Origin of the sequence: Microbacterium sp. GCM10027623, assembly GCF_042666935.1 — a bacterium.
Taxonomy (GTDB): domain Bacteria; phylum Actinomycetota; class Actinomycetes; order Actinomycetales; family Microbacteriaceae; genus Microbacterium.
This window is the reverse complement of record NZ_JBHTHE010000001.1, coordinates 1,360,897-1,579,747: the sequence shown is the minus strand read 5'-3', so window position 1 is coordinate 1,579,747 and position 218,851 is coordinate 1,360,897. Positions and strand designations below refer to the sequence as shown.

At 68.4% G+C, this 218,851-nt stretch carries 197 protein-coding genes and 2 tRNA genes (1 of these 199 cut by a window edge); 89 read left to right on the top strand and 110 right to left on the bottom strand.

The genetic code is table 11. The features are described 5' to 3' along the window. Window positions 1–86: 86 nt before the first annotated feature. Window positions 87–2,306, bottom strand: coding sequence for an NADP-dependent isocitrate dehydrogenase (locus ACFQY2_RS07180; protein ID WP_378744989.1), 2,220 nt, complete (start codon window positions 2,304–2,306; stop codon window positions 87–89). Between the two features lie 134 nt (window positions 2,307–2,440). On the opposite strand from ACFQY2_RS07180, the gene ACFQY2_RS07175 reads away from it, so the two are divergent. The 8 genes from ACFQY2_RS07175 (at window position 2,441) to ACFQY2_RS07140 (ending at window position 12,310) form a co-directional block, all read left to right on the top strand. Continuing rightward, window positions 2,441–2,899, top strand: coding sequence for a GNAT family N-acetyltransferase (locus ACFQY2_RS07175; protein ID WP_378744988.1), 459 nt, complete (start codon window positions 2,441–2,443; stop codon window positions 2,897–2,899). Between the two features lie 291 nt (window positions 2,900–3,190). After that, window positions 3,191–4,042 (top strand): endonuclease domain-containing protein, encoded by an 852-nt coding sequence (locus tag ACFQY2_RS07170; protein WP_378744987.1) that lies wholly within the window; start codon window positions 3,191–3,193, stop codon window positions 4,040–4,042. Between the two features lie 155 nt (window positions 4,043–4,197). Continuing rightward, window positions 4,198–5,268, top strand: a complete 1,071-nt coding sequence (locus ACFQY2_RS07165) for a LacI family DNA-binding transcriptional regulator (protein WP_378744986.1) — start codon at window positions 4,198–4,200, stop codon at window positions 5,266–5,268. A gap of 127 nt (window positions 5,269–5,395) precedes the next feature. Next, window positions 5,396–6,709, top strand: coding sequence for an ABC transporter substrate-binding protein (locus tag ACFQY2_RS07160; protein ID WP_378744984.1), 1,314 nt, complete (start codon window positions 5,396–5,398; stop codon window positions 6,707–6,709). A 57-nt stretch (window positions 6,710–6,766) separates the two neighbouring features. Next, window positions 6,767–7,741 (top strand): carbohydrate ABC transporter permease, encoded by a 975-nt coding sequence (locus tag ACFQY2_RS07155; RefSeq protein WP_378744983.1) that lies wholly within the window; start codon window positions 6,767–6,769, stop codon window positions 7,739–7,741. Then, on the top strand, window positions 7,738–8,625 hold the full coding sequence (locus ACFQY2_RS07150; protein ID WP_378744982.1) for a carbohydrate ABC transporter permease: 888 nt from the start codon (window positions 7,738–7,740) through the stop codon (window positions 8,623–8,625). Before ACFQY2_RS07155 ends, ACFQY2_RS07150 begins: the two co-directional genes overlap by 4 nt. After that, complete coding sequence (gene yicI / locus ACFQY2_RS07145; RefSeq protein WP_378744981.1) at window positions 8,625–10,859, top strand: alpha-xylosidase; 2,235 nt, start codon at window positions 8,625–8,627, stop codon at window positions 10,857–10,859. Before ACFQY2_RS07150 ends, yicI begins: the two co-directional genes overlap by 1 nt. Next, complete coding sequence (locus ACFQY2_RS07140) at window positions 10,856–12,310, top strand: GH1 family beta-glucosidase (RefSeq protein WP_378744980.1); 1,455 nt, start codon at window positions 10,856–10,858, stop codon at window positions 12,308–12,310. The genes yicI and ACFQY2_RS07140 overlap by 4 nt, the downstream gene beginning before the upstream one ends. 136 nt (window positions 12,311–12,446) lie before the next feature. Here the strand turns inward: ACFQY2_RS07140 and ACFQY2_RS07135 are convergent, their stop codons facing one another. The 7 genes from ACFQY2_RS07135 to ACFQY2_RS07105 all read right to left on the bottom strand — a co-directional run bounded on the left by ACFQY2_RS07135 (window position 12,447) and on the right by ACFQY2_RS07105 (window position 21,319). Further along, window positions 12,447–13,238: a hypothetical protein gene (locus ACFQY2_RS07135; RefSeq protein WP_378744979.1), complete on the bottom strand. Its 792-nt coding sequence runs from the start codon at window positions 13,236–13,238 to the stop codon at window positions 12,447–12,449. 22 nt (window positions 13,239–13,260) lie between these two features. Beyond that, a complete protein-coding gene (locus ACFQY2_RS07130) occupies window positions 13,261–15,069 on the bottom strand; it encodes an ABC transporter ATP-binding protein (RefSeq protein WP_378744977.1) in 1,809 nt (602 codons plus the stop codon). Next, window positions 15,066–16,955 carry an ABC transporter ATP-binding protein gene (locus ACFQY2_RS07125; RefSeq protein ID WP_378744976.1) on the bottom strand — a complete coding sequence of 630 codons (1,890 nt, stop codon included), beginning with the start codon at window positions 16,953–16,955 and terminating at the stop codon, window positions 15,066–15,068. The genes ACFQY2_RS07130 and ACFQY2_RS07125 overlap by 4 nt, the downstream gene beginning before the upstream one ends. A gap of 293 nt (window positions 16,956–17,248) precedes the next feature. After that, window positions 17,249–17,755 carry a methylated-DNA--[protein]-cysteine S-methyltransferase gene (locus ACFQY2_RS07120; RefSeq protein ID WP_378744975.1) on the bottom strand — a complete coding sequence of 169 codons (507 nt, stop codon included), beginning with the start codon at window positions 17,753–17,755 and terminating at the stop codon, window positions 17,249–17,251. Beyond that, window positions 17,752–19,287 carry an Ada metal-binding domain-containing protein gene (locus ACFQY2_RS07115; RefSeq protein ID WP_378744974.1) on the bottom strand — a complete coding sequence of 512 codons (1,536 nt, stop codon included), beginning with the start codon at window positions 19,285–19,287 and terminating at the stop codon, window positions 17,752–17,754. Before ACFQY2_RS07115 ends, ACFQY2_RS07120 begins: the two co-directional genes overlap by 4 nt. 80 nt (window positions 19,288–19,367) lie before the next feature. Then, window positions 19,368–20,285: a citrulline utilization hydrolase CtlX gene (ctlX, locus tag ACFQY2_RS07110; protein WP_378744973.1), complete on the bottom strand. Its 918-nt coding sequence runs from the start codon at window positions 20,283–20,285 to the stop codon at window positions 19,368–19,370. Then, the gene (locus ACFQY2_RS07105; protein WP_378744972.1) at window positions 20,282–21,319 is read right to left on the bottom strand and encodes an ornithine cyclodeaminase; all 1,038 of its coding nucleotides are present in this window, start codon (window positions 21,317–21,319) and stop codon (window positions 20,282–20,284) included. The genes ctlX and ACFQY2_RS07105 overlap by 4 nt, the downstream gene beginning before the upstream one ends. A 122-nt stretch (window positions 21,320–21,441) precedes the next feature. Here ACFQY2_RS07105 and ACFQY2_RS07100 point away from each other — a divergent pair, with 122 nt between their 5' ends. Beyond that, window positions 21,442–21,873 (top strand): Lrp/AsnC family transcriptional regulator, encoded by a 432-nt coding sequence (locus ACFQY2_RS07100; RefSeq protein WP_378744971.1) that lies wholly within the window; start codon window positions 21,442–21,444, stop codon window positions 21,871–21,873. 90 nt (window positions 21,874–21,963) lie between these two features. Here ACFQY2_RS07100 and purH read toward each other — a convergent pair whose 3' ends face one another. Genes purH through ACFQY2_RS07085 form a run of 3 tightly spaced genes read right to left on the bottom strand, consistent with a single transcriptional unit; the run spans window position 21,964 to window position 25,464 of the window. After that, window positions 21,964–23,571, bottom strand: a complete 1,608-nt coding sequence (gene purH / locus ACFQY2_RS07095; protein WP_378744970.1) for a bifunctional phosphoribosylaminoimidazolecarboxamide formyltransferase/IMP cyclohydrolase — start codon at window positions 23,569–23,571, stop codon at window positions 21,964–21,966. Window positions 23,572–23,615: 44 nt separating this feature from the next. Next, a complete protein-coding gene (gene purN, locus ACFQY2_RS07090) occupies window positions 23,616–24,191 on the bottom strand; it encodes a phosphoribosylglycinamide formyltransferase (protein ID WP_378744969.1) in 576 nt (191 codons plus the stop codon). Between the two features lie 4 nt (window positions 24,192–24,195). Next, window positions 24,196–25,464, bottom strand: a complete 1,269-nt coding sequence (locus tag ACFQY2_RS07085; RefSeq protein WP_378744967.1) for a DUF6350 family protein — start codon at window positions 25,462–25,464, stop codon at window positions 24,196–24,198. Window positions 25,465–25,556: 92 nt separating this feature from the next. Between ACFQY2_RS07085 and ACFQY2_RS07080 the strand changes: the two genes are divergently transcribed. Next, window positions 25,557–27,008 (top strand): NCS2 family permease, encoded by a 1,452-nt coding sequence (locus ACFQY2_RS07080; RefSeq protein WP_378744966.1) that lies wholly within the window; start codon window positions 25,557–25,559, stop codon window positions 27,006–27,008. 285 nt (window positions 27,009–27,293) lie between these two features. Here the strand turns inward: ACFQY2_RS07080 and sucD are convergent, their stop codons facing one another. Together sucD and sucC are read right to left on the bottom strand one after the other, a co-directional pair. Continuing rightward, a complete protein-coding gene (sucD, locus tag ACFQY2_RS07075; protein ID WP_378744965.1) occupies window positions 27,294–28,196 on the bottom strand; it encodes a succinate--CoA ligase subunit alpha in 903 nt (300 codons plus the stop codon). 19 nt (window positions 28,197–28,215) lie between these two features. Next, a complete protein-coding gene (gene sucC, locus ACFQY2_RS07070) occupies window positions 28,216–29,382 on the bottom strand; it encodes an ADP-forming succinate--CoA ligase subunit beta (protein WP_378744964.1) in 1,167 nt (388 codons plus the stop codon). 132 nt (window positions 29,383–29,514) lie between these two features. Between sucC and ACFQY2_RS07065 the strand changes: the two genes are divergently transcribed. Further along, on the top strand, window positions 29,515–30,177 hold the full coding sequence (locus tag ACFQY2_RS07065) for a TetR family transcriptional regulator (protein WP_378744963.1): 663 nt from the start codon (window positions 29,515–29,517) through the stop codon (window positions 30,175–30,177). Window positions 30,178–30,225: 48 nt separating this feature from the next. Here ACFQY2_RS07065 and ACFQY2_RS07060 read toward each other — a convergent pair whose 3' ends face one another. Then, on the bottom strand, window positions 30,226–30,717 hold the full coding sequence (locus tag ACFQY2_RS07060; RefSeq protein WP_378744962.1) for a hypothetical protein: 492 nt from the start codon (window positions 30,715–30,717) through the stop codon (window positions 30,226–30,228). Between the two features lie 66 nt (window positions 30,718–30,783). Between ACFQY2_RS07060 and ACFQY2_RS07055 the strand changes: the two genes are divergently transcribed. Beyond that, on the top strand, window positions 30,784–32,238 hold the full coding sequence (locus ACFQY2_RS07055; RefSeq protein ID WP_378744961.1) for a phytoene desaturase family protein: 1,455 nt from the start codon (window positions 30,784–30,786) through the stop codon (window positions 32,236–32,238). 105 nt (window positions 32,239–32,343) lie between these two features. Beyond that, on the top strand, window positions 32,344–33,378 hold the full coding sequence (locus tag ACFQY2_RS07050; protein ID WP_378744960.1) for an ATP-dependent DNA ligase: 1,035 nt from the start codon (window positions 32,344–32,346) through the stop codon (window positions 33,376–33,378). A gap of 20 nt (window positions 33,379–33,398) precedes the next feature. Here ACFQY2_RS07050 and ligD read toward each other — a convergent pair whose 3' ends face one another. From ligD to ACFQY2_RS07035, 3 genes are read right to left on the bottom strand one after another with little or no spacing between them, the layout of a single operon-like run. Then, on the bottom strand, window positions 33,399–34,460 hold the full coding sequence (gene ligD, locus ACFQY2_RS07045; RefSeq protein ID WP_378744959.1) for a non-homologous end-joining DNA ligase: 1,062 nt from the start codon (window positions 34,458–34,460) through the stop codon (window positions 33,399–33,401). A 53-nt stretch (window positions 34,461–34,513) separates the two neighbouring features. Beyond that, window positions 34,514–35,644, bottom strand: coding sequence for an SseB family protein (locus ACFQY2_RS07040; RefSeq protein WP_378744958.1), 1,131 nt, complete (start codon window positions 35,642–35,644; stop codon window positions 34,514–34,516). Between the two features lie 40 nt (window positions 35,645–35,684). Further along, window positions 35,685–38,159, bottom strand: coding sequence for an ATP-dependent helicase (locus ACFQY2_RS07035; protein ID WP_378744957.1), 2,475 nt, complete (start codon window positions 38,157–38,159; stop codon window positions 35,685–35,687). A gap of 126 nt (window positions 38,160–38,285) precedes the next feature. Here ACFQY2_RS07035 and ACFQY2_RS07030 point away from each other — a divergent pair, with 126 nt between their 5' ends. Next, window positions 38,286–38,684 carry a pyridoxamine 5'-phosphate oxidase family protein gene (locus ACFQY2_RS07030; protein WP_378744955.1) on the top strand — a complete coding sequence of 133 codons (399 nt, stop codon included), beginning with the start codon at window positions 38,286–38,288 and terminating at the stop codon, window positions 38,682–38,684. Window positions 38,685–38,737: 53 nt separating this feature from the next. After that, a complete protein-coding gene (locus ACFQY2_RS07025) occupies window positions 38,738–39,130 on the top strand; it encodes a YccF domain-containing protein (RefSeq protein ID WP_378744954.1) in 393 nt (130 codons plus the stop codon). 6 nt (window positions 39,131–39,136) lie between these two features. Here ACFQY2_RS07025 and ACFQY2_RS07020 read toward each other — a convergent pair whose 3' ends face one another. After that, window positions 39,137–40,120, bottom strand: coding sequence for a glycerophosphodiester phosphodiesterase family protein (locus ACFQY2_RS07020; protein ID WP_378744953.1), 984 nt, complete (start codon window positions 40,118–40,120; stop codon window positions 39,137–39,139). 88 nt (window positions 40,121–40,208) lie between these two features. Here ACFQY2_RS07020 and ACFQY2_RS07015 point away from each other — a divergent pair, with 88 nt between their 5' ends. The 3 genes from ACFQY2_RS07015 (at window position 40,209) to ACFQY2_RS07005 (ending at window position 43,689) form a co-directional block, all read left to right on the top strand. Further along, on the top strand, window positions 40,209–41,135 hold the full coding sequence (locus ACFQY2_RS07015) for a Bax inhibitor-1/YccA family protein (RefSeq protein WP_378744952.1): 927 nt from the start codon (window positions 40,209–40,211) through the stop codon (window positions 41,133–41,135). Window positions 41,136–41,315: 180 nt separating this feature from the next. Further along, entirely contained in the window at window positions 41,316–41,588 is a 273-nt protein-coding gene (locus ACFQY2_RS07010) for a GlsB/YeaQ/YmgE family stress response membrane protein (protein ID WP_378744951.1), read from the top strand. 136 nt (window positions 41,589–41,724) lie between these two features. Beyond that, window positions 41,725–43,689, top strand: a complete 1,965-nt coding sequence (locus tag ACFQY2_RS07005; protein ID WP_378744950.1) for a TPM domain-containing protein — start codon at window positions 41,725–41,727, stop codon at window positions 43,687–43,689. 152 nt (window positions 43,690–43,841) lie between these two features. Here ACFQY2_RS07005 and guaA read toward each other — a convergent pair whose 3' ends face one another. Both guaA and ACFQY2_RS06995 read right to left on the bottom strand, forming a co-directional pair. Further along, on the bottom strand, window positions 43,842–45,428 hold the full coding sequence (gene guaA, locus ACFQY2_RS07000; protein WP_378744949.1) for a glutamine-hydrolyzing GMP synthase: 1,587 nt from the start codon (window positions 45,426–45,428) through the stop codon (window positions 43,842–43,844). Then, window positions 45,425–45,937 carry a DUF3817 domain-containing protein gene (locus ACFQY2_RS06995; RefSeq protein WP_378744948.1) on the bottom strand — a complete coding sequence of 171 codons (513 nt, stop codon included), beginning with the start codon at window positions 45,935–45,937 and terminating at the stop codon, window positions 45,425–45,427. Before ACFQY2_RS06995 ends, guaA begins: the two co-directional genes overlap by 4 nt. Window positions 45,938–46,084: 147 nt before the next feature. Here ACFQY2_RS06995 and ACFQY2_RS06990 point away from each other — a divergent pair, with 147 nt between their 5' ends. Further along, the gene (locus ACFQY2_RS06990; RefSeq protein WP_378744947.1) at window positions 46,085–46,714 is read left to right on the top strand and encodes a glyoxalase; all 630 of its coding nucleotides are present in this window, start codon (window positions 46,085–46,087) and stop codon (window positions 46,712–46,714) included. Between the two features lie 69 nt (window positions 46,715–46,783). Here ACFQY2_RS06990 and ACFQY2_RS06985 read toward each other — a convergent pair whose 3' ends face one another. From ACFQY2_RS06985 to ACFQY2_RS06975, 3 genes are all read right to left on the bottom strand, one after another. Beyond that, window positions 46,784–51,382 (bottom strand): ExeM/NucH family extracellular endonuclease, encoded by a 4,599-nt coding sequence (locus tag ACFQY2_RS06985; protein WP_378744945.1) that lies wholly within the window; start codon window positions 51,380–51,382, stop codon window positions 46,784–46,786. 256 nt (window positions 51,383–51,638) lie between these two features. Then, complete coding sequence (locus tag ACFQY2_RS06980; RefSeq protein ID WP_378744944.1) at window positions 51,639–52,499, bottom strand: SURF1 family cytochrome oxidase biogenesis protein; 861 nt, start codon at window positions 52,497–52,499, stop codon at window positions 51,639–51,641. Then, entirely contained in the window at window positions 52,496–53,614 is a 1,119-nt protein-coding gene (locus ACFQY2_RS06975) for a GuaB3 family IMP dehydrogenase-related protein (RefSeq protein ID WP_378745048.1), read from the bottom strand. The genes ACFQY2_RS06980 and ACFQY2_RS06975 overlap by 4 nt, the downstream gene beginning before the upstream one ends. Before the next feature lie 259 nt (window positions 53,615–53,873). Between ACFQY2_RS06975 and ACFQY2_RS06970 the strand changes: the two genes are divergently transcribed. Next, window positions 53,874–54,719, top strand: a complete 846-nt coding sequence (locus tag ACFQY2_RS06970) for a DUF559 domain-containing protein (RefSeq protein ID WP_378744943.1) — start codon at window positions 53,874–53,876, stop codon at window positions 54,717–54,719. 143 nt (window positions 54,720–54,862) lie between these two features. Here the strand turns inward: ACFQY2_RS06970 and ACFQY2_RS06965 are convergent, their stop codons facing one another. The 5 genes from ACFQY2_RS06965 to guaB form a co-directional block, all read right to left on the bottom strand. Next, the gene (locus ACFQY2_RS06965) at window positions 54,863–56,332 is read right to left on the bottom strand and encodes a pyridoxal phosphate-dependent decarboxylase family protein (protein ID WP_378744942.1); all 1,470 of its coding nucleotides are present in this window, start codon (window positions 56,330–56,332) and stop codon (window positions 54,863–54,865) included. Continuing rightward, window positions 56,329–57,684 (bottom strand): MFS transporter, encoded by a 1,356-nt coding sequence (locus ACFQY2_RS06960; protein WP_378744941.1) that lies wholly within the window; start codon window positions 57,682–57,684, stop codon window positions 56,329–56,331. The genes ACFQY2_RS06965 and ACFQY2_RS06960 overlap by 4 nt, the downstream gene beginning before the upstream one ends. Window positions 57,685–57,812: 128 nt before the next feature. Then, window positions 57,813–58,364 carry an OsmC family protein gene (locus ACFQY2_RS06955; RefSeq protein ID WP_378744940.1) on the bottom strand — a complete coding sequence of 184 codons (552 nt, stop codon included), beginning with the start codon at window positions 58,362–58,364 and terminating at the stop codon, window positions 57,813–57,815. Window positions 58,365–58,445: 81 nt separating this feature from the next. After that, the gene (locus ACFQY2_RS06950) at window positions 58,446–58,721 is read right to left on the bottom strand and encodes a DUF2277 domain-containing protein (RefSeq protein ID WP_378744939.1); all 276 of its coding nucleotides are present in this window, start codon (window positions 58,719–58,721) and stop codon (window positions 58,446–58,448) included. A 51-nt stretch (window positions 58,722–58,772) separates the two neighbouring features. Beyond that, the gene (gene guaB / locus ACFQY2_RS06945; RefSeq protein ID WP_378744938.1) at window positions 58,773–60,275 is read right to left on the bottom strand and encodes an IMP dehydrogenase; all 1,503 of its coding nucleotides are present in this window, start codon (window positions 60,273–60,275) and stop codon (window positions 58,773–58,775) included. A 285-nt stretch (window positions 60,276–60,560) separates the two neighbouring features. Between guaB and ACFQY2_RS06940 the strand changes: the two genes are divergently transcribed. The 4 genes from ACFQY2_RS06940 to ACFQY2_RS06925 are packed head-to-tail and all read left to right on the top strand — an operon-like array spanning window position 60,561 to window position 64,661. Further along, the gene (locus ACFQY2_RS06940; protein WP_378745047.1) at window positions 60,561–61,898 is read left to right on the top strand and encodes a branched-chain amino acid ABC transporter permease; all 1,338 of its coding nucleotides are present in this window, start codon (window positions 60,561–60,563) and stop codon (window positions 61,896–61,898) included. Between the two features lie 3 nt (window positions 61,899–61,901). Next, on the top strand, window positions 61,902–62,879 hold the full coding sequence (locus ACFQY2_RS06935; protein ID WP_378744937.1) for a branched-chain amino acid ABC transporter permease: 978 nt from the start codon (window positions 61,902–61,904) through the stop codon (window positions 62,877–62,879). A 55-nt stretch (window positions 62,880–62,934) separates the two neighbouring features. After that, window positions 62,935–63,876 carry an ABC transporter ATP-binding protein gene (locus ACFQY2_RS06930; protein WP_378745046.1) on the top strand — a complete coding sequence of 314 codons (942 nt, stop codon included), beginning with the start codon at window positions 62,935–62,937 and terminating at the stop codon, window positions 63,874–63,876. After that, window positions 63,873–64,661 carry an ABC transporter ATP-binding protein gene (locus tag ACFQY2_RS06925; protein WP_378744936.1) on the top strand — a complete coding sequence of 263 codons (789 nt, stop codon included), beginning with the start codon at window positions 63,873–63,875 and terminating at the stop codon, window positions 64,659–64,661. The genes ACFQY2_RS06930 and ACFQY2_RS06925 overlap by 4 nt, the downstream gene beginning before the upstream one ends. A 95-nt stretch (window positions 64,662–64,756) precedes the next feature. Here ACFQY2_RS06925 and ACFQY2_RS06920 read toward each other — a convergent pair whose 3' ends face one another. Next, window positions 64,757–66,019, bottom strand: coding sequence for an ABC transporter substrate-binding protein (locus ACFQY2_RS06920; protein WP_378744935.1), 1,263 nt, complete (start codon window positions 66,017–66,019; stop codon window positions 64,757–64,759). A 138-nt stretch (window positions 66,020–66,157) separates the two neighbouring features. Beyond that, the gene (gene rarD / locus ACFQY2_RS06915; protein ID WP_378744934.1) at window positions 66,158–67,069 is read right to left on the bottom strand and encodes an EamA family transporter RarD; all 912 of its coding nucleotides are present in this window, start codon (window positions 67,067–67,069) and stop codon (window positions 66,158–66,160) included. 129 nt (window positions 67,070–67,198) lie between these two features. Here rarD and ACFQY2_RS06910 point away from each other — a divergent pair, with 129 nt between their 5' ends. The 3 genes from ACFQY2_RS06910 (at window position 67,199) to ACFQY2_RS06900 (ending at window position 72,672) form a co-directional block, all read left to right on the top strand. Then, window positions 67,199–69,151, top strand: a complete 1,953-nt coding sequence (locus tag ACFQY2_RS06910) for an Hsp70 family protein (protein ID WP_378744933.1) — start codon at window positions 67,199–67,201, stop codon at window positions 69,149–69,151. Between the two features lie 106 nt (window positions 69,152–69,257). Continuing rightward, the gene (locus ACFQY2_RS06905; protein ID WP_378744932.1) at window positions 69,258–71,717 is read left to right on the top strand and encodes a LuxR C-terminal-related transcriptional regulator; all 2,460 of its coding nucleotides are present in this window, start codon (window positions 69,258–69,260) and stop codon (window positions 71,715–71,717) included. Window positions 71,718–71,847: 130 nt separating this feature from the next. Further along, window positions 71,848–72,672, top strand: a complete 825-nt coding sequence (locus ACFQY2_RS06900) for an IniB N-terminal domain-containing protein (protein WP_378744931.1) — start codon at window positions 71,848–71,850, stop codon at window positions 72,670–72,672. Between the two features lie 463 nt (window positions 72,673–73,135). Here the strand turns inward: ACFQY2_RS06900 and ACFQY2_RS06895 are convergent, their stop codons facing one another. The 5 genes from ACFQY2_RS06895 to groES form a co-directional block, all read right to left on the bottom strand. Further along, entirely contained in the window at window positions 73,136–74,767 is a 1,632-nt protein-coding gene (locus ACFQY2_RS06895; protein WP_378744930.1) for a dynamin family protein, read from the bottom strand. Continuing rightward, window positions 74,767–76,752, bottom strand: a complete 1,986-nt coding sequence (locus ACFQY2_RS06890; RefSeq protein ID WP_378744929.1) for a dynamin family protein — start codon at window positions 76,750–76,752, stop codon at window positions 74,767–74,769. The genes ACFQY2_RS06895 and ACFQY2_RS06890 overlap by 1 nt, the downstream gene beginning before the upstream one ends. Then, the gene (locus ACFQY2_RS06885) at window positions 76,712–76,936 is read right to left on the bottom strand and encodes a hypothetical protein (protein ID WP_378744928.1); all 225 of its coding nucleotides are present in this window, start codon (window positions 76,934–76,936) and stop codon (window positions 76,712–76,714) included. Before ACFQY2_RS06885 ends, ACFQY2_RS06890 begins: the two co-directional genes overlap by 41 nt. A 94-nt stretch (window positions 76,937–77,030) precedes the next feature. Then, window positions 77,031–78,161 carry a hypothetical protein gene (locus tag ACFQY2_RS06880; protein WP_378744927.1) on the bottom strand — a complete coding sequence of 377 codons (1,131 nt, stop codon included), beginning with the start codon at window positions 78,159–78,161 and terminating at the stop codon, window positions 77,031–77,033. Window positions 78,162–78,360: 199 nt separating this feature from the next. Further along, window positions 78,361–78,657 (bottom strand): co-chaperone GroES, encoded by a 297-nt coding sequence (gene groES, locus ACFQY2_RS06875; RefSeq protein WP_067242196.1) that lies wholly within the window; start codon window positions 78,655–78,657, stop codon window positions 78,361–78,363. Between the two features lie 152 nt (window positions 78,658–78,809). Between groES and ACFQY2_RS06870 the strand changes: the two genes are divergently transcribed. Continuing rightward, window positions 78,810–80,012 carry an SAM-dependent methyltransferase gene (locus ACFQY2_RS06870; RefSeq protein WP_378744926.1) on the top strand — a complete coding sequence of 401 codons (1,203 nt, stop codon included), beginning with the start codon at window positions 78,810–78,812 and terminating at the stop codon, window positions 80,010–80,012. A 34-nt stretch (window positions 80,013–80,046) separates the two neighbouring features. On the opposite strand, the gene ACFQY2_RS06865 is transcribed toward ACFQY2_RS06870, so the two are convergent. Genes ACFQY2_RS06865 through flgN form a run of 9 tightly spaced genes read right to left on the bottom strand, consistent with a single transcriptional unit; the run spans window position 80,047 to window position 87,096 of the window. Next, the gene (locus ACFQY2_RS06865) at window positions 80,047–81,150 is read right to left on the bottom strand and encodes a hypothetical protein (RefSeq protein WP_378744925.1); all 1,104 of its coding nucleotides are present in this window, start codon (window positions 81,148–81,150) and stop codon (window positions 80,047–80,049) included. Between the two features lie 3 nt (window positions 81,151–81,153). Next, on the bottom strand, window positions 81,154–81,618 hold the full coding sequence (locus tag ACFQY2_RS06860; RefSeq protein ID WP_378744923.1) for a hypothetical protein: 465 nt from the start codon (window positions 81,616–81,618) through the stop codon (window positions 81,154–81,156). After that, window positions 81,615–82,700 carry a tRNA (adenosine(37)-N6)-threonylcarbamoyltransferase complex transferase subunit TsaD gene (gene tsaD / locus ACFQY2_RS06855; protein WP_378744922.1) on the bottom strand — a complete coding sequence of 362 codons (1,086 nt, stop codon included), beginning with the start codon at window positions 82,698–82,700 and terminating at the stop codon, window positions 81,615–81,617. Before tsaD ends, ACFQY2_RS06860 begins: the two co-directional genes overlap by 4 nt. After that, complete coding sequence (rimI, locus tag ACFQY2_RS06850; protein WP_378744921.1) at window positions 82,697–83,308, bottom strand: ribosomal protein S18-alanine N-acetyltransferase; 612 nt, start codon at window positions 83,306–83,308, stop codon at window positions 82,697–82,699. Before rimI ends, tsaD begins: the two co-directional genes overlap by 4 nt. Window positions 83,309–83,316: 8 nt before the next feature. Continuing rightward, entirely contained in the window at window positions 83,317–83,889 is a 573-nt protein-coding gene (gene tsaB, locus ACFQY2_RS06845; RefSeq protein ID WP_378744920.1) for a tRNA (adenosine(37)-N6)-threonylcarbamoyltransferase complex dimerization subunit type 1 TsaB, read from the bottom strand. 46 nt (window positions 83,890–83,935) lie between these two features. Continuing rightward, window positions 83,936–84,310 (bottom strand): flagellar assembly protein FliW, encoded by a 375-nt coding sequence (gene fliW / locus ACFQY2_RS06840; protein WP_378744919.1) that lies wholly within the window; start codon window positions 84,308–84,310, stop codon window positions 83,936–83,938. Then, window positions 84,307–85,188 (bottom strand): flagellar hook-associated protein FlgL, encoded by an 882-nt coding sequence (flgL, locus tag ACFQY2_RS06835; RefSeq protein ID WP_378744918.1) that lies wholly within the window; start codon window positions 85,186–85,188, stop codon window positions 84,307–84,309. Before flgL ends, fliW begins: the two co-directional genes overlap by 4 nt. 10 nt (window positions 85,189–85,198) lie before the next feature. Further along, window positions 85,199–86,608, bottom strand: coding sequence for a flagellar hook-associated protein FlgK (gene flgK, locus ACFQY2_RS06830; RefSeq protein WP_378744917.1), 1,410 nt, complete (start codon window positions 86,606–86,608; stop codon window positions 85,199–85,201). 5 nt (window positions 86,609–86,613) lie between these two features. After that, the gene (gene flgN, locus ACFQY2_RS06825) at window positions 86,614–87,096 is read right to left on the bottom strand and encodes a flagellar export chaperone FlgN (protein WP_378744915.1); all 483 of its coding nucleotides are present in this window, start codon (window positions 87,094–87,096) and stop codon (window positions 86,614–86,616) included. A 182-nt stretch (window positions 87,097–87,278) separates the two neighbouring features. Between flgN and ACFQY2_RS06820 the strand changes: the two genes are divergently transcribed. The 28 genes from ACFQY2_RS06820 (at window position 87,279) to csrA (ending at window position 109,887) form a co-directional block, all read left to right on the top strand. Then, the gene (locus ACFQY2_RS06820) at window positions 87,279–88,082 is read left to right on the top strand and encodes a sigma-70 family RNA polymerase sigma factor (RefSeq protein WP_378744914.1); all 804 of its coding nucleotides are present in this window, start codon (window positions 87,279–87,281) and stop codon (window positions 88,080–88,082) included. 88 nt (window positions 88,083–88,170) lie between these two features. Continuing rightward, window positions 88,171–89,304, top strand: coding sequence for a flagellin (locus ACFQY2_RS06815; protein ID WP_378744913.1), 1,134 nt, complete (start codon window positions 88,171–88,173; stop codon window positions 89,302–89,304). A 72-nt stretch (window positions 89,305–89,376) separates the two neighbouring features. Then, window positions 89,377–90,765, top strand: coding sequence for a flagellar filament capping protein FliD (gene fliD, locus ACFQY2_RS06810; RefSeq protein ID WP_378744912.1), 1,389 nt, complete (start codon window positions 89,377–89,379; stop codon window positions 90,763–90,765). Beyond that, window positions 90,762–91,163, top strand: coding sequence for a flagellar export chaperone FliS (gene fliS, locus ACFQY2_RS06805; protein WP_378744910.1), 402 nt, complete (start codon window positions 90,762–90,764; stop codon window positions 91,161–91,163). The genes fliD and fliS overlap by 4 nt, the downstream gene beginning before the upstream one ends. A 2-nt stretch (window positions 91,164–91,165) precedes the next feature. After that, complete coding sequence (locus tag ACFQY2_RS06800) at window positions 91,166–91,423, top strand: hypothetical protein (RefSeq protein ID WP_378744909.1); 258 nt, start codon at window positions 91,166–91,168, stop codon at window positions 91,421–91,423. Between the two features lie 116 nt (window positions 91,424–91,539). After that, window positions 91,540–91,884 (top strand): flagellar basal body rod protein FlgB, encoded by a 345-nt coding sequence (locus tag ACFQY2_RS06795; RefSeq protein ID WP_378744908.1) that lies wholly within the window; start codon window positions 91,540–91,542, stop codon window positions 91,882–91,884. Further along, the gene (locus tag ACFQY2_RS06790) at window positions 91,881–92,273 is read left to right on the top strand and encodes a flagellar basal body rod C-terminal domain-containing protein (RefSeq protein WP_311254657.1); all 393 of its coding nucleotides are present in this window, start codon (window positions 91,881–91,883) and stop codon (window positions 92,271–92,273) included. The genes ACFQY2_RS06795 and ACFQY2_RS06790 overlap by 4 nt, the downstream gene beginning before the upstream one ends. Further along, the gene (fliE, locus tag ACFQY2_RS06785) at window positions 92,273–92,590 is read left to right on the top strand and encodes a flagellar hook-basal body complex protein FliE (protein ID WP_378744907.1); all 318 of its coding nucleotides are present in this window, start codon (window positions 92,273–92,275) and stop codon (window positions 92,588–92,590) included. The genes ACFQY2_RS06790 and fliE overlap by 1 nt, the downstream gene beginning before the upstream one ends. Then, window positions 92,590–94,209: a flagellar basal-body MS-ring/collar protein FliF gene (gene fliF / locus ACFQY2_RS06780; protein WP_378744905.1), complete on the top strand. Its 1,620-nt coding sequence runs from the start codon at window positions 92,590–92,592 to the stop codon at window positions 94,207–94,209. Before fliE ends, fliF begins: the two co-directional genes overlap by 1 nt. Continuing rightward, window positions 94,206–95,204 (top strand): flagellar motor switch protein FliG, encoded by a 999-nt coding sequence (gene fliG, locus ACFQY2_RS06775; RefSeq protein WP_378744904.1) that lies wholly within the window; start codon window positions 94,206–94,208, stop codon window positions 95,202–95,204. Before fliF ends, fliG begins: the two co-directional genes overlap by 4 nt. Beyond that, window positions 95,194–95,799, top strand: a complete 606-nt coding sequence (locus ACFQY2_RS06770) for a FliH/SctL family protein (RefSeq protein WP_378744903.1) — start codon at window positions 95,194–95,196, stop codon at window positions 95,797–95,799. The genes fliG and ACFQY2_RS06770 overlap by 11 nt, the downstream gene beginning before the upstream one ends. Beyond that, complete coding sequence (locus ACFQY2_RS06765; RefSeq protein WP_378744902.1) at window positions 95,796–97,091, top strand: FliI/YscN family ATPase; 1,296 nt, start codon at window positions 95,796–95,798, stop codon at window positions 97,089–97,091. The genes ACFQY2_RS06770 and ACFQY2_RS06765 overlap by 4 nt, the downstream gene beginning before the upstream one ends. Next, the gene (locus ACFQY2_RS06760) at window positions 97,088–97,507 is read left to right on the top strand and encodes a hypothetical protein (protein WP_378744900.1); all 420 of its coding nucleotides are present in this window, start codon (window positions 97,088–97,090) and stop codon (window positions 97,505–97,507) included. The genes ACFQY2_RS06765 and ACFQY2_RS06760 overlap by 4 nt, the downstream gene beginning before the upstream one ends. Before the next feature lie 671 nt (window positions 97,508–98,178). After that, the gene (locus ACFQY2_RS06755; RefSeq protein ID WP_378744899.1) at window positions 98,179–98,814 is read left to right on the top strand and encodes a flagellar hook-length control protein FliK; all 636 of its coding nucleotides are present in this window, start codon (window positions 98,179–98,181) and stop codon (window positions 98,812–98,814) included. Between the two features lie 14 nt (window positions 98,815–98,828). Further along, on the top strand, window positions 98,829–99,248 hold the full coding sequence (locus ACFQY2_RS06750; RefSeq protein WP_378744898.1) for a flagellar hook capping FlgD N-terminal domain-containing protein: 420 nt from the start codon (window positions 98,829–98,831) through the stop codon (window positions 99,246–99,248). 24 nt (window positions 99,249–99,272) lie between these two features. Continuing rightward, the gene (locus ACFQY2_RS06745) at window positions 99,273–100,433 is read left to right on the top strand and encodes a flagellar hook protein FlgE (RefSeq protein ID WP_378744897.1); all 1,161 of its coding nucleotides are present in this window, start codon (window positions 99,273–99,275) and stop codon (window positions 100,431–100,433) included. A 109-nt stretch (window positions 100,434–100,542) separates the two neighbouring features. Then, window positions 100,543–100,767: a flagellar FlbD family protein gene (locus tag ACFQY2_RS06740; RefSeq protein WP_378744896.1), complete on the top strand. Its 225-nt coding sequence runs from the start codon at window positions 100,543–100,545 to the stop codon at window positions 100,765–100,767. Next, the gene (locus tag ACFQY2_RS06735; protein WP_378744894.1) at window positions 100,767–101,597 is read left to right on the top strand and encodes a motility protein A; all 831 of its coding nucleotides are present in this window, start codon (window positions 100,767–100,769) and stop codon (window positions 101,595–101,597) included. Before ACFQY2_RS06740 ends, ACFQY2_RS06735 begins: the two co-directional genes overlap by 1 nt. Beyond that, window positions 101,594–102,403 (top strand): flagellar motor protein MotB, encoded by an 810-nt coding sequence (locus tag ACFQY2_RS06730; RefSeq protein ID WP_378744893.1) that lies wholly within the window; start codon window positions 101,594–101,596, stop codon window positions 102,401–102,403. Before ACFQY2_RS06735 ends, ACFQY2_RS06730 begins: the two co-directional genes overlap by 4 nt. Window positions 102,404–102,457: 54 nt before the next feature. Beyond that, complete coding sequence (locus ACFQY2_RS06725) at window positions 102,458–103,366, top strand: flagellar motor switch protein FliM (RefSeq protein ID WP_378745045.1); 909 nt, start codon at window positions 102,458–102,460, stop codon at window positions 103,364–103,366. Further along, entirely contained in the window at window positions 103,363–104,022 is a 660-nt protein-coding gene (gene fliN, locus ACFQY2_RS06720; protein WP_378744892.1) for a flagellar motor switch protein FliN, read from the top strand. Before ACFQY2_RS06725 ends, fliN begins: the two co-directional genes overlap by 4 nt. A 49-nt stretch (window positions 104,023–104,071) precedes the next feature. Then, window positions 104,072–104,503 (top strand): FliO/MopB family protein, encoded by a 432-nt coding sequence (locus tag ACFQY2_RS06715; RefSeq protein WP_378744891.1) that lies wholly within the window; start codon window positions 104,072–104,074, stop codon window positions 104,501–104,503. 107 nt (window positions 104,504–104,610) lie between these two features. Next, a complete protein-coding gene (gene fliP, locus ACFQY2_RS06710; RefSeq protein ID WP_378745044.1) occupies window positions 104,611–105,423 on the top strand; it encodes a flagellar type III secretion system pore protein FliP in 813 nt (270 codons plus the stop codon). Further along, window positions 105,420–105,695: a flagellar biosynthesis protein FliQ gene (fliQ, locus tag ACFQY2_RS06705; RefSeq protein WP_311254643.1), complete on the top strand. Its 276-nt coding sequence runs from the start codon at window positions 105,420–105,422 to the stop codon at window positions 105,693–105,695. The genes fliP and fliQ overlap by 4 nt, the downstream gene beginning before the upstream one ends. Before the next feature lies 1 nt (window position 105,696). After that, window positions 105,697–106,458: a flagellar biosynthetic protein FliR gene (locus ACFQY2_RS06700; RefSeq protein ID WP_378744890.1), complete on the top strand. Its 762-nt coding sequence runs from the start codon at window positions 105,697–105,699 to the stop codon at window positions 106,456–106,458. Beyond that, window positions 106,455–107,537 carry a flagellar biosynthesis protein FlhB gene (locus tag ACFQY2_RS06695; protein ID WP_378744889.1) on the top strand — a complete coding sequence of 361 codons (1,083 nt, stop codon included), beginning with the start codon at window positions 106,455–106,457 and terminating at the stop codon, window positions 107,535–107,537. Before ACFQY2_RS06700 ends, ACFQY2_RS06695 begins: the two co-directional genes overlap by 4 nt. Window positions 107,538–107,565: 28 nt before the next feature. After that, window positions 107,566–109,635 (top strand): flagellar biosynthesis protein FlhA, encoded by a 2,070-nt coding sequence (locus ACFQY2_RS06690; RefSeq protein ID WP_378744887.1) that lies wholly within the window; start codon window positions 107,566–107,568, stop codon window positions 109,633–109,635. A 9-nt stretch (window positions 109,636–109,644) separates the two neighbouring features. Further along, a complete protein-coding gene (gene csrA / locus ACFQY2_RS06685) occupies window positions 109,645–109,887 on the top strand; it encodes a carbon storage regulator CsrA (RefSeq protein WP_378744886.1) in 243 nt (80 codons plus the stop codon). 16 nt (window positions 109,888–109,903) lie between these two features. On the opposite strand, the gene tsaE is transcribed toward csrA, so the two are convergent. Genes tsaE through ACFQY2_RS06670 form a run of 3 tightly spaced genes read right to left on the bottom strand, consistent with a single transcriptional unit; the run spans window position 109,904 to window position 111,848 of the window. Continuing rightward, window positions 109,904–110,386 (bottom strand): tRNA (adenosine(37)-N6)-threonylcarbamoyltransferase complex ATPase subunit type 1 TsaE, encoded by a 483-nt coding sequence (tsaE, locus tag ACFQY2_RS06680; RefSeq protein ID WP_378744885.1) that lies wholly within the window; start codon window positions 110,384–110,386, stop codon window positions 109,904–109,906. Continuing rightward, the gene (alr, locus tag ACFQY2_RS06675) at window positions 110,383–111,486 is read right to left on the bottom strand and encodes an alanine racemase (RefSeq protein ID WP_378744883.1); all 1,104 of its coding nucleotides are present in this window, start codon (window positions 111,484–111,486) and stop codon (window positions 110,383–110,385) included. The genes tsaE and alr overlap by 4 nt, the downstream gene beginning before the upstream one ends. Continuing rightward, complete coding sequence (locus ACFQY2_RS06670) at window positions 111,483–111,848, bottom strand: holo-ACP synthase (protein WP_378744882.1); 366 nt, start codon at window positions 111,846–111,848, stop codon at window positions 111,483–111,485. The genes alr and ACFQY2_RS06670 overlap by 4 nt, the downstream gene beginning before the upstream one ends. An 81-nt stretch (window positions 111,849–111,929) precedes the next feature. Between ACFQY2_RS06670 and ACFQY2_RS06665 the strand changes: the two genes are divergently transcribed. The 3 genes from ACFQY2_RS06665 (at window position 111,930) to ACFQY2_RS06655 (ending at window position 115,607) form a co-directional block, all read left to right on the top strand. Then, window positions 111,930–113,588: a sensor histidine kinase gene (locus ACFQY2_RS06665; RefSeq protein WP_378744881.1), complete on the top strand. Its 1,659-nt coding sequence runs from the start codon at window positions 111,930–111,932 to the stop codon at window positions 113,586–113,588. After that, complete coding sequence (locus tag ACFQY2_RS06660; protein ID WP_378744880.1) at window positions 113,585–114,751, top strand: hypothetical protein; 1,167 nt, start codon at window positions 113,585–113,587, stop codon at window positions 114,749–114,751. Before ACFQY2_RS06665 ends, ACFQY2_RS06660 begins: the two co-directional genes overlap by 4 nt. A 61-nt stretch (window positions 114,752–114,812) precedes the next feature. Beyond that, window positions 114,813–115,607 carry a response regulator transcription factor gene (locus tag ACFQY2_RS06655; protein ID WP_378744879.1) on the top strand — a complete coding sequence of 265 codons (795 nt, stop codon included), beginning with the start codon at window positions 114,813–114,815 and terminating at the stop codon, window positions 115,605–115,607. A gap of 269 nt (window positions 115,608–115,876) precedes the next feature. Here ACFQY2_RS06655 and glmS read toward each other — a convergent pair whose 3' ends face one another. Both glmS and coaA read right to left on the bottom strand, forming a co-directional pair. Continuing rightward, complete coding sequence (glmS, locus tag ACFQY2_RS06650) at window positions 115,877–117,724, bottom strand: glutamine--fructose-6-phosphate transaminase (isomerizing) (protein ID WP_378744878.1); 1,848 nt, start codon at window positions 117,722–117,724, stop codon at window positions 115,877–115,879. Window positions 117,725–117,793: 69 nt separating this feature from the next. After that, complete coding sequence (gene coaA / locus ACFQY2_RS06645; RefSeq protein ID WP_378744876.1) at window positions 117,794–118,747, bottom strand: type I pantothenate kinase; 954 nt, start codon at window positions 118,745–118,747, stop codon at window positions 117,794–117,796. Window positions 118,748–118,790: 43 nt separating this feature from the next. On the opposite strand from coaA, the gene ACFQY2_RS06640 reads away from it, so the two are divergent. Next, the gene (locus ACFQY2_RS06640; protein WP_378744875.1) at window positions 118,791–119,456 is read left to right on the top strand and encodes a low molecular weight phosphatase family protein; all 666 of its coding nucleotides are present in this window, start codon (window positions 118,791–118,793) and stop codon (window positions 119,454–119,456) included. Window positions 119,457–119,468: 12 nt separating this feature from the next. Here the strand turns inward: ACFQY2_RS06640 and ACFQY2_RS06635 are convergent, their stop codons facing one another. Then, window positions 119,469–120,377 (bottom strand): hypothetical protein, encoded by a 909-nt coding sequence (locus ACFQY2_RS06635; RefSeq protein WP_378744874.1) that lies wholly within the window; start codon window positions 120,375–120,377, stop codon window positions 119,469–119,471. Between the two features lie 52 nt (window positions 120,378–120,429). Continuing rightward, entirely contained in the window at window positions 120,430–120,693 is a 264-nt protein-coding gene (locus ACFQY2_RS06630; protein ID WP_378744873.1) for a PqqD family protein, read from the bottom strand. Window positions 120,694–120,793: 100 nt separating this feature from the next. Between ACFQY2_RS06630 and ACFQY2_RS06625 the strand changes: the two genes are divergently transcribed. Continuing rightward, window positions 120,794–121,684, top strand: a complete 891-nt coding sequence (locus ACFQY2_RS06625) for a helix-turn-helix domain-containing protein (protein ID WP_378744872.1) — start codon at window positions 120,794–120,796, stop codon at window positions 121,682–121,684. An 18-nt stretch (window positions 121,685–121,702) separates the two neighbouring features. On the opposite strand, the gene ACFQY2_RS06620 is transcribed toward ACFQY2_RS06625, so the two are convergent. Together ACFQY2_RS06620 and ACFQY2_RS06615 are read right to left on the bottom strand one after the other, a co-directional pair. Further along, the gene (locus ACFQY2_RS06620) at window positions 121,703–122,746 is read right to left on the bottom strand and encodes a hypothetical protein (RefSeq protein ID WP_378744871.1); all 1,044 of its coding nucleotides are present in this window, start codon (window positions 122,744–122,746) and stop codon (window positions 121,703–121,705) included. Next, window positions 122,743–124,254, bottom strand: coding sequence for a polysaccharide biosynthesis tyrosine autokinase (locus ACFQY2_RS06615; RefSeq protein WP_378744870.1), 1,512 nt, complete (start codon window positions 124,252–124,254; stop codon window positions 122,743–122,745). Before ACFQY2_RS06615 ends, ACFQY2_RS06620 begins: the two co-directional genes overlap by 4 nt. Window positions 124,255–124,352: 98 nt before the next feature. Between ACFQY2_RS06615 and lepB the strand changes: the two genes are divergently transcribed. From lepB to ACFQY2_RS06585, 6 genes are all read left to right on the top strand, one after another. After that, window positions 124,353–125,060, top strand: a complete 708-nt coding sequence (gene lepB, locus ACFQY2_RS06610) for a signal peptidase I (RefSeq protein ID WP_378744869.1) — start codon at window positions 124,353–124,355, stop codon at window positions 125,058–125,060. 183 nt (window positions 125,061–125,243) lie between these two features. Then, window positions 125,244–125,897, top strand: coding sequence for a hypothetical protein (locus tag ACFQY2_RS06605; protein ID WP_378744868.1), 654 nt, complete (start codon window positions 125,244–125,246; stop codon window positions 125,895–125,897). A 115-nt stretch (window positions 125,898–126,012) separates the two neighbouring features. After that, on the top strand, window positions 126,013–127,323 hold the full coding sequence (locus tag ACFQY2_RS06600) for a UDP-glucose dehydrogenase family protein (protein ID WP_378744867.1): 1,311 nt from the start codon (window positions 126,013–126,015) through the stop codon (window positions 127,321–127,323). A gap of 4 nt (window positions 127,324–127,327) precedes the next feature. Next, the gene (locus tag ACFQY2_RS06595; protein ID WP_378744866.1) at window positions 127,328–128,407 is read left to right on the top strand and encodes a hypothetical protein; all 1,080 of its coding nucleotides are present in this window, start codon (window positions 127,328–127,330) and stop codon (window positions 128,405–128,407) included. Beyond that, on the top strand, window positions 128,407–129,480 hold the full coding sequence (locus ACFQY2_RS06590; protein ID WP_378744865.1) for a glycosyltransferase family 4 protein: 1,074 nt from the start codon (window positions 128,407–128,409) through the stop codon (window positions 129,478–129,480). Before ACFQY2_RS06595 ends, ACFQY2_RS06590 begins: the two co-directional genes overlap by 1 nt. Then, entirely contained in the window at window positions 129,477–130,712 is a 1,236-nt protein-coding gene (locus tag ACFQY2_RS06585; protein ID WP_378744864.1) for an EpsG family protein, read from the top strand. Before ACFQY2_RS06590 ends, ACFQY2_RS06585 begins: the two co-directional genes overlap by 4 nt. On the opposite strand, the gene ACFQY2_RS06580 is transcribed toward ACFQY2_RS06585, so the two are convergent. After that, complete coding sequence (locus ACFQY2_RS06580; RefSeq protein WP_378744862.1) at window positions 130,634–131,761, bottom strand: glycosyltransferase; 1,128 nt, start codon at window positions 131,759–131,761, stop codon at window positions 130,634–130,636. The genes ACFQY2_RS06585 and ACFQY2_RS06580 overlap by 79 nt on opposite strands. Beyond that, the gene (locus ACFQY2_RS06575; protein WP_378744861.1) at window positions 131,758–132,519 is read right to left on the bottom strand and encodes a glycosyltransferase; all 762 of its coding nucleotides are present in this window, start codon (window positions 132,517–132,519) and stop codon (window positions 131,758–131,760) included. The genes ACFQY2_RS06580 and ACFQY2_RS06575 overlap by 4 nt, the downstream gene beginning before the upstream one ends. A 206-nt stretch (window positions 132,520–132,725) precedes the next feature. Here ACFQY2_RS06575 and ACFQY2_RS06570 point away from each other — a divergent pair, with 206 nt between their 5' ends. Beyond that, on the top strand, window positions 132,726–133,523 hold the full coding sequence (locus ACFQY2_RS06570; RefSeq protein WP_378744860.1) for a glycosyltransferase: 798 nt from the start codon (window positions 132,726–132,728) through the stop codon (window positions 133,521–133,523). A gap of 7 nt (window positions 133,524–133,530) precedes the next feature. Here the strand turns inward: ACFQY2_RS06570 and ACFQY2_RS06565 are convergent, their stop codons facing one another. Continuing rightward, window positions 133,531–134,775: an oligosaccharide flippase family protein gene (locus ACFQY2_RS06565; protein ID WP_378744859.1), complete on the bottom strand. Its 1,245-nt coding sequence runs from the start codon at window positions 134,773–134,775 to the stop codon at window positions 133,531–133,533. A 420-nt stretch (window positions 134,776–135,195) separates the two neighbouring features. Here ACFQY2_RS06565 and ACFQY2_RS06560 point away from each other — a divergent pair, with 420 nt between their 5' ends. The 7 genes from ACFQY2_RS06560 (at window position 135,196) to ACFQY2_RS06530 (ending at window position 144,163) form a co-directional block, all read left to right on the top strand. Then, window positions 135,196–136,566 (top strand): sugar transferase, encoded by a 1,371-nt coding sequence (locus ACFQY2_RS06560; protein WP_378744858.1) that lies wholly within the window; start codon window positions 135,196–135,198, stop codon window positions 136,564–136,566. A 52-nt stretch (window positions 136,567–136,618) separates the two neighbouring features. Further along, window positions 136,619–137,869, top strand: coding sequence for a heparan-alpha-glucosaminide N-acetyltransferase domain-containing protein (locus ACFQY2_RS06555; RefSeq protein ID WP_378744857.1), 1,251 nt, complete (start codon window positions 136,619–136,621; stop codon window positions 137,867–137,869). 723 nt (window positions 137,870–138,592) lie between these two features. Beyond that, complete coding sequence (locus ACFQY2_RS06550) at window positions 138,593–140,125, top strand: sugar transferase (protein WP_378744856.1); 1,533 nt, start codon at window positions 138,593–138,595, stop codon at window positions 140,123–140,125. Window positions 140,126–140,346: 221 nt separating this feature from the next. Next, entirely contained in the window at window positions 140,347–140,931 is a 585-nt protein-coding gene (locus ACFQY2_RS06545) for a hypothetical protein (protein ID WP_378744855.1), read from the top strand. Window positions 140,932–140,938: 7 nt separating this feature from the next. Continuing rightward, window positions 140,939–142,285, top strand: coding sequence for an MFS transporter (locus ACFQY2_RS06540; RefSeq protein ID WP_378744854.1), 1,347 nt, complete (start codon window positions 140,939–140,941; stop codon window positions 142,283–142,285). Further along, on the top strand, window positions 142,282–143,307 hold the full coding sequence (locus tag ACFQY2_RS06535) for a hypothetical protein (RefSeq protein ID WP_378744853.1): 1,026 nt from the start codon (window positions 142,282–142,284) through the stop codon (window positions 143,305–143,307). Before ACFQY2_RS06540 ends, ACFQY2_RS06535 begins: the two co-directional genes overlap by 4 nt. 13 nt (window positions 143,308–143,320) lie before the next feature. Then, window positions 143,321–144,163: a glycosyltransferase gene (locus ACFQY2_RS06530; protein WP_378744852.1), complete on the top strand. Its 843-nt coding sequence runs from the start codon at window positions 143,321–143,323 to the stop codon at window positions 144,161–144,163. Here ACFQY2_RS06530 and ACFQY2_RS06525 read toward each other — a convergent pair. Continuing rightward, window positions 144,044–144,538, bottom strand: a complete 495-nt coding sequence (locus ACFQY2_RS06525; RefSeq protein ID WP_378744851.1) for a VanZ family protein — start codon at window positions 144,536–144,538, stop codon at window positions 144,044–144,046. The genes ACFQY2_RS06530 and ACFQY2_RS06525 overlap by 120 nt on opposite strands. Window positions 144,539–144,701: 163 nt before the next feature. On the opposite strand from ACFQY2_RS06525, the gene ACFQY2_RS06520 reads away from it, so the two are divergent. Both ACFQY2_RS06520 and ACFQY2_RS06515 read left to right on the top strand, forming a co-directional pair. Further along, window positions 144,702–146,237, top strand: a complete 1,536-nt coding sequence (locus ACFQY2_RS06520; RefSeq protein WP_378744849.1) for a DUF4082 domain-containing protein — start codon at window positions 144,702–144,704, stop codon at window positions 146,235–146,237. A 193-nt stretch (window positions 146,238–146,430) separates the two neighbouring features. Beyond that, window positions 146,431–147,366: a glycosyltransferase family 2 protein gene (locus ACFQY2_RS06515; protein ID WP_378744848.1), complete on the top strand. Its 936-nt coding sequence runs from the start codon at window positions 146,431–146,433 to the stop codon at window positions 147,364–147,366. Here the strand turns inward: ACFQY2_RS06515 and ACFQY2_RS06510 are convergent, their stop codons facing one another. Both ACFQY2_RS06510 and ACFQY2_RS06505 read right to left on the bottom strand, forming a co-directional pair. Continuing rightward, window positions 147,367–148,701 carry an O-antigen ligase family protein gene (locus ACFQY2_RS06510; protein ID WP_378744847.1) on the bottom strand — a complete coding sequence of 445 codons (1,335 nt, stop codon included), beginning with the start codon at window positions 148,699–148,701 and terminating at the stop codon, window positions 147,367–147,369. It abuts the gene before it with no gap. Next, window positions 148,698–149,498 carry a hypothetical protein gene (locus ACFQY2_RS06505; protein WP_378744846.1) on the bottom strand — a complete coding sequence of 267 codons (801 nt, stop codon included), beginning with the start codon at window positions 149,496–149,498 and terminating at the stop codon, window positions 148,698–148,700. The genes ACFQY2_RS06510 and ACFQY2_RS06505 overlap by 4 nt, the downstream gene beginning before the upstream one ends. A 132-nt stretch (window positions 149,499–149,630) precedes the next feature. Between ACFQY2_RS06505 and ACFQY2_RS06500 the strand changes: the two genes are divergently transcribed. Beyond that, on the top strand, window positions 149,631–150,299 hold the full coding sequence (locus tag ACFQY2_RS06500) for a hypothetical protein (protein ID WP_378744845.1): 669 nt from the start codon (window positions 149,631–149,633) through the stop codon (window positions 150,297–150,299). Between the two features lie 49 nt (window positions 150,300–150,348). After that, window positions 150,349–150,924, top strand: a complete 576-nt coding sequence (locus ACFQY2_RS06495) for an acyltransferase (RefSeq protein ID WP_378744844.1) — start codon at window positions 150,349–150,351, stop codon at window positions 150,922–150,924. Between the two features lie 10 nt (window positions 150,925–150,934). On the opposite strand, the gene ACFQY2_RS06490 is transcribed toward ACFQY2_RS06495, so the two are convergent. The 13 genes from ACFQY2_RS06490 to ACFQY2_RS06430 form a co-directional block, all read right to left on the bottom strand. After that, on the bottom strand, window positions 150,935–151,189 hold the full coding sequence (locus ACFQY2_RS06490) for an acyl carrier protein (RefSeq protein ID WP_378744843.1): 255 nt from the start codon (window positions 151,187–151,189) through the stop codon (window positions 150,935–150,937). A 23-nt stretch (window positions 151,190–151,212) separates the two neighbouring features. Then, the gene (locus ACFQY2_RS06485; RefSeq protein WP_378744841.1) at window positions 151,213–152,439 is read right to left on the bottom strand and encodes a pyridoxal-dependent decarboxylase, exosortase A system-associated; all 1,227 of its coding nucleotides are present in this window, start codon (window positions 152,437–152,439) and stop codon (window positions 151,213–151,215) included. Continuing rightward, a complete protein-coding gene (locus ACFQY2_RS06480; RefSeq protein WP_378744840.1) occupies window positions 152,436–154,001 on the bottom strand; it encodes an acyl-CoA ligase (AMP-forming), exosortase A system-associated in 1,566 nt (521 codons plus the stop codon). Before ACFQY2_RS06480 ends, ACFQY2_RS06485 begins: the two co-directional genes overlap by 4 nt. Continuing rightward, entirely contained in the window at window positions 153,998–155,293 is a 1,296-nt protein-coding gene (locus ACFQY2_RS06475) for a glycosyltransferase family 4 protein (RefSeq protein WP_378744839.1), read from the bottom strand. The genes ACFQY2_RS06480 and ACFQY2_RS06475 overlap by 4 nt, the downstream gene beginning before the upstream one ends. 47 nt (window positions 155,294–155,340) lie before the next feature. Next, entirely contained in the window at window positions 155,341–156,567 is a 1,227-nt protein-coding gene (locus ACFQY2_RS06470) for a glycosyltransferase family 1 protein (protein WP_378744838.1), read from the bottom strand. Then, window positions 156,564–158,048, bottom strand: coding sequence for a lipopolysaccharide biosynthesis protein (locus ACFQY2_RS06465; protein WP_378744837.1), 1,485 nt, complete (start codon window positions 158,046–158,048; stop codon window positions 156,564–156,566). The genes ACFQY2_RS06470 and ACFQY2_RS06465 overlap by 4 nt, the downstream gene beginning before the upstream one ends. Window positions 158,049–158,063: 15 nt before the next feature. Beyond that, entirely contained in the window at window positions 158,064–159,191 is a 1,128-nt protein-coding gene (locus ACFQY2_RS06460; protein ID WP_378744836.1) for a DegT/DnrJ/EryC1/StrS family aminotransferase, read from the bottom strand. Further along, window positions 159,188–160,162 (bottom strand): glycosyltransferase family 2 protein, encoded by a 975-nt coding sequence (locus ACFQY2_RS06455; RefSeq protein WP_378744835.1) that lies wholly within the window; start codon window positions 160,160–160,162, stop codon window positions 159,188–159,190. The genes ACFQY2_RS06460 and ACFQY2_RS06455 overlap by 4 nt, the downstream gene beginning before the upstream one ends. Then, window positions 160,159–160,785: a NeuD/PglB/VioB family sugar acetyltransferase gene (locus ACFQY2_RS06450; RefSeq protein WP_378744834.1), complete on the bottom strand. Its 627-nt coding sequence runs from the start codon at window positions 160,783–160,785 to the stop codon at window positions 160,159–160,161. Before ACFQY2_RS06450 ends, ACFQY2_RS06455 begins: the two co-directional genes overlap by 4 nt. Window positions 160,786–160,787: 2 nt before the next feature. Then, window positions 160,788–161,903, bottom strand: coding sequence for a DegT/DnrJ/EryC1/StrS family aminotransferase (locus tag ACFQY2_RS06445; RefSeq protein ID WP_378745043.1), 1,116 nt, complete (start codon window positions 161,901–161,903; stop codon window positions 160,788–160,790). A 17-nt stretch (window positions 161,904–161,920) separates the two neighbouring features. Continuing rightward, complete coding sequence (locus ACFQY2_RS06440; RefSeq protein ID WP_378744833.1) at window positions 161,921–162,916, bottom strand: NAD-dependent epimerase/dehydratase family protein; 996 nt, start codon at window positions 162,914–162,916, stop codon at window positions 161,921–161,923. Then, window positions 162,913–163,962: a Gfo/Idh/MocA family protein gene (locus ACFQY2_RS06435; protein ID WP_378745042.1), complete on the bottom strand. Its 1,050-nt coding sequence runs from the start codon at window positions 163,960–163,962 to the stop codon at window positions 162,913–162,915. The genes ACFQY2_RS06440 and ACFQY2_RS06435 overlap by 4 nt, the downstream gene beginning before the upstream one ends. Window positions 163,963–164,055: 93 nt before the next feature. Continuing rightward, window positions 164,056–169,686, bottom strand: coding sequence for a DUF4082 domain-containing protein (locus ACFQY2_RS06430; RefSeq protein ID WP_378744831.1), 5,631 nt, complete (start codon window positions 169,684–169,686; stop codon window positions 164,056–164,058). Between the two features lie 293 nt (window positions 169,687–169,979). On the opposite strand from ACFQY2_RS06430, the gene ACFQY2_RS06425 reads away from it, so the two are divergent. After that, window positions 169,980–171,290 carry a UDP-glucose dehydrogenase family protein gene (locus ACFQY2_RS06425; RefSeq protein WP_378744830.1) on the top strand — a complete coding sequence of 437 codons (1,311 nt, stop codon included), beginning with the start codon at window positions 169,980–169,982 and terminating at the stop codon, window positions 171,288–171,290. Window positions 171,291–171,307: 17 nt separating this feature from the next. Here ACFQY2_RS06425 and lhgO read toward each other — a convergent pair whose 3' ends face one another. The 5 genes from lhgO to ACFQY2_RS06400 are packed head-to-tail and all read right to left on the bottom strand — an operon-like array spanning window position 171,308 to window position 176,554. Then, complete coding sequence (gene lhgO / locus ACFQY2_RS06420) at window positions 171,308–172,510, bottom strand: L-2-hydroxyglutarate oxidase (protein WP_378744829.1); 1,203 nt, start codon at window positions 172,508–172,510, stop codon at window positions 171,308–171,310. Window positions 172,511–172,527: 17 nt separating this feature from the next. Then, window positions 172,528–173,922, bottom strand: a complete 1,395-nt coding sequence (locus tag ACFQY2_RS06415) for a sugar nucleotide-binding protein (protein WP_378744828.1) — start codon at window positions 173,920–173,922, stop codon at window positions 172,528–172,530. Beyond that, complete coding sequence (gene rfbB / locus ACFQY2_RS06410; protein WP_378744826.1) at window positions 173,919–174,914, bottom strand: dTDP-glucose 4,6-dehydratase; 996 nt, start codon at window positions 174,912–174,914, stop codon at window positions 173,919–173,921. The genes ACFQY2_RS06415 and rfbB overlap by 4 nt, the downstream gene beginning before the upstream one ends. After that, window positions 174,911–175,783: a glucose-1-phosphate thymidylyltransferase RfbA gene (gene rfbA / locus ACFQY2_RS06405; protein ID WP_378745041.1), complete on the bottom strand. Its 873-nt coding sequence runs from the start codon at window positions 175,781–175,783 to the stop codon at window positions 174,911–174,913. The genes rfbB and rfbA overlap by 4 nt, the downstream gene beginning before the upstream one ends. A gap of 60 nt (window positions 175,784–175,843) precedes the next feature. Beyond that, window positions 175,844–176,554, bottom strand: a complete 711-nt coding sequence (locus tag ACFQY2_RS06400) for a 4'-phosphopantetheinyl transferase family protein (RefSeq protein ID WP_378744825.1) — start codon at window positions 176,552–176,554, stop codon at window positions 175,844–175,846. Between the two features lie 165 nt (window positions 176,555–176,719). Between ACFQY2_RS06400 and ACFQY2_RS06395 the strand changes: the two genes are divergently transcribed. Further along, complete coding sequence (locus tag ACFQY2_RS06395; RefSeq protein WP_378744824.1) at window positions 176,720–181,003, top strand: amino acid adenylation domain-containing protein; 4,284 nt, start codon at window positions 176,720–176,722, stop codon at window positions 181,001–181,003. Between the two features lie 57 nt (window positions 181,004–181,060). Here ACFQY2_RS06395 and ACFQY2_RS06390 read toward each other — a convergent pair whose 3' ends face one another. From ACFQY2_RS06390 to ACFQY2_RS06380, 3 genes are all read right to left on the bottom strand, one after another. Beyond that, window positions 181,061–181,660, bottom strand: a complete 600-nt coding sequence (locus tag ACFQY2_RS06390) for an acyltransferase (RefSeq protein WP_378744823.1) — start codon at window positions 181,658–181,660, stop codon at window positions 181,061–181,063. 247 nt (window positions 181,661–181,907) lie between these two features. Beyond that, on the bottom strand, window positions 181,908–183,359 hold the full coding sequence (locus tag ACFQY2_RS06385; RefSeq protein WP_378744822.1) for a hypothetical protein: 1,452 nt from the start codon (window positions 183,357–183,359) through the stop codon (window positions 181,908–181,910). After that, window positions 183,356–184,138 (bottom strand): glycosyltransferase family 2 protein, encoded by a 783-nt coding sequence (locus tag ACFQY2_RS06380; protein WP_378744821.1) that lies wholly within the window; start codon window positions 184,136–184,138, stop codon window positions 183,356–183,358. The genes ACFQY2_RS06385 and ACFQY2_RS06380 overlap by 4 nt, the downstream gene beginning before the upstream one ends. Window positions 184,139–184,199: 61 nt before the next feature. On the opposite strand from ACFQY2_RS06380, the gene ACFQY2_RS06375 reads away from it, so the two are divergent. After that, a complete protein-coding gene (locus ACFQY2_RS06375) occupies window positions 184,200–184,646 on the top strand; it encodes a GtrA family protein (protein WP_378744820.1) in 447 nt (148 codons plus the stop codon). Between the two features lie 41 nt (window positions 184,647–184,687). Here ACFQY2_RS06375 and ACFQY2_RS06370 read toward each other — a convergent pair whose 3' ends face one another. The 7 genes from ACFQY2_RS06370 to truA form a co-directional block, all read right to left on the bottom strand. Then, complete coding sequence (locus ACFQY2_RS06370; protein ID WP_378744819.1) at window positions 184,688–186,628, bottom strand: DUF4012 domain-containing protein; 1,941 nt, start codon at window positions 186,626–186,628, stop codon at window positions 184,688–184,690. Next, window positions 186,625–187,050, bottom strand: a complete 426-nt coding sequence (locus ACFQY2_RS06365) for a VanZ family protein (protein ID WP_378744818.1) — start codon at window positions 187,048–187,050, stop codon at window positions 186,625–186,627. The genes ACFQY2_RS06370 and ACFQY2_RS06365 overlap by 4 nt, the downstream gene beginning before the upstream one ends. 47 nt (window positions 187,051–187,097) lie before the next feature. Next, the gene (gene glmM, locus ACFQY2_RS06360) at window positions 187,098–188,459 is read right to left on the bottom strand and encodes a phosphoglucosamine mutase (protein WP_378744817.1); all 1,362 of its coding nucleotides are present in this window, start codon (window positions 188,457–188,459) and stop codon (window positions 187,098–187,100) included. Between the two features lie 14 nt (window positions 188,460–188,473). Next, the gene (rpsI, locus tag ACFQY2_RS06355; RefSeq protein WP_378744816.1) at window positions 188,474–188,959 is read right to left on the bottom strand and encodes a 30S ribosomal protein S9; all 486 of its coding nucleotides are present in this window, start codon (window positions 188,957–188,959) and stop codon (window positions 188,474–188,476) included. Window positions 188,960–188,985: 26 nt separating this feature from the next. Continuing rightward, on the bottom strand, window positions 188,986–189,432 hold the full coding sequence (rplM, locus tag ACFQY2_RS06350; protein ID WP_378744815.1) for a 50S ribosomal protein L13: 447 nt from the start codon (window positions 189,430–189,432) through the stop codon (window positions 188,986–188,988). A gap of 206 nt (window positions 189,433–189,638) precedes the next feature. Continuing rightward, window positions 189,639–190,307, bottom strand: a complete 669-nt coding sequence (locus ACFQY2_RS06345) for an endonuclease/exonuclease/phosphatase family protein (RefSeq protein ID WP_378744814.1) — start codon at window positions 190,305–190,307, stop codon at window positions 189,639–189,641. 64 nt (window positions 190,308–190,371) lie between these two features. After that, window positions 190,372–191,217, bottom strand: a complete 846-nt coding sequence (gene truA, locus ACFQY2_RS06340) for a tRNA pseudouridine(38-40) synthase TruA (RefSeq protein ID WP_378744812.1) — start codon at window positions 191,215–191,217, stop codon at window positions 190,372–190,374. Between the two features lie 57 nt (window positions 191,218–191,274). On the opposite strand from truA, the gene ACFQY2_RS06335 reads away from it, so the two are divergent. After that, complete coding sequence (locus ACFQY2_RS06335; RefSeq protein ID WP_378744811.1) at window positions 191,275–193,122, top strand: acyltransferase family protein; 1,848 nt, start codon at window positions 191,275–191,277, stop codon at window positions 193,120–193,122. 153 nt (window positions 193,123–193,275) lie between these two features. On the opposite strand, the gene ACFQY2_RS06330 is transcribed toward ACFQY2_RS06335, so the two are convergent. Next, window positions 193,276–194,112 carry a fumarylacetoacetate hydrolase family protein gene (locus ACFQY2_RS06330; RefSeq protein ID WP_378744810.1) on the bottom strand — a complete coding sequence of 279 codons (837 nt, stop codon included), beginning with the start codon at window positions 194,110–194,112 and terminating at the stop codon, window positions 193,276–193,278. Window positions 194,113–194,135: 23 nt separating this feature from the next. Beyond that, window positions 194,136–195,026: a VOC family protein gene (locus tag ACFQY2_RS06325; protein ID WP_378744809.1), complete on the bottom strand. Its 891-nt coding sequence runs from the start codon at window positions 195,024–195,026 to the stop codon at window positions 194,136–194,138. A gap of 95 nt (window positions 195,027–195,121) precedes the next feature. Here ACFQY2_RS06325 and ACFQY2_RS06320 point away from each other — a divergent pair, with 95 nt between their 5' ends. After that, a complete protein-coding gene (locus ACFQY2_RS06320; protein ID WP_286299279.1) occupies window positions 195,122–195,829 on the top strand; it encodes a GntR family transcriptional regulator in 708 nt (235 codons plus the stop codon). On the opposite strand, the gene ACFQY2_RS06315 is transcribed toward ACFQY2_RS06320, so the two are convergent. From ACFQY2_RS06315 to ACFQY2_RS06260, 12 genes are all read right to left on the bottom strand, one after another. Further along, window positions 195,814–197,808 carry a flavin-containing monooxygenase gene (locus tag ACFQY2_RS06315; protein ID WP_378744807.1) on the bottom strand — a complete coding sequence of 665 codons (1,995 nt, stop codon included), beginning with the start codon at window positions 197,806–197,808 and terminating at the stop codon, window positions 195,814–195,816. The two genes, ACFQY2_RS06320 and ACFQY2_RS06315, sit on opposite strands and share 16 nt — an antisense overlap. Continuing rightward, window positions 197,805–199,466 (bottom strand): FAD-dependent monooxygenase, encoded by a 1,662-nt coding sequence (locus ACFQY2_RS06310; RefSeq protein ID WP_378744806.1) that lies wholly within the window; start codon window positions 199,464–199,466, stop codon window positions 197,805–197,807. Before ACFQY2_RS06310 ends, ACFQY2_RS06315 begins: the two co-directional genes overlap by 4 nt. Then, on the bottom strand, window positions 199,463–200,305 hold the full coding sequence (locus ACFQY2_RS06305) for an ABC transporter ATP-binding protein (RefSeq protein WP_378744805.1): 843 nt from the start codon (window positions 200,303–200,305) through the stop codon (window positions 199,463–199,465). The genes ACFQY2_RS06310 and ACFQY2_RS06305 overlap by 4 nt, the downstream gene beginning before the upstream one ends. Further along, complete coding sequence (locus ACFQY2_RS06300; protein WP_378744804.1) at window positions 200,295–201,068, bottom strand: ABC transporter permease; 774 nt, start codon at window positions 201,066–201,068, stop codon at window positions 200,295–200,297. The genes ACFQY2_RS06305 and ACFQY2_RS06300 overlap by 11 nt, the downstream gene beginning before the upstream one ends. After that, on the bottom strand, window positions 201,065–201,910 hold the full coding sequence (locus ACFQY2_RS06295; protein WP_286299291.1) for an ABC transporter permease: 846 nt from the start codon (window positions 201,908–201,910) through the stop codon (window positions 201,065–201,067). The genes ACFQY2_RS06300 and ACFQY2_RS06295 overlap by 4 nt, the downstream gene beginning before the upstream one ends. Before the next feature lie 74 nt (window positions 201,911–201,984). Beyond that, on the bottom strand, window positions 201,985–202,971 hold the full coding sequence (locus ACFQY2_RS06290) for an ABC transporter substrate-binding protein (RefSeq protein WP_378744802.1): 987 nt from the start codon (window positions 202,969–202,971) through the stop codon (window positions 201,985–201,987). 117 nt (window positions 202,972–203,088) lie between these two features. Next, the gene (locus ACFQY2_RS06285) at window positions 203,089–204,735 is read right to left on the bottom strand and encodes a bifunctional 3-(3-hydroxy-phenyl)propionate/3-hydroxycinnamic acid hydroxylase (RefSeq protein ID WP_378744801.1); all 1,647 of its coding nucleotides are present in this window, start codon (window positions 204,733–204,735) and stop codon (window positions 203,089–203,091) included. Continuing rightward, window positions 204,726–205,502: an HpcH/HpaI aldolase/citrate lyase family protein gene (locus ACFQY2_RS06280; protein WP_378744800.1), complete on the bottom strand. Its 777-nt coding sequence runs from the start codon at window positions 205,500–205,502 to the stop codon at window positions 204,726–204,728. Before ACFQY2_RS06280 ends, ACFQY2_RS06285 begins: the two co-directional genes overlap by 10 nt. Then, on the bottom strand, window positions 205,499–205,969 hold the full coding sequence (locus ACFQY2_RS06275) for a nuclear transport factor 2 family protein (protein ID WP_378744799.1): 471 nt from the start codon (window positions 205,967–205,969) through the stop codon (window positions 205,499–205,501). Before ACFQY2_RS06275 ends, ACFQY2_RS06280 begins: the two co-directional genes overlap by 4 nt. 13 nt (window positions 205,970–205,982) lie before the next feature. Beyond that, the gene (locus ACFQY2_RS06270) at window positions 205,983–206,777 is read right to left on the bottom strand and encodes a 2-keto-4-pentenoate hydratase (protein WP_378744798.1); all 795 of its coding nucleotides are present in this window, start codon (window positions 206,775–206,777) and stop codon (window positions 205,983–205,985) included. After that, the gene (locus ACFQY2_RS06265; protein ID WP_378744796.1) at window positions 206,774–207,670 is read right to left on the bottom strand and encodes an alpha/beta fold hydrolase; all 897 of its coding nucleotides are present in this window, start codon (window positions 207,668–207,670) and stop codon (window positions 206,774–206,776) included. Before ACFQY2_RS06265 ends, ACFQY2_RS06270 begins: the two co-directional genes overlap by 4 nt. Further along, window positions 207,667–208,602 (bottom strand): 3-carboxyethylcatechol 2,3-dioxygenase, encoded by a 936-nt coding sequence (locus tag ACFQY2_RS06260; RefSeq protein ID WP_378744795.1) that lies wholly within the window; start codon window positions 208,600–208,602, stop codon window positions 207,667–207,669. The genes ACFQY2_RS06265 and ACFQY2_RS06260 overlap by 4 nt, the downstream gene beginning before the upstream one ends. Before the next feature lie 153 nt (window positions 208,603–208,755). Here ACFQY2_RS06260 and ACFQY2_RS06255 point away from each other — a divergent pair, with 153 nt between their 5' ends. Together ACFQY2_RS06255 and ACFQY2_RS06250 are read left to right on the top strand one after the other, a co-directional pair. Then, window positions 208,756–209,388, top strand: a complete 633-nt coding sequence (locus ACFQY2_RS06255; RefSeq protein WP_378744794.1) for a TetR/AcrR family transcriptional regulator — start codon at window positions 208,756–208,758, stop codon at window positions 209,386–209,388. Continuing rightward, window positions 209,381–210,100 (top strand): SDR family oxidoreductase, encoded by a 720-nt coding sequence (locus ACFQY2_RS06250; protein ID WP_378744793.1) that lies wholly within the window; start codon window positions 209,381–209,383, stop codon window positions 210,098–210,100. The genes ACFQY2_RS06255 and ACFQY2_RS06250 overlap by 8 nt, the downstream gene beginning before the upstream one ends. Before the next feature lie 33 nt (window positions 210,101–210,133). Here ACFQY2_RS06250 and ACFQY2_RS06245 read toward each other — a convergent pair whose 3' ends face one another. From ACFQY2_RS06245 to ACFQY2_RS06220, 6 genes are all read right to left on the bottom strand, one after another. Further along, window positions 210,134–210,931, bottom strand: coding sequence for an IclR family transcriptional regulator C-terminal domain-containing protein (locus ACFQY2_RS06245; RefSeq protein ID WP_378744791.1), 798 nt, complete (start codon window positions 210,929–210,931; stop codon window positions 210,134–210,136). A gap of 9 nt (window positions 210,932–210,940) precedes the next feature. Next, window positions 210,941–212,110 carry a thiolase family protein gene (locus ACFQY2_RS06240; RefSeq protein WP_378744790.1) on the bottom strand — a complete coding sequence of 390 codons (1,170 nt, stop codon included), beginning with the start codon at window positions 212,108–212,110 and terminating at the stop codon, window positions 210,941–210,943. Then, window positions 212,107–212,742, bottom strand: a complete 636-nt coding sequence (locus tag ACFQY2_RS06235) for a 3-oxoacid CoA-transferase subunit B (protein WP_378744789.1) — start codon at window positions 212,740–212,742, stop codon at window positions 212,107–212,109. Before ACFQY2_RS06235 ends, ACFQY2_RS06240 begins: the two co-directional genes overlap by 4 nt. Next, complete coding sequence (locus tag ACFQY2_RS06230) at window positions 212,739–213,491, bottom strand: 3-oxoacid CoA-transferase subunit A (protein WP_378745040.1); 753 nt, start codon at window positions 213,489–213,491, stop codon at window positions 212,739–212,741. The genes ACFQY2_RS06235 and ACFQY2_RS06230 overlap by 4 nt, the downstream gene beginning before the upstream one ends. A 178-nt stretch (window positions 213,492–213,669) precedes the next feature. Then, entirely contained in the window at window positions 213,670–214,035 is a 366-nt protein-coding gene (locus tag ACFQY2_RS06225; protein ID WP_378744788.1) for a hypothetical protein, read from the bottom strand. Between the two features lie 18 nt (window positions 214,036–214,053). Then, entirely contained in the window at window positions 214,054–214,620 is a 567-nt protein-coding gene (locus ACFQY2_RS06220) for a TetR/AcrR family transcriptional regulator (RefSeq protein WP_378744786.1), read from the bottom strand. Window positions 214,621–214,738: 118 nt separating this feature from the next. Between ACFQY2_RS06220 and ACFQY2_RS06215 the strand changes: the two genes are divergently transcribed. The 3 genes from ACFQY2_RS06215 to ACFQY2_RS06205 all read left to right on the top strand — a co-directional run bounded on the left by ACFQY2_RS06215 (window position 214,739) and on the right by ACFQY2_RS06205 (window position 217,856). Beyond that, window positions 214,739–215,581, top strand: coding sequence for an alpha/beta fold hydrolase (locus ACFQY2_RS06215; protein WP_378744785.1), 843 nt, complete (start codon window positions 214,739–214,741; stop codon window positions 215,579–215,581). A 551-nt stretch (window positions 215,582–216,132) separates the two neighbouring features. Next, window positions 216,133–217,281, top strand: coding sequence for a zinc-dependent alcohol dehydrogenase (locus ACFQY2_RS06210; protein WP_378744784.1), 1,149 nt, complete (start codon window positions 216,133–216,135; stop codon window positions 217,279–217,281). A gap of 2 nt (window positions 217,282–217,283) precedes the next feature. Continuing rightward, window positions 217,284–217,856 (top strand): hypothetical protein, encoded by a 573-nt coding sequence (locus tag ACFQY2_RS06205; RefSeq protein ID WP_378744783.1) that lies wholly within the window; start codon window positions 217,284–217,286, stop codon window positions 217,854–217,856. Between the two features lie 79 nt (window positions 217,857–217,935). On the opposite strand, the gene ACFQY2_RS06200 is transcribed toward ACFQY2_RS06205, so the two are convergent. The 3 genes from ACFQY2_RS06200 to ACFQY2_RS06190 form a co-directional block, all read right to left on the bottom strand. Then, window positions 217,936–218,009: transfer RNA gene (locus ACFQY2_RS06200), tRNA-Met, on the bottom strand. A gap of 32 nt (window positions 218,010–218,041) precedes the next feature. Beyond that, window positions 218,042–218,113: transfer RNA gene (locus ACFQY2_RS06195), tRNA-Thr, on the bottom strand. A 67-nt stretch (window positions 218,114–218,180) separates the two neighbouring features. Beyond that, window positions 218,181–218,851 carry the 3' portion of a M23 family metallopeptidase gene (locus tag ACFQY2_RS06190; protein WP_378744782.1) on the bottom strand. Its footprint extends 577 nt past the window's final position, so only the last 671 of its 1,248 coding nucleotides appear in the window; its start codon lies off the right edge, out of view — the gene reads right to left on this strand; it ends in the stop codon at window positions 218,181–218,183.

The window sequence follows — 218,851 nt, the reverse complement described above, 5'->3', positions numbered from 1 at the left end:
AAACTGCTCCCTGGATGTCGGAACTGAATTCATCAGTCCAACTTCCAGGGAGCAGTTCACAGCATCCGCCCCCTTCTGCGTCTGACTCAGGCCAGCGCGTCGATGACGCCGTTCAGCGTCGCGGAGGGGCGCATCGCCTCGGCGACCTTCTCGGCATCCGGACGGTAGTAGCCTCCGATGTCGACCGGATGCCCCTGCACGGCGTTGAGCTCCGCCACGATCTTGGACTCGTTCTCCGCGAGCGCGGCGGCGATCGGGGCGAAGGATGCCGCCAGATCGGTGTCCTTCGTCTGCTTCGCCAGCTCCTGCGCCCAGTACAGACCCAGGTAGAAGTGGCTGCCGCGGTTGTCGATCGTGCCCAGCGCGCGCCCCGGTGAGCGATCGTCCTCGAGGAAGGTTCCGGTGGCGGCGTCCAGCGTCTCGGCGAGCACGCGAGCCTTCTCGTTGCCGGTGCGGTCGGCGAAGTGCTCGAGCGAGGCGGCCAGAGCGAAGAACTCGCCCAGCGAGTCCCAGCGCAGGTAGTTCTCGGACACCAGCTGCTGCACGTGCTTGGGCGCAGAACCACCGGCACCGGTCTCGAACAATCCGCCCCCGGCCAGCAGCGGCACGATCGAGAGCATCTTCGCCGACGTGCCGACCTCGAGGATCGGGAACAGGTCGGTGAGGTAGTCGCGCAGCACGTTGCCGGTCACCGAGATGGTGTCCTCACCCTTGCGCAGCCGCGCAAGCGTGTAGCGCGTGGCATCCTCGGGCGCCAGGATCATGATCTCCAGCCCGCGGGTGTCGAGCGTGGCGAGGCCCTGGTGCACCTTCGCGATGATCTGCGCGTCGTGCGAGCGGTTCGCGTCCAGCCAGAACACGGCCGGGACACCGGTCGCGCGCGCCCGGGTCACGGCGAGCTTGACCCAGTCCATCACGGGGATGTGCTTGGTCTGCGTCGCACGCCAGATGTCGCCCGCCCCGACCTCGTGCGAGATCAGCACAGAGCCATCGCTGTCGAGGATCTGGACGACCCCCGCCGAGGCGATCTCGAAGGTCTTGTCGTGGCTGCCGTACTCCTCGGCTGCCTGCGCCATCAGGCCGACGTTCGGAACGGTGCCGATGGTGGCGGGGTCCAGCGGACCGTTCGCGATGACGTCGTCGATCACGGCCTGATAGACGCCGGCGTACGACGAGTCCGGGATGACCGCGATGGTGTCGGCCTCTCCCCCGTCGGCACCCCACAGCTTGCCGCCGTTGCGGACGAGCGCCGGCATGGAGGCATCGACGATCACGTCACTGGGCACGTGAAGGTTCGTGATTCCCTTGTCGGAGTTCACGTACGACAGGCGCGGGCCCTGGTCCATGGCCTTCTGGAACGCCGCGGAGATCTCCTCGCCGCCGGCGACGTCCTTCAGACCGGAGAGGATCGATCCGAGACCGTCGTTGGCACTGAGACCCGCGGCGGCGAGCTGCTCGCCGTACTGGGCGAACACATCCTCGAAGAAGACCCTGACCACGTGCCCGAAGATGATCGGGTCGCTAACCTTCATCATCGTCGCCTTGAGGTGCACCGAGTAGAGCACGTCGTCGGCCTGAGCCGCCTTCAGCGTCTCCGCGAGGAAGGCATCGAGGTCAACGGCCGAGAGGAAGGTCGCGTCGACGATCTCGCGCGGCAGCACCTTCAGGCCCTCCTTGAGCACGGTGATGGTCCCGTCGGCGGCGATGTGACGGAAGCTCAGCACCTCGTCGTGGGCGGCGACCCAGGAGCGCTCGTTGTGCTTGAAGTCGTCGTGGCCCATGGTGGCCACACGGGTCTTGGAGCCCTCGGCGAAGGGCTTGTTGCGGTGCGGGTGCTTCTTGGCGTAGTTCTTCACCGCGAGCGGCGCGCGGCGGTCACTGTTGCCCTCGCGCAGCACCGGGTTGACGGCTGATCCCTTGATCTTGTCGTAGCGCGCGCGCACGTCCTTGTCCTCGAGGGACTGAGGGTCGTCCGGATAGTCGGGGACATCGTAGCCCTTGTCCTGAAGCTCGGCGATGGCCGCCTTGAGCTGCGGGATGGATGCCGAGATGTTCGGCAGCTTGATGATGTTGGCCTCGGGCAGCGTCGCGAGACCTCCGAGCTCGGCGAGCGCGTCGCCGACCTGCTGCTCGGGGGTCAGCCGCTGCGGGAAGGCGGCGAGGATTCGCCCCGCCAGCGAGATGTCGCGCGTCTCCACCTCGATGCCCGCCTGGCCGGTGTAGGCCTTGATGATGGGCAGGAAGGAGGCGGTGGCCAGAGCCGGCGCCTCGTCCGTGTAGGTGTAGATGATGGCGTCGTCGGTCACCGGATCTCCGTTCGCGAGGGCAGATTTTATCTCGATACCAAGATACCTGAGTCTGCTTCGCGTTATCGGGGGCCCCGCGGACGCCGATGACGGTTTCCGACACGGATGCGCGTGGAGGGGCTAGCCTGGGGTTCATGTCGGAACTGCGCATGGTCGAACTCTCCGCGGCGACGATCGTCGCCGTCAACAATCTGTCGCTCAAGCCCGGGCAGGAGCAGTTCCTTGCCCCTGTGTCCTACGGGATCGCCGCGACCGTGGTGAATCCGAAGACCTCTTGGCAGCGCGTGGTGCTCGACGGCGACCAGGTCGTCGGGTTCGTCAGCGCGAGCTTCGACGCCGACACTCCCGAAGAGCACTTCCGCAGCGTGCTGTGGCGGATCAACGTCGACGCCGACGATCAGGGTCGCGGTGTCGGGCGCTTCGCCGTCAAAGAGCTGATCGCCGAGGCCCGCCGCCGGGGCGTCGATCACGTCAACGTGATCTACGAGGCCGGCGAAGGCGGTCCGGAGGCGTTCTTCCGCCGAGTGGGCTTCGAACCCGTCGGGGAGACGGAATACTCCGAGGTCATCGCGCAGATCCGCGTCACGGATTGAGCCGGCGGCGGGGCCTCGGATCCCCTCCCCCACCGAGACCCCGTCGTCGCCCGCCCTGAGCGCCGTCTTCCGCCGCGCGCCGTCGAGCCGCCTTGTCACTCACACCGCCTGCGGAACACAGGATGTTCACGCCTGTAAAGGATGCGCGGCGTGCCAGCATCCTTCAGAAGCGCGAAGGTCCTTCAGACCTGTGCGGCGCAATCGTCCTGCACAGTTCGCCTCCGAGTCGACTTGTGCACATCTCCCGGGATCCGGCGTCGGTGTCCACGAGGACTGAGCGAGCGTGGGGACATGGACCTCCTCTCCTGGCTGTCGGATCGGAACGGCATCGGCCATCGGGACGACGCCTCGGATGCCGGCTTCACCGTCTCGCGCGTGCGTACCGCCATCCGTTCCGGAGCGGTGCGGCGAATCCGCTCCAAGTGGATCGCCCTGACATCCGCATCCACGGATCTGGTCACTGCGGCCATCTCCGGAGGCACTGTCACCTGCGTCTCGCTGGGGCGACGACGCGGGTGGTGGGTGCCACCGGATGCGGATGCCAGAGTGCATCTGCATCTGCGGCGGAACGGAAGCGCACGCACCGAGGACGTGCACGGACACTGGGCGATCACCCTGGCCCCGCTGCGCCCGCGGGTGCTGGAGGCGTCGGTCGAGGATGCGCTCGCGGATGCTGCGGGATGCTTTCCCTTGGATCAGGCGGTCGCGATCTGGGAGTCGGCGGTGCGCAAGGAGGCGATCTCGCTGGAGTCGCTGCGGTCGGTGCAGTGGCGGAGCTCCGCGGCACGGCGGTGCCTCGCTCAGATGCGGGCCGGCACGGATTCGTCCCTGGAGACCGTCTTCCACGTGCGTCTGAGTTCCTGGGGAGTGCCGCTGCGGTTGCAGGTGCAGCTGGCAGGGCATCCGGTCGATTTCCTCATCGGCACGCACCTGGTGGTGCAGATCGACGGATGGTCGTTCCACTCGTCGTCGGCCGACCGCACTCGCGACCTGGCGCATGACGCCGAACTGCGCATGCGCGGATACACGGTGCTGAGGTTCTCGTACGCGCAGGTGATCTACGACTGGCAGCGCGTCGAGCACACGCTCGCGGAGGCGGTGAGTCGCGGCCTGCACCGAGGCCCTCAGCGGCAGCAGGCGTGAGAGCGTCGCCGACTGAAGGACATCTTCACATCTGAAGGATGTTCGCCCCGTCTCCATCCTTCAGAACGGCGAACGTCCTTCAGAGACGACCCGGGAACTTTGCTGAAATGTGCCACAAACCCTTGCGGACGGGGAAGAAGTGTGCCAGTCTCACCGTGAAGCAATCGAAGCGCTTCGACAACAACTCCTCTCCCGTACGCGATGGGGCACTGATGACGACGATCCACGACGTGGCCGTGGCCGCCGGCGTGTCCATCAGCACCGTCTCGTACGCCCTGAGCGGGAAGCGCCCGGTCTCCGAGAAGACCAGGCGACGCATCGAGGATGCCGCCGCCGCGCTCGGTTACACGCCCGACGCAGGCGCACGGATGCTCGCAGGACGCCGCACGCACATCTTCGCCCTGACCGAGCCGCTGCGGGCCGACACCCACGCGCCGACCCACATGGCATTCGTGCTCGCGACCGCGATCGCGGCGCGCAAGCACGGGTACGACATCCTGCTGCTGACCGACGAGCAGGCCTCCGAAGGCATGAGCCGTGTCACGTCGAGCCGTCTCGTCGATGCCACCCTGGTCCTCGATGTCGCTCCGGATGATGCGCGTGCCGACATCGCGCGCTCCATCAGCACCCCGACGGTCTTCATCGGCATCCCCGACGACCCCACCGGCCTCACCTGCGTGGACCTCGACTTCGAGGCCGCCGGTCGGCTGGCCGTCGATCACCTGGTGGACGCGGGTCACGACGCGATCACCCTTCTCGGTCAGCCCGCGGTCGCCTACCACACGTCGAACTTCGCTCGCCGCCTGCGCCGGGGCGTCGTCGACGCCGCGAACGAGCGCGGCGTGCAGCTCGAGACGGTACCGTCGGGCGAAGTCGCGACGGATGCCGGCACCGTGCGCACGCGTGTAGAGGCGGCGCTCGAGCGCGGAGACCGCGCGTTCATCGTGCACGCCGTCGCCGACGCGCACGAGGCGCTGCTGTCGGTCCTGGCGGAACGCGGGCTGCGCCTGGGAATCGACGTCTCCGTGATCTCCGCCGCCACGACATTCGACACCTCCGCACTCTCCACCCCGCTGGACACGATCCCCCTCGTGCCCGCACAATCGTGCGACCTCGCCGTCGAGATCGCACTGCGTCACCTCGAGAAGAAGAGCACCGCGCCCGAGGTGCACCTCATCACACCCGAATACCGGTCCGCCGGATCGGTCCACACCCGTTCGGACTGACCCGACACGCAGCGTCGCGGCTCAGTTCTGCCCATTGTCGAAGCGCTTCGACAGCAAGTCCCACAACTGAAGATTCCCGATGAAGTTCCCGGCCCGAACGGGCCCCGAGATAGAAGGAGTGCCGACGATGGCACGCACGAACAGCAGAACCAGAACACTGGCGGCACTCGCCGCCCTGACCGCGGCAGGCATCGCGCTTGCCGGCTGCTCCCCCTCCGGGTCGGGCGGGGACGGCGACGGTGACGGACAGTCGCTCAAGCTCTGGCACTACGAAGGCGCCGACAGTGCGATGGGCAAGGCCTGGGACCAGGCCATCAAGACCTTCGAGAAGGAAACCGGCGCCACGGTCGAGTTCGAGGAGAAGTCCTTCGAGCAGATCCAGAAGACCGCGAGCCAGGTGCTGGACACCGATGCTGCTCCCGACCTGATGGAGTTCAACAAGGGCAATGCCACGGCCGGCTTCCTCGCCTCCACCGGACTGATCACCGACATCTCGGATGCCGTGGAGAAGTACGGCTGGGACGAGAAGCTCGCCCCGTCGCTGCAGACCACCGCCAAGTACACCGAGGACGGCGTCATGGGCGGCGACGCCTGGTACGGCGTACCGAACTACGGCGAGTTCGTGGGCGTCTACTACAACCAGGACGCCTTCGCCGAGGCCGGTCTCGAGATCCCCACCACCTACGACGAGTTCGTCGACGTGCTCGACGCGTTCGTCGCGCGCGGTGTCACTCCGCTCGCGGAGGCCGGGGCGGAGTACCCGCTCGGCCAGCTCTGGTACCAGCTCGCGCTGATGAAGGGCGACCGCGGCTTCGTGGACGACTATCAGCTCTACAAGCACCCCGTCGACTGGCAGGGCCCCGAGGTCACCTCGGCGAGCGAGACCCTCCGGGAGTACGTGGACAAGGGCTACATCGCGAAGGACGTCTCCTCCGTCAAGGCCGAGGACGCCGGCGTCTCGTTCATCAACGGCACGTCGCCGATCTTCGTCTCGGGCTCGTGGTGGTTCGGCCGTTTCGCCGCCGAGGCGACCGGCTTCGACTGGACGATGACGGCGTTCCCGGGCGCGGATCTGTCACTGGGCTCCTCCGGCAACCTCTGGGTCGTCCCCGAGAACGCCGCGAACAAGGAACTGGCCTACGAGTTCATCGACATCACGATGCGCCCGGAGATTCAGGCGATCATCGGCAACAACGGAGGCCTGCCGGTGGCTGCGGATGAGGCCGACATCACCGATGAGAAGAGCGCCGAGCTCATCTCGACCTTCAACGGCATCCTCGAGAAGGACGGGCTGTCGTTCTACCCGGACTGGCCCGCACCCGGGTTCTACGACGTGATCGTCCAGCAGCTGCAGGGTCTGATCACGGGCGTGTCCGACGCGAAGGACACGAACGCCGGCCTCGGCGACGCCTACGACGAGGGAACAGCGGACTTCCGCTGACCGACCGAGCCGGGGCGGCATCCGATGCCGCCCCGGCCTGTCCGAGGAGCACTGGACATGACTCTCACCACCCATGACAGACGGCGCGGCATCCGGGCGGCGCTGCCACCCGAACAGCCCGCCATCCCCCAGGGCAGAGGCGGCACCGGCGCCTACTGGCTCTATCTGCTGCCCGGCTTCGCGCTGCTGGTGGTCATCGTTCTGATCCCTCTCGGGTGGAACGTGTACCTGACCTTCCAGAAGTGGCGGGGCGTGCGCGCCCCCGAATTCATCGGTCTCGAGAACTGGCAGAAGCTGTTCACGGACGCGGACTTCTGGACATCGTTCACGAACTCGGTGTGGATGATCCTCGCCATGGTCGTGGTCCCGACGATCGTCGGCCTGCTGGTCGCGGCCCTGCTGTTCGACGTCGTGGGGCGAAAGTTCGGCGGGAAGGTCGCCAGCTTCCTGCGCGCGACCTACTACCTGCCGCAGATCCTTCCCGTCGTGGTCGCCGGCATCGTGATCGGATGGATCGTGCGGCCCGACGCCGACGGCGCCCTCAACCAGATGCTGGCATGGGTGGGCATCCCGGCCGTCGACTGGCTCGGGCAGATGCCGTCGGCGCTGATCGTGCTCATGGTCGTGATGGTCTGGGTACAGCTGGGCTATCCGGTCGTCATCTTCATGGCCGCACTGCAGCGCGTCGACCCCGCCCTGTACGAGGCGGCGGAGCTGGACGGCGCCAACTGGATCCAGCGGTTCAGGGCCATCACGGTCAGCATCATCCGGCCCGAGATCTTCGTGGTCACCCTGACGTGCACCATCGCCGCCCTGAAGGTGTTCGGTCCTGTCTACGTCATCACACGCGGCGGGCCCGCGGGCGCGACTCTCGTGCCGGCGTACTACGCCTACCAGGAGTTCTTCACCAAGCGGAACATCGGCTACGGCGCGACCATCGCGACCGTGCTGACCATCGTCGTGGTGATCGTGTCGATCGTGTTCATCCGCGTGCAGAACTCGCTGGAGCAGAAGGAGAGGGCAGGGCTGTGAGCGCAACCACCGCGATCGTCACCGGCAAGCCGGTCCGCAGACGCACTCGCAGCGGCATGACCCGAAAGCGCCCCGTCGACTGGCTGCTGCTGTCGCTGGTCGTCGTCGGAGGCATCCTCGTGCTGGTGCCGTTCTACCTGGTGCTGGTCAACTCGTTCAAGTCGCCGGTCGACTACGCGACCTCCGGCCCGCTGGCGCTGCCGCACGATCTCGACTTCACCGGCATCGCGAAGTTCTGGGAGCGCGTGAACTTCCCCGAGAAGGTGTGGAACTCCATCCTCATCTCGGGGGTGGTCTCCGTGCTGGCGGTGCTCATCTCCGTGCTGAACGCCTTCGCGATCGGCATCGGCCGCGTGCGCGGGCGCAGCTGGATCGTGCTGCTGTTCCTGCTGGCCAACCTGCTGCCGCAGGAGGCGCTGCTGTACCCGCTGTACTACATGTTCAAGAGCGTAGGGCTGTACGACAGCGTCTGGTCGGTGATCATCGTGTTCACGGTCATCCAGGCCGCCTTCGGCACGTATCTGCTCTCCTCCGTGTACGGCACCTTCCCCAAGGAGGTGCTCGAAGCGGCATCCATCGACGGGGCGACGCGGTGGCAGATCCTCTGGCGGGTCGTCTTCCCGATCAGCCGACCGACCCTGTCGGTGCTGCTCATCTTCTTCTTCATCTGGACGTGGAACGAATTCCTCATCCCCCTGACGTTCCTCGCGTCCAACGCCAACCAGACCGTACCCGTCGCGATCAGCGTCCTGCAGGGCGACCGGCTCATGGACGTCACGACCACGAGCGCGTCGGCGCTGCTCGGCATCATCCCGACGCTCATCTTCTTCCTCATCTTCCAGCGCACCCTCACCCGCGGCATCACGGCAGGAGCAGTCAAGTAATGAAGTTCACCGATGGTTTCTGGCAGCTCCGACCCGGAGTCGCCACGCTGTACGCCCAGGAGGCGTACGACATCGACCGCACCGACGACACCCCGGACGGACCGGGGATCGTGATCACCGCACCCACCGCGGTGATCACCAAGCGCGGCGACGTGCTCAACCGCCCCGTGCTCACGACCACGCTGTCCTCCCCTGCCGAGGGCGTCATCCGTGTGCGCATAGCCCACCACACCGGTGGGAGGTGGCACGGCGGGTTCGATCTTCCCGGCGCGGCCGGGGGCGCGGCATCCGTCTCGGTGGACGCCACCGGCGCAACCCTGGATGCCGGCGCCCTGGTCGCCCGAATCGCCCCCGGAGCGCCCTGGGACCTGTCCTTCGAGAGCGACGGCCGCCGGCTCACCGGCAGCGGACACAAGGCGCAGGGGTGGGTGCGCCTCGATCCCGATGCCCAGGTGGACACCGGCATCGTCGGCAACGCCCGCCAGGGCACCGCCGCACCGCACAGCTCGACCTACATGCACGAGCAGCTCGACCTGGGCGTCGGCGAGCTCATCTACGGCCTCGGTGAGCGCTTCGGCCCGCTGGTGAAGAACGGCCAGTCCGTGGAGATCTGGAACGCCGACGGCGGAACCTCGAGTGAGCAGGCGTACAAGAGCATCCCCTTCCATCTCTCCAACCGCGGCTACGGCGTGCTTGTGAACGACCCGGGACATGTGTCCTATGAGATCGGCTCGGAGGCCGTGGAGCGCGTGCAGTTCTCCGTCTCGGGCGAGGTGCTGGAGTACTTCGTCATCGCCGGCCCCACTCCGAAGGAGGTGCTCGGCAGGTACACCGCCCTCACGGGGCGTCCACCCGTCGTGCCGGCGTGGTCGTACGGGCTGTGGCTGTCGACCAGCTTCACCACCGACTACGACGAGCAGACGGTGAACTCGTTCATCGACGAGATGGCAGCCCGGGAGCTTCCGGTGTCGGTGTTCCACTTCGACTGCTTCTGGATGCGCGAGTTCAACTGGTGCGACTTCGAGTGGGATCCGCGCGTCTTCCCCGACCCGGACGGCATGCTCGCCCGGCTGCACGAGCGGGATCTGCGGGTGTCGGTGTGGATCAACCCCTACATCGGGCAGCGCTCGCCGTTGTTCCGTGAGGCGGCCGACCGCGGATTCCTCGTCACCCGGGCCGACGGGTCGGTGTGGCAATGGGATCTGTGGCAGGCGGGCATGGGCCTGGTCGATTTCACGAATCCGGATGCCACGGCCTGGTTCCAATCGCACCTGCGCCGCCTGATCGACCAGGGCGTCGACTGCTTCAAGACCGACTTCGGCGAGCGCATCCCGACGGACGTCGTCTGGGCGGACGGCTCGGACCCTGAGCGGATGCACAACCTGTACACCCAGCTGTACAACCGCGCCGTGCATGACGTGCTCGTGCAGGCCCGAGGCGAGGGCGAGGCGGTGCTGTTCGCCCGATCGGCGACGGCCGGCGGACAGAGCATGCCGGTGCACTGGGGCGGCGATTCGACCTCGACATACGCCTCGATGGCCGAGACGCTGCGCGGCGGCCTGTCGCTGGCGATGAGCGGCTTCGCGTTCTGGAGCCACGACATCGGCGGCTTCGAGGGGACCCCGGATGCCGGAGTGTTCAAGCGCTGGACGGCGTTCGGTCTGCTCGGCTCGCACTCGCGGTTCCACGGGTCGAGCTCGTATCGGGTGCCGTGGGCGTTCGACGAGGAGGCCGTCGCCGTCACGCGTCGTTTCACGCAGTTGAAGATGCGATTGATGCCGTACCTGCACCAGCACGGTCTGGACGCCACCCGCACGGGCGTGCCGCTGATGCGGCCGATGGCGCTGGAGTTCCCCGACGATCCGGCGTCCGGGCACCTCGACCGCCAGTACATGCTGGGCTCGGATCTGCTCGTCGCCCCGGTGTTCAGCCCGGATGGCACGGTGGAGTTCTACCTGCCCGCCGGGGAGTGGACCTCCCTGCTGACCGGCGAGACGGTCAGGGGCGGCACCTGGCGTCGCGAGACGCACGGGTTCGACTCCCTGCCCCTGTACGTGCGCCCGGGCGCGGCGCTGCCGTGGGGATCCCGCCACGACCGCCCGGACTACGACTACCACGACGGTCTGCGGCTGCGGGTCTTCCCCGGAGGCTCCGGCACGACATCCGTCACCGTCACCGCACCCGACGGCACTGCGCGTGACTACGTCGTGAACCTCGAGGAGACGACCGAGTGATCATCCGACCGGACGACTATCGCGGCTCGGGGCTGGTGTTCCCGGAGGGCTTCACCTTCGGGTCCGCCACCGCCGCCTATCAGGTGGAGGGTGGGGCCGCTGAAGGCGGACGCACGCTCTCCATCTGGGACACGTTCAGTCACACGCCGGGACGGGTGTGGAACGGCGACACCGGCGACGTGGCCTGCGACCACTACCATCGCGTGGAGCAGGACCTCGATCTGATGGCCGAGCTCGGGCTGCAGGCATACCGGTTCTCGATCGCCTGGCCGCGCATCGTCCCCACGGCGACCGGTGCCGTGAACCAGGAGGGCGTCGACTTCTACTCACGATTGATCGACGGGCTGCTCGCTCGCGGCATCCGCCCGGTCGCGACCCTGTACCACTGGGACCTTCCCCAGTACCTGGAGGATGCCGGCGGCTGGACGAGCCGCGCCACCGTAGACGCGTTCGCGGAATACGCGGGCGTCGTCGGCGCCGCGCTCGGCGACCGCGTGGACACCTGGACCACGCTCAACGAGCCGTGGTGCTCGGCGTATCTGGGCTACGGTCAGGGCGGACACGCACCGGGGCGGCGCGAACCGGCATCCGCCCTGGCCGCCGTGCATCATCTGAACCTGGCGCACGGGCGCGCCGTACAGGCGCTGCGCGCGACGTCCACCGGCGACCCGGACTACTCCGTCACGCTCAACTTCCACGTGCTGCGCGGGCAGGGCGACGGCGCCGACGAGGCGAAGCGCCGCATCGACGCGCTGGCGAACCGGGCGTTCACCGGGCCGATGCTGCGCGGCGCCTACCCGGCCGACCTGCTCGAGGACACCGCGCAGGTCACCGACTGGAGCTTCGTGCAGGACGGCGATCTCGCCACGATCCACCAGCCGATCGACGTGCTGGGCGTGAACTACTACTCGACGACGACCGTGCGGATGTGGGACGGGGTCTCTCCCCAGCAGCAGAACGACGGCCACAAGGGCGCCGCGGGTGGCACCGCCTGGCCGGGCAGCGATCAGGTCGTCGAGTTCGTCGAACAGCCCGGGCCGCACACGTCGATGGGGTGGAACATCGCGCCCGAAGGCCTCGAAGAGCTGCTCGTGTCGCTGGCCGAGCAGTTCCCGGGCCAGCCACTGATGGTCACCGAGAACGGCGCCGCGTTCGAGGACGAGGTGGCCGCCGACGGCTCGGTGCCGGACCCCGAGCGCCAGGACTACCTGCGTCGGCACTTCACCGCCGCGCACCGGGCGATGCAGCGCGGAGTCGACCTGCGCGGCTACTTCGTGTGGTCGCTGCTGGACAACTTCGAATGGGGCTACGGGTACGCCAAGCGCTTCGGCATCGTCCGCGTCGACTTCGACACGCTCGAGCGCACGGTGAAGGACTCCGGTCGCTGGTATCAGGATCTCATCCGCACGCGGACCATCGAGGCTCAGCGGGCGTCGGCGCGCCGGATCTAGGACGATCGCGGGTCTGAAGGATGCTCGACTGACGAGCATCCTTCAGACCGTGCAACGTCCTTCAGATGCGAGGCGCGTCGCGCCGACCCGCACTCACCGACCGGCGCCTCAGCACCCGGCACCCGATGCCGGGCGCTCAGTGCTCCCGTCGGCGCCGGGAGTTCCAGGCCTGGAACAGCTCCGCTGTGCGGTTGACGGCGTCGGTGGACTTCTCCATGACCGTGCGCGCCACGTCCCACAGCGCGTCCGGCAGCTGCTCGGGCTGCACGTTCTCACCGCGTGCTGCCCGCTCCGCGGTGTCGAAGCTGCGCTCGAGATCGTCGACCGCGCGGCGATAGGCGTCGAAGTCGGCCGCCGTGACGCGCACGCCCTCGCTCGGCGGACGCCGATCACGCGCCCGTTCGACCGCCGCGAGGAACACGGCGGTGTGCGGCGCGCGCCCGTCGCTCATGGCCGGGAACGCGATCGCCTTCGCCGGGTCGGTCTCGTACTGCATCCAACGCCCCAGCACGGCGTCGTGTCGTGCGCGCAGCCGGTCCAGCGGAAGGACGGTCGCAGACCCCAGGGCGCTGCGCTCGGCGGCGACGCGTGCGCGGCCGGCCTTGACCCGTGCCGTGGCCGCCTTCGAGGCGAGCTGAGCATCCCGGAGGGCACGACGAGCGGATGCCACGGCAGCGGCATCCGTCCTCGATGCAGCGCGGTCGGCGGCGGCCCTGGCCGCGTCCGCGCGCGCCACGCGTACGGCATCCGCTGCGATCCTGGCGTCCGTCTGCGCCTGACGCAGCTCGAGTCGTGCCGCGTCGTAGCCCAGACGCTTGCCGTTCATCATGCTGCGCCTCCGTCCCGCGAAGAGTCCTGCGGCTCCACCACCGACGACGACAGGCGCGATCCACCACAGCTCGACCGCCGTCGCCCAGATCGGATCCACTCGCTCAGCCTACCTCCGGGGATCAGACCAGCGTCTGCTGCCAGGCGGCGTGCAGCTGGGCGAACTTCCCGGTGCCGTTGATGAGCGCCTCGGGGGTGTCGTCCTCGATGATCCGGCCGTGCTCCATGACGAGCACCCGGTCGGCGATCGCCACCGTCGACAGACGGTGCGCGATGATGATCGCCGTGCGGTCGGCCAGCAGCGTCTGCAGGGCGTCCTGGATGAGGCGCTCCGAGGGGATGTCCAGCGAGGCGGTCGCCTCGTCGAGGATCAGCACCGCGGGGTCGGCGAGGAACGCTCGCGCGAACGAGATCAGCTGCCGCTGTCCCGCCGACACCCGGCCGCCGCGCTTGTTGACGTCGGTGTCGTAGCCGTCCGGCAGGGTGGAGATGAACTCGTCGGCACCGACCGCGCGCGCCGCCGCACGGATCTCGTCGAGCGTCGCCTCGGGTCGGCCGAGCGCGATGTTGTCCGCGACGGTTCCGCTGAACAGATACGCCTCCTGCGTGACCATCACGATCGCGCGGCGCAGGTCCTTGGGATGCAGCATCCGCAGGTCGACCCCGTCGAGGGTGACCGCCCCTCGTGTCGGGTCGTAGAAGCGGGACACCAGCTTGGCGAGCGTCGACTTGCCGGCACCGGTCGTGCCGACCAGCGCGATGGTCTGCCCGGCAGGGATGTCGAGCGTGAAGTTCGGCAGGATGGTCGTCTCGCCGTTGTAGCCGAAGGTGACCTCGTCGAAGCGGATCGCACCGCGCGACTGCCACAGGTCGACGGGTCGGTCGGGGTCCGGGACGGTGGGCACCTCGTCCAGCACGCCCGACACCTTCTCCAGCGCCGCCGTGGCGGACTGGTACGAGTTCAGGAACATCGCGATCTCCTGCATGGGGGCGAAGAAGTTGCGTACGTACAGCACCGTCGCCAGCAGCACGCCGACGCCGAGAGCGCCGTCCGCGACCCGGATGCCTCCCCACAGCACCACGCCCGCGAGGGTGAGCGCAGCGACCGACATCAGTCCCGGCTCGAAGGTGCCGAACAGCACCATCGATCGACGGTTGATGTCGCGGTAGTCGCCGGCGACCTTGCGGAAGGAGGTGTCGTTGCGCGGCTCCTTGCGGAACGACTTCACCGCCCGGATGCCGGTCATCGTCTCGACGAACTGCACGATCACCTTCGCGCTGATCACCCGGGACTCGCGGTACACGAGCTGCGACCGCTTGTAGAACCATCGCATCAGGAGCAGCAGCGGCACGCCGGCCACCAGCAGGATGATGCCCGCCTGCCAGTCGGCGATCACCAGCGCGATGAAGGTGAACAGGCCGAACAGCACCCCGGAGACGAGGTTGTTCAGCCCGCCGTCGAGCAGCTCGCGGATCGAGTCGAGGTCGCTGGTCTGCCGCGAGATGATCCGCCCCGAGGTGTAGGACTCGTGGAACTCCAGGCTGAGGCGCTGGGTGTGCAGGAAGATCCGCTTGCGCAGGTCCAGCAGCACGGCCTGGGTGATGCGCGCCGCGAGCACGACGTAGAGGCCGATCAGCGCCGAGCCGACGATGCCGGCCAGCAGGTAGACCGCGGTGACCATGACCGCGGGCATCCAGTTCGCGGTCTGCAGCAGCTGGGGCAGAGCGTCATCGAGCGCGATGCCGATGATGATCGGGCCCGCGACCTGGAGCGCGGTCGAGACCACGAGCACGAGCGCGGCGATCACGATGCGCAGGCGCAGCGGATGGATCAGCGAGCCGAGCAGGCGCAGCGAGCGGTGCCGGATGGCACGGCTCTCCTCCTTGGTGTAGTTCGAGCGGTCCTCGTCCTGGGTTCCGGTGATGGTCACGCCTGCACCTCCTCTTCGGTGGCCGATGCTTCGCTCCGGGCCGCCTCGTCCATCGCCTCGGTGATGATCGGGATCGCACCCGTGCGCGCGGCCTCCTCGGCCTCGAGGCTGGAGATCACGTGCCGGTAGTGCGCGCTGGTGCGCAGCAGCTCGGAGTGGGTGCCGACCGCCGTGATGCGGCCCTTCTGCAGCAGCGCCACACGGTCCGCGAGCGCGACGGTCGACGGACGGTGCGCGACGATCAGCGCGGTGGTCTCCGCGAGCACGTGACGCAGCGCCTCCTCGACGAGCGCCTCAGTGTCGACGTCCAGCGCCGACAGCGGGTCGTCGAGCACGAGCACCTGAGGGGCCGCCGCGACGGCGCGGGCGAGAGCGAGACGCTGCCGCTGGCCGCCGGAGAGGCTGAGCCCCTCTTCGCCGATGATCGTCTCCACTCCCTCCGGCAGCGACTCGACGAAGCCGGCCTGGGCGACGTCGAGGGCTTCACGCAGCACGCGATCGCCCTCGTCGCTGTGGATGTCGAGGTCGGCGCGGCCGAGCAGCACGTTCTCGCGCACGGATGCCGAGAACAGGGTCGCGTCCTCGAAGGCCATCGCGATGTGGCGGCGCAGCTCGCTGAGCTCCAGATCGCGGATGTCCACGCCGTCGAGCGTGACGCGCCCGCCCGTGACGTCGTAGAGGCGGGCGGGGAGCGTGGTGAGGGTGGTCTTCCCGGAGCCGGTCAGCCCCACCAGCGCCATGGTCTCCCCCGGTCTCAGCACGAGGTCGATGCCGTCCAGCAGGTCGCGCTCGTGCGCGCCGGCGTCCTGGTAGCGGAAGCGAGCTCCCTCGAAGGCGAGCTCACCCCGCGGCTCGGGGATGCGCACCGGGTTCTCCGGGTCGGTGATCGAGTTGGTCTCCTGGTAGATGTCGAACACGCGATCCGTCGCCGTGCGGGCGTCGAGCATGAACGAGAACAGGAAGCCGATGGACTCGATCGGCCAGCGCAGCACGGTGGCCATGGCGAAGAACGCGAACAGCTGCGATACCTCGATCTCACCGGTCGAGATCAGCCAGATGCCCGTGATCAGGCTCAGTCCGAACGCGATCTGCGGCATCAGGTCCAACCAGAACCAGATCTGCCCGACGGCGCGGGCCTTGCTGAGCTCGGTCTCGCGCAGCGTCTCGGCCTGCCTGCTGAAACGTGTGAGGGCATGCTTGCCCCGGCCGAAGGCCTTCAGCACGCGGATGCCGTGCACGCTCTCCTCGACGCTGGTGGCCAGGTCGCCCGCCTGGTCCTGGCTGCGGCGAGCCAGGGTGCCGTACCGCTTCTCGAAGAGATAGCCCGAGATCCACAGCGGGATGCCACTGAGGATGAAGATCGTGCCCAGCAGCCAGTGCCAGCGGAACAGCAGCACGGCGCCGATCACGATGGTGAGGATGTTCACCACCAGCAGGATCAGACCGAAAGCGATCCACCGGCGGATGAGGCCGATGTCCTGCATCATGCGGCTGAGCAGCTGACCCGACTGCCAGCGGTCGTGGAAGGCGACCGGCAGATTCTGCAGGCGCGAGTAGAGCTCGGAGCGCATCTGGAACTCGACCTCTGTCGCGGGCGTCAGCACGAACCAGCGGCGCAGCCACACCATGGCCGCCTCGCCCAGTGCGAGCGCGAGCACGCCGAACGCACCGGCGAAGACGAATCCGAGCGAGCCGGTGCTCGCTTCGAGGTCGAAGTTCTTCACGATCTGCTCGAGCACGATGGGGATCATCAGCGCGATCACGGCCGCGGCGAGCGCGCTCAGTGCACCGCCGACGAGACGACCGAAGATCGGACGGACGAAGGGCTTGAGTCGCCACAGGGCGGCGAAGGTGGAGAGGGACGACGAGGAGGAGGTGACAGACATGGCTCTCAGTTGCGTAGCGATCGGTGACGAAGACGGGGCGGATGCACGGCATCCGAAAACGGTGGTGGCAGGGCGGCGCGTGCGCCGCCCGCGATCAGCTGCGCAGGCGGGGTGCGCGCGAACCGAGGGCGACGAACGTCGTGACAGTCATCGTGGCCATGGTGTCCTCCTCAGGCTCGGCGTCATCGGCCGGTCGGCTCGACAGCCTTCGAGCCTATTCCTGTGAGCCCGCCGAATGCAAGAGGGAATCCCCTTTCCCGGGCTCGCCGAAGCGTCGGCCTCCCGAGCGCCGCTCAGTGCACGAGTGCGGCCGTCGCCTCCCGGTCGAGCAGGCTGCGCTTGACGTCCAGGCCCCAGGCGAACCCGCCGAGCGACCCATCGGAGCGCAGTACACGATGGCACGGGACGAACAGCGCCGGGGCGTTGCGGGCGCAGATGGAGGCCGCGACGCGGACCGCCCGTGGATTGCCCAGCTCCATGGCGAATTCGCTGTAGCTGAGCGGATGCCCGGGCTCGATTCGGCGCAGCGCCTCCCATCCGGCACGCTGCAGGCCGGTGCCGTGCTGTCGCACGGCGACGGCGTCGATCGCGGTGAGGTCGCCAGCATAGTAGGCAAGGGCCGCGTCTGCGGCATCCGTGGCGCCCTCGACGATCTCGTCGGGTCGCAGCGACGCATGCACGCGCGCGATGACGGCGGCGTGGTCGTCGCTCCACCCCGACGCCAGGACCCGCTGCTCGGCGTCGGCGAGGATCGTCAGCGCACCGTCGGAGGTCTCGACGGTCTGGATGAAAGCGGTCATGAGTTCTCCTCGGCAGTGGTCGTGGGGCGCGGTGCGCGCCGGATCCTGGGTGGACGGACGGGCGCGGCACGCCAGAGGTGGGCGGTCAGGTAGCTGCGCCAGGGCACGAGGCGCTCGGCCCAGGCGCTGAGGGCGCGCGGGTCGCCGGGCAGACCGGAGGCTGCGGCACCGGCGCGCATCGCGACATCGCCCGGCAGCAGGACGTCCGGATCGCCGAGTACCCGCATCCGCACGTAATCGGCGGTCCACGGCCCGATACCCGGCATGGCCAGCAGGCGCGCGCGCTGCTCCGCCGCGTCGTCGCCGACGGTCAGTTCCAGGGAGCCGTCGGCGAGTGCGGCGGCGGCGCCGGTGAGGGCGCGGATGCGGGCCGCAGGTCCGCGCAGCACCTCGGCGCCGCGCTCGGCGATGGCCGCCATGCTCGGGAACAGCAGGGCGCCCTCCGCGGTGCGCTCCCCCAGCTGCTCGGTCAGGGTCGAGAGCGCCGTCCTCGCGGCGACGACCGTGATCTGCTGGCCGACCATCGCACGGATGAGCATCTCGTGTGGGTCGGCGGCGCCGGGAACGCGGATGCCGGGCAGCGCCGTGACCAGCGGTGCGATCTCCGGATGGGCGGAGAGCGCCGCGTCGATCCCGGTCGGATCGGCGTCGAGGTCGAAGAGACGCCGCGCGGTCGCCACGAGCGGGGCGAGGTCGCCGAGCCGTGTCACGCGGGCACGCAGACGCAGCCGCTCGTCGGCGTCCAGCCGGATCTCGAAGTGGGCGGGACCACCTGGCATGCGCAGGTGCCTGGCGAACGACGTCGCGGTCGACGATTCCATGCCCGGCAGCGCGCGCGCCGCCATCCAGGCGAACACGCCCGTCGCGTCGAGGGGCGCGCGGTGCGGCAGCACCAGGTCGATCACGCCCTGCACCTCGGCATCCGCGCCTCCGCTGTCCCGGGTCCCCGAGCCCGTCGAAGGGCGGCGCGTCGCGCGCAACTGTCCCGGCGTCATCTCGAACACCTCGCGGATCGTGTCGTTGCACTGACGGATGCTGGCGAAGCCGGCCGAGAACGCCACGTCGGAGATGGGCATGTCGGTGCCCACCAGCAGCATCCGCGCGGTGTGGGCGCGATGCGCACGCGCGAGAGCCAGCGGCCCCGCGCCGAGCTCCGAGGTCAGGAGCCGCGTGAGGTGCCGCGACGAGTAGCCGAGCCGGCGCGCCAGCCCCGCCACGCCCTCCTGTTCGACGACGCCCGCCGCGATCAGACGCATGGCGCGCGCGGCGGCGTCCCCTCGGAGATTCCATGCCGGTGAGCCGGGTGTCGCCTCGGGCAGGCAGCGCTTGCACGCGCGGTATCCCGCCTCGTGCGCGGCGGCGCTGGTCGGGTAGAAGCTGACGTTCGCGCTCTTGGGGGTGCGGGCAGGGCAGCTCGGGCGGCAGTAGATGCCGGTCGAGCGCACAGCCGTGACGAACTGTCCGTCGAAGCGGGTGTCGCGCGCGCTGATGGCGCGGTACCGCTCGTCGAAGGTCATCGTCGGGGAGGTCATGCCTCCACTCTGTCACGATCTGGAGGTGGCGACTGGCGGAAATCGGACATGGCTGTGCGGAGGTGTCCGTGAGTGCGATCTCACCGAGGATCCAGATGGATCCCGGCGATCATGCAGCGCACCGACCCGCCCGCCAGTTCGATGGGAGCGACATCCAGCGGGATGATCCGGCAGGACGCGGAGAGGATGCTCAGCTGCTCCTCCGTGAGGCTGCGATGACCGGTCTCGGAGATCACCAGCAGGCGCTCCCCTCCCTCGCCGCGCAGCTCCATGGCGTTGCCCGCGAAGGCGGCGACCTGCGCCGCCGTCAACGGAATCAGGATGCGACCGGTCTCGCGGATGCGCCGCGCGACCTCGGACCGTCTCGCGTCGCCCACGATGGCATCCAGGCCGATCATCGCGATGTCGGTGCCGATGCACATCATCACGTTGGTGTGATAGATCGGCACGCCGTCCGGATCGACGGCGTCGAAGACGACGGGCTCGTATCCGAACACGGTGCAGAAGCGTTCGACGAGCACAGGATCGCACCGCTTCGACCGCACCGCGTACGCGATGCGCGCCACGTGGTCCAGCACCATGGCGCCCGTCCCCTCGAGGAACAGGTCGTCCGGCTCCAGCCCGGAGTAGTCGATAACCTCCTGCACGCGGTATTCGGTCTTCAGCATCTCGATCACGTCAGCCCGCCGCTCGCCGCGGCGGTTGGCGGCGTACATCGGATACACCGCGACGCGTCCTCCGGCGTGCGTGGAGAACCAGTTGTTGGGGAACACGCTGTCGGGATGCGCGGCGGACTCGTCCTCGAACAGGTGCACCCGCACGCCCGCCTCGCGGAGACGATCGGCGACCCGGGTGCAGACCTCGTACGCCTCGCGGGACACATCGTGGTCGGCGGCGCTCTGGAACGTGTTGTCGGCCGCGGTCTGCGGGTTGGGACGGAAGTGGTGCGGCCTGATCAGCACGACGGCGCCCGGCGCCTGTGCCGATGCCGCCCTCACGCCAGGCTCGGCGCGGCGGCGCCTGCCGCCACCAGTGCGAACAGGTTCTTCGGATCGTCCGGCTCGGCGATGATGTCGACCTCGGTGAAGTAGTCCGTGCCGTCGATCGCCGCATCGAGGTAGCGCAGCGCCGAGAAGTCCTCGACAGCGAAGCCGACCGAATCGAAGATGGTGATCTGGTCGTCGGAGGTGCGCCCGGCGGCCTCGCCGCGCACGACCCGCCACAGCTCGGTGACCGGATACTCGGCATCCAGCTGCTGGATCTCCCCTTCAATGCGAGTCTGCGGCGGATACTCCACGAAGATGTCCCCGCGGCGCAGGATGCGCTCGTCCAGCTCCGTCTTGCCCGGGCAGTCGCCGCCGATCGCATTGACGTGCACGCCCGGGCCGACCATGTCGTCGGTGAGCACGGTCGCGTTCGTCTTATCGGCGGTGCATGTGGTGATGATCTGCGCGCCGGCGACAGCCTCGGCTGCACTGCCGGCGCGCACGATGTCGAACCCGAGGGGGCGCATATTTGCCTCGAACACGTCGAGCGCAGCGGGGTCCGTGTCCCAGATGCGCAGGCGGTCGATGCCCAGCAGCGCGCGGAATCCGAGCGCCTGGAACTCGGCCTGGCTGCCCGTGCCGATCATGGCCATCGTCGTGGCGCCGGCGGGGGCCAGCATCCGGGCGACCATGGCAGAGGTGGCGGCGGTGCGCAGCGCCGTGAGAAGAGTCATCTCGGTCCAGAGCGTCGGATACCCGCTGTCGACGTCGGCGAGCACACCGAAGGCGGTGACGGTCTGCAGTCCGCGGGACGGGTTGCTGGGGTGGCCGTTGACGTACTTGAATCCGTACTGGCGGCCGTCACTGGCCGGCATGAGTTCGATCACGCCGATGGCCGAGTGGCTGGCGACGCGCGCGGTCTTGTCGAAGTCCTGCCAGCGCGTGAAGTCCTCGACCAGGGCATCCGCGATCCCCGAGATCGCACGCTCGATGCCCGCATCGATCAGCCAGCGGCGCATGCTCGGAACATCGACAAAACGGACCATCGCCCATCCCTTCCTCAGATGCTTCCAGGCTAGGAGCGGGCCACTGCCACTTTCAATCAGCAACATGGATCATTTCATCCATCCGCTGGATGTTCTGCTCAATAAACCACTACATTCTGATCATGAGCATTCTTGACGACCTCGATCGACGGCTGCTGTCGCTGCTGCGGGCCAACAGCCGCGAGTCCGTCGTGAACCTCGCGCGACGCCTCGGTGTCACCCGGGCGACGGTCGACAGTCGGCTCAAGCGGCTCATCGACAGCGGCGTGATCGTCGGCTTCTCCGTCCGCGTGCGGGACCCTGCGGCGGCCTCCGTCGTGCGCGCCATCATGCTGATCGGGGTGGAGGGTCGCAACACCCGTGAGGTGATCCGCAGCCTCCGCGGCGTTCCGCAGATCGCCGCGCTGCACACCACGAACGGTCGCTGGGACCTCGTGGCCGAGGTCAGCTGCGACAGCCTGACGTCCTTCGACGAGACGCTCGCCACAATTCGCGGCATCGACGGCATCCGCGACAGCGAGACCAGCATCCTGCTCAGTTCCGCGACGGTGTAGCCGGCAGGTGAAGGCCGGGGACCCTCTCCCGCGGAGCGGCGCCACGCGGCGCTCCGGCAGCGCCGAGCGGCGCCACGCGGCGCCACGCGGTCAGTGGAAGAAGTGGCGCTCGCCCGTGAAGAACATCGTCACGCCGGCCTTGCGGGCGGCATCCACCACCTCGTCGTCGCGCACCGACCCGCCGGGCTGGACGATCGCCGTGACACCGGCGTCCAGCAGAACCTGAGGACCGTCCGCGAAGGGGAAGAACGCGTCGGACGCCGCCACAGCACCGGCTGCGCGGTCGCCCGCGCGCTCCACCGCCAGTCGGCACGAGTCGACGCGGTTGACCTGACCCATGCCGACGCCGACCGTGGCGTTGCCCTTGGCGAGCACGATCGCGTTGGACTTGACGGCGCGGCACGCCTTCCACGCGAAGATGAGGTTCTCCATCTCGGCGTCGTCGGGACGTTCGCCCGAGACGAGCTCCCAGTCCTTCGCCACCGACACGATGTCGTCCGGGAACCTGTCGGCGTCCTGCAGCAGCAGACCGCCCGAGACCAGGCGCACGTCCATGCGCTCCTGCTGCCAGTCCTCCGGCAGCTTCAGCAGGCGCAGGTTCTTCTTGGCCTTGAAGACTTCGAGCGCGGCGGGCTCGAAGTCGGGCGCCACGATCACCTCGGTGAAGATGTCCTTGAGGTTGTCCGCCATCTTGAGTGTGACCGTGCCGTTCGCCGCGATGACGCCGCCGTAGGCGGACACCGGGTCGCACTCGTGCGCGCGCAGGTGGGCGCTGGCGATCGGGTCGAGGGCGTTCGGTGCCGTGGTGGCGATGCCGCACGGATTCGCGTGCTTGATGATCGCGACCGCGGGAAGGATCATGTCGTAGGCGGCGCGCAGCGCGGCGTCGGCATCGACATAGTTGTTGTACGACATCTCCTTCCCCTGGAGCTGCGTGGCCTGGGCGATGCCGTGACCGCCGGCGCGCGTGTAGATCGCGGCGCGCTGGTGGGAGTTCTCGCCGTAGCGCAGCGTCGCGAGGCGCTCGGCCTTGATGGTGAGATGGGCGGGAAGGTCGACGCCGTCACTGAGGGTGCCCTCCGAGAACCACTGGGCCACCGCGGTGTCATAGGTCGCGGTGTGCGAGAACGCGCGGGCGGCCAGCTCGCGGCGCTGCACGAGATCCGTGCCGCCCGCGGCGACGGCCTCGATGATCGCGGGATACGACTCGGGAGAGACGACCGTCGCGACGTTGGCGAAGTTCTTCGCCGCCGCGCGCACCATGGCGGGCCCGCCGATGTCGATCTGCTCGACGATGGCATCCGGCTCCGCCCCGGATGCGACGGTCTCCACGAACGGGTACAGGTTGACGACGACCAGCTCGAAGGGCTGGATGTCCAGATCGGCGAGCTGGCGCTCGTGATCGTCCAGGCGCAGATCGGCGAGCAGCCCGCCGTGGATCTTCGGGTGCAGGGTCTTCACTCGGCCGTCGAGCATCTCGGCGACCCCGGTGACGCTGGCGACATCGGTCACCTCGTGGCCCGCGTCGCGGATGGTCTGCGCGGTCGACCCCGTCGACACCATCTCGACCCCGGCTGCGGAGAGCGCCTCCGCAAGCTCGAGGAGACCGGACTTGTCGCTCACCGACACGAGCGCGCGCCGGATCGGCACCAGGTCGCGGTGACGGTACAGCGAGGGATCGAGGCGAGGGCCGGCCATGATGATGCTCCTTCGTTCGTGCGTTCTGTGCGGGTCGGGAAAGGTCAGAGGGTGAGCTCGCCGGTGGCGACGCGGCGGACCACGTCGATCATCAGCCGCCGCTCGACGGGCTTGATGCGCTCGTGCAGGGTCGCTTCCGTGTCTCCCGGCAGCACCGGGACGCGCTCCTGCGCGACGATCGGTCCGCTGTCGACGCCGTCGTCGACCACGATGACGCTGGCGCCCGTGCTCTCGACGCCGGCGGCCAGGGCGTCGCGCACGCCGTGCGCGCCGGGGAACTCGGGCAGGTAGGCGGGGTGCGTGTTGATGATCCGCGGCGCATAGCGCGCGACCACGGCGGCGGGCAGCAGCCGCATCAGGCCGCTGAGCACGATCAGGTCGGGCTTCCATGCATCCAGCTGCTCGACGAGCTCCTCGCCCCAGGCCTCCCGGCTCGGGAACGACGAGTACGCCACGGTGAAGGTGGGAACGCCGAACTCCTCGGCGTGCGCGAGCCCGTCCGCGTCCCGATCGGCGCCCACAGCGATGACTCGTGCGGGGAAATCGGGGTGGCTGGCGGCTTCGAGCAGTGCTCGAAGATTCGAGCCGGCACCTGAGATGAGAACCGCGACCGTCAGCACCCGGTCAGTCTACCGGCGTCGAGAGTGCTGCCATCTCCTCGTGCCAGCGGTCGGTGCGCTCCTCCGCCAGCTCGTCGTGATGGCGCGGTGCGAGCATGAGGATGCCGCAGCCGATCAGCACTTCCAGGCCGACCGCGAACGCGAACCAGCCCGCCGACGGGCCGGTGTCCGCCAGCCGGCCCGGACCGATGGACCCGGATGCGAGCACGGCTGCCAGCGCCGCCGCACCGGCCGAGACGGCGGCGATCCCGCCCGTGATCGCCGCGCGGGGCCCGAACCCCGCGCCGGTGCGCTCCCACACCAGTCGCGACCGGATCATCCAGCCCGCCAGGGCGCCGCAGGCGATGGGCACCAGCACGGCCACCAGCATCCAGATCGAGGAGTTCTCGGGAACCAGTCCCAGCACCGGGATGCCGGGGACGACCCCCAGTTCGGTGCCTGCCGGCGACACCGAGGTTCCGGTGCCGAGCGCGAACCCGGGCCCCGCCAGCCAACTCGCCGACCAGACCAGAAGCGTGGGCAGGTAGACCAGGTGGGCGAGCGTCAGCATCCCTGCGCCCAGCACGTCGACGCGAGCCGCCTCGAACAGCGCGATTACCTCTCCCCCGCGCACGAGCGTGGTGACGGCCACGCCCAGAGCGGCGGCGCCGGTGAGGGCGACGACCACGACTGTCGCACCGCGCAGGGATTCGGCGGGCACGGGCGCCCAGTCGCCCCATCCGTCGACGACGTCGTGCAGCCGGTCGATGACGCCGCCGTCCCCGTCGGACCACGCGTACCGGACCGCACCGATCAGCAGACCGGCGAGATACACGGACGCGGGGATCACGATGGCCGGCCACTGCGGGGCTCTCAGCACCCCGGAGTGCGCGGTGAGGCCGACCGCCGCGGCGATCAGCGCGAACGCGACCGCCCCGGAGACCACGCCCGTGACCCAGGCGCCGGCGATCGCGGCCCGTCGTCCGGAACGCGCGGCGAAGATCAGCGTGAACAGCAGGAAGGCCAGCGGAGGGACAGAGACGGCGAAAGCGGCGGCCTCCTTCGGGATGGCCAGACTCGCGAGCACGGCGTCCGGCAGCACCACCTCGAGCGGCACTCCGTGACCGAACTGCCACAGCGTGCCGCTGACGGGCCAGAGCGCGCCCCAATCGGCACTCACCCCGAAGGCGAGAACCCACAGCAGGGTGAACGGCGCGAGCACGGCCGCCAGCCCCACGGCGGCCGCGATGACGGCGTCCAGTGCGGCGAGGAGCACGACGGTGACACGTTGCATGACGACTCGAGCCTACGATGCGCGCCCGACACCGCCCTGCGGGGCACGCGAGGGTGTCCGGACACGATAGATTCTCCTGCGGAGGTCTCCCGATGACAACAGCCCCTGCGCACCCCGACACCGAGCCGCGCGATCAGCCGCGCAACGCGCTCGACCGCTACTTCGAGATCACGAAGCGGGGTTCGAGCTTCGGCGCCGAGATCCGCGGAGGACTCGTCACGTTCGTGACGATGGCCTACATCGTGATCCTGAACCCGATCATCCTGTCCAGCAGCACCGACATCGCCGGCACCACGCTGGACTTCCTGCAGCTCAGTGCCGTCACCGGCCTGACCGCCGCGGTCATGACGATCCTGTTCGGCCTCATCGCCCGTCTGCCGTTCGGGTTCGCTGCCGGACTCGGCATCAACGCCTTCCTCGCCTTCTCGGTGGTCGGCGAGGTCACCTGGCCCGAGGCGATGGGGCTGGTGGTCATCAACGGCCTCATCATCGTGCTGCTCAGCGCCACGGGCCTGCGCCGCATGATCTTCGACGCGGTTCCCATGCAGCTGAAGATCGCGATCACGGTCGGCATCGGGCTCTTCATCGCGTTCATCGGCTTCGTGAACGCCGGCTTCGTGACCGCCAGCGCCTCGCCGCCCGTGTCGCTCGGCATCGGCGGCTCGGTCAGCACCGTGCCGACGCTGCTCTTCGTGTTCACTCTGCTGCTGACCGGCGTGCTGGTGGCGCGCAAGGTCAAGGGCGGCATCCTCATCGGCCTCGTCTCCGGGACGGTCGTCGCGGTGATCACCGAGGCGATCTGGCACGTCGGCGCCAAGGGCGACGACAACCCGGGCGGCTGGGGTCTGACGATCCCCGCGCTGCCCGAACAGCTCGTCAGCCTTCCCGACCTGTCGCTGATCGGCCAGGTCGACCTGTTCGGCGCGTTCGGCCGCATCGGCGCACTGGCCGCGCTGATGCTGGTCTTCACGCTCGTCTTCACGAACTTCTTCGATGCCATGGGCACCATGACGGGCCTGGCGAAGGAGGCCGACCTGGCCGACGAGAAGGGCAACTTCCCGCGCCTGAAGTCGGCACTGATCGTCGAGGGTGTCGGCGCCGTCGTCGGAGGCGCGACGTCCGCGTCGTCCAACACCGTGTTCATCGAGTCGGGCTCGGGCATCGGTGAAGGCGCGCGGACGGGCTTCGCGAACGTCGTCACCGGTGTGGTGTTCCTCATCGCGATGTTCTTCACGCCGCTGGTGTCGATCGTCCCGACCGAGGTCGCCGCCGCAGCGCTGGTCATCGTCGGTGCGCTGATGATGAGTCAGATCCGCTTCATCGATCTGACGGACTTCTCGGCGCTCTTCGGGGTGTTCCTCACGGTCGCGGTCATGCCGATGACCTACTCGATCGCCAACGGCATCGGCGCCGGCTTCATCGGCTGGGTCGTCGCGCGGGCGTGCTCGGGCAAGGCTCGCGAGATCAGCCCTCTGCTGTGGGTCGTGACAGCCGGGTTCGTGATCTTCTTCGCCCGCGGTCCGATCGAGGCGCTGTTCGGCTGATCGCGTCGCGTCGAGAGGGGTCGGATGCTGGCATCCGGCCCCTCTCTGCGTCTCGACGCGGGCGTCCGGCCACATCCCCGCCACCCCCGTCGCCCCGTCGCCCCGTCCCTTCTGAAGGACGTTCGCGCTGGTGAAGGACGATGCGGCGGGCAGCATCCTTCAGACCCGCGGATGTCCTTCGGACGCGCCGGTGATCGGCAGAGCGGATGCCGCAGACGCGGCGTCAGGACATGACGAAGGCCCCGGGGTGGAGCCCGGGGCCTTCGTCATGCAGTCTAGCTCAGATCAGAGCGCCTCGACGATCGCGCGCATCAGGTCGGCCGTCTCGGACGGCGTCTTGCCGACCTTGACGCCGGCGGCCTCGAGGGCCTCCTTCTTGGCCTGTGCGGTGCCCGCGGAGCCCGAGACGATGGCGCCGGCGTGGCCCATGGTCTTGCCCTCGGGAGCAGTGAAGCCGGCCACGTAGCCGACGACCGGCTTGGTGACGTTGGCCTTGATGTAGTCGGCCGCGCGCTCCTCGGCGTCGCCGCCGATCTCGCCGATCATGACGATGGCCTTGGTCTCGGGGTCGGCCTCGAACGCGGCGAGCGCGTCGATGTGCGTGGTTCCGATGACCGGGTCGCCGCCGATGCCGATGGCGGTGGAGAAGCCCAGATCGCGCAGTTCGTACATCATCTGGTAGGTCAGGGTGCCCGACTTCGAGACGAGTCCGATCGGTCCCTTGCCGGTGATGTTGGCCGGGGTGATGCCGACCAGCGCCTCGCCGGGGGTGATGATGCCGGGGCAGTTCGGCCCGATGATGCGGGTCTTGTTGCCCTTGCTGGTCGCGTACGCCCACGCCTCGGCCGCATCGCCGACGGGCACGCCTTCGGTGATCACGACGAGCAGCGGGATCTCGGCGTCGATGGCCTCGATCATCGCGTCCTTGGTGAAGGCGCCGGGAACGAACGCGATCGACACGTCGGCGCCGGTCTTCTCCATCGCCTCGGCGACGGACCCGAAGACGGGAAGCTCGACCTCGCCCTCGTGCGGCTTCTCGTGCGTGACCGTGGTGCCGGCCTTGCGGGCGTTCACGCCGCCGACGATGTTCGTGCCCGCCTTCAGCATCAGAGCGGTGTGCTTGGTGCCCTCGCCGCCGGTGATGCCCTGGACGATGACCTTGGAGTCCTTGTTGAGGTAGATCGACATTTATCTGATTCCTTCAGTCTCAGGCGTTGGCCAGCTGGGCGGCCTTGTCGGCGCCCTCGTCCATGGTGGCTGCCAGCGTGACGAGCGGGTGGTCGGCGGCGGCGAGGATGGCGCGGCCCTCCTCGACCTGGTTGCCGTCGAGACGCACGACGAGCGGCTTGGTTGCCGCGTCGCCCAGGATCTCGAGGGCCTTGACGATGCCGTCCGCGACGGCCACGCAGGAGGTGATGCCGCCGAAGACGTTGACGAACACGCTCTTGACCTGCTGGTCGCCGAGGATGACGTCGAGTCCGGCCGCCATGACCTGGGCGTTCGCACCGCCCCCGATGTCGAGGAAGTTCGCCGGCTTGACGCCGCCGTGCTTCTCACCGGCGTACGCGACGACGTCGAGGGTCGACATCACCAGGCCGGCACCGTTTCCGATGACACCGACCTGTCCGTCGAGCTTCACGTAGTTCAGGCCGGACTCCTTCGCCTTGGCCTCCAGCGGGTCCTCGGCGCCCTTGTCGGCGAGAGCCTCGTGGCCGGGGTGGCGGATCTCGGAGGCGTTGTCGTCGAGCGTGACCTTGCCGTCGAGCGCGATGACGTCACCCTCTTCGGTGAGCACCAGCGGGTTGACCTCGACGAGCGTGGCGTCCTCGCCCTTGTAGACCTCGAAGAGCTTGACGAAGACATCGGCGACCTTCTCGACGAGCTCCTCGCGGAAGTTCGCGGCCCGGGCGATCTCGACGGCCTTGGCCTTGTCGATGCCGGTCAGCGGGTTCACCTCGACACGGGCGAGGGCCTCGGGCTTCTCGACGGCGAGCTGCTCGATCTCCATGCCGCCCTCGACGCTGCACAGCGACAGGTAGGAGCGGTTCGCGCGGTCCAGGAGCACCGAGAAGTAGAACTCCTCGGCGATGCGTGCGCCCGCGGCGACCATGACGCGCTTGACGACGTGACCCTTGATGTCCAGACCCAGGATCGCCTGGGCCGCCTCGTACGCCTCGTCGGGGGTCTTGGCGACCTTCACGCCACCGGCCTTGCCGCGGCCACCGGTCTTGACCTGAGCCTTCACGACGACGATGCCGCCGATCTTCTCAGCAGCTGCCTTCACCTCCTCGGGGGTGTCGGCGACGATGCCGGCGAGAACCGGCACTCCGTAGGATTCGAAAAGGTCTCGTGCCTGGTACTCGTAGAGATCCACGTGCAGTCCTTCGCTGGTTGCGGCGGGTGGGACGCGACAGAATTTGTCGGGTTGTCGAAGTTGCTTCGACCCGAGCACCAAGCGTACTACCGCTGACGACACGACCCGAACGGCCGGGGATAGGCTTCCCCTATGCACCAGACACCGCCGCCGCGCACCGGCGTCGTCGCGGCCGCGCTCGAGCTGTTCGCCGCGCAGGGATTCGACGCGACCTCGGTCGAGCAGATCGCCAAGGCCGCGGGCGTCTCGCGCTCCACCTTCTTCCGGCAGTTCGGCGGCAAGGAGGATGTCGTCTTCACCGACCATGAGGTGATGCTCGACGAGCTGCGCGCATTCCTGGACGAGCCGCACGCGGATCCGTGGTTGGCGGTCTGCGAGGCATCGGAGCTGGTCTTCGGTCATTTCGCCCGCGACCCGGAGCTGGCTCGGCGCCGTTACGAGATCGTGCGCGAGGTCCCCGAGCTGCGCGACCGCGAGATCGTGACCGTGTTCCGGTACGAGCGCCTGTTCGATGAATACCTGCGGCAGTCGCTGCCCGGCATCGACCCGATCGACGCCGTCGGGTTCTCGGCACTCGTCACGGCGGTGCACAATCACGTGCTGCGGCAGCTACTGCGCGGGAACGACGTGCCGGTCACGACGCTGCGCGCCGCCATGCAGGATGTGCTGCGTCGCTACGGCGTCCACCCGGACGGGTCCGACGCCGCCCCCGACGACATCGTGGTCGCGGTCTTCCCGCGGTCGATGCCGGTCGCCGAGATCTCCCGGCGCGTGCAGGCAGAGCTGTCGGAATGACCCGGCCGCGTCTGACCGCGCGAGCGGATCAGACGGCGGCCGGAGAGGTCATTCGTCGCAGCCGCACTTCCCGGAGGCGTTGCGCACCATGAAGCACACGTCGCACACGCCGTAGTCGCGTTCCTCCTTCGGGGTCGCCTTCGGCGTGCGCGTCGCGGCTGCGGTCCTGGCGCCCCGCGACCCGGTGGCGCGCCGGGACGCCGTCGCACTGGTCGGCAGTGTGCTCGGGTGGTTCACGTAGAAGTAGGGAGCGCGTCCTTCGCTGGCCAGCAGCGGGAGGGCCCGCCCGGCGATGAGGACCTGCTCGTCCTCCGTGAAGCCGTTCGTGTAGGTGCGTCCGATGTGCAGCGCGGCTCCTTCGGGGCGCAGGGCCTCGATGTAGCGACCGCGGTCGATGAAGCTCGTGACGCCGACGGCATCCGAGATGGCGCCGATGAACTCGTGGTTCTCGACAGGGATCCGGTGCGCACGCAGCGCCTCGGCGAGGGATCGGTAGGGGCGGGAGGTTCCAGTGGGGGTCGGCCCCTGTGGTTCGTTCATCTCCTCGATTCTCTCACCTGCGCGATCGTCGCCGTCACCGATCCGCATTCGTGGAACACTGGGAGCATGGCTCGCGCGACGGTGATCGGCAGTGGCCCGAACGGGCTCGTGGCCGCGGTCGCCCTGGCGCGCGCCGGGTACGCGGTCGAGGTGCTCGAGGCCGCCGGGTCCGTCGGCGGCGGTGTGCGGACCGCTCCCGGTCCTCTGCCGGGATTCGTCTCCGACATCTGCTCGGCCGTGCATCCGTCGGTGCGGACCTCGCCGTTCTTCCGGGCGTTCGGCATCGACGAGCGCATCGAGTGGATCACGCCGGAGATCTCCTACGCCCACCCTCTGGACGGCGGTCGAGCGGCGATCGCCTGGCGCGACATCGATCGGACCGCGGATGCTCTGGGCGCGGACGCCCGCGCTTGGTACGCCCTGGTGCGGCCGCTGACGCGGCATCTCGAAGGCGTGGTGGATTTCACCGGCCACGCGCTGCTGCGCATCCCGGACGAACCGCTCACGGCGCTGCGCTACGGCATCCGGATGCTGGAGCAGGGCACGCCGTTCGCCAGGGCGACGCTGCGCACCGAGGCCGGTGCCGCGCTGGTCGCCGGAGTCGTCGCGCACGCCAACGCCCCGATGCCGTCCCTCAGCGGCGCGGCCGCCGGTCTGCTGCTCGCCGCACACGGCCACGCCCCCACCGGCTGGTCGTACCCGAGGGGCGGCGCGCAGCGCATCGCCGACGCCCTGGCATCCGACCTCGAGGCGCACGGCGGCGTCATCCGCATCGGTGAGCACGTGCGCGACCTCGGCACGCTCGACTGGGGCGACCCGCGCCGCGGGGATCTGCTGGTCATGGACACCTCGCCCCGTCTCGCGCTCACCCACCCCGACGTCCCGTCCGGCTATGCGAAGGCGTTGGGCGCGTACCGTTACGGCGCCGGCGCCGCCAAGGTCGACTTCGCTCTCGACGGCCCCATCCCCTGGGCGAACCCCGATGTCGCGCGGTCTCCGACCGTGCACATCGGCGGCACGCGCGACGAGATCTGGGCCAGCGAGAACGCGGTGACGCGCGGAACCGTCAGTGACCGTCCCTACGTGCTCGCCGTGCAGCCGTCCGTGCTCGACCCGTCGCGGGCGCCTGCGGGCAAGGGGGTGCTGTGGTCGTACATCCACGTACCGGCCGGATCGGATCTGGATGCCACCGAGCTGATCACCCGCCAGGTGGAGCGCTTCGCCCCGGGTTTCCGCGAGCGGGTGCTGGCCAGCCGTGCCGTGCCGGCGTCGGCGCGCGAGATGCTGAATCCGGCGGAGATCGGCGGCGATGTCTTCGGCGGGGCGTTCACGATGCTGCAAGCCGTGCGCCGGCCCGTCATCTCGCCGACGCCCTGGCGCACCCCGATGCAGGGCGTCTACCTGGCCTCCGCCTCCACGCCCCCCGGCCCCGGGGTGTCGGGCACCCCCGGCTGGCTCGCCGCCCGCACGGCGCTGCGCGACGCGCGCCTCCCCCACGAGCTGACCGACCTCTTCCCCTGACCCTGGCGGCCCCCGCATTCCGCGCTCCGTCGACAGCATCACATCTCGCCGAGGGTCGACGGGTGGGGGGTCGACGGGTGGAGGGGTCGCGGACACAATGGGAGCATGTACGAGATCCCCGCGCCGATGCTCGCGAAGGCGGCGGCATCCATACCCGATCCGACGAAGAAGCCGATGCTGTACGAGCCCAAGTGGGATGGGTTCCGCGGCCTGATCGCCTGGGACGGCGAGACGCTGGAGATCGGGTCGCGCGGCGCGAAGCCGCTGACTCGGTACTTCCCCGAGCTCGTTGAGCAGCTGCCCGCGCTTCTTCCGGGGCCGTGTCTGCTGGACGGCGAGATCGTCGTGGCGACGGGCCCTGCCGGGGCGCAGCGCCTGGACTGGGAGGCGCTCAGTCAGCGGATCCACCCGGCGGCGTCGCGAGTGGCCAGGCTCGCCGCCGAGACGCCGGCGATGTTCATCGCCTTCGACCTGCTGGCTGACGGCGACGAGGATCTGCAGCAGCATCCGTTCCGCGACCGTCGGGCACGACTGGAGCGGATGCTGGCGGGCGCCGGCGCTCCGCTGCACCTGACGCGCACGACCGAGGACCCCGACCTCGCCCGCCGCTGGCTGGCGGACTTCGAGGGGGCCGGGCTCGACGGCGTGGTCGCCAAACCGCTGGAGGACCCGTACGCGCCCGGCAAGCGCGCACTGACCAAGATCAAGCATGCGCGCACCGCGGATGTCGTGGCACTGGGCTACCGGGTGCACAAGAGCGGATCGGGCGTCGGCTCGCTGCTGGTCGGACTGCATGACGACGAGGGCGTGCTGCGGCAGGTGGGCGGCGTCGCCGCCTGGACGGATGCCATGCGTGCTCGACTCGTGGAGGAGCTGGAGCCACTGGTGGAGCGCGATGCCGCGGGCGAGCCGGTCAGCGGGGAGACGGAGCGATCGAGGTTCTCCGGCGCGAAGGACATGACCTATGTGCGTCTGCGCCCCGAACGCGTGCTGGAGGTGCGCTACGACCAGCTGGAGGGCGCGCGGTTCCGGCACACAGTGCAGTTCGAGCGCTGGCGTCCGGATCGTGACGCGTCATCGTGCACCTACCGTCAGCTCGACACCGTGGCCGGCTACGACCTGGCGGACGTGCTGGACTGACCTGTCGGCGCCGGGCCCGATCAGTTCTTCACCGGGTTGCCGTCCTCGTCCCAGTTCTCGGCGACGCGCTTGCTGGGCTGAACGCGCGGCGGCTCGCCGGGCATCTTCGGGAACTCCGGCGGGAAGGGCAGCTCGCCCAGCCCGTTCTCGACATCACGCTCCCACCACTGCAGCAGCGTGTCGATGCGGCCGGGCGAGTCCTGCATCCGCGCCCACGGGTCGCCGACGTCGGCCAGCCGATCCGGCACCGTCCGGACGGTGAACCTGCGGGGGTCGACGTCGTCGACCTCGTCCCAGTGCAGCGGGGTCGACACCGGTGCGTTCGGCTTCGCCCGCGGGCTGTACGCACCGGCGATGGTGCGGTCGCGGTTCGCCTGATTGAAATCGACGAAGATGCGCTGGCCGCGCTCCTCCTTCCACCAACTGGTGGTGACCTGCTCGGGCATGCGACGCTCCAGCTCCCGGCCGGCGGCGATCACGGCGTGCCGCACCGTGAGGAACTCCCACTCCGGCACGATCGGGCAGAAGACGTGCAGGCCGCGGTTGCCGCTGGTCTTGATGAATGCTTCCAGCCCCGCCTCGTCCAGCACCCTGCGCAGTTCGTGGGCGGCCGGGATCGCTTCGGCGATGCCCGTTCCCTCCTGCGGGTCCAGGTCGATGCGCAGCTCCACCGGGTTGTCGGTGTCGACGGCGAGGGACGCCCAGGGGTGGAACACGACCGTGTTCATCTGCACCGCCCAGACGATGGCGCTCGTCCTGTTGAGCACGAGCTGCGGGTGGCGGCGTCCGCTGTTGTACGTGCACATCACGGCGTCCACGAAGTCGGGCGTGCCCTTGGGCGGATTCTTCGAGAAGAACTGCTCGCCCGTGATGCCGTCACGGAACCGCTCCAGTGACACCGGGCGATGGCCGTTGGCGGAGAGGAACGCCTCGGACACCTGCTGCGCGTACTCGGCGTACTCCGCCTTGGTGATGCCGTCCCCGTCGTCGACCGGCCAGATCACCTTGTTCGGGCTGGAGAGGGAGATCTCCCGTTCTCCGTCCGCGTCTGCCACGGTCACCGTCACACGCTGAGATGCCATGTCCCGACCTTAGGGGGTGGGAGCCGTCGACGACAGGGGCTTGCGCCCGGAGCTCAGTCCTCGCCGACGTCCACAGCGAGCACGAGGAGCGCGCTCAGGTCGTCCCGCTCGATCGCGATCGACGGTCCGGCGATGTCGACGAGGATGCCGGCGATCTCCGTGTGATCGCTGAGCACCGTCGCGAGCTGCCCGGGCTCGAACGGCATCGGCTTGTCGTTGCGCCCGAGCGCGACCACCTCGAGAGGGTGCGAGAAGATCTGCAGGAACCGTCGACCGTCGGCGGTGTGCGCCTCGGCGATGCCCACCGGCTGCCCGTTCGTGCCGTCGTTGATGGCCACGTAGCTGCGCACCCTCGCGAGCGCCTCGGCCACCCGCACGGGCGTCTGGTCATCGCGGGGGCCGGCGAGGATCGTCTTGACCGCCATCTCCGGGTCGCCCTGCTCGAGGGCCTTCTGCAGCAGCTCGGTCGGGAAGACCACTCGGTGCGGTGCGGAGGAGTTGTCGATGATGATGCCGGTGAACCCACCAGCGATGACCTGCTGGTACACCGAGGTGGTGGGCTGCGCGATGGCGGAGGTGGACGCGGCATCCTCCTCGCCCTGCACGGACGCCTGCAACGCGGCGCCCGAGCTGTAGGCGAGCATGAACGACCGGTCGCCGTCGCGGATCACGCCGACGGAGAGCGGCTTGCCCTGGGCCATCTGCTCGCGGGCGTCGCCGGCGACGCGCAGGTACAGGTGGCCCTGCAGCGACTGGCGCATGACCCCGATCAGCTTGTCGTTGCCCGCGCCCTCCTCGAGTTCCGCGAGCGACACGCGCAGCAGCACGTTGTCGACCAGGCCTTCGACGGTGTGGGTCTGCTCCGGCGGCATCGCCGGAGCCAGCGGCAGGCGGGGGGCGCCGCCCTGGTCGCTGGGTACCTGCGGACCCGAAACGGCGTTCGGTCGCTCCACGGGCGGGGCGGCCTGCTCGGCGTCTTCGTCGGTCAGTGCGACCTCGGGTCCTGCGTCCGCGCCGACACCCCGGAACGCCTGCACGGAGATGGCCACCTCGGGAACGCTCTCACTCGGCCGGGCTTCTTCGGCCGCTTCGTCGGGGAGCTCCTCCACAGCGTCCGCCTGCCTCGGTGCCTGCGGCTCGGGGTCAGCGGGGTCGGTCTTCTTACGGCGGGAGAACAAGGCCATATCACTCAGCCTAACCCGGGGCGTCGGAGTGCCCGCCGGATCAGAGCTTCTGGATCGGCGCGATCTTGATCAGCAGTTTCTTCTGTCCTGCCGTGTCGAAGCGCACGTGCGCGATGCGCTTGGCTCCTTCACCCGTGACGGCCTCCACGCGGCCCTCCCCGAAATCGTCGTGGCGGATGCGGTCGCCCGCGGCCAGCTCGAGATCGCCGTTGTCGCGGACCTTGCCGGTGACCTTGTTGGCGAAGCGGTCCATGGCGGTGGACAGCGGCTTGAGCGTGTCGCGCGGCGGGAGGGCCTTGACGCCGAAGCGGTCTCCGGCCCCGGAGCCCCCGTAGCCCGATCCTCCCGAGCGTCGTGCGTTCAGGGCCCGGGACTGCGTGCCACCGCGCGAATTCACGTCGCCGGGTGACTGGCGCCAGTCGATCAGCTCGCCCGGGATCTCCTGCAGGAAGCGGCTCGGCATCGCGACGGTGACCTCGCCGAACTGCGCGCGGGTCATCGCCAGCGACAGGTGCAGGCGCTTGCGCGCCCGGGTGATGCCGACGTAGAACAGCCGGCGCTCCTCCTGCGGGCCTCCCGGCTCCCCCGCCGAGATGCGGTGCGGGATGAGGTCCTCCTCGACTCCGGTGACGAACACCGCGTCGTATTCCAGGCCCTTGGCGGTGTGCATCGTCATCAGTGAGACGACGCCGGACTCGTCGTCCAGGTCGTCGGCATCCGAGACCAGCGCCACCTCCGTGAGGAAGTCGACGATCGTGCCGTCGGGGTTGTTGCGGGCGAAGTCGCGGGTCACGGCGACGAACTCGTCGAGGTTCTCGAGGCGCGCCTCGTCCTGGGGGTCGCGGCTGGCGCGCAGCGATTCGAAATAGCCGCTCTTGTTCAGCAGCACGGTCACGGCCTCCGCGACCGCCGTCGCCGGCGGCACCTCGCCCGATGCCGGCTGCACGATGGCCGATGCTTCGTCCAGCACCGCGTCGAGCTGGGCGATGGCGGCCTGGATCTTCGGACCGACGCCGAGCTGGCCGGGGTGGCGCAGCGCATCGCGGAAGCTGAGGTTCTCCCGGTCGGCGAACAGGGCGATCGATGCGGCGGTGACGTCGCCGATGCCGCGTCGCGGACGGTTCAGGATGCGGCGCACGGCCATGTCGTCGGCCGGGTTGGCGACCGCGACGAGGTAGGCGAGGGCGTCCTTGATCTCGGCGCGCTCGTAGAACTTCGTGCCGCCCATGATCTTGTACGGCACCGCCGAGCGGATGAAGATCTCCTCCAGCGCTCGGGACTGCGAGTTGGTGCGGTAGAACACCGCCATCTCCGAGTACGGGTAGCCGGCGCGCCGCAGCCGCTCGACCTCGTCGGCGACGAACTGCGCCTCGTCGTGCTGCGAGTAGCCCGTGAAGCCGATGATCTTGTCGCCGGCTCCCTTGTCGCTCCAGAGGTTCTTGGCCTTGCGGTCGAAGTTGTTGCCGATGACCGCGTTCGCCGCCGAGAGGATGTTCTGGGTTGACCGGTAGTTCTGCTCGAGCAGCACCACCTTCGCGCCGGGGAAGTCTCGTTCGAACTCGGTGATGTTGCGGATGTCGGCCCCGCGGAACGCGTAGATCGACTGATCCGAGTCGCCGACCACGGTCAGCGAGGCGCCGGACGTGTCCGCCTCCTGGGTCGTCGAGCCTGTCGAAGCGTCCGGTTCGAAGATCATCATGCCGTTGGAGGCATACGGTTCGGGAGCCTCGCTTTCGATGGGCCGGGTCAGCTCGTGGATGAGGGCGTACTGGGCGTGGTTGGTGTCCTGGTACTCGTCGACCAGGATGTGTCGGAATCGCCGCCGGTAGGTGTTGGCCACCTTCGGGAACGCCCGGAACAGGAACACCGTCTGCGCGATCAGGTCATCGAAGTCGAAGGCGTTCGCCCGCTGCAGCGCGCGCTGGTAATCCGTGAACACCTCCACGAACTTCCGCTCCGCCGGATCGGACATGTTGGCCTGGCGCGCATGACCCTCGGCGTCCAGCAGCTCGTTCTTCAGCTTCGAGATGCGCGACTGCACGGCACCGGGCGTGAGCCCGTACGAGTCGGCCTCGTGCTCCTTGACGAGACGCTTGATCAGCGCCCTCGAATCACCCGAGTCGTAGATGGTGAAGGATTTCGTGAACCCGAACTGCTCGGCCTCTCGGCGCAGAATCCGCACGCAGGCCGAGTGGAAGGTCGAGATCCACATGCCGCGCGCGACATCGCCGACCAGACCTGCGACGCGTTCGCGCATCTCCCCCGCGGCCTTGTTGGTGAACGTGATCGCGAGGATCTGGCTCGGCCAGGCCTCGCGCTGACGCAGCAGCAGCGCGATGCGCCGTGTGAGCACGCTGGTCTTCCCCGACCCGGCGCCCGCGACGATCAGCAGCGCGCTGCCTCGATAGGTGACGGCGGCGAGCTGCTGCGGGTTGAGGCCGTCCAACAGCTCGTCCGGTCCGCCGGAGGGGCGCGGGCTGGAGGTCTCGGGCACGATGAGTGGGGCGTCGGTCATGGCAGTTCGAGTCTAGGCGCGACCTCCGACGCCGGACCGCCGTCCGGACCGGCCGCTGCGGCAGGCGAGGCACCGAGGTACCATCGGGGCACGACGGTGCTCTCGGCCGTCGAGGAGGCGAGTGCCATGATCGCGGTCATCGACGAGGACGAGTGCTTCGGGCTGCTCACGTCGACGACGGTCGGGCGGATCGGTTTCGTGCACGACGGGCGGGTCGAGATCATCCCGGTGAACTACCGGGTCGACGGCAGCGACGTCCTCATCCGCACTCGTGAGGGCGGCTTCCTCGCCGGGCTCGTCGACCAGCCGAATGCCGCCTTCGAGGTCGATCATCACGACGACCTCGGCGGCACCGCGTGGAGCGTGCTGCTGAGCGGCCACGTGGAGCAGATGACGGCGGAACAGGCGGATGCGGTTCCCGCCACTCGACGGCATGTCGTCTGGGCAGGCGACGAGCGCTCGATGTGGCTGCGCTTCGTCACCGACCGCGTCTCCGGCAGGCGCGTGCGCCGCCCGCACGGTTGAGCGGGCCGACGCCGCACCGGGCAGCGCCGATGCCCGCATGCGACAATCGGCGCATGCGCACGATCCTCAACATCATCTGGGTCATCCTCGCCGGGTTCTGGCTGTGGCTCGGTTACCTCTTCGCCGGCATCCTGCTCTGCATCCCGATCGTCACGATCCCCTGGGCGATCGCCTCGTTCCGCATCGCCCGGTACTCGCTGTGGCCCTTCGGACGTGAGGTCGTGGACAAGCCCACCTCCGGTCTGGGTTCGCTGCTCGGCAACGTCGTCTGGGTGATCCTGGCCGGCTGGTGGCTGGCCATCGGCCACATCGTCTCCGGCATCGCGCTGTGCCTCACGATCATCGGCATCCCGCTGGGGATCGCCGACTTCAAGCTCGTATCCGTCTCTCTGATGCCGCTCGGCAAGGAGATCGTCCCGACGCGTCGTGGCGCTTTCGCCCGCTGACGCGGATCAGCGGAAGAAGGCCGTACCCAGGTCGGGGTGATCGACGAAGACCCCGTCCACGCCGCTGTCGGCGATCACGCGCCACTCCGCCTCGTAGTCGCCGTAGGCGGCCTTGCCGCCGGACGCTCGGAACGGCGCCGACAGGAACGCGTTCTCCGGGCGGCACGTCCAGGTGAACACCGTGAGTCCGCGGGCATGCGCATCCGCGACGATGGTGCTGCCGGGATGCAGCAGCATCCGCTTGTTCACACTGACACCGTCCACCCGGCCGCGCAGCCCGTCCAGCCCGTCCGGCGTCACGACCGACGCGTAATCGGGCGCGGCGGCGCCCCGGGCAGAGACGAGGTCGAACGGCTTGCCGCTCGCCTCGATGAGATAGACGAAGGAGGCCGCGATGCCGCGCTCGCGCAGCTGTGCGAGCACCGTCGACTCGAACGCCTCGATGATCAGGGGCAACTCACCGTGCGCCCAGCCACCGGCTCGCAGATCACGGACGATCAGCGGCACCAGATCCAGCCCGATCGACGAGAAGTAGGTGGCGTGCTTGATCTCGAGGACGACTCCGATCTCGCGCCCGTGCTCGAGAGACGCCTCGCGCACCATCCGGAGCAGATCGACCAGCGTGAGGATGGGCTGCGCGCCGTCGAAACTCGCGCTCGCGACCCGGAGCTTCGGCAGTCGCTCGCGCGTGCGCAGCGTCGCCAGCTCATCCCAGGTGAAGTCCTCGGTGAACCAGCCCGTGAGCGTCTGCCCGTCGATCCTCTTCGTCGTGCGACGGTCGGCGAACTCGGGATGCAGGGCCACGTCGGTCGTCCCGGAGATCTCGTTCTCGTGCCGGATGACCAGCACCCCGTCCCTGGTCGCGACGACGTCGGGCTCGACCGCGTCCACCCCCATGGCGAACGCCATCTCATAGGAGGAACGGCTGTGCTCGGGACGGTATCCGGGAGCGCCGCGGTGCCCGATCACGAGCGGAGAAATCCTGGGCACGCTCTCAGCGTAAAGCACCTCCGTCACAGCTCGAGCGGGTATCTTTGAGGAAAGAGTTGACCGATCCCTCGGGAGCAGAGGCCACACCATGAGCAACTTCGCATTCAACAACCCGGCGTTCCAGAAGCAGGACCCGCGCAAGGCCGCCACCTATCCGGGCGGCGCGCAGGCCACTCAGTACGCCCCGCCGCCGGCACCGACCGCGCAGAACGCCGCAGTGGATGCCGCCGCCAACGCCCGGTTCGAGGGCATGTACGCCGCTCCGTCCGCGGGTGCGATCGAGACCGACCGGATGACGGTCGAGGACACGATCTGGAAGACCGTCTCGCTCTTCGCGGTGCTGCTCGTCACCGCTGTCGTGGGATGGGTGTGGACCGCGTCGACCGTCGCGATCGAGCCGACCACCGGGCGACTGACCGCAGACCTGACGCCGTGGATCGTCGGCGCGCTCGGCGGCTTCGTGATGGCGATGGTCGTCATCTTCACGTCGCGCAAGAAGGTCCGCCCCGCGCTGGTGTTCGCCTATGCGGCCTTCGAGGGTCTCTTCATCGGTGGGATCTCGGCCTACTTCGAGACCATCTGGCCCGGCATCGTCATGCAGGCCACGCTCGCGACGGTCGCGGTCGTCGGTGTGACGCTCGCGCTCTTCGCCAGCGGCAAGGTGCGCGCGTCGGCGAAGATGACCAAGGTGTTCATGATCGCCATGATCGGCTACCTGGTGTTCTCACTGCTCAACGTCGTCCTGATGTGGACCAACGTCCTGCCCGGCGAACTGATGTTCGGCATGCGCAGCGCCACCATCGCCGGCGTTCCGATCGGCCTGATCCTCGGCGTGCTGGTCGTCTTCATGGCGGCGTACTCCCTGGTGATGGACTTCGACCAGATCCAGCAGGGCGTCCGCAACGGCGCCCCGCGCAAGTTCGGCTGGATCGGCGGCTTCGGCATCATGGTCACCGTCGTCTGGCTCTATGTCGAGATCCTGCGCATGATCGCGATCCTCCGCGGCAACAACTGACGCCCCGCTCGCACGGAAGGCCGCCCTCCCCGGAGGGCGGCCTTCTCGCGTCCGCCCCGATGCGCGGCCTATAGCCCATTACGGGGCGCGCCCACAAGGGGTGAACGCGGACACACGGAATCGGGCATTCTTGTGGGCATACGGCAACCCGCCGTGTGCAGACAATGAATGGAGACTCTCATGGGCTTCCTCGGATTCCTTCTTCTCGGTCTCATCGCCGGTGCGATCGCAAAGCTGATCCTGCCCGGCAAGCAGGGTGGCGGCTGGATCGTCACGCTTCTGCTCGGCATCGTCGGCGCCCTGTTGGGCGGCTGGATCGGTGGCATGATCTTCGGCCGGGGGCTCGAGGAGTTCTTCGACCTCGGCACCTGGCTGCTGGCCATCGGTGGATCCATCATCGTTCTCCTGATCTACGGCCTCATCGTGGGTCGAGGAGATCGCAGCAGGGCCTGATACGCGCCCTCCCCCTCGAAGGCAGGTCCCCGGCGCGGGGCCTGCCTTCTCCCTGTGTCCTGACATGATGGGCAACGACGATCCGGCGGAACCGTCGGGCGACCGAGGGAAGGCAGCCATGCGGGGGAACCGAACGATGCGCGCGAGGACTCTCGGCGTGATCGCACTGGCGGGCGTGATCGCCCTGTCTACGGGCGGGACGGCGACAGCCGACACGCCTTCGGCGCTGGAACCCGGCTTCGTGACCGATCGCTCCGGGGTGCTCTCCGCCCAGGAGGAGAGCCGACTCGAGCAGCGACTGAGCGAACTCGCCGCCTCGGAGGGCGTGCCGGAGCTGTACGTCGTTCTCGTCCCGGACTTCGAGGATCCCGCCAACGCACTCGCCTGGGCCGACCAGACGGCCCTGCGCAGCAATCTGGCCCCGGACCAGTACCTTCTCGCGATCGCCACCGAGGGACGCACCCTCGCCATCTCGGCCGAGTACGGCGGCGACGGGGAAGCTGCAGGCCCCTTGTCGGAATCCCGCGTGCTCGAGATCGAGGAGCGTCTCGGCGGACGGTATCTGAGTGAAGCCGACTGGGCCGGCGGAGTCGAATACGTCGCCGAGGAGTTCTCGCAGGTTCCGTGGCCGTGGTGGGCCTGGGTGCTGGGACTCGCCGGTCTCGCCGTGCTCGTGTTCCTCATCACCCGGCTCGTTCTCTTCCTGCGGCAGCGCTCGGCGCTCGCTGCCGAACGCCGGACCCTGGACGGGCAGAAGAAGCAGGCCGCGAGGCAGCTGGTCCGCACCGACGAGGCCGTGCGCACCAGCGAGCAGGAACTCGGCTTCGTCACGGCCGAGTTCGGTGAGGAGACGACCGCCGAGTTCTCGGCGGTGCTCGAGGACTGCCGGTTGAAGCTGCAGCAGGGCTTCGGATTGCTGGAGAAGCTGGAGGATGCCGTCGAGGACACCCCTGACGACACCCGATCGTGGACCAAGGAGATCCTCCGGATCTGCAGGGATGTCGATCGTGCTCTCGAAGAGCGCACGGGGAAACTCGCGTCGCTGCGCGCCCTGGTGGAGAACTCGGCGAAGACCCTCGATCGATTGCGGACCGCCCGCGCAGAGGCGGCGAGAGCGCGGACGGATGCCGAGGCCCGGCTCGCGACTCTCTCAGCCGCGTTCCCCCCCGCGGATCTGATCAGTGTGGCCGAGAATCCCCGTCAGATCGGTGAGCGCCTGCGCGATGCCGATCGTGAGCTCGCCGCGCTGGAGGCGGCCATCCGGGCGCGCAGACCGCGAGCGATCTCCGATTCCGTGCATGAGATCGAGCGACTGCTCACCGAGGCGGGTGCCTTGAGGGACGCCGTCAGCGCCTATGCGGAGGTCCTCGCGGGACGCTCCCCGGCATCCGTCGGAGAGGACGGGACGTCGCCGACGTTGCAGCAGGCCGCCGCGGCCGTCCGCGCGGCCGAAGCACTGGTCCGTGCGCGAGTCGGCGGCACGAGTGCCGACACCCTGGGTCGGCTGTATCTGGCGCAGCGTCGTCTTGCCGAGGCGCGGTCGACCACGGATCCGAGCGAGCGGCAGCGTCTCGCGCTGGCGGCGCTCGACGCAGCGCAGCAGGTGCACACCGTGTCGAACCCGCCGGTCGGGGCGGCCGTGGGCGGCCGCATGTCGTCGTCCGGATCTCGGTTCGCCGTCTCCCAGCGGGCCGCAGACGACGGCCCGATCATGTTCGACCCTCCATCCGCAGCCTCCTCGCGCGTCCCTGCGAAGCGGGCCCCCGTTGACGAGGGCCCGTCCACGGGAGGAAAGGCACTGTGGGGCGCGTTCAGCGGCGCGCTCATGGGTCTGGTCGGCGGCAGCAGCGCCGCCGACGGCAATGCCGGCATGGTCGTCGTGTTCATCATCGTCGGCGCAGTGCTCGGCGCCGTGTTCGGCGGCTTCTCCCACGGCGGCAGCGGCGGCTCGTCCTCCGGCTGGGGCGGTTCGTCGCGCTCGTCGTACCGGGGCGGCTCGTCACGGTCGTCCTTCCGGAGCTCGTCGCGCTCGTCCCGCTCGAGCAGCCGCTCCTCCGGCGGCAGCCGCTCCTCCGGCCGGTCCGGCGGACGCCGCTTCTAGCGCTCCACCCGCCAGCCGTCACCCGACCGGCCCCGCGAGAATTCGGTTGCCGCGTGAGAATGCTGCTGCAGCGCGCATTCTCACGCGGCTAGGCAATTCCGGCGTGCGGCGTGCCGCATGGGGGATGCGGCGAGGCGGCGGTCAGGCCGCCGTCACTCCCACTCGATGGTCGCCGGCGGCTTGGATGTGACGTCGAGCACGACCCGGTTGACCTCGCGGACCTCGTTCGTGATGCGGTTGGAGATCTTCGACAGCACATCGTAGGGCAGACGGGTCCAGTCGGCGGTCATGGCGTCCTCGCTGGAGACCGGACGCAGCACGATGGGGTGGCCGTAGGTGCGTCCGTCGCCCTGGACGCCCACCGAGCGCACATCGGCGAGCAGCACGACCGGGCACTGCCAGATCGTCTGGTCCAGCCCCGCTTTGGTGAGCTCTTCGCGGGCGATGGCATCCGCCTCCCGCAGGATCTCCAGACGCTCCCGCGTCACCTCGCCGATGATGCGGATGCCGAGCCCCGGTCCGGGGAACGGCTGACGCCCGACGATCGCCTCGGGGATGCCCAGTTCGCGGCCGATCGCGCGGACCTCGTCCTTGAACAGCGCCCGCAGCGGCTCGACCAGTTCGAAGTCGAGGTCCTCGGGAAGGCCGCCGACGTTGTGGTGCGACTTGATGTTGGCGGTGCCCGCTCCCCCGCCGGACTCGACGACGTCCGGGTAGAGAGTTCCCTGCACGAGGAACTTGACCGGTGCGCCGCCGGTGGCCTTGGCCTCTTCGACCAGATCGAGCTGCACCTGCTCGAACGCGCGGATGAACTCGCGTCCGATGATCTTGCGCTTCGTCTCGGGATCGGTGACCCCGGCGAGATGGCCGAGGAAGGTGTCGACGGCGTCGACCGTTATCAGGCGCACACCGGTGGATTCGACGTAGTCTTTCTCGACCTGTTCGCGCTCGCCCTTGCGGAGCAGTCCGTGATCGACGAAGACCGCGGTGAGCTGGTCACCGATGGCTTTGTGCACGAGGGCGGTGGAGACGGCGGAGTCCACGCCGCCCGACAGCGCCGAGATGACCCGGGCGTCGCCGACCTGCTCACGGATGCGCTCCACCTGCTCCGCGATCACATTGTCGCTGTTCCAGTCGGCGGGCAGCCCGGCTCCCTTGTGCAGGAAGTTCTCCAGGACCTCCTGGCCGTGGTCGGAATGCTTGACCTCGGGGTGCCATTGCACGCCGTACAGTTTGCGCTCCTCGTTCGCGAAGGCCGCCACCTGGGTGGCGTCCGTGGTGGCGAGCACCTCGAAGCCCTCCGGTGCGCGGGAGACCTGGTCGCCATGACTCATCCACACGTTCTGCTCGGCGGGCTGACCGCCCAGCAGGGTGCTGTCGCCCGCGGGGATGTGCGCATCGGTGGCGCCGTACTCGCGCAGGCCGGTGTTGGCGACCTCGCCGCCCAGGGTCTGCGCCATGTACTGGAAGCCGTAGCAGATGCCCAGCGTGGGCACGCCGAGGTCGAACACGGCCGGATCGAGTTTCGGCGCACCCTCCTCGTAGACCGAGGACGGCCCTCCGGAGAGGATCAGGGCGACCGGGTTCTTCGCCGCGATCTCCTCCGCGGTCGCGGTGTGCGGCACGATCTCGCTGTAGACACCGGCCTCGCGCACGCGGCGGGCGATCAGCTGCGCGTACTGCGCGCCGAAGTCGACGACGAGCGCAGGGCGCTGCTGGGTCTCGGTCTGCTCGGTCAACGGGAACCTTCCGGGGTGGTGGCTGACGTACGGGTGGCGGAGTCCGCCGCAGGTGATGCGCCGGTCGCGGTGCGCGCCGTCTCGCGCTGGGCGAGATAGGACTTCACATCGCGGGCGACCCGGGTCTCCATGAAGAACGACAGCAGCGGGACGACGCCGCCGAGCGCGAGAAGGATGAAGCGCGGGAACCTCCAGCGCATCAGACTCCACATGCGGAAGCAGGCGAACAGGTAGACGACGTAGAACCAGCCGTGCACGATGAGGATGCCGAGCGAGAGGTTCACGCCGTCACCCGTGGACTGCAGTCCCTCCGGTCCTTCGACGACGTCCGCGAACCACAGGAACCCGCCGGACCCGCCCAGGAACAGTTCGAGTCGGATGGGGGTGTACTTCAGCACCATCTCGGTCACGAGCAGCAGCAGCATGACGCCGGTGATGATCGAGGCGATCTGATAGAACTTCAGCGCACCCCGGATCGCGGGGAAGCTCGCGACTTTCGGTTCGGCCATGGATACCAGTCTAGTCGGCGCGGTCGGGCCCCTTCCCCACGGCGGCCTCGCGGAACGGCGGTCGTCCGAGGGGCTGCTGGCGGTGCCCGGCGGGATCGGTCAGGAATCGAGAAGCACCCCCCGGCTGGCCTCCGTAGCGTCGTTGCCATGAACCACATCATCGACACTGTCACCCTCCATGTCTCCGACGTCGTGTCTGCGCAGGCGTTCTACGATCGCGCCTTCGACCTCGGGGAACGGCTGCGTCTCCGGCGCGCGGATGCCGAGACGAGCGGCTTCCGCGGATACACGTTGTCACTCGTCGCGGCGCAGCCGGCGAACGTGCACGCGCTGACAGACGCGGCGGTCACCGCCGGAGCCACCGTGATCAAGCCGGTGACGAAGTCCCTCTGGGGCGTCGGCGGGACGGTCCGGGCGCCGGACGGTGCGATCTGGAAGATCGCCACGTCGACCAAGAAGGACACCGGCCCTGCCGCCGCCTCGTTCGACGAGATCGTGCTTCTGCTCGGAGCCGCCGACGTCGCCGCATCGAAAGCCTTCTACACCGGCCACGGGGTTCCCGTCTCGAAGAGCTTCGGTCGCAGCTACGTGCAGTTCGACACCGGATCTGGACCCATCGGACTGGGGCTCTACAGACACGCGTCTCTCGCGAAGGACGCGGGCGTATCGGCATCGGGATCCGGATCGCACCTGCTGACCATCAGCGGCACTCTCGGCACAGTGGTGGATCCGGACGGATTCGCCTGGGCTCCGTCTTCGGTCTCCGCACAGGCCTGAGTCACGCCTCTGGACGTGGCGGGGCCGCCGGGATCACACCCGGCGGCCCCGGCCGCTGTCGTCAGAGGATCAGAACCATCGCCCGATCAGACCGATGATCCAGTCGACGAGGTCCTCGATCAGTCCGGCGATACCGCCCTTGCGGTTGACGTGGACGGTGGCCGTCGCCGCATCGCCGTCCGCCTGAGCGACCGACAGAGTGTACTTGCCGGGCTGCGTGGCCTTGGGCACCGTCACCGTCGTCGTGAACGACCCGTCGTCGCCGACGAGCACGGTCCCGAGCTCGAGCGGCGCGCCCTTCTTCGGCTGCAACTCGACGGTCACGGTCTCACCGGGCTGGTATCCCTCTCCCCTGATCGTGAGTGCCTTGCCCGCTGCCACCTTCGACGAGTCCAGTTCGATGGTCCCCGCGAAGTCGCCCGGCTGCTGGTCGTCACCGGCGATGGTGAACGGCACCTGCGCTGTCGTCCCGGTTCCGGCGACCGAGACGGTGAGCCTCTGCTCGCCGGTCACGCCCTCGGGAACCGTGAACGTCAGGCTCGCGCGTCCGGCCTCGTCGGTCGTGTCGACGACCGCGGGGTCCACCGCGCCCGATGCCAGCGTCGTGCCGCCCAGCGAGAGCGTCACCTCGCCCGGTGCGGTCTCACCGGCGCTGAACGCCAACGAGGACAGATCGACGGTGACCTGATCGCCGGCGCTGTAGCCGTCGGCATCAGCGGGGCTGAGCACCACGCCGACCGCGCGCTGCGCGAGGTCGGGGGTCGCGGTGCCGTTGGCCGTGAACCAGTCGACCATGGACTGCAGGTCCACCTTTCCGGTGTCCTTCTTGTCGGTGCCGTCGGCGAAGGTGAAGAAGTTGTCTCCGCCGGCGGCGAGGAACGAGTTCGCCGCGACCAGGTAGGACTGCTCCGGGTCGATGGCGACCCCGTCCAGCGTCATGGACGTGATGCGCTCTCCCTGCGCGGCGGTCGGGTCGTAGGTGTACACCAGGCCCTTCGAGACGCCGAGCTTGAGGAACGGACGCGAGGCATCGGCCGGCTGCCACTGCTCCTCGAGGACGCCCTTCAGCTGTGCTCCCGTGAGGTTCAACGTGACCAGGGTGTTGGCGAACGGCTGAACCGTCGCCGCCTCGCGGTAGGTCACGTTGCCGTCGGGATCGCCCTCGCCGCCTGCGGCGTACGACAGGTTGGCGCGGAGGCCGCCCGGGTTCATCAGTGCGATCTCCGCGCCGGTGGACCACTGCTGCACATCGGCGACGAAGTTGCCGATGGTGGACTCGCCACCGCGGTTCTCGGTCGTACCGTCGCTCTGACGGGCCCGGTTGAAGTCCGCCGTGATGTCGCCCACCTTGACGGCGCCGAGCACATCGGCGCTCTTCTTGGCGTCGTCGACGATCGACTGCACCTCGGGCACGGCCGGGTAGTTGGGCACCCAGAACTTCTTGCCGTCCGCACCGGTCTCCTCGTGGGCGAGGGGCTTGATCTCGTTGCTGATCGAGATCAGGTCCTTCGTCTGCGGATCGACCTGCAGGTTCATCACGCCCATGTTCTCGCCGTACTGTCCCGCCGAGACGACCGGGCGGCCGTCGATGACGTGGTTGTACGCGAGGTGGGTGTGGGCCGAGACGATCGCATCGACATCGCCGTCCACGCCGTACACGATCTCGCCCAGCGGGGAGTCGGGCGTGATGCTGTCGACGGTGACGGTCGTCGCGCCCTCGTGCACGAGCAGGATGACCACGTCGGCTTCACCATTGGACGCATCGCCGTCGCGCAGGTCGTCGGCCACGGCGTTCACCGAGTCGACGATGCTGCGCACCTCGAGGCCCTTGATGCCGTCGGGCGAGACCAGACTGCCCAGGTCCTCGGTGACCGCTCCGACGAATCCGACGCGCACGCCGTCGACCTCCTTTACCCAGGCCGGCGCGAGTGCGGGCTCGCCCGTCTCGGTGAGGAAGACATTCGAGGAGATGTACTCCCAGTCCGCGCGGTCCTGCACGCGATCGCGCAGATCGGCCCACCCCTTGTCGAACTCGTGGTTGCCCGCGGCGCTCACATCGAGTCCGGCGGCGTTGAGGGCATCGATGGTGGGGTTGTCGTCGTTGATGAACGAGGTGAACGTCGACGCGCCGATCAGGTCGCCGGCTGCGGCGAAGATCGTGTTCGGGTTCGCGTCGCGCACCGACTGCACGGCGCCGGCGAGCACGGCGGCACCGGCTGCGGCGCCGTCCGCCTCGATGCGACCGTGGAAGTCGTTGATCGTGGCGATGTCGATGCTGACCGGCGGCGCGGTGGCCGAGACCCCGACGACGATCGGGTCGTGGTCGCTGGAGCGGAACGGGGTGCCGGACTCGGTGGCGCCGAACGCGTAACCACGGTCGCTCCACTCGGGCGAGTTGATCGTCCACACGCCGGCGCCGGTGACCGATGCCGCCAAGGAGGGCGACGCGATCACGTGGTCCAGCGAGCCGAGCTCGCCGTCGAACGTGTACGTGTACTGCCCCTTCGCCCGGGACGGGACCGTGTCGAGCCAGCCCTGCGAGGTGAACACGTCGATCGGGTCCTCGTGCCCGTACGCGTTGAAGTCGCCGATCAGCAGCATGTCCTCACTGCCGCTCTCGGCCTTCAGCTCTTCGGTGAAGGCCAGCAGCGACTGCGCCTGCTTCACGCGGTCGGCGTTGAAGAAGCCCTGACCGTCGGCGGGTTCGGTGCCCGAACCGGACTTGGACTTGAAGTGGTTGGCGACGACGGTCACGGTGCGGCCGTCGATGTCGAACACCTGGGCGATCGGCTCCCGGGCGTTGCCCCAGACGCTCTCATCGGTGATGGTCGCGCTGTCGCCCTTCGGCGTCACCGCCGCCTTCTTGTAGATGATCGCGCTGGTGATGAAGTCGGTGGTGGCCGCGTCGTTCAGCGCGGCAGGCGTCGGGACGAACGCCCAGACGTCGGATCCGGCTGCGGCGTTGAGTCCGTCGACGAGGTCGGCGAGCGCGGTGTCGACGGGATCGCCGAGCTTGATCGAGTTCTCGATCTCCATCAGCGAGACGATCTCGGCGCCCGTGCCGTTGATCGCCGCGACGATCTTCGACTTCTGGATCGCGAACTGCGCGGCATCCTTCGCGCCGCGCGCGTCGGGGTTGTCCGAGCTCAGCGTCGTGAAGTAGTTGTACACGTTGAACGACGCGATCTGCACGTCGCCGCCGACCGAGGGGACCTCCGGTCGCGGGTTGTTCGTCGTGAACGAGACCTTGCGCTCGTCCGGTGAGGTGCTGTCGAGGGGGGTCACCGGCTGCAGGCGCCAGTCGTCGAAGCCGTACTGCAGCACGAAGCTCTGGTCGCCGAAGTCGACGGCGTCGCCGTTGCGGACGACCTCGTCTTTGGTGAAGTATGGCTGATCCCCGGTGTGGCCGGCCTTGCCGATCTGGGCGTTGTAGCCGTCGTCGAGAAGGATCCGGTCGGCACGGTTGGCAGCGGCGATGGCATCCGCCTCTGCGCCCGGCCGCTTCAGTTCGGTGCTCTTCACGTTCAGCTCGTCGGGGTTGAGCCAGAGCGTCCCGAAGTTGTACAGCTGGTGGCTGGAGGCCACGAGGTAGTCACCGGTGGGCGCGACGAGCATGTTCTCGTACTGCTCGCGGTCGGCGCCGACGACGCTGGTCGGAAGTGGGGTGGGGGCCGGGGCGCCCACGCCGGCGGTCACCACGGCCACGTCGGATGCGGAGCCGGGGGTGATCTGCGTCTGCCCGAAGTACTCGCCCACCGCGCCGTTGACGGAGACCAGGTCGCCGATGCTGCCGGGGACGGTCTTGCCGTTCAGGAACACGAAGATGCCGTCGGAGGCTCCCGGCGTGGCGTCGTCAGCGCCGCCGGATCCCGCCGTCTGGATGACGATGCCGTCGTAGCCGCCGATGCGGTAGTCGGCGGTGATGACGCCCTCGACCGTGACGGTCTGGCCGACCATGGGCGAGGCGCCTCCGGTGCCCTGCACCTCGGCGATCGAGGCCTTGGTCCCCGGCTGCGGATCCGTGCCGGGGTCGGTGCCCGGGTCTGTCGCCTCGGTCTCGCCCTTCGAGTTGGTCGGGGTGATGGATGCCGAGAGGGTGAAGTCCGCGCTGTTGACATCGGTGTCCCCGCCGCCGGTGCGGTTCAGCGACTTGACGTCGGTGTTGCCGGACGGCGCGGTCGCGGCGGACCCTTCGAAGGTGTTGGAGGTGCCGTAGCCGAGCACGTCGACGATGCCGGTGGTACCGGCGGTGTCGCCGACGGGGATCGCCGTGCCGGTCTTCACCAGCGCGATCGTGCCCGAGGATCCGGAGAAGTTCAGACTGCCGGACATGGCGTCCGCGGTGGGGAGCGCGGCGCCCGCCGGCGTGGTGCCGTTCTGCCCGCCCTGCACGAGGAAGTATCCGCCCGCCGGGATCGAGCCGGTCAGCGCGATGGTGCCCGACGCCCCGCCGGTCCCGGTCGCCGAGCGGTACTGCAGCGACGTCCCGTCCAGCGAGACGGCGGCATCGGTCGGGTTGTGCAGTTCGACGAACTTGTTCGTGAACGCGGCACCGGCGCTGCCACCGGACAGGTAGGCCTCGTTGATGACGATTCCGGTGCCGTCCACGCTCGCCGATGCGGGCGCCGCGACGAGCGAGCCGAACCCGAGTGCGAACACGGACGTCATGGCGAGAGCGCAGACGCGCCCCCGACCTCTGGGATGGTCTGCGACGGAAGTGTTCTGGTTCTCGTCGCCGGGGGCGGACATCTTCACTGCTGTCTCCTCGGGTCATGCGAGGACGGATCTCGTGAACCCGTCCGGGGACATGCGCGCATCGCACATGGGTTGACGATAAGACCGCCCTCCGACGTCGGCAAGGGCATTCACCGAGCATTGACCGGATGTCCACCCGGACGTTCCCAACGTCCATCCGGACGTTGGACTATCGGTCAGTCTCGTCGTCCGGAGATGCCGCGGCCGTGGCATCCGCGGGTTCCGGGTCGTCGCGCGCGGCGTCGTCGAACTCCTCGACCTCCCGCTCCCAGGCGTCCTTACCGAGGCGATACCAGAGGTAGAAGGAGAAGCCGGCGAAGACGGCCCACTCCGCCGCGTAGAAGATGTTCAGCCAGTTGATCGGTGAGGACTCGCGAGGCGCCGGCGAACTGATGTCCACGAGGCCGGCCGGCGCGGTGACGGATGCCAGGTACGGACGGTACACGTCGAGCTGATCGATGTCGTGCCAGCGGCTCAGCAGTGCTGCGGGCGACATCCGCTCCAGCTCCCACGGATCCGCTCCGGACGGCACCACCGCGCCCTCGTCGTCGATGATCCGACCGGTGATGTCCGCCTCCGCGGCACCTGCGGCATCGAGCGCCGCGATGGCGGCATCCGCCTGCTCGCGCGTCGACGCCCAGCCCAGCGCCACCGCGATCGAGGTGCGCTCGGCGATGCGGAGCTGTCCTGTCACCCAGTAGCCCTCGTCGCCGTCGTTGGAGCGCTGCGAGACGACGATGAAGTCGCCCGGCACCCAGGTGCCCCGCGTGCGCACCCGCTGTCCGCCGAGGGATTCGTCGAGATACTGTCCCGGCTCGATCACGTCGGCGAGCGGGCGCACCTTCTCGGTCATCCCGGGCGGCGGCGGATCGGTGTCGATCGCACTCGCCAGCTGCCACTGGCCGAGCCACGCGAACACGCCTGCCACGACCAGGCAGAGGGCGAGGACGCCGATCCATCGCCTGCGCAGCATGACCTCGCGCAGGGTCGGCGGGAACTCCTGCGCTGCGAGCGGCTCGCTGCGCGTCATCCCAGCTCGTAGGGCGCGAGTACGACCTCGACCCGCTGGAACTCCTTGAGGTCGGAGTAGCCGGTGGTGGCCATCGACTTGCGCAGCGCGCCGATGAGGTTCGCCGTGCCGTCCGCCACCGGCGCGGGCCCGTACAGGATCTCCTCGAGGTTCGCGACGCCCTGCACGGCGACGCGACGTCCGCGCGGCAGCTGCAGGTGGTGCGCCTCGGCGCCCCAGTGGAAGCCCTGACCGGGGGCGTCCGTCGCTCTGGCCAGCGCGACGCCGAGCATCACGGCATCCGCTCCCATGGCAAGCGCCTTGACCATGTCGCCGGAGGTGCCCACGCCGCCGTCGGCGATGACGTGCACATAGCGTCCGCCGGACTCGTCGAGGTAGTCGCGGCGCGCGGCGGCGACATCGGAGACGGCCGTGGCCATCGGCGCGTGGATGCCGAGGGTGGCGCGGGTCGTGGAGGCCGCTCCCCCGCCGAAACCGACCAGCACGCCCGCCGCGCCCGTGCGCATGAGGTGCAGTGCGGCGGTGTACGTAGAGGCGCCTCCGACGATGACGGGCACGTCGAGGTCGTAGATGAACTTCTTCAGGTTGAGGGGCTCGGCGACGCTGGAGACGTGCTCGGCCGAGACGGTCGTGCCGCGGATGACGAACAGGTCGACTCCGGCCTCGACGACGGTCTCGTACAGCTCCTGTGTCCGCTGCGGCGTGAGCGAGCCGGCGACGGTCACCCCCGCCTCGCGGATCTCGGCGAGGCGCTGCTTGATGAGGTCGGGACGGATCGGCTCGGCATACAGCTGCTGCATGCGGGCAGTCGCGCGATCCGCAGGCAGCGCGGCGATCTCGTCGAGCAGCGGCTGCGGGTCCTCGTACCGGGTCCACAGCCCTTCGAGGTCGAGCACGCCGAGCCCGCCGAGCTGACCGAGCATGATCGCCGTCTGCGGGCTGACGACGGAATCCATCGGCGCGCCGAGGACCGGGATGTCGAACGAATAGGCGTCGATCGACCAGGCCGTGGACACGTCCTCGGGATTGCGAGTTCGCCGCGATGGGACCACCGCGATGTCGTCGAACGTGTACGCGCGACGCGCGCGCTTGCCTCGGCCGATCTCGATGTCCATGCTCACCCGTCCAGCCTACCCGTCGCCGTCGCGGTCGCTAGGCGCGCGCCCGCGCACGGGCCGCGCTGCACCCCGCACCTCCCGGAGACAGGAGATCCGCCCAACGCAGGACGGTTCCGCCGAGATCGTCCTGTCCTCGCCGATTCTCCGGCACCGCCGAATGCCAATCCCCCTGCACATCCCTGCGGAGCGTCGAGTTGCCCACAGACGGTGGAAGACCGGACTCCGCGCGGACCGCGGCAGCAGCATCCTGGAACGCATGCGACCTCCTCTGATGACGTGGATGCACGAGCACGGCGGCATCGCGCACAGCCGTGACCTGCGCGCGGCGGGCTACTCGCCGCACCTGATCCGGCGGGCGGTGGACGCCGGCCTGCTCGAGCGGGTACGACGCTCCTGGCTGCTGACGCCGCAGTGCACTTCAGATCGACGGGCCGCTGCCGAGGTCAGCGGTCGGGTGACCTGTGTCACAGCCGCGATGCGCCTGCGCCTGTGGACCGAGGATGTCGGCAGCATCCATCTGTCCGTCCCTCCCACCGCATCGAGAGTCGCCGGCCCCGGCCGCAAATTGCACTGGGGAACCGGTCCGTTGCCCGTCGGACGGTTCGCGGTCGACGAGCCGGTGCTGAACGTGCTCTTCCAAGTGGCGAGGTGCCTCGAGCCGACGGATGCCGTGACCATCTGGGAGAACGCATTGCGCAAGGACCTCGTGACGCTCCCCCAGCTACGGCGCACCGAATGGCGCAGCACAACTGTGACCGGCATCTTGGAGCGCGTCGCCGTGCAGTCGGACTCCATACTGGAGACGCGCTTCCTGGCGATTATGCGCAGTTGCGGTGTGGCGGTGCGTCAGCAGGTGCTGATCGACAGCCATCCGGTCGATGCGCTGATCGGCGAGCGCCTGGTCGTGCAGGTGGACGGCTTCGAGTTCCACAGTGTCCCGAAGGCTCGTCGCAAGGATCTGCGCCAGGACGCCCGGCTGACCCTCCTGGGGTACACGGTGCTGCGCTTCGACTACCAACAGGTCACGTTCGACCAGGAGTACGTACGGGAGACCATTCTCAATGCCATCGCGCAGGGGCTGCACCTGGCGAGGCGTCGATGATCCCGCACCGTCGCACCGGTTAGCGTGCACCGCGGACAGGACAATCGGTGAGAACAGGACGGTCCTCACGAGAACGTCCGGTATCCGCCGAATCTCCTGCGCTGGGTGACACCGCTCACAGGAGGAGGCTCTGATCGGGCGCGTCAGCGCGGGTCGGACATCCGAGCCAGCAGCTCGGTCAGCAGCGCCTCGGCGACCGGATGCGGCAGTCGTTCGATCAGCGCCATCAGCCGTGCCATCGGCTGCTGCGCCGACACCTTCCCGGCGCCGGCCAGGCGCAGCAGTCGCCACGCGGCCGTCGGCCCGGGCACTCGTCCGTTCTCGCCGTACCCCAGCGCACGCATGCCGGCCAGCAGCATCCGCGCGTCCGCCTGCGGCTCGCCGCGCACCGAATCGGCTGCCGAGCGCAATGCGTCGGTGAACTCTGCGACGCCGTGCTCGAGCACCGGGGTGAGCGTGAGATGGGCGCTGTGCGGGATCCGCACGCCGTCGCTCTGCGTGAGACCGGGCTGATGCTGGATCCTCCAGCCGTGCGCCATCAGGGCATCGGCGAGCCGGTGCGGGTCGACCTGCTCGCTCGGCGCGACTGCGGTGTCCGCGACGAGGGCGATCGCCGGCCCCACGGGGTCGCCCATCACGGCGAGACCGGTGATGCCGTCCACGGCCGTCCGCACGGCGACGGCCACGCGCCGGATCGAGGCGGCGAGCTCGGCGTAGCCCCGCTCGCCCAGGTGCTGGGTGATGGCCCACGCGGCGGCCGGCGGTGATGCGGATCGAGAGCCCAGCAGGGTCGGGTTGACGACGGGATAGCCGGCCCACCGCGAGGTGGCGAAGAACTGCGCGCGCTGCCGGCGGCGGGCGTGCGGACCGCCGTGCAGCAGCACCGACACGCCCTTGGGCGCATAGCCGAACTTGTGCAGGTCCGCCGAGATGCTGGTCACCCCGTGCACCCGGAAGTCCCACGCCGGCAGTCCCGGCCACCACGGCAGAACGAAGCCGCCGAAGCAGGAGTCGACGTGGCACGGGATCCCTCGGGCTGCGGCCGCCGCGGCGACGTCGGCGATCGGATCGAGGAGCCCACTGGGATACGCGGGTGCCGACACGACGACCAGCGCGACGTCGTCGCCCATCCGTGCGACGAGGTCTTCGGCCCGCAGTGAGCCGTCCGCACGGCAGGGCACGGCGTCCCAGTCGAGGTCGAACAGCTGCGCGGCCTTCTGGAACGCGGCGTGCACGCTCGTGGCCGTGAGCAGGCGAGGCCGCCCGCCCTCCGGGTGCGCCTGACGCCACAGGTCCCGTGCGGTCTTCACGGCGAGCAGGCAGCTCTCGGTGCCTCCGCTGGTGACCGACCCCACCACCGAACGGCCTCCGTGCAGCATCCGTCGGGTGAATCCGATCAGGTCGCGCTCCATCGCCGCGATCGACGGGAACACGGTCGGGTCCAGTCCGTTCAGCGGTCGCGCGAGGCGCGCGGCCGCGTCGGCGAGCTCGTCGATCTCTCCGAGCCCGGAGTCGTACACGTACGACAGCACCCGTCCGCCGTGCGTCGGCGCGTCGCCTGCGCGCAGCGCCCGCAGGCGATCGAGGATCTCGTTCGTGCCGGCGCGTGTCATGCCGATGTGCCCACGATGTCGCGTTCGCGCAGACGATAGCGGGCGAGAGTGATCATGCTCAGCATCATCAGCGCCGCGGGCAGGATGCTGAACGCCACCGCGATGCCGGAGACCGCGGATGCCGGTTGCACGACCTCCACGCCGACGGTCGTCTCCAGGTAGCCGGTCACGGCCAGCACGATCGCGAGGACCGTGCCGCCGAGTGCCATTCCGGTCGTCTCCCCGGCCGTCCACACGCCGCCGAAGATCCCCGAGCGGTTCTGCCCGGCGGCGGCCGAGCGGTCGTAGGCGATCACGTCGGGCAGCATGGCCATCGGCAGGGTCTGCATACCGGCATACGCGGCGCCGGCCAGCGCCACCGGGGCGACGATCCACCAGCCCGGCAGCCACACCATCAGCGAGAGCACGAGCGTCGCCAGCAGGAAGACGGCACTCGCCAGGCGGAAGGCGCGCTCCTTGCCGATCCGATCGGCGACGAGCTTCCACACCGGGGCCATCAGCACCGCCGGCGCGATGAGCGCGACGAACAGCTGAGTGACGGCGGTCTCGTCGTCCAGCACCCAGCGGGCGACGTACTGCGCGGCAGCCAGCATCATGCCCGTCGCCAGTCCCTGCAGCACGAAGGTGCCGAGCAGGGCGCGGAACGGCTGGCTCTCGCGCAGCACGGTGACGCCGTCACGGTAGTGCTCACCGATGGTGGCCACCGGGCGCACGGGCAGCAGCGGACGGGTCTGCGCCACGGATGACGAGAGCAGCATCGCGACGCCGAGGACGACCGCCGCGACGACGGCCATCACCAGGTAGCCGAGCAGCTGATCGTCGGGGAACAACGCGCGCAGTTCGGGGCCGCCGGCGCCGAAGAGCAGAATGGCGATGGTCAGCACGACAACGCGCCAGCTGAGCAGGCGGGTGCGCTCGCGGTAATCGTCGGTGAGCTCGGCGGGCAGCGCGATGTAGGGCACCTGGAACAGGCTGAAGCAGGTCGCCGCGGCCATGAACGCGACCAGCACCCACAGCGCTGCCGGCAGCGGATCGAATCCGGACGGCACGGCGAAGGTCAGCACGAACGCGATCGGAAGTCCGATGGCGCCCAGACGCATCAGTCCGCGCCGGGTGCCGGAATGCGCCAAGGCACGATCGCTGATCCCGCCGATGACGGGGTCGATCAGCACGTCCCAGACCTTCGCGGCCGTCACGATCGCTCCGGCGGCGAGCGCGGTGACGCCGAGCGAGTCGGTGAGGTAGTAGACGAGGACGAGCCCCGGCAGCGTGGCGAAACCCCCCGTGCCGAGCGAGCCGATCGCATACCGGGAGATCTGCCCGCGCGTCAGTGAATTCGACCCTGAAGCCATGCCGCTCACTCTAGCGGTGGGCGGCCGCCCGGATCGGCAGCCGCCACGCCCGTGCGCGGGAGCACGTCACCGCGTCACCGGCGCCGACCGCGCGAGTCGCGCCCGACCAGCCCCGGCAGCGGATGTCGTCAGGCGAGCGCGCCCGTGACCGGGACGGTGTTCGCGAACAGGTCGAGCACGGGGCAGTGCTCCTCGACGACGGCGCGCAGCTTCTCGTACTCCTCAGCGCTGTCCGGTCCGGTGATGTCCACCTTCACCCGCACGTCCTGGAATCCGGCGCGACCGGACTCGTCGATGCCGAAGAGCTTGCGCACGTCCAGGTCGCCCTCGGCGCTCACCTCGATCTCGTCGATCGTCAGACCCAGAGCCTGCGCGTACAGGCGGAAGACGACCACCTGACAGGAGATCAGCGCACCGAGCGCGTACTCGACGGGGCTCGCCGCCGCGTCGTCGCCCGCGAGGGCCGCCGGCTCGTCGACGAGGAAGGTGTGCTTGCCGGCACGGATCTCCGTGCCGACCGAGCCGACTCCACGCCCGGTCACGCGGTAGGTGAGCTGCGCATTGGTCGCGTCGCGTGCGATGCGCTCGCTCCACACCGAGCCCGCGTCGGCGAGGCGCTGCGCGCGCTCGTCTGCGGTGACGGGAGCGAGGGCGATGGTCTGATCGTCGAGAAGAGTCATGCGGCGACGGTAACCGGGCGAGCGCCGGCCTCGCATCCCGCGTGGTCATGCACCGCAACACCCCGTCACGGAGCGAAACAGTCAGGCCGCGTACCGGCCGGATGCCACCGCGCGGGCGCGCCCCTTGGCCGCTTCCTCCTCACGGTTCTTCGGCGGACGCACCGTCACCAGATCGTCGAGCAGATGCTGCGTGGCATGTGCGATCTCGGCGACGGCCCCGTCGAAGACCTCCTGGTTGGCTTTCGACGGCCTGGTGGTCCCGGCGATCTTGCGCACGTACTGCAGCGCCGCCGCGTTCACCTCGTCGGTGGTCGCCGCCGGCTCGAAGTTATGCAGAGTGTGGATGCTTCGGCACATGCCAGCACAGTACGCCGGCCATGGGACGCGCGGAAGACCCGGGGGGCCGACTCACTTCTTGTAGTTGGGCGCCTCGACGACGATCTGCACGTCGTGCGGGTGCGACTCCTTCAGCCCGGCGGAGGTGATGCGCACGAACCTGCCGCGCGACTTGAGCTCGTCGATGGTGCGCGCGCCGACGTAGAACATCGACTGACGCAGCCCACCGACCAGCTGGTAGGCGACCGCCGACACCGGGCCGCGGTACGGGACCTGGCCCTCGATGCCCTCGGGAATCAGCTTGTCGTCGCTGGGCACGTCCGCCTGGAAGTAGCGGTCCTTCGAGTAGGAGGTCTGCTTGCCGCGGGTCTGCATCGCGCCCAGGGATCCCATACCGCGGTACAGCTTGAACTGCTTGCCCGACTGGAAGACGATCTCACCCGGCGACTCGTCGGTCCCGGCCAGCAGGGAGCCGAGCATGACCGCATCCGCTCCCGCCACCAGTGCCTTGGCGATGTCGCCCGAGTACTGCAGTCCACCGTCGGCGATCACCGGGATGCCGGCAGGAGCCGCGGCCAACGAGGCCTCGTACACCGCGGTCACCTGAGGCACGCCGACCCCGGCCACGATGCGCGTGGTGCAGATCGACCCGGGGCCGACGCCGACCTTGACGGCGTCCACGCCGGCATCCACCAGCGCCTGCGCACCCTCCCGGGTGGCCACATTGCCCCCGATGATGTCGATGTTCTCGAAGCTGGGGTCGGCCTTGAGCCGCTTGACGAGGTCGATCACGCCCTGGGACTGCCCGTTGGCGGTGTCGACGACGAGCACGTCCACCCCCGCGTCGCGCAGCGCCTCGGCGCGCTCCCAGGCGTCGCCGAAGAAGCCGATCGCCGCGCCCACGCGCAGCCGCCCCTGGTCGTCCTTGGTGGCGAGGGGATACTTCTCGCTCTTGTCGAAGTCCTTGATGGTGATGAGGCCGGCGAGCTTGCCGTCGTCGTCGATCAGCGGGAGCTTCTCCACGCGGTGCTTCGCGAACAGGGCGATGACCTCTCCGGCCGCCACGCCCACCTTCGCCGTGACGAGGTTCTCGCTGGTCATCACGTCCTTCACCAGCGTGGTCTGACGCTCGAAGCCCGAGACGAAGCGCATGTCGCGGTTGGTGATGATGCCCACCAGACGTCCGTCGCCGTCGACGACGGGCAGCCCGGAGATGCGGTAGCGGGCGCACAGGTTGTCGACCTCTTCGACGGTGGCGTCGGCGGTGGTGGTGATCGGGTCGGTGATCATGCCCGACTCGCTGCGCTTGACGCGGTCCACATCGGCGGCCTGGTCCGCGATGGAGAGGTTGCGATGCAGGATGCCGATGCCGCCCTCGCGGGCCATGGCGATCGCCATGCGCGCCTCGGTGACGGTGTCCATGGCGCTGGAGAGCAGCGGGGTCGCGACCGAGATGCGGCGGGTGATCCGCGAGGAGGTGTCCGCATCGCTGGGGATGACGTCCGTATGGCCCGGCAGCAGCAGCACGTCATCGTAGGTGAGTCCGACGAAACCGAAGGGGTCGTGCTGCGACATGAAACTTGCTCCTCTGCGCCGGGGCGCGATCGAGTGACGAGATGCGCGTGGACGACTGCAGCCGGGACGGGAGCGGCGTCCTCCGTATACCGATTCTAAGCGCGGCGCGCCTGCGGGTATTCCGTGAGTGACGGATGCGAGCACGCCGGTCACGTCGCGATCCGGACACGGTTGATGCGAACCGGGCCGTCGACGGGATACGCTCAGTGCGACGTCCATGACCGAACGGCGACCCGAAGTCCGTTCGAGGGCACTCGATGTGGAGGATGCGTGGGACTCAGAACGATGACGCTTCGGCGCCCCAAAAACGGGCTGATCGCGTTGCTGGCGGCGCTTTTGGCTGCGTTCCTGGTGCTCGGCATACCCGCCGGCGCAGCACAGGCCGATACCACCGATGACGGCCAGGAGATCACCCCGTTCTACTTCGCAGGGAACATCACCTTCGAGGGGACGCCGATCGATGGCGTCACCGTCTCCGTCGATGGTCATGGCTTCGACGCGAAGACGGAGACGGATGCCGACGGCAAGTGGCGCCTCTACGTTCCGGAGAAGGAGAAGTACACCCTCGCCATCGACGAGGACACCCTCCCGGACGGCGTCATCGTGGACGCGACCAAGCTCCCGGAGGGCGTGGAGGCCGTCGACGGCACCAGCGGCTCCTTCGAGGCCGAGTTCGGCCTGACCGGCACGAAGATCATCAACCTGTTCCTCGGGCAGGGCGAGCGGATCACGGTGTCGTTCGCCGACCAGCTCATCTCCAGCACGGTGGGCGGGATCAACTTCGGCCTCCTCCTGGGCCTGGCCGCGATGGGCGCGGCGCTGATCTACGGCACGACGCGGCTGTCCAACTTCGCGCACGGCGAGATGGTCACCTGGGGCGGTGTCGTCGTCGTGCTGTTCACCTCGTTCTGGCAGCTTCCGCTGTGGGCGGGTCTGATCGCCGCGATCATCGGCGGCGGCGTGCTCGGGTGGGCGATGGATGCCGGCCTCTGGCGGCCGCTGCGCCACCGGGGTCTCGGCATCGTGCAGCTGCTGATCGTCAGCATCGGCCTCTCTCTGGCCCTGCGGTACGTGCTGCAGTACATGATCGCCGGCGACACGCACCAGCTTCCGGGTGCGAGCCCGGCACCCATGCACTTCGGCCCGATCACCCTGTCGTACATCGATCTGATCGGCATGGCCATCAGCCTCGTCGCGATCCTCGGGATGGCCTACTTCCTCACCCGCACGCGCATCGGCAAGGCGACCCGCGCGATCTCGGACAACCCGCAGCTCGCGGCCGCGTCCGGCATCGACGTCGACCGGGTCGTGCGCATCGTGTGGATCCTCTCCGGGGCGCTCGCCTCGCTCTCCGGCATCCTCTGGGCCTACTTCCGCCCGGGCGTCAAGTGGGACATGGGCATGCAGATGCTGCTGCTGATCTTCTGCGCGATCACGCTCGGCGGCCTCGGCTCCGCGATAGGAGCCCTGATCGGCTCGATCATCGTCGGCATCGCCGTGGAGGTCTCGACCCTGCTGGGCGTGCCCTCCGATCTCAAGTACGCGACGGCGCTGGTCGCACTGATCGTCATCCTGCTGGTCAGGCCGCAAGGCCTGCTCGGTCGCAGGGAAAGGCTGGGCTGACGCATGGACTTCGGATCGATCTTCGGCAACACCGCCGCCTACTTCCTCAGCCCCGTCACCATCGCGTATGCGCTGGCGGCGACGGGCTTGGCCGTGCACTTCGGGTACGCCGGTCTGCTCAACTTCGGCATGGCGGCCTTCATGGCCGTCGGTGCCTACGGCTATGCGATCCCGGTGCTCGTCTTCGGCGCCCCCTGGTGGCTGGCGATGCTCATCGGCCTGGGCAGCGGCGCGGTGCTCGCCCTGCTGCTCGGCATCCCCACCCTGCGCCTGCGTGCCGATTACCTCGCCATCGCGACCATCGCGGTGGCCGAGGTGGTGCGCCTGCTGTTCCTCACGCGGCTGTTCGAGGACGTCACGGGTGCCGCCGGCGGACGCACCGGGTACCACGGCAGCTTCCGTTCGGCCAACCCGTTCCCCGAGGGCTCCTACGGCTTCGGGCCCTGGACGTTCAGCGCGACCGAGCTGTGGAACCTCGTGTTCGGCCTCATCCTGCTCGCCGCGTCGATCCTGCTCGTGTGGGCGCTCATGCGCAGCCCGTGGGGGCGCGTGCTCAAGGGCATCCGCGAGGACGAGGATGCCGTGCGCTCACTCGGCAAGAACGTGTTCGCCTACAAGATGCAGGCGCTCGTGATCGGCGGCGTGATGGGAGCCGCCGGCGGCATCGTGTTCGTGCTGCCCTCTGCCGTGGTGCCCGGCAGCTATTCCACGTCGTTGACGTTCTTCCTGTGGACCGTGCTGCTGCTCGGCGGCGCAGCCACCGTGTTCGGTCCGACGCTCGGCGCGGTGCTGTTCTGGGTGCTGTTCGCCTTCCTCGGCAACCTGCTCCCCCAGATGGCCGGCGCAGGCTACCTGCCCATGACGGCCTCCCAGGCTGAGATCGTCCGGTGGATCCTCGCCGGCGTGGTGCTCATGCTGATCGTGATCTACCGCCCGCAGGGCATCCTCGGAGACAAGAGGGAGATGACCTTTGTCAAGTGAGAACCAGTCGGCCCCTGAGCCTGTCGAAGGGCCGACGACAACCCAGACGGGCAGCATCCGCCGTCAGAAGACGACCGGGCTCGCCAAGGGCCCGGGAGCCCCCGGTGTCGCCAAGGTCGACCCGATCCTCGTCGTGGACGGGGTGGAGCGTCACTTCGGCGGACTGGCCGCGGTCAACGTCGAGCACCTCGAGATCCCTCGCGGCGCGATCACCGCGCTGATCGGGCCGAACGGCGCGGGCAAGACCACCCTGTTCAACCTGCTGTGCGGCTTCGACAAGCCCAACAGCGGCACCTGGGTGTACGACGGCAAGAACCTCGCCGGCATCCCGGCGTTCAAGGTCGCCAGGATGGGCCAGGTGCGCACCTTCCAGCTGACCAAGGCGCTGTCTCTGCTGACGGTTCTCGAGAACATGAAGCTCGGCTCCCCCGATCAGCCCGGCGAGAGGTTCTGGGCCAGCCTGATCCCCGCGCTGTGGCGCAGGCAGGAGGCGGAGATCGAGAAGAAGGCGCGCGAGCTGCTGAAGCTGTTCAAACTCGACGCCAAGGAGAAGGACTTCGCGGCCGCGCTCTCCGGCGGGCAGCGCAAGCTCCTCGAGATGGCGCGCGCGCTGATGAGCGATCCGAATCTGGTCATGCTCGACGAGCCGATGGCCGGCGTCAATCCTGCTCTCACGCAGTCGCTGCTGGATCACATCCTCGGCCTGAAGGATCGCGGCATGACCGTGCTGTTCGTCGAGCACGACATGCACATGGTGCGTCACATCGCCGACTGGGTGGTCGTCATGGCGGAGGGCCGGGTGGTCGCCGAAGGCCCGCCCGACACCGTCATGGAGGATCAGGCGGTCGTCGACGCGTACCTCGGCGCACACCAGGACGTGGACCTCGGGGAGGTCACCGGCCGCATCGGCGTCGTGTCTCAGACCGAGGCCATCCGGGTGCGCGAGAAGATCGAGTCGGCCGCCGAGGCCGAGCTCGAGGAGGAGGAGAAGTCATGACCGACGCCCCGACCGGCCCCGAGCACGTCGGCGAGACCGCCGTCGCGGACGACCGCGACGTCGTCGTCCAGCTCACGAACGTCCACGCCGGCTACTTGCCCGGAGTGAACATCCTCAACGGCGCCAACCTGATCGCGCGCAAGGGCGAACTCGTCGGCATCATCGGCCCGAATGGCGCCGGCAAGTCGACCCTGCTCAAGGCGATCTTCGGTATGGTGCAGGTCCGCGACGGCGACATCACCGTCGACGGCTCGAGCATCGTCGGCCTCAAGGCCGACAAGCTGGTCGCCAAGGGGGTCGGGTTCGTGCCGCAGACGAACAACGTCTTCCCGTCGCTGACGATCGCCGAGAACCTGCAGATGGGCCTGTACCAGAACCCGAAGATCTACAACGAACGGCTGGAGTTCGTCACCGGCATCTTCGCCGAGCTCGGCACGCGGCTCAAGCAGCGCGCCGGCTCGCTGTCCGGCGGCGAGCGCCAGATGGTGGCGATGTCGCGGGCGCTGATGATGGATCCCTCGGTGCTTCTGCTCGACGAGCCGTCCGCGGGGCTGTCGCCGGTGCGTCAGGATGACGCGTTCATCCGCGTCTCCGACATCAACAAGGCCGGCGTCACGACCATCATGGTCGAGCAGAACGCCCGCCGCTGCCTGCAGATCTGCGACCGCGGCTACGTGCTCGACCAGGGCAGGGACGCTTACGAGGGCACCGGTCGCGCGCTGCTGGAGGACCCGAAGGTGATCGGCCTGTACCTCGGCACGCTCGGCCAGGAGGACGCCGCCTGACCGCATCCGTCCCCGACCGCCGTTGAGGCGGCGCGCAGGACGCAGAAGAAGGGCTCCGGATGCCGAGGCATCCGGAGCCCTTCTTCTTCCGCGGCTTACTTGATGCGGGTGTTGTTGTTGTCTGCGCCGTACTCGTAGACGCCGATGGCGGCGCCCTTGGGGTCGTTGTTCTCGTCGAACGTGATCTCGCCGGACAGACCGTCGTAGTCGGCGGTGCCGCCGTCGTTGATGATCTTGGCGCACTCGGCGAACGTGGTGCACTTGGTGCCGTCACCGTCGCCGCCGGAGATCTCGCGCATCGCGCCGGCGATGTCCTTGCCCTCGACGGACTGGGCCTTGAGCGCGGACAGGGCGATCAGCATCACGGCGTCGTAGGCCTCGGCCGAGTAGGTGACGTCGTTGATCTTGTCGTTGCCGGCCTTCGTCCAGACCTCGTTCAGCTGGTCCAGGAAGTCGGTCGGGAGCTCGGCACCGGCTCGGGTGCCCTTCGAGCCCTCGAGCTTGATCGGCAGGTTGTCCTTCTCGTAGTTGGACAGGTTGCCGTCGACCATGTACAGCTTGCCCGTGTCGACTCCGGCGTTGCCGAGCAGGGGTGCGATCGTCTTGAACTGCTCGTACGAGACGATGGCGACGGCGTCGGGCTTCGCGGCGGCGACGGCCTGCACCTGGGCGTTGAACTGACCGTCGCCCTGGTTGTAGGACTGCTCGGCGACGACCTTGCCGCCGGCGCCTTCGAACGTGTTCTTGATGGCCTCGGCCAGACCGGTGCCGTACGGGTCGTTCTGGTAGATGATGCCGAGAGTCGTGTTGCCGTCCTCCGCGATCTGGTTGCCGAGCACCTCGCCCTGGAGGTTGTCGCTCGGCGCGGTGCGGAAGTACATCGGGTCGATGCCGGTGAAGTCGGCCGACGTGTTCGAGGGCGAGACGGTCACGATGCCCGCGCCGACGTTGCCGTCGAGGATGAGCTTCGAGACGCTGGAGGACGCGGCGCCCACCATGGCGGTGATGCCCGAGCTCTGCAGCTTGGCGACCGAGGTCTCATAGGCCTTGTTGTCGAGGTCGCCCTCGTCGGCCTGGCTCAGGTCGACCGTGACGCCGGCATCGGCCTCGTTGATCTGCGAGACGGCGAGCTGCACGCCGGCTTCCATCGGCGCCCCGAGGAACGCCAGCTGACCGGTGACCGGAAGCAGCGATCCCAGCTTCAGCGTCAGGTCGACTGCGGCCGGCTTGTCGCCGCCCGTGGTCGGCTCCTCGGCGGCCGGTGTTCCGGCACAGCCGGCGATGACCAGTGCGGTCGCGCTGACCAGCGCGATCCCTGCGAAGATTCTCGCGGGTCGCGAGCCCTTCATAGCGTCCATGTTGCTCCCTTGCGTAACTGAACGTGGATTCCCACCTTCGGGTGTCTCTTACCCTATTGGCTCGGATGCGCGCCCGGATGCCGCGCGGGTATCGGTCCCTTAACGATCCGATCGCGGCGCTCCCCCGTGCTCGGCCGCTCAGACCAGCGGTGGCGGCGCGTCGCGGCGCGCGCGGCCCTTGTGCAGCAGGATGTCACCGAGGAAGACCCCGATCGCGACCCACACGAGGATGAAGCCGATCCAGCGCTCCGTCGGCATCGGCTCGCCGAGCACCGCCCAGCCGAGCAGGAACTGCATGATCGGCGTGATGAACTGGATCATCCCGACCAGGCTCAGATCCACCCTGCGCGTACCGGCGGCGAAGAGCAGCAACGGCACGGCGGTCGCGATGCCCGCGCAGCAGAGCAGCACCGTGTGCACCGGGCTGACGGTTCCCATCGTGATACCCCCGTTCGCGGCCACGACGATGAGGATCACCACCCCGACGGGGATCATCCAGAACGATTCGAGCGTGAGCCCGCTGACGGCATCCACCGCCGGGCCGATCTTCTTCTTCACCAGCCCGTACAACCCGAACGAGGCTGTCAGCGACAGGGCGATCCAGGGGAAGGAGCCGTAGGCGACGATGATCACGCCCACCGCGACGGCGGCGATGCCGATCGCCACCCACTGAGCGGTGCGGATGCGCTCGTGCAGCACCAGCACGCCCAGGAGCACCGTGAAGATCGGATTGATGAAGTAGCCCAGGCTCGTCTCGACGACCTGCTCGTTCATCGTCGCGAACACGAACACCTGCCAGTTCGCGTAGATCAGGATGCCGGCGAGCGCGGTCAGCGCGAGGAGCCTGGGTCGGCGCCAGATCTCGGTCACCCTCTGCCAGCCCCGGGTGGCGACCAGCAGCAGCAGGCAGAAGACCAGGGTCAGCAGCAGACGCCAGGCGACGACCTCGAACGCGCCCGTCGGCGCCAGCAGGATGAAGTACAGTGGGAAGACGCCCCACAGCAGATACGCGGCGATCGTGTACAGGGTGCCGGCGGACTTCGTGCTCACCGAGCAAGCCTAGTGGCGCAGGTCTCGGAGGGATGCGACTACGCGGGTAGAAGCCTCTTCCCTCACGGCTGCGGAGCGCCTATAGTGGGCGCATCCGAATCTGGATACTGGGGAAATCGGCGGGAATCGATGAGCGAGTTCGTACTCGCGCTCGACGCAGGTATGACCGGTGTGACGACGGTCATCATCCGCGCTGCTGCGCATGAGGAATCGCAGGACGCTCCGTCCGCGGCGGGACGCGAACGGGCCGACATCCCCGCGCTCGCGTTCATCACCGATGACGGTGACGCCGTCTTCGGCACGGAGGCGGCTGAGCGCGGTCGAGACCGTCCCGAGCGCGTCGTCCGCCAGTTCACCCGCAGCATCGGCGCCCCGGTGCCCTTCGTCGTCGGCGGGTTCGCGGTGAGCGCGGACGAGCTGTTCGCCCGTCTGGTGGCCTGGATCCTCGAGACGGTGTCGGCCGAGCACGGCGCCCGACCGGCTGCGGTCGCCATCGCGCATCCGAGCTCGTGGTGCGGGCATCGCGCCACTCTCGTGCGCGAACGACTGCGCGAGTTCGGTGTCGACGACGTGACGATGATGCCCTCGGCCGTCGTCGTGGCGCAGCAGCTGGCGTCGTCGTCGTCGCGCGGTCACACGGTCGGGGTGTACGACCTGGGCGGCGGCTCGGTCGAGGCGACGCTGCTGCGCGGTGGACGCGTGCTGGGTGAACCGCAGACGATGGACGTCGGCGGCGAGGACGTCGACGCGGCGCTGCTCGATCATGTCCTCTCCCTGCTCGGACGAGATACCGGAGAGCGCCCGGACCGTGCGGAGCTGCTGGCGGCGCGCGCAGCGGTCGTGAGAGCGAAGGAAGGACTGTCGTTCAGCGCCGACGTCTCGGTGCCGATCGCGGTCGGCGGGCGCACCTCGACCGTGCGGGTGACCCGCTCGGAACTGGACGCGATGGCATCGGCGCCGATCGCCCGGACCCTCGGCGCGCTGGAGCAGGCCATGGAGAGCACCGGGATCGACGTCGCAGACGTCGACGAGATCGTCCTCGTCGGCGGCTCCGCCCGCATCCCCCTCGTCGCACAGATCCTCTCCGCGCGGTTCGACCGGCCGCTGACCGTTCCCGCCGATCCGCAGTTCGCCGTCGCGGAGTCGATCGCACGCATCGCGTCGGTTCGTCTGCAGCGGCGATCGGCGGCACTCGAACTCTCCGCCCGGCAGGAGGCGCCCCAGTCCGCCGCCGTGCGCCGAGATGGTCCGGCGGCGACGCGGTCGTCGACCGGACGACCCCGGCAGTCGTCACACGGCGCGGTGACCGCTGTGCGGTCGGCGCCCTTCCGGATTCCGTACGGGGCGGCAGCTGCCATGGTCGCGGCGGGGGTGATCATCGCGACCGGGATGGTCTTCGCCGCGACGACCCCGCTCGGCGGCGGTTCGGATGCGGCCAACGGGTCCTCTCCGGAGGAACCGCGTCGCGGTGAACCACGGTCACTGGTGCGCACGGTCTCCGATTACTCAGCGGACGGGGTGACGCGCGGCGACGACGCGCCACCCGCCGACCCTGACACGGGCGAGACAAACCGCTCCGATGCTGTGGACCTCGAGGACGCACCGGTGGATCGCGCGGAACCGCGTCGTGGAGGACCATCGATCGATGCGCCAGGGCCCGAACCCGCCGAGAGTTCGCCCCCGCGCTCCGCCCCCGCGGCCGATCCCACGCCGACGGGCGGCACCACGCCGCCCACGTCGACACCGATCGTCCCGGCGACGCCGGTCCCCTCACCACCTGCGACGCAGGACCCGCCCACCGAGGCCGGCCCCGAGCCGGAATCCACATCCGATCCGGTCGCCGACCCCGACCCGACGCCGGTATCGGACCCGACCCCGGCGGCCGACCCGACGCCGACATCCGATCCCGCAGACGACTCCGCACCGGCATCGGACCCGGCACCGGCATCCGATCCCGTGCCCGCGTCGGACCCCGTGCCGACATCCGCCTCCGACCCGTCGGTCACATCGGCGGAACCGGCACCGGCGACCACGGAGCCGTCGTCGCCGACCGACCTGCCCCGCGAGGCCACGGCGGCCTGAACTGCACCACCCCGATGCCATGCCACGCACCTCCCCCGCCTCCCCCGAGCGGACTGCACCTGGGCATCGCCCTGCGGCCGGGTCTCCGCTGAGCTGGGAGCGCCGGATGCGGCCTGCGATCGACGCGATCAGCCGCCGCACCGCCCGAGGGGCGCTGATCGGAACGGCCGGTTCCGGCAAGTCCAGCGGCCTGCAGCACCTGTACGAGCTCTTCGCCGAGCAGGCGCGCGAGGTGCAGCTGCTGCACGACATCACCGTCGACATCCCCGGCATCCCCCTGGAGCGCGTGCTGCTGGTCGATGACCTCCACCTGCTCTCGGAGCAGCGTCTGCAGCAGCTCGGCGAACGCGCCGAGGACCCTGCGGCGTCGCTGATCATCGCTCGGCGTCCGTGGCCCACGCGACCCGCCCTGCGCGCCATCACGCAGCGGCTCGAGCAGCACGCCCCCGCGATCGTGCTCGGCCACGTCACGCGGGCCGACCTCCTCGACCGCCTCGAATCCCTGGATCTCCGCCTTCCGGAAGCCTGCATCGAGCACATCCTCGAAGCGACCCGTGGCATCGCCTGGCTCGTGGCAGCCGCCGTGCAGTACCACGACCCGCGTGAATGCGCCCACGATGGCGCCCACACAGCCTTGGATCGCGCCCTGGCCCAGCACATCCTCCACAGACTCGACACCATCGACGACCGGTTGCGACGCACCATCGAGGAGGTGTGCGTCGCGGCACCGGGTGAGGCCCTCACCGACGCCGACGCCGGATCCGACTGGGCACTGCAGGGATACGCCCAAGGGCTGCTGCTGCGAAACGGCGAAGCCGCGCCCGTCGTGCGCCTCGCCGTGCGCGAGGCACTGCCGGCTCATCGGCTGATCGACCTGTGCACGCGTTTCCCCGGGTCGCTGCGCGATCCTGAGGGTCTGCGACCCCTGCGCGACGAACGCGTCGCGGACGCGCTCATCTCCTCAGCGGATCGGATCCTGCCGGATCAGCCGCATCTGGCCGGCGAGCTGTACACGGCCGCAGTGCAGTGCGGCGCGCAGGAGCAGGCGCTCGCACCCCGGCGTGCGAGTGCGGCATGGTCGGCGGGCGCCCTCGATGAGGCCACGACTCTCGCCGAGAACGCTCTCGCTTCGGGACCCGGCCGAGCGCAGTCGTCGCTGATCGCCGTGGCCGCAGCAGCCTGGTCGGCCCGCGCCCTGATGTCTCAGGCGCATCGGGTGAGTCAGGCGGTACCTCCGTCGGATGCCGTGACCGGCGCGAACGCGACCATCGCGGCCCTCGGTGTGGGCGCCGAGGATCCCGGTGACCCGCCGCGGGAGTCCGGTGCGCTGCCCTCCGCACTGAGCGTGTCGACCGACCTGCTGCGCGGCGCGCTGCGGTCGACCCTGGGGCCACGGGCGACGGAGTCGCCGCTGACCGATCTGGTCCGCTCCGCGGAGATCTACACCACGTCGCGGCGCAGCGACCCGCTGTGCGAGCTCCCCGCCGTCGTCGCCGCCGTCGTGGCTCTGAACCTGGGCCGCCTGGCGACCGCGCAGACCGTGCTGGACGACGCGATCGCACGCGATCACGGCGGCCCGTGGGGCCGCACGCGTTTGCTGCTGTGGCGCGCCTGGGTGGCCGCCCACCGCGCGCATCCCGCCGAGGCGAGAAGCAGCCTGCAGAGCGCTCTGGCGGGCGGGCGGGAGCGGCTGTGCACGCGGGATGCGCTGCTTCTGCAGGCCGTGCGCGTGGCGATAGCGCGCCGCTACGAGGACGCGGCGGGGCTGGAGGCGGCGTGGCAGGACGCGCGGCCGACTCTGCTGCGCGCCGACGTCGACCTGTTCCTGCTGCATCCGCTCGGCGAACTGGCCAGCGCCGCGGCACGGGCAGGCGATGCCGCACGCGTCGAGCCGCATCTGCAGCGCGCTCAGCAGATCGTCGAGAGCCTGGGCAGTCCCCCTCTCTGGGCGTCGCACGTGCACTGGGCCGGCATCCAGCAGGGCATACTGCTCAGTCGTCCCGACCGGCTCGCCCCGCATGCGAGAGCACTGGTCAACGCCGCGGCGCACAGCCGGGTGGCGGCCGGCATGGCGAAGGCGGGTCGCGTGTGGACGGACGTCCTGGCCGGATCCGTCGACGTGGACGCCGTCGTCTCCGCTGCCGAAGGCCTCGCCGCCGCCGGCCTGATCTGGGATGCCGCACGGCTGGCGGGTCACGGTGCTGCACGCAGCACCGACCGCAAGGTCGCCGCGCAGCTGCTCGCCTGCGCACGGGAGCTGCATCCGAACGACGGCCCTCGCCGTCCCGTGCCGACTGCGGACGACGACGCGCCGGCGCAGACCAAGGCCGCCCCGGCGGATGTCCTCAGCGATCGGGAGATCGAGGTCGCCCGCCTCGTGCTGCAGGGGAAGACGTACGCGGAGATCGGCGAGGCCATCTTCATCTCCCCCCGCACGGCGGAGCATCACATCGCGCACATCAGGCATCGTCTGGGGGCGGCCTCGCGCTCGGAACTCCTCGCGCGGCTGCGGCTTCTGCTCGGCGAGGGCACTCCGGACTCGGCCCCTCAGGACGAAACCCCATGACCCCCCATGCACGGCATCGGGCAAACCCCCGATGCCGTCGGCGACCGTCGACAATACGATCTGATCAGGTTCGGACAGTGCTGGCGCAACCCGCCCAGCCCTCCCGAGCCGGAGGGGAAGGGGGCCGCAGATGACTTCACCAGTCGAGACCATCGCTGACGCGCTCATCGCATTCATCATGAGCCTTCTGAGGGATCCCGAGGCCGCCAACGGATTCGCGGGATCACCGCACGCCGCGCTCGCAGCGCGAGGACTGTCCGACGTGTGCATGGCCGATGTCGCGGCAGTGCGACCGGTGATCGTCGACCATCCCTCGGTGGTGCACCACAGCAGCCCGCCGCCTCCGCCGCCGACGGATCCGGGTGGCGACGGCGCCGTGCGGGAGATCGTCAGGATGATCCAGCAGTACACGATCGACGCACAGCAGTACACGACGGTCGACGCGCGCTCGACCATTCTGGATCAGTCCGTGAACCAGAACATCTGGACGGAGGGCGGCGACGTCACGCAGGTCTTCGATCAGGACGCCGTGGTCGCTTCCGGCGACAGCGCGATCGCCGCCGGAGACGACGTGTCGGTGAGCGACTCGGACACGGACGTCTCGCTGGGCGACGTGACGATCGGCAATCGGACCGACGACGACAGTTTCAACCAGACCGGCACGGACCCCGACTCGGATGCGCCCGCCGCGGACGACCCCCCGGTGGACACCGACGCCGACGTCCTGCAGTCCTCCGACCCCGGTTCCGTGGCGGCCGCGGCGCCCGCCGACCAGGCGGCCGACGCGGCAGCGGCCCCCGCGTCCGAACCGGTGGCCCCGCCCGCGGACGTGCCGGAGCCGGCCGATCTGCTCGAAGGGGACATGACCTCCGACAGCACCGACGCGTATGACGCCGATGCGACCGGCGCCGCGCTGGACGACCTGCCCATCGACGGTCCGGTCGAGGATGACTGACACCACCGGAAGGGCCGACCCGGCATCCTCCCCCGAATCTCCGGGTGGGGGTGCCGGGTCCGTCGCGCCGTACGCGTCTCGGGAGCTGCCGGCCCGCCCGCCGCTCAGCAATCCGAACGCCGCACCCGTGCTGGTCAAGGCCACGCCGCCGTTCTCGATCCGCCTGACGCAGCTCCTGTGGATCCTCAGCTTCGGCGTGGGCGCCTTCAACGTCGTCTACCTCTTCGTGATCCGCCAAGAACTCCTTCCGCTCATCGCCGACCGGGCGGAGACCGTCACCGCGGGGCGCAGTCAGCAGGCCTACGAGTCGGCCGCCGACATCGTCTTCTGGGTCGTCTTCGGAATGCTGGTCGCCGTGGTGCTCGCCCAGATCACCCTGCTGGTGTCGTTCATGAGCCGACGACCGCAGGTGCGCTGGTGGCAGCTGCTCACGCTGGCGCTGCTGTCACTCGTCGTCGTGCTGTCACCGGGATGGGTGGCGCAGGGCCCGCAGGGCGCGCCGTTGCAGCCCCTTCTTGCCGCTCAGGCCGCGCTGGTGCTCCTCGCGCTGCTGATCAGCATCCTGCCCCCGGCCCTCGGCTGGTCCGCCCGCCGCTTCGACGTGCGCCGGGGACCGCAGGGCCCTGCCCGCGCCGACCTCTGAGGCGACGCCGTCGAGGCTGCGCAGCACAGCGCGATGAACGCGCAGCGCTGCGGGCGCCGCGGTCGGCCATGCGCTCAGCACCCGCCAGCGGTCGATCTCGGCGAGGACACGCTCGGCGATCACCTCCCGGGGCGCGTCAGCCGCGAGCCCGAGACGGGCGGACGGCGTCACGCCGTCCGATCCGAGGATCCGCTCCGCCGTTCGAGCGTCGGCGGCGTCCAGCGGCAGCCCGCGCGATCGTGCCAGCGCGAGCAGAGCGAGCTCGTCCAGCATGTGCGCGGAGGCGAGGAACCTCTCGATTCCGGCCCGGATCTCCTCGGATCCCTCCTTGGGCGTGCGCCGCATCATCGCCTGCAGCTGCAGCACGACACCGCGTGCTTTCAGGATGTCGGATCGCGGATGGAAGTGGCGCTGCACGAACTCCTGCAGTTCGATCAGTCCGCTCTGCTGCACCATGGCCTCCGACAGCTCCGAGGAACTGGACACGCCCCCGCGGATCAGCGCTGCGGAGAGGCGGACCCCGAAGATGCCGAACCGCGCCAGCAGCTGCTCCCGCACACCGATGCTGAGCCCGGTGGCGGTGCTCTCCCGCACGAAGCGATCTGCGGAGACGAGCAGACCCTCGCGGGCCGCCCGCTCGAGTCCTGCGAGCTCCCGGAACGCGATGTACTCGCTCTCGCGGAGTGTGCGCGCGCCCTCCGCGAGCAGCCCGGCCACCGGCACGACGGCGAGAGCGAGGGCGGCGAGGTCGCCGTCGCGTTCATAGCGCTGCGCCACACGACGGGCGGACAGCAGCGAGTCGATCCGACCGGAGCCGACCTCGTCGGATCGCGAGAGGACGGCGACGGCGCAGATGCTCTGCCCTGCACCGGCGGCGGTGTCGCGGAACGCCTCCAGGAACCCCACATCGGAGCCGTGCAGGTGTCGCATGAGGTAGATCACCGCATCCGCGGTGGACGGTGCGTCATCGGGGGTGAGGAAGCGCGTCGTGCGGGCAGAGGTCTCCGGCGACAGCGATGCGATGCCGGGGGTGTCGATGAGGATGAGCGACTCGAGCCCGTCCAGCGGCCAGCCCACGTCGATCCATTCGATCTCCTCAGCGGTACGACCGCCGAGATCGAAGGTGAGCAGGCCACCCTCCCGCCGGATCGGCATGCGGCTCTCGCTGCCGTCGCGCAGATGCATGGTGATCCGTGGCGTCGGCGAGTGGCGGTACCACGTGACCACCCGAGTGCATTCAGCCGTGTCCGTCGCGGCGATGCGCTCACCGAGCAGGGCATTGAGCAGGGTCGACTTTCCCGCCTTGACCATCCCCGCGATGGCCAGCCGCAGCGGCTCATGCAGTCGCGTGTCGAGCTGATCTATCAGCGCGCGTTCCTCGCGGTCCCCCGAGTACACCATCCGCGCGGCGCGCAGCAGCTCCTCGGTGTCGGAGATCACGCCGGAGGGCATCAGTCCTCCCCACCACGACGCAGCGCCGCCCTCGTCAGGGCGGCCGGCTGCGGCTGGGCCGACCGCGAAGCCCGCGGATCCCGGTGGACGGCGGCGTAGGCGGGAGCGGGCGGAAGCGCGGGGATGGCGCGTCGCACGCGCTCCAACTCGGCGACCCGCTCCTTCAGCAGCGCGACCCGCTGATCCCGTGACGTCGTGAACCCGGTCGCACCCTGCCTCGCTCGCTGGAGCGCATCGGAGAGCGAACTGTGCAGTTCTTCGGCGAGCGAGCCGAAGTGGTCCCTGGCGGTGCGCTGCACCAGGCGCAACCGGTCCTTGAGCTGCTTGCCGACCTGGAAGGTGACCTCGTCCACGTAGCGTCGCACGATCATCTTCGCTTCCTGCTGACGCCGGCTGAGCCGATTGCTCATGTCCTCCCGGTACGCCCTCCTGCCCACGAGCACACCGGCCAGGAGAGAGAGGGGATTGATCAGCGCCATCCCGATCAGACCCGTCGCCAGTCCGACCATCAGCACACCGCCGTACGAGCCGCGCAGGCCGATGTAGATCTTCTCCCCCGCGCCGAGCTGTCCCGCTTCCAGGTCGCCGATTCCCTCGACGGGGTCGAGCACACCTCCGATGTCGGAGACGTCTCGGACCGGGATGTCGGCTTCGTCCTGGCTGAACAGCTCCGCCACTTCCTCGGACAGCCAGCGGGAGCGCTCGTCCGTCCACACGAACGTCTCGGACACGGCCGCCGTGACGCGCTGGTCCAGCCACTCGGTGATCTGGTCCCAGATCGGCCCCGGGTCGCCCTCGTCGATCGCGCGCTCCGCCTCGCGCTGAACCTTGCGCAGCCGGTCGCGCACGTCGTATTCCATATCCGCGACCAGGTCGGCGATGCCGTCGGTGAGCATGACCTGCCAGCGGGCGGAGCGACCTCGGAACTCATCGGCCTTCGCCTTGGCGATCTCCAGTTCCGCGATCATCCGCGGCGTGTCCTCCGGGTTCAGCAGGGCGTTCAGCTCGGCGCGCAGCGACATCCCCAGCTGGTCGACGACGGACAGCAGCTCGTGCACGGCGCTGCGCTCGTGAATGAGCTCCGCGCGACCGAGCACTTCACGACGAAGATGGGCGACGAGGGCGGGAAAGCCGGACTCGTCGTTCAGACTGCGATCCTGCAACTCGGCGGCCAGGAGACGCAGGTCGCTGGAGACCGAGAAGATCGGCACGTCCTCGCTGCCGGCCAGGTGGGCGCGATCGATCGTCTCGATGCGGCGCCATTCCGGATAGAGGTCGGTCTTGGCGAGCACGGCGGCGACGTTCGGAGAGATGCGCATGGCGTGGCGGAGGAACTGCACCTCGGGCTCGGTGTATTCCTGCGATGCGTCCGAGACGAGCAGCACGGCGTGCGCCGAGGAGAGGGCAGCGAGGGTGGCGAGGGAGTTGGAGGATTCGAGTCCGCCGACGCCCGGGGAGTCGACGAGCTTGAGGCCGCCTCGCAGGATCTCGCGCGGAAGCAGCACCTCGGCCGAGAGGATGCCCCGCTCGTTTCCCGGGTTGCCGCGTTCGGACACGTAGTCGGCGAGTTCGTCGAGCGGGATCTGACGACGCCGCGGCTGCGCTCCGTCGCCGTCGGGCCGCTCGATCACCCAGGCCGAGGGCTGCTCGGCGTAGGCCACGGTGGTGGGGACGCTTGTCGCGACGTCGTCGTCGACCGGGCACGCCGGCGCGTTCACGAGCGCGTTGATGAGCTTGCTCTTGCCCTGTTTGAACTCTCCCACCACGATCACCCGCACGGACGGATCCGCCAAGCGCTCGCGTGTGCCGGCCAGCCGTGTCGCCAGGTCCTGCCTGCCTGCAGACGCAGCGAGATCGCCGACGTCATGGATGACGTCGGCGATGCTCGCCTCCCCAGCAGGATGCTCGTCCGCCACAGTTCGCCCTCTCGTCTCCGTGAGCTGATCAGCCGAAGAATGCGGAGCCGTCCGCGTCATCCACGACATCCGGAGTGCCGTCGAGATCTCCCCAGATCTCGTCGGCGTCCAGGTCCCAGTCGGATTCCGCGATATTGGCGATCTCCTGAGTGAACAGGTCGGTGGCGAAGGGGTCGAATGCACCCGCGTCTCCCCAGAGCGCGGGATCCTGCCCGACACCGTCCGACCCTCGGGCATCCGTTTCGTCAGCCATCACTGCGGCTCCCCTCGGATGCTTCAGGATTCTCGTGGTATGCCCGGCCGACCGCCACGGGGACGGCCGGCCAGGTCGTGCACCTGCTCAGACCTCAGAGTGCCAGGTCGGTGGCGTCCCCGAAGGGACTGTCGACATTGGAGTTGTCCAGCGTGAGGTCCAGATCCGACGTGACCGACGAGTTGTCCTGGAAGGAGTCGTCGACCGTCCAGCTGTCGGAGTTGTCGATCATCGAGTTGTCCTGGAACGAGTCCTGAACAGTCCAGCTGTCCGAGTTGTCCGTCCACGAGTTGTCCGAGTTGTCGGAGTTGTCCGAGTTGTCGGAGTTGTCCGAGTTGTCGGAGTTGTCGGAGTTGTCGGAGTTGTCCTGGAACGAGTCGTTGACCGACCAGTTGTCCGAGAAGTCCTCGTTGAACGAGTCCGTGTTCCAGGTGTTGCCGGTCCACACGTCGCCCATGGTGATGTCGGTGTCGATGTGGGTGACCGTCGCGTCTCCCCCGGCCGCTGCCGCGCCGTCTCCGGATGCGATGTTGCTGCTCTGCCCGAAGGTCTGGCTGACTCCCCCACCGTCTCCGGTGGAGATGCTCTGGTTCACCGACTGGTCGTTGAGCGTGGTGCGCCCATCGATGTGCAGCGCGCCGGCACCGGCCACGGCACCCATGCCACCGCCGCCCGCTCCCACGTCGCCGAAGCCGGAGTTGTACTGTCGCACACCCGAGGTGACGGAGTTGTCGTACAGCGTGTTGTACGAGTCCGTGATCGAGTGGTCGGAGTTGTCTCGCCAGGAGCGGTCCGAGTTGTCCGAGTTGTCGTTGTACGAGTCGTTGGTCGAGTTGTCGGAGTTGTCCGAGTTGTCGTTGTACGAGTCGTTGGTCGAGTTGTCGGAATTGTCCGAGTTGTCCGAGTTGTCCGAGTTGTCGGAGTTGTCGGAATTGTCCGAGTTGTCGGAATTGTCCGTCATCGAGTTGTCGGAGTTGTCCGTCATCGAGTTGTCGGAACTGTCGGAGTTGTCCGAGTTGTCCGAGTTGTCCGAGTTGTCGGAGTTGTCCGAGTTGTCCGAGTTGTCGGTGAACGAGTTGTCGGAGTTGTCCGAGTTGTCGGAGTTGTCCGTCATCGAGTTGTCGGAGTTGTCGGAGTTGTCCGAGTTGTCGGTGCTGTTGCCCGAGTCCGCGATCCCCAGATTCCACTGAGCACCGAGGAGGTTGACGTTGTCGTCGAGAGCCATGATCGAATCCCCTTTGATCGTGAGAGTGCCAAGTGGCGCCTTCGACAAGTGTGGGACTCTCGCCGAGTGCAGGCATCGGGGGTCGCCCCGACCGTTGCGGGGACGCCACGGGGGATCTGCGGAGCAGCGATGGGGACGCATAGGGGACGACAAAGGGTCCGGATGCCGATGGCATCCGGACCCTTGAGAACGTCGCGCGTCAGCGGACGACGACCGCCAGCACGTCGCGCGCCGAGAGCACCAGGTACTCGTCAGCGCCGAACTTCACCTCGGTGCCGCCGTACTTGCTGTAGAGCACGCGGTCACCCACAGCGACGTCGAGCGGGACGCGGTTGCCGTTGTCGTCGATGCGACCGGGGCCCACGGCCACGACCTCGCCCTCCTGGGGCTTCTCCTTCGCGGTGTCCGGGATGACCAGACCGCTTGCGGTGGTCTGCTCTGCCTCGACCTGCTGGATGACGATGCGGTCCTCGAGCGGCTTGATGGAAACCGACACGGTGTACCTCTTCTTTCTTGACTGAGAATCAGAAGACTGGTTAGCACTCTCATACCGAGGGTGCTAACTCCAGTGTAGGACGATGGCTGGCACTCACGCAATGCGAGTGCCAGCTGCGCGGCGTTCCGCGCAGATGTCCGTAGGCTGATCGAGTGGAGATCTCCGAGCTGACCGCGCTGCTCACCCGCGAGGGACTCGCTCTGCTCGATGACATCGGGGGCATCTCGTCGACCGCGGAGGTGGCGCGGACCGTGTCACGGCTGCGCGCGGCCGGCCACTCCCCCGAGCTCGTCTCGGCGGTCGTCGGGCAGGCGCATCTGCGCGTGAAGGCGCGGGCCAAGTTCGGCGATTTCGCTGAACGGATGCTCTTCACCCGTGCGGGTCTCGAACAGGCGACGCGCCTGACGGTCGCGACGCTGCATGCCGTCCGGATGCGCCAGGCCGGTGTGACCGCGGTGTCGGATCTGGGGTGCGGCATCGGCGGCGACAGTCTCGCCTTCGCAGGCGCCGGCATGCGGGTCACCGCGGTCGACGCCGATGAGGTGACCGCAGGCATCGCGGCGTACAACCTGGCTCCCTTCGGCACCGAAGCCCGTGTGCGCACCGGGCTCGCCGAGGAATGGGTGCCTGATCCTGACGACGGACCCGCCGACGGCGCCGTCTGGCTCGATCCCGCCAGGCGGACGGCCGGACACAGCGAGACGCGGCGGTTGTCGGCCTCCGATTGGTCGCCGTCGCTGGACTGGTGCTTCGAAGTGGCCCGGCAGCATCCGACCGGCATCAAGCTCGGTCCGGGATTGGATCGCGACCTCATCCCGGCCGATGTCGAGGCGCAGTGGGTCAGCGCCGACGGCAGCGTCGTCGAACTGGTGCTGTGGAGCGGGGCGCTCGCGCGCGACGGCGTCCGCCGTTCCGCGCTCCTCGTGTCGGCCGGCGAGCGCCACGAGCTCACCGCGGCCGCGGATGCGGGGGACGTGCCGGTGCGCCCGCTCGGCGCGTTCCTCCACGAGCCCGACGGCGCCGTGATCCGCGCGCGGCTGATCGGCGACGCCGGACGGATGCTGGATGCGGGCATGCTCGACGAGCAGATCGCCTACCTCACCGGCGATGCCGCTGTGACGAGCCCTTTCGTGCAGTCGTTCCGGGTCCGCGAGACGATGCCCGTGCATGCCAAGACGATCTCTGCCGCACTGCGCGCTCACGACATCGGCCGACTGGAGATCAAGAAACGCGGGATGGACATCGATCCGGCGGCGTTCCGCAAGAAGTTGAACCTCCGCGGCTCGCAGGAGGCGACGCTGATCCTCACCCGCACCCCGGCGGGCCGCATCGCGATCCTCGCCGACCGGGTCTGACCCGGCCTGCTCGGGGCTGGCGGGGCGCACGGCGTCAGTCGATCTCGCCGGTCGTGTCGTCGATGGATGTGCAGTCCCCGGCTGCGGCGTCGCAGGTGATCTGGGTCGGCACCGCTGCGCGGAAGACCGTCAGCGACGGACCGCGAGGGGAGTCGAGAACGCTGTAGACCACGTCGCCGACGGCCAGCTGAAGGGGGATCTCCGTCGTCAGAGAGCCGCACTGCTGCGCGACCTCGGTCGCGTCGTGCACCAGCACCATCAGGCACGTGCGGTCGCCTTGATACAGCCAGATCGGGACCGCACCGTCATAGCCGAGAAGGGTCAGCCACTCGCCGTCGAACCCGGTCTGCTCGATCAGGTCCACCTGAACGAGCTCGTCCTCGCTGTACTGCGACCGCCAGTCCCAGCCGCCGTCGGTCATGTTCTGCCGCTGCATGACGGTGACCGGATCGCCGTCGGTGTCCTCGGCGAGGACGGCGAAGATCATGTAGTGGTCGCCGTCCTCCGTGTAGTCCAGGCTCACCTGCAGGTCGAAGTCACCGTGTTCGCCGGCGGTGGGGCGGCAGCCCGCCGACGGGTCGCGGTCGCCCCAGGTCAGAATGACGCACGTCCGCGTGGAGCCCTGCTGGGTGGCTCTCCACGTCGTCGCACCGTACTTCGCGCCCACCACCTGGATCGACCCCGGGTCGTAGTCGCCGGAGGCCTCCAGCTCGCTCCACGTGTCCTGCTGCGCCGCGGTCATCGTCATCCGACCGGTGCCGGCTCCGAACACCAGCCAGCCCGCACCCAGCCCGACCAGCACGGCGACCGCCGCGACCAGGGCGAGCATCCACCGCCGCGCCGGCGCAGCGGGAGCAGGCGAGTTCTCCGCACTCCGCGCGTCAGACTCTGCAGGATCGGCGGGCACCGCGCGGGTGGAGGCGACAACCATGCCGGCCTCGTCCGCTCGCGGAACGGGGACGACCGCATCAGCCGGGTCGGATTCGGCGGTCTGCGCCTCGGGGACGGCGACGTCAGCGAGGTGACGATTGTCCAGGTCGTGCAGTTCGACGACCTCGGCATCCGTCAGCGACCCGCCGGCTGCATAGACCCGCTGGTGAAGCTCACGTCGTCGTGCGGCTTCGACATCGTCCAGCATCCGTCACCCCAGCATCTCGAACTGCATGGCCGCCCAGATCAGCCACCCGGTGCTGAACAGTGTGGCGAACAGGCCCAGGACCAGCGCCCAGATGGACATGGAGCGGCTCTCGATCGGCCGGCGCAGAGACATGATGGCGGCGATCACCGCGACGATCGCGACGGGGATGCCCCAGCCGACGAACATCGAGGTCGCCAGCGCCACGATGGCCGCGAACAGCGCCCAGGGCGCGAGTCTCGCATCGTCCGTGTGCTCCGCGGGAGCGGCGGGATCCCAGTTGCCGGCGGCGAACTGCTCCGCATCCGGCACGCTCGCCCGTTCGACGGGCACCGGAGCGGTGGGCATCCTGTCGTAACCGCGTGACGCACCGGGGATCGCGACGGCTCCTTCGGGTCGCTCGACCTCGGCGCTGGGCGCTTCGACACGGGGACCGCCCCTGTCGGGCCGCTCGCCGCGCGGATCGGTCATGTCGCACTCACCTGGATCTGCGTCACGGGAAGCGTGGAGTCGGCGCCGAACTGCAGCGTGGACGCGCCGCGGCCTCCCGCGATCAGCTCGGCGGCGAGCCCGGCGATCATGGCGCCGTTGTCCGTGCACAGGCTCAGCGGGGGGATGCGCACGGTGACGCCGGCGGCGGCAGCCCGCTCCAGCGCCACCTCGCGCAGGCGACGATTGGCGATGACCCCGCCGCCGAGCAGCAGACGCGGCACGCCGAGATCCCCGCACGCGGCAAGGGCCTTTGTGACGAGCACATCCGCCACCGCCTCGCGGAAGCTTGCGGCGACGTCGGCGACCGGCACCTGCTCGCCGTTCGCCTCGGCCCGCTCGATCCACCGCGCGACCGCGGTCTTCAGCCCCGAGAACGAGAAGTCGTAGCGGTGCCGGACCAGATCCGACGCCTTCGACAGACCGCGTGGGAACCGGATCGCCTTCGGGTCGCCTTCGGCCGCCACGCGGTCGATGTGCGGGCCGCCCGGGTAGGGCAGGCCGAGCAGGCGGGCCACCTTGTCGAAGGCCTCCCCCGCCGCATCGTCGATGGTCTCGCCGAGCAGCTCGACGTCGGTGGTCAGATCCCGCACGTGCAGCAGAGAGGTGTGCCCACCCGAGACCAGGAGCGCGATCGTGGGATATTCCAGCGGCTCGGCAGTCCTGTTCTGCGCGGTCGGCGAATCCGGCTCCGAAAGGATGTCGGCGGCGATGTGTCCGACCAGATGGTTCACGGCGTACAACGGCTTGTTCAGGGATACGGCCAGCCCCTTGGCGGCTCCGACGCCGACCATCAGCGCACCGGCGAGGCCGGGGCCGCTGGTCACCGCGATGGCGTCCAGATCGGCCAGTGTCACCTGCGCCTCTGCCAGCGCGCGCTCGATGGAGGGCTGCAGCGCCTCGAGGTGAGCACGCGCGGCCACCTCCGGTACGACGCCGCCGTAGCGGGCATGCTCGTCCATGCTGGATGCGATCGTGTTGGACAGCAGCGTCCGACCGCGCACGATGCCGATGCCGGTCTCGTCGCAGCTCGTCTCGATGCCGAGCACCAGGGGTTCTGTCATGCGGTGGCCTCCTGTGCAGCATCCGACTCGTCAGTCCTGGCCGTCTGCACCCCACCCGTTCCGGAGGAGTTCTCTGCGATGGGAGGAGCTTCTGCGGGGAGGTCTCCTCCCGAGCCGGAGATCTCCTCCGGAGCGGGAGCGGCACCCCGAGCACGGGCGGCCCGCGCGGCCCACTCCCGCAGGTCCAGGCGCATCACGATCGCATCGACGTCACCCGGCTGGTAGTAGCGCGGCCGGCGGCCGAGCTCGGCGAACCCCTCCGACACGTACAGGGCCTGTGCGACGGGGTTGTCGGCGCGCACCTCGAGGAACAGCTCGCGCGCCCCGCGGCCGACCGCTTCGCCGGCCAGCGCCCGCAGCAGCGCGCGCCCGCGGCCACTGCCACGGAAGTCCGCATCGAGAGCGATGGTCTGGATGTCGGCATCCGTCCCGCCCTGCAGTGCGCGCACACCGCCGTACCCGACGATCCGACCGTCCTCGACATCGACCAGATACACGTTGTGCGCGCTGGCGACCTCGGCGGACATGGTCTGCTCGCTCCACGCGTCCTCGGGGAAACTGCGGCGCTCGAGGCCCATGATCGCGGGGAGGTCATCGGTCGTCGCCATCCGCAGCGTCATCCGCTCACCCGCTTCGGTGGTCCCGGCTGCACGACATCGGGCGAGCGCAGGTACAGCGGCTCGGCGCTCGCCAGCGTCCGGCCGGCGGCCACGGCGCGCGCGCCGACCCGGGCGAGGGCGGATGCCGACAGCTCGGCGGTCTCGTGCATCGGATCGGTGCCGCGTCTCTCGAGGCGCGTGGGCTCGGTGAGGATCGGGATGCCGTCGGCGTCCACCCCGTCGAAGACGCTCACCGCGATCTCGCGTCGGCGCGCGTCGGTGACCACGGTCACCGGACGGTCGGCGTCGAGCGCGATCGCGAAGTGGCTGGGGACGGGGACGACCGGGATGCCACGACCGAGCGCGAACGCGCGGGCGGCGGCGATGCCGATGCGCAGACCCGTGAACGGCCCGGGACCCATGCCCGCGACGACGTGGGTGATGCCGGGACGGACGACAAGGGCGAGCAGATCGCCGATCACCTCGGCATGACCCAGGCGTCCGGGTGCGGATGCCTCGGCGACCACGGCGCCGTCGGCATCGACGACGGCGACGGCTGTGCCCAGGGAGGTGTCGACGGCGAGAATCACCCTTTCAGGGTAGCCGCCGACGCCCGGCACCTCCGTCAGCGCCGAATCAACTCAGCGAGACGCGCAGGGGAAGATCCTGATCCTCGAGGATCAGCTGCGCGGCGACGCCGGTCGTGGAGTTCACGACGATGGGTGCGAGCAGGTTCACGTGCACGCCATCGGGCGGCGTCCGCCCCACCACGAGCAGCAGCATGGCCTGCTCGGGAGAGGTCAGGCCGAGCACCTGCACGTCGTCGTCGCCGATGGTCGGTGTGTAGTCGGCTGCGACGCGTCGCGGGTCGACGACGTGGATCCGCAGCGACTGATCGTCGATCGCGTCGAGGGCGAACAGTCCGTCGACGCCGGCGACCGGCTCGAGCAGGAAGCGCGTGTGCGGCGCGAATCCGGGCGGCGGACTGACGAAGGTCAGCGCGACGCTCACCGCAGGAACTCCATCAGCGAGGGCTGCAGCACGCGACCGGTGACGGCGAGCGCCGACCGGTAGACCAGCTCCTGCGCCTGCAGCCGCACCAGAACCTCGACCGAGTCGACGTCTTCGACGGCGGCCCGCCTCGCCTCGAGTGACACCGCGTCCTGCACCGTCGCCTCCTTCGCCCGCTCGATCTGCGCCTGCCTGGCACCCACCGTGCCCTGCGCACTGAGCATAGCGTTGCGCCGCTGATCGATCTCGTCGAGGCGCGGAGCGACGTTGACGCCGGCACGGAGGTCGGCGACGATGTCATCGATCAAAGCGAACACCGAGTTCGCGCCGACGCCGAACACCGCCGCGCCGTCGCTGTCCACTCGGATCGATCCGGCATCCGAGATCTGGCGCACGACCTCGGACCCCGGGATGCCGCTGTAGCCGGTGTCCTCGGCGAAAGCGGGCTTGTCGGAGGTGCCGGCGAAGACCGAGCGCCCGGCGATCGTGGTGTTGGCGGTGGAGAGCATCTCCGCGCGGATGCTCTCCAGCTCCACGGCGATGGCCTCCCTGGCCGTCGCGTCCATGGCCCCGTCGTTCGCCCCCTGCAGGGTGAGCGTGCGCACCCTGCCGAGCAATGACGTGCCGGCCGTGATCGCGGAGTCCGCCGCGGTCAGCCAGGCCAGTCCGTCGCCGATGTTCCGGGCGTACTGCGCATTGCGGTGCTGGTCGCCGTGCAGTCGCAGGGCGGCCGTCGCGGCCGCCGGATCATCCGACGGCGAGAGGAACGCCCGCTGCGAGGTGGCCTGCTCCTGCAATCGGGACAGCTCCGACAGATTCGTCTGCAGCTGACGCATCGCGGAGGATGCCATCGCCGAGGTCGTGACACGAGAGATCATGTGCGGCTCCTTATCGACCCACGAGACCGGTGCGGTTGATCAGCACGTCGAGGGATTCGTCGACCGCCGTCAGCACTCGCGCGGCGGCCTGGTACGCGCTCTGATAGGTGAGGAGGCTGATGGTCTCCTCATCGCCGTCCACGGCGGCGACGGAGCGCTGCGCGGTGACGGCGGTGACGGCCGCGGCACCGGACAGCTGCGCCCGCTGGATGTCGCCGGCGGTGCTGACGGCGAAGGCGCCCACAGCTCCGGTCCACCTGGCGTCGGGTGAGAGCGCGCTCCGGCCGATCTCGGAGATCGCGTTCGCGTTGCCCGCATCCAGGGGTCCGCCACCCGGCTTCGCGAGGGCGAGATCGGACGGGTCCTGCACGACGACCGCGAGGCCGAGCGCCGCCGGCCCCGTCGCCGACAGGGAGAAGAAGTCACCGCCGGGCTGCCCGGAGGCCGTCTCCCCCAGCCGGTGCTGCGCATTGACCATCTCCGCGAGGGCCGTCGCGACGGTGTTGTAGGAGTGAGCGATGCCGGCGAGGGTGCCGCCGTCATCGGCCGGCGCGAGGACGCTGAGCATCCCGCCCAGCTCCCCGCCGTCCACAGCCACCGCGAAGCCCGACGCACCGGACCACGACACGGTCATCGCCCCGTTCTCGTCCATGGATGCCGGTCCGCTCAGAGCCAGCGCCCGGGCGCTGTCGCCGGAGACGAGGGCGTTGCCGTCGACACGCACGGTCATCGTGCCGTCGGCCTCCAGCGTCCCGCGCGCGCCGACGAGGCGGGCGGCGGTCTGAACCAGGCCGTCGCGACGGTCGATGAGTTCGTTCGCGGATCGGCCGGATGCCAGCGCGTCGCGGATCTCGGCGTTGAGCTCCGCGATCTGCGTGGCGGTGGCGTTGATCTGAGTGACCGCGCGCTCCGCACCGGCGCGGGTGTCGCTCCACTGCGTCGTCATCGCACGATACCCACCGGCGATCTGCGCGGCGAGTTGCGCGGCGCTCTCGAAGACCACCGCCGCGGCGGCCCCGGAGTCGGGCGCTATCCCGAGGTCCTGCCAGCCCGCCCAGAACCTCGACAGACGTGCCGAGAGCCCGTGCTCGCCGGGTTCCGCCATCGTCGCCTCCGCCGCGGTGGCGGCGAGTGCGCGGGCCGACCAGTAGCCCGCCGAGCTCGAGGACTCGCGCACGCGGGCATCCAGAAGAGCATCGCCCAGTCGCGCGATGCCGTCGACGGAGACGCCGTGTCCTGGTGCGGCCCCCGCGGCGAACCGTGTGGACAGGGTCGCCGCGGGGATCGCCGACGTGCTCACCCTCTGCCGGGTGTAGCCCTCGGTCCCCTGGTTGGCGATGTTCTGGCCGACGACGTCCATCCCCCGCCGTGCCGCCGCGAGTGCGCTGGCCGCCGTGCCGAGACCGCTGAAAGTGGACATGGTCCTCACATCTCCGTGTCGATGATGCGCGCGGAGTCGCCGCGCGCGCGTTCGCCCTGGGTCGTGTATTCGCCGCTGGCTTCGCCGAGTCCGGCGAGGGTCTCCTGCGTGGCGCGGAGCACCGCCCTCAGCCGCTCCGAGTTCCCCTCGCGGAGTCGACCGACCTCGTCGGTCAGCTTCGTGAGCGCGTGCAGGTGACCGGTCAGGACGTCTTTCCACGCGGCCGTCGGTGCGGCCTCGATCAGATCGCGGATGCCCGCGCCCTCGGGCGCGCCCCACTCCGCGGCGACCGTCTCGGCTTCGACGAGGCGCGTGATCCCCGCTTCGCGCAGTCCTTCGAGGACCTGCTCGATCTCCCGCGTGGCGAACTGCGTCCACCTCGTCCGTCCCGCGGCGAGCAGCAGCTCCTGCTCCTCGAGTTTGAACAGCAGCATTTCCAGCAGTTCGCGTTCACGCCACAACAGCATGGACAGTTCATTGGCTCCCATAACGCTTCTCTCCCCAGTGCGACCGGCCGATCGACGCGGTCAAAGACGACTATCGACCGTCTTCAGAATATTGTTATGCCGGGGGTATGGGTACTTCTCCCCATACAGCTATCATTCAGGTTGTGGTAGGCGGGGGGAGCCGGCCACAGGGAAGACCCAGCCCACCTACCGGAGGATGACCGATGTCGACTCGTCCCGAGCGCAATCGCCTCATAGAGGAGAACCTGCCGCTCGTCGGCTATCTCGCCTCCGAGACGCATGCCCGCGCCACGCACGTTCCCCGGGAAGAACTGGTCTCGGCGGGAGCCCTCGCTCTCGTGACGGCGGCCGATGCCTTCGACCCGGATCTCGGTGTGCCCTTCGGCGCCTACGCCCGCCGACGGATCCTCGGTGCGTTCGCCGACGAGATGCGGGCCATGGACTGGGCTCCGCGCGGTGTCCGCGGTCGCATCAAGGAGACGACGAGGGTCCAGGATACGCTGTCCGCCGCGCTGGGACGACAGGCGTCCGTCGCAGAGATCGCGACGACCATGGGAGTCTCCGCCGACGAGGTCACCGCGGCCCTCGCCGACGCGTCCCGCACGGTGGTCGCACTCGATGATGCGTACGAGATCGATCCGGCATCGCTCACCCCGCTGCCGGAGGAGTCCGCGATCGTCGCCGAGCGGCGCCAGCTGCTGCAGCATGCGATCCAGTCGCTTCCCGAGCGGATGCGCGCGATCGTGCACGCCGTCTACATCGAGGAGCGTCCCGTCAAGGACATCGCCGAGGAGCTGGGAGTGTCGCACTCCGCCGTCTCCCAGCAGCGGGCCGAGGCGATCCGCCTGCTGCGCGACGTGCTCGAGCGCTACTACCGCGACGGCGACGACCCTGATGTCATCTCCCGCGTCTCCGCGTCCGTGCGCGACGGCTTCTTCGCACGCATCGCCGAGGCCGGTGGCGCGCGCGTCGCGCGCGCTCTCGCGCCCACGGTGGTCACCCGCTGACTGCTTACCCTCTGCCTCCGAACGCCGATAGGTCTCAGCGGAGCCCACGGACGGGCTCCGCACGAACCCCATCACGGAGGAACACACCATGGGAATGCAGATCAACACCAACGTGTCGGCGCTGAACGCCTACCGCAACCTGTCGAGCACGCAGAACGACCTGTCGAAGTCGCTCGAGAAGCTCTCGAGCGGTCTGCGGATCAACCGCGCAGCGGACGACGCGGCGGGCCTGGCGATCAGCGAGGGCCTGCGCGCGCAGGTCAACGGCCTGAACGTCGCGGCACGCAACGCCCAGGACGGCATCTCGGTCATCCAGACCGCGGAAGGCGCCCTGACCGAGGTCCACTCCATCCTGCAGCGCATGCGCGACCTCGCAGTGCAGGCCGGAAACGACTCGAACAACGGTGAGTCGCGTGCGGCGATCACCAAGGAGGCCACGCAGCTCTCCGCCGAGCTGAAGCGCATCGGCGAGTCGACCAACTTCAACGGGATCAAGCTGCTCGACGGCAGCGCCAACCTGAGCTTCCAGGTCGGCGCAGACGGCGACGCCGCGAGCCGCATCGGCGTGAACCTCACCAGCGCGGACGTGAGCGGCATCGCGAACTCGCTGACGGTCGGCGCATCCGGCACGAGCTTCGCGGTGGCCACCCCCACCCTCGTGACGGGTGCGCAGGCGTTCACCGTCACGAACGCTGACGGCAGCACGAGCAACATCGGCGTCACTCTGGGTGCGGCCGGCGCCTACAACACCGTTCAGGAGGTCGCAGACGCCCTCAACGGCAGCGACAGCTTCAGCGCAGTGCTGAGCGCCTCGGTCGACGCGAGCAACCAGCTCGTCGTCACCTCGCTGAACGGAGGATCGGTCGCCGTCACCGCGCCGGGCACCGGCCTGGCTGCTGGCACGGCGGGCGCAGCCGGTGCGCTGGACTTCACCACATCCGGTGGTGCGGCCAACGCGATCACGCTGCTGGACGCACAGATCGAGGCGGTCTCGTCGTCCCGCGCCGACCTCGGAGCGATCCAGAACCGCTTCGAGTCGACGATCAACTCGCTCAACGTGTCGGCGGAGAACCTGTCGGCTGCCGAGAGCCGCATCCGCGACACCGACATGGCGTCCGAGATGGTCAAGTTCACCGCGAAGAACATCCTGTCGCAGGCCGGCACCGCCATGCTGGCACAGGCCAACCAGGCCAACCAGGGCGTTCTGCAGCTGCTGCGCTGATCCTGATCACGCATCCGGGTGAGGGCCGCACGCCCTCACCCGGATGCCTCACCTCGCCGCAGAAAGGCTCACATGGGAATCGCACTCGACGGTCTGGTGTCGGGCCTGAACACCACCGAGCTCATCAAAGCCCTGATGGACGTCAACTCCATCCCTCGCAACCTCCTGAAGTCCAAGATGACCGACAAGGGCGTCATCATCTCGAACCTCCAGTCGCTGAACTCCTCTCTGCAGGATCTGTTCACCAAGACGACCGCCGCGCTGCAGCCCGGCGCGATGGACCGCTTCACGACGTCGTCCTCCGCATCCGGGGTCACCGTCACCGCCGCCAAGGACGCCGACCCTGTCACCGCCGAGATCGTGGTCGACAGCGTCGCGCAGCGACACTCCGTCGTCACCGCCGCGTACGCGACATGGCCGGAGGATCCTCCGACACTCACCCTGCAGAACTCGGCCGGGGAGCGGATGCAGATCACGGCGCCCTCGGCCTCTCCTCAGGACGTCGCGAAGGCGATCAACGAGGCCGGCTTCGGCATCACCGCGCATGCTGTTCCGGCCGGCACGGATGCCGGCGGCAATCCACTGCACCGCCTGCAGTTGACCGCTGCCGAGGCGGGAGCGGGCGGCACCTTCCGCATCGATCGCGGCGACCTCGCCTCCGTCGATGCCGGCACCTCGACCGACCTCGCCACGGAGCCGGGGGCCGCGACGATCGCCACGGGAATCGACGCGCAGATCCGGCTTTGGGCCGGGACCGCGGCCGAGCAGATCATCACCTCGCCGAACGGCACCTTCACCGGACTGTTCGCCGGCGTGGACGTGAGCGTGAACGCCAAGCCCACCGACCCTGTCACGATCGGCGTCACCCGTGATTCCTCTGCACAGGCGAAGGCGCACGGCGACCTGATCTCACAGATCGCCTCGCTGCTCACCGGCATAGCCAACGGCTCCACAGCGACCGTGCCCAGCGGAGCAGGCGAGACGACCACCCTCGGCGTGTTCACCGGAGACAGCACCGTGCGTGCGCTGCGGCTCGCCCTGTCCGACGCCGTGCAGCACCCTGTCGACGCCGTCTCGCCCTCCAGCATCGGCATCTCCGTCGACAGGCATGGTGTCCTGTCGTTCGACCAGGCCCGGTACGCCGCCGCCCTGGCCGAGGATCCCGCCCGGGTGGCGCGGGTGTTCGCCGGAGTCGTGGCGAGAGTCCAGGACGTCTCGGAGACCTATTCCGACAAGCACGACGGACTGCTCACCGCGCGCATCACCGGCCAGCAGAGCGAGGTCGACGGGCTCGGAGACCAGATCGAGCGGTGGGACGTGCGCCTGGCCCAGCGCAAGGCGACTCTCGAGCGCACGTACGCGCAGCTCGAGGTGCAGCTCTCGCGCATGCAGTCCCAGTCGGCCTACCTCACCTCTCAGCTGGCGGCGCTGACGCCGTCGCAGAACGGATCCGGATCATGAACACCGCACTGAAGGCCCAGCAGCGCTACCGCGAGCTCGCCATCCTCTCGGCCGGACCCGAGCGTCTGCTGACGATGCTGTACGACCGGCTGCTGCTCGACATCGAACGCGGTGAGGCGGCGCAGCGCCGCGGCGAATGGGACGAGGCCAATGCGCAACTGCAGCACGCGCAGGCCATCATCGCCGAACTCAGGTCATCGCTGACGGATGCCTGGGAGGGAAGTGCGAGTCTGCACGCCCTCTACGTCTTCCTCACCGAGACGCTGATCGGGGCGAACATCGGTCGCGACCCGGATCGCACCCGTTCCTGCGCCGAACTCGTCGCGCCGCTGTGCGATGCCTGGCACGCCGCCGCGGCGTCCGTGGGCACCGCGGCTCCGAGAGCGGCCGAGGCGTGACCGTGCGCGCGTGGGAAGCGCTGCTGGATCGCTTCGAACGCGAATTGGACGGCGCGCAGGACACTGCCACCTGGCATCCGCGCGCCGGTCCCCTGCCTGCCGAGCTCGCCGATCGTGCCCGCGAGGTGCTGCGCCGCCAGCAGGAGCACATCGCGGCGGTGCGCGCCGAGCAGGATGCGATCGCGCATCAGCTCGTCGCACTGCGCAGAGTCCCGGACACCAGCGCCGACGTCCCCGCGTTCCTCGACGTGGCGGGCTGATCGGACCCGGCACCTTACATCCGCGACGGGCGTGCCGATAGAGCATCCCGAGCAGGGAGCGCTCACCGAGATCGGCCACGGATCGGCCTCATTCCGACGACGGATGGAAGCGGTTCGTGTTCGACTCTGTCACCTTCTCCGCGCTCTCCAGCGCACTCGACGGCCTGTCGCTGCGCCAGCGCGCCATCGCCGACAACATCGCCAACGTCAACACCCCGGACTATCACGCCAAGCGGGTGCAGTTCGAGCAGGCTCTGGCGGATGCCGTGCGCACCGGCCGAGGCTCGGCGACGGCCACCGTCGGCGAGTCGCTCGAGCCGACGCGACTGAACGGCAACAACGTCAACCTCGACACCGAGACGCTCTCCAGCATCGACACGATGCTGCGCTACCAGTTCGCGACCCAGGCGATCAACGGCTCGTTCGCGTCGGTGCGCACGGCGATGAGGACCACCTCGTGACCTTCGACGCCATCGGCATCGCCAGCACCGGCCTGACCACGCACCGCAAATGGCTGGACGCGATCAGCGACAACATCGCCAACATCAACACCGCCGTCACTCCGGCCGCACCCGCCTTCCAGCAGCGCTACGTGCTCGTCGAGAACAGCGCCTCCTCCCCCGGCGTGTACGTGGCGGGCACCGAGCTCGGCAGCGACGAGGGCCGTCTGGTGCATCAGCCCGATCACCCGCTCGCGGACGCGGACGGATACGTGCGCTATCCCGACATCGACCTCGGCGACCAGATGAGCCAGCTCATCCTCGCCCAGCGCGGCTATCAGGCCAGCGCCGGTGTGGTCGATCGCGCCCGGAACGCCTATGAGGCGGCTCTGCAGATCGGACGCGGCTGATGGATGCGGTCTCCGGGATCGGCGCCCTCTCGTCCGGCCTGCCTGCCTCCCTCATCGGCGGAACTCCCTCCGTGACCGGCACCCCGGCGGCCGGCGACTCGACGTTCGCCGCGAGCATCACCGGCGCGGTCGACGAGCTGCGCACCCTGCAGTCCGAGGCCGACACGCTCAAGGTGGCGGCGGTGACCGGCGATCTCGATGACATCCACGCCGCGATGATCGCCTCGACGCGCGCGGCCGTCACCCTGGAGCTCGTCGCCGCCGTGCGCAACAAGGGCGTCGACGCGTTCACCGAGATCATGCGGATGCAGGCCTGATGCCTCAAGCCGTCTCCTCTCTGCTGCAGCGCGCTCGACGGACCATCGCCGGGTTCACCGTCGCGCAGCGCACCATCGCGATCATCGGCATCGCTGTGCTCGCCCTGGGAATCGCGGCGTTCGCGAGCTGGGCCGCGCGCCCGACCATGACACCGCTGTTCACGGGTCTGAGCGCAAGCGACGCCAGCGCGGTCGTCGAGCAGCTCCGCTCGGCATCCGTCTCCTACGAGCTCACCGATGGCGGATCGACCGTTCTCGTGCCCGAGACGCAGGTGTACGACCAGCGTCTCGCCGCTGCGGCCGCGGGCCTGCCCAGCGACAGCACTGACGGTTACTCCCTGCTCGACGACCTGGGCGTGACGACATCTGAGTTCCAGCAGTCCGTGGCCTACAAGCGCGCCATCGAGGGCGAGCTCGCCGCGACGATCGCCTCGCTGGACGGAGTGTCGGCGGCATCGGTGCGCCTGGCGATCCCGGAGGAGAGCGTCTTCGTCTCCGAGACCGTCGACCCGACCGCCTCGGTGTTCGTCGAGACGGGCCGGTCGTCGCTCAACCCGTCGCAGATCGAGGCCATCGTGCATCTCACCTCGGCCGCCGTCAGCGGGCTGAAACCCGAGAACGTCGCGGTGGTGGACCAGTCCGGCCGCACCCTCTCGACGGTCGGGGTCGGCGCCACCGGTGGTGTGGACCGCCAGGCCGGCGACTACGAGGCCCGCGTCGCTGCGAACGTGCAGCAGCTGCTCGACCGGGTCGTCGGCGCCGGGAACGCCACCGTCACCGTGGTCGCCGACATCGACCGCTCCGTGAACGAGCGGCTCGAGGAGACGTACACGCCGGTGGAAGGCGGAGTGCCGTCCTCCGAGCACACCCGCACCGAGACGGGCAGCGGCGGCACGGGCGGCGCCGGGGTGCTCGGTCCGGACAACATCGCCGTTCCCGCCGGAGACGGCGACGGCACCTACGAGGTCACCGATCAGACCCGCAACAACGTGATGAACAAGTCCACGCAGACGATCTCCACTCCTGCCGGTGCGATCACCCGCCAGTCGGTGTCCGTCGCCGTGGATTCGGAGGCGGGCGCGGACATCGGCGCCGAGCAGCTCAGCGATCTGGTGGCCGCCGCGGCGGGCATCGACCGGGAGCGCGGCGACGCCCTGACGGTGGAGATGGTCTCGTTCAGCCAGCGCGACGCCGACGCCGCGAAGGCGGCGCTGCAGGCGTCCAGGGATGCCGCGGCGGCCGAGCAGCAGGCCGCGCTGCTCGGCGTGGCCCTGACCGTCGTCGCGATCGCACTGCCGGTGCTGGCGGTGATCGTGTTCCTGATCGTGCGCATGCGCCGTCGCAAGGAGGAACCGGACGAGTTCGACCTGATGTTCGGCCAGCGCGCACCCTCGGTGGCCGCTTATGCCGGGGCGCTGCCGTTGGAACAGCAGCCGACCGTGCCGATGCCCCTCACCACCGCGGAGCCCGCACCGGTCACCGAGCTGGAGATCGAGGAGGAGCCGGCGCAGGTCAGTCTGGAGCGGCGCCGCAGCGAGATCGAGGCGATCAGCCGACGGGACCCGCAGCGCACCGCAGAGCTGCTGCGCACCCTGCTCTCCGATCGAGTGGGGGTATGAGCGTGCTGACGGGGCGACAGACGGCCGCCGTGGTGCTGATGAACATCGACCGCGCCGCCGCCATCGAGGTGATGAAGCACCTGTCCGAACCCGAGGCCGAGGCGATCACCGCGGAGATCATCGGTCTGCAGAACCTGGATGCGGTGACCACCGCACAGGCGCTGGGCGACTTCCAGCGTCTGGCCGCCGGTCACCTGCCGCCCGCGCGCGGCGGTCGCGATATCGCCGCGACCCTGCTCGAGGCGTCGTTCGGCGCGGACCGCGCCGCTGCACTGCTGGGGCGGGTGGGCTCCGCGAACTCGGCGTTCGAATTCCTCGGCGCGGCCGATCCGGCACAGGTGGCCGGCCTGCTCGACGGGGAACTGCCGCAGACGGCGGCGCTGGTGCTCGCGCACCTGGCGACCGATCAGGCCGCGGCCGTTCTCGCCGCACTGCCTGAAGCGATCCGCACGGACGTCGCACACGCGATCGCGACGATGGGCACTGCCAGCCAGGACGCGATCGCGATCGTCGCGGAGTCGCTGAAGGCGCGCACGGGACTTCTCGCAGCGCGCGATGCGCCCGAACGACTGGGTGGCGTCGCACCGTTGGTGGAGATCATCAATCGCTCCGACGCGACCATCGAGAAGGCACTGCTGGAGAGCATCGAGAGCCGCGATCGCACCCTGGCAGACGACATCCGCTCGCGCATGTTCACGTTCGCGGACATCGTGCGCCTCGACGACCGCGACGCGCAGCGGGTGCTGCGCGGGGTCGACATCCGCACCCTGGCGCTGGCGCTGAAGGGCGCCAACGAGGGCATCGCCGAGATCATCCGGCGCAACGTCTCCGAACGCAACCGCGAGAACCTGGAATCCGAATCCCGCGCGCTCGGCCCAGTGCGCGTGTCGCAGGTGGAGGAGGCCCGCGCCGAGATCGTGCACATGCTGCGCGGGATGGAGTCCGAGGGCGAGATCTCCGTGCAGCGCAGCGAAGAGGACGAGTATGTCTACTGACGCGTTCGCGCCGGCGGTGTACCCCCGGCTGCGCGGTGCGGATGCCGAGGGCGAGCGGCGTCTCGCCCGTCAGCGCGGCTACGCGGACGGGCACGCGGAGGGCTTCCGTGCGGCGAGCAGGGAGACAGCGGCGGTCGCAGCGCGCGCGGAGGCCGAGCGCGCCGAGGCGCACTCCGCGTCGCAGCGGGAGCTGGCGTCCGCGGCCTCGTCCCTGCGGGCGGCGGCTGCCGCGCTGCAGGCGCGCGCCGAGGAGCTGACGCGGATGGACGAGCCGCGGATCTCGGCGCGGGCGCTCGAACTGGCGGAGACGATCCTCGGCGAGGCTCTGGCCGATCGCGCGCTGTCGGCAGAGTCCGCGCTGCGGCGTGCACTCGTGACCGCCGCCGACGACCCCGTCTCCGAGGTTCGGATGAGCATCGAGGACCTGCGCACGCTGCAGCGCAACGACGCCGTCCCCCCTCATGTGCGCGTCGTCGCCGACGAGACGCTCGCGGCGGGCGATGCGATCGCGATGCTGCCGCACGGCTACGTCGACGCCCGGATCGGGCAGGCGCTGGATCGCGCGCGACGCGCGCTCGACGAGGTGACGTCGTGACGGCCTGGGGCGCCGTGCTGGAAGCGGCCCGACCGGAGCGGCGCGGCCGCGTCACGCGGGTGCGCGGCCTGGGCGTCGAGGTGCGCGGCCTGACCGGCGCCGTCGGTGATCTCGTCGAGCTGGCGGAGGGTGTCGAGGCCGAGGTGGTCGCAAGCGGCCCGAACGGGCTCAGTTGCATGCCGCTGACGTCGACCGCCGGATTGACGGTCGGGATGCCGGTGCGCGGACTCGGCGGCCCGCTGCGCGTCCCCGTCGGCGGCGGCCTGCTCGGACGGGTGCTGGACGGGCTCGGCCGGCCGATCGACGGCAGGGGGCCGTTGGACTCCGCGCGCGTGAGCCTGGACCACGCGCCGCCGTCGATCCTCGGGCGAGATCGCATCGACACCCAACTGCCTCTCGGCGTGCGCGTTCTCGACACCATGGTGACCGTGGGCCGCGGGCAGCGCGTGGGACTGTTCGCCGGCTCCGGCGTCGGCAAGTCCTCGCTGCTGTCGATGATCGCGCGCGGGACCGAGGCGGATGCGACGGTCATCGCGCTGGTCGGCGAGCGCGGCCGCGAGGTGCGCGAGTTCCTCGAGGACGATCTCGGTCCGGACGGCCTCGCCCGCTCGGTGGTGGTCGTCTCGACGTCGGATCAGCCCGCGATGGCGCGCATCCGCGCGGCGTACACCGCCACGCGCATCGCCGAGGCGTTCCGCGACGACGGGGCGCACGCCATCCTCATGATGGACTCGCTCACCCGGGTGGCGATGGCCCAGCGCGAGATCGGGCTCTCGGCCGGAGAGCCGCCTGCCACCCGCGGCTACCCGCCGTCGACGTTCTCGATCCTGGCCGGGCTGCTGGAGCGGGCGGGAACGGGGAGCGGAGGATCCCTCACCGGGATCTACACGGTGCTCGTGGACGGCGACGACCACAATGAGCCGATCGCGGATGCCGTGCGCTCGATCCTCGACGGGCATGTCGTGCTCGACCGGGCGCTGGCTCTCATGGGCCACCACCCGGCGGTGGATGTCCTGGCGTCGGTGTCCCGCGTGGCGGGCAAGATCATCACCCGTGATCAGCGGGAACAGGCGTCGTCGCTGCGTGCGGTGCTCGCGGCACGCGCCTCGGCCACCGATCTGATCGACATCGGCGCGTACCAGTCAGGCGCCAATCCGCGGGTGGATGCGGCTCTCGCCCACGCGCAGGCGATCTCGGACTTCCTCACTCAACCGCTGGATCAGGTCAGCGCCGCCGATGAGTCGTGGCACCGGCTGGCCCGGCTCGTCACCGATCTCGGAGGTGCACGATGAGCCGCCTGTTCTCGCTGGCCGGCCTTCTGCGCGTGCGGGCGATCCAGGAGCAGCAGGCCGCGCAGGAGCTGTCACGCGCGGTGATCGACGCCAATCAGACTCGCACGAGGGACCGGCACCTGCGCGCGGCGCTGGCGGCGACGGAGTCGGATGCCGTGGATGTGCGCACGCTCGCGGCTCTGGCGGCGGCCCGGGTGGCCGGTCGCAGCATGCTCGCCGACCTGGAAGCGCTGTCCGCGCAGCAGCAGGAGACGGTGGACGCCGCCAGGAGCGCACACGACGATGCCAGGCGGGCCGTGCGAGGTCTGGACCGGCTCGCCGTCGCGCACGAGATGCGGGTGCGGGTCGAGGAGCTGCGTCTCGAGCAGCACGAGCTCGACGAGATCGCTCTGCGTCGCGGAAGCGAGGCCGAGTGATGATGCCGCTCACACCCGCACCCGCACCCGCCGCCAGGGCAGTCGCGGCACCCGTGCCGCAGGGCGGTGCTGATGCCACTGCCGCGGAGTTCGCCGACGCGATCCGCGAGGCGTCCGCGTCCGCCTCTGGGCCGGTGAACGTGCCGTCCGATGGGCGCCTGAGCCTGCCGTACGGTGGGCCCCTGAGCCTGCCTCCCGGCGGGCCCGTGAGCCTGCCTCCCGATGGGCCCCTGAGCCTGCCTCCCGATGGGCCCCTGAGCCTGCCTCCCGATGGGCCCCTGAGCATGCCTCCCGATGGGCGCCTGGACGATGGGTCCCTGAACGATGGGTCTCCAGAGGATGGGCGCCTGGACGTTGGATCCCTGGACGACGGATCCCCAGACGATGGATCCCTGGACGATGGGTCCCTGAGCCTGTCGAAGGGCCCCACCGACGCAGCCGAGGCGCTCATCCCGTCGACAACGTCGAGCCTCGCTGTCACCGAGAACATGACGGCAGTCATCACGCCCGAACCGGTGCCGTCGCCGACGGAGGAAACGAAGACCACCGCCCCTCGACTGGCTCCAGGCCCGACCGACGACACGAACACCACCGCCCCTCGACTGGCTCCAGGCCCGACCGACGACAGGAACACCACCGCCCTTCGATCGGCTCAAGGCCCGAGGAACGACGTGCCGATCCCGGCGCCGATCGTTCCGGCCACCCCCACGCCAGGCGACGTCCCCGGTGCCGCTCAGCCCGCCGTCATCCCGACCGGAACCGTCGCCGCCGCTGCATCCGCTCCGCCCTCCAGCCCAGCTCCACGCACGGCGCTGCTGCCGCAGGTGACGGCGCCCGTCCTCGCGCTGGCGCGCTCGGCGGAGGGTCAGCACAGCATCACCCTGACCGTCGCCCCGGAGAACCTCGGGCCGGTCACCGTGCGCGCGCACATCATCGGCGGCAGCATCCGACTCGAACTGCACGCACCGGCGGAGGCGGGCCGCGACGCGCTGCGCGCGATCCTCACCGACCTGCGCCGAGACCTCGCCGTGGCCGCCCCGGGCGCATCCGTCCACGTCTCCACGGGCGAGGGGCCGTCGGCGTCCTCGTCGCAGTCCCATGGTCGTCCGGACGGGCACGGACGCCCGGACGCGCACGCAGGCGCCGCGTCCGACGGCGGGGCGCAGCGCGACGCGCAGGGCCGGCCCGCCGACGAGCAGCCGCGCTCCGGCCCGCCCGGCGGGCTGCAGACCGCATCGCCCGGTGTCCCCCGCACCGGCTCACCGCTGACCTCGTCGTCGCCTTCCCGCGTCGACGTGTACGCCTGACAGAAAGGAGAACGATGACCTCCGTCGACGCGATCACGGCGACCAGCCTGCAGTCCCGCAGCACGGTGCCGCCGAGCACGCAGAAGAAGACCCTCGACTCGGAGGTGTTCCTGAAGCTCCTGGTCACCCAGCTCTCCAACCAGGATCCCAGCTCGCCCATGAACACCAACGAGATGATCGCGCAGACCACGCAGCTCGCCTCGATGGAGCAGCTCACCCAGCTCACGACGATGACGTCGGAGAGCTTCGCGTTGAGCATGCGCCACACGGCCGCGGTCCTGATGGGCCGTGAAGCGCAGTACACCGACGCCGACGGCGTCACGCAGACGGGCACGGTCACGGCGGTCTCGTTCGCCGGGCCTGTGCCGCAGGTCACCATCGGCGGGCAATCCGTGCCGCTCGACGCCCTGTCCGGGCTCACCCTCTCCTCCTGATCCTCCTCCCCCGAAAGGCATTCCATGCTCCGCTCTCTCTTCTCCGGCATCTCCGGACTGCGCACGCACCAGACCATGCTCGACGTGACCGGCAACAACATCGCCAACGTGAACACCGTCGGCTTCAAGTCCTCCGCCGTGCAGTTCCAGGACTCCCTGTCGCAGCTCGTCAAGAACTCCACGATGCCGCGTGAGGCGGCGGGTGGTTCCAACCCGGCACAGGTCGGGCTCGGCGTGCAGCTCGCCGGCATCCGCACCAACTTCAGCTCGGGCGCCCCGCAGCCGACCGGCGTGCCGACCGACCTGATGATCGCCGGCGACGGCTTCTTCATGGTGCGAAACGGCGGCGAGACGCTGTACACCCGCAACGGCGGATTCTCCTTCGACGCCGGTGGCCGCCTGACCACGGTCGACGGCTCGCTCGTGCAGGGATGGACCGCCCAGGACGGCGTCATCACCGGCGGACAGGCCATCGGCGACATCACTCTGCCGGTGGGCGCGGTCGTGCCGGCGGTCGCCACGACGACCGCCGAGGCGACGGGCAACCTGCCCGCCGAGACCGCCGCTGGGGCGCAGCTGGTCCGCGACATCGAGGTGTACGGCCCCGACGGCTCCACCTCCACCCTGCGACTGACCTTCACCCGCACCGCGACCGGGTGGACGGCGGAGGACCCGGCCGGCACGACCACCGCGCTGACGTTCACCGCGGGCAAGCAGGCTGGCGCCTCGTCGATCGTCTCGGGCGGCGTCACCGTCGATCTCTCGGAGCTGACCGGTTTCAGCGACGTCAGCACCCTCGCCCTGACCGGCCAGAACGGGCGCCCCGCGGGCACCCTCTCCTCCTACGCCCTCACCGAGGACGGCAGCCTGATGGGCACCTTCAGCAACGGCGAGTCGAAGGTGCTCGCCCGACTGTCACTGGCCGGCTTCACGAACCCGGGCGGACTGGAGAAGGCGGGCTCATCGCAGTTCCGCCCGACCGCCAACTCGGGTCAGGCCGCCGTCGGGCAGGCCGGTGCCGACGGGCTCGGTGGCATCATCAGCGGAGCGCTGGAGATGTCGAACGTCGACCTGTCGCAGGAGTTCACCAACCTGATCGTCGCGCAGCGCGGCTTCCAGGCGAACGCCCGCATCATCACCACCAGCGACGAGGTGCTGCAGGAGCTGACCAACCTGAAGCGCTGAGTATGACGGGCTAACGCCGCGCTCGGCACTGCCGACAGTCAGAGACGACGGACCAGGATGGGCCGTCGCCGCCCCTCTCACCGGGGGCCGATCTTCCAGGATGGAGCCCATGATCGTCGTCACGCGCCTGAACCTCACGCGGTTCGCGGTGAATCCCGACCTGATCGAACGAGTGCAGGCATCGCCCGACACCACGATCATCATGGTCGACGGCGCGCGTTTCGTCGTCCGGGAGAGCCTGGACGAGCTGATCGCCCAGATCACCGGGTTCCGGGCACGGGTCCTGCACGCCGCCCTGCGGATGTCCTCCTCGACGCAGGACGGGGCGCTCTGATGGACATCGCCCTCATCCTCGGACTGGTCCTGGCCTTCGGCGCCCTCCTGGCGATGATCAGCATGGAGGGCGCGTCCATCACGGCTCTGCTGCTGCCCGCGCCGATGGTGCTCGTCTTCGGCGCGACGATCGCGGTCGGCATCGCCAGTGGCACGCTCCAGGATCTCCGCAACGCCGCGTCCGCGCTGCCGCGCGCGTTCCGGGGTCAGGGCGGCACCACGCGAAGCGTGATCGACACGGTGGTCGGCTATGCCGACCAGGCTCGCACCCGGGGTCTGCTGTCGCTGGAGCAGGGCGTCGCCGACGAGAAGGACCCGGTCCTGCGACAGGCGCTGCAGAGCATCGCCGACGGCGTGGATGCCGAGGACCTGCGCATCCTTCTCGAGGACGCGATCGCCTCCGCTGCGGCGCGCAACCGCTCCGCCTCCCGGTTCTACATGACCCTCGGCGGGTTCGCTCCGACCGTGGGCATCATCGGCACCGTGGTCTCGCTGACCCACGTGCTCGAGCGACTGGACGCACCCGAGACCCTCGGACCGATGATCGCCACGGCGTTCGTCGCCACGCTGTGGGGGCTGCTGTCGGCCAACTTCATCTGGCTTCCGATCGGCGGGCGCCTGCAGCGTCTGGGAGAGCTGGAGCTGGAGCGCATGACCATCGTCATGGAGGGGATGCTCGCCGTGCAGTCCGGTGCCACTCCTGCCTTCCTCGAAGAGCGTCTGGGCGCCCTGGTCTCGGACTCTGCCTCGGTGGCCAAGGACGGGGGCCGCGGACGTCGGGCGGGCAAGACCCCCGAGCAGACCGTCGGCGCGACGGGCGCGCCCTCATGAGCGTCCGCCGACGACGCCGCCTCGCCCCCGAGGGCCACAGCGGTCCCGACGAACGGTGGATGGCGTCCTACCTCGACATGATCACCGTGCTGATGTGCATGTTCATCGTGCTGTTCTCGATGTCCAGCATCGACATGAAGAAGTTCGAAGCGCTCAGCGCGTCGCTGGCGACCGGTTTCGGCCAGACGCAGACCGACAAGGCCGACGTCTCGCAGGGCGTCGTCGTGCCGGCGGAACTGATCGACGAGCAGGGCGAGGCGTTCGCCGACGTCGAGCTCACCGCCGCCCAGCGGGAACTCGACGATCTCTCGGCGCTGCGCGAGCGCATCCGTGCCGCCCTTCACCAGAAGGGTCTCGCCGACACGGCGACCTTCACCATCGACGATCGCGGGCTGACGATCAGTCTGGTCAGCGCCGAGACGTTCTTCGCGACCAACAGCACCACGCTGTCGCGTCTGGCCGTGAACATCCTCAACACTCTGGGGGGCGTGCTCGCCGGCATCCCGAACGAGATCTCCATCGAGGGTCACGCCGACACCCGGCAGTCGGCGGCGCCGTTCGCGACCAACTGGGAGCTCTCGGCCGCCCGCGCCACGCAGGTGCTGCGCCACCTGGTGGAGGTGTGCGGGATCAGTCCTGGCGTGGTCAAGTCGGTCGGATACGGCGATGCCAGACCCGTCGCCGAGGGCACGAGCGCCGAGGCCCTCGCTCAGAACAGGCGCGTCGACGTCGTCGTGCTCTCCGATGCCGATGAGGAGGTGCGCCGGCTGCTGCCTGCCCTGCAGGCCAAGACTCCTTCCCGCTGATCCCGCCGACTGCTTACACCCGCGGACTCTCGCCCGATAGTCCGGTTCGTGGTGATGGATGAGGGCGCGCGCTCGGCCGTGCGCACGGAGACCGAGGTCGAACTCTACGACTTCGGTCGCTCGACGACCCTCTCGCGCGAGCACGCGCGCATCCTGGAGATGTCGTTCGAGATGTTCGCCCGGCAGTGGGGTTCGCTGCTGTCCGCACGAACCCACGGTCGCTGCGTGGTCAGCGTCGAGTCGGTGACCATGCAGACGTACGACGAGTACGCCCGAACGCTGCCGCCCGCGACCACGCTCGTGGTGTGCACGCTCCCGGGCTCGGACGCCAGGGCGGTGATCCAGTTCTCCGCCTCGCTGGCGACCGCCTGGGTGGTGCAGATGGTCGGCGGGCGTCCGTCCGATGCCGCCCCGGAGCGTGCGCTGACGCACATCGAGCAGGCTCTCGTGGGCGCGCTGGTCTCGGAAGCCATCGAGCACCTGGTCCGCTCCTTCGACGGGCGCCTTCCCGAGGGGATCGCGATCTCCGGCATCCAGCACAGTTCGCAGTTCAGCCAGGTGGCGGCGGCGAACGAGCCGGTGATCGTGGCGGTGCTGCCGATCGGTTTCACCGGCGGCAGCGCGAGCGCGAGCGTCATGCTGCCGGCGTCGGTCGTGCTGCGTTCCTTCGCCGGCGGCACTGCGAACGCGGCCGAGTCGGCGCTCGCAGGCACGATCGACCGTCAGGTCGAACGCACGCCCGTCGATCTCGCGCTGCGTCTGGCGCCGCGGTCGATCCGCCCGCACGAGGTGCTGGATCTCTCCGTCGGCGATCTCATCACTTTCCCGCACGCCGCGGACCGCCCGCTCGAACTCACGATCGATGACCAGCCGATCGCGACGGCGGCCGTCGGCACGAGCGGTGCTCGCCTGGCCTGCGTCGTCACCGCCACGACACCCGAACCCGCACAGGAGCTCCCGTGACCAGCACCATCGCCTACGAATCCGCCGTCGCCGCCGCCCTCGCATCCCGGCTGCCCACCGGTGCGCCCACGGTGGCGGTCGCATCACAGGCCTCCGGGGACACCGGAGACGCGGTGATCGTCGGATACGTCGGCGAGGCCAGCGCCCAGTTGGCCGTGCAGATACTCGAAGCAGACGCGCTCATCGACGGCTTGGCGGATGCTCCCCTGACCGAACGACTGCACGGTCCGCTCGAAGCGGCGGTCAGTGCGCTCGGCGCCGGCCGCCTGGACACCGCGACCGTCGGCGACGCCTCAGCCGTGTTCTCGCACCCCGCAGCGCAGGTGTTCGACCTGCAGGGCGAGGACGGACGCGTGATCGGACGCCTGGCCGTGCGGATCACGCGGAGCCCCGAGACCGCACCGACCGCCTCGCGCCGGCTGCAGCGCATCGCCGGCGTGGAGATGGACCTCACCGTCGAGATCGGCCGCACCCGGATGGCGGTGCGCGACGTGCTGGACCTGGAGCCGGGTCGCATCGTCGAGCTCGACCGCTCCGCGGGCGCCCCGGCTGACGTGCTGCTGAACGGCCGTGTGATCGCCCACGGCGAGATCGTCGTCGTCGACCAGGACTACGCGGTGCGGATCACCCGGATCCTCGAGAGCGCCGAGGCCTGACCTGGACGATCTGCTTCTCCTCCTTCGCGTCGCCCTGTCGCTGGCGGCGGTGCTCGGCCTGCTCTGGTACGTGCAGCGCCGAGTCGGGAAGCGGATGCAGCGGCGTCGCGACGACGCCGAGATCACGGTGATCGGCAGGCGGGCTCTGGGCTCGAAGGCGCAGATGGTGATCGTCGAGACCGACGACCGCCGCTACGTGCTCGGCGTGACCGAGCACGGCGTCAACGTCATCGACAGCCTGCCCGCGAACCACGTCACGCGCCCGCTGCAGACCGGGGCGGACAGCAGTGCCCATCCCGACCCGCACACCGACCCGCACAGCGACTTCGAGAGCCTGCTCGCGAGGGAGCGGGCGGCGAGCGCCGAGCCGCCGTCGCTGCGCCGTCACCGCCGTCCGGCCCCGTCCGCCCAGCTGAGCGGTTCGATCCTCTCCCCGCAGACCTGGCGACAGACCGCCGACTTCCTGCGCCGCGCGCGATGAGCACCCGCTCGGTGGTCGTGCGCGTGCTGCGGATGCGCGGCGTGCACGGCATGCTGCTGCTGATCTGCGCGACGCTGCTGGCCGCCGGTGCGGTGCTGGGCACAGGGATGGGCGCTCAGGCTCTGGCATCCCCGGCAACGGTCACCACCGCCGCCGCGCAGGTGGCGGCAGCCCCGGCGTCCGCGATCCCGGCGGCCACCGCCCCTGATGACCCCGACGAGCCGACGCCGCCCACGCCCCCGGCCGGCGAGGGCATCACCATCGGCATCAACGGACTGGACGGCACGCCGTCCACGTCCATCCTCACGCTGCTGGGCATCACCCTGCTGTCGGTCGCGCCCGCCCTGCTGCTGATGATGTCGTCGTTCACGAAGATCTTCGTGGTGCTCGCGATGACCCGCAACGCGCTCTCGCTGCCGAGCATCCCGCCCAACCAGGTGCTGGCTGGTCTGTCCCTGTTCCTGTCGCTGTTCATCATGTGGCCCGTGCTGACCCACATCAACCAGGATGCGGTGCAGCCGTACATCGACGGGTCGATCACGTTCACTCAGGCCATCGACCTCGGTCAGCCGCCGCTGCGGGACTGGATGCTGCACTTCACGCGGGAGGAGGATCTGGCGCTGATGACGCGCATGGCGTCGCTGCCGAATCCTGAGGGTCCGCAGAGCGTGCCGATGTACACGCTGATCCCCGCGTTCATGATCTCGGAGCTGCGCGCCGCGTTCATCATCGGGTTCGTGATCTTCGTGCCGTTCCTGGTGATCGACCTGGTCGTCGCGGCGGCGCTGATGTCGATGGGGATGATGATGCTCCCGCCGGTGATGATCTCGCTGCCGTTCAAGATCCTGCTGTTCATCCTCGTCGACGGGTGGGGGCTCATCATCCGCACGCTGCTGGAGAGCTACGGGGGTGCGGGATGAGTCCGGAGGCGGTGCTCGACATCGGCATGGAGGGTCTGCTGGTCGCGGCGAAGCTCGCGGCGCCCCTGCTCATCACGGCCCTCGTCGTGGGCTTCGCGATCTCCCTGCTGCAGTCCATCACCCAGGTGCAGGAGGTGACGCTGTCGTTCGTGCCGAAGATCGTCGCGGTCGGGATCGCGCTGCTCATCGCCGGCAACTGGATGATCTCCGAGATCGTGCAGTTCACGCACACCATGTTCGACCGCATCCCTCAGCTGCTGAGCGGCGGCTGAGGTGCACATCCCGATCGACTTCGCCTGGCTCGAGGCCACGATGCTCGCCGGCGTGCGCACCACCGCGTTCGTGCTGATCGCGCCGCCGTTCTCCTACGGCGCGATCCCCGCGCGCATCAAGGCCATGCTCGCCATGGCACTCGCGCTGGCGATGTCGGGGGCGGTTTCGCCCGGACACGCCAGCATGGACACGGGTCCGTTCCTCGCGGCGCTCTCGCTGCAGGTGCTCACCGGCGCCGTGCTCGGCTTTCTCGTGCTGGTGTGCTTCTCCGCGGTGCAGGCGGCGGGCAGCCTGATCGACGTGTTCGGCGGCTTCCAGATGGCGCAGGCGTTCGACCCGCAGGCCATGATCAACGGCGCGCAGTTCACCCGGTTGTTCCAGATGACGGCCCTCGCGCTGCTGTTCGCCTCGGGTGGCTACCAGGTGGTGCTCGCCGGCCTGGCGCGCAGCTTCGACGTGATCCCGGTGGGCGGGGTGCTCTCATCGACCTCGCCCGCGGAGATGCTCGTCGACGGCGTGGTGCAGATGTTCCTCGCCAGCGTGCAGATCGCCGGCCCGCTGATCCTGGTGCTCTTCCTCGCGGATGCCGGGCTCGGCCTGATCACGCGCGTCGCGCCCGCACTGAACGCCTTCGCGATGGGCTTCCCGATCAAGATCCTGCTCACCCTCGTGCTGGCCGGCTTCACCTTCGTCGCCCTGCCGGGCATCGTCGACGCGCTGGTGTCCCAGGCCGTGCAGATGATGCAGGGGGTGACTCCGTGAGCGACACCGGCGAGCGCAATCAGAAGGCCACCGACAAGCACCTGCGCGAAGCGCGCCAGAAGGGCAAGCTGTCACGCAGCCAGGATCTGACGGCGTGGCTGGGAATCGGCGCGGCGGCGATCACCATGCCGGCGGCGATGGCCGCAGGAGCCGCGGCGGGCACCGAGCAGCTCATCTCGCTGCCGTCGATCATGCGCGCTCCCTCCCCGGATGCCGCCCTCGGCGTGCTCGGGCTGGGACTCGGCTCGGTGGTGCCCACCCTCGGCACCCTGCTGACCAGTGTCGTGATCGTCACCCTGCTCGGCGCGGTCGTGCAGGGCGGGGTGCGGATGCGGAAGTTCTCGGGCCGCTACGAGCAGTTCAACCTGATCAACGGCGTGAAGCGGATCTTCGGCCTGCAGGCGCTCTGGGAGGGCGCCAAGGCGCTGCTGAAGACGGCGGCCATCGCGATCGCCCTCTGGGCCGTGATCTCGACGCTGATCCCCGTGCTCTCGGCCAGCGGCGCGCACTCCGTGACGCGACTGCTCGGCACCGCCGCCGAAGGCACCGCCGCCCTCCTGCAGGTGGCCATCATCGTCGGTCTCGGGCTCGCCGCGATCGACATGTTCGTGGTGATGAAGCGCAACAGGAAGCACACCCGGATGACCCATCGCGAGGTCACCGACGAGCACAAGAACTCGGAAGGCGACCCGCTGATCCGCCAGCAGCGACGGTCACGCCAGCTGGCGATGAGCCGCAACCGCATGATCGCAGCGGTCGCCGGATCCGACGTGGTGATGGTCAACCCCACGCACGTCGCCGTCGCGCTGCGCTACGAGGTCGGCAGGGCCGCGCCCAAGGTGGTCGCGAAGGGCAAGGGCGTCGTCGCCGAGAAGATCCGCGAGCGCGCACTGGAGGCCGGGGTGCCGCTGGTGCGCGACATCCCGCTGGCCCGTGCGCTGCACGCGGCGTGCGAGCTGGGTCAGGAGATCCCCGCCGAGTTGTACACCGCCGTCGCCCGGGTGCTGGTGTTCGTGGACATGCTGCGCCGGCGCGGGTCCGCGCGCGGCGTCCATTCGCTGCCGGTGGCGACGGCGTGACCGGCGCGGGGATGAGAAGGAGGACCGCATGCGCGGAGTGCTGAACAGGATCATCGTGCCCATCGCGGTGGTGGGCATCATCATGCTGTTGGTGGTGCCCGTGCCGCCGGTGCTGCTGGATCTGCTGATCATCCTGAACATCCTGTTCGCGCTCGTGATCCTCCTGAACACGATGTTCATCCGCAAGCCGCTGGACTTCTCGGTGTTCCCGTCGCTGCTGCTGGTGGCGACGCTGTTCCGGCTGGGGCTGAACGTGGCATCCACCCGTCTCGTACTGGGCGAGGCGTACGCGGGGCAGGTGATCGAGGCGTTCGGAACCATCGCGGTGGGCGGGTCGCTGATCATCGGCGCGGTGATCTTCCTGATCCTGGTGGTCATCCAGTTCGTCGTGGTGACCAAGGGCGCGGAGCGCGTTGCGGAGGTGGGTGCCCGGTTCACGCTGGATGCCATGCCCGGAAAGCAGATGGCGATCGACGCCGACCTGAACGCCGGGCTCATCACCGACGCGCAGGCCCGCGAGCGCCGTGCGGAGGTGGCCGCGGAGGCCGACTTCTACGGCGCGATGGACGGTGCGTCGAAGTTCGTGAAGGGCGATGCGATCGCCGGGCTCGTGATCATCATCATCAACATCGTCGGCGGGATCGCCATCGGCATGGTCTCGCACGGGATGTCGATCGAGGATTCGGTCAGCACGTACAGCCTGCTGACCATCGGCGATGGTCTCGTCACGCAGATCCCCGCCCTGCTGATGGCCGTGTCGACAGGCATGATCGTGACGCGATCCAATGCCGAGTCCGACATGGGCAGCGCCGCCTTCGCACAGCTGGGCCAGTCGGTGAACGCGCTGAACATCGCGGGATGCGCGGCGATCGTGATGGGTTTCATCCCCGGCATGCCGCTGCCGCCGTTCCTCGTCGTGGGTGCGCTGCTGATCCTGGCCGCGCAGCGGGTGAAGGCCACGAACGCGACGACCGCCGCATCCGAGGTGCAGCCTGCCGAGACCGCGACGGCCGACACGCCGGAGGACCTGATGGAGCGGATGCGGGTTCACGCCTTGGAGATCCAGCTGGCCTCCGACGTCGTCGACCTGGTCACCGGCGGGCCGGACGATCTGCTCGCCCGTGTCAAGGCGCTCCGCCGCCGCATCGCCCTGGAGCTGGGCCTGGTGGTTCCGCCGGTGCGCACACGCGACAGCGTCGAGCTGCCCGCCTCGACGTACGTCATCCGAATCGCGGGCGTCGAGACCGGTCGGGGCATCGTGCCCCCGGGACGTCTGCTCGCGCTGGGCGCCGGGTTGGATGCGCTGCCCGGTGCCGCCGTGCACGACCCGGTGTTCGGGCTGGAGGGCAAGTGGATCCCGGTGGAGATGCGGCACAGCGCCGAGCTCGCGGGGGCGACGGTCGTGGATCGTGCCAGCGTGGTCGTCACGCACCTGTCGAGCGTGATCCATGCCGGGGCTGCGCGTCTGCTCAGCCGCGAGGACGTGCGTCAGCTGACCGACGCGCTGAAACAGGTCTCGCCGGCGGCAGTGGAGGAGCTGACTCCCGCCCTGCTCTCCCTCGCCGAGGTGCAGCGGGTGCTGCAGGCACTGCTCGCCGAGCGGGTGCCGATCAACGACCTCAGCCGCATCTACGAGGCGCTTGCCCTGCGTGCGAAGACCTCCACCGATCCGGAGGGTCTGGTCGAGGCCGCGCGGGCGGCGCTCGGACCGGCGATCGCCGCGCGGTTCGCGGAGGACGGCAGGCTGCGCGTGATCATGATCAACCCCCTGCTCGAGCAGGCGATGCTGGAGAGCCTGCGGATGGGCGACGACGGCCCGCAGATCGTGCTCGAGCCGAACCGGATGGAGGCTGTCGTGGAGTCGGTGCGTCAAGCGGTGACAGCGGCATCGGCCGGCGACGGCGGCGAGCCGGTGCTCGTCTGCGCGCCGACGCTGCGTGCGGCGGTGCGGCGGATGGTGTCGGCGCAGACCGACGGGCTGCCGGTGCTGTCCTATACGGAGGCGGGCGGTGCGGGTGCGTTCAGCATCGAGACGGTGGGCGTGGTGCGCGACGCCGCCGTGTCGGCCGTGACCGGCCAGGTCGGCCCCGCCGAGTAGGCTGATCGGATGCTGGTGTTGACGAGACGAATCGGCGAGAGCGTGCTGATCGGCGATGAGATCGAGGTGACGCTGCTCGACGTCAAGGGCGACAGCGTGCGCCTCGGCATCAACGCCCCGCGCACCACGCGCATCCAGCGCTCGGAGATCGTCGACGCGGTGGTCACCGAGAACACGGCTGCGGTCGAAGCCGGCGCCGACGCCACGGCTGCCATCCTCGACGCACTCACCCGCCGCAGTTCCCAGGACTGAGTTCGGACGACGCCGCTCAGCCCTCGACCCGCTCGATCGTGACGAAGCGCGGGGCGTCCGCGTCGAGGTCCTCATCGGCGAGCCCTTCCGCGCCGCCGACGGGACGCTCGATCTCGACGTCCCACCAGCTGTCGGCCACCGCCGAAGCCATGCCGCGTCCCCACTCGATGACGACCACCGAACCGGCGAAGTCGATATCGAGGTCGTCCAGTTCCGCCGCGGAGCCGAGCCGGTACGCGTCTACATGCACCAACGGCGCGCCCCCCGCGAGCGACGGGTGGGTGCGGGCGATCACGAAGGTCGGGCTCTGCACGGGCCCGCGCACGCCGAGCCCTTCGGCGAGCCCCCGCGTGAACGTGGTCTTGCCCGCACCGAGCGGGCCGGTCAGCACGAGCAGGTCGCCCGCCGCCAGCTGCTCGCCGATGCGCAGGCCGAGGCTCTCCATGGCATCCGATGTCGCGATCTCATGCCGGCCGAGGAAGGCGGGATCCACGGTCACGAGACGGTCCTGCGGGGGACCCGGTCGCCGATGCGGGTGACGATCTCGTAGTTGATGGTGCCGGCGGCATCCGCCCATTCCGTCGCCGACGGATGACCCAGCGTCGGGTCGCCGAACAGCACCACCTCGTCACCCACGGAGACCTGCGCATCACCGACGTCGACGACGAACTGGTCCATGGCGATGCGGCCCGAGACCGTGTACGGGCGGCCGTTGATGTGCACGGGACCGCGCTCCGACGCCTGCCGGGGGATGCCGTCGGCGTAGCCCAGCGGGACGAGAGCGAGATTCGTGTCGCGCTCGCAGCGATACGCGTAGTCGTAGGAGACGCCGGAGCCCGCGGTCACGCGTCGCACGGCGGCGACCGCGGCCCTGAGAGTCATGGCGGGGCGCAGTCCCAGATCCGCCGAGGTCCGGTCGGCGAACGGCGAGAGGCCGTAGAGGCCGATGCCGATGCGCACGGCGTCGAGCCGCGCCTCGGGCAGCGAGATGGCTGCGGCTGTGGCGGCGAGGTGGCGGATCTCGGGACGGATGCCGAAGGACGCGGCCAGCGCGATGATCTCCTCGTACCTGGCGAGCTGCGCGCGGTCGTCGGCCGCACTGGCGCCGGAGAGATGGCTGAAGATTCCGACGATGCGGATGCGGCCGATGCGTTCCAGCCGCGCGGCTTCGGCGAGCACGCGCTCGAGGTGCTCGGTGGGGACGCCGTTGCGGGAGAGTCCGGTATCCACCTTGAGGTGCACGGATGCCGGCGCAGCGTCGGCCGCCGCGAGCAGCTGCTCCATCGACGAGACGCCGATCTCGATGTTCGCCTCGACCGCGCCGTCGAAGCGCTGCCCCGGTGCGTGCAGCCAGCACACGAGGGGCGCCGTGATGCCCGCGCGGCGCAGCGCGAAGGACTCCTCGAGCGTGGCCGTGCCCAGCCGCTCCGCTCCCCCGGCGAGTGCCGCCGTCGCGACCGCCGCCGCGCCGTGACCGTAGGCGTTCGCCTTGACGACGCCGATCAGCTGCACGCCGGTGAGTGCGCGCAGATGTCGGACGTTCTCCGCGATCGCGGACAGGTCGATCGTGGCCTCGCGGAACGGGGATGTGGCGGTCATGCCGCGGCGTCCGACCGCTCGGCGACGACGTAGGCGGCCGCCAGTCCCGCGTCGTGGGTGAGGCTGAGGTGCAGTGCGGTGATGCCACGCGCCTCGACCGCCGCTGCCGTGGACCCGCTGAGCACGAAGTGAGGTCGACCGGATGCCTCCGAGGCGATCTCGATCTCGGACCAGTAGACGCCGTCGCTGCCGCCGAGCGCCTTGATCAGAGCTTCCTTGGCGGCATAGCGCGCGGCGAGCGAGCGCAGTCTCAACTGCTGCTCGGCCGGCGTGAACAGCCGCTCCAGGAGTCGGGGCGTGCGCGTGACGGAGCGCTCGAACCGCCCGACGTCCACGAGGTCGATTCCAGTGCCGATGATCACCCGTTCAGCCTACTCGGCAGGCGCTCGCCGACCGCGAGACCGGCGGGAGGGCGACCGGAGGCTGTTGGGTAGTATTCGCTCATGTTGCAGCGATCGCGGGCCGCGTCGTCGCCCGCGGTCCAGTACTTCGGCGACAGGCGCAGCCGCTCCATCTGGCACTGGCAGTTCATCATCGCGTTCTCGGTGGTCGCCGGTGGCGCCGGGGCCGCGCTTCTGACGCCCGCCCGGTTCACCGACGCCCGCTTCAGCGCGGGGATGCTGCTGGTCCTCGTGGTCACGATCGTCTCGCTGGCCGTCCCCTGGCACCTCGTCGGCTCCGGCGCCATCCTCGTCCTGCCGGTCCTCGATGCCGTCGCGGTGGCACTGATCGCCGCCGGGGGTGCCACATCCGCCGCATTCCTCTGGGTCTTCCCGGTGGCGTGGGCCGCGTCGTACTTCTCCGTCGCGGTGCTGGTAGGCATGCTCTCGCTCACGCTCCTCCTGGGGCTGATCGGCCTGTTCGTCGTGGGCGTCACGGCCGAATCCACCATCAACATGCTGATGCTGATGCTCACCCTGGTCTTCGTCGGGGTGTTCATGGCCGTCGGCTCTGAACGCAACCGCTCCGCCCGTCGGCTGCTGAACGCGCAGTCGGACCGACTCGCGCACGCGCTGCGACGCGTCAATGAGCAGAAGGCCCGCAACCTCCGGGTGCTGAACTCGCTCGACATCGGCGTCGCGCGGGTGGACTCGGGTGGACTGGTCGAGGTGTCCAACGACACGTTCCGCACGCTCTTCGCTCTGGACACGGCCTCGCGATTCCACCCGACACCCGTCGTGGAGTACCGCACACGTCGGGGCGAGGCCATTCCTGCTCGTGACACCTCCATCGCCCGCGCTGCTCGCGGCGAGCTGTTCACGGACCGGATCGTCTGGCTGTTCGGCATCGACGGAAGATGGCGTGCGGTGAGAACGTCGACGAAGCCGATCGGGCGAGGCGTGGTGACCGGTGACGGTCTCCTTCTCATCGTCGAGGAGATCACCGAGACCGCCGACGCGCGCGCGGGCGAGGATGCCACCCGCCGCACGATCTCACACGAGCTGCGCAACCCGCTCACTGCCATCCTCGGCCATGTCGATGTGCTGCTGGAGCGCGACGACCTGCACGATTCCGCCCGTGAGCATCTCGAGGTCGTCGAGCGAGCGGGAAGCCGCATGCAGGTGCTGATCGACCGGGCACTGGGCACCTCGTCCGCTCGCACCGACGACGCCGACGTCGAGTTCGACCTGGCGGACGTCGCGCGCGCCTCACTGGAGGCGTTCGCGCCCGCCGCGGACTCGTCGGGCGTCACGGTCGAGGCGGACCTCGGGGAACCGCTGAGGATGTGCGGCGACGAGTTCCGGATGCGTCAGCTGATCGACAACGTCATCGGCAACGCGATCAAGTACTCCCAACGCGGCGGGCGGGTACGGGTGCAGATTCCCCGGCACGGCGCCGATGAGGTCGCGCTGACGATCAGAGACAACGGCATCGGGGTCTCGGAGGAGGACCTGCCGCACATCTTCGACCGTGCGTTCCGCACCGAGCTGGCCCGCGAACGCGGCATCCCCGGCACCGGCCTGGGGCTCAGCATCTCCCGGGACATCGTCACCGCGGCCGGCGGGCGCATCGACATGCGCAGCGCCTTGGGGCGCGGCAGCGAGGTGACTGTCGTCCTCCCCGCCCATCATGATCCTTCAGGTGAACGGAACCTCCCATGATCACGTCGACGCTCGTGATGCCGGTCATTGCGGTCTCCACGCTGTCCACCATCATCTTCATCGGTCTGGCCTTCCTCTCCCGGCCCTCCCGAGCCACGGCGATCTGGGCAGCGGCCTTCGCCGTCGCGATGGTCGGATCGTACGTGTGGCTCGCCCAGGATCTCGTCTATCCGGCCGAGCTGCGTGCGGTGGGCTCGGGCCTGGCGGTGGCATCGATGCCGCTGCTGTGGTCGGGTCTGCGCGCGTACCGCGACCAGCGGCGCAGGTTCACCGCCCTCTCCGTCGCACTGGTGGTCCTCACTCCGGCAGCGCTGCTGCTGTCGACATCCCTCGGCGTGTACGGTGTGGCGTTCCGCGTGGCATTCTCGGTCATGGCGATCTTCGCCGTCCTCACCGTCGTCGAGCTCGTGCGACTGGGGCCGCAGCGCCGAGAGGAGACGATCCCGCTGATCGGCGTGTCGGTCGCCTTCGTGGTGTTCGCGGCGATCACGATCATCAACGGCTCCCTCGTCGCCGGCGGCGCGGTGGGCACCGACGACAGTCTGCAGTTCCTCCGTTCGATCAACCTGATCGGGATGACCGTGTATCTCGTCTGCACGCTGGTGACACTGCTGCTGCTCACCCTGCGCGGCGACGCCGCGAGCGTCTCGCCGCACGGCGATTTCGAGCGGATCGCGAGCAACCGCCTGAACCGCGCCCGCGCCGCGGGCGATCAATGGTGGTCACTCCTGGACATCCGCCTCGACGACGCGGACGACCTGCGTCTGGCGACCAGTGCGACCGCCTTCGACGTGCTCTGCGAGAGGTTCGCCCGCGACGTCGACAGCGTCCTTCCGGCGGATGCCGATATCGAGCGGATGAACCCCACCTGTTTCGTGGTGCTCCTGCCTCGACCCAACGGGAGCATTCGCGAGTTGCTGACCGAACTCCTGGAACGGGTCTCCACGCCCGATGATGCGCCGACGCCGGTGCGGCTCTCCGCGAGCGCGGGCTGGGCCGGGGTGTCCGTGGTCGGTTACGACTTCGAGGCGCTGGTCACGGCGGCCTCGCAGGCGGCACGGTCCGCGCAGGAGGACGGCGGCGACCGGTGGGTGCGCGTCAGCGCCGACGACGAGAAGCCGTCGCGCCACGACGCTGCTCCGCGCTCCCGCCTCCTGGGCTGACGTGGCGGTAGCATGACCGGAGCGCTCCCCAGCTCGCATCCGCTCCCCTGAAAGCACTTCCATGTCCGACGGCGAAGTCCCCAAGACCGCAGTGGTCGTCGAGGACGACCCCGACGTGCGTCATCTGCTCGCCGAGGTGCTGGAATCTGCGGGGTTCTCGACCATCGCGGTCGACAACGGCATCGACGGAGTGCGCGCCGTGCTCGCCCATCAGCCGCTCATCACGACCCTGGACGTGAACATGCCGGGCATCGACGGGTTCGAGGCCGCTCGACGCATCCGCGCGCAGAGCGACACGCTCATCATCATGCTGACCGCACTGGACGAGGAGGCGGACGTGGTCCTGGGACTCTCCGCCGGCGCCGATGTGTATCTGAACAAGCCGTTCCGTCCGCGGGAGCTGCGCGCCCGGATCGATGCGCTGCTGCGACGCAGCCGCCCCGCCGCCCCTGGTTCGGCTCCTGCGCCGCAGAACGAGCCGGCATCCCCGGGATCCGTCTCGACCAGGGCCGGCTCCGAGGCGGGCTGGACCACGCACCGCGACCTGCGCCTGAACGCCGACGCGCGGATCGTGCTGGTGCAGGAGCGCGAGGTCGATCTCACCCGCACGGAGTTCGATCTGCTGAGCGCACTGATGGAGTCGAAGCGGCGGGTGCGCAGCAAGACCGACCTCGCGGTGGCCCTGCGCGGGGGATCCCAGGAGACCATTCCCTTCGTCGGCGACGCAGACAAGCGGGCGGTCGAGGCGCACATGACGAATCTGCGACGCAAGCTCGGCGATCATGCCGTGCAGCCTCGGTACATCGAGACGGTGCGGGGAGTGGGCTACCGGCTCACCGCCGACATCTCGAACTGAGCCGCCGCCCTCTCGCGGCGGTCGTGTGCCCTCGCGCACGGTCAGGAGGCGGGCACGCCGGCGGGGAGAGCGCGCTCGGCCTCTGGCCCCCAGATATGTCCGCGGGCCCGCGATGGGCCCAGCCCCAGTTGACGACTCCCGCCAGAGGACCGAAGCGCACGTCCCAGGTTACGGGTTCGAGACCGTCGCCTCCCCGGGTGGGAGGGAGAACGAGGGCTATCTTGAGACGGTCTTGCGCTGACGTTGCGGTTCGCGCGGGCGGCCGAGGCTCACTCCACCGTGACGGACTTGGCGAGGTTGCGCGGCTGGTCGACGTCCAGCCCCTTGGCCGTCGCGAGCGCCATGGCGAAGATCTGCAGCGGCACCACCGAGAGGATCGGCTCGAACAGCGGTGAAGCGAGGGGGATGCGGATGACCTCGTCCGCGTAGGGCAGCACGGCGGCGTCGCCCTCTTCGGCGACGACGATCACTCGTGCACCGCGCGCGCGGATCTCCTGGATGTTCGAGACGACCTTGGAGTGGATCAGTGCGGAGTGACGCGGCGACGGGACCAGCACGAACACGGGCTGGCCGGGCTCGATCAGGGCGATCGGGCCGTGCTTGAGTTCACCGGCGGCGAAGCCCTCGGCGTGGATGTAGGAGATCTCCTTGAGCTTGAGCGCACCCTCCAGAGCGATCGGGTAGCCGACGTGCCGGCCGAGGAACAGCACCGACCGGGTGTCGGCCATCCAGCCCGCCAGCTGCTCGACGTGATCCTTCTCCTCGGCGAGCACCTGCGCGACCTTCTCAGGGAGGGCCTGCAACTCGGCGGCGGCATCGGCGGCGTCGGATGCCAGGGTGCCGCGCACGCGGCCCATGTGCAGGCCCAGCAGCAGCAGAGCCGTGATCTGCGCGGAGAACGCCTTGGTGGAGGCGACGGCGACCTCGGGTCCCGCGTGCGTGTAGACGACGGCATCCGATTCGCGGGGGATCGTCGCGCCCTGCGTGTTGCAGATCGACAGGGTGCGCGCTCCGCGCTCGTGCGCGTACTTCACGGCCATCAGCGTGTCCATGGTCTCGCCGGACTGGCTGATGGAGACGACCAGGGTGTCGTCGCCGATGACCGGGTCGCGATAGCGGAACTCGTGCGCGAGTTCGACATCCGTCGCGACGCGCGCCCACTGCTCGATCGCGTACTTGCCGACCAGGGCCGCGTACGACGCGGTGCCGCAGGCGGTGATGATGACGCGGTTGATGCCGACGAACAGCTCGTCGAGTCCGTCCAGCTCCGGGATGACGACCTGGCCGTCGTGGATGCGGCCGCGAATGGTGTTCGCGACGGCCTCGGGCTGCTCGGCGACCTCCTTGGCCATGAACGACGGCCAGCCGCCCTTCTCCGCCGCCGCGGCGTCCCAGGAGACGTCGAACGGCTGGGCCTCGACGGCGTTGCCCTCGAAGTCGGTGACCATGACCTCGGACGGGGTGATCGCGACCATCTGGTCCTGGCCGATGGCAAGGGCGCTGCGGGTGTGCTCGATGAACGCGGCGACGTCGGAGCCGAGGAAGTTCTCCCCGTCACCCAGACCGATCACCAGCGGCGAGTTGCGACGCGCGCCGACGACGAGACCCGGCTGGTCCTCGTGCATGGCGAGCAGCGTGAATGCGCCCTCGAGGCGGTTCACGACGCCGCGGAACGCCTCCTGCAGGTCGCCGGTGCGGCGGTACTCGCGACCGAGCAGCGCTGCGGCGACTTCGGTGTCGGTCTCGCTGAGGAAGGTGACGCCCTCGGCGATCAGCTCGTCACGCAGGGGCGCGAAATTCTCGATGATGCCGTTGTGGATGACGGCAAGCTTGCCGTCATCGGCCAGGTGGGGGTGCGCATTGACGTCGGTGGGGCCGCCATGGGTCGCCCACCGGGTGTGGCCGATGCCGGTCGTGCCCTCCGCCAGCGAGGCATCCGCGAGGGAATCGCGCAGCATGGCCAGCTTGCCGGCCTTCTTGCGCATCCCCAGGTGACCGTCGGAATCGATGACGGCGATGCCGGCCGAGTCATAGCCGCGATACTCCAGACGGGCGAGCCCGGCGAGAAGGATGTTCTGGCTGGGGCGCGGGCCCACGTATCCGACGATTCCACACATGAGTCCCAGAATAATCGGGACAATTTGCGAGGACGCCGAACGAACCCGCGGATGCCGTCGCCGGACCGGTCAGACCTTGCGCAGCTGCACGCTCTCGACGGCGTGATCGGCGCCCTTGCGCAGCACGAGCGTGGCGCGGTGCCTGGTGGGCATGACGTTCTCGACGAGGTTGGGCATGTTGATCTCGTTCCAATAGCCCAGCGCGGTCGTCACCGCCTCGTCGTCGGTGAGGTGGGCGAACACGTTGAAGTACGACGACGGGTTGCTGAAGGCCCCCTGGCGCAGGGCGAGGAAGCGGTCGATGTACCAGCGCTCGATGTGCTCGGGGGCGGCGTCGACGTAGATCGAGAAGTCGAACAGGTCGCTGACCGCCACGTCATTCGGTGCGGGCGGCGGCTGCAGCACGTTCAGCCCCTCGACGATGACCACGTCGGGACGCCGCACGACGACGTGCGCGTCGGGCACGATGTCGTAGCGCATGTGCGAGTAGAACGGCGCGCGCACTTCGGCCGCTCCGCTCTTGACCTCGGTGAGGAAGGAGATCAGAGCGCGGCGGTCGTACGACTCCGGGAATCCCTTGCGCTCCATCAGGCCGCGCCGCTCGAGCTCGGCGTTCGGGTACAGGAAACCATCGGTGGTGACCAGCTCCACGCGTGGCGTGCCCGGCCAGCGGCTCATCAGCTCGCGCAGCAGACGCGCGATGGTCGATTTGCCCACCGCCACGGACCCGGCGACGCCGACGATGAACGGTGTGGTGGAGTCGTCGTCCTCCTGGAGGAATTCGCTGGTCGCCGCACCCAGACGCCGGATCGACGACGCGTAGAGGCTCAGCAGACGGCTGATCGGCATGTAGACCTCGCGCACCTCGTCGAGGTTGAGCCGGTCGCCGATACCGCGGATGCCGACGATCTCGGTCTCGCTGAGCGGCTGGTCCAGACCTGCGGAAAGGCGCGCCCAGTCGGCGCGGTCGATCTCTCGATACGGAGACAGCGGCAGGTCGGTGGCGGCGGTCACGGGGTACATCGTATCGGGCAGCCGGAGCGACTCGACGGCTTAGGCTGTGAGCATGCATCGATCGGCCTCGGAATCCGAATTCTCGCTCGCCGGTCTGTTCGGGGATGCACGTGATGAAGCGGTGCCCGACCCGCAGCCGAACATCATCACCGTGTGCACCGGCAACATCTGCCGCTCGCCCCTGGCCGAGGCGGTGCTGGCGACTCGGCTGGCCGACCTCGACGTGCGGGTGCACAGCGCCGGCACGCAGGCGCTCGTGGGACACGGCATGCCCGCACCGGCCCGTGAGCTGGCCGAGCGCAACGGCATCTCCGTCGCCCGGGCGGCGTCCCACCGGGCCCGGCTTCTCACCAAGGACCTGATGGAGGGAGCCGATCTCGTGCTGACGATGACAGCGCAGCACAGCTCGACTGCGGTGCAGCTGGCGCCGCGCCGGCTGCACCGCACGTTCACGGTCCGGCAGTTCGCGCGCCTCGCCGCCACGCTCGACGATGATGCACTGCGTGAGATCGCCGGCGACGAGGCGGATCCTCGCTCACGTCTCAATGCCCTGGTGCAGGCGGTCGCGGGTCAGCGAGGCATCGTGCCTCGTGCCACGGCCGATGAGGACGTCATCGACCCGTACCGGCAGTCCGCGAAGGTGTACGAGCTTTCCGCGTCGCAGATGCTGCCGCCGCTCGGGCAGGTCGAGAGGATCACCCGCTTCGCGTTCAGCTGACCCGACGCCCGCTCAGGATCGCTCCTGGGAGCTGAGGTAGCGCCCCAGTGCGACGGCGCCGCGCTTCCAGCGCAGCGCTCGATGCGCCCAGGCCTCACGCGCGGTCGGCAGCCGTCGCGAGTCGTTGCGGGGGATGTCGGCGCGAGAGATCCACAGCGCGCGTGCGAGGATGCCCGGCTTGCGAGGCCAGGGGGCGGCCGCCAGCTGCGTGAGCCACGAGACGGCCGCGCCGTCTTCGATGGTCGCGCGGTTGGTGCTCCACAGCCTCTGCTGACGAGGATCCGCATCGACCTCGATGGTCTGATCGATCCGTTCGAAGAGGTCGCGCAGCACCCATTGCGCGCGACCGATGCGAGCCACATCGGTGAACTCGGCGCGTTCCTCGGCGGTGAATCCGTCCGTGAGGAGGTCGGCCACCTGCTCCAGCTCGCCGGCATGTCTGGCGGATTTCGAATACCGCACCGCGTGCAGCGCCGCGATCACGGCGCTGGCACCGCGCGACGGCACGGCGATGTCGACGTGAGCGACCCGCATCCGCGACCGCGTCTGCCACAGGCGCTCGAAGACGGTCTGATCGTCCGCGAAGAATCCCGGGAACCTCACGTGCGCGTCGATGTCATTGGGCCAGTCGTCGCGGATGAAGGTGACCGAGTGCGGGCCGAGCAGCGAAGGGACCTCGCGCTCCACCCGCAGGTGCCAGCGGTGTTGACCGAGCGCTGTGCAGAATTCGTCGAACCGGGCCGGATCGACGATGACATCGGCGTCCGCTGCCACGCGCGGGCGCCTTAGCTGATACCGGTCGGCGACGACGCCCTTGATGGAGAGCGTCCGGATCCCGCGGTCCTGACCGATTCGGGCGAGCAGCGCATGCGCGAGCTCGTTCGCCTCGGTGAGCGTGAAACTCGCCTGTTCGCGCTGCACAGCACCCTCCCGGTCGTGACCATTCTGACAAACTGCCCGCTGCGAGCCTGGATCAGCCGCTGAGCAGGCGGCGTGCGACCAGGTCGGCCAGCAGCGTCTCGACATCGGTCTGGATCCTGGCCGCTTCGATGTCGAACTGCTCGGACAGCCGTCGCGTCAGCTCGTCGACGCGGATCCGGCCTGTGGCGGCGATCTCCTGCCAGATCAGCGCGGCGCTGTCCTCGAGCACGTACGGAGTGGCACCAGGACTGCTGAGATCCATCGCGACGACGCGGAGCTCATTCGACGTCCACGCGACGTCGTCCGCGATGTTCACCGATGGACTCCCCCCGCCTGGCACGATTGGTAGCCTACCGAGTATTCGCCGCAGGTCCGCGACGAAGCACCATCGCATCACTACCGGTCTCATCGCAGCCATGTCACGTTCGAGCGTCGCGTCACTTCTCTCCGCACATCTGGGCATACCCACCCACGTGTCCGGGCTGGTCGCCACGCGTACGTTCCGCTCTATCACGGTCACGTACCACCGCGTGCGCGACGGCTCCTGGCTGTGGGCACCATCCTCCGGCAGGCGGATGAGGTCGGTTCTGAGCAGCACCGCCGTCCTGTTCCCCCTGGACGGAGGACCGGTGCCCAGCGCGTCCGACGCGCCCTCGGAGCCCACCTCCGTGGGACTCTTCCTTCCCCCGACCGCAGAGGTGACGCTCCCCTGGCACCCGGGGGCGGAGGTGCTGGCGGTCTGGGTCCCTGAGCTGCTGCTGCGCGAGTTCATGGAAGGCGGGGTGCCCGACACGACGGTGCTGCATGACTCCCCGCTCACCGTCGGATTCCGCGCGTTCGCGAGAGCAGTGGTCCGCCATCGTGACGAGGGCTCCTCCATGTCGCGATACGCGATCGAGCGGCTGCTGGTCGAGATGACGTTCGGCGCGCTGGTGGAACAGCATTCGGTGGAGACGGGTCAGCGCCCGAGCTCGCTCATGGAGCGGGCGCGCTCGGTGATGATGATGCACCGCGAGGATCCGCACTTCTCCACGCCGCAGTTGGCGGACGAGCTGCACATCTCCCCCCGACAGCTGCAGCGCGCGTTCGCGCGCGCCGGCATCACCCCCGCCGAGCTGCTTCGACGCATGCGGGTCGAGCTGGCGGAGTCGATGCTGCGCAACCCGTTGTACTCGGGCCTCACCGTGGACGAAGTGTCGCGGTATGCGGGCTTCACGTCGGCTCTGCAGCTGCGCCGTGCCCTGCAGGCCGAGGGCTCGCCTTCGCCCACGGAACTGCGCCGCTCGGCCGCGACCGCTGCCGAGTGAATCGCCGACGCGCGGCTGTCAGCGCTGTCGGAGCACTCCGGCGCCCATCAGCTCCTGGAGGGCACCCTGCACGAGCGTGCGGGCATCCCCCTCGGGCGGAGCGCCGAACTCCGCGGTGACCGACTGAACGATGCCATCCAGGTCGTGTCCCTGCGCGGCGGCCAGCCAGATGACCGGTGCGATTCCATCGAGGACGTGCACGACCGCCTCCGCCATGACGATCAGGAATCCGTCGGTCATGATCGCGTCAGCCACCCCGCTGGTGTCAAAGGGTCCGGTGTCCGTGGCGGGCGGCACAGGCGCCCAGTCCGATGGGCCGAAAGGCGCGTCGAGCAGTTCGGGAAGCATCACGGGCACCGTCGAGGCGTCGGGATACCGCAGCCGGCGCACCCCGCCGATCGTCGTGCACAGCGCAGCGATGGCATGCAGGGGTCGGGCGTGGTCGCGCAGGTAGCTCATCTGCGGTACGAGTTCAGGAAGCGCCTCGGCCAGCGGGACCGGAAGGACCTCAGGCTCCGTGCGTCGAGGGTCGCGGTCGATCAGGACGAGTGCCGACAGGTGCAGGGAGGCATCCGGGAGGGCTTTGAGTCCTGCCTCGGCGGGAGAGACCTGCTTCTTGGGCGCGCGCTCGCGCACCACGGAGAGCGGTTTGCGGTAGGGCTGCACCCGGCGGTCGGCATCCACGGCGATCGTCTCGTCGGAGACGTATCCGTAGCGCTCGCCGAGAGCGCGGCTGAGGGTCGTCTTGCCGCGTCCCGAGGGCCCGACGAAGGCCGCGACGCGTCCGGCCTCGTCCGCCACTCCGGCAGCGTGGAACATCAGCGAGCTTCCCCGCCTCGCGTGCAGGGCCGCGAGAGTGACATCGACGGTGAGCCGCTCCATGGCGCGGTCGAAGTCATCGCCCGAGCGGAACGGCACTGTCAGATCGATGGGGCCGTGCCCGCTCGCGAGCGCCCCCGACCACGCGGATGCGACGTCATCCCGCTGCGCACCGTCGAGGTCGTCGCCCGCCTCGATCCCGACGCGCAGACCGAGGACGTCGACGACGAGAGGTCCGATCACGACGCCCGGTGAGTGCTGCGTCGGCGCGGCGCGTCGGAAGGCGCTCCGTCGTTCTCGAAGGCGGATCTCAAGGCATCCGGTCCGACGCTGAAGTCGCCGGAATCGGCCTCCTCTTCCTGCCGGTAGTAGTCGCCGTGGTACTGATACCCGTAGTACGCGGCCCCGCTGCCGCGGCGCGGAACGCGGTTGAGCACGATGCCCAGTGGCCTGGCACCGGCGCGCTCGAGGTTGCCGAGAGCTTTGCCGAGCACTTCGAAGGTCGTCTTTCCGACCGTGGCGACCACGATCGCGCCGTCGGTGCTGTGTGCGAGCACGGCGGCGTCCGTCACCGGCACGAGCGGCGGTGCGTCGACGATGACGATGGCCTCACGGGCGATCGCCTCGAGCAGCTCCTTCATCCGGGCGGAGCCGAGGACCTCGCTCGGGTTGGGCGGGATCTTGCCCGCGCCGATCACCAGCAGACGGCCGCTCGTGCCGACCCGGTGGGCGACGTCGGCGAGCTCGGCGCGGCCCGCCAGAACGTCGGACAGCCCCGCACCCTTCGGCAGTCCGAAGATCGTGTCGACCATGGGGCGGCGCAGGTCGCCGTCGACGAGCACGACCTTCTGTCCGCTGGAGGCGAGGGTGATCGCGAGGTTGGAGGCGGTGGTGGATTTGCCGTCGCCGGGCAGAGGGCTGGTGATCACCATGACCCGCGGAGGATTGTCGACGTCCATGAACTGGATGTTGGTGCGCAGCTCGCGCATCGCCTCGGCGATCGCGAAGAGATGGGCTTTGGAGCTGGTGGCGGAGTTGCCGCCGTCGAAGGGGATGAGACGGTCGTCGGAGGTGAACGTCTTCTCCTCGGGCACGGTGCCCACGACGGCGACGCCGGTCTCGCGCTCGACGCTGTCGACGGAACGGATGCGGCGATCGAGGGTGTAGCGGAGGAGGCCATACCCGACGGCGAGCGCAAGACCGGCCAGCGCGCCGATCGCGAGGGCCAGGCGGGTGTTCGGAGACGACGGACTGCTGGGCAGCCGGGCGGAGTCGAGCGGGCTGAGGAACACGGTTCCCTGCGTGGCCGGGTCAGCCGTCTCGAGGATGTTGACCTCGGCGGCCATCGCGCGCACCCAGGTCTCGGCGATGTCACGCGCCTGCTCGGGGGTCGATGCGTCCGCGGTGACGCGCAGGGAGGTCGTGTCGATCGGGTTCGCGACGGAGACTTGACCCACCAGGCGCTCCGGCGACTGTTTCAGACCGAGCTCTTCGATCACGCGGCCAGCCACGGCACGCGAGGAACCGAGTTCGACGTAGGTCTTCACCCGCTGGTTGGCGATGTTGTTGCCCAGCGAGATCATGCCGAGGTCGTCGGTGCCGGCTGCCCGGACGATCGCGGTGGCATCCGCGGTGTACACCTTGGGCTGCACCAGGGTCCACCCGAAGGCGACGACGACGGCACCCACGACGATGAGCGCCATGCCGAGCCAGTGGGCGCGGAAGATGCGCAGATAGTCCCTCAACTCCATGTGCGGGTGCACCCCTCAGTCTCGCGTCGGCGACAATGCCTCTGAATCTATCAGCCACGCGGCGGGACGCCCGGCTCTGGTTGGGGCATGCTTGAGCCGTGACCCCTGACGACGGCGCCCCGCCCCGCCCGCTCTGGCGACGGATCACCGGCAGCACCTGGTTCCACCTGATCGCCGCCTTCATCGTGGTCGGAGCGGTGCTCTCGTTCGTCGCAAAACCGTACTACGTGCCCTCCGGCTCGATGGAGCAGACCCTGATGCCGGGCGACCGTGTGCTGGTCAACCGTCTGGCTTACATCGGCTCCGAACCGAGTACCGGCGACGTCGTGGTCTTCGACGCCGATGAGACATGGGGGTCGGACGGCACCGCTGATGAAGACCTGCTGAAGTCAGCCCTGCGCCGACTCGGGGAAGTGACGGGGTTCGGGCCTTCCGGGCCGCACACGCTGATCAAGCGCGTCATCGCCGGCCCGGGTCAGACCGTCTCGTGCTGCGACGAGCAGGGTCGGCTGCTCGTGGACGGCGAGCCTCTCGACGAGCCCTATGTCTTCGAAGACCTGCCGTTCACCCGCGGCACGATCGACTGCGCGACGGAGCCTGCCTCGCTGCGGTGTCTGCCGGAGATCAGCGTGCCGACGGGGTCCTATCTGGTGCTGGGCGATCACCGTGCGGCGTCCGCCGACGGTGCGGTCGCGTGCCGTGCGCTGGACGCGGATTCCGCCTGCTGGCGATGGGTGAAACGCGACCAGATCGTCGGCAGAGCAACCGTCATCCTGTGGCCCGTCGACCGGTGGGGTGGTCTCTGAGCGACGAGGGCGGATCATCTGGATAGATCACTTCGCGTCACTCTTCGATCATCTGGCGACCGGCCGCGCGGTGTCTCGTGACTTCTCCGCCACTCTCGGAGATGTCAACCGACACCGGCCGCTCCCTCAAGCGGCGCCCCTCTTCTTCGCGGGCACACTGCCCTCGATTTCCCCAGGAGAAACATGACCATCGAAAAGACCGAACTCTCGCGCCGCTCGCTCGTCAAGGGCGCCGCCTGGTCGCTGCCCGTCATCGCCGTCGCCGCCGCGACCCCGATGGCTGCCGCGTCCGTCAACAACGCAACCGTGAACTTCGACGGCACTACCACGAACCTGGCCACGATTGGTCTGCTCGATGGAAGCGGTACGCTGACCGCCTCGGTGCTGCCGACCTTCCCGAACAATGTCGTCATCGACAACGGCCCGGGCACCCTTGACGGTCCGCTCACCGGCGTGGTGACGATCACGTGGGCGTCTGGTTTGCCTGTCACCCTGCTCAGCAGCGGCGTCTCGCGCGGTTTCGGCGTCCTCGACATCCCGGGCACCACGCTGGGCACCCGTACGATCACCGAGAACACGATCCTGGACCTCGCACCGATCGCCACGCTGGGCGTGTACGAGACCTCGCAGCCGTTCACTATCAACGACGCGAGCATCGCCGGCGACGCGCAGAAGGTGCTCGGCCAGATCGTCTACGGTGCAACTTCGCGCACCGGCGTGAGCGTCGATGTCCTCATGACCTTCACGGTCACGGTCTCGATCTACTCGGACGGCACGCTCGTCGATTCCCCCGCGGTCGCGACGATCACGATCCCGGCCGGCGCCGGCATCCTCTGAGCTCAGCTCTCGTCGAATGGCGCGTCTCCTCGGGAGGCGCGCCATTCGCGTTTCCCGCGGCAGCTCCGCGCTCGCGGATAGGGAATGATGGACACAGGTCTCGGGAAGGTACTACATGCGTCTTTCGGTCATCGGCTGCGGCTATCTCGGTGCAGTCCATGCCGCGGCGATGGCATCCATCGGTCACGATGTCGTTGGCATCGATGTCGATCCGCGCAAGATCGACTCACTCTCCAAGGGCGAGCCCCCTTTCTTCGAGCCCGGCTTGCAGGAGATTCTCGCCGACGGAATCGCGTCCGGACGCCTGTCCTTCACCACTGATGTCGCTGCAGCGGAGGGCGCCCGCGTGCACTTCGTCGGCGTCGGGACTCCCCAGCAGGCCGGCGGGTATGCCGCTGACCTCGCGTACGTGAACGCGGCGATCGATTCACTGTTACCACACCTCACCGAAGGCGATATCGTCGCCGGCAAATCGACGGTGCCGGTCGGCACCGCGGCGGAACTCGCACCACGGGTCGTCGAGACCGGCGGGACACTCGTATGGAACCCTGAGTTCCTGCGCGAAGGCTGGGCGGTGCAGGACACCATCGACCCGGACCGTCTGGTGGCAGGCGTGCCGGCCGGCACGGCAGGCGAGCGGGCGGCCGACATCCTTCGCGAGGTCTACGCCCCCGCTGTCGCGAAGGGCACCCCGTTCATCGTGACGGACTATGCGACGGCCGAACTCGTGAAGGTGTCCGCAAACGCGTTCCTCGCCACGAAGATCTCGTTCATCAATGCGATGGCCGAGATCGCCGAGGTCACGGGCGCGGATGTCACGCAGCTCGCCGACGCGATCGGTCACGACGCCCGCATCGGACGCAAGTTCCTCGGCGCCGGCATCGGATTCGGTGGAGGATGCCTGCCGAAGGACATCCGCGCCTTCGCGGCCCGGGCCGAAGAGCTCGGCGTCGGCGAATCGGTGACATTCTTGCGCGAAGTGGATGCGATCAACCTGCGACGCCGCGACCGCGCCGTGCAGCTGGTGATCGATGGACTCGGGGGCAGCGTCTTCGGCAAGAAGGTAGCGGTGCTGGGTGCAGCGTTCAAACCGCACAGTGACGACGTGCGTGATTCCCCTGCTCTCGATGTGGCCGTGCGTCTCAACGGACTTGGGGCGAAGGTTGTGGTGACCGACCCCCAGGCGATCGCGAACGCCCGGCGCGTGCATCCGCAGTTGACATACGAACCGGACCGAGACGAAGCCATCCGCGACGCGGATGCCGTCGTGATGGTCACCGAATGGGACGAGTACCGTCGCCAGCTGTCACCTGAGCACGCGTCCACTCTCACCGGCGGCCGTGTGGTCGTCGACGGACGCAACGGACTGGATGCCGCGGCCTGGCGTGCTGCAGGATGGGCGTACTACGGGATGGGGCGACCGTAGCGACATGAGTTCCGTCGTGTTTCTGAGCCATACAGCGCGCTCTGGTGATTTCCGTGTGGGAAGCCATCACCTTTCGAGGGAGCTTGCGGCTCAGGGGCATACGGTCGCACACATCAGCACTCCGTTCAGCCTGACGCATGCCGCACTCAAGCCGCAACAACGAACGCGACGCACCGCCGCGTTCGCCGGCCCCGTACTCACGGCAGGTGTGACTGACTTCATTCCGACCCCGCTGTTCCCGGCGAACTTCCGCTGGACGAAGACACAGACCACGCGCGCACTGAAAAGAGTTGGGATCCCGCGGCCCGACTTCGTTTTCATCGACCAACCACTGTTCCCGAGCACACATTTCCCCTCCTCGACTGTCGTGTTCCGCCCAACCGACATCTTCCGTTCGAGCGCCCTCACCCGTGCCGCCCGCGGCGCTGCGCTCTATGCCGACGCTGTCGCAGCGACGTCACCGAAGGTCCTCGCATCCGTGCTCGGAGATTCATCACGGCCCAACATCGTCCTCGAGAACGGCGTTGAATACGCCCGGTTCGCGAATGCCCAGGCGAACGACAAACAGTATGACTTCGTCTATGTCGGCGCTCTCGATTTCCGTTTCGACTTCGAAGCCCTGTCGTTCGCAGCGCGCGCCCTGCCGGGTTCTGAGTTCGCGATTTTTGGCCCTATGCCGGGGAGACTTCCCCCATTTCCGCCGAACGTACAGTTCAAAGGACCAATCGGTTACGAATGCGTACCAACAGCCATAGCACGCGGGAGGATAGGGCTGATGCCCTTCGTCGACAACGAGTCCAACGCAGCCCGTAGCCCGATGAAGTTGTACGAGTACATTGCGACAGGCGTTCCCGTGATAGCACCACAGTCAATCGTTGAGCGGTCTCCTGGCATCCGAGCGCTCATCCCATTCACGGCCGGCGACTCATCCTCATTCGCGCAGGCACTCGCCGAAACGCTGTTGAACAACGCACCAATTGGGGATGTGGACAGAGAAGTCGCGCGAAGCAAGGATTGGTCGGTTGTGGCGGCGGAACTGCTCGGCTTCGCGAAGCACGTGAGCGGCGGGAAGGGAGAGGCCTAGTGCAGATCGTCTTGATTGCTGAGAGCAAGGAGGCTAACTCCCTCGGTAGGGCCTATTGCCTCTGGCTCTTGGCACGCGAACTCGGCTGGGGCGTGCTTGTGGTCACGACACACGGAAACGCGATCTGGCCCCCTCTAGCTGGCACGGAGTTTGAGCGATCTGTCCGACAAGTGCCCGCGTCAGAGGTCGCTGATGCCATCCCGAGCGACACCGACCTGCTCATTGCGGTCAAGCCGCTTCCGCGTTCCCTGGGCCAGGCGGCACATATCGCAGAACAGCTGTACCTTCCCCTCCTCGTTGACGTCGATGATCCGGACCTTGAGGTGCGTCGACGCACCGGGTCGCCGGCGTTGGGTGCGCTGCGGTGGTTTCGACGCCCCGGCCGCTCTATCGAGGACCTTCGTCTGCAGAATCTCGCACGAACGCATCCGAGCCTGGTGAGCAACCCGTGGCTCCAAGCCCGCTATGGGGGAACGCTCATCCCTCACACACGATTGCCTATGGAGTCCGGTGAGACTCGAGACACGTCGGATATGCAGATCGCCTTCGTCGGAACGCGTCATCCGCACAAGGGCGTCGACGTACTCCGTTCAGCCATTCGTTCTCTCCAGAATGATCGCAGTCGAACCACACTCGTCATCACGGATGATCCGCCTGACGACGCGCAGGTGTGGGAGACCTGGGTAGGTCGCACGTCCTTGACTGCAGGGATCGACCTCGCCAGGAGCGCCGACGTCGTCGCGATCCCCAGCCTGAGCGATAGGCGGGCGGTCGGCCAACTTCCAGTGAAGCTCGTGGACGCGTTGATGCTCGGCCGCCCCCTGGTCGTATCCGACGTCGAGCCGCTCCCCTGGGCGATCGGCGATGCGGGCCTTGTCGTCGCACCCGGAGACCCAAACGCCCTTGCAAGCGCTCTGCGCGCGCTTCGTGACCCATCCGTCCGACGTCGCCTCCAAGTTCTCGCGCTGCAACGCGCCGAGGAGGAATTCTCCGTAGCGGTCCTCGCACCTCGTTTTGCAGAGGCGTGCCGAGCAGCTGTGGGCTTCGGCCGTCGTGCGAACGGTGAGCGATGACCTACATCATCGTCGCAATGGTGCTCTCAACCGTCGCGATGGGGCTCGCGAGCCGATCTGCTCTGATTGGTCGGGTGTCGTGGGCTGCGGTCGCCGTGGCGCTCGTATCGGTCGTCGCCGGCGCACGCGACCTCGACGTGACTCCGGACATGCTGCTGTACGGCAATGGGATGTTCGAACGGGTGGCCAGTACCAGCAGCTTCGATGCGGCGATCTCCATCGCCGGCGCAGAGGTTCAGAATCCGGAGGTCGGGTACGTCTGGCTCAACTACGTCGTATCCCGCTTGACAGCGGACCCACACGCGTTCTACTTCGTCTTGGCCGCTGTCAGCGCCTGCGTAGTCGCGTCCGCGATCATACTGACGCGCGCGTATGGGCCCACATGGCTGATGTGGTTGACGTACCTCTGTACGGCGTACCTGGACAGTTTCAACCTCTTACGTCAGGCCCCGGCCCTCGCCTTGGCGCTGCTCGGCATCGCTCTGGTCCTGCGCAGGCGTTACTGGTGGGCGGCGCTTGCCGGGCTGCTCGGACTCTTATTCCATGCGACGGCGGTGATCTTCATTCCCATGTGGGCGGCTGCCGTCGTCATCCGACGATCCAAGCGGCCTCAGCGGCTCGTTTTCTGGGTGATCGCCATCGCTCTCGCGGTGGCCGCAGGCTCTTCCGCATTGCTTGACGCGTTCGGCGGAGCATTGAGCGAAACAAAGTATGGCTTTTATCTGGAGGAGACGACTCATGGAGGAATCGCACTCGGGTTTGAGACGCTGTACCGTCTGGTCCCCTTGTTCCTTGCCGTCGTGATCATCCGGCGAAATCTACGACAGCATCACCGTACAAGAGACACTCATGCCCCAACCGCGCCAGCCATGCGCCGCGCGGTTCGATCAACGCCCGGCGGCCCGCTGGCATCTCTCGACACAAGGACTGACGAACGGATCGCGCTGACATCATCCACGTCTGTGCTCTTCGCGCTGACAACCCTGCTGGCAGTTGAGCTGTTCATCCTGCCGGTCCGTGAGTTGGCGTTCGGGTTGTATCGAGTACCGATGTATTTCGGTTTCATCCGAATCATCGGATACGGTGCCATAATCGGGGCGGTTGCGAACAGGAAACTCGCCGCGCGGATTGCGGCGGTCGCATTCGTCCTCGGCTATTTCGTTTTCATGGTCTTAGGTCGTACAGGAATCGAGTATCGCTCGGCGATGCTTGACACCTGGTTCCTGGGATGAGAATTCTCCACCTCGACAGCGCTGCGAAGCTTCTCCGCCGCGCTGGCCCAGGTCGTCATGCCAATCTCCCGAGGATCGGCATGCGCCCGTCGTGCGAGCGCATCGATCACGGCAGCGGCGAGTGATTCAGCGTCCGGCGCCGCGCTCGAAACTGCGTCACCGAATATCTCGGTCATTCCACTGTCATCGGTGACCACAGCCGGGATGCCTAAGAAAAGCGCCTCTGCGATCGGTAGACCGAATCCCTCGTCCGATGAGGGCATCAGAACAGCATCGGCTGTGGAGATGGTTCGTTGGTAGTCATCGTCAGAGACGAATCCAGGGAACACGACGTTCTCATCCACGCCCAACCTCGCCGCGAGCCCACGAAGTTCGTCTGCGTAAGCGCCACGAGCGCCGAGCACCACGAGACTCATCGATCCGTGAAGATCCTTCCTCAACGAAGCGAGCGCAGCGATGGCAAGCTCTGGACGCTTGTTGTTGTGATGCCCGAACGTCACCAAATGGCCGTCACGAGCCGAAGGCTCGGCCGATGGCCAGGCACGCGCGTGATCCCAGCCATTCTCGACCAACACGTTCCGCGACCCAGGAACATACCGCGAGGTCTCTTCTACCGCCTTGTCAGAGATGCAGGCATTGAAGGTCGCGCGGCGTGAAGAGATCTCCCAAAGACGACGATAGATCCGTTGGACAAGGGGGAACTCGTGGGGGTTTCGCTTGTGCCGCCAATCGTGCTGGAAGCACACGGTAGTTCCCCGGTAGAACGGAGAGACGATCGGACTCAATGAGATGAGTGCATCCGCCTGCGACTTGCGAGCAGCGTGGCTGGAGCCGAACAGTTGGCCGAGCGATCTGAAGACTGCGCTCTCATTCCGCCAGATGCGTACATCAGCGTGAGCGGCAAACTCCGCCGCTGCCCACTCGGGACCGACTATCGTCACTTCGTCGTCCGGCCAGAGCTGCATCCATGCCCTGATCATCTCTGTGCTGTGGAGCCGCATCCCCCCGGAACGCTCAGTCGAGCCCAGAATGTCGAACACGACCCTCATCCGCTGAGCCTTCCAGTTGAGCGTCGTCCCGGTATGCCGAGAAGGCGTGGGTACCGGCTGTAGAACTTGACGAGGGAGGGAATCTCGCGGCGCCAAGCGGACGCGGACGCGGTCTTCGTCTCGCGTGCCCAGCCGTGTACCCAGCGGATCGCTCCGAGCACGACGGAATGTCCACCTTGCTCCTTGTTGCGCAGCCCGAGGTCCGAATCCTCGTAGTAGACGAAAAACCTGGTGTCCCAAGGCCCGAGGGTCGCGAGATGCGGCTTCGCACCAGCCACAACGGCGCCCATCAACCAATCGCAAGAGAGGGTCTCGTCCTGCGCAGCTGCGAGAATGTAACGTCCCTCCAAGAGTCGCGGCCAGAGCCTGTTGATCACCTTGTACGCGAGGTAGGGCATGCCACGTCCGTTTGGCTGAAGTTCGCCATCGGGATGGGTCAATTGGGGTGACACCAAGTGGGTGGGGTGGTCCCTCAGGTGAGATTCGAGCTGAACAAGGTCCTGAGTCTTCGCGGCTACATCGGGGTTGACGAACGCGACGAACTCTCCGGCGGCTTCTTCGAACCCCACATTGTTCGCCCCGCCGAATCCGAGGTTGGTGTCGAGCCGGACAACGCGAGCTCCGAGCTCTTCCGCCAGATCGGCCGAACCGTCATCCGAGGCGTTGTCGACGACGATCCATTCGACGTCAGACTCAGGCACGAAACTCGACCAGAACCTGGCCAGGTCCGCCGCACTGTTGTAAGTGACCGTGATCAACGACCATCTCATCCGTGAGTCCCTCGAACCATCGCCATACTCAACCTCCATCGATTACACGCTACCGGGGATCAGGGCACCTAGAGATCGCGGAGGCGGCTACGCGAGGGTTGAGGCAGGAGGCGCAGGCACGTCACGACCTCGATTTCAGGCGGGCGCCTCTTGCAAAGTTGGATTGCCGTCGCCCGGTACATGATCATGGCTACATGGATCGTACGTTTCGCCATGTCCTGATCACTCGCTTCAACGTCGAGATCTCGTACGCCTCCCCCGGACGGGGCATCGAGGATGACTGGCTTCGAAACCGCATCGAGGTGTTCGACCGCATAACCGTTCCATCAGTCCAGTCGCAGACTGCTCCTCTGGATGCGTGGATGGTCTTCCTGAACGCTCAGAGCCCGGCATGGTTCCGAGCCAACATCGAGGAGCGGGAGTATCTGACGCCGGTATGGATCGACGGCCCCCTGCTTGATGGACGTATCCCCGAAGAACTCGCAGCCCTGGGTTTCGCAGACCGTGAGTTCCTGATCACCAGCAGAGTGGACAACGATGACGCACTGTCCAGGGACTACGTTGCGACAGTGCAGCGCCAGTTCGCTCGGCAAGAACGGCTCTTCGTCGAGTTCCCGAACGGGATCGAGTACGCGAACGGTGACTATTACCGAAAGAGATGGCGCTCAAATCCGTTCCTCTCGCTGATCGAGAGGACGGGCCCGCAGGTCGACACAGTCATCTGCCGACCCCACACTGAAGTCAGACGGGCGGAGCCCACGCTCACACTATGGGACCACGAGATGTGGATGCAGAACTCCCATCCGCTCAGCGCCACCAGCCCACGGGTGCGTAATGTTCACCCGATCTTCCGTCGCCGACGTCCTGAGGGCATCATCTGCCACTGGGAAGACGACGGTGGCAGTATGCGACGCCGACTCGGGATCGCGATCCGATCCGTACCACATAGTGCGAGACTCACGGCATATCGGATCCTGCGGAGAGTCGACTAGGCGGGAGTCACCTTCGCCGGAGGATGCGTAGAAGTGACCCAACGTCGCTTGGGCGAGGAAAGCAGAATGCTGTGACACTCATTCCGAAGCTTCGCCGGGCGAAGTACAGATTCAGCACGGTGCCGACTCCTGAGCCGCACAGGGTCGCGACTGCCGCCCCGATCGCACCGAGAGTCGGAACCAACGCTACCAGTAGCGCAAGGTTGACCAGGGCTGCGACCGCGATCGCGGTGCTGCGCAGCGCTGGGCGCCCGCGCGCCGATGTGGCAACGCCTGCGACAGAGCCCGCAGCCCCTATCACGTGAGCGAGAAGCAGAATCCACACGGCGAGCACGGCAGGTTCGAACTCTGGCCCGAACAACATTCTCACCCAGAATACGGCGGGTATACCTAGCCCCAACGCGAGCACAGCGCTGACCGCTACGGAGAGGCGCGCACCTAGATATAGCCGTTCGTTCTTTCGTTCTCCGGCATCCACAGAGAACAGCACCTGTCCCAAGGCGCTCTGTCCGATCAGAAGGAGATCCGCAAGATTGACCGCGACTGCATAGAGCCCCAGTTCGTAGACGCCTGCCAGTGGAGTCATCAGGGTCTGATCCACGCGAGACAGCACGATTCCTGAGAGTGAGCCAATCCAGACGTGAAGGCCATATCGGATCAACGGTGGACGCTCCTCGAGCGGGAATCCGCGGAGCCTCGGAGGCATGAGCAATCTGAAATACGCCAAACCACCGATGATCGGCGCTCCCGCGAGTACGACGACTGCGGTCAGCGGGGTGAGTGCATCGAGGACGAGTAAGACGAGAAGAGGAACGACGCGAAAGACCGCTGTGAGGTATTTCTCCGCGTTGACCAGCGCCCACTGTTGCATACCCTGCGCGACGCCTCGCAAGGCGCCGAGCATTAGCGTCGGAGTTATCGCCAAACCTGCGATTCGAATCACGTTGGTCAGTTCAGGATCGTGCGCCGCGAGTACCGGTGCCAAGATGCCGCTCAACACGGTGAGCAGCAAGCCTGACCCTGCGAGGTACCACGTCCCGCGCTTGAGGACGGCCCCCGGGCTCGCCGTACGAGAAGCCACGAAGTAAGTCGCGGCATCAGAGATGCCTAGGGTCCCGATCGCAGTGCCGAGGAGCAGCATGGCCGTGCCGGCGGCTACCTCACCCCGACCATCGACACCGAGAGCGTGCGCGAGAATCGGTGCACTTACGAAAGCCGCCGCCGGCGCTGCGAGGTTGCCGATCGCCACCACGATGATGCTACGAGAGGTCGACCGAGAAGATGGCACGCCCTCAGCGTATCGAAGCCGATCCTGGCACCGCCCCTCGAGAGTTGTGCGATGCGGCACTGCGCGCGAAGCGCGACTCGGTCACTTTCACGCCCGTTCCCGGTTCGTTTGCACGCGCATTTTCCGCCACGTGCAACAATGTTGGTATGTGGCGCTCACTTGGAGCTACCACTACTGGCGGGGAGCCAAGACCACGAACAGCGGCGAGTGCTTCGGCGCGGCCGACGCCTAGGTCATCCATCGACTCGGGCGTTCGGGGATGGTGCTACGTGATGGGGTGCGATGCAATCTGATGCCCGGTCGATCCTGGATTCGAGGACGACTTCGGTAGAGAGGCAACAACGTCGTTACGCACGCTTGCTGGTCGCGACCGACACGGGTGTGGTGATCCTCGCAGTCTTCGGGGCGCACCTACTTCGCTTCGGTCTGAGTAACGAACCGCTGACCATTGGCGATAAGACCTTCGACGTCGAGATCGGCTACTTCGTGACGTCGTTGCTGTTTGTCGTGGGGTGGTTGTTCGCGTTACAGATCTTCGGAACGCGCGATGAATCGGTACTCGGCGGGGGCTCGGCAGAGTATCGACAGATCGTCGATGCGACCGTGCGCGTCTTCGGCACCCTCGCCATCCTGGCATTGCTCTTTCAGATCCAGTTCGGCCGCTTCTACCTCCTTATGGCTCTGCCGGCAGGTCTGGTGCTGCTGGTCCTCACAAGATGGATGTGGCGCAGGTGGCTGCACCGCCAGCGCGCCCGCGGTCGCTTCATGCAACGGGCCATCGTGATCGGGGACCGTCACAAGGCGACTCACATCGCCGACAAGATCACCCGTGAGCCGAACTCCGGCATCCGCATCATCGGCGCCGTTACGACGCACGGAACGCAGGAGCCGCTCATGGAAGATGTGCCCGTGCTCGGCGACTTCGACGACGTGCTCGAGATCATTGACTCCCACAACATCGACTCCGTCATCCTCTCGACGTCTGATGCGATCACACCCAAGCGCACCCGCCAGTTCGGCTGGGCCCTGGACCAGAAGCGCATCGGCCTGATCGTCGCCCCCGCGCTCACCGATATCGCCGGGCCGCGCATCCACACCCGCCCGGTCGCCGGCCTCCCCCTGATCCACGTGGAGTATCCGCGCTTCGAAGGTCGCGAGCGCATAGCCAAGCGAGCGTTCGACATCCTCGGCTCGCTCGGCCTAATCGTGCTCTTCTCCCCTGTCATGATCGCCGTCGCGATCGCCGTCAAGATGACGAGCAAGGGCCCGATCTTCTACAGCCAGGAGCGCATCGGCCTGCACGGCAAGCCGTTCAGGATGCTCAAATTCCGGTCGATGGTCGTCGGCGCAGACGACGAGTTGCAGTCGCTGCTCGACCAGCAGGGCACGTCTGATCGGCCGCTGTTCAAGGTGAACAACGACCCGCGCATCACTCCGGTCGGGCGATTCATCCGCCGATACTCGCTCGATGAGCTTCCGCAGTTCTTCAACACCCTCATCGGCACAATGAGCCTCGTAGGCCCGCGCCCGCAGCGCGAGGCCGAGGTCGCTCTCTACGATGACGACGCACATCGCCGACTGTTCATGAAGCCCGGCATCACCGGCCTGTGGCAGGTGAGCGGCCGCTCGGATCTCTCGTGGGATGACGCGATCCGGCTCGACCTCTACTACGTCGAGAACTGGTCGGTCACCAGCGACATCGTCGTGGTCGCCCGCACTCTCGCTGCGATCATCCGACCCACAGGCGCCGTGTGAGCTCTCGCCGGCTGCTTCCTCGGCTGCACCCCGGCCGTGTCAGGATGGACCGGTGACCGTCGCCCGTCAGCCTCCGGCCCCCGTTGCGATGGGCCGTCGGATCATCGGCATCGACCTTGCCCGCTTCCTCGCCATCGTCGGAATGATGGCCGCACACCTGGTCGTGCCGCTCGGCGCGAACCCGCAGGCTTCGACGATCGACCAGCTCCTCGGCAAGGTCATCGGGGCGACGATCAGCAGCACCTCCGCCACCACCTTCGCGGCGCTCGGGGGCATCAGCATGGTGCTGCTCACCCGCACCATGCGAGGCGTCGCCCCTGGGCGTATGCTCCTGAGCCTCGTGCTCCGCGGCCTGCTGATCACCCTCGTCGGGGCGATGCTCGCGCTTCTCGACGGGCCGATCAGCATCGTGCTCACCTTCTACGGGGTCGCGATGATCATCTCGGCCCCCGCGGTGCTGCTGCCGACCTGGCTGAACGCCACCGCTGCAGGCGTCCTCTGGGTGCTCGGCGGCGCGCTCAACGCGCGGGTCCGGTCCGGCATCACAACAGCGCCCCGACCGCCCGACAGCGACGGGACCGCACGCGCGTGGGAAGCGCTGCGCGATCTTCTCCTCACCGGCCACTACCCCGCCATCACCTGGGTTGCGTACATGCTCATCGGGATGGTGGTCGCGCGCGCGCTGCTGACCGCCCGAGAGGCGGGCGGGGGCGCTCTCCGCCGGCTCTGCACGCGTCTCACCATCGCAGGACTGACCGTGTACGCGGCGGTCACCATCGCCGGGCGAGTCGTCCGCATGAAGCCGGAATGGTTCGGTCTTCCCGACCTGGGCGAGCGGATGCTGAGCTCAGGGTACGGCGCGCCGATGGGCATCGAGCTGTGGATGCTGCTGATACCCACACCGCACAGCGGCGATCCGGCCGATATGCTGCGTACGGTCGCCGGCGCATGCTTCATCATCGGGTTGCTCGTCGGCGTCGTCGATGCGCGATCGCGGCGCACGGGATGGGCGCTCGAGTCGATCCGTGCGGCTGGTGCCGCTCCCCTGACGATCTACACCGCGCACGTCGTCGTGACGGCCGTCCTGTTCAGCGTCGGCGTCGACTCCGCGGCCGACTCCGGCGCGACAATGCTCCCCTGGTATGCGCAGGGCACGGCCATCTTCCTGCTGCAGCTCGTCGTCGTCGGGCTGATCGGCGTCACACTGGCGCTCGTACACCGTCGCGGGCCGCTGGAGACGATTCTCGGCTGGGCCAGCGGATCGAGCCGCACTCGCCGACAAGCGTCTGGCATCCGCCCGTGACTCAACGACCGCCGGGCGAGACACTCACCCTCTGACGCGTGCGCGGACGCCTGCCGGCGCAGTCTCAGAGCCCCCCCGAAGGACACCACATCCCGAGCACACACGCACTGCGCGCACGTCACCGCGGCGACCGTCGCGACCGCGATTGTTTCCTCCCGCCACGCCGACGAAAGAGATCATTGCTTACACGGGTCGAATCCAACTAGACTCTGAGCTGCGGCTCTGGGGGCCGCACGGCGAATGGGGATTCGCCTTACTGGGGAGATCGATCTGGGGAGATCATGGGGACGCGCTTTGGGTACGTCGCGGGAGCCTTCGACACGTTCGATGTCGAGCACCTGACCACCCTCCGACACGCGGGAACGCATTGCGACGTTCCGACCGTCGTCGCGACGGATGTCCTCCGTCTGCCTCGCACTGCCCGCGGGCTCAGTGCCTCGCTGTGGTGCGCGGTCGACGCCATCTCCGTGAATTCGCCGGTGGTGGTCCGATGAGCCATCCGGTCTCGCGAGCGCCTCCGACAGGCCAGTAGTCGCGATCAATCGTCGACGCGGATGAGCATGGGGATGCCTCATCCGCACCGTGATCTGGGGTCACGGACGACAGCGCCGAGGGGGCTCGGCGCAGAAAACAACTGTCGTTCTCGAACGGCAGATTCTGGGGAATCTGGGGAGATATGTCGCACTGGGGTTTGCGTACATCAGCGGTCTGCGGGGCTTCGAGGTGACTTCCGTCGAGGAAGTCCTGGAGCTGAACCGGGGCGTGACGGGGTTCCGTCCCGTTTCGATTCCGCAGACCGTGCGCGCGGTGCCCACCGTTTCGGTGGCACCGCGCGCGACCACGACACTGGAGCAGCGACGCAGGTGGGAGCGCCAGTATCGGATGCTTCTCAACCTGACGGACATCGGCGTGATCGTCATCGCCGTCGGCCTCACCGCTGGAATCCAGGTTCAGCTGGGTGGCGTTCCGCTCGCTACCACGCTGCGCGCATCCCTTCTGTGCGCAGTGTGGTATCTGATGCTGGGCGGCACCCATACGCGCAACGCTGCGTTGTTCCGGCCGAGTGTGGCGGAGTATCGCGGGGTTGCGCACGCCACCGGCTTGGCATTCGGTGTCCTGGCGATCGGCGATGCGCTCATGAGCCTGCATGGAATGCAGCTGCTTCTGCTCGTCGCCTTCCCCTCCGGTCTGGGACTGCTGTTGCTGAGCCGGTGGTCGTGTCGTCGCTGGCTGATGAACCAGCGGGCCCACGGCAGCTACTGGTCCCGAACGCTCGTCGTGGGCGATCGCGACGACGTCGAATACGTCATCGCCAACCTGAGCAGGTCCAGTTCTTCCGGCCTGCGCGTCGTGGGCGTGACACTGCTCGACGACGATGAGAGCGAGCTCACCGTCGGCGACGGCACCTATCCGGTGCTCGGAGATGTCAACACCATCCGTGACATCACGTGCGATCTGAAGGCCGACACCATCATCGTCGCCAGTCGCCCGAAGGGTGACGCGGAGTTCGTCAAGCGGCTGAGCTGGCAGCTGGAGGGAACGGCCGCCGAGCTCGTGCTGTCCAGTCGGCTGGCCGACGTGGCGGGGCCTCGGCTGAGCTTCGAGCCTCTGGATGGACTGCCTCTCATCCGCATGCAGATCCCGACCTACTCCGGCGGCCAGCACGCGGTCAAGAGAGTGCTCGACATCGTCGTGTCGACCCTGGCGCTGATCCCGATCGCTCTGGCGTATCCCGTACTCGCCGTGCTGATCAAGCTCGACTCGCCCGGTCCGGTGTTCTTCCTGCAGGAGCGGGTCGGACGCGACGGACGACTGTTCAAAATGGTCAAGTTCCGTTCGATGCGCACGGATGCCGAACAGCAGTTGGCGGCTCTGAAGGAGCGGAACGAAGGCTCAGGTCTCCTCTTCAAGATGAAGGACGACCCGCGTGTCACCCGCGTCGGCAAGATTCTGCGCAAGCTGTCGCTCGACGAGCTGCCTCAGTTCTGGAACGTCCTCGTTGGGGACATGAGCGTCGTCGGCCCTCGTCCGCCGCTGGTCAGCGAAGTCACCGGGTACGACGGTGAGGTGTTCCGTCGGCTGTACATCAAGCCGGGAATCACAGGTCTCTGGCAGGTCTCGGGACGCAGCGACCTGTCATGGGACGAGAGCGTGCGCCTGGACCTGCGCTATGTGGAGAACTGGTCGGTCACCAGCGACCTTCAGATCATGTGGCGCACGGCGAAGGTGATGCTGCAGCCGAGCGGCGCCTACTGATGGCGCGTCTCGCCCTGGGGGGCGACCTCTGATCGGCCCGCGGTCACGCCCCCTAGTCATCTGGACCCCTCCCCTTTCCCAGATGACGCGTGGCCGCGGGTCTTGCACATGAGACGATCTAACAGCAGCGGCTCCTCGATCACACGAGGGGTGTGGGGAGCACAGGAGCCAAGGGGAGGCGTGTCGTGCCGAAAAGGGATTCACCTGCGCTCACACGCGGGATGAAAGTCACTATCGTCGTGACCGGCCTGGCCATCGTGGTCGGCATCGCGATCATCGTCGCATTCACCGTGAACAGACCAGTGGCCGATCCGGTGGACGCATCCGTTCCCGCGTCGTCGACGCCCGCCGCGCCGACGAAGGGCCCGGTGCCGGGCGCGACGCCGACATCCGGTTCGGAAGTGCAACCGCCCACCGCACCTCCGCACACCGGGCTCCCGCCCCGAGAGACCCCGAAGCCCCTGATGACGGCGCCCCTGCCCGAGTCCGCCGCACGCTCGGGTGGTCTTGCGGCGGGCTTTCCCGACGACATCGTGGGACCGATGGACCGATCAGAGGTGGTGTCCAGCTCGATCGCGACGGAAGGAACGGTGATGCAGGTCGATCTGGTGGCGGCGACGGCGGCGACTCCCGAGGAGATCCGTGCGCACTACAGCAAGCTGTGGAAGTCGCGCGGCCTGCAGGAACAGGCCGCACCCGATGGAACCCTCACCTGCACCGGACAGTATGAGTCGACGACACTGGCCATCGAGACATCCGGGACCGGCAACCGCTACATGATCCACGCTGTGTTCCGGACGGAGTGAGCAGACGATGTACATCTCCTTCTCGAACCGACCACGCGGAGCCGATGGAAAGCGGGGTCCGCGTCGTCGCGGCGGGCGCACCGTGTCCTCCACCGTGGTCGCCTTCGGCATCGTCTCGATGCTCACCGACATCTCGTCGGAATCCGTCACCGCGATCCTGCCGCTGTACATCACCGGGTTCCTGGGGATGTCAACGATCGCCTTCGGGTTCCTGGACGGCCTCTATCAAGGCGTCAGCGCGGTGGTGCGGATCGCCGGCGGGTACACCTCCGACCGCATCGGCAGACCCAAGTGGGTCGCGTTCTTCGGGTACGGCATCGCCGCGATCGCCCGCGTGGGCCTGCTGTTCGCGACGGGGATCGCCTCGTTGACGGCGGTCATCACCGCCGATCGGATCGGCAAGGGCATCCGCACCGCACCCCGTGATGCCGTGATCACCGCCGCCTCGCATCCGGATGACCTCGGCGCCTCCTTCGGAGTGCACCGCACCCTCGACAACATCGGTGCGGCCATCGGCCCGCTCCTGGCTTTCTTCATCCTGCTGCTGATCCCGGACGGGTACGGGATCGTCTTCGTCGCGTCGCTCGGCTTCGCCGTGATCGGCGTGACGATCCTCGGCCTCTTCGTCCCGAACGTGAGAACCCGTTCCGATGACACGACGGGATCGGAAGCAGGTGCGGCCAGCCGGATGCCGAAGAAGCGCACCCGCGCCGCTCGCCCGAGATTCGCGTGGTCGATCGTTCTTTCGGGGTCGATGCGTCGTGTGCTCGCCACCGCCGGCATCCTGGGTTTGCTCACCATCGGCGACGGCTTCATCTACCTGATCCTTCAGGCGCGTAGTGACTTCGCCGCGCAATGGTTCCCGCTGATGTACGTGGGCACGAACATCGCGTTCCTCGCGCTGGCCATCCCGCTCGGGCGACTCTCGGACCGGGTCGGGCGTGCACGTGTCTTCGTCTACGGGCACGCCGGTCTGCTCGCCGCGTACGTGGTCGCGGTGCTGCCGATCGCCGACGTGGCCGCCACGCTGTCGTGCCTGCTGCTGCTCGGGGCCTTCTACGCCGCGACCGACGGCGTGCTGGCCGCACTCGCCGCACAGCTGACGACTCCCGAGACCCACGGCACCGGCATCGCCGCGGCCCAGACCGTGGTGGCGGTGAGCCGCTTCGTCTCGGCGGCCGGCTTCGGGATCCTCTGGTTCGCGCTGGGACCGCAGAGCTCCATACTGATCGTCGCCGGCCTGCTGCTCATCGCGATCCCGATCGTCGTGCTGCTCCTGCGCCCTCTGATGGCCGCACCTCCCGTGCAAGAGGTCGCCGTGCCGGTCGCAGCGGACGAGGGTGATGCGCCGTGACGGTCAGAACGAAATGGATCGTCATCGTCCTCACCTCCGTCCTCGTCCTCGGCGTGACCGCGGCGGCTGCGGTGGTCGCGTGGTCGCAGTATCAGAGCAGGAACAGCGCGCCGTCGGGCGCCGCGATCGCCACGCCTGGAGTATGGTCCGCGAGCGATCGGATCGTCTTCCGCAACACGGCTTCGGGCGAGGGCTACGGTCACGTCGCCAGCGTGCCCATCGACGCGCCGGAAGGACCGCGCGCCCTGTTGGACGTCGCCTGCGACCGCGTCGCTGCAACTTCGTCATCCGTCTCGTGTCTGCGATCCGATCGCGGCATCACCCCGAGTTACAGCGCTCGCCTCTACGACACATCGGGTGCGCAGCAGCTGGAATGGTCGTTGCCGGGCGTCCCGAGCCGCACGCGATTCTCACCGGACGGATCTCTGGTGGCCACCACGTCATTCGTCACGGGCCACGCATACGCCTCGATCGGTTTCTCCACCCAGACCGAGATCCATCAGGTCTCGGACGGGACGAGCCTGGGCAACCTCGAGGACTGGCGGCTGATCATCGACGGCGAGCCCAGCGCCCCGATCGACCGCAACTACTGGGGCGTGACCTTCATCGACGACGCGACGTTCTACGCGACGGCAGGACTGACGACGGTCGGGAAGACCTACCTCGTCAAGGGCGATATCGCTGACCGCACTCTGACCTCGGTGCTCGACTCCGTCGAATGCCCTTCGCTGTCCCCGGACGGAACCCGAATCGCCTTCAAACGCGTCACGTCGGGTACCGGACCGACCGTGCACTGGACGCCCGCCGTCTTCGACGTCACCACAGGGGAGGTCACTGTGCTGAAGACCGAGACCCGCAGCGTCGACGACCAGATCGCCTGGCTCGACGACGACACGCTGATGTACGGTCTGCCGAACGACACACCGGGAGATTCGGACGTCTGGATGCTGAAGACCGACGGCTCCGATGCTCCACGCATGCTCATCCGGCATGGGTGGTCGCCGACCGCGGTGCGGGGATGAGGGAGGTGTCGACATGGTCAGTGTGATCATCGCCGCGCACAACGAGGAGTCCGTGATCGCCGATTGTCTGGAGGCTCTCGACCGGGAGGATCTGACCTTGCAGATCATCGTCAGCGCGAACGGATGCACCGACGCGACGGCCGAGGTCGCCCGCTCATGGAACGCGACCGTCGTGGAGCGCGCAGAGGCGGGGAAGACGGGGGCGCTGAACGCCGCTGAGAAGGCTGCCACGGCATTCCCACGGGTATACCTGGATGCCGACATCGTCCCGCCGCCCGGGGCGATCGCGACCCTGACCGGGGCCCTCGACGAGCAGACGGGCATTCTGGCGACCGTGCCCGTGCGACGCTTCGACATCGCCGGCCGACCATGGGCGGTGCGCGCCTACTACCGCATCAACGAGCGCCTTCCGGTGTTCCGCAACGGACTGTTCGGCCGAGGGCTGATCGTCCTCTCCGAGGCCGGGCGTGCACGATTCGGCGAGTTCCCCGACATGATCGCGGACGATCTGTTCCTCGATGCGCAGTTCAGCGCCGAGGAGAAGCTGGAGGTGCGCGGCGTCGAGATCTTCGTCGAAGCCCCGCGGACCACCGTCGATCTCGTGAACCGGCTGGTGCGGGTGCGCCGTGGAAACGCTCAGCTGCGCCGCGCCCAGGCCACGCGGGGCGGCGTGCGGCGGTCTGATCGGTGGTCCTGGCTGCGTGACGTCGTCCTGCGCGATCTCCGGCTCGCACCCTCAGCGGTCGCCTATGTCGCGATCACGCTCATCGCCGGGTTCCGCGCGCGACGGGATCCGAACGGGGCTTGGGGCCGCGACGCCAGCACGCGCACGCCGACTCCTTCCCATGACGAGTAGCCACGCGAGCAGCGCACCGACGGCAGCGCCCAGCGCGTTCGCGAACACGTCGCGAAGGCTCGGCTCCCGCTGCGGGATGACGACCTGAGCCAGCTCGGCACCGACCGACAGCACCACAGCGAGGACCACACCCCGCCACGGATGACGGAACCACGCCGTCAGCAGGAAACCGAGCGGAGCGAACATCACGGCGTTGGCGAAGAACTCGATCCAGCCCGTCCCGAAGCCCGTCAGAGCCAGGTCACCGCGAAGCCACTCGCCGATGGCGCGGACGATTCCGGAGTACCTCACCGGCGAGACGAGGATCACGGCGGCGGCCAGTGCGTAGACCGCCAGGGCGGCCACGATCCATCTCCGCCTGTTCAGGGTCGACATCGACGTGCCCCGTTCGCTTCATCATCGCGCCGCGAAGTCATGGTTTGCGAGTCCAGATTAGTCATGTACTCTTTCGGCGGGGAGGGGAATCCACCGAAACCGATATAGGAATGTGATTTTGTCTAGCGATTCACCCTCAGTACGATCACGAACCACCCGACGATTGCGTACCCCGCTGGTCATCGCCGTCGCGGCCGCCGTCGCGCTCACAGGAATCGTCTTCGGGGCGACTGCAACCAACGAACAGGCTGCCGCAGCAGGCATCTTCTCCGAGAATGTCAGACCCAGCGTCGCCGTCGACTCCGACCGCGCCGGCGTGGAGCTCGGAGTGCGCTTCACCCCGCAGAAGCCCGGGACCATCAGTGCCATCCAGTACTACCAGAGCACTGGAGCACGCGATGTGAAACAGGCCACGCTCTGGTCGTCCAACGGGAAGGTGCTCGCCAAGGCGCGCTTCAAGGCGACGCGCACTGCGGGATGGCGCACCGTCAAGCTCGACACCCCCGTGAAGGTGAAGGCCCGCAGCACCTACGTGGCCTCGTACTTCGCCCCCAAGGGCGGGTACCCGAGCATCTCCAACGACCTGGCCTCGGACAAGACGCTCAACGGGTTCACCCTCAAGAAGGGTGCGGGTGTCTTCCACTACGGGTCGAAGAGCCGTTTCCCGAAGTCCACCTTCAGGGGCAACAACTACCTCGTGGACGTCGTGTTCACGCCCAGCGGCTCTGTCACGACGCCGCCCACCATCAAGCCGACGGCACCGCCGGTCGTCAAGCCGACGACTCCACCGGTCGTCAAGCCGACCACGCCGCCGGTCACCACGCCGAAGCCGCCGGTCACCGCACCGAAGCCGCCGGTCACCGCACCGAAGCCGCCGGTCACCGCACCGACGACACCGGCCGCGGGTCGGTTCCCGACTGCTTCGACGACGGGTATTCCGTCGGGGTGGACACCGAAGACCAAGGTCACCGGTGACTACTGGGTGCGCACCGACGGCGCTGTGGTGGAGGATCTCCAGATCACCAGCGGTGCCATCCGCGTCGCCGCGAAGAACGTCACTCTGCGGCGGATCAGTGGCACCGACGCGTCCGTGAGCAATTACACCAACGGCGTCTGTTACAACGGCTTGAAGATCGAGGACTCGAGCTTCGTGACCAAGGGCCGCACCACGGATTCGGGTGACCCCGTGATCGGCCCCGGTGGCTACACGGTGAACAACGTGCTGATCGACGGAGCGCCTGAAGGTCTCCGGGTCGGAGGCAAGGGCCTCGGATGCGGTGATGTCAACGTGACGTCGTCCTTCGTGCGCATCGCCGCCCCGCAGGTCTGCAACGACTGGCACGGCGACGGCATCCAGGGCTACGACGGCGGCCGCCTGGTCGTCCGGAACAGCGCCATCGTCATGAACGAGTCCAACGGCTGCCACGGCACGGCGCCGTTCTTCTACCCCGGCGGCCAGGGCAACACGTCGATCGATGTGGACGGCCTCATCGTCTCCGGTGCGGGATACCCGTTCCGCAGCGGCATGCCGGGCAAGGTGAAGAACCTCAACGTCGTCGAGAACACTTGGGGCTACGGTCCGATCAGCGTCAAGTGCTCTGCCATCTCATCGTGGCAGGCCAGTATCGTGCGACTCGACGCCGCCGGACAGCCCCAGGCGACGAAGTCACTCGCCTGCAGCACCGAGACCAACGGCTGACCCGAAGGGTTGTGAGAAGGCGTCGGGAGCGCGGCTGCGCTCCCGACGCCTTCTCACGTGCACGGTACCCCGGACTGCACATCTGAGCGGGTAGCCTGTTGGTGGCGCCGACGCGGGCGCCATGGGGCGAGCGGACGGTGGGGCCGATGGTGGGACTGGGGATCGTGGCACTCGACGGAGCGGGAAAGGCGCCGTGAGTCAGCCGCGGATCGCGATCTGTGTGGTGACCTTCAACAGTGCTCCGCTCATCGAAGACCTCATCGCGTCGCTGCCTGCCGGCGCCGATGGCACAGACTGGACACTGGTCTTCGCCGATAACGCATCGAGCGATCATACGATCGACGAGATCACCCGGTGCGCCCCCGATGCCGTCCTCGTCCGCACCGGCGGAAACCTCGGGTACGCGGGGGGTCTCAACGCAGCAGTCGCAGCCGCGGGTGATCAGGACGCCTACCTCATCCTCAACGCCGATGTGCGACTCACCGAGGGCTGCTTGATCCGGCTGTACCGAGAGCTCGGTGATGGCGTCGGAATCGCCGTCCCACGACTCGTCGACGGCGCCGGGACGCCGCTGTGGTCGATACGACGCGAGCCCTCTCTCGCGCGAGTCTGGGCAGACGCCCTGATCGGCGGCGAACGAGCGGGCCGCATCGGCACTCTCGGTGAGGTGGTGACGGATCCCGCGGCCTACGAGTCTCCGACACCGGTCGATTGGGCGGAGGGATCGACGCAGCTCATCAGCGCGGAATGCTGGCGCACCTGTGGCCCCTGGGACGACTCGTACTTCCTGTATTCCGAGGAGACCGACTACGACCTTCGCGCGCGCGACGCGGGGCTGCCTGTGCTCTACGTCCCCACGGCTGTGGCGCAGCACCTCAAGGGTGACTCCGCCGTGTCACAGCGGCTGTGGTCGCTGCTCGTGCTGAACAAGGCGAGACTCTATTCGCGGCGACACGGACCGGTGCCCTCGATCCTGTTCTGGTTGGCTCTGGTGGTTCGCGAGGGCAGCCGCGCCGCGCTCGGGAGGGCGACGAGCCGCGCTGCGCTTCGGGATCTCCTGCGTCCGCGACGCTGGCGGCAGCCACGCGGCCCCGCATGGCTCGACGGGGTGCGCACGTCCGAGGACTGATTAGCCCTGCAGGGCCGGTGCCTTGTCGCGCTCCAGACGTGACAGGGCACCGATGACGCCGAGCACGAGGAAGAGCGTTCCCATCGTCATGGGGAAGGAGAAGGTGTCGAAGAACGCCATGCTCACGAACCCGGCCACGACGCTGCCGGTCAACGACCCCGCCAGGTCGCGTGAGCTCAGTGCCTCGCTCGTGCCCTGGGCGGATCTGGCGAATCGGCGCATCTCGGTCATCGAGACCACCGCAAGCGCGAGCAGCGCCAGGGTCCCCACGATCCCCGCGCTCACCAGCTGCACGAGGAACTCGTTGTCGAAGATCCGGTATTTCGGCAGAAAGGTGCCGAACCCTCGACCGAAGAGCGGATGCTCAGCGAGAAATGCCCACGCGAGATCGAAGCTGTCTGTTCGCGACGTGATGCTCGGGTCGTTTCCCGGGTCGTCGAAGAGTCCGACGATGGTGCGTGTCATCCGCGGCCAGAAAAGACTGACGACGACGAGGCCCACTGCCGAAACGCTCACGACCCAGCGTCGAAGCACCGGCGTCCACGCGAAGACGCACACCACCACGCCCGCCACGGCGCAGAGGTATGCGGAGCGCGACCCCGAGATGCCGATCACGGCAGCGATGACCAGCAGCGGGATCCATCTCCACAGCGGGCGCCCGAGATGCTGGAAGGCCACGTGCAGCGCCAGCGGCAGGATCATGGCCAGGATGGCGCCGTACTCGATCGGATGGGTCGCCGTGCCGTTGGGCCGCACCAGTCCGTTGCGATAGAACAGGTTCGCCGGAGCGAGCTGGGTCAGCCCGGGGATCCGAATGACGTCCACGAACGGCTGCGCGAAGACGAACTGCGCGAGCCCGAGCAGCCCCAGCAGGCCACCGGCGGCCACGATGCGCCATACGAGGACGTCGATGCGCGATCGGGTGCTGACGCCGTCGGTCGCGATCAGCATGGTCCCCGCCCAGGACAGCAGGGACAGCATCGCGACATCCGCCGGGCTGACCTCGTCGCCGTTGATCGGACGGGACATCGCGATGGCATAGGAGATGGCGCAGGCGATGATCAGCGCGCACAGCGCCCACCGCATCGGGTAGAACCGCAGTACGGGCGACGAGTCCAGTCGGGTGATCAGCGTCACCGCCCAGATCGCGAGGCTCATGAGGCCGAGCAGCATCGACGGCGCACCGGCGCTGCCCAGGGGGCCGACCACCAGGCTCGTGGGGATCCCGAGCAGCGCGACGAGGTAGATCGTCAGCCACGACACGACGTCGAACGGTTGCCGTCGCGAGCGCGACGCGTTCGGGCTGGCGGCTCGGGGGCGAGCGACCTGAGTCATCTTGCGACGTCGCCGTCGGAGGGTCGGTGCCGTCCCTTCTTCGCGTGCACCGGAGACGGTTCATCAGCCCAGTCCGAGCCGGTCATCTCCTCGTCGGCCTCCACACGATCCCGCCCGTCTGTCGAGGCCACGGTCTCGCTCCCCGGCTCCGCATGGGTGCGCCTTCGGGGGCGGTTGCGCAGTGCGGAGTGTCCGCTGCGTCGCCGCCGGAGCAGCACGTCGAGTACCAGAGCGAGTGCGGCGGTGATCACCAGGCCACCGCCTATCACGATCACGAGGATGCGGATGAGCGACTGGTAGTCGGGCTTCGCCTCGGTGTCCTTGGCGAGGAGCATCGATCCCACGACGTCCTTCTCCTCGACGCCGACCTCGCTCTGAAGCCCGTCCAGCCGCTGAGACACGGTGTCGGTCACGTCATCGAGAAGATCCAGCGTCTGCTGCTCGCCGCGATTCTTGACATCCACCGCGACGACGCCGCCCTGCGTGGACTCGTCCATGGAGACCTGAACTTCGGCGTCGGGCGCGCGCTCCGCGATCTCGTCTTGGAAGGCGGTGCCCGAGTACGTCGCCACCAGGACCCGTGCGGTCAGCTCGAGGCCACCCAGCTGAAGGAACGGATTGGAGCTGGCGTTGTCGACGGTGTTCACGGGTGGAAGCAGCAGCACGAGCGAGCGGGCAGTGTAGTCCGACGGGGTCTGCTGGTAGACGTACCAGCCCCCTCCCGCTGTCAGAGCAAGTCCGATGATCAGGACGTACCAACGGCGTCCCAGCCCCGCAAAGACTTCACGAACCCCCAAAGTCCGCCCCCCACTCTTCAAGAAGACCACGCCGCGCAGTGATCTTACAGCCGTCGGTTCAACATACCGGCTAGTCTTCCCTGTGTGGTCACCACCACACCGCAAGGCGCCTGAGAGTCGGTGGAGAATGCGATGACGCTGGCAGACCTGCTTCGAACCCTGCGAAAGTGGTGGCCGATCGTCGTGGTGGGACTTCTCGCGACCACCGCGACCGCCGTGTTCGCGACCCGCGCCACGCCCGTCTACCATGCTCGCACCGAGGTCGTCTTCCTCGCGCCGCCCAGCACGCGGTACCCGAATGAGCTGGTCACGAAGACGGAATCGCTGATCGTCACCGCCGGCGTCGTCGCCAAGCGCATCAATGGCGCCGGCACGCGCATCAAGTTCGGCAGCGCCACGACCACCCCGGTGGGTGCGCCGGACGATGGCAGAACGATCTGGGTGAACCTCCTCGACACCGGCACACAGTGGGTGTCCGTCTTCAACGACCAGATACTGGTGGTGGATGCCATCGGCGCGACCCCGTCCGAGGTGTCTCAGAGAATCGACGACGCCTCCGCGCTCATCGACGATCAGTTGCAGGAGCTGCAGACGCGGATGAAGGTCGACCCCGTCAATGCGATCACCACCCGGATGTCCCCACCCGCTCCGGTCGTGGAGATGGTGGTGGGAAGTCGCATTCGCGCCATCGGCATGACGTTGGGCGTCGGCGGATTCCTCACCCTCGCGCTGGTGGTCGTGCTCGAAGTGCGGTCCCGGGGCGCAACCGCCGCGGGCCCTCCCGCGTCGCGCGTGCTGTGACCCACGGATGCCCGGTGCCCTTCCCTCTCCCTCCCCTATGCTGGTGATCGTGGGAGAGACACGCAGAATTCGACGGCGGATCGTCGCCCTCGTGAAACGCCATGTGTTCAACCTCTGGCTGAACAGCATCGTGTTCTCCGCCATCGTTCCGGACCACCTGCGCTGGGTGCTCATTCGGGCCACGGGACTGAAGGTGCAGCGGTCCGTCATCGACGCACGGGGCTTCATCGGCAGCCGACTGATCACGATCGGACGTGGTTGCTCGATCAACCGGGGAGTCTTCCTCGACGGCTCGGCGGCGATCACCATCGAGGACGATGTCTCCATCGGCATGAATGCGGTGATCATCACCGGATCGCATGACCTGGGTCCGGCGGAGCGCCGGGCCGGAGCTCTGGCGAAGGAGCCCGTTCGCATCGAACGCGGGGCCTGGATCGGCGCGAACAGCGTGGTGCTGCCCGGCGTGACCATCGGACGTGGCGCGGTGGTCGGAGCCGGCTCCGTGGTCATGAAGGACGTCGCCGAGAATGCTGTGGTGATGGGCAACCCTGCGCGGGTGGTTCGCCGCCTCGACGACGCACCGCCGGCGAAGGCCGCGGACGCCACCGGCCCCGCCCAGACCTGAACCCGCTGCGTCAGGCGCTGCGCTTGGCGGCGATGAAATCGGTCAGGGAGCCGACGGATTCGAACAGCTCGGCACCGAACTCGTCGTCGTCGATCGTGATGTCGAAGCGGTCCTCGAGCGCGGCGACCAGCGCGACCACGCCGAACGAGTCGAGTTCGGGCATAGCGCCGAAGAGCGCAGTGTCCCGACCGAGGTCCTCCGGGGTCTGAGTGAGTTCGAGCGCGTCGATGAGGACGGTGCGGACGTCATCGATGGTGTCGTTCATGGTGTGCCTTTCTCGGGTTGCAGTCATACCAGTACTTCGGCGGGCGCCGGGTGCCCCAGGAATGCGGTCGGACTGGCGGTGAGCCCGTAAGCGCCTTGCTGGAAGATCACGATGAGGTCGTCGATGTCGGCCGGGGGCAGAGCGACGTCGTCCCCGAGCAGGTCCAGCGGTGTGCAGAGGCAGCCGACGACCGATGCGCGGTCCTGTCCGGTCTCGGCGACGCGGTTGCCGACCACGAGCGGGTAGTTGCGGCGGATCGCCTGACCGAAGTTGCCCGACGCTGCGAGCTGGTGATGCATCCCGCCGTCCACGACGAGGTAGGTGCGCCCGCGCGAGACCTTGCGGTCGAGCACGCGGGTGACGTAGACACCGCATTCGCCGACGAGGTACCTGCCGAGTTCGATCACCGGCGATGCCTCAGGCAGACGTTCCGCAAGCGGCCCCTCGACCAGGTCGCGCAGTCGCTCCGCCACCGCCTCCAGGTCGAGCGGGCGGTCCTTCTCGGTGTAGGGGATTCCGAAACCGCCACCGAGGTTGACGTATCGTGGCGGGACGCTCAGGTGCTCGGCGAGGTCAGCCACCAGGTCGGCGGTGCGCTCCTGCGATTCCGCGATGATCGCGGCGTTGAGGTTCTGCGACCCGGCGAAGACATGGAAGCCGACGATGTCCAGCCCCGCTTCTCGGTACTCGCGAAGCACCTCGGGGACCACCTCCGCATCGATTCCGAACTGCTGCGGCCCGCCGCCCATGCGCATGCCGGATCCCTTCACCGCGAAATCGGGATTGATCCGGATCGCGATCCGCGGGGTCTGTCCGAGAGCGTCTCCCGCGGCGATCACCCTGGTGATCTCGGTGGTCGACTCGACCTCTATGATCACTCCGGCTGCCACCGCCTGACGGATCTCAGCGGGCGCCTTGCCCGGTCCGGCGAAACTGATGCGCTCCGGCCTGATCGGGGTGTCCAATGCCGCCTGCATCTCCAGCGCGGATGCGACGTCGATCCGGTCGACCCGGCGCGCGAGGTGCTGCACGATCGCCGGCATCGGGTTGGCCTTCATCGCATAACTCAACTCGACCCGGTCGGGCAGCGCTGCGCGCAGTCGCTCGACCCGCTGGTCGAGCAGAGCCCGGTCGTAGGCGAAGAACGGAGTCGATCCGACCCGGGCTGCAAGTCGGCTGAGCGGCATCCCGCCCACGCGCAACTCGCCGTCCATCTCACCGAACACGGCCACGTGCTCCTGGGGCGTCATGCACTCACCTGCGCCTTCATCAGATTGCGGTCGAACTTGCCGTTGGGAGAGCGCGGGAGCTCGCGCCTCGACTCTATCCTGGACGGCACCATGTACATCGGCAGCGCCTGCCGCAGCGCGGCGATGAGCGCTCCGGCGTCGACCTCGCCGCTCTCCGTGCCGACGAGCAGCACGATGCGGTGGCCGATGCCGGGTTCCTCGACACCCAGGGCTACCGCGTCCCGCACGAGGCCCGTGGCGTACGCGGCCTCCTCGATCTCGGTGGGGCTCACCCGGTAGCCGGAGGTCTTGATCATGTCGTCCGTCCTGCCGACGAAGTAGAGGAACCCCTCGTCATCGGCACGCACGGTGTCACCCGACCACACGGCCATCTCGGGAGCCCGCCAGGGCTGATCGGGGTGCGGCACGGGGCGATAACGTTCTGCAGTGCGCTCCGGGTCGTTCCAGTAGCCGAGGGCGACGAGCGCCCCCCTGTGCACCAGCTCGCCCTCCTCACCCGGTGCACAGCGGGTGCCATCGGAACGCAGCACGAGGATCTCAGCATTCGGGATCGCCTTTCCGATCGAATCCGGTCGGCGATCGATCTCGGCGGGGTCGAGATACGTCGAGCGGAACGCCTCGGTGAGTCCGTACATCAGGTACGGGGCGGCGGCGGGAAAGACTTCCCGCAGCTTGTCGAGTACGGCCCGCGGCATGCGGCCTCCGGTGTTCGCCCAGTACCGCAGCCGACCGGCGGCCTCCTGCGGCCACGGGACGTCAGCGATCTGCATCCACAGCGGCGGCACCCCGGTGATGCCGGTGACGCCGTGCTTCGCGCACAGCTTCGGCACGTCGCGCGGCAGCAGATAGTTCATCAGCACACAGTGCGCTCCGACGGCGAACGCGGTGGTCACCTGGCTGAGCCCAGCATCGAAGCTCAGTGGAAGCACGCTGAGGATCACATCGTCTGCTCGGTTGTCGAGGTAGCTGCTGACACTCTCGGCGCCGACGATGAGGTTGCGATGGCTCAGCACGACCCCCTTCGGCCGGCCGGTGCTGCCCGAGGTGTACATGATCGCCGCCGGATCAAGGTCGACGACATCCGTCGGCAGCGGTTCGGACGCCCGTTCGTGCGGCCAATCGTGCACCGGGATGCCGATGCCAGACGGCGAGCCGACTGCGGCGCCGATCGCGATCACCGCGGCCACCTCGCCGTCGGCGAGAACCTCGGCGAGCTGCCCGAACCGATCGGCCGAGGTGACGAGCACACACGCTCCGCTGTCCTGGAGGATGTGCCCGACCTGCGGAGCCTTGAGCACATGGTTGACAGGCACGAAAACGGCGCCGACCACGGATGCCGCGAACATCGCGACCACGACTTCGAGGCGCTTCTCGAGATAGATGGCGACCCGGTCGCCGCGGCCCACGTGGAGTTCCTCAAATCTCGCCGCGACCGTGCGAGCACGCTCCCAGAGCTCCGCGTACGAGACGGTCTCTTCGCGGTAAGTCAGCGCCGGGGCTTCGGGCGTGCTGTGCGCAGCCTGGGCGAGGAGATCGTGGATGCGGGTGCGAATGGTGGTCACCGAGCCCTCCTGTCGCGCAGAAACCTGTCGAACTCGGCTGCATCGTCAGGGTCGACGTAGCGGCGACCCTGCTCGTCGGTCTCCGGCTCCTCCTCCGGGTCGGGGACGGCGGGACCGGGCAGAGAGAATCCGGACAACTCGTCGAAGACCGCGACGTACGCTTCGGCCTGCGGACGCCAGTCGAGCTGCGTGGACACCCGCTCACGTCCCGCTCTGCCCAGTCTCACGCGCAGCTCCGGGTCGTCGATGAGCTTCTCCACCGCGTCGGCGAAGGCGAGCGTGTCACCCGACGGCACGTAGAGCAGGCAGTCACCGCCCGACACGCGCGTCTCGACGAGGTCGAATGAGACGGCGGGGAGCCCGTAGGCCATGTACTCCATCGTCTTGTTCATCGTGGACACGTCGTTCAGAGGAGTCTTCAGATCCGGGCAGAGGCCGATGTCGGCTCGGCTCAGGTACTCGGCTATCGCGATCCGGTCGACGCGGCCGGTGAAGGTGACCCGATCGTCCAGACCGAGGCTGGTGCACTGCGCCTTGAGGTCCTCCAGGCAGTCGCCGAACCCGAGCAGAGTCGCGGTGACATCCGTGCGTCCCCGGCGGTTCACGAGCTCGTCCATGACCAGCAGCACCTGGTCCACACCGTCCTGCGGACCCATGATTCCGAGGTATGCGAGGTCGACGCTGCCTGCCGGGCGCGGATACTCCGGGTACACGGGGCGCATCTTCCGGGTGTCGGGCCCGCTGCGCACCACCGTGACGTGTCCCGGCCGGCGGTCGCCTCGGCGCACGGCGATCGCCTTGTACGACTCGTTCGTGGAGGTGATCCGGTCCGCGGCTCGGAAGGTGCGGCGCTCGAGCCAGCGCAGCCCGCGGTACTGCAGTCTCTGCGCCAGGCTCCTCGGCTGCCCGAAGCGTGAGATGAAGAGCTCGGGGTTGAGATCGTGGTGGTCGAAGACGAACTTGACTCCGCGAATGCGCCAGAGCAGGGCGAGCAGCCAGTACGTGTCCGGTGGATTGCACGCCTGGAGGATGTCGAACGGGCGTCGGCGCCAGACCATCAGGGACAGCCATGCGGTGCGCACCCAGCTGTACGCGAACTCCCACGCGAAGCCGAGGAAGCCCTCTGCCTCCCGTGCCGGGGCGTACTTGAAGATCTCGACTCCGTCGATGGTCTGCCTGGCCGGGTCCCCCGGTCCCTTCGGGCAGATGACGCTGACCCGATAGCCTCGCGCGATCAGCGCCTGGCATTCCAGCCACACCCGCCGGTCCAGCGGAACCGGCAGATTCTGCACGATGATCACGATATGCGGTGATTCCGAACCGCGCGTGCGCTGACGCCTCATCTCTTCCCCTCCGGTGCGTAGCTCAATTCCTCGATCGCATCCACAAACGCGTCATAGGTCGGCGTCCACGAGCGCCCGCGCACTGATGCCGCGGCGCGTTCGGCTTCGCCGTCCACATCGGAGGATGTGACCGCGTCGCTCAGAGCTGCCGCAAGTGATCTGGCGGTGGCCTCGGCCCAACGAATGCTCGGACTCTTCAGGATCTCGTGCGCGAGCGGCATGTCGTTGACCACCGGGATGTTGCCGGCCGCCAGCATCTCCTCGGCGACCAGGGTGATGTTCGTGAAGGACAACGCCAGTCCGGCGATGGTCCGCCCGTAGAGGTCGTTCAACTCGGCGGCACTGACCCAGCCGTGGAAGGTGTGCGGCACGTCCAGCCCTCGCGGCGCTTCGCCGTACACGTGGATCTCCTGCTCGGGGTGCGCCCTGTGGAACTCTCTGAGTGCCACGTAGGCGAGCTGATAACCGCGCCGCGCGTCGTCGCGACGACTGTAGAAGACGATCCCGGAGCGCGATGTCGTCGTGGGAGGCAGGCGGTAGGCCTCGGAATCGCACCCGAACGGGATGACCGTCGAGCTGAGACCGGCCGCTTCGCGGATCATGCCGTCCAGCATCTCTCCGAGCACGATTCGGCGCAGCGGGAGCCGGTAGGTCATCGCCGCGAATTCGTACTGCGCTCCATGTGCATAGAAGTACGGCTCGAAGTCCTGGATGAAATACGCGCGCTGCATCGGCGCGGCGCCGTGCTTGACCAGCACGTGTGCGGTCTCCCAGGCCGTGGCGACGGCGACGTCGATGTCACGGATGCCCGTGCTCGCGTCTCGCACCCGGGCCGCGACGCGGGGCCAGTGCCTGCGGATGCGCTCGGTCAGTGAGGCGGCGTCCAGACCGTGCCGGTCGTACACGAACAGCGTGCACCGGTGGCCGCGCTTCTCCAGCGCCTCCACCATGCGGAAGATCGTGGTGTGCCCACCCGACCCGGGCGCGGGGGGAGTGATGATCCATCCCACCGAGAGCGACTCGCCGGCCGGGACCGGGGCGGCAGGGGTCGGCAGTTCCTCGGGGATGCCGGTGAGCACGTCCTCGAGGCGCAGGTTGAACCGCAGGTCGGCTGCCCCACTCGCCTCGTAGGTGCGGCGCGCCATGCGCTGCACGAGACCGTGCGGTCCGACGCGTGCGGCGCGGCGCAGCCTGACGAGCCCGCGCCGAAGATGTGCGTTCATTTCATGACCCCTCTTTCATGACGACGAATGCGAGAGCGCAGCTCGTGGACGACATCCCGGAACGCGGCCGGAAGGAGCAGCCGCGCGACGCACAGGTGAACGATCAGCACCGCCGCCCCCACGATCAGTATGACCAGGATGCTCGGCATTTCCGGGAGGAGCACCAGGGTCCCCCATCCTGCCAGCGCCGAGGCACCCATGGCGGTCATCGCCGCGAGTATCCGGCGCACGCCGATCCAGACGCTCGCGCCGATGACCCGAGCAACGAGGATGATCCGGACGATGGTGGCGACCGCCGCCACGACGGCGAATCCCGTGGTGATCGCCACGATGCCGTGCCTCGCGAGCACCGCGGTGACGATCACGGTGACGACGTCGGTCACCGTCGCATAGACGAGCCACATTCCCGGGCGGCCCAGCCCGTAGAACAGTCCGTGGTCGAGGGTCGCGGCGAGCGTGAAGAGCGCGGCCACGGACAGTGCCTGCGCCGCCCCGACGCTGTGCGTCCATTGCGGACCGAACAGGAACGGCACCAGGACGGGCGCGGTCACCAGGATCGCCGTGAGTGCAGGCGCGATGACAAGGTACGACAGCCCGAGCGCCCGGTCATATCCGCGCCGCAGGCGCCCCCGGTCTTCGCGCACCTGTGCGAAGACGACGGTCGACACGGGGGTGATCGCCGCCCCGGCGATCTCCTGACCGGTCTGCACGAGGCGCTGCGCCACGGTGAGCTGCCCGAGCGCCGCTGCGCCGAGCACGTTCGAGATGATCGCGTTCTCTGCCCACTGACGCCCCATCGCGATGGCATTGACTCCGACGACCTTGCTTCCGAAGCTGAACATCGTGCGGAACTGAGTCCAGTCGAATGCGCGACTGGGACGCCAGCGCGCCGCCACCCAGGCCGCGATCATCGTCACCACCTGGGCCACGACCACCTGTGCCACGAGCGCCCACACTCCCGCGCCGGAGACAGCCATCGCAATGGCCACGATCTGTCCGACGAGTGCCGCGACGGCCGCCTGGATGGACAATGCCCGGAAGCGCATGCCACGCCGGAGCAACGCAATGGGAACAGCAGCAAGGCTGACGAAGATCACCGCGGGAGCCATCGCACTGATCACACCCGCGACGCCGGGAACACCGAAGAGCGACTCCAGCAGCGGTGCCGACGCGACGAGCAGAACGGAGAGCATCAGACCCGAGAGAGCCGAGTACCAGAATGCGGTGCTCGCCACGTGCCCCTTGATCTCCTTGACCTGAACCAGGTAGGTGGCGAAACCGAGGTCGGCGATCAGGTACACCACGGGTACAACGGTCATCGCCACGGCCACGAGGCCGAAGTCGCTCGGCGACAGGAGCCGCGCCAGCAGCACGACCGTCACGAAGCCGCCCGCCTTCGCAAGCCACGTCTGCGCTGTCAGCCAAGCGACGCTCGACGCGGCCTGCGAAGCCAGGCCACTGTTCCCCGGATTGCCCGTCATACGGATACGTGTCTCCTAGCCGACAGCGTCACGCAGTGTGCTGACGACGCGCTCGACCGCCTCCATGCGCAGGCCGGGGTAGATCGGCAGAGACATGATCCGCTGCGCCTGAGCCTCCGCGACCGGGAACGAGCCGTACGACCCCAGCTCCCGCGTCCGGAAGGCCGGCAGAAGGTGCACGGGTGTCGGATAGTGGATGCCCACCCCGATGCCGGAGGCAGCCAGGTCTGCGAAGACCCGATCACGGTCTTCCACCTGCACGACGAACTGATGATGGACGTGCTCCTCACGCGGCCCGACCGGCGGGAGGGTCACGGCCGCGACGTCGGCGAGCGCCTCGTAGTAGGCGTCGGCGATCGTGCGGCGCTCCTCGTTCCACTCGTCGAGACGGCGCAGCTTCGCCGACAGCACGACGGCCTGCAGGCTGTCCAGTCGGGAGTTCGTTCCGATGCGCTCATGCTGGTAGCGGTCCACTCCCCCGTGGTTGCGCAGCTGACGGACGGCATCCGCAAGCTCGTCCGAAGCAGTGGACACGCCACCGGCGTCACCGTAAGCGCCGAGGTTCTTGCCCGGATAGAAGCTCGTTGCGGCGATGTCGCCGAGCGTTCCTGCGGCGCGTCCTCGCAGTCGGGCGCCCTGGCTCTGAGCCCCATCCTCGATGACCGCGATCTCCGGACCCACCACCGCACGCACCCGGTCCACATCCACGACCCTTCCGTACAGGTGCACCGGGATGACCGCGCGCGTCCGCGGCGTCAGAGCGGACTCCAACTGATCCAGGTTCATCAGGAAATCGTCGCCCGAGTCGACCAGTCGCACTGTGGCGCCGACACGAGCGACTGCCTCGGCGGTGGCCACGAAGGTGTTGGCGGGAACGATCACCTCATCGCCCCGCCCGATGCCGAGTGCCAGCAGCGCCATCTCGAGGGCGTCCGTGCCGTTGCCCACGCCGATCACGTGCGGCGCATCCAGATACTCGGCGTAGGCACGCTCGAACTCGAGGACTGCGGGCCCGAGCACGTATGAGGTGTTCGCCAGCACATCCGCGAACCCCTCGGCCACCTCGTCCGCGATGATGCGGTGCTGATGCCCGAGGTCGAGCATGGGCACGGTGAGGGTGTTCATCACACTGGGCGTGTTCATCGGGAGGACTCTCCGTTCTTGGATGGGACGGTGTCGAGCGGCACCGTCTGCCGATCGGCCGAGGTGAGTTCCCGCAGGAACTCGCTGAGTGAACCGGTATCGGCATCGATTCCGCCCCCTTCAGCGAGCAGCTCGGCCACCTGCGCGCTCAGGGTCTGCCGCGCCTGCCGCAGCCGGCGCTGCGCCCGCTCGGGATCCGTCACGACGGCCGGATCCTCGAGCACGCGGAAGGCCGAGTAGCGCTCGCGAAGGTCGGCCTCGCGCGTTCCGAAGTCGGTGATGTGCATGTTATTGCCGTGCACTCGGTAATACGCCTGAATCGGCCCATGGATCTGGCCGATGTCCCAGCGCGCCGCCATGCGGAGCCAGTATTCGAGGTCACCCGTGTGAGGCAGTTCAGGGTTGTAGTAGCCGATCTGCTCCATCGCCGACGTGCGCACGACCGCCTCGGGCGAGGCGATCCAGTTGTAGCCGCTTCTCGCCACGCCTTCGGTCCACTCGTCGCCGCCCCAGATCCGCCAGAGATGGTAGGGGCGGTGCCGTCGAGGCAGCCTGTCGGTGTCTCTCTCGAACGTCGCGATTCGCCCGTACACCATGCCCACGCGCGGATGATGCTCCATCAGAGACACCGCTCGACTGAGCGAGCGTCGCCCGATCAGATCGTCGGCGGAGATCAGCGCGGCATACTCGGTCTCGACCAGACGGAGGCCGTCGTTGTACGTGCGGATGTGACCGCGATTCTCCTCGTGCACGACGGCGCGGACTCGCGGGTCCCGGGCTGCGAGGTCACGGGCGACATCACCGGAGCCGTCCGGAGATGCGTCGTCGACGATGATGACACGAGCATCCACATCCGGCTGTTCCAGCACGCTGGAGACTGCGGCTTCGAGATAGTGCCCGTAGTTGTAGCAGGGGATGACGGCCGTGACGCTCGCTCCCTTGGATGATCGGGGCAGCACGATGTGCTTCACGATGCACCCTCCAATCGTCGGGCCGGCACTCCGACCCATGTCTGCTGTTCCGGCACGTCGGCGAGGACCGCCGCACCCATTCCGACTGTGGCGTCCGCTCCGACTGTGACGCCCTGTCGAACCGAGGCGTTCATCCCGATGTATGCCGCTTCACGGACGCGGACGGACCCGCCGAGCGCAACGCCGGCGGCCAATGTGCTGAAGTCCTCCAGCACGTCGTCGTGCGTGATCGTGCTGTTCGGCATCACCACGACATGACGGCCGATCCGCACGTCTGCCGTGACGACGACGGAATCGAGCAGGATGCTGCCCGGACCGATGTCGCTCGTCCTGCCGATCCGCGCCGAGCGCGCGACGAAGACGCCGTAGCGCCCGTCGCCGATGCCGGCCTCGGCGAGCCGACGCACGATCGTCCGCCGGCCTGAGCCCGGACCGACGCAGACGAGCAGCTGCTCGTCGCGATCTGCAGCGAGGTCCGGCCCGCCGAGCACCGGGACGCCGTCGATCGCACTGCCGTGGCGTGCAGGATCGTCGTCGAGGATGCCGGTCACGCCGGCGATCCCTGCGGCCAGCACCTCGCGCGCCAGACCGCTCGCGCCGATCAGCAGAACCCCCTCGCTCACAGTCACGCTCCCGGATTGCGCAGCACCGCGATCACGCGGTCCTGATCGGCATCGGACAGTGTGTGGAACAGGGGCAGGATGAGGGTGCGGTCCGTGAGCCGCTCCGTGGTCGGTAGCCCTCTCGCGGGGGTCAGGTCGCGGTAGGGCGGCTGGCGGTGCGAGGACATGATGCCGCGCCGGGCCGAGACGTCGGCGTGCGCGAGCGCTTCCAGCAGCCCTTCCCGGTCGGTCGGGTACTCGTCGCAGACCTCCACCCAGAACGACTGGAAGTTGGCGGTGCCGTACCCGGGGTCACGTACGGGACGCAGCCCGGCGACCTCGGAGATCCGCTCCCGGTACCGAGCTGCGAGCTCCCGGCGCCGTGCCACCATCTGCGGCAGTTTGCGGAGCTGCACGAGTCCCACGGCGGCCTGCAGGTCCGTCATCCGGAAGTTGAACCCGATCTCGGTGTACTCCTCCGCGGGCGGCAGCACCGACCGGTGCCGGTCCGCTGCCGACACGCTCATCGCGTGCTCGCGCAGATGCCTGGCCCTCGCCGCCCAATCCTCTCGTGCGGTGGTGATCATGCCGCCCTCACCTGTGGTGAGCAGCTTGCGCGGGTGGAAGGACCACGCCGCGATGTCGGCGCCTGCCCCCACCGGGCGGCCCTTGTAGGTCGAGCCCGCACCGCAGGCGGCATCCTCGATCACGACGATGTCGAGAGGATCGGTGACGCCGCGCACGTCGTCCAGGTCGAGCGGAACTCCGCCCTGGTCGACGCCGATCACCGCGCGCGTGGCCGGAGTCAGAGCCTCACGCACGGTTTCGCCGGTGATGTTCCCCGTGGCCGCGTCGACGTCGGCGAACACGGGGTTCGCCCCGACGTAGCGGACCGCGTTCGTGGTGGCGATGAACGAGAAGGACGGGATGACCACGTCATCGCCCACCCCGATGCCCGCGACGAGCAGCGCCAGATGCAGCGCGGTCGTGCAGCTGCTGGTGGCGACGGCGAAGGGTGCCTGCATCGCCGCTGCGAACTCCTCCTCGAATCGCGCGACGCGCGGGCCCTGAGCGACCCAGCCGGAGGCGATGGCGTCGGCGACGGAGTCCGCCTCCTCCTGGCCCAGCCAGGGGATCATGACGTTGATGCGGTCGCTCACGATGCCACCGCCGCCCGACCGGCAGCGACCTCCTCACGCAGCGGTCGCCACCACTCGACGAGCCGGCGGAGCCCCTCTTCGACGCCGATCGTGGCCTCGAATCCGAAGTCTTCCCGTGCGGCGGTCGTGTCGGCCAGGCGACGGGCCACGTTGTTCACTGCCCGTGCGGGACCGAACTGGACTCCGAGCTCGGAGTCCATCACACGCAGCAGAGCCTCCGCCAACTGCAGCAGGCTGGTCTCGGTGCCGCTCGCGATGTTGTAGGTGCCTTCGACGATGTCGCTCTGCGCGGCGAGCACGTTCGCGCGCGCGATGTCCGGGACGCAGACGAAGTCCATGGTCTGCTGGCCGTCGCCGAAGATCAGCGGGGGCTTCCCGTCGGCGATGCGCTCCATCCAGCGCACCAGCACCTCGGTGTAGAGGCCGTGCACGTCCATCCGCGGTCCGTAGACGTTGAAGTACCGCAGCAGCACGTAATCGAGCCCGTTCATGGCGCGGAAGCTGCGGATCAGTCCCTCGTTGAAGGTCTTCGCCGCCCCGTACAGCGTGTCATTGTTCTCGTGATGGTGGCGCTCGGTGGTCGGGAACTCCTCAGCCATCCCGTACACCGAGGCGCTGGAGGCGGCGACGAGTTTCTTCACCTTGTGCGCTGCGGCCGCCTCGACGACGTTGAACGTGCCGTCGACGAGCACTTCCAGTGCCAGACGCGGTTCCTCCGCGCACTGGGTGATGCGGATGGCCGCCTGGTGGAACACGATGTCCTTGCCCGCGACGGCCTCGTCGACGACGCTGCGGTCGCGGATGTCGCCGTCGATCAAGGACACGCGCCCTGTGGCGAGTGCGTCATCGAGGTTCGCCCGGCGCCCTCGGACGAGGTTGTCCAGAACATCGATGTGAGCGGCTCCGGCATCCAGCAGCTGGTCCACCAGGGTCGAGCCGATGGTTCCGGCTCCGCCGGTGACGAGGATGTCGGCGTCTTCGATCTGAGTCATGACAGTGCCATTTCGTGAGCGTTGTGAACGGGATACGGTGCGCCGGCGGCCGCCAGGCTTCCACGAGTCGCTTCGAGAATGGACAGCACCCGCAGCCCTGAGGCCCCGTCGGTGCGAGCCTCGCGCTTCTCGCGGATCGCCGATGCGAACTCAGCGGTCATGTTCGACAGCGCCTCCTTCTCGGGCAGCGCCGGCGACCAGGTGTCGCCCAATCGATAGGAGATGGTCGCAGCACGCGCGTCGCTGGTGGTCGCCTTGAACTGCTCGGCCAGGTCGACTCCTCGGTCGTACACGCTCAGCCGCTGCTGGGGGTTGAGGTCGTCCCAGACCAGGGTGCGCTTGGTGCCGCCGATCACCATCTGACGGATCTTCGTCGGACTCAGCCAGTTGACGTGGATATGGGCGATCGCACCTCCGGTCAGCGGCATCGTCAGATACCCGACGCAGGACTTTCCGGTGTTGAGCGGGTCGGCCCCGTGAGCGGCGACGGTTGCCGCATCCAGGCCGCCCGGCAGCACGAAGTCGATGATCGACAGGTCGTGCGGCGCGAGATCCCAGAACACGTCGACGTCGGGCTGAATGAGACCCAGGTTGATGCGCACGCTGTCGACGAACAGGATGTCCCCGAGCTCGCCGGCGGCGATCAGCTCTCTGATCTTCAGCACGGCGGGCGTGTAGCAGTAGGTGTGGTCGGCCATCAGCACCAGGCCGTTGGCCCTGGCCAGGTCGACCATCTCCGCACCACGACTGCCTTCATCGGCGAGCGGCTTCTCGACGGTGACGTGCTTGCCCGCGGCGAGCGCGGCCATCACGATCGGATGATGCGTCCGCGCGGGCGTGGCCACGGCGACGGCATCGATGCTCGGATCCGCGAGCACCTCATCAAGGCTCGTGGAGATCGGCACTCCACCGACCCGATCGGCCACTTGCTGTGCCCGCTCTGCATCCAGATCGCAGATGACAGCGAGCTCCCAGTCCGGATTGACGGCGAAGTTCCTCGCCAGATTCGGTCCCCAGTACCCTGCGCCGACAACGCCGACGCGCATGCGTGATGACACCACGCTTCCCCTCCCCAGTTGTTCCTTCTCTTGTCCGGGCCGTTCCCTTTGCGGCCCATCCGGTCCTGGCGACAGACCGTGTCAGTCGCCAGGACCGAAGATTATGTCCACCCAGTAGTTGTGGTCCGACACCGTCCCCGGGTAGTCGGTCGACAGCGTGAACGCGCTGCCGTGCACGGGGATGTTGAAGTGGCCGATGACGAGTTCGCTCTTCAAGGCGTCCAGGTCGACGGCGTATCGACCGGTCGTGCTGTGCAGTCCGACCCTGTACTCGATGCCGGGGACCAGGTCGACCGGTGTGGTCAGCTCGGCCGTCTGCCAGCCTTCGGCACTCTCGTCGCTGAACACGATCTCGGCGAGCTTCGTCCCATCAGCACGCCACAGGTACCCCGTGTGCGCTCCGGTGTTCGCCGCACCCTTGTAGAAGCGAATCGCGGTCGCCTTCCCCGCCGTGTCGACGAAGAAGCGGGTGGCCACCTGCACGCTCGACGGATCGTTCCAGGCACCGTTCGCCGGCACCGCATCTCCGAAGATGCTCGTCGTCGTGAGTACCGTCGGCTCATCTGCCGTGCTGAAGGTCCAGGTGCCGTCGGCGACTTCGGCTTCGGGCACGGTCACCGTGACGTGATAGGTGGCTGACCATGCGAACGGATCCGTCGGAGTGAACGTGAGCGTGCGGGTATCACTGTCGTAGGACGCAGAGCCTCCGACGGTTCCGTCGGGCCCGGTCACGGCGATCTCCGCAGACGGCTGGGCATTCGCGAAGGTCGCGATCACCGCCGCAGTCGGAGCGACATCGGCGGCAGACACCGCCGGCTCGACGGCCGTCATGGTGACGGTCGGCGTCGGCTCGGGTGTCGGAGTCGGGGTCGGCTCAGGTGTCGGCGTCGGCTCGGGTGTCGGAGTCGGCTCGGGCGTCGGCGTCGGCGTCGGCGTCGGCTCAGGCGTCGGCTCAGGCGTCGGCTCAGGCGTCGGCGTCGGCGTCGGATCCGGTTCGGGCGTGGTCTCGTTCGAGATCTCACCGAACGCCACCTCGGCATCCACGAAGTACGCGGTGGAGTTCCAGGACTGCGTCGGGAATGCGCCGCTCGCGGTGTAGGCAAAGCGGCCGTTGTCTCCGGCCGGAGCGATGATGTGATCGCGAGCCACCGGGTTGGTGAAGTATCCGGATGTGGCGGAGTAGCCGCCGTTCGGCGCGAAGTACGACACGACGTACGTCTCGCCCGGGACGAGGGCGATCGGGGTGCTCAGCGCGGCGCGCTGCCATCCTGCCGCAGTCTCGCCGGTGAACTGCACCGTCGCCAGTCGGTCTCCCTGTGCATTCCACAGGTGCCCGACGTGCGTGCCCGTGTTGCCGGAACCCTTGTAGAAGCGGATCGCCGTGACCTGACCGGGGTATGCCACCGAGAAGGCGGTACCGACCTCCACTGCCCGGTCTGCAACGGATTCCACCGCCGGTGTCTCATCACCGAAGAGCGTCGACACGACACCGTCGAGGTCAGGCGCAGCGGTCGTGAACTGCCACTGGTCGATGTCCTGTCCACCCGCGCGGACGGTGACCGTGTACGTCGTCGTCGCGCTGAGCGCGGTGGCCGGAGTGAACGTGACGGTGCGGTTGGCGGCGTCGTAGCTCGACGTGCCGGTCACCTCGGCACCGTCCTTGCTCAGGGTGATCTGTGCGGTGACATCCGCGGAGAGCACTGCGGTGATCGCGTTGTCCGCTGCTGCCGACGCGCCCTCGGGCGATCGATCCGTCACGGTCAGCGCAGGTCCCGGTTCGGAGCCGCTGGAGAACTCGACATCGACGAAGTAGTTGGTGGACTCCCAGCTCGAGGTCGGCATCACGCCACCTGAGCCGTAGCGGAACGTGCCGTTGGCACCGGTGGCCGCGACCAGCGGACCGCTTGCGACGGGGTCGACGAAATAGCCGCTCGCATACGCGTACTTGCCCTGCGGCGAGAGGTACGACACCACGTAATCCGCGCCGGCGGTGATTTCCACAGGAGAGACGAGCGCGGCGCGCTGCCATCCGTCCGCGGTCTCGTTCTGGAAGGTCACGGTCGCCAGAGCAGTGCCGTCGGAGGACCAGAGCGTGCCCTTGTGGATACCGGTGTCGCCGGCCGTCTTGAAGAAGCGCAGCGCTGTTATCCGACCCGACAGCGTGGAGTGGAACCTCATACCGAGCTCCACGGATCTTCCGTCGGATGCCGTCGAGACCGCAGGCAGTGAGGTACCGAAGAAGGTGACGTCGTGCACCACCGTGTTGATCGCCGTCCGGAAGGACCAGGCGCGGTCGAAGCCGGCGCCCGATGCCCCCACGATCCCGCCGAGCGACACCGAGACCACCGTGTCGTAGGGCAGATCCGCGGTGGGCGTGAACGTCGCCGTCTTGTCATCGTTCGAGAGCGTCGTCGTACCCGTGACCGTCGCGCCGCCCGCGGTCAGAGTGAACGTCGGGGCCGACTCGAGTGCCTCGTCGAAGGTCGCGCTGATCGTCGTGTCCACAGCCACACCGGTCGAGCCCGCCGCCGGGGAGCCGGTGGTCAGCTTGGGTCCGCTCGCCGAGCGGATGAAGATCGGATCGACGTAATAGCTCGTCGTCGACGGCTGGGTCGGGAATCCGCCGGCGTAGGTGAACACGCCACCCGATGCCGGCACCGACAGTGGACCGCGCACGAAGCTGTTCGCGAAGGCGCCGGGTGCCGCGGCATATCCGCCGGCCGTGGCGACGTACGACACGACGTAGGCGACGCCGGGGTTCACTGCCACCGGTTCATCGAACATGGCGGTCTGCCAGCCCGTCGACGACTCGTTGGCGAAGTTCACACGGGCGAGCACATCGCCGGTCGACGACCAGAGAGTTCCGACGTGGGCGCCGGTGTTCCCCGCGCCCTTGTAGAACTTGACGCCGGAGATGAAACCCGCGTCCGACACGGTGAACATCGTTCCGACCGTCACCGATCCGTCGGACACGGACTGGATCGGCGGAGTGTCCGCGCTGGTGTACAGGCTGCACGGGCAGGAGTTCGAGGACGAGTCGTTGGCCGTCGTGAAGGTCCAGTCGGCTCCGGGATCGAACGTCGTCGCATCCACCGGGGTCGCCGAGACGGTCACCCGGTACTGCGTCACCGGATCCAGCGGCGCTGCGGGTGTGAAGCGCGCCCGACGATTCGTCGCGTCATATGCGAGCGCACCCGGCACGGAACTTCCGTCGACGAGCTTCGTCAGCGCGATCTGCACGGAGCCCGCCTCGACAGGACGGGTGAAGGCGGTCGTGATGAGCGTGTCCTTCGCGACGCCCGCCGCGCCGACGGCGGGAGACTGCGCTGTCAGTCGCACCGGCGAGTCGTCCGCCGCCTCGAACAGGACGTCGGCGAAGTAGTTCGCCGCACGATACGACGTGGTGGGGAACGTCCCCTGCGGGCCGTAGACCCCGGCTGCCGAATCCGCCGATGCCTGCGGCGTCACCAGCGGTGACGTCGCCTGCGCGTTATACGGCCAGTAGTACTCCTGGTACGCATAGCCGCCGTTCGGCGCCGAGTACGACACCGTGTACTGCTGCCCCGCCGTCACGGCGATGGGCTCGGCGAACAGAGCCCGCTGCCAGCCGGTCGCCGATTCCCCGGTGAACAGGACACTGGCCAGCTTCGTGCCCTGCGCGTTCCACAGGGACCCCGTGTGCTGACCGGTGTTGGCCGCACCCTTGTAGAACCGGACACCGGTGACGAACCCGTCGACCTCGGCGCTGAATCGCACGCCGACTTCGACCGATCCCGTGTCGGCTGCCGATGCCTGAGGCGGCGTGACCGTGCCGAACAGCGAGTACGGTCCGCCCACGTTGACGTTCACCGTCGTGCCCGTCGCGCTCTTGTTGGCGCTGTCGTCGATCGCACGTGCCTTGACCGGCACACTTCCGGAGCCCTGCTGCACGTACGTGTAGCTCCACGAGGTGGTTCCTGAGGCGAGCCGCCAGGTCGCCCCACCGTCGGTCGACACCTCCACTCCGGCGACGACGCCCCCGACGTCCGATGCCGTTCCCGTCACGGTCACCGACGTGCCGCTGGAGATGGCCTGCCCCGGTGTGGGAGACGTGATGGTCGTGGTCGGCACGGTCGTGTCTGTGCTCTTGGAAGCCGGCTGGAGCGTGGACATCAACGTGCTGGGCTGCGCACCCATGTCGGCGAGCAGGTTGACCTGCGCCTGCTGAATCCGCGGGTCGGAAGCCGCCGGCACACCGGCATCGTGGTTGTCGTCGAGACCCCAGCCCCACTGCACGGTGCCCGCGCCGAAGACGAGCGCGCCGCTGTCCGCCCGGTAGAGCGTGATGTTGTGCGTGGTGGTCCCCTCGGCGACGTCGTTGCCGTAATCGTAGAGGTACTGCGATGTGGCCCTGGTCGTCGTCGACATCCGAATCAGACCACCCGGGCGGAAGCCGTTGTCGACGTCCTCGTCGGACTCGTAGCCGATGATGCCCTGGCCCAGGTCTGCGGACGCACCCGGTGCGAGCGAGGCGAGGCCCGTGTTGCGCCAGAACCGCAGCTTGCCCTCCGCGGCGGTGACGGTCAGCGGTGCCGAGATGTCGTTGACCATGTACATGGTGCCGGTCAGCGCGTTCTCCGGCTCGTGCCCCCCATCGGATGCGTCGGCGAACCGCGGGTCGCGCCAGGTTCCGGTCCATTCGGACGTCGAGGAATCTATCTTGCCGCCGCCGCGGTTCTGGGCGTTGCCCCAGGTCTCCTTGTACGAGACCAGCGTGCGGTAGGCGGTGTCGTCCGCGCTGGATGCTTCGTATCGGGTGTGCCAGTACCCCTCGTTCCCCGAGAGGAACTGCAGGTTCACGCCGGCATCGCGAGCGGCCTCCATGTTGTCCCGCTGCGCCGCCGACCAGTACTCGTCATGACCGACGGAGAGGAACACCTTGTGGTTGAGGAGTTCGGAGCCGCGGCGGTCGGTGTCGACACCGGCGATGTAGGACATGTCATAGCCGTTGCGCTCCAGGAACTGCACGGTGGCGTATTCGGCGCTGAAGTAGAAGCTGCGGTCCTCGACGGTTCCCCGGGTGGCGAACGGTCTGTTGTAGCTGATCTTGTACGCCCGCCCGTTGGCGGCTCCCTGATAGAAGTCCGATCCGCCGTATGTGTTGTAGGCGTGCCAGGTCGGGTCGGAGGTCTGGAAGACGATGTCGGAATGGTTTCCGTCGTTGCGGACGATGAAGATGATGTGGCTGGAACCACCGGTATCGGCGCGCTCCAGCAGTGCGATGTAGACACCCGACACGGCGGTCGACGGGACATTCCACGACGCCGAGACGCCCCAGGTTCCGCAGTCGAAGAGCTCGGTGGTCACATCCGAGATGCACTCCGGCTGGTTCTGCGGCAGAGTCGCGGTCACCGGTACGGACTGGATGAAGCGGGCGCCCTTGCCCTGATACCAGCCGGTGCGGTAGATGCGGACCGAGTACGCCGAGGCATCCGTGTCGATCTTGAAGTCGATCTTGCTGCCCGCGTTCACGCTGATATCGGTGGCGAAACCCTGGATGCTGGGGTCCCCTGCGCCCGAGATGTCCCATTCGCGGCGGTCGGCACCCGGCTTGGAGTTCTCGCACGCGATCGCGTTGATGTCCGCCCCGCACGGACTGCCCGCGGCCTGCGCCGGTGCGCTCACGAAGATGAGCATGGATGCGACGACGGCGAGTACGGCTGCACACGCCATTGAGACCCACCCGCGTCGATGCGCGCGTGCAGTCCATTCCCCAACGATATTCACGTTGCCCCAGTCCCCAGAACTGTCGTGGAAGCCTTAAGAGAGCCACCCACGAATTCGGCCTTGATGAATGCTCCGCGATTCCCCTCACGGAGCATTCAGGTCTCCCCGCAGGCAGTCTAGCGGTGCGGACGGCCCGAAGTCACTAGTCATTTCGTACGAGCCCCGATCTGCGGGCGCCGCGTGCACGCGTCCACCGGATGCGCCATGATGGGCAGGTCATTACTGGGGAGGTATGAACGATGAGAATCTCTGTGATCGGATGCGGCTATCTGGGAGCCGTACACGCGGCATCCATGGCGTCGATCGGCCATGAAGTCGTCGGCATAGATGTCGATGCACGCAAGATCGAGGCTCTGGCGCGGGGCGAGGCGCCCATCTTCGAGCCCGGGTTGCCCGAGCTGCTGGTGAGCGGGGTGGCATCCGGTGCACTGCGCTTCTCGACCTCTATCGCGGATGCCGCAGGCAGCGATGTGCATTTCATCACCGTGGGCACTCCGCAGCTTCCGGGTTCGGACGCCGCCGATCTGCGCTACGTTCGCGCCGCCTTCGACAGCCTGATCCCGCACCTGCGGGAAGGGGACGTCGTGGCGGGGAAGTCGACTGTTCCGGTCGGCACCGCCGCTGAACTCGCCGTCCCGCTGCATGATGCCGGGGCGACTCTGGTCTGGAACCCCGAGTTCCTCCGCGAGGGCTGGGCGGTGGAGGACACCGTCAACCCCGATCGGGTCGTGGTCGGCGTCCCGTCCGGTCCTGACGGCGAGCGTGCCGCGGGCATCCTTCGCGAGCTGTACAGCACGGCTCTGGCGAACGACATCCCCTACATCGTCACCGACTATGCCACTGCGGAACTGGTCAAGGTATCGGCGAACGCATTCCTGGCCACGAAGATCTCGTTCATCAACGCCATGGCCGAGATCGCCGAGGCGACCGGTGCCGACGTCACGCAGCTCGCCGATGCGATCGGCCATGACAGCAGGATCGGTCGTCGCTTTCTGGGCGCAGGCATCGGCTTCGGAGGCGGATGCCTGCCCAAGGACATCCGTGCGTTCGCCGCACGTGCCGAGGAGCTCGGCCTGCGCGACTCGGTGGGCTTCCTGCGCGAGGTCGATGCCATCAACCTGCGTCGACGGAGCCGGGCGGTGCAGCTCGTGCTCGAGGAGACGGGCGGGTCGGTGGTCGGCACGCGGGTGGCGGTACTCGGCGCGGCGTTCAAGCCGCACAGCGACGACGTGCGCGATTCCCCGGCACTCGATGTGGCGGTGCGGCTGCACGGGCTCGGCGCCCGGGTCATCGTCACGGACCCGCAGGCGGTGCCCACTGCGAGGGCTCTGCATCCGCAGCTCACCTACACGACCTCCCGGGATGAAGCCCTTCGCGATGCCGATGTGATCGTCATCGTCACCGAGTGGGACGAGTACCGCCGTCAGATGTCGCCGGACGATGTCGCAGCGCTCACCGACGGCCGCATCATCGTGGACGGGCGGAACTGCCTGAACGCCGAGCAGTGGCGGTCCGCGGGCTGGCGGTACCGAGGCATGGGGCGCCCTTGAGGTGAACCGTACGGATGCTATCCGGCATCCGCTCCGAGATGATTCTGGATCACGTGCCGGGCGATGGCGATGGAACTCGTCGCGGCAGGCGATGGCGCGTTGCGCAGCACCGTGACAGGACCGATCCGATCCACCGCGAAATCGTCGAGAAGCTCTCCCGCTCTCCCCCAGGCCTGCGCGCGCACGCCGGAGGCCGTCTTGCGCTCCAGGTCCGCCATCGTCAACTCGGGGACGAAACGGCGGGCCTTGTGGAAGTACCGCCTCTTGATGATGGATGCGGAGATCTCGTCGACCCCCATCCGCCAATGCTGCCTGGCCAACGTCGGCGCTCCTGGCCAGCGCAGCGATTGCCAGGTGTCGCGTGGTGAGATCTGCAGCCACCCGTAACCCTCTCTGGCGAGAGCGGGCACGGCGTTCGGCCCGACGTGCACATCGCCGTAGACGCCGCGCGTGAAGTGCACGCCGAGGAACGGGAAGCGCGGGTCGGGGACGGGGTAGATCATTCCGTTGACGAGGTGGGTGCGGTCGTCGCGCAGCTTCCAGTACTCACCCCGGAACGGCAGGATCTTGGGTGAGGCGTCGGCGCCGACGAGCGCGGCGATGAGGTCGGACTGCAATCCTGCCGCGGCGATGACGCGGTCGAAGACGTGCTCCCCGCCGGCGGTGATCACCCGTACACGACCGGTCTCGATGCGTATGCCGGTGGCGCGGCTTCGCAACAGGATCTGCCCGCCGGCTGTCCGGACGTCCTGCGCCATGGCTTCGGTGATCGCGGCGTAGTCGACGACAGCGGTGTGCGGTGAATGCACGGCGGCGACCCCCGCCGCGTGCGGTTCGATCTCGCGCAGCCGATACGGGTCGTCCACCCGCTCCAGATCCGGCACGCCGTTGTGCAGGGAACGACGCTCGATCTCGGCGAGCGCGGCGAGCTCCGACTCATCCACGGCGACGACGAGCTTGCCGGCTTCGAGGTACGGCAGCCCCTTCTCGTCGCAGAACTCGCGGATCAGCGTCCGCCCCTGCGCGCAGAGCGCCGCCTTCAGCGATCCTGGCGCGTAGTAGAGCCCGGCATGCACGACTCCCGAGTTGCGGCCGGTCTGGTGCTGCGCGAGACGCCCCTCCTTCTCGAGCAGCGTCACCTCTGCTCCGGCTGCCGACAGTTCGCGCGCGAGCGCCACCCCGACGATCCCTCCGCCGATGATTCCGATCCGATTCCCCATCTCGGTTCCCTCCTGACTCAGCGCGCCAGGTACGCGGCGAGCGCGTCGTCGGCATCGCGGATCGTGAGACCTGCGCTTTCGATCTTCGACAGATCGAGCAGGCTGTTGCGCGGTCGCGGGGCGACCGGGCCGGCAGCGTCGGCGAAGTACTCATCCGTGCTCACCGGGGTGACCCGCGTCGGGTCGTGGCCGGTGAGCCGGTACACCTCACGAGCGATCCCCGCCCAGGTGCGCGGCTCACCGCCGTTGGTGAGATTGTAGGTGCCGTACGGGGCGCGGGTGTCGAGCAGGTGCCGGATGCCGGCGGCGATGTCGTCGGCGAAGCTGAGCCGACCGGTCTGATCGTCGACGACGCGCGGGTCGACGCCGCGCGCAGCGAGAGAGGCCATGGTGCGGACGAAGTTGTTCCCGTCGCCGATCACCCAGGACGTGCGCACCAGGTAGTGCCGTGGTGCCGTTGAGACCGCGATGTCGCCCGCCGCTTTCGTCTGTCCGTAGACGCCGAGAGGGCTCGGCGCGGCGGCCTCGGTGTACGCCGACGTCGATGCTCCGTCGAACACGTAGTCGCTGGAGACGTGCACCAGGGTGATCCCGTGTTCCGTCGCGATGCGAGCGAGGGAGGCGGACGCTGCGGCGTTGACCGTCCACGCGGCCGTCCGACCGGCCGGGGTCTCCGCATCGTCGACGCGAGTGTAGGCGGCCGCGTTGATGATCGTGCCGTAGTCGCGCCAGCGTCGGGCGGTCGGCAGATCCTCGGACGTCAGGTCGAGCGAGGCCCGGGTGGCGTACTCGACGTGCCCGGCGGCGCCGTAGAGGGCCCGGAGTGCGCGCCCGACCTGGCCGTCGGCGCCGGTGATGAGGATGCGCTTCGCGGGGATCGGAGCGACTTCAGCAAGACGCGGGTGCGCCTTGTCCTTGTCGGAGAGCTCCGCCTGGTCGAGTGAGATGGGCCAGTCGATCGCCGCGGTCTCGTCGGCGAGGTTCAAGAAGGCGTAGTCGACGTCGGGTGACCAGTGGTCGTTGACGAGATAGGTGTAGGTCGTGTTCGGTTCGAGCGTCTGGTACGCGTTGCCGACGCCGCGAGGAACGAAGATGGCCGTGGCCGTGTCGAGCTCGGCCGTGAACACGGTGCCGAAGGTGGGGCCTTCCCGCAGATCCACCCAGGCCCCGAAGATGCGACCGGTCGCGAGCGAGACGAACTTGTCCCACGGCTCGGCGTGGATGCCGCGGGTGGTGCCGACCGCGTCATTGAAGGAGACGTTGTTCTGCACGGGCCCGAAGTCAGGCAGACCCGCTCCGACCATCTTCTCGCGCTGCCAGTTCTCCTTGAACCATCCGCGGTTGTCGCGCTGCAGGCCCAGGTCGACCAGCAGCAGACCGGGGATGGAGGTCTCTCGGATCACGCGCGTCACTGCCCCTTCTGCGCATAGAACGCCTCGGTGGCGTCCTTCGCCGGGGCCCACCATGATTCGTGCTCGCGGTACCAGTCGATGGTGGCGGCGAGACCCCGCTCGAAGTCGCTGTACTGCGGCGACCAGCCCAGCTCTTCGCGCAGCTTGGTCGAATCGATCGCATAGCGCAGGTCGTGTCCGGCACGGTCGGTCACATGGTCGTACGCATCGGCGGGCCGGCCCATGAGGGTGAGGATCAGTTCGACCACATCCTTGTTGTTGCGCTCCCCGTCGGCGCCGATCAGGTACGTCTCGCCGATCCGCCCGGCTTCCAGGATCCGCAGTACCGCGGATGAGTGGTCATCGGCGTGGATCCAGTCCCGCACGTTGAGCCCGGCCCCGTACAGCTTGGGCCGGATGCCGCGGATGATGTTCGTGATCTGGCGCGGTATGAACTTCTCGACGTGCTGATAGGGCCCGTAGTTGTTCGAGCAGTTCGAGATCGTCGCTCGCACCCCGAACGAGCGCACCCACGCGCGCACGAGCAGGTCGGATCCGGCCTTGGTCGACGAGTACGGAGACGACGGGTTGTACGGAGTCGTGTCGGTGAACCGCTCCGGGTCGTCGAGCTCGAGGTCGCCGTAGACCTCGTCCGTGGAGATGTGGTGCAAGCGCACGTCATGCTTCCGCGCGGCCTCCAGCAGCGTGAACGTGCCGACGATGTTCGTGTCCAGGAACGGACGCGGGTCGTGCAGCGAGTTGTCGTTGTGCGACTCGGCCGCGTAGTGCACCACGGAGTCGGCCTCGGCGAAGAGCGAGTCGACCAGGCCTGCGTCACCGATGTCGCCGTGCACGAACCGCATCCGGTCTTCCGGCAACCCCGCGAGCGATGCACGATTTCCCGCATAGGTGAGCTTGTCGAGAACCGTCACGTGATGATCCGTGTGCTCGATGAGGTGGTGCACGAAGTTCGATCCGATGAAACCGGCCCCGCCGGTGACCAGAACCTTCAACGCCTGCCCCGTTCCAACAGATCCAACAGGTATGCGCCGTACCCGGACTTGACCAGCTTCTCGGCGCACGCCCGCAGTTCATCGTCCGTGAGGAATCCCTGACGCCACGCGACTTCCTCGGGAACCCCGATCTTCATCCCCGTGCGACGCTCCATGGTCCGCACGTAGTCAGCGGCGTCCGTCATCTGGTCGAACGTGCCGGTGTCCAACCACGCCGTGCCTCTCGGTAGCACCTCCACCTGCAGCTTGTCGCGTTCCAGGTAGGCACGGTTCACGTCGGTGATCTCGTACTCACCGCGGGCGGACGGCTGCAGGCTGCGGGCGATGTCGACGACGTCGTTGTCGTAGAAGTACAACCCCGGGACCGCGAAGTTGCTCTTCGGCTCTGCCGGCTTCTCTTCCAGCGACACCGCCTTGCCGGCATCGTCGAATTCGACCACGCCGTAGGCCTGCGGTTCGGCGACCCAGTAGGCGAACACCGCGCCTCCGTCGATGGTCTCGAAGCGCTTCAGCTGTGAGCCGAGACCGGGGCCGTAGAGCAGGTTGTCGCCGAGCACGAGCGCCACCGACTCATCGCCGATGAAATCCGCGCCGATGGTGAAAGCCTGCGCCAGCCCATCCGGCGAGGGCTGCTGCGCGAAGGAGATGCGGATGCCGAACTGCGCCCCGTCGCCGAGCAGCCGCCGGAAATGCGCCGCGTCGTGAGGTGTGGTGATCACCAGGATGTCATCGATGCCCGCGAGCATCAGCGTCGACAGCGGGTAGTAGACCATCGGCTTGTCATACACCGGCACGAGCTGCTTCGAGACGCCCAGCGTGATGGGATGCAGCCTCGTCCCCGAGCCCCCAGCAAGAATGATCCCCTTCATGGCTCCCATCCTGGCATCCTCCCCGTCGGCTGCGCACCAGCCGACGGACGGAAGTCCGTCTCAGAAGGCGATGTCGATGGTCGTCAGGATCGGAGCGGCCGCGGGAACCGCCACGCAGATGGTTCGATCACCCGCGTCCGGCACCCATTCCAGCCGATGCTCAGCGATCGCGACGTCGAGCTCTGCCGGCGACGCGAGAAGTCCGCGGCCGGTGGTCTTCGACAGCGCTTCGAGGGCGGACCAGACCTCCACGGTGGTCGCATGCGACGGGCACATCTGCGCGATCCGCTCCCATGCGGCGATCGCGCGCGCCCCCTGCCGGCCGTCCACACCGGCGGCACGGCCGGAGGACTCGATATCGACACCGATCGAGCCCTTGCCGAGCGCGACGACCATTCTGTCCTCGATGCTCGACGTGCTGATGCCTGGCGCATCGCGACCCGGCGCCACGACGTGGGGACGTCCGTGTGATGTTCCACCGCAGTCAACGCACTGCGCCTCCACCGAGACTTCGGAGGGGTCCGCTCCCAGACTGGCGGCGACGACGAGGCGACGAAGCATCCGACGAGCGCCGAACCTGCTCTGCAGCACGGGCCCCGCGCGGCGGCCGGCATTCGTGCGCTCGGACTCGGTGAGCCACCCCCGCCGCACCGCGTCGTCGAGTCCACGGGAGTCGATGTGCGGGGCGGTCATCCGCCAGAGACCCGCCTCCGGAGCGATGCTGCTGTCGGCCGCTGCCTGCACGGCTTCCCAGAGCGACTCGATCCGCACGCGAAGCTCCCGTCAGATTTTCCTGCACCACGACGCAGGATCGTGACTAGACTATGGCCCTAGCCGTGGGGATCGGCGTGCATTAGGGGAGATGCAGCAATGGGGATCAAGCAGAATGAACTGTGTCCTGTCGTCTTGACGACGGTTCGAGGAATCGCGTGACTCGTGAGCGATTTCATCGGCACCACTGACGAGCTTCTCGCGGTGAAGACGGGGCTGACCCGGAACCAGTTCCTGATCTGGCTCGGGCAGGAGACCGTGCCCGACAAGCCGATCTTCAACGAGCAGAGCGTATTCATCATTCACGGCGAGGTCGATGTCTCCCGCTTCGACGAAGCCCTGCAGCATGTGATCGACGAGGCGGACGCGCTGCGCACCACGATCACGCGCGCCCATGGCCGCCCGAGCGCCGAGGTGCAGGAGCACCTGGCGTTCCAGTCCGATTTCGTCGATCTGTCCGGAAGCACGGATGTCGATGCCGAACTCGACGCCTGGGCTGTGCGCAACGTCGACGCACCCATCGATCTGACCGTGCGGCCCTTCGAGTCCACGGTTCTGCGGCTGGCTCCGAACAGGTACGCCTGGGCGCTTCTGTGTCACCAGATCCTCACCGACGCGACGTCGATGGCGTTGATCTATCAGCGCGTCGGCGACTGGTATCTGCGCCTCTCCGGTCAGGATGCGCCGTCGCTCGAGGAGGCGCCGTCGTTCGCGTCGTATGTGGAGCACGAACTGGCGGACGCGCACTCTCCGAAGCAGAAGATCCGTGAGGCGTACTGGACGGAGAAGATCACCGAATCCGCTGACCCGGTCACCTTCTACGACGGTCGGGTCACCCCGAAGGCGGTCTCCCGTCGCCATCGGGAGGAGCACTCGCTGGGACCGGCTCTCAGTGGGACGGTTCGCGATTTCGCCCGGTCGGACGGCATCCGCTCGTTGTCCGAGCACCTCTCCTCGTACAGCGTCTACTGCGCTGCGGTGATGACGTACCTGCACAAGATGAGTGGCCATGAGCGGATCGCCATCGGAGCGACCTGGCACAACCGGCCCCGGGCGTTCCAGTCAACCATCGGCCTGTTCATGGTGCAGAACCCGTTCGACGTGAGCGTGGACGCCGACGAGACCTTCCGGAGCCTGGTCAAGAAAGTGCAGGCCCAGGCGCTCGCCACGATGCGGCACCTGCCCTACGCGGCAGGCAATCCCGGGGGCCGCGCCTACGATGTGACGCTGAACTACCTGAAGGTCGTCATCGATCCTTTCGCGGGCATGCCCATCGAGCATCGCTGGTACCGGCCGAGTCACGGTGACGGCAGTCTGCAGATGCAGATCCACGACATCGTCGGAAGTCGGGACGTGACGTTGTCCTTCGATTTCAGCGACGAGGTCTTCGCGCCCGCCGATCGTGAAGCGGTCTTCGCGCATTACACCTCCTGCCTCCGGAATCTCATCGAGAATCCGGATGAGCCGATCCGCTCCCTGCCGATGCTCACCGATGCCGAGCGCCTCGAGCTCGACGCGTGGAACAGCACTGCGCGCGACTACACGCCCGACGAGACTGTCGTGGATCTCTTTCGGCAGCAGGCGGACCGGCGCCCGCACGCGGTCGCCGTCTCGTGCGGCGAGCGGCAACTGACGTACGCGGAACTCCTCGAACGGACTCACGCCGTGATGCAGGAACTGCATTCCGCCGGAGTGACGTCCGGCACCTCGGTCGGCGTGTTCTTGAACCGCTCCGTCGACCTGCTCGTCGGTGTTCTCGGGGTGCTTGCGGCCGGCGGCACCTACGTGCCCTTGGATCCGGCTTTTCCCCGCGAGCGCCTGGACTACATGCTCGAGGATTCGGGTGTCGGAGTGATCCTGACCGAGACGGATCTGCACGGTGAGCTGGATGTGGGCGGCCGCACCGCCGTCGACATCGATCTGCTGAGCACGCCGACGGCGGTCGTGGGCTGGGAAGAGGCACGGCCCGCGCCGGAAGACCTCGCGTATGTCCTGTACACGTCCGGATCCACCGGGCGACCGAAGGGCGTCGAGATCCCGCACAGTGCGCTCACGAACTTTCTGCGCTCGCTCGCGGAGACGCCCGGCTGCGGTGAAGACGACACGCTCCTGGCGGTGACCACACTGTCCTTCGACATCGCGGCGCTGGAACTCTATCTGCCCCTCGTGACGGGCGGGCGGGTCGAGATCGCCTCGCGCGACAGCGTCGTCGATGGACGACTGCTGCGCTCGCACCTCGACAGCGGCGCGATCAGCATCCTGCAGGCGACACCCGCGACGTGGCGGATGCTGATCGATTCCGGCTGGAGCGGAACCCCCGGGCTGAAGGCGCTCATCGGAGGTGAGCCGCTGCCCGCCGACCTCATCCAGCCGCTGATCGACCGGACGGATTCGCTCTGGAACATGTACGGCCCGACCGAGACGACCATCTGGTCATCCGTGGCGCACATCGCGACCGCACCGGCGGTCATCAGCATCGGCCGTCCCATCGCCAATACGGGCTTCCATGTCGTGGATGCCGCGCTGCAGCCGGTGCCGATCGGCGTGGCCGGCGAGCTCCTGATCTCGGGTGCGGGTCTGGCTCGCGGATACCGCGGCAGGCCCGAGCTGACGGCGGAGAAGTTCATCGCGGCGTCCGCGAACGACCACGCGCTCAGCCCGAGGCTCTACCGGACGGGGGATCTCGTCCGATTCACCCGCGCAGGGGAACTGGTGCACCTCGGACGCATGGATCATCAGGTGAAGATCCGAGGGTTCCGAGTCGAGGTGGGTGAGGTGGAGTCGGCTCTCTCGACCCATGACACCGTCCAGCAGGCCGTCGTGGTCGCCCATCGCGCAGACACCGCCGCCGCGGCGCTGATCGCGTATGTCGTTCCCGCAGAGGGCAAGGTTCCCACCCCCGAGAAACTGCGTGAGCATCTGCGCAACACCCTGCCGGACTACATGGTTCCGCAGCGCTACTTGGAGCTGTCCGCGCTTCCCCTCACTCCGAACGGGAAGATCGACCGGCAGCGGCTTCCTGACCCTGATTCCGCGGTCGAGACTGACCCGGCAGGCACATCGAGCACGCTGTCGCCGACAGAGGCACGTGTGGCGGCAGTCTTCTGCGAGGTCCTGAACCTGCCGCAGGCCCACGTCGACAGCGACTTCTTCGAGCTCGGCGGTCAGTCGATCCTCGCTCTGCGGCTCGTCTCGCGACTGGGTGAGGACTTCGGCGTCGATCTGCCCCTGCAGGTGCTTTTCGAAGCCTCCACCGTCGGCTCGCTGAGCCGACGGCTGCAGATGCTGGTCTCGCCGGCCGCGGAGTCGGGGGCGTTCTCGGCGGAGGATGCCGACCTCGAGCAGAAGCTGCGCGTGATCTGGGAATCCGCGCTCGGAACGGAACCTCCCACCGAACGCGCGGTCGCCTCCGCGATGACTGACGCGCAGGTCTTGACACTGCTCACACGCGTCAGGCAGGAGTTCGGCGTCGCCGCCGAGGGCCTCTCGGCGCTCGACTTCCGCTCCGATCCGACGGTGTCCGGACTGGCGCGGGTCCTGCGCGATGCTCTCGAACCGCCTCCTGCGCTTCTCGTGCCCCTGCAGCCGCATGGAGAGAAGGCACCTCTTTTCCTCATCCACGCCGGCGGCGGCTATGTCTTCTTCTACCGAGCACTCGCCGCGCGGCTGGGTCCCCAGCGGCCCGTGCATGCCATTCGCGCCGCCACGCGCCGAGACAGCCGCCGATACCGATTCGATCGCACAGCGAGCATCGAGAACCTCGCAACTCGGTATCTCGAGGAGATCAGAGCCGTTCAGCCCGAAGGTCCCTACTATCTCGGGGGATCCTGCTTCGGTGGGGTCGTCGCTTTCGAGATGGCTCAGCAGCTCACCGCCCAGGGGCAATCGCTCGGAGCCCCGGTGCTTCTCTTCGACTCGTACGTCGGGAAGGTCGGCGGCGAGGATTGGCGCGGCTACCTGTCGCGCACGCTCCGCGCCGTCGCGGACCGGCTCGGAGCGCGTTCGGGTGCCCACCCGGTGGCCCTCGTGTGCGCGATCGCCGTCGCAGCTGTGCGGCGACCGGCGGAAGCGCTCAGACTCGTTCCGCTCACCGCGCGATCTCTGCGACACCGGGTGCGTGGAGCAGTGCAGGTCATTCGCATTCGCCAATGGTTGCGGGACAACATGTCGCGCCAGGAGACCCGGTCCACCGAGCAGGGTCAACTGGATATGATGCACACCTTCCTGCATGTCGCGATCGACCTGGTGACGAAATACCAGCCGAAGCAGTATGCCGGACAGGCTGCGCTCTTCAAGGCGACCATAGGCCCCGACCCGGAGCCTCTCTGGGCGCCCTGGGTGGCGGGCGGGCTGGATGTGCATGTCATGCCGGGTGAGCACCTCGACATGATGGAGGAGCCCTGGGTGGAGCGGACAGCGCAGCGGGTCAGGCAGATCCTGGACAGCTGAGCGGTCACGTCCGCCCCCGCTGAGGGGAGCGTCGGCTCGGCTCGGACGCCGGGTCGCTCACACGCGGCTCAGCACACCATCCGTCTCGCGGTAGCGAGTGTCGGTCGAGGGGCAGACCCAGGATCCGTCGGTCTCGCCCGCGGTGAGAGGAACCCCGGCTTCGCCCACCCATCCGACCCGGCGGGCGGGCACCCCCACGACAAGCGCATAAGCGGGAACATCCTTCACGACCACGGCGCCGGCCGCCACCGTCGCCCACTCCCCGATCGTGACGGGCGCGACGCAGGTCGCGCGTGCGCCGATCGACGCGCCCCGCTTGATGACAACGCCGACAGGCTGCCAGTCGTGCGCGCTCTTCAGCGTGGCATCCGGATTGACTGCCCGAGGGTAGGTGTCGTTCGTGAGTACGACGGCCGGTCCGATGAAGACTCCGTCGCCGAGCCGGGCGGGCTCATAGACCAGCGCGTAGTTCTGCACCTTGCAGTTGTCGCCCAGCACGACCCCGGGGCCGATGTACGCGCCCCGCCCGATGATGCAGTTCTCCCCGATCGTGGCGTCCTCGCGCACCTGCGCGAGATGCCAGATCGATGAGCCGTCGCCGATCGAGGCCCCCGCGGATACATCGGCGGAATCTTGAATACGCACATCGGTCGTCATGCTTTCCAACCTACGCGCCACTGCGCCGTCCGACGATACTTCGGCGAATGCGACAAGACGCCCGGTCGGTCTGGCGCACCACCGGTTTCGGCGACTTCGCCCATAGACTATTGCGAGCGGCGCCATCTGATCGCCGCTGGCACGCTCTCGCATCCCCAGTGCGTGCGTGTCGGCGTGGAGCGTCCCCAGTGCTCTACGTCTGCGGCCCCAGCCGAGTCTCCACTCGCTGGGGCCGTGCACTTGCCGGTCAGGGCGCCGCGCACACGCGGTAGCGGGGTCCGGCGACGAGCGTGGGAGTGTCGCACCGCGCGCCGGTCAACTGGGGGACGTCGGCCATGGCATCCGCATCCCACAGCCCCACGTGCGCACCTGACATCACGATCGGAGCGATCGCGGCGCCCCACGGTCGTGCGGCCAGCCACGGCGTCCCGGTCTGCTGCACCCACTGGCGGATCGGCTCCACAGCCGCCCGCTGGGTGGCGAGCGTCTCCGAGCGCGGCACGGTGGTCTGCTGCACGTGTCCCGCCACGCTCCAGGCGAGCGAGCCGCTGAGCAGCGCCACCAGAACGGCGCCCAGGACCCGTTCGACGCCTCCCCGGCTCACCAGCACCCGCGCACCCCAGACGGTGCCGATCACGATCACGGGGAAGAACGAGAGCACCCCCGCGGCCGGATGCCGCACCCACAACGGGGTGTGCGCCGCCGTGGACCACCAGGCCACGAACGCGAGCCCTCCCACCGCCGACGCGGCGACCAGCATGACCGCATGCCGATCGGCATCCGTGACTCTCCGTCCGACGACCAGCAGTCCGGCGATGATGAGCGCCGCGCACAGCACCGTCGTCGCGACGGCCATCCACGGCGGCAGGAACCAGGCTCCGGCGAGCGTCTCGAGCTTCTGCGCGACTGTCGTCGGCTGCACGTGCTGACCGCCTCCGCGCACGAAGCGCACCAGACCGCGCAAGTGCTCCACGAACTGCGCCGGCCCCATCGACAGGAACGCGGCCACCTCGACGAGCAGAGTCGGCACACCGGCCAGCACCAGCGGCAACCACCCCCGCTTCAGGGTCTGCACGATCCGCTGCCAGCCGTGCCCAGGCGCGAGCACCCAGAGTGCGACCGCGAATCCCGGCAGCGCCAGCAGCGCGATCAGCTTGGCCTGCACGGCAAGCCCGACGAGCAGTCCCGCCAGCCACGCCCGCCGCGGCAGCACCACGAGCGCCCATACCAACAGCGCCGCCGCCGGGATCTCACCGAGCAGATCAGTGGGGCCCTGGAGGGGAGAGACACTGCCGAGGCCGTTGAAGGCCAGCGGCACCGCGGCGGCGATCAGCGCCGCCCATCGACCCGCCGTGCGACGACCGAGCACGACCAGGCCGGCGACCAGAGCGATCCAGAACCCCAGGGGCACCATCCGCGCACTGATCACGGCATCCGCTCCGAAAGCCAGTGCCACTGCCACCGGCAGCAGCACCGTCGGCCCGGTCGAGATCCGCGGATCGAACAGGGTGATCGTCGAGCCCGACAGGGCTCCGTCGCTGGCGTAGCCGAGCCCCGCGAGAAGGTTGCGCGGCACGGTCAGGTTGAACGCCTCGTCCTCCCAGAAGCGGGCCCCCAGGCTGTGCTGGATCACGACCACGTGGCAGACGACCAGCGCCGCCGCCAGCAGCCAGAAGGCGATCGTGCGGGCGGGCCTCATGGCGTCCGGTGCCTGGAGCGGATGCTGCGCAACGGCGCACCAGGTCGCAGTGACAGGCGCCAGGCCTCGCACAGCGCACCGATGACGAATCGGCGCAGCCGCGGCGGCGGAATCAGCGCCGTGACGCCCCCACCCCACATGGTGCCGCTCGTCGACGCGCCGCGGCGAGGGACGCTGCGCACCGCGACGTAACGCACGAGGAAACCGCCGCGGGCCTCAGCCAGGGAGAAGTGCACGTGCGGCACGAGCGCGTCCGCGGGCACCGCATCCGCCAGCAACCGCAATGCCGCCGGCCGGTACGCGCGCAACGGCGTGTTGACATCGGGGACGCGGTGACGTGCCACCGCGGCGATCATCAGACCCACCGCCCCCGTCAGCACCCGCCGATACCAGGCATCGGTGCGGCTGTGGCGCACACCGTGCACGACATCCGCTCCGGTGCTCTCGATCGCCTTCACGAGACGCGCGAAGTCCGGGCCCAGGAACTGGCCGTCCCCGTCCACGTGCACGAGCAGATCCGGATCGAGCGCCAGCCCACTGCGGTACGCGGCCAGCGCGGTCGGCCCGTGCCCCCGGTTGCGTGGCTGGGGCTCCACCCGCACGTCGTCGATGCCCGCAAGCGCAGCGACCGTGGCATCCGTCGACCGGTCATCCGCGACGACGAACGTGACCCGATCGGCGAGAGGCGCCACGTGCTCACGGATCTCGTCGATGAACCCCCGAATGCCCTCCGCCTCGTTGTAGGCGGGCATCACGATGACGAGATGAGCTACGGACACACGGATCCTCACAGTACGACGAGAGCGGACGGTCGCACTCCCCCGGTATTCTATGGGAGCCATGAAGATCCACCCCCGACTGCGTCGGCTCGCCTCTGTCGGGAGTCGCTTCCTCGTCGTCGGTGCGCTCAGCACAATCATCGAGATCGCGGCCTTCAACCTGCTGGTCTACGCGCTGGGCGTGGATGTCGTGTGGGGCAAGATCATCGCTTCGCTCGTCGCCCTGATCAACGCCTATTTCGGCAACCGGGAGTGGACCTTCCGCAACCGCGACCGCCGCGGACGGGTGAACGAACTCGTGCTGTTCGTGCTCACCAATGCCGCCTGCACGGGACTGGGCGCGCTGCTGCTGTGGTCCGGGGTGCAGGGCGTCGGCGCTGTTCTGGGCAGACCCGCCGGTCCGGTCGCCGTGAACATGGTGAATCTCGTCAGCATCGCGATCGTCGTTCTGGTGCGCTTCGTGCTGTACCACACGCTGGTGTTCCGCGTCAGCCCGTCGAAGCGCTGACGCGGAACGTCTCAGACGGATCGACGTCGATCAGCGGCGGTTCACCCGGCGTCGGCACAGCCCGGCGCGTCGATGCTGACCGCCGTCTGACGCACCATCGGCGTGTGGCGCACATCGAGTGGCCCGTACTCCCCTGCTGCCCCCAGGTACTCGACCGTCAGCGTGTGCTTCTGACCCGGCACGTTCTGGAACGGCACCATCACGGCGTTCCGCCCCAGGTGCTGCTTGGGAGCGGGAGCCAGCTCCTTGCCGTCGACCAGCACCTTCGTCACGGTCGCCCCGACGGGGCCGTAGACGACCAGGTTCGTCGCGATGACGCCCTTCTTGAAGAAGCGCGCCGGCGCGACGTACTCGGGCAGATCCGCGGCCTGCGGGGAACTCAGGGTGTTCGTGATGGTCGCGCTCACCTCGAAGACCGGCTTGTCGGGCGCGGTGCACTGCGTGGTGCTCGCGGCCATGTCCAGCTGCATGTAGTAATCGAGCTTGCCCTCGGTGTAGTCGTTCACGTAGGCGCCCACGGTGGTCGTTTCCGCGTTCGTCGTGGGCATCATGCCCGAGAGCCGGGATTCGGCCAGCAGCTCGGTCTGCTTCTCGTCAGAAGGCTGATACATCAGCCGGCCCTCGTCGACGGCTTTCGTCAGACTCTCCAGCAGAGCCTTCGGCTCGGCCTTGCCCGAGGTCAGCGCGTCGAAGATCGCGCGCGTCGACAACGCGAACACAGCGTCCTGCTGGGCGGGAATCGGATACTGGGCGTACACGTCGCTGAGGAGGAAGGGCACGGCGTTCTCGGCGGTCAGGGTAAGCGGCTGATCGAGGACCTTGACCTTCTGACCGTTGAACTCCAATGTCTCGTTGGGCACCTCGGCGGGGCCGGTCGCCTTGAGCAGGTAGCCCAGCGCGACAGGGTCGAACGACACCACGGCATCGATCGGAGTGTTGAACTGCTCCGCCCACCAGGCCCGCACGATTCCCGCCGTCTCCGGGAAGTCAGGAGTGAGCGTGGAGTCCTGGATGTAGCGGCCGATCTTGTCGCCGTACAACGCGGCCGTCTCGGGGTTCAGCTCGGTGATCGGCTGCGGCCGGTTGTTCTTGAAGTCGCTGCTGGAGGCCTGCCGGCCGATGCTGATCCTGCCTTTGTCGACATCGATGCGCACCAGCGCGGCCGGGTTTCCTCCGCTGCCACGCGACTCGGCGTTGTTCTGGAAGATCAGCAGATAGTGCTTGGGGCTCTCGGCGCCGAGGGCGTTCGGCAGCACATCGAGGATCTCGGTGGCCGGACCCAGCATCGGCTCGAGCTCGTCGACCGTGCCGGTGAGCTTGTCGAGCGCACCGCTGACCTGAGGGATCAGCGCGTCGGTGTCGATCGTGTCGAGTTCCTGAGAGGCAGCCGTCACCGCGGTGGATGCCTGGGCGATGATGCCCTGCATGGTGTCGATGCCGGTCAGGTCGACCGCGCCGGCCTTCGGCTTGAGCGCGGCCAGCGACAGGTCGGTCGCCGGGACGACCGCGTCCGTGACGAGGTCATCGGTCACGGCAGCGGCCGTGCGCACGGCATACAGGTTCGGTCCCACGAAGGGGATCCACTCCATGCTCTTCCAGACGCCGTCGTCGGTCTGAGCGCGCGCGTCGGCCGAGAGCACGGACAGCTGCGCAGCCAGCTCCTTCGCGTTGGCATTGTCGCCGGCGAGGATCGCTTCGGAGGTCTGGGACGCCAGGGGCATCGCCTTCTCGAGCGAAGTCTTCGCGCTCATCGCACGGTCGTACACGTGGGCGCCGGCCAGGCCGCCGATCACGAGCACCGCGATCAGGACGAGAAGGATGCTGATCGGGATCCAGAACCGGAAGCTGCGCAGCAAGGGGCGCCGCGGAGGCCGATCGTCATCGCCGTCGTCCAGCGCGGTGAACAGCTCCTGCTCGAACTGCACGAAGTCGGTCTGGTTCTGCCGCTCTCGCTCGGCGCGCCGTTCGGCTCGGGTAGTCATAGCTCCATCGTAGGTTCACGTCGTTGTGCGAAACGGGTATGGCGGGTTCGCCGACGCCGCCGCGCGTCGAGCACCGCGACCGCGACCAGCCCGAGCGCGGCGCCGGAGACGTTCGCGATGATGTCGTGGACGCTGGGCGTGCGGTCGGCGAGGAACAGCGCCTGCACCGACTCGATGGTCAGGGACACGAGCAGGGCGACGGGCATCACGAGGTACCTCGCGCGTCGCAGCAGCAGCGCGAGGCCCACGCCGAGGGGCACGAACAGCAGGATGTTCGCACCGAACTCGACGCGCTCGTATGTCAGCACCGGGAACACCTGGCTGATCAGTCGCAGAAGGCGACCCGACCCGGAATCGACCGGCTGAGGCCAGAACCCGATGAGCGCCAGGGCGACGCCGTAGACCACCACCCAGGTCGACACGCGCCCCCACAGCGGGGGGCGCGGACGACGAGGGTCGGCCCCAGCTGTCACAATGCCAGATGCTGACGCACGAGCGCCGCGAGCGATTCCGCGTGCGCGTGCGCGGTCTCGGCATCCGCAGCCTCGACCATCACCCGCACCAGCGGTTCGGTGCCGGACTTACGCAGCAGCACGCGACCGGTCGACCCGAGCGCGGACTCGACGGCCTTCACCGCGTCCTGCACGCCGACATGATCGGAGACGGCGTCCTTGTCGACGCCCTTCACGTTGATCATCACCTGCGGATACACGGTCATCACCGAGGCGAGCTCGGCGAGCGTCTTCTTCGTGCGCGCCATCTCGGCCACCAGATGCAGACCGGTCAACACGCCGTCACCGGTCGTCGCGAACTCGCTCATGATCACATGGCCGGACTGCTCGCCGCCGAGCGAGTAGCCGCCGGCGTTCATGTCCTCGAGCACGTAGCGGTCGCCGACGCCGGTCTGGCGCACGGTGATGCCGTGCTCGCGCATGGCGACGTGGAGCCCGAGGTTGCTCATCACGGTGGCGACGAGCGTGTCGTCGACCAGCTTGCCCCGGCTCTTCATCGCGACGGCGAGGATCGCCATGATCCGATCGCCGTCGACGACGTTGCCGTCGGCGTCTACCGCGAGGCAGCGATCCGCGTCGCCGTCATGGGCGATGCCCACGTCGGCCCCGACCCGCACGACCTCGGCGGCCAGCTTGTCGAGGTGCGTCGATCCGACACCGTCGTTGATGTTGATGCCGTCGGGGTCCGCGCCGATGACGGTGACCTTGGCGCCGGCGGCGCGGAACACCTCGGGCGATGCTCCGGAGGCCGCGCCGTTCGCGCAGTCCAGCACCACGTGGATGCCATCCAGCCGATGCGGCAGGGAGGCCAGCAGGTGCAGGATGTAGCGATCCTCGGCATCCGAGAATCGCTCCACGCGCCCCACGTCGGAGCCGGTCGGCTGCAGCTTGGTACCGGCCGCCATCGTCGCCTCGATGCGCTGCTCGACGAGGTCGGGCAGCTTCACTCCGCCTCGGGCGAAGATCTTGATGCCGTTGTCGGGGGCGGGGTTGTGCGATGCCGAGATCATCACGCCGAAATCGGCGTCGATGTCCGAGATCAGGAACGCCGCGGCCGGGGTCGGCAGCACGCCGGCATCGAGCACGTCCACGCCGGAGGAGGCGAGTCCCGCCTCGACGGCCGCACTGAGGAAGTGACCGGAGACGCGCGGGTCGCGTGCGACGACGGCGGTGAGCCGCTTGCCGACGGTGCGACGCGCCTCGGCGATACGGCCCTGGCCCAGGACGACGGCAGTCGCCTGGGCCAGGGTGAGCGCAAGGTCGGCAGTGAGGGGGCCGTTGGCCAGCCCCCGCACGCCGTCCGTACCGAACAGTGCCATGAAGGAACTGCGGATCAGCGCTTGGAGTACTGAGGAGCCTTGCGAGCCTTCTTGAGGCCGGCCTTCTTGCGCTCGATGACGCGGGCGTCACGCGAGAGGAAGCCGGCCTTCTTGAGGATCGGACGGTTGTTCTCGGCGTCGATGTTGTTCAGCGACCGGGCGATGCCGAGGCGCAGTGCACCGGCCTGGCCCGAGTCGCCGCCACCGGAGATGCGGGCGATGACGTCGTACGCGCCCACGAGGTTCAGCGCCGTGAACGGGTCGTTGATCAGCTGCTGGTGCAGCTTGTTCGGGAAGTAGTCCTCGAGCGTGCGACCGTTGACCGTGATGGTGCCCGATCCGGGGATGAGGCGCACGCGGGCGATGGCCTGCTTGCGGCGGCCCACGGCGGCACCCGGCACGGAGAGCACGGGGCGAGGGGTCGACTCCACGGCCTCGGCCTCAGGGCTCGAGGTGGTGAAGTTCTGCGGGAATTCTGCGGTGTCCTGAATGTCAGCCACGAGTATGTCCTTAGTCTGAGCGGCGCTTACTGGGCGACCTGGTCGAGGGTGTACGGCGTGGGCTGCTGCGCGGCGTGCGGGTGCTCGGCACCGGCGTACACCTTCAGCTTCGACAGCTGCTCGCGGCCCAGGGTGTTCTTCGGGAGCATGCCGCGGACGGCCTTCTCCACGGCGCGGACCGGGTTCTTCTCGAGGAGCTCGGCGTAGCTGGTGGCCGTCAGACCGCCCGGGTAACCCGAGTGACGGTAGGCCATCTTCTTCTGGAGCTTCTGACCCGTGAGGGCCACCTTCGCCGCGTTGACGATGACGACGAAGTCGCCGGTGTCCACGTGCGGGGCGAACGTCGCCTTGTGCTTGCCGCGCAGGATTGCTGCTGCGTGCGAAGCGAGGCGGCCGAGAACCACGTCGGTGGCGTCGATGACGATCCAGTCACGCTGGATCTGCCCGGCCTTCGGGGTGAATGTGCGCGTCACAATAGTGCTGCTTTCTTGATTCGAACGGAGAGGTTCGTGAATCCCACTCCGGGGTGGTTCTCCGTCCGGTCCCTGAGCCTGTCGAAGGGCCGAGACGGGAACACGCCAGTGGAGGGCTCACGTTCGTCGTACCGGCACCTCGGCAGGCCGAAGGGCAGGCACCAAGGAGTCAGCTTACCGCATGTCGACGGCTTTCGGCGCCAGAGCTACGCGGCCTCGGCGGTGATCAGAATCGGACGATGATCGCTGGTGCCCTGCGGCAGCGTCGTGATGCTGGAGATGTCGAACCCCGATGAAGTGGCGAAGTCGTAGTGCCCGCGGAACACCCGGTAGCGCGTGTACGTGCGGTCATCGCTCAGGGTCAGCCGATATCCGTGCTCGCGCACCGACTGCCCGAGGCTCTCCTTGAACACCGGATAGTTGTAGTCCCCGACCATGAGCACCGGCAGGCCGGGCCCGAGCGCCTGCAGCGCGTCCAGCCCGGCACGGATCTGGTTGCGGCGCAGCGAGTTCAGGGCGGTCAGCGGGGCCGCGTGGAAGGACGCCACGATCAGTCCGTGTCCGGTGTCGATGTCCCGCAGCCGGGCGCCGAGCACGCGTTCGTTGGCCGGTTTGAGCACGCGGTCGTGCAGGGACTTCTTCAGCCCGATCGTGCGCACCTCCTCGACGTGGAAGAGGTTGCTGCGCAGATACATCGCCAGGCCGAGCCGGTTGCCGCTCGTGGCCTGCACGAGCGTGAGCTCACCGACCGCCTCCGGCAGCACGGCCGTGTCGCACTCCTGCAGACAGAGGATGTCAGGGTCGTGCTTGGAGACGAGCGCGCCGAGCTCGGTGGCAGCACGGTGCTTGCGCAGGTTGTACGAGATGACTCTCATAGGCCCACGGTACCGCCGTCGCCGACGCACGACCGCCCTCTTGACGGGGCGCTCATCCGTGGACTCACCCCTCCCGATCGCGCCGGGCACGGGTCTGCTCGGCGCGGGATGCCAGCAGCGAATCGTCCGGATAGCCGACCTCGGCAAGAGTGAGTCCCCGCGCGGGCAGCACCTTGAAGGCACTCGTGCGCGTCAGTTCATCGCGCAGGCGAACGACATCATCGACGGAGAGCCTGCCCTCCCCCACGGCCGCGCAGGCGCCGACCAGTGCGCGCACCATGCTGTGGCAGAACGCGTCGGCCTTCACCTCGGCGACCAGCACGCCTTCGGCGTCCCGCGCCCAACGGTAGTCCAGGAGCGTGCGGATCGTGGTGGCCTCCTCGCGCGGCTTGCAGTAGGCGGCGAAATCGTGCAGCCCGATGAGGGTGCGCGCAGCGGCATCCATGCTCTGCCCGTCGAGCTCTGCGCGCACGGTCGTGGTGTCGTTGCGGCGCATCGGGTCGTAGCCGACGGTCAGGTCGGCGAGGCGATAGCGGTAGCGGCGCCACACCGCCGAGAAGCGCGCGTCGAAGCCCTCGGGCGCGAGAGCGGAGCGGGTGACGGTCACATCGGGGTACTGCCCGAGAACACCTCGGATGCGATGGGCCAGCGCGCCGGCCGGATCCGATCCCGCGCGCCCCTGCCGCGCCCGGATCCGGGCCCACTGCGCGTCGTCGAGATCCACGTGCGCCACCTGGCCGGACGCGTGCACCCCGGCATCCGTCCGTCCGGCGACGACGAGACGCGCTTCGGATCCGAGGATGCGCGCCAGCGCGGCCTCCAGCACCCCCTGCACCGTGCGCAGAGCCGGTTGCGTGGCCCACCCGCGGAAGTGGGTGCCGTCGTAGGCGATGTCCAGGCGAATGCGCACCCACCCAGCCTAAGCTGGAGCCCTCCCCTCCTCTGCGAAACCCTCCCCCTCGTCTTGATGTCTCCGTCCTCGCCCCACATTCCGCGTTACGCGGGGCTCGATGGGCTGCGGGCGATCGCCGTGGGCCTGGTGCTGATCTATCACCTGTTCCCCGGCGCACGACTGTCGAGCGGTTTCGTCGGCGTCGACGTGTTCTTCGTCGTGAGCGGATTCCTCATCACGTCGCTGCTGCTGCGCCCGTCCCGGCACACGCGACGTCATCGGCTCATCGATTTCTGGCGCCGTCGTGCGCGCAGGCTGCTGCCCGCACTCGCGCTGATGCTCACGGTGAGCGCGACCGCGGCATGGCTGATCGGCGGCGACGTGCTGGTCGGCATCGGGCGGCAGCTGGTGGGAGCGGCGACGTTCAGCTACAACTGGGTCGCGCTGGCCGGGGGTTCGGATTATTTCGCCGCGACCGAGCCCGAGCTCTTCCGCAACGTGTGGTCGCTGGCCGTGGAGGAGCAGTTCTACCTTCTTTGGCCGCTGCTGCTGCCGGTGCTGCTTGCGGTCCTCCGGATGCGGTGGATCCTCGTCGCGTTCGCCCTGCTCGCCGCAGCGGCGTCGACGTGGTGGATGTCGACGCTGGTGGATGCCGGCGGGATGACCCGCGCGTATTTCGGCACCGACTCGCACGCCTTCGGCCTGCTGCTCGGCATCGCGGCGGCCTTCGCCCTGCAGCATATGCCGGAGCGGGAATGGTTGCGAGGCAGGGCGGCCCGGGTCGGCGGCGCGGCCGTCGGGATGCTGGGACTCGCGCTGATCGTCATCGCGGCGGCGGTGCCGGCCTCCTCGGGAGCGCCTGCCTTCCCCGGACCGCTGCTGATGGCATCCGTCGGCACTCTTCTGGCCGTCGTCTCGGGCGTCATGCCCGGGTCCTGGTTCGGGCGCGCGATCGATGTGCAGCCGCTGCGATGGATCGGGGATCGCTCGTACGGCATCTACCTCTGGCACTGGCCGGTGCTCGTGCTGATCACCGCGGCGAGCGGTCTGGGCGTCTCCGGCAGCGTCGCTGACGTGCCCGTCTGGGCGGGCGTGATGGCGCTGCTGCTGTCACTGGTCGTGGCGGCGATGTCCTACCGCTTCCTCGAGACTCCGCTGCGTCGGCACGGATTCCGTCGCGCGCTGCGCGCCGCGCGGCTGCGTCTGGCGCGCGGACCCCGGAGCCGACTCGCGATGCTGGGCACCGTGCTGGCGGGAGCGCTCGCGCTCAGCGGGACGACCGCCGCCGTCGCCGTCGCTCCGCCGATGACGACCTCCGAGATGTCGATCCGCGCGGGCCAGAGGGCCATGGCGGCCGAAGCAGCGCGACCCAGACCCGCACCGATCCCCGAGGCCATCAGCGGTGACGACGTGACCGCGGTCGGCGACTCCGTGATGCTGGCCTCCGCTCCCGCCCTGTACGAGAAGCTGCCCGGCATCCATGTGGATGCCGCCGTGTCCCGACAGAGCTGGGCGGGGCCGGACATCATCGACGCGCTGGCCGCATCCGGACGACTGCGCGAGCACGTCGTCGTCGCGCTCGGCACGAACGGATCGCTCGACGGCGGGGCGCTGCAGAAGATGGCGGATGCCGTGGGCCGCGACCGTGATCTCGTGCTCGTCAACGCCTACGCGCCGCGCGACTGGATCGCCGGCGTCAACAGCGACCTCGCCGCCTTCGCCGACGCCCGCAGCGGAGTGGTCGTGGCCGACTGGGCAGCGGCCATCGCCCCGCACGAGGAGCTGCTGGCCGGCGACCGCATCCACCCCGGCATGGCCGGCGGCCGCATCTTCGCCGACGTCGTCGAGCAGGGCATCCGCGCATCCGAAGCCGAGCGCGCCGCGCGAGCCGCGCCTAGGGAGCGGGTGCCGATCGCGCCGTGAGCGCCCCGCCCGGTGCTGTTCTCGACTCGCGCTGCTGTTCTCGGTGCGCGCTGCTGTTCTCTCGGCTCGCGCTGCTGTTCTCTGCTCGCGCGCCAGGGATTTACGCCGCGGGTGCGGAGAACAGCAGCGCGATCGGCTCTGTGAAAGCCGGTCTCAGTCGACTTCGCGCACGACGTTGCGCAGCGTCCCGAGTCCCGTGACCTCGACCTCGACGACGTCACCGTCGACGATGAAGCCCTGAGGCTCCATGAAGAGACCGACGCCGCCGGGGGTGCCCGAGACGATGACGTCACCGGGCGCGAGCGGCGTGAACGTCGAGACGTACTCGATGATCGCCGGGATGTCGTTGATCAGGTCGGCGACCGAGCCCTGCTGACGCACCTCGCCGTTGACGCGGGTGGTGACCTCGAGCTTGGTGACGTCGCCGACCTCGTCGGCGGTGACCATGTAGGGGCCGAACCCGCCGGTGCCCGGCCAGGTCTTGCCCGGCAGCCACTGGCTGGCCTTGCGCTGCCAGTCGCGCACGGAGAAGTCGTTGTAGACGGCGTAGCCGGCCACGTGGTCGTAGGCGTCGGCCTTGGCGACCTTGTGGGTGGGCTTGGAGATGATCACCGCGACCTCCCCCTCGTAGTCGAACTGCGGCGAGATGCTCGGCTTCAGGGCATCCTCGCCGTGACCCATCTGGCTGTCGGCGTAACGGGCGAAGATGACCGGCGCCTGCGGCGCGGCATTGCCGATCTCGTCGCGGTGCGAGGCGTAGTTGACGCCGATGCAGATGATCTTGCCCGGGTTGTGGATGACGGGGGCGAGTGCGACGGCCGCGAGGTCGACGGGGTTCTCGGCGTAGTCGGCGAGCGAGTCGAGCGCGCCGTCCGCGATCGCCTCGGCGAGCGACGGCGCGACGGAGGTCGCGTCGTAGATCGTCTCGCCGTCGAGACGGCCCCACGCCACGGACTTGTCGGCGCGGTAGTAGCTGGTGAACTTCGTCATTGAATACTCCTGGGGAGGTCGGGTCAGACGGCTGCGATGTGCTCGCGGGCGGGGAAGAGTCCGTGGGAGCGGAACTCGCTGAAGTCGTAGATGGACCACTTGGTGGCCCAGGCGCGGTCGTCCTGCGGCCACACCACCGGCGGCCGGTCGTCGTCGAGGATCCACTCCATGTCGGCGTAGATCTCGACGACGGCACCGGTCGGCTCGACGTAGTACGCCGCAATGTTGTGGCCGGCGCCGTGCCGCACCGGCCCCATCAGCAGACGCGAACCGGAGTCGTGCAGGCGGTCACCCACCTTGCCGAGGTCGGCGATCGACTGCACCTGCCAGGCGTGGTGATGCATCCATCCCTTGCCCTTCATCAGCGCCACACCGTGGTGCTCGGCGTTGCAGCGCAGGAAGTAGGCGAAGTCGTCGCCGATGATGTCCGAGATGCGGAAGTCGAGGACGTCGCGGAAGAAGGCGAGCATCGCCTGCAGATTCTGCGGGTGCAGGTTCACGTGCCCGAAGCGGTCGGGTGCGTGACCGCTGGGGACCAGGCTCGCGTCTTCGAGCCCGATGTAGATCTCGAAGACGAAGTTCTCGGGTCCGATGAACGCGAAGCCGTCGGCGGCGCCCGGATGCAGCGGCACCTCGGACAGCAGCGGGTAGCCCGCCTCGATGACGCGGGTGCGCACCAGGTCGAGACCGGCCTTTCCGGCGGCGACGAGACCGATGTGGCCGACGCCGTCCTCCGGAGAATCCAGGTAGACGAGCTCGTGATGGCGGCGAGCGCGGCTGGAGAGGTAGACGGCGTTGCCCGAGCGGTGAGTCTCCGTCAGTCCCAGGATGTCCCGAGCGTGGCGGATCGCATGCTCGATGTCCTTCGATTGCAGCGACACGTATCCGATCTCGCTGATGGCTCCGAATGCCATGCACGCACCTCCGACGTTCCAAAGTAGATTATTACCATATCATATATTCTTACTGCATTACTGGATGATCCCGTTCATCGACCAAGATAGGTTCCATGGCCACCGAGCAGACGAGCAAACGCAGGCACGTGATCGACGCGATCCGGGCCGATGTCCTCAACGGGGTCTGGCCTCCGGGCAGCCGCGTCCCACCCGGCGAGCTCGCCGAGCGATATGCCACTTCCACCACCGTCATCCGCGAAGCCCTCACCCGGCTCGCGGGCGAGAATTTCCTCGTCAGCGAGCCCAACCGCGGGTTCTTCGTCCCGGCGCTCACCGACGGTGGCCTGACGGACATCACCGACGTCCGCTGCCTCATAGAGGGGCGCGCGATCGAACTCGCCATCGAGCGCGGTGGCGTCCAGTGGGAGGGCGAGCTCATCGCCGCGCACCATCTGCTCGCCCGCACCCCACGCCGCACCGAAGACGACCCGGCGCACACCAGCCCCGAGTGGCTCACGGCGCACCGGGCGTTTCACGAGAAGCTCATCGAGGCGTGCGGGGTGCCCTCGCTGTGCAGCTTCGCCCGCCAGCTGACCAACGCCACCGAACTGTTCCGCCGCTGGTCGGCCCCCGATGCCGGTGCTCGCGCACGCGACGTCGAGAAGGAGCATCGCGACATCCTCGACGCCGTGCTCGCGCGCGACGCACCGACGGCCGTCGCCCTGCTGCAGGCGCACTTCCAGCGCACCAGCGACATCGTGCTGCACCGCGCACAGCAGCAGCAGCGCGAGGCCGGCGCGCCGATTCAGTCGAACGTGTAGTCCTCTTCGGCGATCGACTCGGTCACGGCCCAGTACTCGACGTTCGTGTACGGCCAGATCGTGACGACCCGCCCGGCCGCGTTCTGGTACCAGTTCGAGATGTACTCCTGCCCCCAGGCCATCCGCCTGTTGCCGGCATCGACCCAGGAGACGAAGCGATCGAGAGCGTCCTCGGTGACCTCGAGCGACCGTGCGCCCCGGCGCAGCAGTTCGCCGATGGCGCTGACCGCATACTCGGCCGCCCGCTCGATCATGAGATGACCCGAACCCGCGACGACGCCGTTGACGTTGGGACCGTAGATGAGGAAGAAGTTGGGGAACCGCGGCACGGTTATGCCGTTGTAGGCGCGGGAGTCGCCCGCCCAGTAGTCGTGCAGCTCCACGCCGCCGCGCCCGACGACGTCAGTTCCGTCGAGGAAGTCGCTCGCCTTGAACCCGGTGGCGAACACGATGACGTCGGCCTCGTGCAGCACCCCGGCGCCGTCCACGACGCCCTCGGCGGTGACGCGGCCGACACCTGTCGAGACGACCGTGGTCTGCGGCGCCTGCAGCGCTTTCGCCCACACCCCGTTGTCGCGCAGCATCCGCTTCGCTCCCGGTGGGTAGTTCGGGATGGCGAGCTCGAGCAGATCAGGGCGGTCGCGGTACTGCTCTGCCATTCGGGCGATGAGCGATTCACGCACCTCATGGTTCTTCGCACTGACGGAAAGCGGGACGCCGGACCAGCCCTCCTCGGCGGTGACGGTGTGGAACCGGCCGGGGATGCCCAGCAGCAGTGTCCAGAGCCGGAACCACTGCCCGTAGTGCGGCACGGTGCGCTGCAGCCAGTCGAAGGTGTCGGTCATGCGCTCGTGGTAGTTGTCTGCGGGGATCATCCACGGCGCGCTGCGCTGGAAGACGGTCAGGTGCTCGACCTGCTCGTAGACCGCCGGAACGATCTGATAGGCGCTCGCCCCCGTGCCGATGACCACGACGCGTTTGCCCTCGACGTCGACCGCCTCATCCCAATCCTGCGAGTGCACAGCGCGGCCGACGAACGTCTCCAGCCCGGGGAAGTCCGGGATGTGCGGACGATCGAGCTGTCCCAACGCGGAGATCACGGCGTCGAATCGGCGCTCCTCCGTGCCCTGCGGGCCCGAGAGCACCACGATCCACTCGGACGCGTCCTCATCCCAGCGCGCCGAATCGAAGCGTGTGCCGAATTCGATCCGCTCGGTGATTCCCGCCCGGTCGGCGACTTCCGCGAGATAGTCGTGGATCTCCCCGCCCTCGGCGAACTGATGCGGCCAGTCCGTCTTCTGCGCGAACGAGTAGGAGTACCCGAAGGTCGGCGTGTCCAGCCGTACGCCCGGGTAGCGGTTCTTCCACCACGTGCCGCCGAGCGCGGGGGCTTCGTCGATGATGGTGAACGGAGCGCCCGCCTGCATCAGACGATAGCCGGCGGCGATGCCGGAGACCCCGGCGCCGATCACGAGCGTCCGGAACTCCCGCGAACCCGCGAGGTCGGCGTAGACGAAGTCCGGAGCGCCGTTCTTGTCTGGTGCGAGGCCGAGTTCGTGCTTGAGAGACGGCCAGTACTCGGCCCGTCCGTTCGTGAGGAAATCGAGGATCGCGTCGACCTGCTCGCGGGGCAGGATGCCGACGGATCGGATGCCGCTGTCGCGCAGCCGCACCAGCGCGGCGAGCGCCACCTCCCGCCCGCGTTCCACCTGCGCCGACGTCATCCCGCCGTGCGGATGTCCGAACGTGTCGACGAGAGTGAGCGGTGGGCGCAGCCCCGGCTCGAGGATCGACGGATCGCCGAGCGCAGCGGCGAGCGCAGCGAGCAGCGCCGGCAGATCGGCGCGCTCGACGATCGCCGCGAGCTCGGCGTCGGTCTCGACGATGGGATCGTACTCGTCGCGCCAGAACAGGTCATCGAACGGCACGCGAAGCGGTGCCGGGAGTTCTGCGGTCGGACGTGTGGCACCGGGCATCATGATTCCTCCTGGCGGACCAGGACCGGCGGCGCCTCGTACTCGCGCAGGCCGGCGATGATCCGGTTCTCGTCTCCGGGCACGATGACCGCGGCGACGTACTTGTCTGGTCGGACGAGCAGTGTCACTGCCTGCGCTCCGGCTGTGCGGGCTTCGCGGCACAGGGACACCACGGTGTCGGCTGTCTCGACGACGTCGGCGACGTCGGCTTCCGCGACGCTCGCGACCCGGGTCCCCGCGGGGAGCACGCGTACGCGACGAACGCCCAGCCCGTCCCAGTAGGGATGCCGTGTGTCGACGCCGATGCCCTGCCCGATCTGCACAAGCGCCCACTCGCCGCCCAGCGCGCGGTCGAGACCACCGGTCTCGCCGTTCGCGAAGACCACCGTCGGCTGACCGAGCGGACGGCCGACGGCATCCGCAAGCGGCGATCGGCGACTCGGCGCCCGCACCGCCACTCCATCGGCGTAATTCGGCGGGGTGATGAAGCGCATGTAGCGCAGGTAGTCGTACACGGGCGGAACGACGCTGATCGCGCGGAAGAGCAGGTCGCGCAGGCGGGTACGGGCGGCGCCGATGGCCATCACGACATCCCCGGTCCGGCGCGACACGGTGACCATCTTCGCGCCGTGCGCGCGCCGCTCGGCCTCGTAGCTGTCCAGCAGCGCATCGGTGCCGCGGCCCGCGAGCACGTCGAGGATCTTCCAGGCGATGTTGTTCGCGTCGCGCAGGCCGGCGTTCAGGCCCTGCCCGCTGAACGGCGGCATCAGATGGGCGGCGTCCCCGACGAGGAATGCGCGCCCGCGACGGTAGTGCTCGGCCACGCGCTGATGGGCGACGTAGACGACCGCCCGCCGGATGTCCTCCGGGCGAACGCCGGACTCGATCGGCTCGCAGAGCGCGATGATCTTCTCCGGCGCGCACATCGCATCGCCGTCCTCGCCGTCGAAGAGCATGAACTCGATCCGGAGGCGATTCTTCACGCCCGGCACGAGCACGTAGGGGCGCCGACCGTTGCCGTAGAACTCGGCATACGGCTCGCGCGGGGTCATGACATTCACCAGATCAACGACGATCCAGCGCTCCTGCTGAGTCGAACCCACCAGTCGCGTGCCGATGGCGCTGCGCACGAACGACTTGCCGCCGTCCGCGCCGATCAGGAAGGAGGCGACGAGCAGCTCGGACTGCGTGTCCTCCCCCGCAGGGCGCACCTCGACCGAGACGCGGTCGCTGCTCTGCGCGACGCCCACGGCCCGCATGCCGGTGCGGAAATCGATGCGCTCGTGCGCGACGGCACGATCCCACAGCAGCTTCTCGAGGACCGGCTGATCGAACTGGCTCTTGGCAGGATGCCCGCTGCGGCTGGGCAGGGGCTTCGACGCGGCGAGCAGGCGGTCGTTCAGACCGAAGTACCGACTGCCGGTGTCGAGCAGCGTCTCGGATCTGAGCTCCTCGCAGATCTTCAGGAAGTCCATGATGCGGAACGTCTCGTCGGCGATGCTGATCGCCCGAGGCAGATCACCGGGGGCGGTCTGCTGCTCGACGACGGTGACCGCCGCGCCGCCGTCGGCGAGCCACAGGGCTGCCGTCAACCCGACGGGCCCGCCGCCGACGACGATGACATCGCGAAGCTCGGCATCATTCCTGTCGCGCCTTCTCATGCCGCGCTTCCGGTGCGAGCACCACCCGCGTTCGTCTTCGCGAACTGCACTTCCTCGTACACCTGTGTGCGCAGCTCGGCGAAACGCGGCAGTGAGCGGGTGCCGATCTGGTCGCGCTCATCCGGCAGATCGACAGCGATGTCGTTCTGGATGATCGTCGGCGAGCTCGAGAGCACGAGCACGCGGCTGCCCAGGTACACGGATTCATCGATATCGTGCGTGATGAACAGGATCGTCATGTTGTGCTCGCGCCAGACCTTGCGCACGAGATCTTCGAGTTCGCCGCGCGTCTGCGCGTCGACGGCCGCGAACGGCTCGTCCATCAGCAGCACGGTCGGGCGGGATGCCACCGCGCGAGCGATCGCCACGCGCTGCTGCATGCCGCCGGACAGCTGCCACGGGTACGACCTCATCGCGTGCCCGAGCGAGACGGCGTTGAGCGCGTCGAGCACACGCGCCCGGCGTTCGACGCGCGGCACGCCCGCCACCTTCAGCGGCAGCTCGACATTGGCCTCGACCGACATCCAGGGGAAGAGGCTGCGCGCGTACTCCTGGAACACGACCGCCAGGCCCTTCGCCGGCCCGCGCACGCGCTTTCCGTCGAGCACGACGGTTCCTCCGGTGGGCTCGAGCAGGCCCGAGATCATCTTCAGCAGCGTCGTCTTGCCCGAGCCCGAGGGGCCGACCAGGCAGGCGAACTCGCCCTGGTGCAGGTCGAAGGTGAGGCTGCGAACGGCTTCCACCGCACCCGCACGCCCGTTGTAGGTCTTGCTCAGATTCTCGACACGCAGGAGGACATCGTCGCCCGTGCTCGGGGTGTCGTTCATGTCAATTGCCATCAGCCGCCGCCTTGAGTCCGTCGTACCACTTGAGAACGCCCTTCTGAACAAGGGCGAAGATCGCCGAGAGCAGAACACCGACGACGCCGAGCAGCAGCACGCCGCTCCACATCTCGGGCACCGCCACACGGTTCTGGAAGTTCGTGATGAGTGTGCCGATGCCGTTCGCCGAGGCGAACATCTCAGACACCACCATCAGGATGAGGCCCACGGCGAGGCTCTGTCGCACGCCCGCCATGATCGCCGGTGATGCACCGGGGAGCACCAGGTGCCAGACCCGGCCCCAGCCGTGGACGCCGTACACCTTCGCGGAGTTCGACAGCACTTCGTCGAGAGAGCGCACGCCCGTGATCGTGTTGAGGAGCACGGGCCAGATGCTGCCGAGCACGATCACCGTGATCCGCATGTTGTCGTTGAGTCCGACCACCAGCAGGAGGACCGGGATCATGATCGTCGACGGGATCGCCCGCAGGAACTCGAACAGCGGCTCGAAGAACCAGCGCGCCGAGCGGAACGATCCGATCAGCACTCCGAGCACGACACCGAGGACGATCGAGATGGCCAGGGCCAGCAGCAGGCGCCCGATGCTCGGCAGCACGTCGGTGAGAAGGTTCTCGCCGAGCCACACCGAGACGAACTTCTCCCACAGCGGCAGTGGCCGCGGAACGAACGGGCTGATGTCTCCCATCGTGGCGAAGTGCCAGATGAGGATGAGGATGATGGGCAGGCCCAGCCAGTAGGCGAGGTTCTTCAGAATGTTCACGCCGGAACCTCCGCTCGAACGGACTCGTGCCAGAACAGCGCCTTGCGCTCGGCGATCTTGGCTCCGGTGTTGATGATGATGCCGAGCACACCGGCTGTGACGATGAGGGCGTACATGGCGACGGGTGCGCCGTTGAGCTGTGCCTGAGCGACCGACTGTCCGAGACCGGGGGTGCCGATGATGAGCTCTGCGGAGACCGCGAGGATCAGCGAGATGGTGGCCGAGAGCCGCACACCCGTGAAGAAGTACGGCAGCAGTGTCGGGACGACGAGGTGCCGCGCCCGCTGACCCCAGTTCAGGCCCATGGTCAGTGTCGTCTCGTGCGCGACGCGGTCGACATCGGCGACGCCGTAGAGGGTCTGGATGAGCACGACGAAGAAGCAGCCGTAGATGATCACGAGCAGCTCCGCTTCGAGCTGCGGGCCGAAGGCGAGGGCGGCGATCGGGATGAGCGCGACCGACGGGATCGGACGCAGGAACTCGATCACCGTGAACGTCGCCCGGCGCAGGAATCGGCTGGAGCCGATGATGACTCCCAGGACGAGGCCCGCGATGGCGGAGATCACAAGACCGAGGAACCATGCCCACAGCGTGGCGCCGACGGATGCCCAGAACGAGGTCAGTGCGAAGTTGCCGAAGAACTGTCCGATCACCTCTGCCGGGTACGGCAGGTACTCGTTCGACACCGGCCCGAACTGCGCGTAGAGCTGCCAGGCGATGAGGAACGTGACGACGCCGGCGGTGCCGAGGACGACGGGCCCGACCTGCGCCCAGCGATCCTGTCGTACCGTCTTGGCGACGCGGAGCACCTGCGTCTCAGTGACGGGAGGAGGAGTGACCATGTCGCTTCATCCATCTTTCATTGGGGCCGATGCGGAGATGCGGTGCGAGCGCACCGCATCTCCGCCTGATCACGTCAGTGCTTCCAGATGATCGCATCCATGTCGGGCTCGTTGGAGACGATCTCGTAGCGGGTCATCAGCTCTGCGAAGGTTCCGAGCACGGTCGGGTCGACCTCAGCGGAGTAGAGGGTCCACACCTGGTTCTTGGCAGCCGCCTCAGGGATGCTGAGCAGTTCGGGCAGCATGGCTGCGAGCGCGTCGTGGTTCTCGTTGGCGTACTCGTAGGTCTCCTCGAGCGCGGCGATGAAGTCCTCCGCCTTCTCGGGGTTGTCCTTGAGGAAAGTGCCGTTGCCGGCGATCACGAGCTCGTTCTTGCCGAGACCGTCCTCCTGGATGAAATCGCTGAGCACCGAGCCGCCGGCGGCCTCGACCTGTCCGATCCACGGAGCGCCGGTCATACCGGCGTCGATCTCGCCCGACTCGAGAGCTGCCGGCACGTCACCGAGCGCGAGCTGGATGTACTGGATCGTGCTCGGGTCGCCGCCGTCGGCCTCGACCGCGGCGTTGATGCCGATCTCACCGATCGATCCGAGCGCGTTGATCGAGACCTTCTTGCCTTCGAGGTCCTTGGGGCTCTTCAGCGGGGAGTCCGCGCCGACGAGCAGGGCGGTGGAATCGTTGACCGTGTCGGGGTCGTTCTGGGCGTAGCCCGCGACGATCTGCACATCGAGCCCCTGCGTGTTCGCGAGGATCGGCGTGACGGGGCTGGCGAGGAGGAACTGGATCTTGCCGCTGTCGAGCGCCGGCAGCTGTGCAGCCGAGGAAGCAGCCTGGATGACCTCGATGTCGAAGCCGCGCTCCTCGAAGAACCCCTGCTCCACACCCGCCTGGATCACGGCGACCGACGGCGAGGTGAAGACGCCGAGCGAGATCGGTGTGAGACCTTCCTGGGTCTCCTTCACGGTGCTGCCATCGACCGAACCCGACGAGCAGCCGAGAAGGCCGACCGCAAGAGCGACGGTGACAGTGGTGGTTCCGAGAACGCGTGATAGCGACATCATCAAACCTCTTCTTTGAGTCCGGGTCGACCTTGTCGGTCGATAAGTACATAATACACATTTAGATACAACATTAAGTGAATAATATTTTCTGATGTTCCAGGGATGATGCGGAAGGCTCTAAGCGAGGGAAGCCGGCTGACGCACGCGGATGCTGGCCGCCTCGAACACACGATCGAGCACCTCCCGCACCTCCTGGGCGAGGCACTCCGCCGCCACGACATGGTCCGGTCGCACGATCACGGCGCCGACCGGTCGCGCGTCGAACCAGGCCTGCAGACTCGCCTCTCCTCCGAGGTCGCCGACGATGGTCACGTCCGCCGCGGCGTGCGCACGCACCCACGGCAGCTGCGACCTCGGCACGACCTGCACGAGGCGTCCTCCGAGGTCCGCGATGGTGCGAGACTGTTCGGGCGTCACGAACTTCGAAGGATCGTTGTTCCACATGATCACGCGCCAGCCCTGACCGGTGGCATCGTCGAGGAGCATCTCCACGCCGTCGGCATCGGTGGCCTGCGGCTGCGGGAAGATCGACCCGGCCATCCGCGGCACGTCACGTGCCGGCAGCGTCTTGAACTCCGGCAGGGGTGTGTGCACGACGACGCCCACATCGAACTTCGGCTGCGGCTTGAACTTCTGCTGGGCCTGCGCGGCGCGCTCCTCCGGAGTCCGGTTGGCAGCGATCCTGTCGCGCTCGGCGGCCGCCGCGGGATCGTGATCGGTCATCTCCTTCGCCATGCCCAGCGAGACGGCGACCATCTGTGTGACATGCCCCAGACGCTCCTGCTCGTAGGTGTCGAGCAGGGCGGCATCCGCCTGTCCCTTCACGACGGCGGCGAGCTTCCAGCCCAGGTTGAACGCATCGCGGATGCCGGAGTTCCACCCCTGGCCGCCGACGACGGGCATCACGTGGGCGGCGTCCCCGGCGAGGATGATCCGCCCGACCTTGAACGCGCCGGCGACACGGGCGTGGTGGCGGTACACGCGGCTGCGGATGATGTCGAGCTTCGACGGATCGGGCACGTGCGGCGCGAGCAGCGAGCGCGCGAACTCCTCAGTGACCTCAGCCTCCTCGCCCTCGAAGAGCGTGAACTCCCAGCGGCGGATGCCGTGCGGCAGCGAGATGGAGGCGTAGCTGCGCTTCGGGTCGCCGCCGAACACCGCATGCGGTGTCCCGATCGGGTCGTTCGCCACGTCGATCACGAGCCCGTCGGAGGGGCGCGTCTCGCCCTCGAACGACAACTCGAGGCGTTTGCGTGTGGGGGATGCCCCACCCTCGGCCGCAACGACCCAGCGCGCACGGACGGTCTCGCCGTTCGCGAGCGTGGCTGCGACGCCGTCGGCATCCTCCACGAGATCGGTGACCTCGGCGCCGAAGCGGACGCTGACACGGGGGAAGCGCTCGAGCCCTTCCAGCAGCACGCGATCGACGAGCGGCTGCACGAAGCCGTTTCGGCGCGGCCAGCCGAACTCGCGGGTGGTGGGGTTGACCTCCGACAGGATGAGCCGGTCGCCGTTGACCATGTAGATCTTCTGATCGGGGATGGTGTGCGGCAGCACCTCGCCGACGATGTCGGCGGTCTGCATGACGCGCAGCGCCTCGTCATCGATGCCGACGGCCCGCGGGTAGCTGATGAGCTCGTCCTCCTTCTCGACGAGCAGCACCTCGATCCCCTGCTGACCGAGCAGGTTGGCAAGCGTGAGTCCCACCGGGCCCGCGCCGATGATGAGGACGTCGAAGACGGCGGATGCGGAGTTCAGAGCCATGACGCACTCCCGGAGGATCGCGCTGCGTTCAGCGCGGAGATGGTGTCGCCGAACGCGCGGTTCAGCAGGACGAGATCGATGCCGAGGCCGACGTAGTCGATCAGCCCCTCGGCGAGGAGGGTGGCCGTGTAGTCGGCACGGCCGGAGTAGATGCCGAGCGTGAGGCCGTGGGCATCCGTCAGCTCGCGCAGGTGCACGATCGCGTCTTTCACCGGACCGTCCTCCCAGTCGCCGCGGCCGGGCAGCCCGTAGGAGACGGCCAGATCGGCCGGACCGATGTAGATCGAGTCGAGACCGGGCGTCGAGACGATCGCTTCGGCGTTGTCGACGCCGATCCGCGTCTCGATCTGAGCGATGGTCGACACGGCGAGATTGCCGGCGTCGGCGTAGGAGTCGCCGCTGTAGAGCGCGGGCCGAGACGGCCCCAGGCTGCGGTTGCCGACCGGCAGGTACTTGGTCGCCGCGACGAGTGCCTCGGTGGCCTCACGGGTCTCGACGGTCGGGGCGATGATGCCTCGCGCGCCGCTGTCGAGCAGGCGCAGGATCGGAGCGGTGTCGATCGCCCCGACCCGCGCGTACGCGTAGGCGTTCCCGCGGGGAAGGGAGCGGAGGATGCCGCAGGCCGCCTCCACACCGAGTTCGCCGTGTTGCAGATCGAGGATGACGCCGTCGTAGCCCGCGGCCAGGGCCCACTCGGGCTCGGAGAACGAGGGCAGGGACTGGTGGAACAGCACCGGCTGCGCGCCACCGCGTGCGGCAGCCTTCATTGCGCCTGGTCCTTGCGATCGGCCAGCCGCGCCGCGTGGGCTGCGGCGGCGGTTCCGCCGAAGATCGGGGCGACCTCACGACGGGCGAAGAACCACCGGCCGTCGACGCGACGGTAGACCTCGCGGAACTCGCCGACCGATGCGGGCTGGGTCTGCGGGTCATTCGCGTCGCGGAACGTCAGGTACTGGACGGTGCCGTGCACCTCGTCGTCGTCTGCTCCGGGAACGAGGCGGATCGCTCCGATGAAGTGGCGGCCGACGATGTCGGTCTGCAGGGCGCGCTTGGCTCCCCATGCTTTCATCCCTTCACGACCCATCTCCCCCATCGGACCGACCGAGACGCCGTCCTCGGTGTAGAGCTCCCAGGTGGTGTCGGCCTGGTTGTGGTCGAGGCGGTACAGCATCTCGGAGATCAGCTGCTCGATCTCCACGCGGGTGATCGCGGGTACGGGCGTGTAGGCGCTCATGATTCAGATCTCCTCAGGCCTTCGAGTCGACGGTCGCGGTGACGCGACCGAGTCCGGTGATCGTGGCGACGCACTCGACGTCGGCGGGCCACGGTTCGATGTATCCGATCGAGCCCGACAGCAGCACCTCTCCGGCACGCAGCGGATGCCCGGTGGTGATCGCCGTCTCGGCGAGCCATTGCACGGCGTTGACCGGGTCGCCGAGCACGTTGCTGCCGACGCCGCGGGTGATCTCGGTGTCACCGGCGGTGATCACCATCTCGACGGCCGTGAGGTCGACGTCGCCGTAGGGGTGCTTCTCCTCGCCGAGGACGAGTCCGCTGCATCCGGCGTTGTCGGCGATCGTGTCGACGATCTGTCCGACGCTGCCGCCGTAGCGGAAGTCGACGATCTCGAACGCCGGGGTGACGTAGTCGATCGCCGCGACGATGCTCTCAAGGGACGGATCGAGGATGTCGTTCTTGAGCACGAAGGCGACCTCGGCCTCGATGAGCAGCCGGTTGTAGCGGGATGCGGGCAGCACGACGCCGGACGGGAAGACCATGTCGTCGTGGATGATGCCGTAGTCGGGTTCGAACACTCCGACGCGCTTCTGCACGAGCGGGTTGGTCAGCCCGACCTTGCGTCCGACGCGGCGCACCCCGAGCTCGCTCTCGCGGAGTGAGGCGAATGCCTCCGAGATCGCGTAGGCGGAGTCGAGGTCGTGCTCGGGAAGCCGCGGGCTCACATACGGAACGGTGTAGGTGCCGTTCTTGGCGTCATGCAGCTCGCGGGCGATCTCGACGATGGTCTGAGCGTCGACGGTCACTGGTCGCTCCCTTCTGCGTGGCGGGCGAGGAACGCCGTGGCGGCCGCGTTGAACGCGTCCGCTCCCTCCCACTGCGGCCAGTGGGCGGCGCCCTCGACGAGCAGGAACTCACTGTCGGGTATGAGCCCGGCCAGGCGTCTGCCCTCCTCGGCGTCGCCGGTCGGCTCGTTGTCGGTCCAGACGAACAGCGCGGGCACCCCGATGGAGGCGAAGTCCTCGTCGGTGACGCGGTTGCGCCAGCGCGGCTCGGGCCGGCGCAGCGCCGAGACGTGCGCCATGTTCGCCCCGCTCGGATCCTGGCTGTAGATCGCGCGGCGCACCTTCACGAGCTCGTCGGTGATGTTCTCGGGATCGTGGATGACCACCTGCAGGCGCTTCTTCACGTTCTCGAAGGTCGGCTCGGTGACGGCCTGCACACTGACGGACTGCGCCTTGTCGACCTTCTGCTCTCCGACCACGCGCCCGCCGGGAGCGCTGAGGATCACGGTGCGCAGGCGCTCCGGGTGGTGCGCAGCGAACTTCACGGCGAGCCAGCCGCCGAGCGACTCGCCTGCCAGGTGCACCCGGTCGAGGCCGAGCGTGTCCAGCAGACCGAGGAGGTGCTGCTCGTACTCGGGGATCTCGAGGTCGTGGTCGGTCAGGGTCGTGTAGCCGTGGCCCGGGTAGTCGTAGCCGACGACGCGGAACCCCGCCACGGCGAGCGCGCGGACGTTCTGCGTCCACGCCTCGATGTGGCCGCTGGTGCCGTTGGCGAGCACGACGACCTCAGCCGTCGACGAACCGCCCTGCGGTTCGATCTCGAGCACGCGCGTGCGCCACGGGCCCACCTGGACGTAGTGCAGGACGTGCGGGAGGTCGGCGATCGCCTCCCAGAAGGTCGACAGTGCGGTCATGACGTGCGTGCCGCCTGGATCGCGAAGCCGGCGGCCCAGCCCTTGACGGCCCAGTAGTGATCGACGTCGAACCCGTAGGGGCCGGCGGTCGACAGCGCAGCATACGCGGCGAGCCAGCTGCGCATCTCGTGTGCGGCCGAGCCCCCCTCGGCGAGGAACCAGGAGTTGTCCCACTCGTCGGCTGGCGTCAGATCGCCCGAGCGGAACGTGTCGAGCAGAAGGGTGTCCCACTCCTCGTTCAGCGGGTCGCTGTTGCCGCCGCCGTCGGCGATCTTCTGGATCGCGGTGACGATCGCGTTCTCGCGTGCCATCCGCTCGTCGCGGCTGGGTGCATAGTCGATGAGGCGCTCCTGGAGCGTGCCCGGGGCACCCTCCCAGCGCGGGATCGGCGGGTCGTGCGAGATGCCGCCGGACGCGATGAAGAGCACGCGCTTGTCGAGCTGCTGCGCGGCGCGGCCGAATGCCTCGCCCATCAGGCGGACGCGGTTCATGGGGGTCAGCGGGATGCCGAGCGAATTGACGAACACCGGGATGATCGGCTGCGTGAACTCCGTGCCGAACAGGAAGTTCACCGGCTGCATCACACCGTGGTCGACCTTCATGCGCTCGGAGCGGCCGATGTCGATGCCCTGCTCGAGGACAAGACGGTGCAGCTCGCGGGCCGTCTCGCTGTCCACCGGGATCGGCCCCTCGGTGGTGCCGTAGTCGCCGATCCCCTCGGCCTGCGCGCCGACCACCCACGGGGAGATGTTCGAGTACAGCTGGCCGTTGAAGTGGTCGGGGCCGAAGACGACGATGACCTCCGGGTCGAAGTCGGCGATGAACCCCTTGACCTCGTCGATGGCGGCAGTGATCTCGGCGAACGTGTTCCCTCCGGGGTCGACGTTCCCGAAGGACGGAGCGTGGGAAAGCGCGGCGACTGCGAGCGACATGGGTTCTCCTTCTGCCTGGTGCCGACGGTGGCTCGGACTCGCATCGACAGGTGCGAATACATATTCTGGAATCAAGATTCCAGAACTTGCAGCTATCATGATCGGTGGACCGCGCGATGTCAAGCGGTCGCAGAGCTCGATGGAGGAAATGCCATGGCGGCACGAAAGGGCGAGCATCACGGCTCGGCGGCATCCAAGCGAGCGATCCTGGAGGCCGTTCTCTCCCGCGCTCTGGAAGCGGGGTACGAGGGAACGACGATGGTCGACGTCGCCCGCGCCTCGGGATTGCCCATCGGATCGGTCTACTGGCACTTCCAGAACAAGGAGCAGCTCTTCGCCGAGCTTCTGGACTACTGCTTCGAGATCTGGAAAGAGGCGAACCCTCCGTCGCGCTCGATGCGCGAGCGGCTGCGCATCAGCATCGGCACCTCAGCGGCCGCATCGGCCGGATCGGCTGATCCCGCGGCGGCGTTCTGGAGCATCGGCCTCATCTTCGCCCTGCGCCGTTTCGACGACAACGCCGCACGGCAGCGTTACCTGGGCATCCGCGCGGAGATGTTCACCCTCATGGCCGAGCGGCTGCGCGCGGAGTTCCCCGCGCTTCCCGAGGACGAGGCGAACAAGCTGGCGCGGGACATCACCGGCATGGCACGAGCCGTCACGGACGGGTTCCGCATCGCGGCCGCGGCCGGCGATGACACCGATTTCGAACATGCCGCCGCCATGGCCGCGGATGCCCTGGAGCATCTGATCAGAACCCGTGTCTCGGAGCTCACCGATGCCTGAGCAGTCCACTCCGCCGGTCGCGATCATCGTCGGGGCCGGCGCCGGGATCGGAGCGGCCGCTGTCCGGGAGTTCGCCGAGAACGGCTACCGCGTCGTCGCCATGTCGCCGTCCGGGCGCGGACGTCAGCTCGCGGAGTCTCTCGGGGGCGAGGGGATCGATGGCGCGAACACCGACCCCGAGGCACTGCGCGCGGTCGTCGACCTCGCCGTCTCACGCTATGGACGCATCGACGCGGTCGTGAACAGCAGCGGCCATGCCGCGCGCGGACCGCTGCTGGAGGTCACCGACGACGAGTGGTTCACCGGCATGGACCTGTACCTCATGAACGTCGTGCGCATGGCGCGCCTCGTGACGCCCCACTTCCTGGCCGCCGGCGGCGGTGCGATCGTCAATGTGTCCACGGCGTCCGCTCTGGAGCCGAGCGCTTCCTTTCCCGTGTCGGCGACGGTGCGCGCCGCCCTCGCCGCGTTCACGAAGCTCTACGCCACGGAGTACGGTCCGCACGGCATCCGGATGAACAATGTGCTCCCCGGGTTCACGACGGACGACCCTGCGACCATATCCCCGCAATGGACGCAGCGCATACCGCTGCGGCGAGCGCAGAGCACCAGCGAACTCGCCCGCGTGATCCGATTCCTCGCCGGCAGTGATTCGGCCTACATCACCGGTCAGAACCTCCGCGCGGACGGGGGCGAGACGCGCTCCCTCTGAACGCGCTCGCGCTGATCAGCCGGCCGCCGCCGGTCAGAGGGCTACCCGCAGTTCGGCCTCGATCGCCGTCGCGGTCTGCGTCAGCGCAGGGAGCAGCGCTCGAAGCGTCTCGTCGGCCGATTCACGACCGGTGCTGGTCGACACATTGACGGCCGCGACGACCTCGCCCCTCGACCGCAGCGGCACGGCGATCGAGCGAAGGGCCTCCTCCAGCTCGCCATCGACCATGGCCCAGCCCTGCTCACGCACCACGCGAATCTCGGTCGTCAGTTCGGCGCTGTCCACTCGCGTGCGCGGTGTGTAGGGCGGGCGCTCGGAGCTGTCGATGAGCGAGAGCGCCTCCGTCTCGGGACGAGCCGACAGGAGCACTCGTCCCATACTCGTCGCGAAAGCGGGCAACCGTGTGCCGATGGTGATCCGGACGCTGATGATGCGCCGACCGGCGGCACGGGCGACGTAGACGATCTCGTCGCCGTCGAGCACCGCGACCGACACCGACTCGCCGACCTGGCGGGAGAGATCCTCGAGATGGGGTTGCACGATCTCCGGGAGCGACAGTGACGAGAGATAGCCGTAGCCGAGCTCGAGCACCCGCGGGGTCATCGCGTATCGCCCCTCGGGCACCGCTCGCAGATAGCCGAGCTGCTCAAGGGTACGCAGGAAGCGTCGGGCGGCGGCACGAGGAATGCCCGCACGGCGCGCGACCTCGGCCAGCGAGAGGGCCGCGGGCTCGCCGTCGAACGCTTTGATCACAGCCAGCCCTCGCGCGAGGGATTGGACGTAGTCCCCGCCGGGAGAGCTCGCAGCGGGGGATTCGTCGGTCGCAGTCACATCGAAACCCTAGCGCTCGAGCACGACCGCGAGGCCCTGCCCGACGCCGATGCAGATCGCGGCGATCGCGACTCCCCCTCCGCGCCGCCGCAGCTCGTGCGCGGCGTGTCCCAGGATGCGGCCGCCGGAGGCGCCGAGCGGATGCCCGATCGCGAGGGCACCGCCGTGGATGTTGAGCTTCTCGGGGTCGAGATCCGGCCAGCCGCGCAGGCAGGCGAGCGACTGCGATGCGAACGCCTCGTTCAGCTCGACGACGTCGACGTCCGCCCAGGTGCGGCCGGCACGCGCGAGCGCCTTGTTCGCGGCTTCGATGGGCGCGATGGGAAAGTCCTCCGGATCCACGCCGTGCGCGGCGCGTCCGGTGATCCGGGCCAGCGGCTCGTGATCGAGCACGCCCTCCGCGCCGAGCAGCACGGCTGACGCGCCGTCGTTGATCGAGGACGAATTGCCCGCCGTGACGCTGCCGCCGTCGGCGAACAGAGCGCGCAGCCCGGCGAGCTTCTCGAGCGTCGACTCCTCGCGGATGCCCTCATCCCTGATGAGCGCCGCCCCCTCGACCTGCACGATCTCGTCGTCGTAGATGCCGTCGACCCAGGCCTTGGCAGCCCGCTGATGCGACCTCAGAGCGAATGCATCCTGCTCCTCCCGGGTGATGCCCGCGTTCACCGCGATCCGCTCGGCCGCCTCGCCGTTGGAGATGGCCCAGGCTGCGGGCAGGACAGGATTGATCATGCGCGCGCCGATCGCTGTGTTCCACATGGTCTGGTTCCCGGTCGCCGGAAACGCCTTGGCGGACTTCTCCACCACGTAGGGGGCACGGCTCATGGACTCCACTCCGCCCGCGAGGATGATCTCCGCATCCCCCGACTCGATGGCTCGTGACCCCTGGATGACGGCCTCCAGACTGGATGCGCACAGCCGGTTCACCGTCACCCCCGTCACCGACGTGGGAAATCCGGCGAGCAGAGCGCCGAATCGGGCGACATTGCGGTTGTCTTCGCCGGCCTGATTGGCGTCGCCGAAGATCACGTCGTCGATGCGTGCCGCGTCGAGGCCGGTGCGCTCGACGCTTGCGCGCATGACGGCGGCGGCGAGGTCATCGGCGCGGATGCCGGAGAGGGCGCCGCCTGAGCGGCCGAACGGCGTGCGCACTGCGTCGTAGATGTGGGTGGCTCTCATGACATCTCCAGTCCGGTGAGTTCTTCCAGGGCTCGGATGGTGTTGTCGCCGAAGGCCTCACGCACGCGGAAACCGCCTGCAGTGACCTCGAAGACGGCGTGATCGGTGTAGACGCGGCTGACGCAGCCGACGCCGGTGAGCGGGTAGGTGCACGCGGAGACGAGTTTGGGTGCGCCGTCCCTCGTGAGCAGGTCTGTCATCACGTAGACGTCCTTGGCGCCGATGGCGAGGTCCATGGCACCGCCGACGGCCGGGATCGCCCCGGGCGCCCCCGTCGACCAGTTGGCGAGATCGCCGTTCTCCGCAACCTGGAAGGCCCCGAGCACGCAGATGTCGAGGTGTCCTCCGCGCATCATCGCGAACGAGTCCGCGTGGTGGAAGTAGGACGCTCCGGCGAGCGCCGTCACCGCCTGCTTGCCGGCGTTGATGAGATCTGGGTCGACCCGTCCCTGCGCTGGCGCCGGCCCCATACCCAGCAGCCCGTTCTCGGTGTGCAAGAGAATCTCGAGATCGGCGGGCAGATAGTCGGCCACCAGCGTCGGCGCACCGATGCCCAGGTTGACGACGGCGCCCTCGGGGATGTCGGCGGCGACGCGCGCGGCCAACTCGTCACGGGTGATACGGCTGCTCATCGCTTCTCGCTCTCGGTCACGACATCCGTCTCGACGGCATCCAGCGGGCGCCCCTCCAGGTCGACCCCGCCGATGAACTCGCCCTCACGCAACCAGTTCCGTGCTCCGACGGCGACGAGGCGGTCGACGAACATGCCCGGCGTGACGACGTGCTCCGGATCGATCGCCCCGAGCGGGACCACCTCGTCGACCTGCGCGATCGTCGTCGTGGCAGCGGTGGCCATGATGGGTCCGAAATTGCGGGCGGTCGCACGATAGGTGAGGTTGCCCCAGCGGTCGCCCCGGAGCGCGCTGATGAGGGCGAAGTCGGCTTTGAGCGGATACTCGAGAACGTAGCGGCGGCCGTCGATGGTCCGCTCCTCCTTTCCGCGGGCGAGCTCGGTGCCCACGCCCGTGGGAGAGAAGAACGCGCCGATGCCTGCGCCGGCGGCGCGGATGCGCTCGGCGAGGTTGCCCTGCGGGACGAGCTCGAGCTCGATCTCTCCTGCGCGGTACAGGCGGTCGAAGACCATCGAGTCGCTCTGGCGCGGAAAGGAGCACACGATCTTGCGCACCAGGCCGCGCGCGAGGAGCGCGGCGAGACCCGTTTCACCGTTGCCGGCGTTGTTGTTCACGATCGTGAGATCGCGGGGCCCGTGCGCGATGAGCGCGTCGATGAGCTCGACGGGCTGTCCGGCCCGCCCGAAACCGCCGATCATCACGGTCGCACCGTCCGGGATGTCCGCGACCGCGGCCGCGGCATCCGCCATCGTCTTGTCGATCACGGATCTCCTCAAGAGTGTTCGCTGTGCGAACGCACGTTCGCGTAATGAACAGAATAGCAGAGCGCCCGCTCGCCGCTTCGCCGCGCACCCGAAGACGGGCTGGCGTGTTCGCACGTCAGGGTCGCGGGCGGACCTTCTCAGGCAGACAGGAGCGAGGCGTCGATCAGCCCCTCGGCTGCCGCGAGCGCCCGTTGGGCGGCGGGATCACCGAACGCGTTGATGAAGGCGCATCGAGCGCTCGCGCTGCTCTTCTCGGCTCGCGCGCCATCCCCGCGCACCGTACGTTGTTCGCGCTGCTGCTCTCAGCATCCGCGCCAGTGATATGCGCAGCACAAGCAGGATTCAGCAGCGCGAACGGATGCTGCGCCCAGCCGAGCCCGAGCACCAGCGCACCGATCAGCAGCGCCAAGTGCGGGCCGCACGCCGACTCCATGAAGCCCGCTGCCAGACCGAGCGCGGCCACCGCGACCAGAACCGACGCGGTTCGCGGACCGGCGCGGCCGTCGATCTCAGGCGCGCCCTTGGCCATCACCGCAGCGGACGAGCGTCACGCCGTGCGGAGCGAAGCGTCGATGAGGACTTCGGCGGCCGACCTCGCCTGCTCGGCCGCGATGGGATCACCGGAGATCGCCGCCGTGCTCTGCGCCCCCTCGGCGAGGATGGAGAGCTGTGCAGCCAGCAGCTCGCTGCCTCCCTTCTCCGCCACGAGGTCCGCCATGTACTGCTGGAAGGAGTTCTTGTGATCGCGCACGATCCCGGCGATCTCCGGATCCGTGCCGCCGAGCTCACCGAACGCGTTGATGAACGCGCAACCGCGGAAGTCGTCCGCGCCGAACCAGTCCTGCAGATAGGCGAAGACGGCTGTCAGCTGTTCGCGCGCCGACGGCCCCGCCGCGTCCACACGGCTTCTCAGACCCTCCCCCCACTGCTCATGCGTGCGCGCAAGCACACCCTTGACGATGTCGGACTTCGACGGGAACTCGCCGTAGAGCCGTCGCAGTGACACACCGGCCGCCGAGCGCAGCTCATCCATGCCGACGGCCGCATAGCCCTTGCGGTAGTACAGGTCTCCCGCTGCCGAGAGGATGTTCTCGCGTGTCTCGTCATCAGTCATGCGCACAGTCTACTTGACATGAGAACGATCGTTCTCTACTGTGAGGGAATAGCACACGAGAACGAGCGTTCTCACCATCAACAATCCCCTTGCGGGGGGCCAACGAAAGGATCGCATCATGGCTGTCATCACCGTCGGGACCCAGAACAGCACCGACATCGAGCTGTACTACGAGGACCAGGGCGCGGGTCAGCCGGTCGTCCTGATCCACGGCTATCCGCTGGACGGACACAGCTGGGAGCGGCAGAACCGTGACCTGCTCGCACAGGGCTACCGCGTGATCACGTACGACCGCCGGGGCTTCGGACAGTCGTCCAAGGTGAACGACGGATACGACTACGACACCTTCGCCGCCGACCTGAACACCCTCCTGGAGACCCTGGATCTGCGCGACGTCATCCTGGTCGGCTTCTCGATGGGCACGGGCGAACTCGCCCGTTACGTCGGGCGCTACGGTCACGAGCGCATCGCCAAGCTCGCGTTCCTCGGATCGCTCGGCCCGATGCTCGTCGCTCGCGACGACAACCCGGCAGGTGTCCCTCAGACGGTCTTCGATGACATCGCCGCGACGGCGAAGGGCGACCGTTACGCCTGGTTCACGGACTTCTACGCGAACTTCTACAACCTCGATGAGAACCTCGGCACGCGCATCAGCCAGGCCGCGGTGGACGGCAGCTGGAACGTCGCCATCGGCAGTGCCCCGGTGGCCGCCTACGCGGTCGTCCCGTCGTGGATCGAGGACTTCCGCTCCGACGTGACCGCAGTCCGCGAGAGCGGCAAGCCGGTTCTCATCCTGCACGGCACCGCCGACCGCATCCTGCCGATCGACGCGACCGCCCGGCCGTTCCACGCCCTGGTGCCTGATGCCACCTATGTCGAGGTCGAGGACGCCCCGCACGGTCTGCTGTGGACCCACGCCGAAGACGTCAACGCGGCCCTCACGGCGTTTCTCCGCAAGTGACCGAAGCGGAGGTCGGGGGCGCGTGTTCCCCGACCTCCACGACAGCAGGCCTGCAGTCCCGCGCATCGGAACGTGAGCACGCCGGCGGCACCTCGCGGCTTTGCGTCTCATTCGCGGCCGGGCAGGCGCCCCAACCTCCCGCGCGAGCGACCCCCGCCCTCCCGCGCGAGCGACCCCCGCCCTCTCGGAGAGCGGGGGTCGACTCGTCGTGGCCGTGAGCCGCGACTCAAGGTCGTGCCCTGCGCTCCCCACACGGGCACGTCGTACCTCGTGGCAGAGATCCTACGCGCACAGGCGACGCTCAGGTAGCGGGAGTTCGCTTCCGACGGAGTGGATCGCGTACGGCGCTGTAAATACGTCGCGCGACGTCTCCCGTCAATGCCCTCCGCGATGACGCCGCCGCTGATTAGCCTCGATCGTCCAGCCGAACCGGTTCCCCGCCGGCCGCGCGCCGTCACGATCAAGGAGCAGCCAGTGATCACCCCTATGCGACCCCGACCCGGAATCGTCCTCGTCGAGACGGCAGTCCCGAGTCCGGTGGAGATGGTCCGGTGAGAGCCATGGCGTACCGCGGACCGTACAAGATCCGCGTGGAAGAGAAGCCCAGGCCGACGATCCAGCATCCGAACGACGCCATCGTCCGGGTGACGCGCGCCGCCGTCTGCGGCTCAGATCTCCACCTGTTCCACGGCATGATGCCGGACACGCGCATCGGCCACACGTTCGGTCACGAGATCGTCGGGATCGTCGAGGAGGTCGGCCCTTCCGTCGAGACGCTGCAGCGCGGCGACCGGGTGATGGTGCCCTTCAACATCTACTGCGGCTCCTGCTATTTCTGCAGCCGCGGGCTGTTCTCCAACTGTCACAACGTGAACCCGAACGCCACGGCGGTGGGAGGCATCTACGGCTACTCGCACACGACCGGCGGGTACGACGGCGGACAGGCGGAGTACGTGCGGGTACCGTTCGCGGATGTGGGGCCGTCGATCATTCCGGAGTGGCTGAGCTCGGAGGACGCCCTCATGCTGACCGATGCGTTCTCGACAGGGTACTTCGGCGCTCAGCTCGGAGACATCGCGATGCACGACACCGTCGTCGTCTTCGGCGCCGGACCGGTGGGTCTGGCAGCCGCCCGGTCGGCGTGGTTCCTCGGCGCGGGCCGCGTGATCGTCATCGACCACATCGACTATCGGCTGGAGAAGGCGAGAAGCTTCGCGTTCGCGGAGACGATCCACCTCTCGGAGGTGGATGACATCGTGCTCGCGCTGAAGAAGATGACGGGCCACCTGGGAGCCGACGTCGTCATCGATGCGGTCGGCGCCGAGGCTGACGGCAGTGTCCTGCAGCACGTCACGGGGGCGAAGCTGAAGCTTCAGGGCGGGTCACCGGTGGCGGTCAACTGGGCGATCGACTCGGCACGCAAGGGCGGGACCGTCTCGCTGATCGGCGCGTACGGCCCGCTGGTCTCCTCCGTCCGGCTGGGCGACATCGTCAACAAGGGTCTGACGGTGCGGGCGAATCAGGCACCCGTCAAGCGTCAGTGGCCTCGGCTGCTCGAGCACATCCGCGAAGGACATGTGAGCCCCGGCGAGCTCCTCACGCACCGCTTTCCCCTGGAACATATCGCCGAGGCCTACCACGTGTTCTCGGCAAAGCTCGATGGCTGCATCAAACCCGTCATCGCGGTCGGAGAGGAGTGATCATGCCGTACGAGTCAGCGAAGCCCGACCTCACGCCGTCGACGGAGGAACTGCGGGCGAGGATCCCGGGGTGGGGCGCAGACAACGCGCCGGAGCATCGTCGAACCTGGCAGCAGCGAGACGACCTCGGGCCGACGGGCGCCCACTGGAGCTTCCCCGAGCGTCAGCCGGACAGTCCGAGCCGCGAACGCTCGATCGAACACGCGATGCTGACACCCGTGTACGGGACGGCCCAGCCGCTGCACGGCGTCTCCGGCCGCATCCGCCGGTTCGCCTACCATCACCTCAGCGAGACGAAGAACCTCCGATGGCTGATCCTCGTGCTCGGCGACCGCACGGAATCGTTCGGCGCCCACGTGCGCTCGCTGTTCACCCGGCGCCCTGATGAGCCCGTCACGCAGACCGGCGTCCTCGCCGAGGTCCGTCATCACCCGCTCGCGTCGCGCTGGGGACGCGGCCGCCTCGATGTCAGGCACATGTGGCTGGATCCGATCATCGTCGTCGGCCCCTGGGTGGCGGCCGCCGCCGCGGTGGTCTGCGCACTCCGGTTCGTGGCGGGCCGGCTCCGGGGGTGACCGAGTGGGCATCGGGGGCGGATCGTCGGGGCGAGCCCGGATACGACAAAACCCCCGGAAATCCGGGGGTCTTCCGCTGTAGCGGAGGCGGGATTCGAACCCGCGACCTCACGATTATGAGTCGTGCGCTCTCACCAACTGAGCTACTCCGCCGCAATGGTCCATTCCAAGAAATGAACACTGCGAGCCCCGAGTCAGGATTGAACTGACGACCCCTTCCTTACCATGGAAGTGCTCTGCCACTGAGCTATCGGGGCGTGCTGCCCGTGTCAGGGCAACCAGACGAGATTACCATCCGCGGGCCCGTCGCACGAAATCGAGACGTCAGTACGAATACCGGCCGGCGTTCTCCCGCATCCAGACCAGCGGGTTGACCGTGGAGCCGTTGATGATGATCTCGAAGTGCAGGTGGGCACCGTAGGAACGACCGGTGTTCCCGACCTTGCCGATGGTGTCGCCGACCTTGACCTTCTGTCCCGCCGTGACCGCCAGCGAACCATGCTGCATGTGCGCGTAGTGGCTGGTGACGACCTTGCCGTCGATCACATGGTCGACGTAGGCGGTCACGCCGTAGGCGCCACCGGACTCCGTCGCGATCCGCACGGTTCCATCGGCGATCGCCTGGATCGTCGCACCGGCACCAGGCACCAGGTCGATGCCGGCGTGCATGCGACCGTTGCGCATGCCGTACGGCGAGCTCATCGCGACGCCCACCATGAACGGCCACTGAATGGCCGCTTGCGAGTCGTTCGTGTACAGGCTGTCGGAGTACCGGATGTTCTCCTCGGCAGCCACCTCGAGCAGCGACACAGAGGAGTACTCGTCCGACCGCGCCAGGACCTCGTCCTGCACACCTGCAGAAGCGACGAAGGCCTGGATCTCGTCGTCGGGCACCTTCGCGTTCGACGTCGCGCCGTCTGCGGTGACGAGTGACGCGACCGGAGCTGCGCCGCCCCGCACGGCCGCGACAGCGCTCGCGGGCAGCGTCATCGACA

Excerpts from the sequence above, each read along its gene's own strand:
- ACFQY2_RS06995 (WP_378744948.1), bottom strand. The coding sequence starts at position 45,937 with ATGGCCGAACCGAAAGTCGCGAGCTTCCCCGCGATCCGGGGTGCGCTG.
- ACFQY2_RS07015 (WP_378744952.1), top strand. The coding sequence starts at position 40,209 with ATGAGCAACTTCGCATTCAACAACCCGGCGTTCCAGAAGCAGGACCCG.
- ACFQY2_RS06750 (WP_378744898.1), top strand. The coding sequence starts at position 98,829 with ATGACCTCCGTCGACGCGATCACGGCGACCAGCCTGCAGTCCCGCAGC.
- lhgO (WP_378744829.1), bottom strand. The coding sequence starts at position 172,510 with ATGGGGAATCGGATCGGAATCATCGGCGGAGGGATCGTCGGGGTGGCG.
- ACFQY2_RS06430 (WP_378744831.1), bottom strand. The coding sequence starts at position 169,686 with ATGGCGTGTGCAGCCGTACTCGCCGTCGTCGCATCCATGCTCATCTTC.
- ACFQY2_RS06975 (WP_378745048.1), bottom strand. The coding sequence starts at position 53,614 with ATGGACATCGAGATCGGCCGAGGCAAGCGCGCGCGTCGCGCGTACACG.
- ACFQY2_RS06595 (WP_378744866.1), top strand. The coding sequence starts at position 127,328 with ATGAGTTCCGTCGTGTTTCTGAGCCATACAGCGCGCTCTGGTGATTTC.
- ACFQY2_RS06690 (WP_378744887.1), top strand. The coding sequence starts at position 107,566 with ATGCGCGGAGTGCTGAACAGGATCATCGTGCCCATCGCGGTGGTGGGC.
- ACFQY2_RS06745 (WP_378744897.1), top strand. The coding sequence starts at position 99,273 with ATGCTCCGCTCTCTCTTCTCCGGCATCTCCGGACTGCGCACGCACCAG.
- ACFQY2_RS06320 (WP_286299279.1), top strand. The coding sequence starts at position 195,122 with ATGGCCACCGAGCAGACGAGCAAACGCAGGCACGTGATCGACGCGATC.
- ACFQY2_RS06490 (WP_378744843.1), bottom strand. The coding sequence starts at position 151,189 with ATGAACGACACCATCGATGACGTCCGCACCGTCCTCATCGACGCGCTC.
- fliD (WP_378744912.1), top strand. The coding sequence starts at position 89,377 with ATGGGAATCGCACTCGACGGTCTGGTGTCGGGCCTGAACACCACCGAG.
- ACFQY2_RS06445 (WP_378745043.1), bottom strand. The coding sequence starts at position 161,903 with ATGATCCCCTGGCTGGGCCAGGAGGAGGCGGACTCCGTCGCCGACGCC.
- coaA (WP_378744876.1), bottom strand. The coding sequence starts at position 118,747 with ATGTACCCCGTGACCGCCGCCACCGACCTGCCGCTGTCTCCGTATCGA.
- ACFQY2_RS06925 (WP_378744936.1), top strand. The coding sequence starts at position 63,873 with ATGACCGACGCCCCGACCGGCCCCGAGCACGTCGGCGAGACCGCCGTC.
- ACFQY2_RS07175 (WP_378744988.1), top strand. The coding sequence starts at position 2,441 with ATGTCGGAACTGCGCATGGTCGAACTCTCCGCGGCGACGATCGTCGCC.
- ACFQY2_RS06330 (WP_378744810.1), bottom strand. The coding sequence starts at position 194,112 with ATGACGAAGTTCACCAGCTACTACCGCGCCGACAAGTCCGTGGCGTGG.
- ACFQY2_RS06655 (WP_378744879.1), top strand. The coding sequence starts at position 114,813 with ATGTCCGACGGCGAAGTCCCCAAGACCGCAGTGGTCGTCGAGGACGAC.
- ACFQY2_RS06570 (WP_378744860.1), top strand. The coding sequence starts at position 132,726 with ATGGATCGTACGTTTCGCCATGTCCTGATCACTCGCTTCAACGTCGAG.
- ACFQY2_RS06545 (WP_378744855.1), top strand. The coding sequence starts at position 140,347 with ATGAAAGTCACTATCGTCGTGACCGGCCTGGCCATCGTGGTCGGCATC.
- ACFQY2_RS07115 (WP_378744974.1), bottom strand. The coding sequence starts at position 19,287 with ATGACCTCCCCGACGATGACCTTCGACGAGCGGTACCGCGCCATCAGC.
- ACFQY2_RS06580 (WP_378744862.1), bottom strand. The coding sequence starts at position 131,761 with ATGAGGGTCGTGTTCGACATTCTGGGCTCGACTGAGCGTTCCGGGGGG.
- fliE (WP_378744907.1), top strand. The coding sequence starts at position 92,273 with ATGGATGCGGTCTCCGGGATCGGCGCCCTCTCGTCCGGCCTGCCTGCC.
- ACFQY2_RS06865 (WP_378744925.1), bottom strand. The coding sequence starts at position 81,150 with ATGCTGGACGATGTCGAAGCCGCACGACGACGTGAGCTTCACCAGCGG.
- ACFQY2_RS07120 (WP_378744975.1), bottom strand. The coding sequence starts at position 17,755 with ATGACCGCTTTCATCCAGACCGTCGAGACCTCCGACGGTGCGCTGACG.
- ACFQY2_RS06955 (WP_378744940.1), bottom strand. The coding sequence starts at position 58,364 with ATGACTCTTCTCGACGATCAGACCATCGCCCTCGCTCCCGTCACCGCA.
- ACFQY2_RS06460 (WP_378744836.1), bottom strand. The coding sequence starts at position 159,191 with ATGAACACGCCCAGTGTGATGAACACCCTCACCGTGCCCATGCTCGAC.
- ACFQY2_RS06985 (WP_378744945.1), bottom strand. The coding sequence starts at position 51,382 with ATGACGTCCGTGTTCGCACTCGGGTTCGGCTCGCTCGTCGCGGCGCCC.
- ACFQY2_RS06910 (WP_378744933.1), top strand. The coding sequence starts at position 67,199 with ATGAGCGAGTTCGTACTCGCGCTCGACGCAGGTATGACCGGTGTGACG.
- ACFQY2_RS06735 (WP_378744894.1), top strand. The coding sequence starts at position 100,767 with ATGGACATCGCCCTCATCCTCGGACTGGTCCTGGCCTTCGGCGCCCTC.
- ACFQY2_RS06500 (WP_378744845.1), top strand. The coding sequence starts at position 149,631 with ATGACGCTGGCAGACCTGCTTCGAACCCTGCGAAAGTGGTGGCCGATC.
- ACFQY2_RS07060 (WP_378744962.1), bottom strand. The coding sequence starts at position 30,717 with ATGAACGAACCACAGGGGCCGACCCCCACTGGAACCTCCCGCCCCTAC.
- ACFQY2_RS06205 (WP_378744783.1), top strand. The coding sequence starts at position 217,284 with ATGCCGTACGAGTCAGCGAAGCCCGACCTCACGCCGTCGACGGAGGAA.
- ACFQY2_RS07010 (WP_378744951.1), top strand. The coding sequence starts at position 41,316 with ATGGGCTTCCTCGGATTCCTTCTTCTCGGTCTCATCGCCGGTGCGATC.
- ACFQY2_RS06375 (WP_378744820.1), top strand. The coding sequence starts at position 184,200 with ATGAAGATCCACCCCCGACTGCGTCGGCTCGCCTCTGTCGGGAGTCGC.
- purH (WP_378744970.1), bottom strand. The coding sequence starts at position 23,571 with ATGGCCGGCCCTCGCCTCGATCCCTCGCTGTACCGTCACCGCGACCTG.
- ACFQY2_RS06890 (WP_378744929.1), bottom strand. The coding sequence starts at position 76,752 with ATGTCGTGGATGACGCGGACGGCTCCGCATTCTTCGGCTGATCAGCTC.
- ACFQY2_RS06665 (WP_378744881.1), top strand. The coding sequence starts at position 111,930 with ATGTTGCAGCGATCGCGGGCCGCGTCGTCGCCCGCGGTCCAGTACTTC.
- ACFQY2_RS06585 (WP_378744864.1), top strand. The coding sequence starts at position 129,477 with ATGACCTACATCATCGTCGCAATGGTGCTCTCAACCGTCGCGATGGGG.
- ACFQY2_RS07080 (WP_378744966.1), top strand. The coding sequence starts at position 25,557 with ATGACAACAGCCCCTGCGCACCCCGACACCGAGCCGCGCGATCAGCCG.
- flgN (WP_378744915.1), bottom strand. The coding sequence starts at position 87,096 with ATGGGAGCCAATGAACTGTCCATGCTGTTGTGGCGTGAACGCGAACTG.
- ACFQY2_RS06315 (WP_378744807.1), bottom strand. The coding sequence starts at position 197,808 with ATGATGCCCGGTGCCACACGTCCGACCGCAGAACTCCCGGCACCGCTT.
- rfbA (WP_378745041.1), bottom strand. The coding sequence starts at position 175,783 with ATGAAGGGGATCATTCTTGCTGGGGGCTCGGGGACGAGGCTGCATCCC.
- ACFQY2_RS06345 (WP_378744814.1), bottom strand. The coding sequence starts at position 190,307 with ATGAGAGTCATCTCGTACAACCTGCGCAAGCACCGTGCTGCCACCGAG.
- ACFQY2_RS06640 (WP_378744875.1), top strand. The coding sequence starts at position 118,791 with ATGCATCGATCGGCCTCGGAATCCGAATTCTCGCTCGCCGGTCTGTTC.
- ACFQY2_RS06525 (WP_378744851.1), bottom strand. The coding sequence starts at position 144,538 with ATGTCGACCCTGAACAGGCGGAGATGGATCGTGGCCGCCCTGGCGGTC.
- ACFQY2_RS06815 (WP_378744913.1), top strand. The coding sequence starts at position 88,171 with ATGGGAATGCAGATCAACACCAACGTGTCGGCGCTGAACGCCTACCGC.
- ACFQY2_RS06820 (WP_378744914.1), top strand. The coding sequence starts at position 87,279 with ATGTCGACTCGTCCCGAGCGCAATCGCCTCATAGAGGAGAACCTGCCG.
- ACFQY2_RS06235 (WP_378744789.1), bottom strand. The coding sequence starts at position 212,742 with ATGAGCAGCCGTATCACCCGTGACGAGTTGGCCGCGCGCGTCGCCGCC.
- ACFQY2_RS06435 (WP_378745042.1), bottom strand. The coding sequence starts at position 163,962 with ATGCGCGTCGGCGTTGTCGGCGCAGGGTACTGGGGACCGAATCTGGCG.
- ACFQY2_RS06255 (WP_378744794.1), top strand. The coding sequence starts at position 208,756 with ATGGCGGCACGAAAGGGCGAGCATCACGGCTCGGCGGCATCCAAGCGA.
- guaB (WP_378744938.1), bottom strand. The coding sequence starts at position 60,275 with ATGTCGCAGCACGACCCCTTCGGTTTCGTCGGACTCACCTACGATGAC.
- alr (WP_378744883.1), bottom strand. The coding sequence starts at position 111,486 with ATGACCGCCACATCCCCGTTCCGCGAGGCCACGATCGACCTGTCCGCG.
- ACFQY2_RS06390 (WP_378744823.1), bottom strand. The coding sequence starts at position 181,660 with ATGACGACCGATGTGCGTATTCAAGATTCCGCCGATGTATCCGCGGGG.
- ACFQY2_RS06740 (WP_378744896.1), top strand. The coding sequence starts at position 100,543 with ATGATCGTCGTCACGCGCCTGAACCTCACGCGGTTCGCGGTGAATCCC.
- glmS (WP_378744878.1), bottom strand. The coding sequence starts at position 117,724 with ATGTGTGGAATCGTCGGATACGTGGGCCCGCGCCCCAGCCAGAACATC.
- flgL (WP_378744918.1), bottom strand. The coding sequence starts at position 85,188 with ATGATCTCTCGTGTCACGACCTCGGCGATGGCATCCTCCGCGATGCGT.
- ACFQY2_RS06230 (WP_378745040.1), bottom strand. The coding sequence starts at position 213,491 with ATGGCGGATGCCGCGGCCGCGGTCGCGGACATCCCGGACGGTGCGACC.
- ACFQY2_RS06335 (WP_378744811.1), top strand. The coding sequence starts at position 191,275 with ATGTCTCCGTCCTCGCCCCACATTCCGCGTTACGCGGGGCTCGATGGG.
- ACFQY2_RS06950 (WP_378744939.1), bottom strand. The coding sequence starts at position 58,721 with ATGTGCCGAAGCATCCACACTCTGCATAACTTCGAGCCGGCGGCGACC.
- ACFQY2_RS06770 (WP_378744903.1), top strand. The coding sequence starts at position 95,194 with ATGTCTACTGACGCGTTCGCGCCGGCGGTGTACCCCCGGCTGCGCGGT.
- ACFQY2_RS06960 (WP_378744941.1), bottom strand. The coding sequence starts at position 57,684 with ATGGCTTCAGGGTCGAATTCACTGACGCGCGGGCAGATCTCCCGGTAT.
- ACFQY2_RS06900 (WP_378744931.1), top strand. The coding sequence starts at position 71,848 with ATGACTTCACCAGTCGAGACCATCGCTGACGCGCTCATCGCATTCATC.
- ACFQY2_RS07005 (WP_378744950.1), top strand. The coding sequence starts at position 41,725 with ATGCGCGCGAGGACTCTCGGCGTGATCGCACTGGCGGGCGTGATCGCC.
- ACFQY2_RS06725 (WP_378745045.1), top strand. The coding sequence starts at position 102,458 with ATGGATGAGGGCGCGCGCTCGGCCGTGCGCACGGAGACCGAGGTCGAA.
- ACFQY2_RS06305 (WP_378744805.1), bottom strand. The coding sequence starts at position 200,305 with ATGGCAATTGACATGAACGACACCCCGAGCACGGGCGACGATGTCCTC.
- ACFQY2_RS06225 (WP_378744788.1), bottom strand. The coding sequence starts at position 214,035 with ATGGCCAAGGGCGCGCCTGAGATCGACGGCCGCGCCGGTCCGCGAACC.
- ACFQY2_RS07085 (WP_378744967.1), bottom strand. The coding sequence starts at position 25,464 with ATGCAACGTGTCACCGTCGTGCTCCTCGCCGCACTGGACGCCGTCATC.
- csrA (WP_378744886.1), top strand. The coding sequence starts at position 109,645 with ATGCTGGTGTTGACGAGACGAATCGGCGAGAGCGTGCTGATCGGCGAT.
- ACFQY2_RS06470 (WP_378744838.1), bottom strand. The coding sequence starts at position 156,567 with ATGAACGCACATCTTCGGCGCGGGCTCGTCAGGCTGCGCCGCGCCGCA.
- ligD (WP_378744959.1), bottom strand. The coding sequence starts at position 34,460 with ATGGCATCTCAGCGTGTGACGGTGACCGTGGCAGACGCGGACGGAGAA.
- ACFQY2_RS06860 (WP_378744923.1), bottom strand. The coding sequence starts at position 81,618 with ATGACCGATCCGCGCGGCGAGCGGCCCGACAGGGGCGGTCCCCGTGTC.
- ACFQY2_RS06920 (WP_378744935.1), bottom strand. The coding sequence starts at position 66,019 with ATGGACGCTATGAAGGGCTCGCGACCCGCGAGAATCTTCGCAGGGATC.
- ACFQY2_RS06540 (WP_378744854.1), top strand. The coding sequence starts at position 140,939 with ATGTACATCTCCTTCTCGAACCGACCACGCGGAGCCGATGGAAAGCGG.
- ACFQY2_RS07155 (WP_378744983.1), top strand. The coding sequence starts at position 6,767 with ATGACTCTCACCACCCATGACAGACGGCGCGGCATCCGGGCGGCGCTG.
- flgK (WP_378744917.1), bottom strand. The coding sequence starts at position 86,608 with ATGTCCACTTTCAGCGGTCTCGGCACGGCGGCCAGCGCACTCGCGGCG.
- ACFQY2_RS06285 (WP_378744801.1), bottom strand. The coding sequence starts at position 204,735 with ATGGCTCTGAACTCCGCATCCGCCGTCTTCGACGTCCTCATCATCGGC.
- ACFQY2_RS06895 (WP_378744930.1), bottom strand. The coding sequence starts at position 74,767 with ATGCCCTCCGGCGTGATCTCCGACACCGAGGAGCTGCTGCGCGCCGCG.
- ACFQY2_RS06935 (WP_378744937.1), top strand. The coding sequence starts at position 61,902 with ATGGACTTCGGATCGATCTTCGGCAACACCGCCGCCTACTTCCTCAGC.
- ACFQY2_RS07170 (WP_378744987.1), top strand. The coding sequence starts at position 3,191 with ATGGACCTCCTCTCCTGGCTGTCGGATCGGAACGGCATCGGCCATCGG.
- ACFQY2_RS07160 (WP_378744984.1), top strand. The coding sequence starts at position 5,396 with ATGGCACGCACGAACAGCAGAACCAGAACACTGGCGGCACTCGCCGCC.
- sucD (WP_378744965.1), bottom strand. The coding sequence starts at position 28,196 with ATGTCGATCTACCTCAACAAGGACTCCAAGGTCATCGTCCAGGGCATC.
- ACFQY2_RS06905 (WP_378744932.1), top strand. The coding sequence starts at position 69,258 with ATGCGGCCTGCGATCGACGCGATCAGCCGCCGCACCGCCCGAGGGGCG.
- ACFQY2_RS06425 (WP_378744830.1), top strand. The coding sequence starts at position 169,980 with ATGAGAATCTCTGTGATCGGATGCGGCTATCTGGGAGCCGTACACGCG.
- ACFQY2_RS06600 (WP_378744867.1), top strand. The coding sequence starts at position 126,013 with ATGCGTCTTTCGGTCATCGGCTGCGGCTATCTCGGTGCAGTCCATGCC.
- ACFQY2_RS06980 (WP_378744944.1), bottom strand. The coding sequence starts at position 52,499 with ATGACGCGCAGCGAGCCGCTCGCAGCGCAGGAGTTCCCGCCGACCCTG.
- fliP (WP_378745044.1), top strand. The coding sequence starts at position 104,611 with ATGGGCGCTCAGGCTCTGGCATCCCCGGCAACGGTCACCACCGCCGCC.
- ACFQY2_RS06660 (WP_378744880.1), top strand. The coding sequence starts at position 113,585 with ATGATCACGTCGACGCTCGTGATGCCGGTCATTGCGGTCTCCACGCTG.
- ACFQY2_RS06990 (WP_378744947.1), top strand. The coding sequence starts at position 46,085 with ATGAACCACATCATCGACACTGTCACCCTCCATGTCTCCGACGTCGTG.
- ACFQY2_RS06940 (WP_378745047.1), top strand. The coding sequence starts at position 60,561 with ATGACGCTTCGGCGCCCCAAAAACGGGCTGATCGCGTTGCTGGCGGCG.
- ACFQY2_RS06295 (WP_286299291.1), bottom strand. The coding sequence starts at position 201,910 with ATGGTCACTCCTCCTCCCGTCACTGAGACGCAGGTGCTCCGCGTCGCC.
- tsaD (WP_378744922.1), bottom strand. The coding sequence starts at position 82,700 with ATGACAGAACCCCTGGTGCTCGGCATCGAGACGAGCTGCGACGAGACC.
- rimI (WP_378744921.1), bottom strand. The coding sequence starts at position 83,308 with ATGGCGACGACCGATGACCTCCCCGCGATCATGGGCCTCGAGCGCCGC.
- ACFQY2_RS06510 (WP_378744847.1), bottom strand. The coding sequence starts at position 148,701 with ATGACTCAGGTCGCTCGCCCCCGAGCCGCCAGCCCGAACGCGTCGCGC.
- ACFQY2_RS07040 (WP_378744958.1), bottom strand. The coding sequence starts at position 35,644 with ATGGCCTTGTTCTCCCGCCGTAAGAAGACCGACCCCGCTGACCCCGAG.
- ACFQY2_RS07100 (WP_378744971.1), top strand. The coding sequence starts at position 21,442 with ATGAGCATTCTTGACGACCTCGATCGACGGCTGCTGTCGCTGCTGCGG.
- ACFQY2_RS06280 (WP_378744800.1), bottom strand. The coding sequence starts at position 205,502 with ATGAAGGCTGCCGCACGCGGTGGCGCGCAGCCGGTGCTGTTCCACCAG.
- ACFQY2_RS06885 (WP_378744928.1), bottom strand. The coding sequence starts at position 76,936 with ATGGCTGACGAAACGGATGCCCGAGGGTCGGACGGTGTCGGGCAGGAT.
- ACFQY2_RS06265 (WP_378744796.1), bottom strand. The coding sequence starts at position 207,670 with ATGACCGCACTGTCGACCTTCTGGGAGGCGATCGCCGACCTCCCGCAC.
- ACFQY2_RS06465 (WP_378744837.1), bottom strand. The coding sequence starts at position 158,048 with ATGACGGGCAATCCGGGGAACAGTGGCCTGGCTTCGCAGGCCGCGTCG.
- ACFQY2_RS06965 (WP_378744942.1), bottom strand. The coding sequence starts at position 56,332 with ATGACACGCGCCGGCACGAACGAGATCCTCGATCGCCTGCGGGCGCTG.
- ACFQY2_RS06260 (WP_378744795.1), bottom strand. The coding sequence starts at position 208,602 with ATGTCGCTCGCAGTCGCCGCGCTTTCCCACGCTCCGTCCTTCGGGAAC.
- ACFQY2_RS06250 (WP_378744793.1), top strand. The coding sequence starts at position 209,381 with ATGCCTGAGCAGTCCACTCCGCCGGTCGCGATCATCGTCGGGGCCGGC.
- ACFQY2_RS06215 (WP_378744785.1), top strand. The coding sequence starts at position 214,739 with ATGGCTGTCATCACCGTCGGGACCCAGAACAGCACCGACATCGAGCTG.
- ACFQY2_RS07025 (WP_378744954.1), top strand. The coding sequence starts at position 38,738 with ATGCGCACGATCCTCAACATCATCTGGGTCATCCTCGCCGGGTTCTGG.
- ACFQY2_RS06605 (WP_378744868.1), top strand. The coding sequence starts at position 125,244 with ATGACCATCGAAAAGACCGAACTCTCGCGCCGCTCGCTCGTCAAGGGC.
- ACFQY2_RS06325 (WP_378744809.1), bottom strand. The coding sequence starts at position 195,026 with ATGGCATTCGGAGCCATCAGCGAGATCGGATACGTGTCGCTGCAATCG.
- fliS (WP_378744910.1), top strand. The coding sequence starts at position 90,762 with ATGAACACCGCACTGAAGGCCCAGCAGCGCTACCGCGAGCTCGCCATC.
- ACFQY2_RS06240 (WP_378744790.1), bottom strand. The coding sequence starts at position 212,110 with ATGAGAGCCACCCACATCTACGACGCAGTGCGCACGCCGTTCGGCCGC.
- ACFQY2_RS07055 (WP_378744961.1), top strand. The coding sequence starts at position 30,784 with ATGGCTCGCGCGACGGTGATCGGCAGTGGCCCGAACGGGCTCGTGGCC.
- ACFQY2_RS06485 (WP_378744841.1), bottom strand. The coding sequence starts at position 152,439 with ATGACGCCCCAGGAGCACGTGGCCGTGTTCGGTGAGATGGACGGCGAG.
- ACFQY2_RS06730 (WP_378744893.1), top strand. The coding sequence starts at position 101,594 with ATGAGCGTCCGCCGACGACGCCGCCTCGCCCCCGAGGGCCACAGCGGT.
- fliF (WP_378744905.1), top strand. The coding sequence starts at position 92,590 with ATGCCTCAAGCCGTCTCCTCTCTGCTGCAGCGCGCTCGACGGACCATC.
- glmM (WP_378744817.1), bottom strand. The coding sequence starts at position 188,459 with ATGGCACTGTTCGGTACGGACGGCGTGCGGGGGCTGGCCAACGGCCCC.
- ACFQY2_RS06310 (WP_378744806.1), bottom strand. The coding sequence starts at position 199,466 with ATGAGAAGGCGCGACAGGAATGATGCCGAGCTTCGCGATGTCATCGTC.
- ACFQY2_RS06625 (WP_378744872.1), top strand. The coding sequence starts at position 120,794 with ATGTCACGTTCGAGCGTCGCGTCACTTCTCTCCGCACATCTGGGCATA.
- ACFQY2_RS06290 (WP_378744802.1), bottom strand. The coding sequence starts at position 202,971 with ATGATGTCGCTATCACGCGTTCTCGGAACCACCACTGTCACCGTCGCT.
- ACFQY2_RS06880 (WP_378744927.1), bottom strand. The coding sequence starts at position 78,161 with ATGGCTCTCGACGACAACGTCAACCTCCTCGGTGCTCAGTGGAATCTG.
- ACFQY2_RS06275 (WP_378744799.1), bottom strand. The coding sequence starts at position 205,969 with ATGAGCGCCTACACGCCCGTACCCGCGATCACCCGCGTGGAGATCGAG.
- ACFQY2_RS06970 (WP_378744943.1), top strand. The coding sequence starts at position 53,874 with ATGCGACCTCCTCTGATGACGTGGATGCACGAGCACGGCGGCATCGCG.
- ACFQY2_RS07035 (WP_378744957.1), bottom strand. The coding sequence starts at position 38,159 with ATGACCGACGCCCCACTCATCGTGCCCGAGACCTCCAGCCCGCGCCCC.
- ACFQY2_RS06385 (WP_378744822.1), bottom strand. The coding sequence starts at position 183,359 with ATGAGGCCCGCCCGCACGATCGCCTTCTGGCTGCTGGCGGCGGCGCTG.
- ACFQY2_RS07050 (WP_378744960.1), top strand. The coding sequence starts at position 32,344 with ATGTACGAGATCCCCGCGCCGATGCTCGCGAAGGCGGCGGCATCCATA.
- ACFQY2_RS06615 (WP_378744870.1), bottom strand. The coding sequence starts at position 124,254 with ATGGAGTTGAGGGACTATCTGCGCATCTTCCGCGCCCACTGGCTCGGC.
- yicI (WP_378744981.1), top strand. The coding sequence starts at position 8,625 with ATGAAGTTCACCGATGGTTTCTGGCAGCTCCGACCCGGAGTCGCCACG.
- ACFQY2_RS06220 (WP_378744786.1), bottom strand. The coding sequence starts at position 214,620 with ATGACTGATGACGAGACACGCGAGAACATCCTCTCGGCAGCGGGAGAC.
- fliG (WP_378744904.1), top strand. The coding sequence starts at position 94,206 with ATGAGCGTGCTGACGGGGCGACAGACGGCCGCCGTGGTGCTGATGAAC.
- ACFQY2_RS07030 (WP_378744955.1), top strand. The coding sequence starts at position 38,286 with ATGATCGCGGTCATCGACGAGGACGAGTGCTTCGGGCTGCTCACGTCG.
- ACFQY2_RS06440 (WP_378744833.1), bottom strand. The coding sequence starts at position 162,916 with ATGACTCAGATCGAAGACGCCGACATCCTCGTCACCGGCGGAGCCGGA.
- ACFQY2_RS07065 (WP_378744963.1), top strand. The coding sequence starts at position 29,515 with ATGCACCAGACACCGCCGCCGCGCACCGGCGTCGTCGCGGCCGCGCTC.
- ACFQY2_RS06530 (WP_378744852.1), top strand. The coding sequence starts at position 143,321 with ATGGTCAGTGTGATCATCGCCGCGCACAACGAGGAGTCCGTGATCGCC.
- ACFQY2_RS06760 (WP_378744900.1), top strand. The coding sequence starts at position 97,088 with ATGAGCCGCCTGTTCTCGCTGGCCGGCCTTCTGCGCGTGCGGGCGATC.
- fliQ (WP_311254643.1), top strand. The coding sequence starts at position 105,420 with ATGAGTCCGGAGGCGGTGCTCGACATCGGCATGGAGGGTCTGCTGGTC.
- ACFQY2_RS06370 (WP_378744819.1), bottom strand. The coding sequence starts at position 186,628 with ATGACTACCCGAGCCGAACGGCGCGCCGAGCGAGAGCGGCAGAACCAG.
- ACFQY2_RS07125 (WP_378744976.1), bottom strand. The coding sequence starts at position 16,955 with ATGTCTGTCACCTCCTCCTCGTCGTCCCTCTCCACCTTCGCCGCCCTG.
- ACFQY2_RS07105 (WP_378744972.1), bottom strand. The coding sequence starts at position 21,319 with ATGGTCCGTTTTGTCGATGTTCCGAGCATGCGCCGCTGGCTGATCGAT.